The organism is Comamonadaceae bacterium OTU4NAUVB1 (genome assembly GCA_024372625.1).
GTDB lineage: Bacteria > Pseudomonadota > Gammaproteobacteria > Burkholderiales > Burkholderiaceae_C > Variovorax.
In genome coordinates, this window is the sequence record CP099604.1 from 113,074 (window position 1) to 289,855 (window position 176,782).

Annotated in this window: 163 protein-coding genes, 5 pseudogenes and 1 riboswitch (1 of these 169 cut by a window edge); of the genes and pseudogenes, 85 read left to right on the plus strand and 83 right to left on the minus strand. The window is 69.6% G+C overall.

Annotated elements, in window-relative coordinates:
* The 3 genes and pseudogenes from NF681_02700 to NF681_02710 all read left to right on the plus strand — a co-directional run.
* Positions 1-440, plus strand: partial view of a MaoC family dehydratase N-terminal domain-containing protein gene (locus NF681_02700; GenBank protein UST52847.1) — the end only. It extends 460 nt beyond the left edge of the window; the window shows 440 of its 900 coding nt (coding positions 461-900); the start codon falls outside the window, past its left edge; the stop codon is at positions 438-440.
* 236 nt (positions 441-676) lie between these two features.
* Positions 677-1,939, plus strand: coding sequence for a putative Na+/H+ antiporter (locus tag NF681_02705; GenBank protein ID UST52848.1), 1,263 nt, complete (start codon positions 677-679; stop codon positions 1,937-1,939).
* Positions 1,940-2,027: 88 nt separating this feature from the next.
* A pseudogene (locus tag NF681_02710) lies at positions 2,028-2,227 on the plus strand (tripartite tricarboxylate transporter substrate-binding protein).
* 98 nt (positions 2,228-2,325) lie between these two features.
* On the opposite strand, the gene NF681_02715 reads toward NF681_02710, so the two are convergent.
* The 7 genes from NF681_02715 to NF681_02745 all read right to left on the minus strand — a co-directional run bounded on the left by NF681_02715 (position 2,326) and on the right by NF681_02745 (position 6,702).
* Entirely contained in the window at positions 2,326-2,676 is a 351-nt protein-coding gene (locus tag NF681_02715) for a hypothetical protein (protein UST52849.1), read from the minus strand.
* Positions 2,677-2,843: 167 nt separating this feature from the next.
* Positions 2,844-3,851 carry a hypothetical protein gene (locus NF681_02720; GenBank protein ID UST52850.1) on the minus strand — a complete coding sequence of 336 codons (1,008 nt, stop codon included), beginning with the start codon at positions 3,849-3,851 and terminating at the stop codon, positions 2,844-2,846.
* Positions 3,852-3,872: 21 nt separating this feature from the next.
* Complete coding sequence (locus NF681_02725) at positions 3,873-4,259, minus strand: CsbD family protein (GenBank protein UST52851.1); 387 nt, start codon at positions 4,257-4,259, stop codon at positions 3,873-3,875.
* 286 nt (positions 4,260-4,545) lie between these two features.
* Positions 4,546-5,007 carry a hypothetical protein gene (locus NF681_02730; GenBank protein ID UST52852.1) on the minus strand — a complete coding sequence of 154 codons (462 nt, stop codon included), beginning with the start codon at positions 5,005-5,007 and terminating at the stop codon, positions 4,546-4,548.
* Between the two features lie 69 nt (positions 5,008-5,076).
* A complete protein-coding gene (locus tag NF681_02735) occupies positions 5,077-5,331 on the minus strand; it encodes a hypothetical protein (protein ID UST52853.1) in 255 nt (84 codons plus the stop codon).
* A 14-nt stretch (positions 5,332-5,345) separates the two neighbouring features.
* The gene (locus tag NF681_02740; GenBank protein ID UST52854.1) at positions 5,346-5,531 is read right to left on the minus strand and encodes a hypothetical protein; all 186 of its coding nucleotides are present in this window, start codon (positions 5,529-5,531) and stop codon (positions 5,346-5,348) included.
* A gap of 214 nt (positions 5,532-5,745) precedes the next feature.
* A complete protein-coding gene (locus tag NF681_02745; protein ID UST52855.1) occupies positions 5,746-6,702 on the minus strand; it encodes a LysR family transcriptional regulator in 957 nt (318 codons plus the stop codon).
* A 101-nt stretch (positions 6,703-6,803) separates the two neighbouring features.
* Between NF681_02745 and NF681_02750 the strand changes: the two genes are divergently transcribed.
* From NF681_02750 to NF681_02760, 3 genes are read left to right on the plus strand one after another with little or no spacing between them, the layout of a single operon-like run.
* Entirely contained in the window at positions 6,804-8,642 is a 1,839-nt protein-coding gene (locus tag NF681_02750) for a gamma-glutamyltransferase (protein ID UST52856.1), read from the plus strand.
* 60 nt (positions 8,643-8,702) lie between these two features.
* On the plus strand, positions 8,703-9,668 hold the full coding sequence (locus tag NF681_02755) for a tripartite tricarboxylate transporter substrate binding protein (protein UST52857.1): 966 nt from the start codon (positions 8,703-8,705) through the stop codon (positions 9,666-9,668).
* On the plus strand, positions 9,661-10,248 hold the full coding sequence (locus tag NF681_02760; GenBank protein ID UST52858.1) for a GAF domain-containing protein: 588 nt from the start codon (positions 9,661-9,663) through the stop codon (positions 10,246-10,248). The genes NF681_02755 and NF681_02760 overlap by 8 nt, the downstream gene beginning before the upstream one ends.
* Positions 10,249-10,273: 25 nt before the next feature.
* Here NF681_02760 and NF681_02765 read toward each other — a convergent pair whose 3' ends face one another.
* Positions 10,274-11,422 carry a beta-lactamase family protein gene (locus NF681_02765; GenBank protein UST52859.1) on the minus strand — a complete coding sequence of 383 codons (1,149 nt, stop codon included), beginning with the start codon at positions 11,420-11,422 and terminating at the stop codon, positions 10,274-10,276.
* A gap of 291 nt (positions 11,423-11,713) precedes the next feature.
* A riboswitch (TPP riboswitch) is annotated at positions 11,714-11,819 on the plus strand.
* 73 nt (positions 11,820-11,892) lie between these two features.
* Between NF681_02765 and NF681_02770 the strand changes: the two genes are divergently transcribed.
* The gene (locus NF681_02770) at positions 11,893-12,324 is read left to right on the plus strand and encodes a thiamine-binding protein (protein ID UST52860.1); all 432 of its coding nucleotides are present in this window, start codon (positions 11,893-11,895) and stop codon (positions 12,322-12,324) included.
* A gap of 279 nt (positions 12,325-12,603) precedes the next feature.
* On the opposite strand, the gene NF681_02775 is transcribed toward NF681_02770, so the two are convergent.
* Positions 12,604-12,906, minus strand: a complete 303-nt coding sequence (locus tag NF681_02775; protein ID UST52861.1) for a hypothetical protein — start codon at positions 12,904-12,906, stop codon at positions 12,604-12,606.
* A 251-nt stretch (positions 12,907-13,157) separates the two neighbouring features.
* On the opposite strand from NF681_02775, the gene NF681_02780 reads away from it, so the two are divergent.
* Complete coding sequence (locus NF681_02780) at positions 13,158-14,195, plus strand: methionine synthase (protein ID UST52862.1); 1,038 nt, start codon at positions 13,158-13,160, stop codon at positions 14,193-14,195.
* Between the two features lie 49 nt (positions 14,196-14,244).
* On the opposite strand, the gene NF681_02785 is transcribed toward NF681_02780, so the two are convergent.
* Positions 14,245-14,964, minus strand: a complete 720-nt coding sequence (locus NF681_02785) for a TetR/AcrR family transcriptional regulator (protein ID UST52863.1) — start codon at positions 14,962-14,964, stop codon at positions 14,245-14,247.
* A 123-nt stretch (positions 14,965-15,087) separates the two neighbouring features.
* Here NF681_02785 and NF681_02790 point away from each other — a divergent pair, with 123 nt between their 5' ends.
* Together NF681_02790 and NF681_02795 are read left to right on the plus strand one after the other, a co-directional pair.
* Positions 15,088-15,519 (plus strand): ABA4-like family protein, encoded by a 432-nt coding sequence (locus NF681_02790; GenBank protein ID UST52864.1) that lies wholly within the window; start codon positions 15,088-15,090, stop codon positions 15,517-15,519.
* A 63-nt stretch (positions 15,520-15,582) separates the two neighbouring features.
* On the plus strand, positions 15,583-16,446 hold the full coding sequence (locus tag NF681_02795; GenBank protein UST52865.1) for a hypothetical protein: 864 nt from the start codon (positions 15,583-15,585) through the stop codon (positions 16,444-16,446).
* 12 nt (positions 16,447-16,458) lie between these two features.
* On the opposite strand, the gene NF681_02800 is transcribed toward NF681_02795, so the two are convergent.
* Positions 16,459-16,800 (minus strand): hypothetical protein, encoded by a 342-nt coding sequence (locus NF681_02800; protein ID UST52866.1) that lies wholly within the window; start codon positions 16,798-16,800, stop codon positions 16,459-16,461.
* A gap of 327 nt (positions 16,801-17,127) precedes the next feature.
* Between NF681_02800 and NF681_02805 the strand changes: the two genes are divergently transcribed.
* The 3 genes from NF681_02805 (at position 17,128) to NF681_02815 (ending at position 18,668) form a co-directional block, all read left to right on the plus strand.
* Positions 17,128-17,310, plus strand: coding sequence for a DUF3606 domain-containing protein (locus tag NF681_02805; protein UST52867.1), 183 nt, complete (start codon positions 17,128-17,130; stop codon positions 17,308-17,310).
* A 79-nt stretch (positions 17,311-17,389) separates the two neighbouring features.
* Complete coding sequence (locus NF681_02810; protein ID UST52879.1) at positions 17,390-18,148, plus strand: ZIP family zinc transporter; 759 nt, start codon at positions 17,390-17,392, stop codon at positions 18,146-18,148.
* A gap of 37 nt (positions 18,149-18,185) precedes the next feature.
* Positions 18,186-18,668, plus strand: coding sequence for a GNAT family N-acetyltransferase (locus NF681_02815; GenBank protein UST52868.1), 483 nt, complete (start codon positions 18,186-18,188; stop codon positions 18,666-18,668).
* On the opposite strand, the gene NF681_02820 is transcribed toward NF681_02815, so the two are convergent.
* Together NF681_02820 and NF681_02825 are read right to left on the minus strand one after the other, a co-directional pair.
* Entirely contained in the window at positions 18,658-19,452 is a 795-nt protein-coding gene (locus NF681_02820) for an NUDIX domain-containing protein (protein UST52869.1), read from the minus strand. The genes NF681_02815 and NF681_02820 overlap by 11 nt on opposite strands.
* A gap of 101 nt (positions 19,453-19,553) precedes the next feature.
* Positions 19,554-20,285 carry an SDR family oxidoreductase gene (locus NF681_02825; GenBank protein UST52880.1) on the minus strand — a complete coding sequence of 244 codons (732 nt, stop codon included), beginning with the start codon at positions 20,283-20,285 and terminating at the stop codon, positions 19,554-19,556.
* A 197-nt stretch (positions 20,286-20,482) separates the two neighbouring features.
* On the opposite strand from NF681_02825, the gene NF681_02830 reads away from it, so the two are divergent.
* Both NF681_02830 and NF681_02835 read left to right on the plus strand, forming a co-directional pair.
* Positions 20,483-21,370, plus strand: coding sequence for a LysR family transcriptional regulator (locus NF681_02830; protein ID UST52870.1), 888 nt, complete (start codon positions 20,483-20,485; stop codon positions 21,368-21,370).
* A 134-nt stretch (positions 21,371-21,504) separates the two neighbouring features.
* Positions 21,505-21,711, plus strand: a complete 207-nt coding sequence (locus tag NF681_02835; GenBank protein ID UST52871.1) for a hypothetical protein — start codon at positions 21,505-21,507, stop codon at positions 21,709-21,711.
* A 65-nt stretch (positions 21,712-21,776) separates the two neighbouring features.
* Here NF681_02835 and NF681_02840 read toward each other — a convergent pair whose 3' ends face one another.
* Positions 21,777-22,469, minus strand: a complete 693-nt coding sequence (locus NF681_02840) for a FadR family transcriptional regulator (GenBank protein UST52872.1) — start codon at positions 22,467-22,469, stop codon at positions 21,777-21,779.
* 285 nt (positions 22,470-22,754) lie between these two features.
* Between NF681_02840 and NF681_02845 the strand changes: the two genes are divergently transcribed.
* The 4 genes from NF681_02845 (at position 22,755) to NF681_02860 (ending at position 25,627) form a co-directional block, all read left to right on the plus strand.
* Positions 22,755-22,922 carry a hypothetical protein gene (locus NF681_02845; GenBank protein ID UST52873.1) on the plus strand — a complete coding sequence of 56 codons (168 nt, stop codon included), beginning with the start codon at positions 22,755-22,757 and terminating at the stop codon, positions 22,920-22,922.
* A gap of 71 nt (positions 22,923-22,993) precedes the next feature.
* Positions 22,994-24,004 carry a zinc-binding alcohol dehydrogenase family protein gene (locus NF681_02850; GenBank protein ID UST52874.1) on the plus strand — a complete coding sequence of 337 codons (1,011 nt, stop codon included), beginning with the start codon at positions 22,994-22,996 and terminating at the stop codon, positions 24,002-24,004.
* An 8-nt stretch (positions 24,005-24,012) separates the two neighbouring features.
* A complete protein-coding gene (locus tag NF681_02855) occupies positions 24,013-25,158 on the plus strand; it encodes a mannitol dehydrogenase family protein (GenBank protein UST52875.1) in 1,146 nt (381 codons plus the stop codon).
* Positions 25,159-25,180: 22 nt separating this feature from the next.
* A complete protein-coding gene (locus NF681_02860) occupies positions 25,181-25,627 on the plus strand; it encodes a UxaA family hydrolase (GenBank protein ID UST52876.1) in 447 nt (148 codons plus the stop codon).
* Here the strand turns inward: NF681_02860 and NF681_02865 are convergent.
* On the minus strand, positions 25,596-29,720 hold the full coding sequence (locus NF681_02865) for an ATP-binding protein (protein UST52877.1): 4,125 nt from the start codon (positions 29,718-29,720) through the stop codon (positions 25,596-25,598). The genes NF681_02860 and NF681_02865 overlap by 32 nt on opposite strands.
* A gap of 193 nt (positions 29,721-29,913) precedes the next feature.
* On the opposite strand from NF681_02865, the gene NF681_02870 reads away from it, so the two are divergent.
* From NF681_02870 to NF681_02880, 3 genes are read left to right on the plus strand one after another with little or no spacing between them, the layout of a single operon-like run.
* Positions 29,914-31,989, plus strand: a complete 2,076-nt coding sequence (locus NF681_02870) for an ATP-binding protein (GenBank protein UST52878.1) — start codon at positions 29,914-29,916, stop codon at positions 31,987-31,989.
* A 47-nt stretch (positions 31,990-32,036) separates the two neighbouring features.
* Entirely contained in the window at positions 32,037-32,297 is a 261-nt protein-coding gene (locus NF681_02875; protein UST52624.1) for a helix-turn-helix domain-containing protein, read from the plus strand.
* Positions 32,297-33,670 (plus strand): insulinase family protein, encoded by a 1,374-nt coding sequence (locus tag NF681_02880; protein ID UST52625.1) that lies wholly within the window; start codon positions 32,297-32,299, stop codon positions 33,668-33,670. Before NF681_02875 ends, NF681_02880 begins: the two co-directional genes overlap by 1 nt.
* Here NF681_02880 and NF681_02885 read toward each other — a convergent pair.
* Both NF681_02885 and NF681_02890 read right to left on the minus strand, forming a co-directional pair.
* Positions 33,667-35,412 (minus strand): glycoside hydrolase family 15 protein, encoded by a 1,746-nt coding sequence (locus NF681_02885; GenBank protein UST52881.1) that lies wholly within the window; start codon positions 35,410-35,412, stop codon positions 33,667-33,669. The two genes, NF681_02880 and NF681_02885, sit on opposite strands and share 4 nt — an antisense overlap.
* Before the next feature lie 79 nt (positions 35,413-35,491).
* Positions 35,492-36,367, minus strand: a complete 876-nt coding sequence (locus tag NF681_02890) for an SDR family oxidoreductase (protein UST52882.1) — start codon at positions 36,365-36,367, stop codon at positions 35,492-35,494.
* Positions 36,368-36,668: 301 nt separating this feature from the next.
* Here NF681_02890 and NF681_02895 point away from each other — a divergent pair, with 301 nt between their 5' ends.
* Together NF681_02895 and NF681_02900 are read left to right on the plus strand one after the other, a co-directional pair.
* Entirely contained in the window at positions 36,669-38,018 is a 1,350-nt protein-coding gene (locus NF681_02895) for an alpha/beta hydrolase (GenBank protein ID UST52626.1), read from the plus strand.
* Positions 38,015-39,559 (plus strand): GMC family oxidoreductase, encoded by a 1,545-nt coding sequence (locus NF681_02900; protein ID UST52627.1) that lies wholly within the window; start codon positions 38,015-38,017, stop codon positions 39,557-39,559. Before NF681_02895 ends, NF681_02900 begins: the two co-directional genes overlap by 4 nt.
* A gap of 25 nt (positions 39,560-39,584) precedes the next feature.
* Here the strand turns inward: NF681_02900 and NF681_02905 are convergent, their stop codons facing one another.
* Genes NF681_02905 through NF681_02930 form a run of 6 tightly spaced genes read right to left on the minus strand, consistent with a single transcriptional unit; the run spans position 39,585 to position 43,700 of the window.
* Complete coding sequence (locus tag NF681_02905) at positions 39,585-40,088, minus strand: ureidoglycolate lyase (protein UST52628.1); 504 nt, start codon at positions 40,086-40,088, stop codon at positions 39,585-39,587.
* Positions 40,085-40,402 carry a hypothetical protein gene (locus tag NF681_02910; protein ID UST52629.1) on the minus strand — a complete coding sequence of 106 codons (318 nt, stop codon included), beginning with the start codon at positions 40,400-40,402 and terminating at the stop codon, positions 40,085-40,087. Before NF681_02910 ends, NF681_02905 begins: the two co-directional genes overlap by 4 nt.
* Complete coding sequence (locus NF681_02915) at positions 40,399-40,845, minus strand: MaoC family dehydratase N-terminal domain-containing protein (protein UST52630.1); 447 nt, start codon at positions 40,843-40,845, stop codon at positions 40,399-40,401. Before NF681_02915 ends, NF681_02910 begins: the two co-directional genes overlap by 4 nt.
* 19 nt (positions 40,846-40,864) lie before the next feature.
* Positions 40,865-41,281 carry a hypothetical protein gene (locus NF681_02920; GenBank protein ID UST52631.1) on the minus strand — a complete coding sequence of 139 codons (417 nt, stop codon included), beginning with the start codon at positions 41,279-41,281 and terminating at the stop codon, positions 40,865-40,867.
* Positions 41,278-42,441, minus strand: coding sequence for an acyl-CoA dehydrogenase family protein (locus NF681_02925; GenBank protein UST52632.1), 1,164 nt, complete (start codon positions 42,439-42,441; stop codon positions 41,278-41,280). Before NF681_02925 ends, NF681_02920 begins: the two co-directional genes overlap by 4 nt.
* A gap of 14 nt (positions 42,442-42,455) precedes the next feature.
* Entirely contained in the window at positions 42,456-43,700 is a 1,245-nt protein-coding gene (locus tag NF681_02930; protein ID UST52633.1) for a CoA transferase, read from the minus strand.
* Between the two features lie 245 nt (positions 43,701-43,945).
* Here NF681_02930 and NF681_02935 point away from each other — a divergent pair, with 245 nt between their 5' ends.
* Genes NF681_02935 through NF681_02945 form a run of 3 tightly spaced genes read left to right on the plus strand, consistent with a single transcriptional unit; the run spans position 43,946 to position 47,093 of the window.
* Entirely contained in the window at positions 43,946-44,899 is a 954-nt protein-coding gene (locus NF681_02935) for a dihydrodipicolinate synthase family protein (GenBank protein ID UST52634.1), read from the plus strand.
* Positions 44,896-46,314: a dihydropyrimidinase gene (hydA, locus tag NF681_02940; protein ID UST52635.1), complete on the plus strand. Its 1,419-nt coding sequence runs from the start codon at positions 44,896-44,898 to the stop codon at positions 46,312-46,314. Before NF681_02935 ends, hydA (NF681_02940) begins: the two co-directional genes overlap by 4 nt.
* A gap of 2 nt (positions 46,315-46,316) precedes the next feature.
* On the plus strand, positions 46,317-47,093 hold the full coding sequence (locus NF681_02945) for an aldolase/citrate lyase family protein (protein UST52636.1): 777 nt from the start codon (positions 46,317-46,319) through the stop codon (positions 47,091-47,093).
* A 31-nt stretch (positions 47,094-47,124) separates the two neighbouring features.
* Here the strand turns inward: NF681_02945 and NF681_02950 are convergent, their stop codons facing one another.
* Complete coding sequence (locus NF681_02950; GenBank protein UST52637.1) at positions 47,125-47,970, minus strand: transporter substrate-binding domain-containing protein; 846 nt, start codon at positions 47,968-47,970, stop codon at positions 47,125-47,127.
* Between the two features lie 256 nt (positions 47,971-48,226).
* Between NF681_02950 and NF681_02955 the strand changes: the two genes are divergently transcribed.
* The gene (locus NF681_02955) at positions 48,227-49,201 is read left to right on the plus strand and encodes a LysR substrate-binding domain-containing protein (protein ID UST52638.1); all 975 of its coding nucleotides are present in this window, start codon (positions 48,227-48,229) and stop codon (positions 49,199-49,201) included.
* Between the two features lie 47 nt (positions 49,202-49,248).
* Here the strand turns inward: NF681_02955 and NF681_02960 are convergent, their stop codons facing one another.
* The 7 genes from NF681_02960 to NF681_02990 form a co-directional block, all read right to left on the minus strand.
* Positions 49,249-49,956 carry an amino acid ABC transporter permease gene (locus tag NF681_02960; protein UST52639.1) on the minus strand — a complete coding sequence of 236 codons (708 nt, stop codon included), beginning with the start codon at positions 49,954-49,956 and terminating at the stop codon, positions 49,249-49,251.
* Positions 49,957-50,010: 54 nt separating this feature from the next.
* Entirely contained in the window at positions 50,011-50,850 is an 840-nt protein-coding gene (locus tag NF681_02965) for an ABC transporter substrate-binding protein (protein ID UST52640.1), read from the minus strand.
* A 65-nt stretch (positions 50,851-50,915) separates the two neighbouring features.
* On the minus strand, positions 50,916-51,386 hold the full coding sequence (locus tag NF681_02970) for a MaoC family dehydratase N-terminal domain-containing protein (protein ID UST52641.1): 471 nt from the start codon (positions 51,384-51,386) through the stop codon (positions 50,916-50,918).
* Positions 51,383-52,972, minus strand: coding sequence for a hypothetical protein (locus NF681_02975; protein ID UST52642.1), 1,590 nt, complete (start codon positions 52,970-52,972; stop codon positions 51,383-51,385). Before NF681_02975 ends, NF681_02970 begins: the two co-directional genes overlap by 4 nt.
* A 13-nt stretch (positions 52,973-52,985) precedes the next feature.
* Positions 52,986-54,128, minus strand: coding sequence for an acyl-CoA dehydrogenase family protein (locus NF681_02980; protein UST52643.1), 1,143 nt, complete (start codon positions 54,126-54,128; stop codon positions 52,986-52,988).
* On the minus strand, positions 54,125-54,538 hold the full coding sequence (locus tag NF681_02985; protein ID UST52644.1) for a hypothetical protein: 414 nt from the start codon (positions 54,536-54,538) through the stop codon (positions 54,125-54,127). Before NF681_02985 ends, NF681_02980 begins: the two co-directional genes overlap by 4 nt.
* Positions 54,539-54,552: 14 nt before the next feature.
* Positions 54,553-55,563, minus strand: coding sequence for a LacI family transcriptional regulator (locus NF681_02990; protein UST52645.1), 1,011 nt, complete (start codon positions 55,561-55,563; stop codon positions 54,553-54,555).
* Between the two features lie 172 nt (positions 55,564-55,735).
* Between NF681_02990 and NF681_02995 the strand changes: the two genes are divergently transcribed.
* The 3 genes from NF681_02995 (at position 55,736) to NF681_03005 (ending at position 58,436) form a co-directional block, all read left to right on the plus strand.
* Positions 55,736-56,671, plus strand: a complete 936-nt coding sequence (locus NF681_02995; GenBank protein UST52646.1) for a dihydrodipicolinate synthase family protein — start codon at positions 55,736-55,738, stop codon at positions 56,669-56,671.
* Positions 56,672-56,733: 62 nt separating this feature from the next.
* Positions 56,734-57,624, plus strand: coding sequence for a dihydrodipicolinate synthase family protein (locus tag NF681_03000; GenBank protein ID UST52647.1), 891 nt, complete (start codon positions 56,734-56,736; stop codon positions 57,622-57,624).
* A gap of 95 nt (positions 57,625-57,719) precedes the next feature.
* Positions 57,720-58,436 carry an amino acid ABC transporter ATP-binding protein gene (locus NF681_03005; GenBank protein UST52883.1) on the plus strand — a complete coding sequence of 239 codons (717 nt, stop codon included), beginning with the start codon at positions 57,720-57,722 and terminating at the stop codon, positions 58,434-58,436.
* Here the strand turns inward: NF681_03005 and NF681_03010 are convergent.
* Together NF681_03010 and NF681_03015 are read right to left on the minus strand one after the other, a co-directional pair.
* On the minus strand, positions 58,417-60,129 hold the full coding sequence (locus NF681_03010) for an FAD-dependent monooxygenase (protein UST52648.1): 1,713 nt from the start codon (positions 60,127-60,129) through the stop codon (positions 58,417-58,419). The two genes, NF681_03005 and NF681_03010, sit on opposite strands and share 20 nt — an antisense overlap.
* A gap of 8 nt (positions 60,130-60,137) precedes the next feature.
* Positions 60,138-61,130: a tripartite tricarboxylate transporter substrate binding protein gene (locus NF681_03015; GenBank protein UST52649.1), complete on the minus strand. Its 993-nt coding sequence runs from the start codon at positions 61,128-61,130 to the stop codon at positions 60,138-60,140.
* A 69-nt stretch (positions 61,131-61,199) separates the two neighbouring features.
* On the opposite strand from NF681_03015, the gene NF681_03020 reads away from it, so the two are divergent.
* Positions 61,200-62,123 carry a LysR substrate-binding domain-containing protein gene (locus NF681_03020; protein UST52650.1) on the plus strand — a complete coding sequence of 308 codons (924 nt, stop codon included), beginning with the start codon at positions 61,200-61,202 and terminating at the stop codon, positions 62,121-62,123.
* A 9-nt stretch (positions 62,124-62,132) separates the two neighbouring features.
* Here the strand turns inward: NF681_03020 and NF681_03025 are convergent, their stop codons facing one another.
* The 10 genes from NF681_03025 to NF681_03070 form a co-directional block, all read right to left on the minus strand.
* Positions 62,133-62,888 carry a GntR family transcriptional regulator gene (locus NF681_03025; GenBank protein ID UST52651.1) on the minus strand — a complete coding sequence of 252 codons (756 nt, stop codon included), beginning with the start codon at positions 62,886-62,888 and terminating at the stop codon, positions 62,133-62,135.
* Positions 62,885-63,661 carry an SDR family oxidoreductase gene (locus NF681_03030; protein ID UST52652.1) on the minus strand — a complete coding sequence of 259 codons (777 nt, stop codon included), beginning with the start codon at positions 63,659-63,661 and terminating at the stop codon, positions 62,885-62,887. The genes NF681_03025 and NF681_03030 overlap by 4 nt, the downstream gene beginning before the upstream one ends.
* Positions 63,662-63,700: 39 nt before the next feature.
* Positions 63,701-64,738, minus strand: coding sequence for an NAD(P)-dependent oxidoreductase (locus tag NF681_03035; GenBank protein ID UST52653.1), 1,038 nt, complete (start codon positions 64,736-64,738; stop codon positions 63,701-63,703).
* Between the two features lie 17 nt (positions 64,739-64,755).
* On the minus strand, positions 64,756-65,427 hold the full coding sequence (locus NF681_03040) for an amino acid ABC transporter permease (GenBank protein UST52654.1): 672 nt from the start codon (positions 65,425-65,427) through the stop codon (positions 64,756-64,758).
* 12 nt (positions 65,428-65,439) lie between these two features.
* Positions 65,440-66,111, minus strand: coding sequence for an amino acid ABC transporter permease (locus NF681_03045; protein UST52655.1), 672 nt, complete (start codon positions 66,109-66,111; stop codon positions 65,440-65,442).
* Positions 66,112-66,132: 21 nt separating this feature from the next.
* Positions 66,133-67,044, minus strand: coding sequence for a transporter substrate-binding domain-containing protein (locus tag NF681_03050; GenBank protein ID UST52656.1), 912 nt, complete (start codon positions 67,042-67,044; stop codon positions 66,133-66,135).
* Between the two features lie 83 nt (positions 67,045-67,127).
* Positions 67,128-68,063 (minus strand): allantoinase PuuE, encoded by a 936-nt coding sequence (locus NF681_03055; protein ID UST52657.1) that lies wholly within the window; start codon positions 68,061-68,063, stop codon positions 67,128-67,130.
* A complete protein-coding gene (locus tag NF681_03060; GenBank protein UST52658.1) occupies positions 68,056-68,568 on the minus strand; it encodes an ureidoglycolate lyase in 513 nt (170 codons plus the stop codon). The genes NF681_03055 and NF681_03060 overlap by 8 nt, the downstream gene beginning before the upstream one ends.
* A gap of 248 nt (positions 68,569-68,816) precedes the next feature.
* Positions 68,817-70,232 carry an FAD-binding oxidoreductase gene (locus tag NF681_03065; GenBank protein UST52659.1) on the minus strand — a complete coding sequence of 472 codons (1,416 nt, stop codon included), beginning with the start codon at positions 70,230-70,232 and terminating at the stop codon, positions 68,817-68,819.
* Between the two features lie 19 nt (positions 70,233-70,251).
* Positions 70,252-70,911, minus strand: coding sequence for an aspartate/glutamate racemase family protein (locus NF681_03070; protein ID UST52660.1), 660 nt, complete (start codon positions 70,909-70,911; stop codon positions 70,252-70,254).
* Positions 70,912-71,069: 158 nt separating this feature from the next.
* Here NF681_03070 and NF681_03075 point away from each other — a divergent pair, with 158 nt between their 5' ends.
* From NF681_03075 to NF681_03115, 9 genes are all read left to right on the plus strand, one after another.
* Positions 71,070-72,011 (plus strand): LysR family transcriptional regulator, encoded by a 942-nt coding sequence (locus tag NF681_03075; protein UST52661.1) that lies wholly within the window; start codon positions 71,070-71,072, stop codon positions 72,009-72,011.
* Between the two features lie 68 nt (positions 72,012-72,079).
* Positions 72,080-73,558 (plus strand): dihydropyrimidinase, encoded by a 1,479-nt coding sequence (gene hydA, locus NF681_03080; GenBank protein ID UST52662.1) that lies wholly within the window; start codon positions 72,080-72,082, stop codon positions 73,556-73,558.
* A gap of 82 nt (positions 73,559-73,640) precedes the next feature.
* Positions 73,641-74,498 carry a transporter substrate-binding domain-containing protein gene (locus NF681_03085; GenBank protein ID UST52663.1) on the plus strand — a complete coding sequence of 286 codons (858 nt, stop codon included), beginning with the start codon at positions 73,641-73,643 and terminating at the stop codon, positions 74,496-74,498.
* A 7-nt stretch (positions 74,499-74,505) separates the two neighbouring features.
* Positions 74,506-75,240, plus strand: coding sequence for an amino acid ABC transporter ATP-binding protein (locus NF681_03090; GenBank protein UST52884.1), 735 nt, complete (start codon positions 74,506-74,508; stop codon positions 75,238-75,240).
* Positions 75,237-75,917, plus strand: a complete 681-nt coding sequence (locus NF681_03095) for an ABC transporter permease subunit (protein ID UST52664.1) — start codon at positions 75,237-75,239, stop codon at positions 75,915-75,917. Before NF681_03090 ends, NF681_03095 begins: the two co-directional genes overlap by 4 nt.
* A 3-nt stretch (positions 75,918-75,920) precedes the next feature.
* On the plus strand, positions 75,921-76,592 hold the full coding sequence (locus tag NF681_03100) for an amino acid ABC transporter permease (GenBank protein UST52665.1): 672 nt from the start codon (positions 75,921-75,923) through the stop codon (positions 76,590-76,592).
* A gap of 52 nt (positions 76,593-76,644) precedes the next feature.
* Positions 76,645-77,592, plus strand: a complete 948-nt coding sequence (locus NF681_03105) for a dihydrodipicolinate synthase family protein (protein UST52666.1) — start codon at positions 76,645-76,647, stop codon at positions 77,590-77,592.
* A 61-nt stretch (positions 77,593-77,653) separates the two neighbouring features.
* Entirely contained in the window at positions 77,654-78,076 is a 423-nt protein-coding gene (locus NF681_03110) for a secondary thiamine-phosphate synthase enzyme YjbQ (GenBank protein UST52667.1), read from the plus strand.
* Positions 78,077-78,129: 53 nt separating this feature from the next.
* Positions 78,130-79,422: an MFS transporter gene (locus tag NF681_03115; GenBank protein UST52885.1), complete on the plus strand. Its 1,293-nt coding sequence runs from the start codon at positions 78,130-78,132 to the stop codon at positions 79,420-79,422.
* A 49-nt stretch (positions 79,423-79,471) separates the two neighbouring features.
* Here NF681_03115 and NF681_03120 read toward each other — a convergent pair whose 3' ends face one another.
* On the minus strand, positions 79,472-80,593 hold the full coding sequence (locus tag NF681_03120) for a metallophosphoesterase (GenBank protein ID UST52668.1): 1,122 nt from the start codon (positions 80,591-80,593) through the stop codon (positions 79,472-79,474).
* Between the two features lie 98 nt (positions 80,594-80,691).
* On the minus strand, positions 80,692-81,612 hold the full coding sequence (locus tag NF681_03125; GenBank protein ID UST52669.1) for a LysR family transcriptional regulator: 921 nt from the start codon (positions 81,610-81,612) through the stop codon (positions 80,692-80,694).
* 110 nt (positions 81,613-81,722) lie between these two features.
* Here NF681_03125 and NF681_03130 point away from each other — a divergent pair, with 110 nt between their 5' ends.
* From NF681_03130 to NF681_03140, 3 genes are read left to right on the plus strand one after another with little or no spacing between them, the layout of a single operon-like run.
* Positions 81,723-83,078 (plus strand): DUF1446 domain-containing protein, encoded by a 1,356-nt coding sequence (locus NF681_03130; protein UST52670.1) that lies wholly within the window; start codon positions 81,723-81,725, stop codon positions 83,076-83,078.
* Positions 83,079-83,086: 8 nt separating this feature from the next.
* Positions 83,087-83,440 carry a hypothetical protein gene (locus tag NF681_03135; GenBank protein ID UST52671.1) on the plus strand — a complete coding sequence of 118 codons (354 nt, stop codon included), beginning with the start codon at positions 83,087-83,089 and terminating at the stop codon, positions 83,438-83,440.
* A 35-nt stretch (positions 83,441-83,475) separates the two neighbouring features.
* Positions 83,476-84,477 (plus strand): tripartite tricarboxylate transporter substrate binding protein, encoded by a 1,002-nt coding sequence (locus tag NF681_03140; GenBank protein UST52672.1) that lies wholly within the window; start codon positions 83,476-83,478, stop codon positions 84,475-84,477.
* Between the two features lie 40 nt (positions 84,478-84,517).
* On the opposite strand, the gene NF681_03145 is transcribed toward NF681_03140, so the two are convergent.
* The 4 genes from NF681_03145 to NF681_03160 all read right to left on the minus strand — a co-directional run bounded on the left by NF681_03145 (position 84,518) and on the right by NF681_03160 (position 88,627).
* Positions 84,518-85,306 carry an enoyl-CoA hydratase/isomerase family protein gene (locus NF681_03145; protein ID UST52673.1) on the minus strand — a complete coding sequence of 263 codons (789 nt, stop codon included), beginning with the start codon at positions 85,304-85,306 and terminating at the stop codon, positions 84,518-84,520.
* Positions 85,303-86,550, minus strand: a complete 1,248-nt coding sequence (locus NF681_03150; protein ID UST52674.1) for a CoA transferase — start codon at positions 86,548-86,550, stop codon at positions 85,303-85,305. Before NF681_03150 ends, NF681_03145 begins: the two co-directional genes overlap by 4 nt.
* Positions 86,551-86,630: 80 nt before the next feature.
* A complete protein-coding gene (locus NF681_03155) occupies positions 86,631-87,623 on the minus strand; it encodes a tripartite tricarboxylate transporter substrate binding protein (protein UST52675.1) in 993 nt (330 codons plus the stop codon).
* Positions 87,624-87,685: 62 nt separating this feature from the next.
* On the minus strand, positions 87,686-88,627 hold the full coding sequence (locus NF681_03160; protein ID UST52676.1) for a LysR family transcriptional regulator: 942 nt from the start codon (positions 88,625-88,627) through the stop codon (positions 87,686-87,688).
* 142 nt (positions 88,628-88,769) lie between these two features.
* On the opposite strand from NF681_03160, the gene NF681_03165 reads away from it, so the two are divergent.
* Positions 88,770-89,777: a hydroxyacid dehydrogenase gene (locus NF681_03165; protein UST52677.1), complete on the plus strand. Its 1,008-nt coding sequence runs from the start codon at positions 88,770-88,772 to the stop codon at positions 89,775-89,777.
* A 25-nt stretch (positions 89,778-89,802) separates the two neighbouring features.
* On the opposite strand, the gene NF681_03170 is transcribed toward NF681_03165, so the two are convergent.
* From NF681_03170 to NF681_03185, 4 genes are all read right to left on the minus strand, one after another.
* A complete protein-coding gene (locus tag NF681_03170) occupies positions 89,803-90,570 on the minus strand; it encodes a M48 family metallopeptidase (protein UST52886.1) in 768 nt (255 codons plus the stop codon).
* A gap of 104 nt (positions 90,571-90,674) precedes the next feature.
* Positions 90,675-91,718, minus strand: a complete 1,044-nt coding sequence (locus tag NF681_03175; GenBank protein UST52678.1) for a VWA domain-containing protein — start codon at positions 91,716-91,718, stop codon at positions 90,675-90,677.
* A 218-nt stretch (positions 91,719-91,936) separates the two neighbouring features.
* On the minus strand, positions 91,937-92,290 hold the full coding sequence (locus NF681_03180; protein ID UST52679.1) for an HPF/RaiA family ribosome-associated protein: 354 nt from the start codon (positions 92,288-92,290) through the stop codon (positions 91,937-91,939).
* Positions 92,291-92,400: 110 nt separating this feature from the next.
* Positions 92,401-93,585: a citrate synthase family protein gene (locus tag NF681_03185; protein UST52680.1), complete on the minus strand. Its 1,185-nt coding sequence runs from the start codon at positions 93,583-93,585 to the stop codon at positions 92,401-92,403.
* Between the two features lie 111 nt (positions 93,586-93,696).
* Here NF681_03185 and NF681_03190 point away from each other — a divergent pair, with 111 nt between their 5' ends.
* From NF681_03190 to NF681_03205, 4 genes are read left to right on the plus strand one after another with little or no spacing between them, the layout of a single operon-like run.
* Positions 93,697-94,650 carry a 2-hydroxyacid dehydrogenase gene (locus NF681_03190; GenBank protein ID UST52681.1) on the plus strand — a complete coding sequence of 318 codons (954 nt, stop codon included), beginning with the start codon at positions 93,697-93,699 and terminating at the stop codon, positions 94,648-94,650.
* 14 nt (positions 94,651-94,664) lie between these two features.
* Positions 94,665-95,420, plus strand: coding sequence for a fumarylacetoacetate hydrolase family protein (locus NF681_03195; GenBank protein UST52682.1), 756 nt, complete (start codon positions 94,665-94,667; stop codon positions 95,418-95,420).
* A gap of 2 nt (positions 95,421-95,422) precedes the next feature.
* Positions 95,423-96,199 (plus strand): SDR family oxidoreductase, encoded by a 777-nt coding sequence (locus NF681_03200; protein ID UST52887.1) that lies wholly within the window; start codon positions 95,423-95,425, stop codon positions 96,197-96,199.
* Between the two features lie 37 nt (positions 96,200-96,236).
* Positions 96,237-97,211: a tripartite tricarboxylate transporter substrate binding protein gene (locus NF681_03205; GenBank protein UST52683.1), complete on the plus strand. Its 975-nt coding sequence runs from the start codon at positions 96,237-96,239 to the stop codon at positions 97,209-97,211.
* Between the two features lie 16 nt (positions 97,212-97,227).
* On the opposite strand, the gene NF681_03210 is transcribed toward NF681_03205, so the two are convergent.
* Positions 97,228-99,621 carry an alpha/beta hydrolase domain-containing protein gene (locus tag NF681_03210; GenBank protein ID UST52684.1) on the minus strand — a complete coding sequence of 798 codons (2,394 nt, stop codon included), beginning with the start codon at positions 99,619-99,621 and terminating at the stop codon, positions 97,228-97,230.
* Positions 99,622-99,923: 302 nt separating this feature from the next.
* Between NF681_03210 and NF681_03215 the strand changes: the two genes are divergently transcribed.
* The 7 genes from NF681_03215 to NF681_03245 are packed head-to-tail and all read left to right on the plus strand — an operon-like array spanning position 99,924 to position 107,279.
* Entirely contained in the window at positions 99,924-100,757 is an 834-nt protein-coding gene (locus NF681_03215; protein ID UST52685.1) for a GntR family transcriptional regulator, read from the plus strand.
* A gap of 34 nt (positions 100,758-100,791) precedes the next feature.
* On the plus strand, positions 100,792-102,111 hold the full coding sequence (locus NF681_03220) for an ABC transporter substrate-binding protein (protein UST52686.1): 1,320 nt from the start codon (positions 100,792-100,794) through the stop codon (positions 102,109-102,111).
* A gap of 16 nt (positions 102,112-102,127) precedes the next feature.
* The gene (locus NF681_03225; GenBank protein UST52687.1) at positions 102,128-103,024 is read left to right on the plus strand and encodes a branched-chain amino acid ABC transporter permease; all 897 of its coding nucleotides are present in this window, start codon (positions 102,128-102,130) and stop codon (positions 103,022-103,024) included.
* On the plus strand, positions 103,021-104,082 hold the full coding sequence (locus NF681_03230) for a branched-chain amino acid ABC transporter permease (GenBank protein ID UST52688.1): 1,062 nt from the start codon (positions 103,021-103,023) through the stop codon (positions 104,080-104,082). The genes NF681_03225 and NF681_03230 overlap by 4 nt, the downstream gene beginning before the upstream one ends.
* 5 nt (positions 104,083-104,087) lie before the next feature.
* Entirely contained in the window at positions 104,088-104,885 is a 798-nt protein-coding gene (locus tag NF681_03235) for an ABC transporter ATP-binding protein (protein ID UST52888.1), read from the plus strand.
* Between the two features lie 4 nt (positions 104,886-104,889).
* Positions 104,890-105,600 carry an ATP-binding cassette domain-containing protein gene (locus NF681_03240; GenBank protein UST52689.1) on the plus strand — a complete coding sequence of 237 codons (711 nt, stop codon included), beginning with the start codon at positions 104,890-104,892 and terminating at the stop codon, positions 105,598-105,600.
* Entirely contained in the window at positions 105,597-107,279 is a 1,683-nt protein-coding gene (locus NF681_03245; GenBank protein ID UST52690.1) for an AMP-binding protein, read from the plus strand. The genes NF681_03240 and NF681_03245 overlap by 4 nt, the downstream gene beginning before the upstream one ends.
* Here the strand turns inward: NF681_03245 and NF681_03250 are convergent, their stop codons facing one another.
* From NF681_03250 to NF681_03265, 4 genes are all read right to left on the minus strand, one after another.
* Positions 107,280-108,476: an acyl-CoA dehydrogenase gene (locus NF681_03250; GenBank protein ID UST52691.1), complete on the minus strand. Its 1,197-nt coding sequence runs from the start codon at positions 108,474-108,476 to the stop codon at positions 107,280-107,282.
* Positions 108,477-108,818: 342 nt separating this feature from the next.
* Complete coding sequence (locus tag NF681_03255) at positions 108,819-109,040, minus strand: hypothetical protein (protein ID UST52692.1); 222 nt, start codon at positions 109,038-109,040, stop codon at positions 108,819-108,821.
* A gap of 125 nt (positions 109,041-109,165) precedes the next feature.
* A complete protein-coding gene (locus tag NF681_03260; GenBank protein ID UST52693.1) occupies positions 109,166-110,725 on the minus strand; it encodes an NYN domain-containing protein in 1,560 nt (519 codons plus the stop codon).
* Positions 110,726-110,912: 187 nt separating this feature from the next.
* The gene (locus NF681_03265; protein UST52694.1) at positions 110,913-111,830 is read right to left on the minus strand and encodes a LysR family transcriptional regulator; all 918 of its coding nucleotides are present in this window, start codon (positions 111,828-111,830) and stop codon (positions 110,913-110,915) included.
* 226 nt (positions 111,831-112,056) lie between these two features.
* Between NF681_03265 and NF681_03270 the strand changes: the two genes are divergently transcribed.
* The 4 genes from NF681_03270 to NF681_03285 all read left to right on the plus strand — a co-directional run bounded on the left by NF681_03270 (position 112,057) and on the right by NF681_03285 (position 119,065).
* Positions 112,057-112,980 carry an alpha/beta hydrolase gene (locus NF681_03270; GenBank protein ID UST52695.1) on the plus strand — a complete coding sequence of 308 codons (924 nt, stop codon included), beginning with the start codon at positions 112,057-112,059 and terminating at the stop codon, positions 112,978-112,980.
* 187 nt (positions 112,981-113,167) lie between these two features.
* Positions 113,168-114,409, plus strand: coding sequence for an efflux RND transporter periplasmic adaptor subunit (locus NF681_03275; protein ID UST52696.1), 1,242 nt, complete (start codon positions 113,168-113,170; stop codon positions 114,407-114,409).
* 10 nt (positions 114,410-114,419) lie between these two features.
* Positions 114,420-117,650, plus strand: coding sequence for an efflux RND transporter permease subunit (locus NF681_03280; protein ID UST52697.1), 3,231 nt, complete (start codon positions 114,420-114,422; stop codon positions 117,648-117,650).
* 2 nt (positions 117,651-117,652) lie between these two features.
* A complete protein-coding gene (locus NF681_03285; GenBank protein UST52698.1) occupies positions 117,653-119,065 on the plus strand; it encodes an efflux transporter outer membrane subunit in 1,413 nt (470 codons plus the stop codon).
* Here the strand turns inward: NF681_03285 and NF681_03290 are convergent.
* Complete coding sequence (locus tag NF681_03290; protein UST52699.1) at positions 119,062-119,397, minus strand: hypothetical protein; 336 nt, start codon at positions 119,395-119,397, stop codon at positions 119,062-119,064. The genes NF681_03285 and NF681_03290 overlap by 4 nt on opposite strands.
* Entirely contained in the window at positions 119,376-119,807 is a 432-nt protein-coding gene (locus NF681_03295) for a hypothetical protein (protein ID UST52700.1), read from the minus strand. The genes NF681_03290 and NF681_03295 overlap by 22 nt, the downstream gene beginning before the upstream one ends.
* A 207-nt stretch (positions 119,808-120,014) precedes the next feature.
* Between NF681_03295 and NF681_03300 the strand changes: the two genes are divergently transcribed.
* From NF681_03300 to NF681_03310, 3 genes are read left to right on the plus strand one after another with little or no spacing between them, the layout of a single operon-like run.
* Positions 120,015-121,724, plus strand: a complete 1,710-nt coding sequence (locus tag NF681_03300; protein UST52701.1) for an MFS transporter — start codon at positions 120,015-120,017, stop codon at positions 121,722-121,724.
* 14 nt (positions 121,725-121,738) lie between these two features.
* Positions 121,739-123,151, plus strand: coding sequence for an HlyD family secretion protein (locus NF681_03305; GenBank protein UST52702.1), 1,413 nt, complete (start codon positions 121,739-121,741; stop codon positions 123,149-123,151).
* Positions 123,148-124,560 carry an efflux transporter outer membrane subunit gene (locus NF681_03310; protein UST52703.1) on the plus strand — a complete coding sequence of 471 codons (1,413 nt, stop codon included), beginning with the start codon at positions 123,148-123,150 and terminating at the stop codon, positions 124,558-124,560. Before NF681_03305 ends, NF681_03310 begins: the two co-directional genes overlap by 4 nt.
* Positions 124,561-124,612: 52 nt before the next feature.
* Here the strand turns inward: NF681_03310 and NF681_03315 are convergent, their stop codons facing one another.
* Complete coding sequence (locus tag NF681_03315) at positions 124,613-126,022, minus strand: amidase (GenBank protein UST52704.1); 1,410 nt, start codon at positions 126,020-126,022, stop codon at positions 124,613-124,615.
* 160 nt (positions 126,023-126,182) lie between these two features.
* On the opposite strand from NF681_03315, the gene NF681_03320 reads away from it, so the two are divergent.
* Complete coding sequence (locus tag NF681_03320; GenBank protein UST52705.1) at positions 126,183-126,779, plus strand: TetR/AcrR family transcriptional regulator; 597 nt, start codon at positions 126,183-126,185, stop codon at positions 126,777-126,779.
* 103 nt (positions 126,780-126,882) lie between these two features.
* On the opposite strand, the gene NF681_03325 is transcribed toward NF681_03320, so the two are convergent.
* A complete protein-coding gene (locus NF681_03325) occupies positions 126,883-127,464 on the minus strand; it encodes an RES family NAD+ phosphorylase (protein ID UST52706.1) in 582 nt (193 codons plus the stop codon).
* A 73-nt stretch (positions 127,465-127,537) separates the two neighbouring features.
* Entirely contained in the window at positions 127,538-128,122 is a 585-nt protein-coding gene (locus NF681_03330) for a hypothetical protein (GenBank protein ID UST52707.1), read from the minus strand.
* A gap of 280 nt (positions 128,123-128,402) precedes the next feature.
* Here NF681_03330 and NF681_03335 point away from each other — a divergent pair, with 280 nt between their 5' ends.
* Genes NF681_03335 through NF681_03345 form a run of 3 tightly spaced genes read left to right on the plus strand, consistent with a single transcriptional unit; the run spans position 128,403 to position 130,960 of the window.
* Positions 128,403-128,948: an SRPBCC family protein gene (locus NF681_03335; GenBank protein ID UST52708.1), complete on the plus strand. Its 546-nt coding sequence runs from the start codon at positions 128,403-128,405 to the stop codon at positions 128,946-128,948.
* Entirely contained in the window at positions 128,945-130,111 is a 1,167-nt protein-coding gene (locus tag NF681_03340) for a glutathione-dependent formaldehyde dehydrogenase (protein ID UST52709.1), read from the plus strand. Before NF681_03335 ends, NF681_03340 begins: the two co-directional genes overlap by 4 nt.
* 57 nt (positions 130,112-130,168) lie before the next feature.
* On the plus strand, positions 130,169-130,960 hold the full coding sequence (locus NF681_03345) for a type 1 glutamine amidotransferase (protein ID UST52710.1): 792 nt from the start codon (positions 130,169-130,171) through the stop codon (positions 130,958-130,960).
* Here NF681_03345 and NF681_03350 read toward each other — a convergent pair.
* Positions 130,893-131,840 carry an ornithine cyclodeaminase family protein gene (locus tag NF681_03350; protein UST52711.1) on the minus strand — a complete coding sequence of 316 codons (948 nt, stop codon included), beginning with the start codon at positions 131,838-131,840 and terminating at the stop codon, positions 130,893-130,895. The two genes, NF681_03345 and NF681_03350, sit on opposite strands and share 68 nt — an antisense overlap.
* A 14-nt stretch (positions 131,841-131,854) precedes the next feature.
* Positions 131,855-132,826 carry a ketopantoate reductase family protein gene (locus tag NF681_03355; GenBank protein ID UST52889.1) on the minus strand — a complete coding sequence of 324 codons (972 nt, stop codon included), beginning with the start codon at positions 132,824-132,826 and terminating at the stop codon, positions 131,855-131,857.
* A gap of 213 nt (positions 132,827-133,039) precedes the next feature.
* Here NF681_03355 and dctP point away from each other — a divergent pair, with 213 nt between their 5' ends.
* Positions 133,040-134,140 carry a TRAP transporter substrate-binding protein DctP gene (gene dctP, locus NF681_03360; protein ID UST52712.1) on the plus strand — a complete coding sequence of 367 codons (1,101 nt, stop codon included), beginning with the start codon at positions 133,040-133,042 and terminating at the stop codon, positions 134,138-134,140.
* Entirely contained in the window at positions 134,140-135,312 is a 1,173-nt protein-coding gene (locus NF681_03365) for an alpha-hydroxy-acid oxidizing protein (GenBank protein ID UST52713.1), read from the plus strand. Before dctP ends, NF681_03365 begins: the two co-directional genes overlap by 1 nt.
* A gap of 10 nt (positions 135,313-135,322) precedes the next feature.
* Here the strand turns inward: NF681_03365 and NF681_03370 are convergent, their stop codons facing one another.
* Both NF681_03370 and trkA read right to left on the minus strand, forming a co-directional pair.
* Positions 135,323-136,789, minus strand: a complete 1,467-nt coding sequence (locus tag NF681_03370) for a TrkH family potassium uptake protein (GenBank protein ID UST52714.1) — start codon at positions 136,787-136,789, stop codon at positions 135,323-135,325.
* Positions 136,790-136,793: 4 nt separating this feature from the next.
* Positions 136,794-138,260, minus strand: a complete 1,467-nt coding sequence (trkA, locus tag NF681_03375; protein ID UST52715.1) for a Trk system potassium transporter TrkA — start codon at positions 138,258-138,260, stop codon at positions 136,794-136,796.
* 275 nt (positions 138,261-138,535) lie between these two features.
* On the opposite strand from trkA, the gene NF681_03380 reads away from it, so the two are divergent.
* Positions 138,536-139,852 (plus strand): hypothetical protein, encoded by a 1,317-nt coding sequence (locus NF681_03380; protein ID UST52716.1) that lies wholly within the window; start codon positions 138,536-138,538, stop codon positions 139,850-139,852.
* Positions 139,853-139,937: 85 nt separating this feature from the next.
* Here the strand turns inward: NF681_03380 and NF681_03385 are convergent, their stop codons facing one another.
* Complete coding sequence (locus NF681_03385) at positions 139,938-140,873, minus strand: glycosyltransferase (protein UST52717.1); 936 nt, start codon at positions 140,871-140,873, stop codon at positions 139,938-139,940.
* A 270-nt stretch (positions 140,874-141,143) separates the two neighbouring features.
* Positions 141,144-143,405, minus strand: coding sequence for a hypothetical protein (locus tag NF681_03390; GenBank protein UST52718.1), 2,262 nt, complete (start codon positions 143,403-143,405; stop codon positions 141,144-141,146).
* A 463-nt stretch (positions 143,406-143,868) separates the two neighbouring features.
* On the opposite strand from NF681_03390, the gene flhD reads away from it, so the two are divergent.
* The gene (gene flhD / locus NF681_03395) at positions 143,869-144,201 is read left to right on the plus strand and encodes a flagellar transcriptional regulator FlhD (GenBank protein ID UST52719.1); all 333 of its coding nucleotides are present in this window, start codon (positions 143,869-143,871) and stop codon (positions 144,199-144,201) included.
* 224 nt (positions 144,202-144,425) lie between these two features.
* Here the strand turns inward: flhD and NF681_03400 are convergent, their stop codons facing one another.
* The 4 genes from NF681_03400 to NF681_03415 all read right to left on the minus strand — a co-directional run bounded on the left by NF681_03400 (position 144,426) and on the right by NF681_03415 (position 148,905).
* Positions 144,426-145,403, minus strand: a complete 978-nt coding sequence (locus NF681_03400; GenBank protein ID UST52720.1) for a tripartite tricarboxylate transporter substrate binding protein — start codon at positions 145,401-145,403, stop codon at positions 144,426-144,428.
* A gap of 261 nt (positions 145,404-145,664) precedes the next feature.
* Positions 145,665-146,876 (minus strand): CoA transferase, encoded by a 1,212-nt coding sequence (locus NF681_03405; protein UST52721.1) that lies wholly within the window; start codon positions 146,874-146,876, stop codon positions 145,665-145,667.
* Positions 146,869-147,816: a hydroxymethylglutaryl-CoA lyase gene (locus tag NF681_03410; GenBank protein ID UST52722.1), complete on the minus strand. Its 948-nt coding sequence runs from the start codon at positions 147,814-147,816 to the stop codon at positions 146,869-146,871. The genes NF681_03405 and NF681_03410 overlap by 8 nt, the downstream gene beginning before the upstream one ends.
* A gap of 42 nt (positions 147,817-147,858) precedes the next feature.
* A complete protein-coding gene (locus tag NF681_03415) occupies positions 147,859-148,905 on the minus strand; it encodes an amidohydrolase family protein (GenBank protein ID UST52723.1) in 1,047 nt (348 codons plus the stop codon).
* Positions 148,906-149,116: 211 nt separating this feature from the next.
* On the opposite strand from NF681_03415, the gene NF681_03420 reads away from it, so the two are divergent.
* Complete coding sequence (locus NF681_03420; GenBank protein UST52724.1) at positions 149,117-149,896, plus strand: IclR family transcriptional regulator; 780 nt, start codon at positions 149,117-149,119, stop codon at positions 149,894-149,896.
* 726 nt (positions 149,897-150,622) lie between these two features.
* Here the strand turns inward: NF681_03420 and NF681_03425 are convergent.
* A complete protein-coding gene (locus NF681_03425) occupies positions 150,623-150,883 on the minus strand; it encodes a hypothetical protein (protein ID UST52725.1) in 261 nt (86 codons plus the stop codon).
* Between the two features lie 1,146 nt (positions 150,884-152,029).
* Between NF681_03425 and NF681_03430 the strand changes: the two are divergent.
* Positions 152,030-152,143 (plus strand): annotated as a pseudogene (locus NF681_03430) (hypothetical protein).
* Positions 152,144-152,521: 378 nt separating this feature from the next.
* Here NF681_03430 and NF681_03435 read toward each other — a convergent pair.
* The gene (locus tag NF681_03435; GenBank protein UST52726.1) at positions 152,522-153,490 is read right to left on the minus strand and encodes an IS481 family transposase; all 969 of its coding nucleotides are present in this window, start codon (positions 153,488-153,490) and stop codon (positions 152,522-152,524) included.
* 65 nt (positions 153,491-153,555) lie between these two features.
* On the opposite strand from NF681_03435, the pseudogene NF681_03440 reads away from it, so the two are divergent.
* A pseudogene (locus NF681_03440) lies at positions 153,556-154,483 on the plus strand (site-specific integrase).
* A gap of 71 nt (positions 154,484-154,554) precedes the next feature.
* Here the strand turns inward: NF681_03440 and NF681_03445 are convergent.
* On the minus strand, positions 154,555-155,181 hold the full coding sequence (locus tag NF681_03445) for a hypothetical protein (protein UST52727.1): 627 nt from the start codon (positions 155,179-155,181) through the stop codon (positions 154,555-154,557).
* 265 nt (positions 155,182-155,446) lie between these two features.
* A complete protein-coding gene (gene mobC / locus NF681_03450) occupies positions 155,447-156,001 on the minus strand; it encodes a plasmid mobilization relaxosome protein MobC (GenBank protein ID UST52728.1) in 555 nt (184 codons plus the stop codon).
* A 2,383-nt stretch (positions 156,002-158,384) separates the two neighbouring features.
* Here mobC and NF681_03455 point away from each other — a divergent pair.
* From NF681_03455 to NF681_03470, 4 genes and pseudogenes are all read left to right on the plus strand, one after another.
* Entirely contained in the window at positions 158,385-159,401 is a 1,017-nt protein-coding gene (locus NF681_03455) for a chemotaxis protein CheB (GenBank protein ID UST52729.1), read from the plus strand.
* A 217-nt stretch (positions 159,402-159,618) separates the two neighbouring features.
* A complete protein-coding gene (locus tag NF681_03460; protein UST52730.1) occupies positions 159,619-159,885 on the plus strand; it encodes an NAD(P)H-binding protein in 267 nt (88 codons plus the stop codon).
* Positions 159,886-160,135: 250 nt separating this feature from the next.
* Positions 160,136-160,387, plus strand: a complete 252-nt coding sequence (locus tag NF681_03465; GenBank protein UST52731.1) for a hypothetical protein — start codon at positions 160,136-160,138, stop codon at positions 160,385-160,387.
* Positions 160,388-160,525: 138 nt separating this feature from the next.
* Positions 160,526-160,705: pseudogene (locus NF681_03470) on the plus strand (transposase).
* Between the two features lie 1,048 nt (positions 160,706-161,753).
* Here NF681_03470 and NF681_03475 read toward each other — a convergent pair.
* Entirely contained in the window at positions 161,754-161,987 is a 234-nt protein-coding gene (locus NF681_03475) for a hypothetical protein (protein ID UST52732.1), read from the minus strand.
* A gap of 177 nt (positions 161,988-162,164) precedes the next feature.
* Positions 162,165-162,872 (minus strand): annotated as a pseudogene (locus NF681_03480) (Crp/Fnr family transcriptional regulator).
* Between the two features lie 462 nt (positions 162,873-163,334).
* Between NF681_03480 and NF681_03485 the strand changes: the two are divergent.
* Entirely contained in the window at positions 163,335-163,913 is a 579-nt protein-coding gene (locus tag NF681_03485) for a DUF3455 domain-containing protein (protein UST52733.1), read from the plus strand.
* Positions 163,914-164,270: 357 nt separating this feature from the next.
* Here NF681_03485 and NF681_03490 read toward each other — a convergent pair whose 3' ends face one another.
* The gene (locus NF681_03490; protein ID UST52890.1) at positions 164,271-165,254 is read right to left on the minus strand and encodes a chemotaxis protein CheB; all 984 of its coding nucleotides are present in this window, start codon (positions 165,252-165,254) and stop codon (positions 164,271-164,273) included.
* 440 nt (positions 165,255-165,694) lie between these two features.
* On the opposite strand from NF681_03490, the gene NF681_03495 reads away from it, so the two are divergent.
* The 5 genes from NF681_03495 to NF681_03515 all read left to right on the plus strand — a co-directional run bounded on the left by NF681_03495 (position 165,695) and on the right by NF681_03515 (position 170,588).
* On the plus strand, positions 165,695-167,197 hold the full coding sequence (locus NF681_03495; protein ID UST52734.1) for an iron-containing redox enzyme family protein: 1,503 nt from the start codon (positions 165,695-165,697) through the stop codon (positions 167,195-167,197).
* A gap of 574 nt (positions 167,198-167,771) precedes the next feature.
* Positions 167,772-168,254, plus strand: a complete 483-nt coding sequence (locus tag NF681_03500; GenBank protein ID UST52735.1) for a hypothetical protein — start codon at positions 167,772-167,774, stop codon at positions 168,252-168,254.
* A gap of 39 nt (positions 168,255-168,293) precedes the next feature.
* Complete coding sequence (locus NF681_03505; GenBank protein UST52736.1) at positions 168,294-168,749, plus strand: YsnF/AvaK domain-containing protein; 456 nt, start codon at positions 168,294-168,296, stop codon at positions 168,747-168,749.
* Positions 168,750-168,826: 77 nt separating this feature from the next.
* Positions 168,827-169,939: a YsnF/AvaK domain-containing protein gene (locus NF681_03510; protein UST52737.1), complete on the plus strand. Its 1,113-nt coding sequence runs from the start codon at positions 168,827-168,829 to the stop codon at positions 169,937-169,939.
* Positions 169,940-170,018: 79 nt separating this feature from the next.
* Positions 170,019-170,588 carry a YidB family protein gene (locus NF681_03515; protein UST52738.1) on the plus strand — a complete coding sequence of 190 codons (570 nt, stop codon included), beginning with the start codon at positions 170,019-170,021 and terminating at the stop codon, positions 170,586-170,588.
* Between the two features lie 186 nt (positions 170,589-170,774).
* Here the strand turns inward: NF681_03515 and NF681_03520 are convergent, their stop codons facing one another.
* Together NF681_03520 and NF681_03525 are read right to left on the minus strand one after the other, a co-directional pair.
* Complete coding sequence (locus NF681_03520) at positions 170,775-171,278, minus strand: ferritin-like domain-containing protein (GenBank protein UST52739.1); 504 nt, start codon at positions 171,276-171,278, stop codon at positions 170,775-170,777.
* 626 nt (positions 171,279-171,904) lie between these two features.
* Positions 171,905-172,246 (minus strand): hypothetical protein, encoded by a 342-nt coding sequence (locus NF681_03525; GenBank protein ID UST52740.1) that lies wholly within the window; start codon positions 172,244-172,246, stop codon positions 171,905-171,907.
* Positions 172,247-172,566: 320 nt separating this feature from the next.
* Between NF681_03525 and NF681_03530 the strand changes: the two genes are divergently transcribed.
* Entirely contained in the window at positions 172,567-174,279 is a 1,713-nt protein-coding gene (locus tag NF681_03530) for a site-specific integrase (protein ID UST52741.1), read from the plus strand.
* A gap of 194 nt (positions 174,280-174,473) precedes the next feature.
* On the opposite strand, the gene NF681_03535 is transcribed toward NF681_03530, so the two are convergent.
* Positions 174,474-175,550 carry a glycosyltransferase family 47 protein gene (locus NF681_03535; GenBank protein UST52742.1) on the minus strand — a complete coding sequence of 359 codons (1,077 nt, stop codon included), beginning with the start codon at positions 175,548-175,550 and terminating at the stop codon, positions 174,474-174,476.
* Positions 175,551-176,782 lie beyond the last annotated feature (1,232 nt).

Below are 176,782 nucleotides of genomic sequence, written 5' to 3' on the forward strand. Positions count from 1 at the left end.
TCTACCGCGAGGCGTCGTCCGCCGCGGTGGCATCGACGACCCCCGCGGCCCCCGCGGCCCCGGACGCCGTGGCGGAGCCGGCGCGCTGGCGGCGCGCGTTGCGGCCCGACCCGGTGCTGCTGTTCCGCTATTCGGCGCTGACCTTCAACGGTCACCGCATCCACTACGACCGGCCGTACGCCCGCGAGGTCGAGCACTACCGCGACCTGGTCGTGCACGGCCCCCTGACGGCCACCCTGCTGCAGGCGCTTGCCCGCGATGCGTGGCCCGGTCGGACGCTCGACGCGTTCGACTTCAAGGGCCTGCAACCGCTTTTCGTGGACGAGCCGCTGGCGCTGTGCGCCGACCCGGACGGTGCGGACCGCCTCGCCCTGCGCGCCCTGGCACCGGACGGCGCGACGGCCATGCGCGCGACGGCCCTTTTCCATCCCCGGGGCTGAACCCGTCCAGCACCCGGCGCGCGGCGGTCGCGGCGTCCCCGGCGATCGCCGGGCCGGGTGTCGCGCCCGGCCGCGACGATGCACGGAACCGATGTCCGATGGCCCGAAACCGCCGCCGTGGCCGGCGCCGTTCCGCCCGATTCGAATAAAATGCGGATCGGGTGGCATGCCGTTTCGGGCATTCCAGGATTTGCGCAGGTCGGGCCGCCGCGCGGTCTCGCCACGCCAGGAACCTCATGTCCGACACCCCGATCCAGTGGATCGCGGCAGCCATCTTCGCTGTCGCCTTGCTGCACACCTTCAGCGCCAAGCAGTTCGAGCGCCTTTCCCATCGCTACCCGCGCCATGCCGGCCTGTTTCACCTGCTCGGCGAGGTCGAGGTCGTCTTCGGGTTCTGGGCCATCGTCCTGGTCGTCTTGATGGCGGTCGTCGTCGGCGGCGGCAGTGCCCTGGACTATGCGGAGTCCCGCAACTACACCGAACCGCTCTTCGTCTTCGTGGTGATGGTGATCGCGGCGTCGCGTCCCGTGCTGCGCACCGTGATGTCGCTGGTCGATGCCCTCGCGCGCATCGCGCCGGTTCGCACGCCGCTCGCGACGGCCTGGCTGGGGCTGGCCGCCGTCCCCCTGCTCGGCTCGCTGATCACGGAGCCCGCCGCCATGACGATCGCCGCGCTGATGCTCGCGCCGCAGATCTTCCGGCCCGACGTGCCCGAACGCCTGAAGTATCTGGCGCTCGGCGTGCTCTTCGTCAACGTCTCCATCGGCGGGACGCTCACGTCGTATGCCGCGCCGCCGGTGCTGATGGTGGCGACCACCTGGCAGTGGGACAGCGCGTTCATGCTGGCCACGTTCGGCTGGAAGGCGGCGCTGGCCGTGCTGCTGAACGCCACGCTCGCCACCGGCATCCTGCGCCGGCATCTGCGGCCCGCGCCGGCGGGCGAGGGGGCCGTGCCGGCGCACGCCCGCATGCCGCTGTCGGTGGTCGCCGTCCACCTGGCGCTGCTGGCCGGGGTGGTGCTCTTCGCCCACCATCCGGTCGTGTTCCTCGGCCTCTTCCTGATGTTCCTCGGTTTCACCCAGGCCTACGAGCGTCACCAGAGTCCGCTCATCCTGAAGGAGGCGCTGCTGGTCGGGTTCTTCCTGGCGGGGCTGGTGGTGCTGGGTGGCATGCAGCAATGGTGGCTCCAGCCGATCGTCTCCGGACTCGCACCCGTGGCGCTGTTCGTGGGCGCGCTCGGACTCACCGCCATCACCGACAACGCCGCGCTGACCTACCTGGGCTCGCTGATCGTCGGCATTTCCGACCCGTCGAAGTACATGCTCGTCGCGGGTGCCGTGGCGGGGGGCGGACTGACCGTGATCGCCAACGCCCCCAATCCCGCGGGCGTGGCGTTGCTCAAGCGCGGCTTCGCCGACGAGACCATCGGCGCGGGCGGCCTGCTGCTCGGCGCGCTGGGCCCGACCTGCGTCGCGGCGGCAGCGTTCATGTTCCTCTGAAGGCGCGCCCGCTGGCCGTGCCTCAGGCCACGAACGTGCAGACCGACGCGAAGGTGCGCGCGTCCATGTTGGTGCGCCTTCGGGCGGCGCCAAGACGCCCAAGCCGCTGCTGGACCGCTGGAACACCGAGATCGTCAAGGTGCTCAACACCCCGGACGTGCGCAGAACCTGCTCAAGCACGGCCAGACCGCGGGCCCGACCAGCCGCGAGGAACTCGGCAAGTTCATCGCGGAGGAGAACGTCAAGTGGGGCCGGATCATCCGCGAACGCAAGATCACGGCCGACTGAGCATCGCGGCCGGCCGCGCCGGCCCGACCGGAATCCAGGCGCGGTCGACCGCCACCCGGTGCGCCGGGCGTTCCCGCGCGCGCCGGGCGGACCGCGCTTCAGCGCGGCCGGCCCAGCATCGCGCCGGGGGGCAGCACCGCGCACTTCACGCCCGCGCGGACGATCTCCAGCGGAATGACGGGGTCGCGCACCTCGGCGGCCACCCGCGCCAGATCGAGCAAGGTCAGGGACACGCTGCCGCGGTCCATCGCGCGGTAGGTGCTGGCCGCCCGGTTCAGGGCCTGCAGCTGGGAAAAGGACAGCCGTTCGGACAGGCTATCGCCGACGCATTCGGCCTTGTCGGGGGGAACGCCGTACCGCTCGAGCGCACTGGCGATGCGTTGCGAGGCGCAACCCGCGCTCAGGAGCAGGACGATGGCGGCGCAGGCAGTGACGCGCGTCTTTTTCATGGGATGGGTTGGAGATCGGTGAGGCGCGGCGGAGCGCCGGGAGGTCTGCGCGTGCCGCCGCGCCGGCGGCGTGCCGACGCTCGGGCCTCGGACCCCCACGCGGGCGTCGAGGTCCGCCGCGTGGTCGCTCGCCGATGGCGGTCGGCGATCCGGGCTCCGGCCGCTGCTCATGCCGTCGCGTGCGACGCGGCCGTCTCCAGGCGCAGCGCGGTGCGTCGCCCCAGGAAGCCGGCGGCGGCCGAGATGGCGAGGCCCAGCAGCATGACCGCCACGCCGGCCCAGGCCGCCTGGCTCACCGCCTTGGCAGCGGCATCGCCCGCTTCGCGTGCCTTCTGTTCCGCCTGCGCCTTCAGCTGGTCGTACTTGGCGACGGCTTGCTCGTACGTGCGCTGATAGTTCGACGCGATCGCTTCGGCCTCCGCGCGACCCTTGCCGGTGCGCGCGGCGATGATGTTGACCAGGGCTTCCTTGTCCGCCGCGTCCAGGCCGGGTTCGGCCTTGTTGCGCAGGCGCTCGAAGAAGGCGCTCAGCTCGTTGCCCGCGTCCTGGGGCTTGGCGGTGGCGTCGCCGGCGGCGGCCTTGCCATCCTTGAGCGCCTCGCCGGCCTTGGACTTCAGCACCGCCGGATCGAGCTCGGCCTTGCCGGACTGGCGCAGCAGGGACTCGAGTTCCTTGCGGGCTTCGGAGAAATCGAAGTCGATGCCGTTCTTCTGCAATTGCTCCTTCACGCCCGACGCCATGCCCGGCGCGACGGCGGCGACGCCCTGACCGGCCAGCGAGATGCCGCTGCCCGCCACGCGGGTGGCGGTGCCGACCACGCCGCCGGCCAGCGAGGACAGCGCGTAGACGGTGATCAGCGTGGTGACCGCCCAGCACAGCACGCCGTGCAGGACGCCCTTGCCCGGGGCCGCGCGGCCGGCGAAGAACGCACCGACGGCCAGCGCGAGCAGGGTCGAGACGCCGACCCACACGCCCGCGCCGGTGCCGAAGCCCGCCAGCGGGTTGCGCTCGCCCATCGCGTCGATGGAACCCGCACCGATGGCGGTGCCCAGGACGCCGAGGAACAGGTAGGTCACCAGGGCGAGGAAGAGGCCCGCCACGACGGCCCCCCAGGAGATGCGCGCGATGGGCGCGAGGCGCGGTGCCGTGACGACGGCTTCGTTCGAATGGATCATGGGGTCAGGTCCTCCGGCGCATCAACGCTTGGCGGACCAGAGGGCCCCGAGGACGAAGCACGCGCCGGCGACGACGGCCACCGTCCCGACGGGGTTCTTCACGGCCGCCTCGCGCAAGGACTCGACGATCCGGCCGTAGCCGTACTGGGCACCGCCGGCGGCGCGGCGCGCCTTGCCGGCGTATTCGGTGCCGGTGTCGCCGGTGGCGGCGCCGAACGCTTCCTGCACGCGGCCGGCGATGTTTTGAAAAGCGCCTTCGGTCTTGTCGAACATGATGATTTCTTCTGTGGATGGGTGGAATGGAAAAAAAAGCGACGTCGATGCGCGATACGGCTCTGCGGCCGCATTCGCACCCGTCGTCGATGCCTGGGCATCGCGCGCGGTCGTCGTGCGGAAGGCCGCGCGCATCGACGGCGGGTCCGGTGATCGTAAGCAGCGGATCGCGCGGTCCAGGCCTGCAGATGCACTAGGCGACGTAGTGCGTTTGAACCACTTCGTCCCGTTGCGGCCTCGACTTGTAGGCGCCGATCCTGGCGGCGGGTCGGCAATGTCCAATTGGGCGGGCGGCGACGCGCATGGCCATTTGGATTCGGCAATCGTCGACTGGCGACTGGCAACTAGCGACGGTCAATTGGAGAGTGGCAATTGGCAACCGGCAATAGTGGACAAGTCCGCGCCGGGCGACCTGGGATCCTCAGAAATGGCGTGCCAGGGACAGTCGCAGCATGTTCTGCGCCGTGAAGTTGACTTTCGGATCCCACGCCGCCCGGGCCGACCACGTCGGCCAGTCATACCCCAGGGACAGCCCGGTCCGGCGGATGAACCGACCCTCGACGGTGCCCTGCTTGGCGAGCAGGTCGACGATGAACCTGTCGCCCCCCGACAGCTTCTGGCGCCAGACCAGATGCACGTGCTGCTGGTCCGGTTGCGTCCGGTTGTCGCGCACCACCTGCAGCGTCATCGAGCTCGCCTCGCTCCAGCGAAGGCCGCCGTAGAGGGTGTAGGCATCGTTGGGATCGAAGTTCAGGTTGACGTAGGGGCGCAGGTTGGTGCGTCCCAGCCCCGCGCCCGCGAACCAGCGCTCGCCCGCCTCGACGGCCAGCGCGCCACCCAGGAAGCCGCCCGACGCGGCCTGCAGCGAGGGCAGGATTCGCACGTCCCCCCACGTGAAGACGTCGTCCCAGCCGCCGCGCGGTTCCGAGAATCCCAGGGCCGGCGAGCGGAACTACCCCAGCCAGACATTGCCCTTGCCGTACGTGTAGCGCAGGTTGACGTCGAGGCCGGGGCCCGCGGGCATGCCGCCCCCCGCCATGCCGTAGGAACCCAGGGTGAGCTTGAACGGCTCCGGCCGGCCGGCCTCGACCGACTGGCCGGCTGGCACCTGGGCGCGCGCCGGCAGGCAGGTCCCGCCCAGCGCGCCGAGCGCCACGAGGGTCCCGACGGCCACGATGCCCGGCGGCCGGCCGTGTCGACGTCGCATCGGGTGCACGGGCGCTAGACCAGCGCCATCGCCTGCGCGGCCGACAGCACGTCCCCGAAGAAGGCGAACACCTGCGTGAGTTGCCGGTGCTGCAGGTCGAACAGGGCGTAGCCGACGGCGCTCGCGCCACCGTCCGGCCGCGGCGACTCGTCGCCGACGAACATCTCGATGACGTAGCAGAGCCCGAGCTGGATCTTCACGCAACCTCTGGTCATTCGGGTCCGGGCTTTCTGGAACTTTGAACTTGGAAAAGGTGCTCGCGACACGCCGGAACCGCATCCTTCCGGGCCACCGGTCCACCGCATCCGGGGTCCGGCTGGCGAACGCGTCACGCGCGCCGCAGTGTCCGTGCCCAGGCTGAACCCCGGGTGAATGGCGCGTGGCCCGGGCACGACGCGGCGTCGCGCCGCGTGACTACCCGGCCGGCCGCAGCCCCGCGAGGATGGCGTCGCGCAGTCCCGTGATGACCGCCTCCTTGGGCGAGCCTTTCAGCCACGCCAGTCCCACCGGGGGCAGGGACCAGGGCAGGGCCTGCGGCAGCACCTCGCCGGCGCCGTCCTGCGCCACCGCCTGGGCGATGTCGTCCGGCAGGATGGTGACCCCGCGCGGCAGGCGTCGCAGCGCCGAGGCGATCGTGCGCACGGCGTAGGCCTCCAGCAGCGGCACCGGCGCCCGCTTGCCGGCACCGGAGAAGAGCGCGTCGATCACCTGGCGGATGGGGGTGTCGGCGGGCGGGAACAGCCAGTCCATGTCCGAGAGCTGCGCGATGTCGATGTGCGGGTAGCCGCCCAGCCGGGCCGCGCTGGGGCGGGCCACCACCAGGCGGGGCTGCTGCTGGTAGAGCAGCACCTGCTGGAGGTCGGCGTCGACCTCGGCCTGGGAGAACCGGCAGATGGCGCAGTCCAGCGAGCGTTCGTGCAGCGCACGCAGCAGGTTGCCGGTGAGGTCTTCCACCGACGCCACCCCGAGGCGTGGCTGGTAGGCGAAGAGGTGTTCCCAGGTGAGGTCGAGCACCCGGTCGGAGGCGTAGGGCAGCACCCCCAGCCGCAGGCGGCCCCGCCGCCCGACCCGCACGCCGTCGAGCTCCCGCACCAGCGCCTGGTTCTCCGCCACGGTGTGGCTGGCGCGGGCGATCACGAGTTCGCCCGCGACGGTGGGCGCCAGCCCCCGACCGGTCCGCACGAACAGCAGGGTGCCGAAGATCTCCTCGATGTCCGCCAGGGCCCGGGTCACGGTCGGCTGGCTGGTGCCCAGCATCTCCGCCACGCGGGTCACGGAGCGGTGTTGCGCCAGGGCGATCAGCAGGGTGTAGTGCCGCAGCTTGAGCCGGTTCTCCAGGGCATCGGGAAGGGGCGCGGGGCGCGGGCTCATGGGTGGGCGAGGTATAGCAATCCATGCATTCTGTCATGCATGGACATGCCCCCTGGTCTATTTCATGCTTCACGTTTTCCACGCCGTCCGACCGCATCCCCATGAGCACTTTCACCACCCGTCCCGAGATCACCGGCACCTTCGGCGTCGTTTCGTCCACCCACTGGCTCGCCTCGCAGACGGCGATGGGCGTGCTCGAGCGCGGGGGCAACGCCTTCGACGCGGCGGTGGCCGGCGGCTTCGTGCTGCAGATGGTCGAGCCGCACCTGAACGGTCCGGGTGGCGAGGTGCCGCTGCTGCTGTGGAGCGAGGCCGAGCAGCGCATGCTCGCCGTCAACGGCCAGGGCGTGGCGCCGGCCGAGGCCTCGGTGACGACGTTCCGGCGCCTGGGGTTCGAACAGGTGCCCGGCATCGGCCTGCTCCCGGCGACCGTGCCGGGTGCCTTCGGGGCCTGGATGCGCGTGCTGCGCGACCACGGCACCTGGTCGCTCGCCGAGGTGCTGGCACCGGCGATCGCCTGTGCGCGCGACGGTTTCCCGCTGATCGAACGCGCCGTCCAGGCGATCTACGCGGTCCAGGACCTGTTCCGCACGCAATGGACGTCGTCGGCCGAGACCTGGCTGCCCGACGGCCGGGTGCCCGCGCCCGGCGCGCTGTTCTGCCTGCCGGTGCTGGCCGCCACCTACGAGCGGCTGATCGACGAGGCGCAGCGGCGCGGACCGGGGCGCACCGCGGAGATCGACGCCGCGGTGGACATCTGGTATCGCGGCTTCGTCGCCAGGGCGATCGATCGCTACTACCGCACCGCCGAAGTCCGCGACACCAGCGGGGAGCGCCACGGCGGCCTGCTGCGCTACGACGACATGGCCAACTGGCGCGCCAGCGTCGAGTCGCCGCTGACGATGGACTTCGGCCGCTACACCCTGGCCAAGTGCGGCTTCTGGAGCCAGGGTCCGGCCTTCCTGCAGCAGATCGGCATGCTGCGCCACGCCGGGCTGGAACGCCACGCGCCGCACACCGCCGGCTTCGTGCACCGCATCGCCGAAGCCGCCAAGCTCGCCATGGCCGACCGTGCCGCCTGGTATGGCGCCGCGCCGGGTGCTTCGCCCGACGCGCAGGCCGCGCTGCTGGGCGACGACTACCTGCGCGCGCGCTGGGCCGAGACCGGCGAACGCGCCTCGGCCGACTTCCGGCCCGGCCACCCCGGGGGCCGCGCGCCGCGCCTGCCGGACCTCGCCGTGGCGCAGCGCACCGTCGAGTCCGCCGACCTGCGCTTCGGCATCGGCGAGCCGACCTTCGCCGCGCTGCCGCCGGTGGCGGAGTGGGCCGAGCGCGAGGTCTTCGTCGGCGACACCTGCCACATCGACGTGATCGACCGGCACGGCAACATGGCCGCCGCCACCCCGTCGGGCGGCTGGCTGTCGTCCAGCCCGACCGTTCCGGCGCTCGGCTTCGCCATCAACACCCGCCTGCAGATGACCTGGATGGACGAGGGCCTGCCCAACACCGTGACGCCCGGCGTGCTGCCCTGCACCACGCTGTCGCCGTCGATGGCGCTGCGCGACGGGCGTCCCTACATGGCCTTCGGCACGCCCGGGGGCGATCAGCAGGACCAGTGGTCGCCGGCGTTCTTCCTGCGCCACGCGGTCCACGGCATGAACCTGCAGCAGGCCATCGACGCGCCGGCCTGGCACGTCGACCACTTCCCCGCCTCGTTCTGGCCGCGCCAGACCACCCTCAACCGCCTGAGCATCGAATCGCGTTTCGATCCGGCGGTGATCGAGGCCCTGCGCGCCGCGGGCCACGAGGTGCGGGTGGGCGAGCCGTGGTCCGAGAGCCGCCTGTCGGCCTGCACCCAGGAGCGCGACGCCCGGGGCCGGCTCGTGCTGCGGGCGGCCGCCAACCCGCGCGGCATGCAGGGCTACGCGGTCGGCCGCTGAACCGTTTTCCGCCGTCCTCCTCCGTTTTCCTCCACTTCAACTTCCACTTCGAGCTTTTCCATGACGTCCATCCTCCGACGCGGCCTGCTGGCCGCCGCGCTCCTCGGCACCGCCGGCCTGGCCCTCGCGGCCTATCCCGAGAAGACCATCACCCTGATCGTGCCCTGGGCCGCCGGCGGTTCCACCGACATCCTGGCGCGCGCCCTGGCGGAGCAGCTGACCCGGTCGATGGGCCAGCCGGTGATCGTCGACAACCGCGCGGGCGCCTCCGGCAACATCGGCTCCAATTTCGTCGCCAAGGCCCGCCCGGACGGCTACACCCTGCTGGTGGGCTCCATGAGCACCCACGCGATGAACCCCGCGATGATGGAGAAGATGCCCTTCCGGGGCGTCGAGGACTTCACGCCCATCGCGCAGATGGCCAACGTCGTCAACACGCTGGTGGTCAGCAACGCCGTGCCGGCGAAGACCGTCCGGGAATTCATCGCCTACGCCAAGGCCAATCCCGGCAAGCTGAACTACGCCAGCGCGGGCCCCGGCTCCACCAACCACCTGAGCGCGGTGCTGTTCGAAAAGGCGGCCGGTATCCAGATGGTGCACGTGCCCTACAAGGGGGGCGCGCCGGCGGTGCTCGACACCGTGGCGGACCAGACCCAGGTGCTGTTCTCGGCCGGCACCCAGACGCTGCCGCACGTGAAGGCCGGCAAGCTGAAGCTGCTGGCCGTCACCGAGGCCAAGCGTTCGCCCCTGCTGCCCGACGTCCCCGCCGTGGCCGAGACCCTGCCCGGCTACGAGCTGAGCGTGTGGTACGGCCTGTTCGGCCCCGCCGGCATGCCCGGCGACCTGGTCGCACGGCTGAACCAGGCGACCAACGCCGCGCTGGCGGACCCCGCCGTCCGCACCCGCATGGAGGGCATCGGCGTCGAGGTCGTCCAGACCACGCCCGCGCTGTTCGCCGACACCCTGAGGAAGGACGCCGAGCGTTACGGCAAGACCATCCGCGACCTGGGCATCAAGAATGAATGAGGTGCCTGCCCTGGCTCCCGCGCCTGCCGAGCCGCCCGGCCTGACACTGCCGGCGACGGTCTGCCGGCGGCTCGCCCACGACCTGCCGCGGGCCGCCGGGCCGGAGGCCGCCCTGGCCATCGTCGAAGGCGTGCGCCAGGAACTGCTGGGCGACGGCCTGCTCACGGTCAACCTGAACGTCACGCCGGCGGACGCCGCGCCGGACGTGGTCGAGCTGCAGCGTGCCTGGTCCTCGCGACCGGTGCACTACCCGGTGGCGGGCCGCAAGCGCAAGATGCTCACGGCCTGGACGCGTCAGTTGCTGCAACGCGCCGAGGTGTTCGTGGGGGAGGGCGACGATGCCCTCGCCGCCGTGTTCGACGACGCGCAACGGATCCGTTCCATGGGCCTGCACGCGGTGGTCAACGTGCCGCTGGTCGAGCCCGGCGGCCGGTGCTTCGCCACCTTCAACGTGCTCGGCGGCAACGGCGCCTGGACCGCGCAGGAGCGCCTGCTCGTCGAGCTGCTCGCCGCGCTGGCGCTGCCGGCGGTCCGGGGCTTCGCCGAACGGTCGCGCGAGGCGGGGACGATGCCCCGCTAGGCCGGGCGCGAACGCGGGCGGTGCTTCAGGACACCGCCCCGTACACCAGGTTCTTGTAGAGCATCCGGGTGTGGATGCGGTTCGACGGGCACTGCGCCATCAGCACCCCGACGAGTTGCTCGCGGGGATCGATCCAGAAGCTGGTGCCCCAGGCGCCCGCCCACATCGCGTCGCCCACGCTGCCCGGCGTCCAGCCCACGCCGTCGTACAGGCGCACGCCCCACCCCAGCCCGAAGCCGTAGCCCGGCCCGGTGGTCCCGGCCGGCACCCCGGCCTTGCCGACGAGGTGATCGGACAGCATGAACTCCACGGTCTTGCGCGACAGGTAGCGGGTGCGGCCGTCCGTGCCCCCGTTGAGCACCATCTGCGCGAACCTGAGGTAGTCCGCCCCCGTGCCGACGAGGCCCGCGCCGCCCTTGAGGTAGGTGCGCGGCGCGGGGTCGGTGTCCTGTCGATAGGCGCGCAGCATCGACGCCTTCAGCGGGTCGCTGTCCAGCGTCTCGGCCAGGCGGGCGCGGCGGGCGGGCGGCACCCACCAGGCGGTGTCGGTCATGCCCAGCGGGCCGATGAGCATTTCTTGCATCAGCACGTCCAGCCGCTTCCGGGTCGCGCGTTCCAGGAGCAGGCCCAGCACGTCGGTGGCGATCGAATAGAACCAGGTCGTGCCCGGCTGATAGGCCAGCGGGATGGTGCCCAGGCGCCGGAGCATCTCGTCGCCGGCGATGTCGACTTCCAGCGCTTCGATGTTCAGGTCCGCGTACAGCCTGCCGATGCGCGGCGAGGGGCTGGCCGGTCCGTAGACGAAGCCGGCGGTGTGCATCAGCAGGTCCTGCACGGTGATGGGCCGGGCCAGCGGCACGTCGCCGTTCGGCGTCTCGACCTTGAGGTCCCGGAGTTCGGGCAGCCAGGCCGTGACGGGATCGTTGATCTTCAGCGTCCCCTGCTCGGTCAGCATCATGGCGAGCACCGACGTCATCGGCTTGGTCATGGAAGCGAGGCGGAACAGCGCATCGCGCGGCATCGGCCGGGTCTTGGCCGCGTCGATGAACCCGACGGCCTCGTGCTGCACCAGCGCGCCCTCGTGCGCGACCAGCGACACCGCGCCGGCGAAGGTGCCCCGGTCGACCTGCGTGCCCAGTGCCGGAGCGATGCGCCCGATGCGGTCCGTCGACATCGCCGGACCCGGGGTGGGCCGGACGCCGGCGCAACCGCCGAGGAACGTGCTTCCGAGGATGGAAAAGGTGATCCCGCGCCGCGTGATGCTCATCGTCTTGTCTCCATGTGCCTGATCGGGCCACCAGTCTGCGACATCCGCGCGCCCGGCATGGACGGGCAAAACCCGCAGGTGGGGCCGTGCGGCGGGCAGGTCCGCCCGGGGACCCCGCCGATGCGCCGCGACACGGCCCGGCGCCGCCCTTCCTACAATCGCGCCGGCCATGTCGGCGACCGGGCGGTCGGCGGCGTGGTCATCCGCTGGGGGTGTTGGCACGACCGCAAGGCGTGGCGACTGAGAAAGTCCCTTCGAACCTGACTGAGGTAATCCTCGCGCAGGGAAGCAAGTCCCGGAGCCTGCGGGTCCGCGCCATCCGGCGCCGGCACGATGGCCCCGGGCGCTCGCCGACCTGACGTCTGCACGAGTTTTTCATGGCACATCCATCGTTTCCACTTTCGCGCCCCGTCCGGCGCGCGCTCGCGTCGCTGTCGTTCCTGGCCTGCGCGGCGAGCGGGGCCCAGCCGGCGCCCTCCGTCGTCGCCGCGCCGACGCCCAGCGGCCACGTGCTGGCCGAGATCCAGGTCATCCCCCGGCCGGCGGGCACGGCCACCGACCGCTACCGCCATGTCGACGCCGCCATCGCCGTGATCCAGTCCTCCGGCCTGCGCTACGAAGTCCACGGCCTGGGCACGGTGGTCGAAGGCCCGCCGGAAAGGATCTGGCCGCTCCTGCAGGCCGTCCACCAGGCCACGCTCGAAGCCGGGGCCGAGCGCACGCTGAGCATCATCAAGGTCTCCAGCGGCGCCGAGGCGGGCGGGCCGCGCGTCGAGGACCTGACGCGCAAGTTCCGCAACGGACGCTGACGCGATCCCGGCGCGCCCGGGCCTGGCGGCGCGACCGCCTCGCCATCGCGCGGCCCGGAAATTTCCGCGCGGCGTGCGCGATCACCACCACGGTCACGGGCACGGGCACATGGCCGCGGACTTGCCCTGCCGTTTCGCCACGGGCGGGGGCCGGGTCGGGGCTGGGGTCGGGGTTGAACGGCAACGACGGCGGCGCATGCGTGCCGCTGCGTCGCCACGCCCCTTGCGACCGCGACACGTCGCTGTTCGCAGGGCTCTGCCCGCGTTTCGCCCGCGAGGTCAGCGGATGCCGGAGTGGTGCTTGAAACGCCCGAATGCCGCGTCCTTGCCCGGCTTGCCGTGCCCCCTGGTGGCCAGCAGGGCCCCGATCCAGCCGAAGTAGAAGAGCACCTGGAGGGCGCTGCGCGCGAGGAGCGCGCGCAGGCCCTCGGGCGTCTCGGTGCCGGTCCAGTGGAGCTGCAGGCCCACCAGCCAGCCGAACGACTTGGCCCAGTCCGCCAGCATGGACTGACCCTCGATCGACGGGCGCACGGCCTGTCCCATGCCGATGACGGCGGCCAGGGCCCAGACGATGGCTACCATGCGCAACACTCGCAGAAAGACAGACATGCAGATCCTCGTTGGAAAGAAACATTGATGGCGGGCGGCGCCGGGTCCGTGGCCTCGCCGGGTCGTCCGGGACCGGGAAGGCCACCGCGCCGGGGCCCGGGTCGGCGCACCGTCGCCCGCTCGACGGACCAGTTTACCGACCGACCTCGAGACGCAACCTTCAACCCACTGTCCGGACCCGGCATCGCAGTCCGGATTCGCCGGACCCCACACCAGGAATCCTCATGACGACCCCGCTCTTCGCCTCCGCCATCGCCGGCAGCCTGCCCAAACCCGGCTGGCTGTCGGAAACCAACAAACTCTGGCCGCAATGGAAGTCCGAGGGCGCCGAACTGGCCCAGGCCAAGGCCGACGCCACGCTCCTGTGGATCAAGGCCCAGGAGGACGCCGGGCTCGACGTGATCGGGGACGGCGAGCAGTCGCGCCAGCATTTCGTCCACGGCTTCCTCGAGCAGGTCGAGGGCATCGACTTCGAGCACAAGGTCAGGATGGGCATCCGCAACAACCGCTATGAAGCCATGCTGCCGCAGGTGGTGGCCCCGTTGCGCCTGAAGGGCCGTGTCCATGCCGCCGAAGCGCGGCTGCTGCGCGCGCACACGCAGCGCAGGATCAAGTTCACGCTGCCGGGCCCGATGACCATCGTCGACACCGTGGCCGATCGTCACTACGGCGACCGCGCGGCGATGGCCATGGCGTTCGCGGACCTCCTCAACCAGGAGGCGCTGGCCCTGCAGGCCGACGGGGTCGACATCGTGCAGTTCGACGAGCCGGCCTTCAACGTCTACATGCAGGACGCGGTCGACTGGGGTGTCGAGGCGCTCGAGCGCGCGGCGCGCGGTCTCACCTGCACGACCGCCGTGCACATCTGCTACGGCTACGGCATCCAGGCCAACGTGGACTGGAAGGCCTCGCTGGGTCAGGAGTGGCTGCAGTACGAGCAGATCTTCCCGGCGCTGGCCAGGAGCTGCATCGACCAGGTCAGCCTGGAGTGTTTCCATTCGCACGTGCCGCCGCACCTGATGGGCCTGCTGGCGGGCAAGGACGTGATGGTGGGCGTGATCGACGTGGCGAGCGACGTGATCGAGACTCCGGAGCAGGTCGCCGAGACCATCGGCCTGGCGCTGAAGTACGTCCCGAAGGAGCGCCTGCTGCCTTGCACCAACTGCGGCCTGGCGCCCATGGATCGCGAGGTCGCGCTGGCCAAGCTTCGTGCGCTGGGTGAAGGAACGGCGCTGGCGCGCCAGCGCCACGGTTCGGTCTGAGCCGCCCCCGTGGCGTCGGCATGGCCCCGGCGCGCGGGCCCGTCGGCCGTCACGCGGCGCGCTCGAAGGCACCGATCAGCCGCTCGAGCGCGTCGTCGATCACGGCCTGCCGTTGTCCGGCGTCGAGCGGCGCCATGAAGCCCATCGCGTCCTCGATCAGCAGGTTGGCGATGCCGTGGACCAGTCCCCAGCTGGCGGTGATGCCCGCGGCGATGGCGGTCGCCGACGCGGTCGGTTCCATCACGGCCTCGACGCAGCCTCGAAGCAGGCCGAACGCCTCGACCGGGGCGTCGCTCGCGCCGGCCCCGTCCGTGCAGGCGCCGGCGAGCCGCTGCGGCCGTCCGCCGAAGAACATCAGTCGGAAGAGCTGCGGATGCGCCTGCGCGAAGGCGATGTAGGCGCGTCCTGCCGCCGCCAGGCGCTGCCGTGGCGCCGCGCCGGCCGCCGCCATGTCCCGCGCCATCCGCTCGGCGAGGCGGGCGAAGCCGGCATCGGCCAGCGCGCCGAGGAGGGCGTCGGCGTTGGCGAAGTGGTGCGCCGGCGCGCCGTGGCTCACCTGCGCGCGCCGCGCTGTGCCGCGCAGCGAGAACCCGGCTAGCCCGGCCTCGACCAGTTCCGCTTCCGCGGCGGCGAGCAGGGCCGCACGGAGGTCGCCGTGGTGGTAGCTGCCCAACACGGTCCGGTCCGGGCCGTGTCGGCCGGTTGCGGCGGGCTGGGCCGGCCGGTCGTCGCGCGCGGCCGTGCCGATCTGTCGTGGAACGCGTGCCATGCCGATCCCTTTCCTGACGCCGAGGACGATGAAACACCGGATTCTATCTAGACAGCGTCCAGATTAAACTTTACAGTGTCTACATGACGTGGCCTCCGCCGTGTCCGATGAAGGAAGCCGGCCATGGACCTCGATGCGATCTTTTCCTTCGCCAGCCTGCTGGCGCTGCTGGGGTGGGTGGCGCTGGTCCTCAGCCCGTGGACGCCGGTCTGGTCGGACCGCATCGCGGCATGGTGGATTCCGTCGGTCATCGCCATGGCCTACACGGCGCTGGTGCTGGTCCATGTCGGCCGGGCCGAGGGTGGCTTCGGGTCGCTCGACGAGGTCGCGCGGCTGTTCTCGTCGCGCCCGGTCCTGCTGGCCGGATGGCTGCACTACCTGGCGTTCGACCTGGCCATCGGCGCCTGGGACGTGCGCGAGGCGCGGCGGCGGTCCGTGCCGTTCGCCTTCGTGGTGCCCTGCCTGGCCGCGACCTTCCTCGTGGGTCCGGCGGGCTTCCTGCTGTTCGTGGCGGTGCGCGCGTTCGCGGCCCGGCGTTCGCCCGCGACCGCGTGAGCGGGCCGACCGGGCCGCGACCTCGACCATCACAATGACCATGACCACGACCAGGATCGCCCCGTGACGGCTGCCATGCGCCCGGCATCCGGCGCCACCGACCGGTCCATGCCCGCCGGGCTTCCTCCCTGCGTGACGACGCGGTGGTGGGCCGACTGGGAACCGGCGACCACCCGCCTCGGACTGGCGATGGCCGCCCTGCTGCCGGTGCTGTTGCTGGCCGGGGCGATGGACGATCGCGCGATCGCGGGCCTTTCGGTCTGGGCCAAGCCGGCCAAGTTCGCGTTGGCCTTTTCGGTCTACCTCCTGACGCTCGGCTTCTTCGGCCGGTTCGTCGAGCGCGCCTTTCGCAAGCGCCGGGTCTTGAGGGGACCGATCCTCGTCGGCGCGGCGGCCATCGCGATGGAGCAGGCGATCATCACGCTGCAGGCGGCACGGGGCGTGGGTTCGCACTTCAACGGCGCCACGTCGCTCGACGCGGGGCTGTACGTGGCCATGGGCGTCGGGTCGCTGCTGCTCACGGCGATGACGCTGCCGGTGGCGTGGGGCGTCGCCCGTGGCGGCTCGGTCCGGCTGGACGGCGGCGTCCGCCTGGCCATCGTCGCGGGGCTGGTGCTGACCTTCGTGCTGACGCTGGCGACGGCCGGGACGCTGGCCATGCACGGCGGCCATCAGGTCGGCGGCCCCACCGGCCCGGCACGCACGCTGGCGCTGCTGGGCTGGCTGCGCGACGCGGGCGACCTGCGCGTGCCGCATTTCTTCGCCACCCACGCGATGCACGTCCTCCCGTTCCTGGCGTGGTGGATCGCGCGGTTCCGTGCCGGAGACCGACGCGGCGCCATCCTCGTCGCCGCGTTGTACGCCGCGGGCGTGGCGGCCCTGTTCGCCCAGGCGTTGGCGGGTCGTCCCTTCGCCGTGTGGGGTTGAGGCGGATGCGACTCAGCCCAGGGTCCAGTCGCGGAGCGACGCGGGAACCTCGTTCATCGCGTAGTGGTGGACGGTGGGTTCCCGGTCGAACACCTTGCCCAGGTGGGCCGGCGAGATCGTCGGCTGCAGGTGGTCGGGACCGGTGAAGGCCTTGATGTGGTCCATCGAGTCCCAGATCGACAGCACGACGACCTCGATCGTGCCGTCGCCCGCGTCGTTGAACAGGGCGCACGCGCGACGGTTGCCGGGCGCCAAGCGCATGCGGGCGAGGATCAGCCGTTCGACATCCGCGCGGCACTCCGCTTCGATGGCCGCGTGGATCCAGAAAGTCCAGGTGCGCAGTATCTGGTTCATCCGAGTGAGCGTCGTGGCGAGGAGCGATGTTTGAGTTGAGTACCAACGTACTACAAATAACAAGCTTTCGATGCAGAGCCCTTGCTCGACCGTCGCCATTGCGGCGGACGTCGCCGCGATGTGTCGCAGGGCTGCGGCAGCCATCTCGGCGGCTGCCACGCCGCTGAGACGGTCCGCGCGTCGCGTGCGCGGTTCGGTGCGACGCGAACCGCGGCCCCGTCGAGGTCCGCCGGCACCGCTTGCTGACAACGAGCCCAACCTTCGGCTGACGGGCGCGCGGTTTCCGCCGGCCAGCATCGAAGCCGGGATGCAACCGAAGGAGACACCATGACTGACGACCCGAGCCTGCGTGGACCGGCCGATGGCAGCCGGATCAATCTGCACGAGGACCACGAGGTCCGGTACTGGACCCACCGCTTCGGCGTCACCGCCGAACGGCTCGAGGCCGCCGTGAAGGCCGTCGGCGTGATGGTCGAGGACGTCGAGGTCTGGCTGGGAAAGTCCACGTGACGCACCGGGACCCCGGCGCGTCCCGGCGCGGCGCCCGGCCCGGTGGCGCGACGGGGGCGGACCGGGACGGGAGCATGTGATCTCGCCCGCGCTGCAAGCCGGTCTTTGGGGACTGTTCGCCGGTGGGGCGCTGGTCCTGGGCGCCGCGATCGCCTGGTTCCTGACGGTCCCCCGGCGGGTGATCGCCGGCGTCATGGCGTTCGGGTCGGGCGTGCTCATCTCGGCGCTGGCCTTCGAACTGATGGACGAGGCCTACCGTCGCGGCGGCCTGGACTCGACCGGCCTGGGCTTCGTCGGCGGCGCGCTGGTCTACACCGTCGTGAACGTCTGGCTGGCACGGCGCGGGGCCCGGCATCGCAAGCGTTCGCGCGCCGACCTCCAGCCCGAAGAAGCGGCGTCCGGCGGCAGCGGCATGGCCATCGCGGTCGGCGCGCTGCTCGACGGCATTCCCGAGTCGATCGTCATCGGCCTGAGCCTGCTCCAGGGCGGCGGGGTCAGTGTGGTCGCCGTCGTCGCGATCTTCCTGTCCAACGTCCCCGAGGGCCTGTCCAGCGCCGCGGGGATGCGGCGCGCCGGGCGGTCGGCACGCTACGTGTTCGGCGTCTGGAGCGCCATCGCCGTGGCGTCCGGGGCCGCGTCGTGGCTGGGCTACGTGGCCTTCAGCGGCGTCTCCGCCGAGATCGTCGCGGCCATCACGGCCGTGGCCGCCGGTGCCATCCTGGCCATGCTGGCCGACACCATGATTCCCGAGGCGTTCGACGAGGCGCACGACGCGGCCGGCCTGATCACGGTGATCGGCTTCTTCGCGGCGTTTATGCTCTCCAAGCTGGGCGGCTGAGGGCGGCTGCGACCGGCGCGTGCCTAACATCGCGGGCATGAACATCCGAATTTCCCGTGCCGAACCAGCGCGTGCGATGGACCTGCATCGCCTGCTGGAGGACTATTTCACCGCCCTGGCGATCGTCCAGCGCGACACCGTCGAGGACATCGCCCGCTCGCTCGCCGCGCCGGGCGAGTCGTCCTGGCTCGCCGAGGTCGATGGCGCCCCGGCGGGCTGCGTCGCCCTGCGCGAGGTGCAGGTGCCGGGCCTGCCGGCGGGCACGACGCGCGAATGCAAGCGGCTCTACGTGCGCCCGGAATTCCGGGGCCTGGGCATCGCCGCGCGCCTGCTGGACGCCATGGAGCGCCATGGCGCGGCGACCGGCATCGAGTGGATCTACCTGGACAGCAAGGACGACCTTGAAGCGGCCTTGCGCCTCTACGCCGAACGTGGCTATCGGGTCTGCGAGCGCTACAACGACAACCCGCAGGCGACGGTCTTCATGCGCAAGCGCCTGGCGGCCGGCCTCAGGCCCTGACCCCACGGCACAGGGCCACGGCCACCGCCGCTTCCAGCGTCAGCGCCCCGTCGGCGACGAGCGCGTCGATGCGGCCATCGCAGAAGGTGTCGAACCGCAGCACCTCGCCATCCCGGTTCACGGGCACCTGCCCGGCGTCCAGGCTGCAGGCGAAGGCATGGACGGTCTCCACCATGAAGCCGTGGGTGCCGGAATCCGCCACCGGCCGGCGCACGGTGAAACGGCCGGCGTCGCGCGGCGGCGTCGCCAGCGCGGCTAGGCGCACGCCGGCTTCCTCCCAGCTCTCGCGTTCCAGCGCCTGCGCGACGGATTCGCCGGCCGCCACGAGCCCGCCCGTGACGGTGTCCCACCGGCCCGGATCGGTCGCCTTGTCCAGCGCGCGCTGCTGCAGCCACCAGCCCCCATGATCCGGATCGCGTGCGTGGAGCTGGACGGCCCAGGTGGCGAGGCCCAGGTTGCGGGCCACGCCGCGCTCGACCACCGCCAGCGCCGGACCCCGGCCAGCGGCGCGCACCGCCAGCAGTTCGTCGCGCCAGCGCCCGGCGTGCCCGTTCGCGCGCAACCAGTCGGCGATCTCGCGCAATGCCGCCGAACCCGCGCCGCGCACCGTGGCCCGCGTGCCGCCGGGCGCCACCGTGAGCGGCAGGTCGGCGCGGCACATGGCCGCCAGCAGCGGCGCGGCGACGGAGCCGACCTCGTGGCCGTCGATCGCCAGGGCGACGCGCTGCGTGGCGGGAGGCCGGTCGGCCTGCTTCCTGATCTCGTTCCACCAGACAGGCGGCATGGGCGTGGCTCACGGGTTGCGGGAAAGCGGCGGCTCGACGTCCGGACGCATGGAACCCCCATCTTGACCGGTTCCCGCGCCGCCCGCCCGGGCGATGCCGCTCAATGCGCGCTCGCGGTCGGCCGGATGACGATCTCGCTGGTGTCGACATCGGCCGGCTGCGAGATCGCGAAGTGGATCGCGCGCGCGACGGCCGACGCGGAAATGGCCACCTGGCGGAACGCCTTCATCGCCTCGCGGCCCCGTTCGTCGGAGATCGTGTCGGCCAGCTCGGACGCCGTCACCCCCGGGCTGATCGTCGTCACGCGGAGGTCGGAATGCTCCTGCCGCAGGCCTTCGGACAGCGCCCAGACGGCGTACTTGGTGGCGCAATAGACCGCGGCGGTCGGCGACACCGCGTGCGCGCCGATCGACGCGACGTTCACGACATGGCCCGAACCCTGCGCCCGCATCGCCGGCAGCACGGCCGCGATGCCGTGCAGGACGCCGCGCACGTTGACGTCGATCATCCGGTCCCATTCGTCCACCTTCAGCGCGGCGAGCGGCGACAGGGGCATCACCCCGGCGTTGTTGACGATGACGTCGATGCGCCCGAAGCGCGCCAGGGCGTGGGCGGCGAACGCGTCGACGTCCTCGCGACGGGTCACGTCCAGCACCCGGGCCTCGGCGGTGCCGCCGGCCGCGACGATGTCCGCGACGATGCGCTCGAGCCGCTGGGTTCGCCGCGCGCCCAGCACGACGGTGGCGCCGTGCACGGCCAGCAGTCGCGCGGTGGCCTCGCCGATGCCGCTGCTGGCGCCGGTGACGAGGACGATCTTGGAGAGGTTGGACACGTTGGAGGCGGTGGCGTGCATGGATCGGCTTTCTGTGCGAAGGGTGGTTTGAAGCGGGGGGAGGCGGGCGGGCCGTGGCGTCGGTTTCCCGACCTGGCCGGCGGAGCGATCCGCGCCGCCTCGCCGTGACTCTAGGCACGCGGACCGTCCAGGAGAACTCCCCGGCCGCTGACCGCGCTGGTTAGCATGGCTGACCAATGGACGTCGACGTCAACCTGCTGCGCTTCTTCATCGCCGTCGCGAAGGAGCGGAATTTCCGCGCCGCCGCCGAGCACCTGGGCGTCACGCGCTCGGCCGTCAGCCAGGGCATCCGGCGGCTGGAGGACGCCCTGGGCGTCGCGCTGGTCCATCGGTCCACGCGCCACGTGCGCCTGACCGAGGCCGGCGAGCGGCTGCCCCAGCAGATCGCCGCGCCGCTCGCGGCGGTCGGCGCGGCGCTCGAGGAGGCCGCGCTCGAAGGCCCGGCGCGCGGCCTGCTGCGGATCGCGGTGACGTCGATCGCCGAGCGGTTCCTCTCCGGCGGGCTGATCGGCGCCTTCGTCGCGGCGCATCCGGGCGTGACGCTGGACGTGACCGTGACCGACGACGAATCCGACATCGTCGCCGCCGGTTTCGACGCGGGGGTGCGCCTGGGCGAGGTCATCGAACAGGACATGGTCGCGATCCCGCTCACGGGACCGCAGCGCCAGGTGGTGGTCGCGACCCCGGCCTACCTCGCCGGACACGGCACGCCGAGGCATCCGCGCGACCTCCTGGACCACTCCTGCATCGGCTGGCGGCCCGCGCCGCAGGTGGCGCCCTATCGGTGGGAATTCCGCGAGGACGGCCGTGATTTCGCGCTGGCCGTGGCGCCCAAGGTCACGACCAACGACATGCTGTTGATGATCCGCACCGCGCTCGCAGGCACCGGCCTGACGATCGGCATGGCGGACACGTTCAGGCCGTACATCGATCGTGGCGAACTGGTCCCGGTGCTGGAGGACTTCCTGCCGGCCTTCCCCGGCTTCTTCCTGTACTTTCCCAACCGCCGCAACCAGCCCCGCAAATTGCGGGCCCTGATCGAGCACGTGAGATCGCCCGGCTGACGCGGACGGGCGGACGTTGACGCGCGGCGCGCCCGGGCCGGTTTTTTTCGACGCCGTGGTGGCTCGATGTCCGACGCGTCCGGCGGCGAGGCGTCACTAGCTTGCCCTGCCATCGAACCGCACGGGAGGCCATCATGAACAAGGATGCAAGGCAGCGCACGGGGGACCGGCAGGACAACCGGCGCGTTTTCCGATGGGGCATCGGCGCGGTCATCGCCATCGTCATCGCGGCGGTGGTGCTGAACGCCTTCTTCAGCCGGCCCGCGACCGAGCCGCCGCCCAACGCCACCTCGACGCCGCTGTCCACGCCGCAGCCCCTGGGCGCCGGCGCGCCCCGCTAGCCGGTCGCTCCACAGGGCCGTCGGGCCGGTGGGGATCGCGGCCGCGCGGCGGCGCGACGGCGTCGTCAGGGCGTGACCCAGCGGTCGGCGGCGGCGCCGATGTGCGAGCGCATCGAGGCTTCGGCGGCCAGCGGGTCGCCCGCGCGCAGGCAGCGGTAGATCCGCTCGTGTTCCGCCAGGGCGGCGTGCGCGGTGGGCCGGCCTTCCAGGCGCTTGCGCATGTGGCTCGCGAGCGCGCCCTGGCGTTCGTCGAACAGCATGCCGACCAGCGTGACCAGCACCGAGTTGCCGCTCATCTCGGCGATGCGGACGTGGAATTCACGGTCGTGGGCCAGGATGTCGCGGCCCGCGTCGATGTCCGCGCGCATGCCCTCGACGCTCTCGTGGATGCGCGTCAGGGCGCGCGGGGTCGCGTGGGCGCAGGCCAGGACGACGACCGTGCCTTCCAGGGCGGCCCGCGCCTGCATCAGTTCGGCGGGGCTCTCGCCCATTGCGATGGCGGCGCCCGGGCGTCGCGACGCCTGTGAGCACACGTAGACGCCCGAGCCCATCCGGATCTCCACCGTGCCCTCGATCTCCAGGGCGATCAGCGCCTCGCGCAGCGACGGCCGCGACACGCCCAGTTGCTGCGCGAGGTCGCGCTCCGGCGGCAGGCGGCTGCCCTCGGGGTGATCGCCCCGCTGGATGAGCACGCGCAGCTTGTCGGCGATCAGGTGATAGAGACGGCGGGTGTCGGGCGATCGGGAAAGGTCTTCCATGGCGGGGCCGGGCCGGCGAGGGCGTTTGCTGCTGGTCAGGCCAATATAGAGGTTCGCGCGCCCCATGGACCGCCCGTGGCTGTGAAAGGCCTTCCTGAAAGAATCCCGAGGGGTCCGGCAGCGCGCCGGACGCGCCGTAGGGTAAACACGGTAAGGCCGAATCGCGATTTCCCGCCAAATTGGCCTGACCAATACACCATGCGCGGTTGTGGAACCGCCAAGGCCCCCCATGAAATACGCATTCGATTTCTCCGCTCCCTGGTCCGGCGAGCAAGGAGCCCATCCATGGGCTTCCTGACCACCGCGTACCCGGCGTACGTCCGGGGTGACCTGCGCTGGACGGTCGTGCCGTCGCTGCTCGGGCGCGAGGCCGGGCTCGACGCCTGGGTGGCCAGGAACACCGAGAACGGCAAGCTCGAGGCCATCGACACCAAGTACCACGCGAACAACTGAGCCTGCGCGCGCGTTCCGGGCGTCGCCCGACGCACCTATCCCCTCCCCCCCCCACTTTCCCGAGATCCACCATGCTGACCGTCATCTGCGAAACCCCCGGAACACTGCGCGCCGAGCAACGCGAGCGCCCCGTGCGCGGCGAAGGCGACGTGCTGCTGCGCGTGAAGCGCGTGGGCGTCTGCGGGACCGACCTGCACATCTTCACCGGCAACCAGCCTTTCCTCCAGTATCCGAGGGTCATGGGCCACGAGCTCTCGGGCATCGTGGAGGAGGCGGTACCGGGCGGCCGGCTGCGGGTGGGCGACGTGTGCTACGTGATGCCCTACCTGTCGTGCGGCCGGTGCGTGGCCTGCCGCCAGGGCAAGACCAACTGCTGCGTGAACATCCAGGTGCTGGGCGTGCACCGCGACGGCGCCTTCACCGAATACCTCAGCCTGCCGGAAGCCTTCGTGCACCAGGCCGAGGGCGTCACGCTGGACCAGGCCGCGATGGTGGAATTCCTCGCCATCGGCGCCCACGGCGTGCGCCGTGGGGATGTCCAGCCCGGCCAGCGGGTGCTGGTCGTCGGCGCCGGGCCGATCGGCATGGCCACCATGATCTTCGCCCGCATGCGCGGCGGCGTGGTAACCGCCATCGACGGCCGGCAGGACCGCCTGGACTTCTGCCGCCGCGAACTCGGCGTGGCCGATGCGGTCGCGCTGGGGGAGGGCGACGAGGCGCGCCTGCGCGAGATCACCGACGGCGAGTTCTTCGACGTCGTCTTCGACGCCACCGGCAACGGCAAGGCGATCGAGCGCGGGTTCGGCTTCGTGGCGCACGGCGGCACCTACGTCCTGATCTCGGTGGTGCGCGACACCATCACCTTCTCCGACCCCGAGTTCCACAAGCGCGAGACGACGCTGCTGGGCAGCCGCAACGCCACCACGGAGGATTTCGAGACCGTGATCGCCGCCATGCGCGACGGCCTCGTGCCCACGGCGGCGCTGAACACCCATCGCCTGGCGCTGGCCGACGTGCCCCGTGATTTCGCCCAGCTGCTCGATCCGACGCGCGGCGTGGTCAAGGCGATCGTGGAAGTCTGAGCCGCGCCATGGTCCAGCCCATCCTCCAGTTCGGCACCAGCCGCTTCCTGCAGGCGCACGTCGACCTGTTCGTGCACGAGGCGCTCGCGGGTGTCGGCGGCGCCGGCGACGCGCTCGGCGGCATCACCGTGGTGCAGACCACCGATCGCCCCGCCAGCGCCGCCCGCGTGGCGGCGCTGGCGTCGGGCGCCGGGTATCCGGTGCGCATCCGGGGCCTCGCCCGGGGCGAGCGCGTGGACCGCACCGTCGCGTGCACGGCGGTGCGCGAGGCCTGGCAGGCCGCCGCCCGGTGGCCCGCGCTGCGCGCCGCGATGGCCGGGGGCGAGGTGCAGGTGGTGGTCTCCAACACCGCGGACCGGGGCTACCTTCCGGACGAGCGCGACGGCCCGGCGGCCCTGGCCGCGGGCGCGCCCGCGCCGCACGGCTTTCCCGCCAAGCTGCTGGTGCTTCTGCACGGCCGCTGGACGGCCGCGCCGGCCGAGGCGCTGACCCTGCTGCCGTGCGAACTGGTGGCGCGCAACGGCGACGTGCTGCGCGACGTGGTCCGCGACCTCGCGCGTGGGTGGGGACTGGGCGCCGACTTCGACGCGTGGCTGACGGGCCATTGCGTCTGGGGCAATTCCCTGGTCGACCGCATCGTCTCCGAGGCCATCGAGCCGGTCGGCGCGGTCGCCGAGCCCTATGCCGCCTGGGTCGTCGAGCGCCAGAGCGGCCTACGCCTGCCGTGCACCCACCCCGCGATCGTGCTGACCGACGACCTGGCGTTCTACGAGCGGCTCAAGCTGTTCCTGCTCAACGCCGGCCACACCTGGCTCGCCGAACGCTGGCTGCGCGACGGCGGGGCGCCCGGCGCGACCGTGCGCGAAGCGATGGCCGACGCCACGCTGCGCGGCGGGCTGGAGGCGGTGTGGGCCGACGAGATCCTGCCGGTGTTCGGCGCGCTGGGAGTCGCCGCCCGTGCGCAGGCCGACGCCTACCTGACCGACGTGCGGGAGCGCTTCGAGAATCCGTTCCTCGACCACCGCATCGCCGACATCGCGCAGAACCACGCGCAGAAGAAGCAGCGCCGCTTCGGCCCCATCGTGGCGCTGGCGGCCCAGCGCGCGCCGCACCTGGCCCAGCCCGGGCTCGCGGCGGCGCTGGCCTCCGGCTGAATCACCCATGTGGATGGGGGTGGTGGCGATCACGCACGACAGCGGCTGCGGCATGCGCGGGACCGGCAAGGGACTGGCGCGGCCGCGGCGGAACCTGCGCGGGCCTGCCGACCACCCCGATGTTCGCCGGCGTGCACGCGATCGGACCGGGCGCGAGGTCGACCAGATCGCGCCGCCGGGCGACACGCTCGCGGCCCCGGAGCCGGGGATGTCCGCCGCGCTCACGATCCAGGACGAAGGCGGAACGCGCGCGACCATCGCGCGGGGCCGTGAACGGCCGCAGGGCATGTTGGCGCGAGCCAACCTGGCGCGGCGACGTCCCGTTCCCTGGCGTCACCGGGTGGTCGGGCTGCAGTGCGGCGGCTCCGACGGCCGCTCGGTCGTCAGCGCCGCTCCGGCCCTGGGTGCGGCGGTCCCCTGCTCGTCGCGCCGGCCGTTCAGACCCTGCTGCGCGCCATCGCGCTCCTGAGTTCCTCGATGGTCGCCGGCTTGGGCACGTGGGCGTCGAAGCCCGCGTCGAAGGCCTTGCGCGCGTCGGTGCGACGGCCGAATCCCGACATCGCGATGGCGTAGAGCTCGGCCGTCGACGTCCGCCGTCGGATCTCGCGGATCAGTTCGTAGCCATCCATCTCGGGCATGCCCAGGTCCGAGATCAGCAGGTCGTAGGACTTCGATTCCAGCGCGCTCAGGGCTTCCTTGCCGTTGGCGGCGACATCGACGAGCGCACCCTCCAGCCGCAGCACCTCGGCCAACGGCAGGAGCCCGTCGATGTAGTCGTCCACCACCAGCAGGCGCAGGCCGGAAAAGCTCTGCGCGATCGCGCGGGCCGGCGCGACCTCGCCCACCGGCCCCGACGCCGTCCTCAGCGGGAGCCAGACGGTGAACCGCGCGCCCTTGCCGAGGCCCTCGGAATGGGCCTGCACGCGCCCGCCGTGGGCGCGCGTGAGTTCGTGGACCAGCGCCAGGCCGATGCCCAGGCCCCCGTTGGCCGGCATGGCGCCCACCTCGACCTGATTGAACATCCCGAAGACGTGGGAGAGGAATTCCGGCGCGATGCCGCAGCCGTCGTCCTCGATCGTCACGCGCGCCGCGCGCTCCTCCCTCGCCACGCCGACGGCGATGGCGCCGCCCTCCGGGGTGAACTTCATGGCATTGCTCAGCAGGTTCCAGACGATCTGCTCGATGCGGGTGCGGTCGCCCATGCAGAGGATCCCCGGCTCGCACGCGAGCGTCAGCGTCTGGTGCTTGGCCCGCACGTCGGCGGCCTGGGCGAGCGATTCGACCAGCTCGCCGAGGTCGAGCGTCACGCGGTTGAGTCGCAGCTTGCCGGTGCGGATGCGCGAGAGGTCCAGCAGGTCGTTGATGATGCGCGTCTGGCTGCCCACCGCGCGCTTGATGGTCTCGCCGATCGCCATCACCCGGGGCTCGCGCGTCGCGAGCGGCAACCGCGTCAGCAGCTCGACGTTCATCTGGATGAGGTTGAGCGGCTGCTTGAGCTCGTGCGACATTACGGCCAGGAACTTGTCCTTGAGCTCGTTGGCCGTCTGCGCGGTGAGGTTGGCCTTCTTCTCCCGCGAGAGCTGCTGCTCCTGCGCGAGTTCGGCCTGCTTGCCCTCGGTCATGTCGCGGGCGATCTTCGCGAAGCCCTTGTGGCCGTCCAGCGCGATCGGCGTCATGACGCCGCTGCAGTAGATCCGCCCCCCGTCCTTGCGCAGGTGCCAGCGCTCGTCCTCCGCCCGGCCCCGGGTCGCCGCGTCGCGCAGTTCCCGCTCCGGCACCGAGGCGGCGCGGTCCTCCGGCGTGAAGATGGTGGCGATCGGCTGGCCGACCATCTCCGCCTCGCCGTGGCCGAAGGCGCTGACGGCCCCCGCGTTCCAGGTCGTGACGATGCCGTCCTCGTCGGTGGTGATGATGATGAAGTCGCGGGTGGTGGCGGCCACGAGCCGCAGGCGTTCCTCGTTCGCCTCGGCCAGCTGCTGCGCGTCGCGCAGCTTGGTGACGTCGAAGAAGTTGATGATCGCGCCTTCGATCTTGTCGTCGGCGGTGCGGTAGGGAAGGATGCGGGCGAGGTAGCGCGAGCCGTCCATGCCCGAGACGTGCCGCTCCGACACGCGCAGGTCCTTGAACGTGGACGCCGCGTCGTCGGCCAGCTCGGGATAGTTCAGGCGGCTGGTGATGTCGAACAGCGATCGCCCGTGGTCGGTCGGGATCAGCGCGAACAGCTTGCTCGCCTGCGGCGTGTAGCGCTTGATGCGCATGCCCCGGTCCACGAAGATGGTCGCGATCTCCGACGAGGTGATGAGGTTCTGCAGGTCGTCGTTGATGTGGCCCCGTTCCTCGACCTTCACCTTCAGCTCGAAGTTGACGGTGACGAGTTCCTCGTTCATCGACTGCAGTTCCTCCTTGCTCGTCTCCAGCTCCTCGGTCGCCGAGCGCAGTTCCTCGTTGATGGCCTGCAGTTCCTCGTTGGAGGCCTTGAGTTCCTCGGTGGAGGTCTCCGCGGTCTCGATCGTCTCCTGCAGATGCACCTTCATCTGCTTGATCTCGTGCTCGAGCTGGCCGATCAGCTGGGCGCGGGCGGGGTCGGGCGGGCCGCCCTCGTGCGGCCGGATGCTCTCCTCGACCTCGTCGAAGACCACCAGGGTGAGCGGCCCGGTGCCCGGCTCCGGGCGCACCGGGCGCACGATGATGTTGAGGTGGAACTGCCGGCCGTCGACCTCGCGCTGGAGCAGGCGCGTCTCCACGCTGCGCTCGGACTGCGCGGCCTTGAACAGGGCGGTGCGCAGTTCGAGGCGGATGTCGTCGCGCACGTTGCTCAGGAGGTTGTCCGAGGGCTCGCCCTGCAGCCGCTCCATGAAGCGTCCCACCCCCTTGGACATGTGGCAGATGTTGTGGTGCCTGTCGACCAGCACGCTCGGGGGCGCGTACTGCTCCACCGCGCGCTGGTGCACCTCGGCGAAGCCGCGGCGTTCGGAACGCCGGGCGACGGCCTGCCCGGCCCGCGCCGTTCCCGCGAAGCCGTCCAGCGACAGGTCCGTCACCAGCGGCAGCGACCGCCGCGTCGGGAAATCGGGATTGACGCGGAAGATCCGGTGCTTCTTGTCGACCGCGACGAACAGGTTGCCCACCGCGTCCGACGATTCGGACGTGCCCAGGAAGAGGTAGCCGTTGGGCTGCAGCGCGAGGCGGAAGACCTCCAGCACGTACTGCTGCGCCTCGCGATCGAGGTAGATCAGCAGGTTGCGGCAGGTGATCAGGTCCAGCCGCGAGAACGGCGGGTCCCGCAGCAGGTTGTGCGCGGCGAACAGGATCGGTTCGCGCACCGCGTTCGAGATCCGGAACTGGTCGTGGTCCTGGACGAAGAACTGCCGCAGCCGTCCCGGGGCGATGTCCTCGACGATGCCCTCGGGGTAGACGCCCTTGCGCGCGGTGGCGATTGCGCGTTCGTCGATGTCGGTCGCGAAGATCTGCACGTCCAGCGCCTTAGCCTGCAGGTCGGCGTATTCCTTGAGCAGGATGCCGACCGAGTAGGCTTCCTCGCCGGTCGCGCAGCCGGCCACCCACACCCGCAGCGGATCGCCGGCGGACTTCTGCGCGATCAGCGTGGGGACCACCTCGCGCTCCAGCGCGTCGAAGGCGTCGCGGTCGCGGAAGAAGTTCGTGACGCTGATGAGCATGTCCTGCAGCAGGGGGACGGCCTCCTCGGGGTGGCTTTCCAGGAAGCGGTGGTAGGCCGACAGGTCGTGCACCTGGTTGACCTGCATCCGCCGCTCGATCCTGCGCAGCACGGTGGCGCGCTTGTAGTGCTTGAAGTCGTGGCGGGTGAACGACCGCAGCAGGCCCATGATCTGCTGGAGCGCCGCCTCGTCCCGGGCCGCGTCGTTGCCGCCCGCCGCCTCGCCCGGGGGCGGAGCGGGGGCGTCGTCGGGCAGGTGGATGCGCTTCGCGTCGGACCACAGCGCCACCAGCCGCCGGCCCATCTCGGCCACGGGCAGGACGAGGTCGACCCGGCCCGTGGCGATGGCCGCCAGGGGCATGCCGTCGTGTTCCGCCTCCTCGGGCCGCTGCGCCAGGGTGATGCCGCCGTGCTCCTTCACGCGCTGCAGCCCGAGGGCGCCGTCGCTGCCGGTGCCCGACATCACGATGCAGATCGCGCGTTCCCGGTGCGCCTCGGCCAGGGTGCGGAAGTACACGTCCACGGCCACCTGCCGGCCCCTGGGGCGCTCGTCGGCGACCGGACGCAGGTGCCCGTCGTCCATCGTCAGCGCCATGCCGGGCGGAATCACGTAGACATGGCCGGCACGGATCGGCACGGGCGCGGTGACCTGGGACACGTCCATGGGCGTGGCGCGCTGGAGGATCTCCGCGGCGTTGCTGCGGTGGCGTGGCGACAGGTGGAGGATCACCACGAACGCCATGCCGCAGTCCGCGGGCACGTGCGCCAGGAAGCGCTGCACGGCCTCCAGGCCACCGGCCGAGGCGCCGATGCCGATGACGGGGAACGGAAGATGACTCGGTACGGGCACATCCTCCTCGGTCGGCGAAGCGGGCGTGGTGGTCATTGGGTGTTCCTCATCGGTATTCGACTGTACCGCCGCAACCGCGCGCGGGCCGCCCGTGGTCGGTCCGCACCGCATCCGCCGGCCTCCGCGCGCGTTCCGGCCACCGGACCGGCGACCGTGGATGGCACGCACGCGGCGCCTGCGCCGACATCGCACGCTCGGCGGCCCCCGGCACGGGCGCAAGAATCGCGGCATGACCTCCCCGCGACCCGACCGTCCGCCCGCCATCCTCTCCCTGGAGCAGAAGGAGGAGCAGTTGCGCCTCGCCGTCGAGGCGGCGGACATGGGGCTGTGGGACGTGGACGTGCCCACCGGTACGCTCTTCTGGCCGCCCCGGGTCAAGGCGATGTTCGGCATCTCGGCCGAGGCCGAGGCGACGCTGGACGATTTCGTCGCCGGCCTGCATCCGCAGGACGCTCCGGCCGTGCTGGCCGCGTTCGCCGCCGCGCAGGACCCGGCGCTGCGCACGGTGTACGACGTGGAGTACCGCACGCTCGGTAAGGAGGACGGCCGGGAGCGCTGGGTGGCGGCGCGCGGCCGCGGGCTCTTCGATGCGTCGGGGCGGTGCGTCCGCGCGATCGGAACGGCCGTCGACATCACCGTGCGCAAGCAGGCCGAGGCCCTGCAGCGCGAGGCCCGCAGGAAGAAGGACGTGCTCGACCGCATCGAGGAGGCCACGCGGCCGCTGAGCGACGCGGAGGAGGTGATGCAGGTCACGGTGCGGTTGCTGGGCGAGCACCTCGGCGTCACGCGCTGCGCCTACGCCGACGTCGACGCCGACAACGACCGCTTCACCATCCGCAGCGACTGGTCGCCGGGCGCGGCGTCCAGCGCCGGGGTGTATTCGCTGGACCGGTTCGGCCTGCAGGCCGCTTCCAGCATGCGCGAGGGGCGCCCCCTGGTGGTGGAGGACGTGGCGCGGGAACTGGGCGAGGACGGCGGCCGCATGTTCGAGGCCATCGGCATCCGGGCGATCGTCTGCGCCGGCCTGGTCAAGCACGGACGGCTGGTGGCCATGATGGCGATCCATCACGCGGCGCCGCGCCGATGGTCCGCGCAGGAGGTGGCCCTGGTCACCGAGGTGGTCGGGCGGTGCTGGACGCACATCGAGCGCGTGCGCTCGGCCGCCATGCTGCGCGAGCAAGACCGGCGCAAGGACGAGTTCCTGGTCACCCTGGCGCACGAACTGCGCAATCCGATCGCGCCGATGCTCTACGCCATCGCCCTGATGAAGCGCGAGAACGACCTCTCGCGCCAGCCCCGGCGCCTGGAGGTGATCGAGCGCCAGGCCCACCACATGGTGCGCCTGGTGGACGACCTCCTGGACGTCTCGCGGATCAGCCGCGGGGTCGTGGAACTCAAGCGCGAGGTGGTCGACGTGGCCGCGCTGCTCGACCAGGCCGTCGAGGCGGCCGCCCCGGGGCTGCGCGCGGCCCGCCACACCCTCGCCGTGCGCCGGCCCGACGCGTCGGTGCACGTGCACGTCGATCCGGCGCGGCTGGTGCAGAGCGTGACCAACCTGCTCAACAACGCGGTCAAGTACACCCCCGACGGCGGCGACCTCCGGCTCGCCGCCTGGGCGCAGGACGCGCGGGTCGTGATCGAGGTCGCGGACAACGGCATGGGCATCCCGCCCGACGACCACGTCCGGCTGTTCGAGCTCTTCGCCCAGCTGCCGCACACCGGGCGCAAGGCGCACGGCGGGCTGGGCATCGGCCTGTCGATCGTCAAGCGCCTGATCGAGATGCACGGCGGCACGATCGGCGTGCGCAGCGCGGGGCTGAACGAGGGCGCCACGTTCCGCATCGAGCTGCCGCGGGCGGCTCCGGCGATCGCGCCCGAGACCCGGCCGGCGCCGGTGGCGGGGTCCGGCAATGCGGGCCGCGTCCTGGTCGTGGAGGACAACCCGGACGGCCTGCGGATGCTGGTCGAACTGATCGAGGCCAGCGGCCACGCGGTGCGCGGCGCGGCCGACGGAGCGCAGGCGCTGCGCATCGTGGCGGCGTGGCGGCCCGATCTGGTGCTGCTCGACCTGGGGCTGCCGTCGATGGACGGCCACGAGGTGGCGGCCCGGCTGCGTGGCGAATGCGGCCTCGCCGATACCCCGATCGTGGCGCTCACGGGCTGGGGCACCCGGCAGGACAAGGCCAGGACCGCCGCCGCCGGCTTCGCCGACCACCTCACCAAGCCGGTGACGGCCGAGCGGCTGCTGCAGGTCGTCGACACCTGGATCGGCCGCCCGGCCGGGGCGCGTTCCGCGCCGGCCTGAATCCGCCGCGCGCCCGCGCCGGGGCCCGCGCGGCGACAATCCCCGCCATGGCTCAAGGCAAGCGAATCTCGACGGACATCGGCGGCGACGCCGTGCGTGCAATCCTGGAACTGGGGGCGGCGGCGCGGCTCGCCCGGTCGGCCGCCGGCGAGGGCCAGGCCGCGGCGGCCGCGCGCCTGGGCGTGCACGTCCAGACCATCGGCCGCATCGAGGCGGGCGAGCCGGGCGTGGCCATCGGGCACGTGGTCGGCCTGCTCGCGCTCTACGGCATCGGCGTCGGCCCGCGCGCGCCGCAGGGCGCGGAATGATGGCCGCACCCCTCGCCGAAGCCACGGCCACCACCCTGCGCACGCTGCCGAACGGCGTCCGGCTGCTCGCCATCGCCATGCCCCAGGTGCGCAGCGCCAGCGTGGGGGTGTTCCTGCGCGTGGGCTCGCGCGAGGAGACGCCCGCGACCAACGGCATCGGCCACGTCCTGGAACACATGGCCTTCAAGGGCACCGCGACCCGCGACGTGCAGGCCATCAACCTGGACGCGGAACGCCTGGGCGCCGACGTCAACGCCTTCACCGGGAAGGACATGACGGGCTACTTCATGACCGGCCTGGGCCGCCACGCCGGGCAGTTGCTGGGCATGACCGCCGACATCGTCCTGAACGGCACCTTCCCGGCGCAGGAACTCCAGCGCGAACTGGAGGTGATCCGCCAGGAGGCCATCGAGTACGAGGAGGACCCGCAGGACAGCGCCGGCGACCTGCTCGACCGCGCGCTGTGGGGCGACGACCCGATGGGCATGCCGGTGATCGGCACCGTCGGCAACATCGAGGGCTTCACCCGGGACGATCTGGTGCGCCACGTGCGGACGCACCACGTGGCCGGCAAGACGGTCGTCGTGGCGGCGGGCAACTTCGACGTCGGGGCCTGGCTGGCGCAGGCCGAGACCCTCTTCGCCGCGATGCCCTCGGCGGGCGAGGCGTCCGCGCCGCGCCCGCCCGCGCCACCCGCGCCGCCGGCGCACGTCGGCCAGGCGCTGGCGCTGCGCTTCACGCAGGTCTCGCAGGTGTTCCTGAACGTCGCCTATCCGCTCGCGCCGGCGCGGGCGGAGGACCTGTCGGGCCAGCGCTGGCGGCTGGCGGCATCGCTGGCCGCCCACGTGTTCGGCGAGGGCATGTCCTCGCCCCTGGTCGACCGGGTCCGTGAACGCCTTGGCCTGGCCTACACGGCCTACGCCATGCTGGACGCCGGGGACGTGTGGGCCAGTTTCGTGGTGCACGCGGTGACCACGCCCGACAAGCTCGACGCGCTGGTGGCGGCCACGGGCGAACTGCTGCGCGCGCAGGCCCTGGCCATCGACCCGGTGCACCTGGAGCGGGCGAAGAACCAGCTCACCGTGGCGCGCGTGCGCGCCGGCGAACGCACCCACGCGACCATGGAGCAGGCGGTGGAGGAACTGTTCGCCAGCGGCAGCGTGACGCCGCTGGCCGCGTCCCTCGCGATGATCGAGGACATCGGCGCGGAGGAGGTGCGGGCGGTCTTCGAGCGCATGCTGGCGCGCGTCCCGGCGCTGGCCATCACCGGCAAGGGCGCCACCGCGCGGACCGCCCGGCGGCTGGCGGACCTGCTGGCCGACGGCGGCGAGGCGCCGGCCGTGCCGGCCACGGGGCGGGCGCGCCGCCGCTAGGGCGTGCGGGACAGGGTGTCGAGGGCCATGACGTGGGCCAGGTGCGACAGCCCCTGGGGCAGGTTGCCCTGCATCGCGCCGGTGCGCGGATCGACCATCTCGGCGAACACGCCGACGCCGCGCGCCAGGGCGGCCTCCAGCGCCCGGAGCTTCGCCAGCGCGGTCTCGCGCTGGCCCAGCAGGGCCCGCGCCTCCACCATCCAGAACGAGCACGCGACGAAACAGGCCTCCTCGTCGGCCACCCCGCTGTAGCGGTGGTGGAAGGCGCCGTGGCCGAGGTGCCGGTCGATGGCGTCCAGCGTCCTGGCCAGCCGCTCCGGGCCGTCGAAGCGGAAGCGCACGGCCAACGCCAGGGACGCGTCGAGTTTTTCCGAGCCCGGGTGGAACACGTAGGACTGGAGGGCCTCCGACCAGCAGTGCTCGCCGATCCAAGCCTCGATCCGGTCGCGCTCGCGGGACCAGCGGTCGCGGCAGGTGGTGGGCAACTGGCCCGCGTCGGCCAGCTCGACCGCGCGCGCGAGCGCCTGCCAGCAACTGACCTTCGAGTTCGTGTAGTGCTGCAGTTCGGCCAGCTCCCAGATGCCCGAGTCCTTCTGGCGCCAGCAGTCGGCGCACTGGTCAGCCAGCCGCGCCAGCAGTTCCGCGCTCGCGGCATCGAGGATGTTGCCGCCCTCGACGAAGCGCGAGGCGGTCTCGAAGATGTCGCCGAAGACGCCGTGCTGGCGCTGCGAGGTGGCGTCGTTGCCGACCCGCACCGGCGTGGAGCGCCGGTAGCCGGGGACGTCCACGGCCCTGGCCGGCGGCACCTCCCCGCCCTGCAGCGTGAAGCAGACGCGCGGGCCGTGCGCCTCCAGCCGCTTGAGCAGCCACGTGAACGCGGCCTTGGCCTCACCGAGCGCGCCGGCGGCCAGGAAGGCCTTGACCGTGTAGCCCGCGTCGCGCACCCAGGCGAACCGGTAGTCGTAGTTCTTGCCGCCGCCGATGCCCTCGGGCAGCGAGGTGGTGGCGGCCGCGGCGATCGCGCCGGTCGGCGAGTACAGCAGCAGCTTCAGCGCCAGCGCGCTGCGCAGGAACTGCGGCCGGGTGCCGGCCTCGTGCGCGAGGCCGCGCGCCCAGACCTTCCATTCGCGGTCGGACACCTCGATGCGCGCGTCCAGGTCCTCGATGGTCGGGATGACCAGCGGCTCGTCCTCGCCCGCGACCACGGCCACGATCTCGCGCGTGCCCGCGCCGACCTCCAGGGCACCGCGCGCGCCGTCGTCGAAGCGCTCCATGCGCACGCCCGGGCTGTGCAGCAGCACGCCCAGCACCCGCCCGACATGGAAGACCGGGTGGCGGCCGGTCGTGGAGTGGTAGGGGCTCACCACGTCCGCGCGCCGGCCGAACAGCACCCGCAGCTCGAACCGCACCGTGCCTTCCAGGCCCTCGACGCGCCGGGCGAGCTCGGCCCAGGGCAGGCGTCCGGCCGTGCCGCTATTGAGCGACTCGGTCAGCCGCGCGATGCCATCGGCCGTGACGAAGGTCGTCTCCAGCACGTTGCTGTCCGCGCGGTAGCGGTGCGTCGCGGTGAACGCCGCGCTGGGCGCGAGTTCGAACCGCCCGCCTTCCTCCGGATCGAGCAGCCGGTTGAACAGCGGCGGCGAATCGAGGTTGGGAACGCACCACCAGTCGATCGAGCCGTCGATGCCCGACAGCGCCACCGACCGGCCGTCGCCCAGAACGCCGTAACGCTCGAGCGGCAGGTAGCCGTCCACGCGCCGCGGCGCCTCCGGGCGGGCCGAGACCGTGTCGCCGCGCACGCCGGAGGAGTCCGCCAGGGCCTCAGGCGACACCGGCGCCGCCGGTCACGCCGAACACCTCGCCGCTGATGTAGCTGCCTTCCTGGCTGGCCAGCAGCACGTAGACCGGCGCGAGCTCCACCGGCTGGCCGGGACGGCCGAACGCGCTCTCGGCCCCGAACTTGGCGACCTTCTCGGGCGGCTGTCCGCCCGAGGCCTGCAGCGCCGTCCAGAACGGACCCGGCGCCACGACGTTGGCGCGGATGCCCTTCTCGATCAGCTGCTTGGCCAGCGCCTTGGTGTAGGCCACGATGCCCGCCTTGGTGGTCGCGTAGTCCAGCAGGATCGCCGAGGGCTCGTAGGCCTGGATAGACGCGGTGGTGATGACCGAGGCGCCGGGCGGCAGGTGCGGCACGGCCGCCTGCGCGATCCAGTGCATCGCGTAGAGGTTGGTCTTCATGGTCCGGTCGAAATCCTCCGACGTGACCTTGGAGATGTCCTCGCGGTTCTGCTGGCGTCCGGCGTTGATGACGAGGATGTCGAGACCGCCGAGCTGCCCGACCGTGCGGTCGACCAGCTCCCGGCACCAGGCCTCGTCGGTGATGTCGCCCGGCAGCGCGACGGCCTTGCGTCCTTCGGCCTCGATCAGCGCGATGACCTCGCGCGCATCGGCCGCCTCGCTCTCCAGGTAGGAGATGGCGACGTCGGCGCCTTCGCGCGCGAAGGCGATGGCCGCGGCCCGGCCGATGCCGCTGTCGCCGCCGGTGACGAGGGCCTTGCGGCCCTGGAGCCGGCCCGCGCCCCGGTAGCTGGTCTCGCCGTGGTCGGGCACCGGGTCCATTTGCGAGGCAATGCCGGGCGCCGGCTGTGGCTGGCGGGGGAAGGGAGGCTGGGGGTACTGGCTGCGGGGGTCCTGCATGGAAAGGCGATCTGACAAGGTGGTGCTCCGTCGGGGTTGAACGATGAGGGAATCGTCCCGACGCCGCTGCGCACCGGATGGCGGCCAACCGTGCGCCCGCGCGTAGGAGCGGGTCTGCGCTTGGGCAGGACGCCCGGACCCGTGAAGCCAGCCTGTCCACCTACCGCCGTATGGCCGATGCGTCGCTTCCGGCGGCGGGCGGGCGGGGCCCATCGTCGCGCGGTCCGTGCCGTCACACGGGTGCGACAACCGTGGCCCGACGTGGTCCGGGTCGCCCCCACCCACCTTCCAGACCGATCCAATGAACGACCGCCCCGTTTTCTTCATGCTCCATGCCCTCGGGGGCAGCGCGCGCGCCTGGGACGGCGTCGCCGCCGCGCTCGACCCCGGCTTCGAGGTCGTCGCGATCGACCTGCCCGGATTCGGCGACGCGCGGGACGCGTCCGACCTGGGCGTCGTCGACCTCGCCGACCACGTCGCCGCCATCGTGCGGGCGCGGGGCGCCGCCCGCTGGCTGCTGGTCGGCCACAGCCTGGGCGGCAAGATCGCCTCGATCGTCGCCGCGCGCGCCCTGGCCGGCGCGCCGGGGTTGTTCGGCCTGGCCGGCGTGGTGCTGCTGGCCGGGTCGCCGCCGTCGCCCGAGCCGATGGACGAGGACCGGCGCCGGACGATGATCGGCTGGGCGGCGCACGGACCGCTCGACGCCGATGCCGCCCGCGCTTTCGTGGACGGCAACGTCGGCGATCCGCTCGCGCCCGAGGCCGACCGGCTCGCCCTCGACGACCTGCGGCGCGCGTCGCCGGCGGCGTGGCTCGCCTGGCTCGAACGCGGCAGCCTGGAGGACTGGTCGGGCGAGGTCGGCCGGCTCGACCTGCCGGCGCTGATCGTCGTCGGCGCCACCGACGGCGACCTGGGCGAAGCCGGCCAGCGCGCGACCAACGCGACCGTCTACCCGCGCGCCGACATCGTGGTGGAGGCGGGCGCGGGTCACCTGCTGCCGCTGGAACGCCCGCGGCAGATCGCCGAGCGGCTCACGCGCTTCTGGCACGGGACGGCCGGCGTCGGGCCGGCGGTGCCCGAGGCCTTCGCCCGCCTGGTCGCGTCGGCCCGCGTGAGCCGCCGCACGCGCGCCGCGCTCGCGGTCCGGGCGCTGGCCGACGACGCCGGCTACCGGCCGCGCGTGCTGTCCGCGCCGCAGCTGGGCACCCTGCGCCAGCTGGCCGACGCCGTGGTGCCGCAGACCGGGTCGCCGATCGACCTGGCGGCGCGGATCGACGCGCAGCTCGCGGCGGGCAAGGCCGACGGCTGGCGCTTCGCGGACCTGCCGCCCGACCGCGAGGCCCATGCCCTGGCGCTCGACGCGCTGGCCGGCTTCGCCGCGCTCGGCGAGCCCGAACGCCACGCCCTCCTCACCCGCCTGGGCGAGGGGGCGTTCGACGGCGCGGCCCTGTCCGGGCCGCAGATGAAGCGCTGGTTCGAGGACCTGCGCGCCGACCTGGTGCGCCTCTGGCTGGCGCATCCCGCGGCCATGGCCCGCATCGGCTTCGACGGTTTCGCCAATGGCGGGGACGGTCCGCGCAAGCAGGGTTTCGAGCGGCTGGGCGCCGGCGAACGGGAAGCCTGGGAACCGGTGATGGAGGTGACGCGATGAAGCTCGATGCGATGCGCCTGCACGGCGGGGACGAGGTCGTGGACGCGGTGGTGATCGGCACCGGCGCCGGGGGCGCGCCGCTGCTCGCGAAGCTGGCCGCGCGCGGCCTCCGCGTGGTCGCGCTGGAAGCCGGCGACAACCGGGAACCGGGCGACCACACCGCCGACGAGGCCGAGGGCACGGACATCAACTGGATGGAGGAACGCCTGAGCGGCGGCGCCACCCCGACCGCGTTCGGCTCCAACAACAGCGGCACGGGCGTCGGCGGCTCGACCCTGCACTGGGGCGCCTTCACGCCGCGCCCCGATCCGCGCGACCTCCGGCTGCGCACGCTGACGGGGCAGGGCCACGACTGGCCGATCCCGCACGCGGAACTCGTCGGCTACATCGAGCAGGTCGAGCGCTTCATCGGCGTCTCCGGCCCGTCCCGCTATCCGTGGGACCCCGAGCGCACGTACCCGCTGCCGCCCGCCCGTCGCAACGCCTCGGCGGACATGATGGCGCGGGGCTGCGCCGCGCTGGGCATCCGCACCGCCGACGCGCCGGCCGCCCTGGTCTCGCGCGACTGGCAGCAGGAAGGCGGCGGACTGCGCCAGGCCTGCGTGAACTGCGGCTCCTGTCACCAGGGGTGCCGCAACGCCTCCAAGGGCAGCATGGACACGACCTACCTGCCATCGGCGGTCGCCCACGGCGCGGAGATCCGGCCCGGCTGCCGGGTCCACGGCATCGAGCGCGACGCCGCCGGACGCGTGACCGGCGTCGTCTACCGGCAACGCGGCGTCGACCGCCGGCAGCGCTGCGCGGCGCTGTTCGTCTGCGCCGGCGGCATCGAGACCCCGCGGCTCCTGCTGCACACCGGCCTGGCCAACGGCAGCGGCCAGGTCGGGCGCAACTTCATGGCGCACGGCGCGACCCAGGTCTGGGGCCGTTTCGACACCGAGATGCGCAGTCACCGGGGCTATCCGTCGTCGCTCCTGACCGAGGACACGCTGCGTCCGGCCGATGCCGACTTCGCGGGCGGCTACCTGATCCAGAGCCTGGGCGCCATGCCCGCCACGCTGGCGACCTCGATGGTGCGCGGCGCCGGGCTGTGGGGCCGGGCCCTGGTGGACGCGGTCGACGGGTACCGTTTCATGGCCGGCGTCGGCATCAACGCCGAGTGCCTGCCCGCCGACGGCAACCGGCTCGAACTCTCGGACGAGCGCGACGCCTTCGGCATGCCCAAGGCGGTCGTCAGCTTCAGCGCCGGCGCCAACGAAGCGGCGATCGACCGGCACGCGACGCGCACGATGCGCCGGATCGTCGAGGCGGCGGGCGCCAGCGCGACCATGGTGCTGCAGCGCACCGCGCACACCATCGGCACCTGCCGCATGGGCACCGACCCGGAGACCGCCGTGGTGGACGCCGACGGCCGCAGCTTCGACATCGACAACCTGTGGATCTGCGACAACTCGGTGTTCCCGAGCTCGCTCGTCGCCAACCCGGCGCTGACCATCATGGCGCTGTCGCTGCGCACCGCGGAGCGCTTCCTGGCGGCCTGAGGGGCGGGGCGGTCCGGCGCCCGGCTCAGTCCGCCGCCGGCGACCATTCGACGAACACGGCGTCGTCGAACGGGCATTCCTCCAGGTTCGCCCCCGGGCCGCCCCGGTCCACCACGATGAAGTCGCGCACCGCGTCCAGCACGATCAGCGGGTGGTGCCAGACGTTGCGCGCGTAGTTCACGCCCTGCCAGCCGTGGGTGACGAAGGCCTGAGGGGGGCCGGGACGCCCGCCCGCGTCGGGCGCCACCACGATCAGGCAGGGCGCCGGGTCCAGGGGCAGGAAGGCCTGCGACCCCAGCGGATGGCGCTCCATCAGCCGCAGCCGCACGGGCGCCGCCTGCGGCCGGGCGCGGAACACGTTGAGCAGCGTGCGGCCGCCCTCGGCGGCGACGTCCACGCTGGCGAGGTCGTGGAAACGGGTCGTCGTGCCCGCGTTGATGACCTGCTGACGGGCGTGCGCCAGCTCGACGACGTCGCCGAACGCGGCGAAGGCCGCGGCGTCGAGCGGGCGGGGCCGCAGGATCCTCATGTCGCGCCGCCGGCGGCGGGGCCGAGCGGGGCGAAGCGCTGCCGCGCGAAGTTGGCGACGTGCGGCGCGAAGCCCATGAAGCCCTTGACGGCGTGGAACTCCGGCGTGTCGTAGACCCAGTCGCCGGCCACTTCGTACAGGGCCGCGTACTTCGGCCCGCCCTCCAGCGAGACGAAGCGCCGCGCCGACAGCCAACCCGGACACGCCAGCAGGGCCGGCACGTGCACCGTGTCGTACCAGTGGTTGAAGGCCGCCTCGTGCGCCGGATCGACGTCCACGCGCACCAGGTGCAGCTGCGGCGCGGCGGCGCTCATGGCGCGGCCTCCACCGGCGGCCTCTGGCGCGGGAACTTCAGCGTCGCCTCGACCTTGAGCACCTGCTGGCCGCGCTCGTTGGTCGCGCTGGCCTGCCACACGACGCTGCGCGTGCGCGGGTTCATCTGGGCGATCCAGACCTTGAAGTCGAGCGTGTCGTCGTAGAACACCGGGCCGGTGAACCAGAAGCGGTCCTCGATCGACACGCCCAGCGTGCCGGCGAGTTCGGCCGACAGGACGCTGGTGCAGATGCCCGCGACCAGGATGCCCGGGGCCAGGCGCCGGCCGAAGCGTGTCGTCTCCGCGTAGCTTTCGTCGACGTGCACGGGACCGAAGTCGCCCGTGGCGGCGATGTAGAGCGCGCCGTCGGCCTCGGTGATGGTCTTGCGCACCGACACGGTCTCGCCCAGGCGCAGGCGGTCGAAGGACTTGAGTTCGTACATGGACGCGGCCCTCCGGTCGTCAGTCGCGCGGCCGCGCGGCGTGCACGGGCACCAGCGTGGCGGTGCCCCGGACCGTCACCTCGCCGTCGGCGGTGGTGCAGCGCACGTCGAACGCGGCCCGGGTCGCGGTGGCTTCCAGCACCTCGACGCGCGACTCGATCGTCTCGCCCACCAGCACCGGCCGCGTGAAATCGATCGCCAGCCCGCCCAGGCGCCAGCCCGGCCCGGCCAGGCGGTCGAGCGCCGTGGTCGCCAGCGCCACCGCGATCAGCTCGAACGCCAGCGCCTGCGCGAAGCCGGCCTCGGCGGCGGCGCGCCGGTCGACGTGCAGCGGCGCCATGTTGCCGCTGATGCCGGTGTACATCGCCTGCTCGGCGACGGTGAGCGTCTTGCGGAACGACAGGTGGTCGCCGACTCGGAGCGCGGCCGGGGTCACAGAGCGAGCCCGTTCCTGATGACCGCCTTGGCGATCAGCATGCGGTGGATCTCGGACGTGCCGTCGTACAGGCGCGTGACGCGGCTGTCGCGGTAGATGCGCTCGAGCGGCAGCTCCTTGCAGAAGCCCATGCCGCCGAAGACCTGGATGCCCCGGTCGGCCACGCGGCCGATCATCTCGGAGGCGTGGAGCTTGACCATCGAGACCTTGTCGCGCGGATCGCGCCCCTGATCGAGCTCCCAGGCGGTATTGAGCACCATCATCCGCGTCGCGAAGATCTCGGTGGCCGAGTCCGCGATCATCTGCTGCACCATCTGGAAGTCGCCGATCGGCTGGCCGAACTGGCGGCGCTCGCCCGCGTGGACCCGCATCATCTCCAGCACCCGGGACGCCATGCCGACCGCGCGCGCGCCGATGTGCGCGAGGCGGATGCCCGCCACGCTGTTCATGATCAGCCGGAAGCCGCCGCCGACCTCGCCGAGCACCGCGTCGGCCGGGATGGCGCAGCCCTCGAACGACAGCTCGGCGTGGCCGTAGCCACGGTGGCCCATCATCGGCTGCACCCGCGCGACGTGGAAGCCCGGCGTGCCCTTGTCCACCAGGAACAGCGTGATGCCGCCGCGCGCGCGCTTCTCGCGGTCGGTCAGCGCCATCACGATCACGTAGTCGGCGATGTCGCCGTCGCTGATGAAGTGCTTGCCGCCGTCGAGGATCCAGCGGTCGCCCTCGCGCCGGGCGGTGGTCGAGATCGACGCCGCGTCGGAGCCCGCGCCGGGTTCGGTGATGGCCATGGCGCAGATCTTCTCGCCCTTGACGGTGGGCAGCAGGTAGCGCCCGCGCTGGTCGGCGTCGCAGGCCAGCAGCATCGGATAGACCTGGCCGAACACGCGCCGGATCAGCGCGTCGGAGGTCTTGCCCAGCTCCTCCTCGACCAGGCAGGTGGTCACGTGGTCGAGGCCGCCACCGCCGCAGGACTCGGGCATGTTCATGGCGAACAGGCCCAGTTCCTGCGCCTTGGCGCGCACGCGCGCCAAGGCCTCGGGCGGCACGTGGCCCAGGGCCTCGGTCTCGTTCTCGAGCGGCTGCACCTCGTGGGTGACGAAGCGGCGCACGGTGTCCAGGAGCAGCTGGGTGTCGGGCGGGATGGAGAAATCGAACATGGCGGGGCGGTCGGTCAGGAGGAAGCGGGCGCGGCGGGCGTGAGGGGGGCGGTGGGCGCGGCGGCGGCGCGAGCGGCCGGCGGTTCGCCGACGGTGCGGGCGGCGATCAGCGCGTCGATCGCCGCGTCGCCGTAACCGAGTTCGCCGAGCACGTCGCGCGTCTGCTGGCCCAGGCGCTGCGGCGCCCAGCGCACGGCCGGGGCCTGGCCGTCGTAGCGCAGCGGGTGGTTGAGCAGCGTGATCGGCGCGCCCTCGACGCTCTCGGCGTCGATGAAGACGCCCAGGTGGGCGAGCTGCGGGTCGTCGCGCAGCTGGTCGTAGTCCTGCACCGGCATGTGCCAGATGCCGCGCGCGGCGAGCAGCGGCAGCCACTGCGCGGTGGTGCGATCGGGCAGTCGCGCCGCGACCAGGCGGGTGATCTCGGCGCTGTGCGCGAAGCTGTCGGCGGTGTCGAATCCGGCCAGCGCGGGCAGGTCCAGCGCGACCGCCAGGTCGGCCGGCGCCGCCATCGAGATCGCCAGGTGGCCGTCGGCCGTCGCGTGGATGCCCGAGGGCCCCGAGCCGCACCAGCTGGCCAGCCCGTGCGGACCGCGCGAGGTGGCCGAGCGCGCGCCGTTCATCCAGGCCGTCATCGATTCGGCCTGCAGGTCGATGGCCGACTGCAGCAGGCTGCCCTCGACCCGGCGGCCTTCGCCGGTGCGTTCGCGCGCCAGCAGGGCCGCGAGGATGCCCATGGCCAGCAGCGAGGCGGCGTGCTGATCGACGATCACCGGCCCGGCCGGGGTGGGCGGACCGTCGGCGCGGCCGGTGCGAGCGGCGAAGCCCGAGCGCGCCTGCAGCAGCAGGTCCTGCCCCGGCAGGTCGCGGTCGGGGCCGCTCGCGCCGTAGCCGCTGACCGACGCGTAGACGATGCGCGGATTGAAGGCCCTGACCTGTTCGTGGCCCAGGCCCAGGCGCTCCATGGCGCCGGGCCGGAAGTTCTCCATCAGGACGTCGGCGTCCTCGACCAGGCGGCGCGCGACGGCCTTGCCGTCGGCGGACTTCATGTCCAGCGCCAGGCTGCGCTTGTTGCGTCCGGTGGTCAGCAGGTTGACGCTCTGGCCGGCGACGAAATGGTTGGCCACCGCCCAGTTGCGGTGGAACGCGCCGTCCAGCGGCTCCACCGCGATCACGTCCGCGCCCATGTCGGCCAGCAGCTGCGCGGCCATCGGCCCGGCGTGGAAGTGGTTGAAGCTGATGACCTTGAAGCCCGAGAGCATGCGTGTTCCTGAGGTGCGTTGCGGCGGTTTCAGGATAGGCGCGGGGCGGCGCGAACGGACCGGGACGGCCTATTCAATAACCGGCGGGGACTATCAGCGCGCCGCATAGCGTCGCGCGGTGCCGCGCAGTGCCGCGCAGTGCCGCTCGGGCTATTCGGCGTGCTTATAGTCGGCGCCCCAAAACGCATGGTCGGCGCCGCGCGGGCGCGACTAAGGTGGGCGCCACCCTTTCTCGCGGACCGCCCATGCCCTCCCACGATCCCGATCGCTTCCGCGGCGTCCATGCCGCCACCGTGTGCCCCTTGCGCGAGGACGGCGCCATCGACGAGGACGCGCTGGCCGCGCACCTGTCTCGCGTCGCGCGCACCGACGGCATCGCCGGCCTGCTGATCAACGGCCACGCCGGCGAGAACTTCATGTTCGGGCGCGCCGACAAGCGCCGCGTCGTCGAGATCGCGCGCGCCGCCTGTCCGGCCTGCACGCTGCTGGTGTGCGGCATCAACGCCGAGGACAGCCTGGAGGCGCAGCGCCACGTCGACGACGCCGAGGCCGCCGGCGCCGACGCGGTGCTGGTCTTCCCGCCGTTCTCCTGGGCGCTGTCGCAGGACGCGGAGGTGGCCGTGCGCCACCACGCGATCGCCACCGCGAACGGCACGCTGCCGGTGTTCCTCTACCAGGCCGGCGTGCGGGCCGGCGCGCTCGGCTACGCGGCCGAAGTGCTGGCGCGGCTGGTGCGGCTGCCGCGCGTGGTCGGCGTCAAGGAGGGCAGCTGGGAGAGCGCCGCCTACGAGGCCAACCTGCGCCTGGTGAACCGCGTGGCGCCGGAGGTGCTGGTGATGGCCTCGGGCGACGAGCACCTGATGACCTGCTTCGCGGTCGGCACGACCGGCACGCTGGTCAGCCTGGCCTGCGTCGCGCCGGAACTGGTGGTGGGGCTCTACCGCGCGATGCAGGCGAACGATCTGCCGGCCGCGCGCGCCTTGAACGAGCGCATCTACCCCCTGGCGAAGGCGATCTACGGCACCGCCCCCGGCGGCCACGCCAACGCGCGCCTGAAGACCTGCCTGAAGCTGCTCGGTCACATCCCGAGCGATGCGATGCGCCCGCCGATGGGACCGCTGGCGGCCGACGAGGTCGCGATGCTGGCGCACGCCCTGGCCGCCGCCGGCCTGCCGACGGTCGAGGGCGTCGCCGCATGACCGCCCCCCGCACCCTGATCCGCAACGGCCGCGTCGTGACGGCCGTGGACGACTACCACGCCGACGTGCTGCTGGAGGACGGCCGGATCGCGACGATCGGGCGTCGGCTCGACGCCGGCCCCGACACGCGCGTCGTCGATGCGACCGGCCTGCTGGTGCTGCCCGGCGGCGTCGATTGCCACACCCACCTGGACAACACGTTCGGCGACTCCACCACCTGCGACGACTACGAGTCGGGCACGCGCGCGGCGGCCTTCGGCGGCACCACGACCATCATCGACTTCGCCTTCCAGGGCAGGCACGAAGGCCCGCTCGACGCCATCGCGCGCACGCAGGCGCGCGCGGCGATCGGCGCGGGCATCGACTACGGCTTCCACGTCATCCTCACGCACGTCGACGACGCCGTGCTGGGCGACATGAAGCACGCGATCCGCCACGAGGGCGTGAGCAGCTTCAAGATGTTCATGGCCTACCCCGGCAGCGTGATGGTCGACGACGCCGCCATCTTCCAGGCCATGCGCCTGGTGGGCGAGCACGGCGGCATGGTCGCGCTGCACGCGGAGAACGGCAACGTCATCGAGCTGCTGATCCGCGAGGCGCTGGCCAAGGGCCACACCTCGCCGCGCCACCACGCGCTCACGCGCCCGGCCATCCTGGAGGGCGAGGCCACGCACCGGGGCATCAAGCTGGCGGAGCTGGCCAACGCGCCGGTGTATTTCGTTCACCTGTCGGCGCGCGAGGCGCTCAAGCACGTGGTGGAGGCGCGCGACGCCGGCATCCCGGTGTTCGCCGAGACCTGCCCGCACTACCTGTTCTTCGACGATTCGGTCTACGACAGCGACGACTTCTCGGTGGCCAAGCACGTGATGACGCCGCCGCTGCGCGACAAGCGCTCGCAGGACGCGCTGTGGACCGCGCTGAAGACCGACGACCTGCAGATCGTCTCGACCGACCACTGCCCGTTCTGCATGAAGGAGGGCCACATGGGGCGCGTGCACCAGAAGGAGCATGGCCGCCACGACTTCTCCAAGATCCCCAACGGCGCGCCCGGCATCGAGACGCGCATGACGGTGATCTACGACGGCGGCGTGCGCACCAAGCGCATCTCGCTCAACCGCTTCGTCGAACTGACCGCCACGGCGCCGGCCAAGCTCTTCGGCCTGTTCCCGAAGAAGGGGACCATCGCGGTGGGCAGCGACGCCGACCTCGTGCTGTTCGACCCCGACGGCGCGCAGACGATCTCGGCCCACACGCACCACAGCAACGTCGACTACAGCCTGTTCGAAGGCAAGCATGTGCACGGCGTGGTGAAGAAGGTGTTCTCGCGCGGCGAGCTCATCGTCGACGGCGAGCAGTGGCTGGGCCGGCCGGGGCGCGGCCAATTCCAGGTGCGCGGTGAAGTCGGGGGCTACTGACCATGAGGGTTCGACCGAACGTGGCGCGCCGCCGACTGGAAGCCGGCGAGACCGTGCTGGGCATGGGCGTGCAGCAGGTCACGGGCTCGGCCGTGGCGGGCCTGGCGCTGCGCTGCGGCTTCGACTTTCTCTTCATCGACATCGAGCATTCGCCGGTCGACGCGGCGGCGGCAGCCAACATCGCCGCGGCCGCGTTGCCGCTGGGCATCGCACCGCTGGTGCGCGTGCCGGGCAAGAACTCGCCCGACATCTCGCGCCTGCTCGACGGCGGCGCGCAGGGCATCGTGGTGCCGCACGTCGACGATGCGGACGAGGCGGCGGCCGCGGTGCGCGCCTGCAAGTACCCGCCCTTGGGCATGCGCTCCTTCTTCGGGCTGCAGCCGCATTTCGACTACGCGCGGCATCCGGCGCCGCAGGCCATGGCGGCAGCGAACGACGAGCTGCTCTGCATCGTGATGCTCGAATCGCCGCGCGCCATCGCCAATGCCGACAGCATCGCGGCGGTGCCGGGTGTGGATGTGCTGCTGATCGGCAGCAACGACCTCTCGCTCGAACTCGGCATCCCGGGTCAGCTGCAGGACCCGGCGGTCGAGTCGGCTTTCGCGGCCGTCATCGCGGCCTGCGAGGCGCACGGCAAGCACGCGGGGCTGGCCGGCATCGTCGACCCAGCGCTGCTACGCCGTCACATCGAAGCCGGCGTGCGCTTCGTGCTGACCAGCAACGACATCGACCTGCTGCTGGCCGCCGGCGAGGCACGGGTGGCGGCGCTGCGCGGCTGAGGACCGGGCGCGGTCCCCGGCCGTCGGTGCCTCAGACCGGCCCGGTGCCGCGAATTGCGATGACCTTCTCCGGCAGCTTGGTCATGCCGTACTGGTCGAGGATGCGGTCGTAGGTGCCGTCCTTGATCATGTCGTTGAAGGCCTTCACGACCGCATCGGCGACCGGCTTGGAGCGGAAGCTCATCATCGTCGGCGATGCGCCCTGGGCCGGCAGCAGCATCATGGCCTGGCCGGCCTTCACGAAGGCACCGCCTGCGTAATTGGGGAAGGCAGCGATGTCGAACTGACCGGCGCGCAGGCCGGCCATCACTTCGCTGGCCGTCGGGAAGGACAGGATCTTCAGCGACTTGCGACCCTTGGCGACGTTGTCCTTCTCGCGTTCCTTCAGCCAGCGCTCCTGGTAGGAGTCGGCCTCCACGCCGATGCTCAGGTCGGTCAACGCATCGGGCGAAGCCACGGTGCGCTTGCTGCCCGGCATGGCCACGATGTCGATCGCGGCCATGGCATAGGGGATGGTCCACATCACCTTGGAGCGCTCTTCGGTGAAGAACATGCCGGTATTGATGCCGTCGAAGCGCGCGGCCTTCAGCGCGGGGATCATGGCCGGGAAGTCCATGCGCAACGTCTCCGCCTTCAGGCACAGGCGCTTGCCGAGTTCGGCCGCGAGTTCGAGGTTCATGCCCTTGAGCTCGCCGCTGGCGTCGACGAACTGTAGCGGCGGCAGGGTCGGATTGGTCGACAGCATGATCCGGCCCTCGGCGACGAGCTCGCCCTTCGGCACGGCCGGGGTGCAGGTCTGCGCGGACGCGACCGTGGCGGACAGCGAGCCGGCGAGGGCCGCCGTGGCGAGCGCGATGCGCAGGAAGACGAAGGTCATTGGAGATTCCCGAGAGTGGTGGAGGACCGCGCGGGGCGGGGTCCGGGGGCTCGCGCGGCGGGCGCGACGCGCCCGACGGCGAGGACCGAAAAGAAGAATAGCGAGCGTGGTGCGGGCCACTCAATTCAGTTGGGGGGCGGGACTATAGGTGGTCGATATACGTCGCGATGGTGCATGCGATGCACCCGTTTCGACCACGTGCCGCGGCCGCTATCATGAAGAATCGAAACGCCTTCCCGGGCCCGAATCGACCCCGATGTCCGACCCGCAATTCCGCTCCCTGATCAACCTGCGCCAGCTCGAAGTCCTGCGCGCCGTGATGCGCTGCCGCACCACCATCGGCGCGGCCGAGGAGCTGGGCATGTCCCAGCCCGCCGTGAGCAACGCCATCAAGCTCGCCGAGACCAAGCTCGGCATCGCCCTGTTCGACCGCGTGAGCAACCGCCTGGTGCCCACGGCCGACGCGCGCATCCTGATGGCCGACGCCGAGCCGCTGTTCGTGGTGCACGAGGCGGTGCAGCGCAAGGCCTGGGACCTGCGCACCGGCCGCGCCGGCGTGCTGCGCATCCACGCGACGGCCGAGCTGTCCCAGCACCTCGTGCCGCCGGTGCTCGCGCTGTTCATGGCCGAGCACCCGGACGTGCAGGTGACCATCGAGTCGGTGCGCATGGACGCCCTGCTCGAGGGCGTGGAGAGCGGCAGCGCCGACATCGGCATCGCCATGAAGCCGCCGGCGCGGCCCAGCCTGGTGCGCGAGGTGCTGATCGAGGCCGAGATGATGTGCATCACGCCCGGGGGCGATGCGCTCGGTCCGCTGCCGGTGCTCACGCCGTTCGACCTGCGCGGTCGCCGCCTGGTCGGACCGGGTCCGGCGAGCCCGCTGGGGGCGATGATCGCGCAGGCCTTCGAGCGCTCCTCCGACCACTACCACCCCGACATCGAGGCGCGCTTCGCCAACATCGTGAGTCCGCTGGTGGCGCGCGGCCTGGGGATCGGCTTCGTCGACGAGATGACGGCGCGCCAGGTGCTGTCCCCGGCGTTCGAGGTGCACCGGTTCCGTCCGCGCGTGGCGATCCCGGTGTGCGCCCTGTTCGTGCGCGACAAGCCGCGCGCTCGGCTCGCGCAGGTCTTCGCGCAGCGGGCGCTGCGCTACATGCAGGCGCAGATCGGACGGCGCGGCGGCGGCGAGGGCGAAGGCAACGGCGGGGACGACGACCCGCGCGGCGCCTAGCACCGGAGCCGCGCGCGCCGGCTTCCGCCCTCGGCGGCGGGCCCGCCTCAGGCCGCGACGGGCACGCCGGCCGTCGGCGCCTGCTTCTGCATCGGCGCGTAGCCCTTGCCGTAGTGCCGTTCGAGCCGGCGCTGCACCACGTCCCACAGCGAGGTCAGCACCAGGTAGAAGACGGCGGCCACGCAGTACAGCTCCAGCACCTCGAACTTCGCCTGCATCAGCACCTGGCTGCGGCGCATGAGCTCCTCCATCGAGATGACGGAGGCCAGCGAGGTGGCCTTGAGCAGGCCGTTGACCGAGTTGCCCAGCGGCGGAATGATGATCCGGATGACCTGGGGCAGCGTCACCAGGCGCAGGGTCGCGAACTTCGACAGGCTGAGCGCCTTGGCGGCCTCGATCTGGCCCTTGGCCACGGCCGAGAAGCCCGCGCGGATGGTCTCCGAGAGGTAGGCCGCCTCGTTCAGGCTCAGCGCCAGGACGGCCGAGCTGAGCACGTCGAAGCGCACGCCCAGTTGCGGCAGCCCGGTGTAGATGATCACGATCTGCACCAGCAGCGGCGTGCCGCGGAAGACCCAGATGTAGAACTTGGCGGGCGCGCGCAGCCACCGGTTGGTGGACATGCTCGCCAGCGCGAGCGGCAGCGCCAGCGCCAGGCCGATGAGGATGGTGGCGATCGTCAGCCCGATCGTGATGCCCACCCCGCCCAGCAGGTACGGGTTGATCAGGTAGGACAGGAAGGCGTCGACGTTGAACACGGCCGGGGTTTCCTTGGGGCTTGCTTGCTGCGGCTCGGAAAACGACGGCGCCGCTTACTTCGGCGCCGGGCCGGGGCCGCGGATGGCGAAGTTCGTGTCCTTCAGGCGCGTCATCTTGAAGCGGTCGAACAGCTTGTCGTAGGTGCCGTCGGCCTTGAGTTCGTTGAGCGCGGCGGCGGCGGCGGTGGCCGTCGCCTTGTCGCGGTAGGTCACGGTGATGTCGGTGCCGTTGATGCCGTTGACCCACACCTTGGCGATGCCGCGCTCGGCGAAGTTGGCCGCCGTCTCGTCGATGTTGACACCGGCCTCGAGCTGGCCGGCGCGCAGCGCGGCCATGGTCTCCGAGGCCGTGGTGAAGGTGCGGAAGTCGATCGTCTTCAGGCCCCGCGCGACCATGTCGGCGTTGTACTCGCGCGACTTGCGCTCCTGGTAGGTGCCCGTCTCGATGCCCACCACGTGGCCGGCGAGGTCGTCGAACTTCGTGATCTTCAGCGCGCTGGTGGGCAGCGTGTAGATGCTCATGGCCTGCTGGGCGTAGGGGATCATGAACATCAGCTTCGACCGCTCCTCGGTCCAGAACATGCCGGTGTTGATCATGTCGAAGCGCCCGGCCTGCAGCGCCGGGATCATGGGCGGCATGTCCATGCGCACGAAGACCGGTTCGAGGCACAGCTTGCGCGCGATGGCCTTGCCGAGCTCGACGTTCAGGCCCTGCAGCTCGCCCTTGTCGTCGACGAACTGCTGCGGCGGCAGGGTCGGGTTGATCGACATCTGCAGCTTGCCGGCGGCCACCAGGTGGTCGGCGCCGACCTTGGGCGCGCAGGCCTGGGCCAGGGCGGCGGACGACAGCGCGGTGCCCAGGAGGACGGCGAGCATCGAGGGGAGGAATTGCATGGCGGGCTTTCGTGGAGACGGGGTTGGAGGGAAGGGACGGGCGGCGACGGCCGAGGGCGCGGCCTTCAGGCCGCCGCGTCGCCGCGGCAGGCCAGCAGGGCGCTGTGGCGGGCCTCGATCACGCATTCGTCGCGCTGGTTGAGCAGCCGCAGCGCCTCGGTCACGATGCCGCGCCCGGGGCGCGACGACGCGCGCTTGCCGGTGAACTCGAAGCGCACGCGCACGGTGTCGCCGGCGATCACCGGTCGCAAGAACCGTACCCCGTCCCAGCCGAGCGAGGCGATCGAGCTGTGGCGGTAGAGCCCCAGCTCGGTCTTCAGGCCCTCCATCAGCGCCAGGCCGTAGAGGCCGTGCGCGATGACGCCGTCGAAGCCGCGCGCGCGGGCGTAGCCGGCGTCCTGGTGCAGCGGGTGGTGGTCGCGGGTGAGGTCGCAGAAGCGCGCGATGTCCTCGGCCGTGACGGCGTGCGCGGCGCTGGTGAAGGCCGCGCCGACGACGACGTCGTCGAAGTGGAGGTCGGGCCGGTCGTCCGTCATGCCCCGGGCACCTCCAGGTGGCGCGGGGCCTGCGCCACGAAGGCGTCGCGCAGGCCCATGGGGCCGGGGCGGAAGATGCGAGCGTCCATCGTCCTCAGGGCATCGCTCACGCGGACCTCGAAGCCGATGCGATCGAGCACGTCCTCCCGCAGCCGCACGCCCGGCGCGATCTCGGTGAGCACCAGGCCGTCGGCCTCCATCTCCAGGACGGCGCGGTCGGTGACGAAGGTCACGCGCTGGCCGCGCGTGCGCGCCAAGTGGCCGGAGAAGCTGACCTGGTCGACCTCGGGCACGAACTTCATGAAGCGCCCGTCGCGCCGGATCGCCAGGCCGCCCTCGGCCACGCCGATGTCGAAGTCGCCGCCGGTCAGCGAGCCGCTGAAGACCAGGCGCCGGGTGTTCTGCGTGATGTTGATGAAGCCGCCGGCGCCGTCGTAGCGCTGGCCGAAGCGCGTCACGTTGACGTTGCCGTGGCGGTCGACCTGGGCGAAGGACAGGAACGCGCACGACAGGCCGCCGCCGTCGTAGAAGTCGAACTGGTAGGACTGGTCGAGGATCACGCGCGGGTTGACCGCCGTGCCGAACTCGCGCGCGTGGCCGGGCACGCCGCCCACCACGCCGGATTCGACCGTCAGCGTGATCATCCCGTCGATGCCTTCCTCGGCCGCGACGTTGGGGATCATGGCCGAGAGGCCGACGCCCAGGTTGACGACGTCGCGCGGGCGCAGCTCGAAGGCGGCGCGGCGCGCGACCACGCGACGGGCGTCGAGCGGGTCGGGCGCGATGCTGGAGCCCGGCACGGTGGTCTCGCCGCAGCGCGCCGGGTCGAACCGGGTCGCGTAGGTCTGCATCTGGTCGGGCTGCACCACGAAATGGTCGATCAGGAAGCCCGGGATCTTCACCATGTGCGGGTGCAGCGAACCGCGCCGCACGACGCGCTTGACCTGGCAGATGACGGTGCCGCCGGCGTTGTGCACGGCCTGCGCCATCGACAGGTCCTCGCGCGCGGTGGCCTCGTGCTCCATGCTGACGTAGCCGTCCTCGTCGGCCGAGGTGCCCCGGATCAGCGCGACCGAGGGCACGCCCGGCGCGCGATAGAACAGGTAGTCCTTGCCGCCGATGGGCACCACCTCCACCAGCGCCTCGGTGGTGCGCGCGTTCATGCGCCCGCCTTCCTGGCGCGGGTCCATGTAGGTCTCCAGCCCCACGTGCGTCAGCACGCCCGGCTGGCGCCCGGCCATGGCGCGGCACAGGTGCGTCATGACGCCCTGGGGGAAGTTGTAGGCCTCCAGGTCCTGCGCCAGCACCAGCTTCATGAAGGGCAGCTGCATGCCGAAGTTGCCGCCGATCACGCGCCGCACCAGGCCCTTGTGCGCGAAGCGGCACAGGCCCTTCTCGGTCAGGGCGCCCACGCCGGTGATGTGGAAGAGCGTGAGGTCGTGCGGTCCGCGCCCGGCCAGGAAGCGGCGCTCGACGGCCTCGAACACCGCCTCGGGCACGCCCGAGCCGCCGTTGCCGCCGGCCAGCACCATGTCGCCGTCCTTGAGCAGGGCGGCGGCCGCGTCGGGGGTGATGCAGTCGATCATGGCGGTGTCCTGCTCAGGCGAGTTCGCGTTCGACCTGCTTGGCGATGATCAGCCGCTGGATCTGGTTGGTGCCCTCGTAGATCTGCGCCAGGCGCACGTCGCGGAAGATGCGCTCGATGCGGTAGTCGCGCGAGTACCCGTTGCCCCCGTGCACCTGCAGCGCGTTGGAGACGTGCTTCATGGCCATGTCGGTGGTGAACAGCTTGGCCTGCGCGGCTTCCTTGGCATAGGGCAGGCCGGCGTCGAACAGCCGCGCGGCATGGTGGATCAGAAGCCGCGCGGCGGCGATGTCGGTGGACATGTCGGCCACCATGAACTGGATCGCCTGGAAGTTGATGATGGCCTGGCCGAACTGCCGGCGCGTGCTGGCGTAGGCCACCGCGTCCTCCATCGCGGCCTGCGCCATGCCCAGCGCCATCGACGACATCAGCAGGCGGCTGAAGTTGAAGTTGCCCATCGCCGTCTTGAAGGCCTGGTTCTCGGCGCCGATCAGCGCGCTGGCCGGCACCCGCACGTCCTGCAGCACGATCTGGCAGTCCTCCAGGCCGTGCATGCCCAGCAGTTCCTCGTTCCTGCCCCGGCTCACGCCCGGCGACGCCGCGTCCACCAGGAAGCAGCTGATCGCGCGGTGGCCGGGCGCGTCGCCGGTGCGGGCGAAGACCATGATGCGGTCGGCCACGCCGCCGAGCGTGACCCAGGCCTTGGTGCCGTTGAGCACCCAGCCGTCGCCGCTCGCGCGCGCCGTGGTCTGGATGCTGGCGGCGTCCGAGCCGAAGTCGGGTTCGGTCATCGCCGTGGCGAAGACGATCGAGCCGTCGAGGATGCCGGGGATCAGGGCACGCTGCGACGGGTTGCCGTGGTGGTGCAGGAACAGCGCCGCCTCCACCGGGATCGCGAAGGCGTTGCCGATGGCCGCCGAGCAGCGCGCCAGCTCCTCCATCACCAGGCACACGCTGACGGTGTCCAGGCCGGAGCCGCCGGCCGCCTCCGGCAGGCTGACGCCGAACAGGCCGAGCGCGGCCATCCCGCGGTAGAGCGCGCGGTCGAAGGTGTCCTCGCGGTCGATGGCGGCGGCGCGCGGCAGCACCTCGCTCTCGGCGAAACGGCGCGCGGTGTCGCGCACGGCGGTCTGGTCGTCGGTCTGGAAGTGGCTCATGGGGCGGGATCGGTTGCGGGGACGGCGGGCGTGGCGGTGTCGTCGTCGCTGGCCAGGTGGCCCTCGTGGGCGACCTCGTCGCGCTCGCGGTCGAGGAAGTAGATGGCGACGTTGCGCGCGGGCGTGTCGAAGCAGGCGGCCAGCGCCGGCGTCATCGCCTCGGCGGCGGCGCGGCGCCGGGCGGCGTCGCGGCGGAAGGCGTGCACCTTGACGAAGACCCGGGCCCCGGTCGGCGGCAGGCCGTGCACGCCCTCGTGGGCATAGTCGTCGGCGCCGATCGGCACGAAGTAGACCGTCACGGTCGAGGGCGCGACGTCGAAGCCGCGCACGATGCCGTCGGTGACGGCGTGGACCAGCTCCCGCCGGGCGGAAGCGGGAGCGGCGGGGGCCAGGATCTCGAGGTAGGGCATGGCGGCGGGCTCGTTCAGAGGGTTGGCAGCGCGGCGCACGAGGCGCGCTCGACCAGCCGCGAGCCGATGCGGTATTCCCGCGCGCCGTTGGCGACGCCGCCCAGGCGCGACATCAGGCGGTCGACCGCGAGGTTGGCCATGTCGAGCGCGCCGCTGTCGACCACGCTGAGCGCGGGGCGCTGCCATTCGAACCAGGGCGAGTCCTCGTAGAACAGCAGCGACAGGTCCGAGGGGATCGACAGCCCGCGTTCGGCGACGACGCGCAGCACGCCGAGCGAGGACTCGTGGTTGGCCACGAAGACGGCGGTGGGCGGCGCGGACAGGGCGAGCAGGGCGGCGGCGCCGGCGGCGCCCGTCTCCGGCAGGTAGCGCCCGCGCTGCACCAGCGCGGCGTCGACGCCCAGGCCCGCTTCCTGCATGGCCCGGGTGTAGCCCGCCAGTCGTTCCCGGCCCGAGGTGGTGTCGCCGGGGCCGACGATCAGGCCGATGCGGCGGTGGCCCAGTCCCAGCAGGTGCTGGGTGCCGGTGTAGGCGCCTTCCAGGTCGGCCGCGAGGATCGATTCGAGCGAGGCGCCGTCCACGCGGCGCACGGCGCAGACGACCGGGATGCCGGCGTGTTCCATGGCCAGCAGCGCGGCGCCGTTGCCGCCGGTGGGCACGGCGATCAGGCCGTCGACGCCGTGGTCCACCAGCGTCTGCAGGAGTTCGCGCTCCTGGGCGACGTCGTCGTTGCTGATGCTGAGGATGACCTGGTAGCCCAGCGCCTGCAGGCGGGCCTGGACGACCGAGGCCAGCACGCGGAAGGAGGCGTTCTCCAGGTTGTGCACGGTCAGGCCGACCAGGCGCGACTTGCGCGTGCGCAGGGCGCGGGCCACCGTGTTGGTGCGGTAGCCGATGGCCGCGGCGACCTGCACCACGTGCTTCTGGGTGGCCTGGTTGATCAGGCTGGAGCCGGCCAGGGCGCGCGAGGCGGTGGCGACGGACACGTCGGCGGCACGCGCAACGTCGCGCAGCGTGACCGTCACGATGCGGCCCCGATGTGAAATTTATTTGCAAACGATTGCATTCGATCAATGTAGATGAATTGCCAATGACGCGTCAACGAGAAAGTTGAAAGACGGATAAAAAACCGCCAAGCGTTTGCAAACGATTGCAGCTCTGTTGCATACTGAAGGTCACCGCTGCGAACCTGCATCCATGACTTCCTCCCTCACCGGCATCGGCGGCGTCTGGCCCGCCACCCTGACCCCGTTCGGTCCCGACGGCGCCCTCGACGAGGCGGCGCTGGCGGCCCACGTGGGCGACGTCGCGGCCACGCCCGGCGTGCGCGCCGTGGTCGTCAACGGCCACGCGGGCGAGACCTCGTCGCTGCGCCGCGCCGAGCGGGCCCGGGTGGTGCGCGTGGCGGTCGGCGCGGCCGGCGGCGTGCCGGTGGTCGCGGGCGTGGTGGCCGAGGACACGCGCGACGCCCGCGACCTCGCCGCCGACGCGGCCGAGGCGGGCGCCTCGGGCCTGTTGCTGTTTCCGCCGCTGCTGTTCGCCGGCGGCGCGGGCGCGCGCCCCGGCATGGCGCTGCGTTTCGTGCGCGACGTGGCGGACGCGTCGGCGCTGCCGATCGTCTTGTTCCAGCTCTCGCGCGCCTCGGGGCTGGCGTTCTCGACCGACCTGCTGGTCCGCCTGTGCGTCGAGGTGCCGCGCATCGTCGCCGTCAAGGACGGCACCGACGTACCCGAGGCCTACGAGGACAACCTGCGCGCGCTGCGCCGGCTCGAGCGTCCGCCGACGGTGCTGGCCACCAACAACACCTGGCTGATGGCCTCGCTGGTCTATGGCGCCGACGGCATCCTGTCGGGCCTGGGCAGCGTCGCCGCGCCGCTGCTGGTGGCGCTGCACGCGGCCGTCGCGGCCGGCGACCTGGCGGCGGCGCGCGCCGCGAACGACCGGCTGGTGCCGCTGTGCCGCGCCTTCTACCGCGCGCCGTACCTCGACGCCCACAACCGCATGAAGACCGCGCTGCACCTGCTCGGCCGGCTGCCGCATCCCGACCCGCGCCCGCCGCTGCTGCCGCCGGACGACGAGGAGCGCGTCCGCATCCGCGCCGCGCTGGTCGCCGCCGGGCTGCTCGGCGCCTGATCCCGGCGACCCCCGATGCCGCCTTCACCCCCACCCCCACCTCACCCCCACGCACCTGCGCCATGACCGACTTCCGCGGCACCTACACCATCATGGTCACGCCCTTCGACGCCGACGGCGCCGTGGACGTGCCCACGCTCGAACGCTACGTGGACTGGCAGATCGCCTCGGGCATCCACGGGCTGATCCCGCTGGGGTCGACCGGCGAGTTCCTCTCGATGACCGACGAGGAGATCGAACAGGTCGCCCGCACGGTCGTCGAGCGCGCCGCCGGCCGGGTGCCGGTGATCGTGGGCACCACCGCCGAGGACACCCGCGTGGCCGTGCGCAAGAGCCGCCTGGCCGAATCGCTCGGCGCCGACGGGGTGATGGTGCTGCCGCCGTTCTACTGCACGCCCACCGACGACGAGATCGACCGCCACTACCGCAGCGTCTCCGACGCCATCGGCATTCCGGTGATGGTCTACAACAACCCCGCCGTGACCAACGTCGACCTGAAGCCGCCGCTGCTCGCGCGGCTCTCCGAGATCGACAACTGCCGCTACGTCAAGGAGTCGACCATGGAGGTGACCCGGGTGCGCGACATCGCGCGCCTGACGGACGGGCGCATGGCCGTCTTCGGCGGCATCATGGGCTTCGAGTCGTACGTCGAGGGCGCGGTGGGCTGGGCGGCGGTGCCGTCCAACGGCGCCCCGGCGGAGATGGCGCGCCTGTACGACCTGGTGATGGCCGGAGAGCTCGCGCAGGCCCGCGCGCTCTCGTTCAGGTACTTCCCGATGATCGACTTCGTCTTCGGCCAGGCCTACGTGGCCGGCACCAAGGCGTTGCTCGCGGCGATGGGGCTGCCCGTGGGCGGACCGCGCCCGCCCCGCCTGCCGATGGGCCCCGAAGGCCACGCCGCCGCCCGCCGCCTGGTCGAGGAACTCGGCCTGCGGATCACCCCCGCCGCCTGAGAGGACCCCGCCCCATGACCGCCTTCGCCGCTCCCACCGCTGCCTCCATCCCCGCCACCGCCATCGCCGCCCCGGCGCCCGAACTGGTCATCCGCATGGTCGGCGTGCAGAAGTGGTACGGCGACTTCCAGGTGCTGCGCGACATCGACCTGGAGGTGCGGCGTGGCGAACGCATCGTGATCTGCGGGCCCTCGGGCTCGGGCAAGTCGACGCTGCTGCGCTGCATCAACCGGCTGGAGGAGCACCAGCAGGGCCAGATCGTGGTCAACCGCGTCGAACTCACCGACGACATGCGCCGCATCGACGCCGTGCGGCGCGACGTCGGCATGGTGTTCCAGCACTTCAACCTGTTCCCGCACCTCACCATCCTGGAGAACTGCACGCTCGCCCCGGTATGGAGCAAGAAGTACACGCCCCGGGAGGCGAAGGAGGTCGCGATGTCCTACCTGACGAAGGTGCGCATCCCCGACCAGGCCCACAAGTACCCCTCGCAGCTCTCCGGTGGCCAGCAGCAGCGCGTGGCCATCGCGCGCGCGCTGTGCATGAGCCCCAAGGTCATGCTGTTCGACGAGCCGACCTCCGCGCTCGACCCCGAGATGGTCAAGGAAGTGCTCGACACCATGGTGTCGCTGGCCGAGGAGGGCACCACCATGCTGTCGGTCACGCACGAGATGGGCTTCGCCCGCCAGGTGGCCAACCGCGTGATCTTCATGGACCGCGGCACGATCGTGGAGGAGGCCGCGCCGGCGGAATTCTTCGGCGCGCCGAAGCACGAGCGCACCCGGCTGTTCCTCAACCAGCTGCTGCACTGAGCGCGGCGGGCGCTCCGGTCGCGCCGGAGCGCGATGCCGGCGAGTCGCTTCGTCCGCGCGCGGTCGCCAGGATCGCGCGGGCCGTCGCCGCGTCGATGGCCGTGTCGGTGCCCGCCCAGGCGGCGAACTGGTCGGGCCGCACCAGCACCAGCGGCGCCGCGTAGCGTCTGGCTTCGCCAGTGCGCTCGCCCCGCACCACCTTCAGCGGCAGACCCATGGCTTCGGCGGCGGCGCGAAAGTGCGCCACGGCCGTCTCGTCGGCGCCCAGCGCGAGAAGCGTGTAGCCGGCGTCGAAGGTCGCGTAGACATCGCGGCCGTCCGACAGCACGGCCGGTGCCAGGTGGTGCCCCGCGCGGGCCTCGAAGCGGTGCGCGCCGACGGCGCCGGACACCCGTGGCGCGCTGTCGGGGGGCGTCACCACCGGAGAGCCTTCGTAGTGCGGCTCGAAGGCGTGCACCTCGCCCACCGCACCCTGGGCACGGGCCTGCCAGGCGGCCTCGAACGCGGAACGGTCCCGCACCGGATCGAAGGCTTCGAGAAAGGCGCGGTCGGACTCGATCGACTTGGCGATGAAGTCGCGCATGGTCGAGGCGAAGACCGGCCGGCGCTCGGTGTCGTAGGAGTCGAGCAGGGCCTCGCCGCCCCAGCCCTGCAGGGTCGCGGCGAGCTTCCAGCCCAGGTTGCGGGCGTCCTCCAGCCCCGAGTTGACGCCGTAGCCGCCATAGGGCGGATGGCTGTGGGCCGCATCGCCGGCCACGAAGACGCGGCCGGCGCGGTAGCGGTCGGCCATCATGAAGCGCAGGTCCCAGAAGCCGATGTGCTCGAACGCGACGTCGAACGGCGCGCCGACGGCCTCCTGCAGGTAGGCGTGGAAGTCGAAGTTGTCGCGGGTCGTGCCCGGCGGCACCGGCGCGTGGAAGAACCAGGTGGTGCCGAGGTCGACCCGTCCGAAGAACTTCCAGTAGCCCTTGAGGTCCGGATGCAGGACGTTGTAGTAGGACTTGCCGGGGTAGCGCGCCAGCAGCCGATGCAGCTCGTGCGACTTGAACACCACGAGCACCATCATGCGGTCGTGGTCGGTCTTCGTCTGGGTGATGCCGGCCTGCTCGCGGATCATCGAGCGGCTGCCGTCGCTGCCCACCGCATAGTCCGCGCGGATCACGCGCCGGTCGTCGCCATGACGTTGGCCGATGGTGACCGCGACGCCCTCGTCGTCCTGCGCCAGCGCCAGACCGTCCCAGCCGTAGAGGGTCGTGACCGAGGGCAGCTCGGCCACGCGCCGGCGCAGCACCGCTTCGGTCGCGTACTGCGGCAGTCGCTCGTTGGCGGCGTGGTAGTAGGGCTTGACCAGATCGCGCTGCAGCCAGTCGTAGGTGTAGGGCCCCAGCAGCGAGCCGTGGGCCGTCAGCCCGCCGATGCCGTAGTCGCGCGGAATGGTGCGCGCCGCGCGCAGTGCTTCCTCGGCGCCCCAGAAGTGGAAGTGCTCCATGGTGCGCTGGGTGAGGTTCTGGCCCTTGGGGATGGGCTGCGGCTGCGGGTAGCGCTCCACCACGACGGTGCGGATGCCGCGCTGTCCGAGCTCGATGGCCAGGCCCATGCCCACGGGGCCGCCGCCGACGACGACCACTTCGGCCCGAGCCGGCGCGTCCGCCGCGGCCGCGCCACGGTCGGGGTTGAGTGTGTTCGATGTCATGAGTTGTCTCACTCCGCGATGATGTTCTGGGCCTTGATGAGGTCGGACCAGCGCCTGGCGTCCGTCGCCATGAGGCGTGCGAACGCCTCGGGCGTGCCGTGCGCCGGGGTCATGCCCTGCGATTCGAAGGACCTGGCGACCTCGGGTTGGGCCAGGATCTCGCCCAGTGCCTTGTTCAGCCGGTCGATCACCGGGCGCGGCGTGCCGCCCGGCGCGAGCACGCCGTACCACATGTCCACGTTGAGGTTGCCGAGCCGGAGCGTCTGGAGCGACGGCACGTCCGGCAGCAAGGCATCGGGCTTGTCCGAGCTGATGCCCAGCGCCCTGAGCTTGCCGGCCCTGACGTGCTGCAGCGCGACGTGGATCGGCAGGAACATGACGTCGATCTGGCCACCCAGCAGGTCCGTCACGGCCGGCGCGGTGCCGCGGTAGCCGATGTGCGTGAGCGACACCCCGGCACGGTTCTTCAGCAGTTCCATGGCCAGGTGGTGCGGCGTGCCGGTGCCGGGCGACCCGTAGTTCAGCGCGCCTGGCCGGGCCCGCGCCGCGCTCAGCAGCCCGCCCAGCGAGTCGATGCCCGAACGCGGGCTCGCCACCAGGATCAACTGTCCCCAACTCGTCAGGCACACCGGCGCGAGGTCGGTCAGCGGATTGAAGCCGAGACGGGGATAGAGCGCGGCGTTCATGACCAGCGTGTTCACGCTGACCAGCAGCGTGGTGCCGTCGGGCGCCGCGCGGACCACCTCCTGGGTGCCGATGTTGCCGGCCGCCCCGGGTTTGTTGTCGACGAAGATCGGTCGCCTCAGCTGTGCGGTCAGCCCCGGCGCGACCTGGCGGGCGATCAGGTCGATGCCGGTGCCGGGCGTGAAAGGCACCACCAGCCGGATCGGTGCGTCCGCGTTGCCCTGCGCCCAGCCCGCTGACCAGGCCGCGGCGCCCAGCGCGCCCAGCACCAGGCCGCGGCGGCGCGCGAACCGCGCCGATGCGATGTCCTTGCTCATGGTTGTCTCCAGGATTCTTGAAAGAGAATTACAGCCAAACGCGCGGCTTCCATCAAACGGAACTTATTGATGAACTCGTCAAGAAAGCTGATGAATCTGAGCGCGCGCCAGTTGCACGCCTTCCTGGAGATCGGCCGCCTCAAGAGCTTCGCCCGTGCCGCCGAGCAGGTCCATCTCTCGCCTTCGGGCATGAGCATGCTGGTGAAGGAGCTGGAGGAGCAGGTCGGCGCCCGCCTGTTCGACCGCACCACCCGCGCCGTCACCCTGACCGAGGTCGGCCTGCGGCTGCAACCGGTGGCCGAGCGCATCGTCCAGGACGTGCGGGGGTTGGGCGACGTGGTCGAGGGCACCCAGGCGGCGGTGCGCCAGCGGCTGCAGATCGCCGCCACGCCGATGGTGGCGGCCAGCCTGCTGCCGGCGGTCCTGAGCGATTTCGCGGCCGTCCATCCCCAGGTCCGCATCGGGATCACGGACGTCGACGTCAATCAGGTCCGCGAGGACGTCCTGGCCGGCGAGGCCGACCTGGGCCTGGGTTTCTTCGTCCGGCCGGCGGTGGGTCTGCTGCGCCAGCCGCTGTGCCGGTTCCGGCTCATGAGCATCCGCCCGCCCGGCGTGCAAGGCGGTGGCCGGCGACCCAGCCAGCCCTGGCATGCGCTGACCGGTGTGCCGCTGATCAGCCTGCCGGCCGACAACCCGATGCAGGTCGTGATCGAGAAGCACCTCGCGGCCGCCGGGTGTCCCGTGGGCGAGCGTCAGCGGGTGAACCTGATCGGCACCGTCATCGCCCTGGTGCGCGCCGGACACGGGCACGCCGTCATTCCGTCGTTCGTGCTGGACGACTGTCTGCGTCAGGGGCTGGACGTGCGGATGCTGCGTGACCCGGTGGCCAGCGTGGAGCTGTTCCTGGTGTCGCGGCGGGGTCGCAAGCCCGGCGCCGCGGCGCAGGCCTTCACCACCGCGCTCAGGACGGCGGCGGCGCGGCTGGCGCGCTGAGCTCCGCGCTCAGTCCGGCGCGCCCGGCAGGATGCCCACGTGCCGCAGGTGGCTCGCGCGCACGCGCTCCAGGTGCTCGACCATCGCCCGCCGGGCCGTCGCGGGATCGCGCGCGGCGAGCGCGCGCACCACGGCCAGGTGCTCCTCGCAGGCCGGCACCAGGCGCTGCGGCGCGTGCGAGAGGTCGCGCATGCGCAGGCGCCGGTGGATGTCGGTGATGAGCGCGCCGAGCGAGCGGTTGCCGCAGTGGTTCACCACCAGTTCGTGGATGTCCTCGTCGAGCTGCGCTTCCCCCACCGGATCGGCGCCGGCGGCGCTGTCCAGTTGCGCCAGCAGGCGCCGCTCGATGCGCGCCAGCGCGGCGGCGGGCGCGCGCGCGGCGGCCAGCGCGGCCGCTTCGCCTTCGAGCAGCACCCGCAGCGACAGCAGTTCGAGGTACTCCGTCAGGCCGACCTCGCGCACCACCAGCAGGCCGTTGGCGCGCTGCTGCAGCACGCCCTCGCCCAGCAGGCGGCTGATGGCCGCGCGCATCGGCGTGCGCGAGACGTCGAATCGCTCGGCCAGCCGGCGCTCCTCGATCGCGTCGCCCGGCTCCAGCGCGCGCGAGGCGATCAGCGCGAGCAGGGCCTGGTAGGTCTGCTCGGAGACGCTGTCGGCGGCGCGCCGGCCGGCCGCCACGGCGGCCTTCGGCCGGGGCGCGGGTCCGTCGTCGGCGGCGGCGCCGGCGCCAGCATCGTCGGCCGGGCGGGTGGACGCCGCGCTCATGCCGCCATCCAGCCGCCGTCGACCAGCAGGTTCTCGCCGGTGATGAAGCTCGCCTCGTCCGAGGCCAGGAACAGCGCGGCGCTGGCCACGTCGTCGGGGTGGCCCAGCCGGGGCATGGGCGTGCGGGCGCGGGAGTAGTCGAGCCAGCGGGGCTCGACCGCGCGGCCGCCCTTGCCGGTGAGGATCTTGCCCGGCGCGACCGCGTTGCAGACGATGCCCTCGGCCGCGTAGTCGGCGGCGATCTGGCGCGTGATGTAGGCCACGCCGGCCTTGGAGGTGCCGTACGACACGTCCTGCGGCGCGGCCACCATGCCGTGCTGCGAGGAGATGTTGACCAGCCGTCCGCGCGTGCCGTCCGGGCGCGGCGCCTGCGTCAGCATGGCCCGCACGGCCGCGCGCGCCATCAGGAACACGCCGCCGAGGTTGACCGCCATGACGCGGTTCCAGTCGGCCAGGCTCAGCTCGGTCAGCGGCCGCCCGACGCTGATGGCCGCGTCGTTGACCAGCACGTCGATGCGCCCGTCGCGCGCGAGGATGAAATCGACCGCCGCCTGGGCCGCGGCCTCGTCGGCGACGTCGGTGACGACGAGGTCGGCCACGCAGCCCCGGGCGCGCAGCAGTTCGAGCGTGGGGGTGCCGCCCTCGCGCGGCTCGGCCGCGACGTCGGCGAGCACCAGGCGCGCGCCTTCCTGGGCGAAGCGCAGCGCGATGGCGCGGCCGATGCCCGACGCGGCGCCGGTGACGAGGATGGAGCGGCCTTCGAGGCGGTTCATGCAGCGGTCTCGGTGAGGAAAGTCATGGTGGGGGCGGGATCAGGAACCCGGGGCATCGGCGCGGGGGTCCTTGGTGGTGACGGCGGTCGCGGTGGTGGCGGTGGCGGGGCCCGGGCCGGCGTCGGCCAGCAGGTCGGCCGCCGCCGTCGCCAGGGTGCGCGCGGGACGCCAGCCGGTGTCCTCGCGCAGCCGCCGGGTGTCCAGCGCCGCGCGGTCCACCGGCAGGCCGTAGCGGACCGTCGGCGTGTCGTCCGGGCCGGCCAGGCGCCAGTCGAAGGCGGGTTCGGCGACGGCCAGCAGGGCGCACCACTGGGCGAGGTCGGTCATGACCTCGCCGCCGACGTGATAGACCGGATGGCGCAACGCCCTACCCCGCAGGAGCGCCACCAGCGCGGCGGCCGCGTCGCGCGAATGGAGCCAGTCCGCGCGCAGGGCCCGGGGCAGCACCACCGGCTCGCCCCGGCGCAATGCCGCCAGCGCCTGGGTGTGCGGGCTCAGGGCGTCGCGCACGCCGGTGGCGTATTCCCACGGGCCGTACACCGGGCCCAGCCGCGCGACGCGCGCGTCGATGCCGTGCAGGTCCGCCAGCCGCAGCGCCGCCTGCTCGGCCGCGAGCTTGGTGATGCCGTAGAGCGCGGCCGGCGCCGGGGCCGACGTCGCCTCGTCGTAGCGCGCGCCCGCCGGCGGCGTGACGCCGTAGACCGCGACCGAGCTGACCACCAGCAGCCGCCGCACGCGCGGGCCCGCGGCGGCGCAGCGCTGCACCAGGTTCACCGTGCCGCCGATGTTGACGTCCACCACCGTGCCGGGCTCGCGCGCCTCGCGCGCGGCGTCGGGCGTGATGGCGGCGGCGTGGATCACGCGCGCGACGCCCGGGTGGCCCAGGGCCGCGTCCACGTCGGCGGCCGAGCGGATGTCGCCCGTCGCCAGCACCGGGCCCGGCCCGGGCAGGCGCGCGAGCATTCCGGCGGGCGGCGGGTGGCGGTCGAACAGGACGACGGGCTCGCCGCTGGCGAGCAGGCATTCGGCCAGCGCCAGCCCGACGAAGCCGCCGCCGCCGGTGATGAGGGTGGTCATGACGGGGGCTCCCGGGGTCAGCGTCGCACGAGCATGCGGCGCTCGAGCCGGGCGACCCAGCGCGCGAGCGGCCAGAGCGCGACGAAGAAGATCACCGCCGCGGCCATCAGCGGCGTCGGGTTGTAGGTCTGCTCCTGGGCCACCCGCGCCGAGCGCAGCAGCTCCGGCAGCGCCACCATCGCGGCGATGGAGGTGCTCTTGACCAGTTCGAGCGAGTTGCTTGCCAGCGGCGCGAGCACGTTGCGGATCGCCTGCGGCAGCACGATGGTGAAGATCAGCGTCGCGGGCCGGAAGCCCAGCGCGCGGGCCGCGTCGCGCTGGCCCTGCGGCACCGAGCGGATGCCGGCGCGGAAGATCTCGCCGAAGTAGCCCGAGTTGTTCAGCACCAGCGCCAGCACCACGGCCGCGAAGCCGCCGAGCTTGAGCCCGAAGAACGGCAGCCCGAAATAGATCAGCACCAGCAGCACCACCACCGGGAACGAGCGGAACAGGTCGATGTAGACCAGCAGCAGCGCCTGCACGCCCCGGTGCTCGAAGCTGTAGAGCACCGCGATCAGCAGCCCGGCGGCCAGCGCCAGCGGCAGCGACACCAGCGCCAGCAGCACCGACAGCTCCACGCCCTGCAGCAGCAGCGGATAGATGTCGCGCAGCGAATCCAGGTTGGCGAAGTTCTCGAGGAAGAGTTCCATGGCGTGGGTCCTTCAGCGGCCGCGTCCGCTCGCGTGCTCGATCCACCGGCTGGCGACCACCAGCGGCAGGAACAGCACTAGGTAGAACGCCGCGGCGAGCGTCAGCGGGGAGGGGTTGGCGACGATCGACATGAAGCTCTGCGCCTGGCCCAGCGTCTCGGGCAGCGACACGGCCGTGCCCAGCGCGGTGCCCTTGCTGATCGAGATGGCGCGGTTGGTCAGCATCGGGATGGCGAGCCGGACGGCCTGCGGCAGGACGATCTCGAACAGCATGCGCAGCGGCCGGAAGCCCAGCGCCTGCGCGGCGTCGCGCTGGCCGTGCGGCACGGCCTGCATCGCCGACCAGAAGATCTCGCAGGCGAACGCCGAGAGCACCGCGCCCAGCGCCATCACGGTGGTCGCGAAGGGCGAGGGTGTGAAGCCGACGTAGGGCATGCCGAAGTACAGGAAGATGATGATCACCAGCTGCGGCAGCGTGCGGAACAGGTCGACCCAGCCGACAATCGCGGCGTCCACCACGCGGATGCCGAAGGTGCGGACCACCGCCAGCGCCAGCCCGGCGGCCAGGCCGAGCGCGATGACCAGCACCGACACCACCACCGTCGTGCCGAAGCCGCGCAGCACCATCGGCAGCGCGTCGGCCATGACCTGGAGGTTGAGGAAGTTCTCGAGCAGGCGGTCCATGGGATCGTGGCGCGCCCGGGCTTACTTGCCGCAGACCGGCGCGGGCGCCTTCTCGACGTACCCCTTGAAGCCCGGGGCGCCGTAGCCCTCGTGGACCGTGACCAGCGCCGAGCCCTTCTCCGGCTCGGAGCCGTACCACTTCTGGTGGAGCCGGGCGACCGTGCCGTCGAGCTTCAAGCACTTGAGGATGTCGTCGACCTTGTTGCGGTAGGCCACGCTCTCCGGCCGGAACGCGTAGCCGAAGTTGCGGCTGCTGCTGAAGTCCTTGTAGGCGACCTTGATGGCCTTGTTGCGGCTGGCCGCGTAGATGGTGGTGGGCACCTCGTTGATGGCGGCGAAGGCCCGGTTGGTGAGCACCGCCTGCACCGTGTCGGGGAAGGTGTCGTAGCGCTGCACCTCGAAGCCGTGCGTGGCGGCGTTGGCCGTGGCCCAGGTGTCCGACAGCGTGCCGCGATTGACCGCGACGGCCTTGCCCTTGAGGTCGTCGAAGGACTTCATGTCGCTCGCCGTCTTCACCAGGAAGCCGTTGCCCGTGGACATGATCGGCTGCGTGAAGATCATCCGCTCGGCGCGCTCGGCGGTGATGTTGAGCGGGTTGACGGTGAACTCGATGCGCTTGGCGAACAGCGACGCGAACAGCGCCGAGAAGTTGACGTCCACGATCTCCACGCCCGGGCGCGGCAGGCGTTTGCCGACCTCGTTGATCAGGTCGACGCCGAAGCCCTCGGGCCCGTTGGCGCCGCGCACGATCCACGGCGCGACGCCGAAGTCGCTGCCCACCACCAGCGGCTTGTCGCCGGGGTGGTCGGCGTCCTGGGCCCGCGCCGGCGCGGCCGCGACGGTGAGGGCGGCCAGGGTGGCGAGGGCGACCGCCGGCAGGCGCGCGCGGCGTGGGGTCGGGGTCGGGGTCGGGGTCGGGGTCGAAGAGGCCATGGCGAAGCTCCTGGGGATTCGGAAAAAGGGCGAACGGAGGTGGGAGGCGGGAGGTGGGAGGGAAGCGGTGCGCGCGGCGCGGTTCAGCCGGCGCGGTGGTGCGCGTGCCAGTGGCGCGCGATGTCGGCGCGGCCGCAGACCCAGACGTCGTCGTGGGCGCGCACGTGGTCGAGGAAGCGCTCGAGGCCGGCGGCGCGGCCGGGATGGCCGGCCACGCGCATGTGCAGGCCCACGGACATCATCCGGGGCGCGGTGGCGCCCTCGCGATAGAGCATGTCGAAGCTGTCGCGCAGGAACTCGAAGAACTGCTGCGCGGTCGCCAGGCTGCCGCGCATGAATTTCGCGTCGTTGATCGCCAGGCCGTAGGGCACCACCAGGTGCGGTTTCGCCTCGGGTGTGCGCCGCAGCCAGTACGGCAGTTCGTCGTTGTAGGCGTCGGAGTCGTAGAGGAAGCCGCCTTCCTCCTCGATCAGCGCGCGCGTGTTCAGGCTCGGTCCGTAGCGGCAGTACCAGCCGTCCGGGCGGCGCCCGACGGTGCGCGCGATGCTCTCGACCGTGCGCCGGATGCGCTCGCGCTCCTCGTCCAGGCTCAGCGCCTGGTGGCGTTCCCAGCGCCAGCCGTGCGCGCAGGTGTCGTAGCCGAGTTCGCGGATCGCCGCGCAGACCTGCGGGTTGCGCTCCAGGGCCAGCGCGCAGGCGAACACGGTGGCGGTCATGCCGCGCGCCGAGAGCAGGCGCGCGAGGCGCCAGAACCCGACGCGGCTGCCGTACTCGAACATCGACTCGGCGGCCAGGTCGCGCCCGGCGAAGGCGCCCGCGCCGCCCTCGGTGAGGCCGGCCTCGGTGACGCCGTCGCCGTCGGGGAACGAGGGCTCGGAGCCTTCCTCGTAGTTCAGGCAGAAGTTCAGCGCCAGCCGGGCGCCGCCGGGCCAGCGGGGGTCCGGCGGGGTCGAGCCGTAGCCCACGAAGTCGCGCGGGTGCAAGGGCGCGGACGCCGCGAGGGACGCCGGCTCAGCCACGGGCGGCCTCCCGCGCCACCAGCCGCACCGGTCGCGCCAGCGGCACGAAGACGTCGTCGTCCTGGCCGGAGAAGCTCATGCAGACGACGAAGCGGGCGGGCGCCGCCAATGCCGTCAGGCCGTGATGCCACACGCCGCGCGCGTAGGTCACGCCCTGGTCCGGGGCGGCCTCGAAGGCGCGCAGCGTCGTCGGGTCGGGCGCGCCGTCGGCGTCCGCGCCGCACACCACCACCAGGTAGGCGCGGCCGTTGAGCGGGAGGAAGGTCTGCGCCGACAGCGGATGGCGCTCCATGGTCGTGACGACCAGCGGCAGGGTCACGGCCTGCTGCAGCGTCGCCACCCAGAGCCGGGGCTCGGACGCACCGGGAAGGCGCTCGAACGCACCGTCGGCGCGCACGCGCCGCGCATCGCCGGACAGCGGCACGACCGCGCCGAAGGGGGCGAAGGCCTCGGCCGTCAGCGGCACGACCGCGACGGGGGGGAGCTCGGACAGGGAAGGATTCATGACAGATACCAGTGGTATCCCACCCGGGGCGGGGTGGGGGGCGACGGGGGCGACATCGACGGGATCAGGGCGTGGGGAGTGGGGACGGGGTCCGGCCGGCGACACGACATCGCCGGGGGAAGGATCGACAGGGACTTCGCACGATCCATGCCAGCGCGGACGGCCTTCCGGCGCGCACCGTCTCGCGCCGGCCCGCGCCGGTCGGGCCCGGCCCCGGACCGGCGGGGTCGCGGGGCCGGGCGCCCGGCTCAGATCAGCTTGCCAGGATTCATGATCTGGTTGGGGTCGAGCGACTGCTTGATGCGCATCATCAGATCGAACTCGACCGGCGACTTGTAGTGGCGCAACTCGTCGCGGCGCAGCTGGCCGACGCCGTGCTCGGCGCTGATGCTGCCGTCGGCCCGGGCCACCAGGTCGTGGACGATGCGGTTGAAGCGCGCCGTGGTGGCGGCCAGCGCGTCGGGCGTGGTGTCCGGGGGCAGCAGCACGTTGTAGTGGAGGTTGCCGTCGCCCAGGTGGCCGAAATTGACGATCCGCACCCCGGGATCGGCCGCGCGCAGGGCGGCGTCGGCGGCGTGCGCGAAGGCGGCGATGGCCGAGATCGGCAGCGCGATGTCGTGCTTGACGGCCTTGCCGGCGCGCACCTGCGCCTGCGAGATGCCCTCGCGGATCTTCCAGAACGCCTGCGTCTGGGCGACGCTCACGCTCACCGCCACGTCCTGCACGGTGTCGTGCGCCAGCGCCTCGCCCAGGCCGGATTCCAGCAGTTCGGCCAGGCCCGCGTCCTGGGTGTCGGCCAGCTCGATGAGCGCGTGGAAGGCGTGCGCCCCGGCCAGCGGCGCGCGCACGTCGGCCACGTGCGCCAGGATCAGCGCCAGCGAGGCGGCCGACATCATCTCGAAGGCCACCAGGCGTTCGCCGCAGGTCGCGCGCAGCCCCGCCAGCAGGTCCACCAGGGCCTCGATGTCGCGCGCGCCGACCCAGGCCGTGGCGCGCGCGACCGGGCGCGGGTGCAGCTTGAGCACGGCGGCGGTGATGACGCCCAGCGTGCCTTCGGAGCCGATGAACAGGTCGCGCAGGTCGTAGCCGGTGTTGTCCTTGCGCAGCGCGCGCAGGCCGTTCCACACGCGCCCGTCGGGCAGCACCACCTCCAGGCCCAGGGCCAGCTCGCGCGTGTTGCCGTAGCGCAGCACGGCGATGCCGCCGGCGTTGGTGGCCAGGTTGCCGCCGATGGTGCAGCTGCCCTCGGCGCCCAGGCTCAGCGGGAAGAAGCGGTCGGCCGCCAGCGCCGCCGCCTGGATGTGGGCCAGCAGCACGCCGGCCTCGCAGGTGAGGGTGTTGTTGAGCGGATCGACCGCGCGGATGGCGTTCATGCGCACCGTGCTCAGGACGACCTGCGCGCCGCTGGCGTCGGGCGTGGCGCCGCCGCTCATGCCGGTGTTGCCGCCCTGCGTGACGACCGGCGTCAGCGTCTCGTGGCAGATGCGCATGACGGCGGCGGTCTGGGCGGTGTCGGCCGGGCGCACGACGACGCTGCTGCGGCCGGTCCATTTCTTGAGCCAGTCGGTCTCGTGGGGCGCCTTGGCCTCGGGGTCGGTGAGGAGGCCGGCATCGCCGACGACGGCGTGCAGGCGCTGCAGGAGTTCGGGGTGCAGGTTGCTCATGGCGTCGTGGGGCGGGGGTTCACCAGCCCAGTTGGATGCGGCCCAGGATCATGGAAACGGCGGCCTGCGTCGGCTCGACCACCGGCAGTCCGGTGGCCTCGGACAGGGGCGCGCGGAACGCGGCCATCCCCGCGCATCCCATCACCAGCACGTCGGCGCCGTGCGCGTCGCGCAGGCGGCGGCCGGCCGCGACCATCGCCGACAGGGTGGCGTCGGCGTCGGCCAGCTCGGCCACGGTGCGGCCGATGGCCGCCTCCCCGGCCACCCGCTGCGCGATCCCCATCGCGCCCCAGGCGCGCCAGTGGCGGGCGATCGAGCCCTGCAGGATCGCGACGACGCCCAGGCGCTGCCCGAGCGTCATCGCCGTGAACATGGCGGCCTCGCTGATGCCGAGCGCGGGCACGCCGCACGTCTCGCGCAGCAGGTGCAGGCCGGGGTCGCTGAAGCAGGCGGTGACGAAGCCGGCGGCCTCGGCGCGGTGCGCCTGCGCGAAGCGGTGCACCGCCAGCGCCGCGCGGTCGACGTCGAGTTGGCTCTGCACCCCGGGCGGGCCGTCCTCCAGCGTCACGCATTCGATGCGCGGGCCGTCGTCGCGGCGCAGCGGCGCGAGCGCGGCATCGATGCCGGCGGTCACGGCCCGGCTGCTGTTGGGATTGACGACGTAGAGCGTCTGGCGCATCGGCGGACTTTCTGGAGGGTCGAGACGGCTGGCGGCGGAGGGTGCCGACGGCTCGCAGTCTAGGAGCGGGACCGCGCTTTGGCATGTGCCGATTCATGCCTCATCATTAACACCTTGTTATCCACCGCGGCCCCGGCGTCTGTCGTGGCCCCCGTCGCATGTCATTCAATCTCCGCCAGATCGAGGTCTTCCGCGCGGTCATGATCACCGGCTCCATCCGGGGCGCGTCGCAGCTGCTGTTCGTCTCGCAGCCCGCGGTCAGCCGGCTGCTCTCGCACACCGAGGCGCGCGTCGGCTTCGCGCTCTTCGAGCGCATCCGCGGCCGGCTCTACGCCACGCCGGAGGCCAAGAAGCTGTTCCACGAGGTCGAGTCGGTGTATGCGGGCGTGCGGCGCGTGAACGAACTCGCGCGCGAGCTCGCCGAGCACCAGGAGGGCATCCTCGACCTGGTGGCCAGCCCGAGCGTGGGCCAGGCCCTGATCCCGATGGCGATGGCCGAATACCGCCACGGCCACCCGCAGGTCAAGCTGACCTTCCAGTACCTGAGCCACGCGCCGCTGGTCGAGCGGCTGCTCAACCGGCAGGCCGACCTGGCCGTGACCATCCTGCCGATGAGCCATCCCAACCTGGAGACCGAGGTGCTGGGCAGCGGCCGGCTGGTCTGCATCTGCCCGTACAACCACCCGCTGGCGCGGCGCGCCACCCTGTCGGTGGCCGATCTGCTGCCGTTCCCGCTGATCTCCTACGACCGCGAATCGCCCTTCGGGCGGATGGTCGGCGCGCTGTTCGAGGCCGGTGGCGCGACCGTGCGCGCCGCCATCGAGGCGGGCTCGCCGCAGAACGCCTGCGCGCTGGTGCAGGCCGGCGCGGGCATCGCGCTGGTCGACGAGTTCTCCTCGCGCAGCTGGGGCCAGAGCCGCTTCGTGGTGCGCCCGATGCGCGACGCCCCGGTGCTCCAGGCCACCCTGGTGCGCCTGCGCACCGAACCGATGTCGGGCCTCGCGCAGGATTTCGCGGCGGTGCTCCAGGGCGTGATGGTGCGCGAGGGATTCCGCCCGCCGTCGTCGGATCCCGAGTCGAAGCCGGAGCCAAAGCCTTAACACGGTGTTAATGACGGTGCTCAAACTGTCAAGCGACAGGCGCCGGGGGTGGCCGGAATAATGGCCGCATGACCGGCAGCACCCCCTTCGACCTCACGATCCGAAACGGCCGCATCGGCAACGCCGACGGCACCCTGCGGGCCGACATCGGCGTGCGCGACGGCGTGGTCGCCGCCATCGCGCCCGGCCTGGACGCCGGCCTGCGCGATGTCGACGCCACCGGCCACTGGGTGCTGCCCGGCGGCATCGACAGCCACTGCCACATCGAGCAGCGCTCGGGCATGGGCGTGATGTGCGCCGACGACTTCCATTCCGGCACGGTCTCGGCGGCCTTCGGCGGCACGACGACCATCCTGTCGTTCGCGGCGCAGCACCGGGGCGACCGCATCCCCGACGTGATCGCGGCCTACGGCGCGCTGGCGCGCGAGAAGGCGGTCATCGACTACGGCTTCCACCTGATCCTGACCGACCCCGACGAGACCGCGTTGCGCGAGCACCTGCCGCGCGTCATCCGCGAGGGCATCACCTCGCTGAAGGTCTACATGACCTACGACAAGCTCAAGCTCGACGACTACCAGCTGCTGGAGGTGATGGCGGTGGCCGGGGAGGAGGGCGCGCTGGTGATGATGCACGCCGAGAACCACGACATGATCCGCTGGATCGCCCACCGCCTGCTCGAGCGCGGCCACGTGGCGCCGAAGTTCCACGCCGTCGCCCACGACCCGCTGGCCGAGACCGAGGCGACGAACCGCGCCATCGCCCTGGCGCGGCTGGCCGACGTGCCGGTGCTGATCGTGCACGTGGCCGGGCGCGAGGCGATCGAGGTCATCCGCGACGCGCGCCGCCTGGGCGCGGCGGTGTACGCGGAGAGCTGTCCGCAGTACCTGTTCCTGGAAGCCTCCGACAGCGACCTGCCCGGCCTGGAGGGCGCCAAGTTCTGCTGCAGTCCGCCGCCGCGCGACGTCGCGTCGCAGGAGGCCGTGTGGGCCGGCTTCGCGGACGGCACGCTGGACGTGTACTCGTCGGACCACGCGCCCTACCGCTTCGACGCCTCGGGCAAGCTGCCCCGGGGCGACGCCACGACCTTCAAGGAGATGGCCAACGGCGTGCCCGGCATCGAGCTGCGCCTGCCGCTGCTGTTCTCCGAGGGCGTGATGGGCGGTCGCCTGTCGATCGAGGCGTTCGTCGCGCTCACGTCCACGAACCACGCCCGCATGTACGGCCTGGCCCCGCGAAAGGGCGCCATCGCCGTGGGCGCCGATGCCGATTTCGCGCTCTGGAATCCCGAGCGCCGGGTCGCCGTCACCGCGTCGATGCTGCACGACAACGCCGGCTACACGCCCTACGGGGGCCGCGTGCTGCAGGGCTGGCCCGAGCAGGTGTACAGCCGCGGGCGCTGCGTGGTGCGCGACGGCGCGCTCCAGGTCGAGCGCGGCAGCGGACGCTACGTCGCGCGCGGCCGTCCCGAGCCGCTGCGCGAGCGGCCCGCCGCGTCGCCCGAGCGCGGCCGCTTCAGCGACCTGGTCGGGCTGCGGCGCGCGCGCTGAGCACGCGCCATGACCGGCCGGCGGCGCGCCGTCCGCCCCGACCTCCGATTTTCCTTCCGACGCATCCCTCAGGAGTTGAACCATGAAGTCCCCGATCCTTTCCCCGCGCCTGCGCGCCGTGGCCGTCGCGCTGCTGGGCCTCGGCGCCACGGCGGTCCTGGCGCAGGCGCCGGCGCCGCTGCGCACCGCCGTCGACGCCACGCTCGCGCCGCACGCCATGGCCAAGCTCGGCGGCGGCCTGCAGGGCTTCAACATCGACCTCGGCGAGGAACTGGCCCGGCGCCTGGGCCGCAAGATCGAGATCGAGGGCGCGGAGTTCTCGGGACTCGTGCCCGGCCTGAACAGCCGCCGCTACGACCTCCTGATCGCGCCGGTCACCGTGACGCCCGAGCGCGCCAAGTCGCTGCTGTTCACCGAGGGCTACCTCGACACCGACTACACCTTCCTCGGCGGGCGCTCGGCGCCGGCGATCGGCAGGCTCGAGGAACTCAAGGGCCGCACCGTCGCGGTCAACAAGGGCTCCAACTACGAAGGCTGGGCGCGCGACAACGCCGAGAAGTACGGCTTCAAGTACGACGTCTACGGCACCAACGCCGACGCGGTGCAGGCGGTGCAGTCCGGCCGCGCCGACTACAACCTGGCCGGCACCACGGTGGTGGCGTGGGCCGCCAAGCAGAACCCCGCGCTCAAGACCAGCTACACCATCAAGACCGGCCTGGTGTGGGCGATCCCGTTCCGCCTGGACGACCGCGCCGGGCGCGACGCGGCCTCCAACGCGCTCAAGTGCATGAAGCAGGACGGCACCGTCGCCAAGCTGGCGGTGAAGTGGTTCGGCTTCCAGCCGTCGGCCGACGACGCGGCGGTCAAGATCGCCCCGGGCACCGGCGTGCCGGGCACCGAGGGCTACGACCCGACGCCCGTCGCGCCCCGGTGCGCCTGACATGCCGATGCTGGAGATCGCCGGCCTGCGCAAGTCGTACGGCGCCGCCGAGGTGCTGCGCGGCGTCGACCTGCGGGTGAACGCCGGGGAGCTGGTGTGCGTGATCGGCCCGTCGGGCTCGGGCAAGAGCACCCTGCTGCGCTGCTGCAACCTGCTTGAGACGCCCAGCGCGGGACTGATCGTGGCCAGCGACCACGAGGTGACCTCGGCCACGGTCGACCTCAACCGGCTGCGCCAGGACGTGGGCATGGTGTTCCAGCAGTTCAACCTCTATCCGCACCTGAGCGCGCTGGACAACGTGGCCCTGGCGCTGCGCCGCGTGCAGCGCCGGCCCCGGGCCGAGGCCGAGGCCCGGGCGCGGGCGGCGCTCGAACAGGTCGGGCTGGGCGACAAGGCGGGCTCGCTGCCCTCGGAACTCTCCGGCGGCCAGCAGCAGCGTGTGGGCATCGCGCGCGCGGTGGCGCTGGCGCCCCAGGTGATCCTGTTCGACGAGCCCACCAGCGCGCTCGACCCCGAACTGGTCGAGGACGTGCTCAACGTCATGCGCGGGCTGCGCGAGCGTGGCATGACCATGCTGGTGGTGACGCACGAGATGGCCTTCGCGCACGCGGCGGCCGACCGGGTCGTGTTCATGGACGGCGGCGTGGTGGTCGAGCAGGGCACGCCCGCCGACATCTTCGAGCGCCCGCGCGAGGCGCGCACGCGCGCCTTCGTGGCGCGCCACGGGGCGCGGCGGCCATGACGCCGGCCGACAGCGGTTTCCTCTTCACCTTCTTCAACCCGGAGGTGGCCCGGCAGTACGCCCCGGCGATCGCCTCCGGCGCGCTGGTGACCGTGGGCGTGGGCGCGGCGGTGGTCGTCACTGGCACGGCGCTGGGCCTGGCGCTGGCCGTGGCGCGCGCCCTCGGACTGCGCGCGCTGGCGCTGCCCATCATCGCCTTCGCGGACGTCATGCGCTCGCTGCCGCCGCTGGTGGTGCTGATCGTCCTGTACTTCGGCCTGCCGGCGCTGGGGCTGCCGCTGTCGGCCTTCGCCGTGACCTGGCTGTCGCTGTCGCTGGTGCTGGCCGCCTACGCCGAGGAGAGCATCTGGGCCGGCATCGCCGCCGTGCCGGCCGGCCAGCTGGAGGCCGCGCGCTCCACCGGGCTGCGCTGGTGGGGCGCGATGCGCTGGATCGTGCTGCCCCAGGCGCTGCGCCGCGCCGTGCCGCCGCTGACCAACCGCGTGATCTCGATCACCAAGAACACCGCGCTCGGCTCGGTGGTGGCGCTCAACGAGATCCTGAACAACGCACAGGGCGCGAGCAGCCACGCCGGAAACCCGACGCCGCTGATGATGTCCGCGCTGGCCTACCTGATCGTCTTCCTGCCGCTGGTGGCCGGTTCGCGCTGGGTCGAGCGACGCTGGCGGCGGAGGTGAGCGATGGACGACCTGCTGCACAACTTCTTCAACCTCGAGGTCTACGCCGCGGTGTTCCCGCACCTGCTGCGCGGCCTGTGGACCACCGTGTGGCTGTCGGCCCTGGTGATTCCGCTGGGCGCGGCCGCCGGCCTGGCGCTGGCGCTGGGCCTCACGCAATCGGGCAGCCGGGCGGCGCGCTGGGCGCTGGTCGGCTTCATCGACTTCTTCCGCGCCTTCCCGCCGCTGGTGCTGCTGATCCTGATCTATTTCGGCGGCCCGTTCCTGGGGCTGGAGCTCAACAAGGTCGGCGCCGTGGCGCTGGCCTTCGTGCTCAACAACGCCAGCTACTTCGCCGAGGTGTTCCGCGCCGGGCTGGAGGGCGTGGTCGCCGGGCAGATGGAGGCCGCGCGTTCCACCGGGCTCACGCGGGCGCAGGCGCTGCGGCACGTGGTGGTGCCCCAGGCCGTGAAGAACGTGCTGCCCGACCTGGTGGGCAACGCCATCGAGGTCGTGAAGCTCACCAGCATCGCCAGCGTGGTCGCCATGCCCGAGCTGCTGCGCAACGCGCGCGACGCCCAGTCGCTGGTCTACAACCCCTCGCCCGTGATGCTGGCCGCGCTGATGTACCTGGCGCTGCTGTGGCCGCTCACGCGCTGGCTCGGCCGGCTCGAGCACCGCCGCGCGCGCCGCTGACCGGCGCCCGGCCCGCCCGGCGCCTTCCCTCCTTCTTGTTCCAAGGAATCCGATGACCCCCGAAAAGATCAGCGAGACGTCGAAGGGCGTCTACATCATCGCCGCCACGCCGTTCACCGACGAGGGCGAGCTCGACCTCGAGAGCACCGACCGCCTGACCGACTTCTACCTCGAGCGCGGCGTGACCGGCTTCACCATCCTGGGGATGATGGGCGAGGCGCCCAAGCTGACCGAGGCGGAGACGCTGGGCGTGATGGCGCGCGTGCTCGGTCGCGTGGCCGGCCGCGCGCCGGTGGTGGTCGGCGTGAGCCACGCGTCCAACCGCCATGTCGAGCGCCTGTCGAAGACCGCGATGGACCAGGGCGCGGCCGGGGTGATGCTGGCGCCGGTGGCCAACCTGAAGACCGACGACCAGGTCTACCACTACTACGCGGGCGTCGCCAGGCTGCTCGGCCCGTCGATCCCGATCTGCCTGCAGGACTTCCCGCAGGCCACCGGCGTGCACATGTCGGTGGCGGTGATCCAGCGGCTGATCGACGACTTCCCGCAGGTGGTGATGTTCAAGCACGAGGATTTCCCCGGCATGCGCAAGCTCAGCGAGCTGCGCACGCAGGCCGCGGCCGCCGGGCGCCGCCGCATCAGCGTGCTGGTGGGCAACGGCGGGTTGTTCCTGCCGCAGGAGATGCGGCGCGGCGCCGACGGCGCGATGACCGGCTTCGCCTTCCCGGAGATGCTGGTGCGGGTCTGCTCGCTCTTCGACCAGGGCCGCGACGAGGCGGCCGAGGACCTGTTCAACGTCTACCTGCCGCTGCTGCGTCACGAGTTCCAGTACGGCATCGGCCTGGCGCTGCGCAAGGAGACCCTGCGGCGGCGCGGCGCGATCCGCTCGGCGCACGTGCGCCGCCCCGGGCCGTCGCTCGACGCCACCGACCTGGCCGAGCTCGGCCGCCTGATCCAGCGGCAGGAGGACGCGCTGCGCGAGCGCGGCCTGGCGGTCTGAGGACGGCGCCGGCGACGCCCCGTCGCCGGCGCCGGCGCGGGTCGTCTGCTAGGCTTTCCCGATGCTCCGCCAGCACCAGCACCGCCTCGCGATCGCCACCACCGGCCAGGGCCTCGTGGAGGTGACCGCCCCCGTGGCCGAGGTCCTCCGCGCCAGCCGCATCGCCTGCGGCCTGGTCACCCTGTTCGTGCGCCACACCTCGGCCAGCTTGGTGATCCAGGAGAACGCGGACGCGGACGTGCGCGGCGACCTGGAGCGTTTCTTCGCGCGCCTGGTCCGCGACGGCGATCCGTTGTTCGTCCACCGCAGCGAGGGCCCGGACGACATGCCCGCGCACGTGCGCGCGGCGCTCACCGCGACGCAGCTGTCGGTGCCGGCGAGCGGCGGCGCGCTGATGCTCGGCACCTGGCAGGGCATCTACCTGTGGGAACACCGCCTGCGCGGGCACCGGCGCGAGATCGTCGTGCAGGTCGTGGGCGAGTGACCGGGCCGCGGCCGGCCGACGCGCCGGGGCCGTCGCGCACGGCGACGTCGCCGCTGCACCGCCTGCTGCGCCGCGCGGTCGACGTGGAGGCCGGCGAGGTGCGCGCCACGCTCTTGGGCTTCGCCTGGTTCTTCTGCCTGCTGGGCGGCTACTACCTGCTGCGCCCGCTGCGCGACGCGCTGGGCCTGGCCGGCGGCGCCCGGGAACTGCAGTGGCTGTTCACCGGCACCTTCGTCGCCATGCTGGCGGTGGTGCCGCTGTTCGGGGCGCTGGTCGCGCGCATGCCGCCCCGGCGCTTCGTGCCGCTGGCCTACCGCTTCTTCACGGCCAGCCTGCTGGCGTTCGGCGCGTCGATCGCCCTCGACGTGCAGGGCGTGTGGGTCGGGCGCGTCTTCTTCGTCTGGGTCAGCGTCTTCAACCTGTTCGTCGTCAGCATCTTCTGGAGCGTGCTGGCCGACGTCTTCAGCAACGCGCAGGGCCGTCGGCTGTTCGGCTTCATCGCCGCGGGCGGCACGGCCGGCACCTTCGTCGGGCCGGCGCTGGCGGCCGCGCTCGTCGGCACGCTCGGGCCGGTCGCGCTGACGCTGCTGGCCGCGCTGCTGCTGGAGGCGGCCCTGCAGTGCTTCCATCGCCTGCGGCCGCGCCGCGCGGCGTCGCCGGGGCCCGGGCCGGCCGGCGAGGACGCCGACGGCGAACGGCCCATCGGCGGCGGCGTGCTCGACGGGCTCGGCCTGATCGCGCGCTCGCCCTACCTGCTGGGCCTGTGCGGCTACCTGCTGCTGCACACGGCCGCCTCGACCTTCCTGTACGTCGAGCAGGGCCGCATCGTGGCGGAGGCGTTCACCGACACCGCCTCGCGCACGCGCTTCTTCGCGCTGGTCGACCTGGGCGTGTCGACCCTCACGCTGGCGCTGCAGGTCTTCGTCACCGGGCGCCTGATCCGTCGCCTGGGCCTCGCGGCGGCGCTGGTGCTGCTGCCGCTGGCCTCGGCGCTGGCCTTCGTCGCCGTCGCCTGGTCGCCGGCGCTGCTCGTGCTCGCCGGCGCGCAGGCCCTGCGGCGGGCCTGCGACTACGCCATCGCGCGCCCGGCGCGCGAGGTGCTGTTCACCGTGGTCTCGCGCGCGGCCAAGTACAAGGCCAAGAACGCCATCGAGACGGTGGTCTATCGCGGGGGCGACGCCGCGAGCGGCTGGCTCTCGGCCGGGCTGGGGGCGCTGGGCGTCGGGTTCGCCGGGCTGGCGGCGATCGCGGTGCCGCTGTCGGCGCTCTGGGCGTTGCTGTCGCTGTGGCTGGCGCGCGAGCAGGAGCGCCGGCGGGCCGACCGGCCGCCGGGCGCGGCGCCCTAGCCCCGACGCGCCGCCCGTGGCGGGCGTGCCGGACGTGCCGGGCGCGCCCTCAGGCCTTGCGCCGCGCGAGCGTGATGCGCGTGAGCTCCGGGGGCCGGCCCAGCCGGAGCGCGAAGCCGGGCCACAGGGCGGTGCCGTTGTTCACGTAGAGCGACATGCCGCCCAAGTCGTAGCGCCCGGAGACGAAGCCCCCGTTGGCCCGGGCGAGCAGCCGGTCGAAACCCACGATCATCCCGCCGTGGGTGTGGCCGGAGAGCTGCAGCCCCACGCCCGCTTCGGCGGCCTTGCGCGCCTGGCGGGGCTGGTGGTCGAGCAGGACGACCGGCACGCCCGCCGGCGCGCCTTCGAGCGCCCGCGCGAGGTCCGGGCCCGGCAAGCCGACGCTCGGGGCGGAGAAGTCGGTCACGCCGGCCAGCACCAGGCGGTCGCCGGCGCGCGCGAGGACCGTGTGGCCGTTGGCCAGGGGCCGCATGCCGAGCGACTGGAAATGCGCCATCCAGCGCGCGTGGCCGAAGAAATACTCGTGGTTGCCGGGGATGACGTGCACGCCGTCGGGGGCCCGCAGGTCGCCCAGCGCCGCCACGTCGGCCCGCCGCGCGTCGAGCGTGCCGTCGATGAGGTCGCCGGTGACGACGATCAGGTCGACGCCCAGGCGGTTGGCGTCGTCGACCACCGCGCGCGTCCAGGGCGCGTCGAACAGACGGCTGATGTGCAGGTCGGTGAGCTGCAGGAGGCGGTAGCCCTCGAAGGCCGCGGGCAGGCCGGTGACCTCGAGCACGACGTCCTTGACCGGCGGCACGCGCACGGCCTGGCTCACCCCCAGGGCCGACAGGCCCATGGCGGCGATGCCGGCGGCGTGGCGCACGTGGCGGTGAACGGCCGTGCGGTGGCGCCGCACCAGCGCGACCAGCAGGGCGACGAGGTCGATCGCCAGCTGCATCGCGGCCAGCAGCAGCAGGGTGCCGAAGGCCCAGTTGAACGCGATGACGATGCCGCGCGGGAACTCCGGCGAGAACGGGCTGCCCGAGGACCAGCGGCCGACCAGGTGGTATTGCGATGCCACCAGCACCAGCAGGGCCGCGGCCGCCCGGCTGCCGACCCGCCACGGCAGCGGCCAGAGGAAGCGTGCGATGACGTAGAGGCCGGGCAGGCCGAAGAACAGATGGATCATGGGGAGGGATGGCCGGCGCGCCGGGGCGACCGGGGTGGGGCCGGAAGGGCGTGACGCCGGCGCCGGCGCAGGGCGCGTGAACGCCGGGAGCGGGGAGTCTAGCGAATCGCCGCGCGCGCCACGGGCGCCGCCTGCGTCGGAAAATGCGCCTTCAGGAACTGCAGGAACGCCTTGACGCGCGGCGCCAGGACCCGGCCGCGCGGATATAGCACGTAGATGACATCGTCCGTGCGGTCCTGGAAGTCCTGCAGCAGCGGCACCAGGGTGCCGGTGCGCAGGTCGGCGGCGACGTTGAACTCGGCCAGCCGCACGATGCCCAGGCCGACCAGCGCGAGCGTGCGCAGAAGTTCGCCCTGGTTGGCGCCGATGCACGCCGGGATGTCGATGGTCTTGAGCGCCCCGTCCTCGCGGAAGGTCCAGCGGTTCCAGTGGGTGCGGATGGTGAAGTTGAGGCAGCGGTGCCGCAGCAGGTCGTCGGGCCGCAGCGGCGTGCCGTGGCGCGCGAGGTAGGCCGGCGCGGCGGCGATGACCCAGGGCCTGGGCACCAGCGGCCAGCCGATCAGCGACAGCTCCGTGGGCCGCCCGCTGTGCAGTGCGACGTCGATGCCTTGCTTCAGGAAGTCGCCGCGATCGGTGCCGATGATGAATTCCAGCCGCAGCCGGGGATGGCGTTCCAGCAGCGCGGGGAGCAGCGGGGCGAGGAGGTATTTGGCCGTGGTCAGCGGGGCGTGGACGTGCAGGGTGCCGGAGATCTCGCCTTCCGGGTCCGGGGCGAGGTTTTCCGCTGCTTCCATGGCGTCGGCCACGCGCAGGCTCGCCGCGTGGAAGCGGTGGCCTTCCTGCGTGAGCCGAATGGTGCCGGCGATGCGTTCGAACAGGCGCACGTCGAGGCGCGTCTCCAACCGTCCGATCAGCTTGCTGACGGCCGACGGCGACATGCCGAGGCGTCGGCCGGCGCCCGAGAAACTGCCCTCGTTCACCACGCCGAGGAACACCTGCATCTCGCCGAACTTGTCCATGCGGGTTTCCTTCTACCGTGAATCGGGGTCACAGGGGATGTGCGTCCGGAGCCGTTGTGGCGCCGGGGGGCACTGTACAAAATGTCCGTTCACATCGGAGACAAAACGACATGACCAAGACCCTGCGGATCGGTTCCGGCGCGGCGTGGTGGGGCGACCGCGTCGAGCCCGCCGCGCTCAATGCCGAGCGCGGCGAACTCGACTACCTGTGCTTCGAGACCATGGCCGAAGCCACCGTGTCGGCCGCTCAGGTGCGCATGCGCCGCGACCCGACCTTCCCCGGCTACGACACCTACCTCGACGACCGCATGCGGGCGGTGTTGCCGGCGTGCATGCGCAACGGCACGCGCATCGTCTCCAATCAGGGATGGGTCAACCCGGGCGCGGCGGCGCGGCGCATCGTCGAGCTGTTGCGGGAGATGGGCATCCACGGCGTCAAGGTGGCTGCCGTGGGCGGCAGTCTGATCACCGACCGCGTGCTCGAACTCACCGACACGATCCTCGAGACCGGCGCGCCCACCCGTACCCTGGCGTCCAGCCTGATCTCCGCCGAGGCCTACCAGGGGGCCGAGCCGATCGTCGAGGCCCTGCGGGCCGGCGCGCGGATCGTCGTCACCGGGCGCGTGGCCGACCCGTCGATCTTCATGGCGCCGATGATGTTCGAGTTCGGTTGGGACCCGCTCGACCACGCGCGGCTCGGCGCGGGCAACGGCATCGGCCACCTGCTGGAGTGCGGCGCCCAGGTGACGGGAGGGTATTTCTCCGACCCGGGATTCAAGGACGTCCCGACGCCATGGGACTTCGCCTTCCCGATCGCCGAGGTGGAGGAGGACGGCAGCGTCGTCATCACCAAGGTGGGCGGCACCGGCGGCGCGGTGACGCTGCGCACGGTCAAGGAGCAGATGCTCTACGAGGTCCACGATCCGGCCAACTACCTCACGCCGGATGCCGTGGTCGACTTCACCGGCGCGCGGCTCGAGCAGGTCGGCCCGGACCGCGTGCGCATCACCCACCTCGGCGGCAAGCCGCGCACGCCGACGCTCAAGGTGTCGATCGGCTGCACGGAAGGCTTCATCGGCGAGGACATGTTCTTCTACGCCGGCCCGGGCGCCCTGCGGCGGGCGCGGCTGGCCAAGCAGGTGCTCGAGGAGCGGTTCAAGATCGTCAAGCTGCAGGCCGAGGACCTGCGCATCGACTTCCTCGGACTGAACGCCATCCACGGCGAGGCCACGCCGGCCGACGCGCCCGAGCCCTACGAGATCGCGGTGCGCGTGGCCGCGCGCACCCGGACGCGCGAGGAGGCCGTCAAGGTCGGGCGCGAGGTCGACGGCATGGCGGTGTCGGGCATCGCGCACACCGGCAAGCGCGTGCCGCACCAGGACCGCTTCCGCGAAGTGATCGGCGTGTGGTCGGCGCTGGTGCCGCGCGAGCGGATCACCCCGACCGTCGACTATTTCGAAAGCTGAGGCGCGCCATGAAAGTCCTGCTCCAACACCTCGCCCACGCGCGCTCCGGCGACAAGGGCAACACCTCCAACATCGCTGTGTTCGCCTACGAGAGCGAGTTCTATCCGCTGCTCAAGGCCCAGTTGACGGCCGAGCGTTTCAAGGCCTTCTACCGGGGCGCCATCAAGGGCGACGTCCTGCGCTACGAGGTCGACAACATCGAGGCGCTGAACTTCGTCTGCCATGGCGCGCTCGGCGGCGGGGTCTCGCGCAGCCTCTGCCTGGACAACTACGGCAAGGCGCTCTCGGCGGCGGTGCTGGGGTACGAGCTCGAGGTGCCCGACGCGCTCGCGTCCCGACTGCACGGGCGGCACCTGCTGTGAACGACGTCGCCACCTCGACCACGGAGACGACCACGATGACGAGCCTCCCATGCCGGCTGGTCGCCGGGCTCGGCCGCATCGTCGCGGCCTGCGCCGCCGCCGTGACGCTCCTGCTGCCTGCGACCGCCACGGCGCAGGACTATCCGAGCCGACCGATCCGGCTGGTGGTGCCGTACCCGGCCGGCGGTACGACCGACATCCTCGCGCGACTCGCGGCGGTCCAGCTGGGCGAGCGGCTCAAGCAGGCGGTCGTGGTCGACAACCGCGCCGGGGCGAGCGGCGCCATCGGTTCGGCCGAGGTCGCCCGAGCCGCGCCCGACGGCTACACCCTGCTGATGGCCACCGCCAGTTCGCACGGCATCAATTCGGCGCTCTACCGCAAGCTGCCCTACGACGCGGTCAAGGACTTCGCGCCGGTGACCCTGCTGGCGAGCACGCCCAACATCATCGTCGTCAATCCGGCGGTGCCGGCGACCAACCTGCGGGAACTCATCGCGCTGGCCAAGGCGCAGCCGGGCAAGCTGAACTTCGGCTCCACCAGCCTGGGCGGCTCGCCGCACATGAGCGCCGAGCTGCTGAAGCTGGAGGCCGGCATCGACATCGTCCACGTCCCCTACAAGGGGGCCGCGCCGATGCTGACGGACCTGCTCGCTGGCCAGATCCAGATCGGTTTCGACAACCTGCCCTCGACCATCAATTTCGTGAACACGGGCAAGGTCCGGGCGATCGCGGTGACCACGCCGCAGCGCTGGCCGGGCGCCCCGGACATCCCGACGGTGGCCGAGAGCGGTCTGTCGCGCTACGAGGTCTCGGGCTGGTTCGGCCTGCTCGCGCCCGCCGGCACGCCCAAGGCGGTGCTGGACACCCTGCAGGGGGCGTTGGCCGCGGCGGTCCGGCAGCCCGAGGTCGCCCAACGGATGCTGGAGCTGGGCGCGCGGCCCATCGCCAGCACGCCGGAGGAGTTCGCCCGGCAGATCCCGCAGGAGGTCAAGAAGTGGCAGGACGTCGTCAAGGCGACCGGGGTGAGCATCGAGTGAGGGTCCGGCCGTCCGGTTCGTCCAGCCGGGCCCGGCCGGGTCAGCACCCGCGCCAGACCGGCGCCCGGCGCTCCGTGAAGGCGCGCACGCCCTCGCGGAAGTCCTCGCTGCCGTAGCAGGCCGAGACGAGGTCGTCCATCGCCGGCACCCCCGCGACCGTCAGGCGTCGCAGGGCCTCCTTGGACGCGGACTGCGTCACCGGCGCCAGCACCCGCAGACGCCGCACGAGCGCGCCGACCGCCTCGTCGAGCGCCCCGGGCGCCGCGACCTCGTGCAGGAAGCCGCAGGCCAGCGCCTCGTCGGCGTCCAGGACCTGCGCCAGGAGCAGCATCCGGCGCACGTTCTGGTGGCCCCAGGCCTGGCGCAGCCGCGCCATGTTGAGGGGCGACAGCATGTTGCCGAGCGTCCGCGCGATCGGCACGCCGAACTTCGCCCCCGGCGTCGCGACGCGGAAGTCGCAGGCCGTGGCGATGGCCAGTCCGCCGCCCACGGCCCAGCCCTCGACGACGGCGACGGTCGGAAACGGCAGCCGCTCGATGCGTTCGATGCCCGCGTCGATGCGCGCCTCGTAGACGAGGCCGTCGGCGCCGCCGCCGAAGTCCAGGAACTGGTGGATGTCGGTACCGGCCACGAAGGCCTCGCCGCCGGCCCCGCGCAGCACGCCGACGCGCACGGCCCGCTCGCCCGCCAGCCGATCGCAATGCGCGCCGAGCTGCTCGTACATCGTCCAGGTCATGGCGTTGCGCGCCTCGGGCCGCTCGAACGTCAGGGTCGCGACGCCGGTGTCGATCGCCAGGCCGACCCGGCCCTGCGCCCCGTCCCCGGTCACTTCGCCTCCGCCGGCTGCGCCTCGGCATCCGGCCGCGCCCGAGGGGCGCCGGGCAGGGCGATGCCCAGCTCCTCCAGCACCTCCCGGGTGTGCTCGCCCAGCAGCGGCGGCGGGCGGCGCACCTGCTGCGGCGTGCCCATCATCTTCACGGCGAAGCCGATGTTGGGCACCTTGCCCTCCACCGGGTGGTCGATCTCGATGCGCATGGCCCGGTGGCGGCCGTGCTCGCTCTCGAAGGCCTCGGGGTAGGTGAGGATCGGACCGGCCGGGATGCCGGCGGCCAGCAGGGTCTCGATCCAGTCGTCGGCCGTGCGGGCGGCGAAGGAGCGCTCCAGCTCCACCATCAGCGCCTCGCGGTGGGCCAGCCGCTTGGACACGCTGGCGAAGCGTTCGTCGGCCAGCAGGTCGGCGCGCGCCAGCACGCCGCACAGCTTCTGCCAGAGCTTCTGGTTGGTGGCGCCCATGACGAAGTGGCCGTCGGCGGCCTTGGCCGCCTGGTAGGGCGCGCTCATGCGGTTGGAGGTGCCCAGCGGCTCGGGCTGGCGGCCCGTGCCCCAGTACTCGGAGATGTCCCAGACCGAGAAGGCCAGCGCCGAGTCGAACAGCGAGGCGTCGATGTACTGGCCCTGGCCCGTGTTCTTCGCGCCGATGTAGGCCGCCAGCAGGCCGTAGACCGCGAACAGCGCGCAGCCGATGTCGGCCACCGGCACGCCGGCCTTCACGGGCGGGCCGCCGGGGTAGCCGGTCACGCTCATCACGCCCGACATCGCCTGCGCCATCAGGTCGAAGCCCGGGCGCTGCGACCAGGGCCCCGACTGGCCGAAACCCGAGATGCTGACGTAGACCAGCGCCGGGTTCAGCGCGCTCAGCGTGTCGAAGTCCGCGCCCAGGCGCTTCATGACGCCGGGGCGGTAGTTCTCGACCAGCACGTCGGCCTCCAGCACCAGCGCGTGCAGCGCCGCGCGGCCCTCGTCGGTCTTCAGGTCGAGCGTGACGCTGCGCTTGTTGCGGTTCATGTTGAGGAACCCCATGCTGTCGTTGCCCTTGAGCTTGAAGCCCATGGCGCCGCGCGTCTGGTCGCCACCCTCGGGCGGCTCGATCTTGATCACGTCGGCGCCCAGGTCGGCCAGCAGCATGCAGGCGTAGGGGCCGGCCATGACCTGGCTGATGTCGAGCACGCGCATGCCGGCGAGCGGCAGCGGGCGGGTGGCGGGAGCGGAGGAGGTGGTGGCGTTGGTTGTCATCGATGCGGTCCTGGTCGGTCGGTTCGTTCGACCCGTGGGTCGGGGAGTGTTCGGAGGGGCGTCGGCGGGCGGCTCGTGCCTCAGGAGTCGACGCGCACGTTCGCGTCCTTGATGACCTTGGCCCACTTGACGTTCTCGCCGGCGATGAACTCGGCGAACCTGCTCGCCGTGCCGCCGGCGTCCTCGGCCCCGAACTCGTCGAGCTTCTGGCGGATGTCGGGCATGAGCAGCACCTTGTTGACGTCCGCGTTCATGCGCTGCACCAGCGCCGGGGCCATGCCGCGCGGACCGACCAGCCCGTACCACGAGGCGGCGTCGACCTGCGGATAGCCGCCGTCGGCGAAGGTCGGGAGGTCCGGGTAGCTGCCCGCGCGCTTCAGGCGCGTCTGCGCGATGCCGATGACCTTGTTCTGGCGCATGAAGGGCGTCGCCGCCGTCATGGTGTCGAAGGCGAAGTCGATCTGGCCGCCGAGCTGGTCGATGATCAGGGCGCCCGAGCCCTTGTAGGGCACGTGCACGGCGTCGATCTTCGCCGCGAGCTTGAACATCTCGAAGGCCAGGTGCTGGGCCGAGCCGATGCCCGAGGAGCCGAAGGTGACGCGGCCCGGCTTCTGGCGGCACAGCGCGACGATGTCGGGCAGCGTGCGCACCGGCTGGGTGGTCGCGCAGGTCAGCACGTTGGGCGTCACGCCGACCATCGAGATGGCGCTGAAGTCCCGGTTGGGGTCGAACTTGACGGTGTCCTTGAGCAGGCTGGGGGCGATGGCGTTGCTGTTGACGTGCGCCATCAGCAGGGTCGTGCCGTCGTTGGGCTGGCGCGCCACGTAGTCCGCCGCGATGACGCCGGTGGCGCCGGGCTTGTTCTCGACGACGACCTGCGTGTCCCACAGGGTCGCGAGCTTCTGGCCGATCACCCGCGCCAGCACGTCGGTCCCGCCACCCGGAGCGAAGCCCACGACGATGCGCACCGGGCCGGAGATCCGGACCGCGCCGCCGGTGGCCGTCTGCGCCAGCGCCCAGCCGGGCGTGCCCAGGGCGGCGCCCAGGCCGAGCGTGAAATGTCTGCGTTGCATGCCGTGCCTCTTGTCGTTGGGAAGGCGCCGATGGTTGGCGATCCCGCGCACGGCGGCCAGCGCTAAATCAGCGAGGCAGGATTCGAATTTCTCGTAGCCGAGAGCACGCGCACCACGCTGCGCGCGGCCTGCGACAGGGCTTCGGGCGGGCGGTGGCACAGCAGGAACTGGCGCTGCGCCCAGTCGCCCCGGATCGCGACGCACGCGAGGCCGTCGCCGCGGGCGACCGTGCGCGCGACGGCCTCGGGCATGACCCCGATGCCCAGGTTCTGCGCGATCAGCGGCGCCATGCTGTCGAAGCCGTTGACCCGCATGCGCATGCGCAGCAGCCGGCCCTCGTCGTCGGCCAGGCGCTGGAGCATCAGCGAGATGGCCGACCCCTCGCCCAGCACGATCAGGTCGCACGCCAGGATGTCGTCCAGCGTCAGCGCGCTCCGCTCGGCCAGCGCGTGGCCGGCCGGCAGCACCACCGTCAGGCGGTCGCTGCGGTAGGGCAGGGTGGGCAGCTCGATGCTGCCCAGGCCCGCCTCGTAGATGCCGACGTCGACGATGCCCCGGCGCAGCGCCTGCTGCACGATCTGGCTGTTCATCTCCTGCAGGTCGATGCGCACGCCGGGACATTCCCGGGCGCAGCGCGCGATGTCCGACGGCACGAACTGGATCACCGCGCTCTTGGGCGCGGCCAGACGCACGACGCCCTGTTCGCCGCCGAGGTACGACGCCGCGTCGTCCTGCATGCGCAGCACGGTGTGGGTGATGCTGCGCGCGTGGGCGAGCATGGCGCGACCGGCGTCCGTGATGGCCATGCCGTGGGGCCGGCGCTCGAAGAACGGCAGCCCGAACTGCGCCTCGATCTCCAGGATGCGGCGCGACGCGGCGGCCGTGGCCATGTGCATCTTCTCGGCGGCCCGGGTCACGCTGCCGAGTTCGGCGGTCGTGATGAACAGCTGGAGGGTCGTCAGATCGAAGTGGAGGCGCGCGGAGCGCCGGTCGATGGATGTCAAGGCGTCCGTCTCGAAGTGGCAACGATGAAGGCGTGATTCTCGGCCCGGCGGCGGCCGTGCTAGGGTGCGGACGACCACGCCGGCCATCCTCCGGCCACGCCCGCATCACGCCCGCACGAACCGCACGAACCGCACGAACCGCATGACCACCGTGTTCCTCAGCCATCCCCCCGGCGCGCTCGGACCCTACTTCGGCGACCGCGCCATCGCGGCGCTGCAAGCGATCGCCGAGGTCCGCTTCAATCCCGACGAGGCGGACCTCGACGCGGCCCGCGTGGCGGCGCTGGCCGGCGATTGCGATTTCCTCATCTCCCACCGCCGCACGGCGGGCGACGAGGCGCTCTTCTCGGCGCTGCCGCGCCTCCAGGCCTTCCTGCGCTGCGCCATCGACATCCGCAACGTCGACGTCGACGCGGCGAGCCGCCACGGCGTGCTGGTCACGCAGGCCAGCGCGGGCTTCGTCGACGCGGTCGCGGAGTGGATCGTCGGCGCGATGATCGATCTGGCCCGCCACATCAGCGCGTCGGTGGTCCGGTACCGGGCCGGCGACGTGGCGGTGCCCGTCATGGGGCGAGAACTGCGCGGCGCCACGGTCGGCGTCGTCGGCTACGGCCGGATCGCGCGCCGCTTCTGCGCGCTGGCGCTGGCGTTCGGCATGACGGTGGTGGTGCACGACCCGCACGCGACGATCGACGGCCCCGGACTGCGCCAGACCGGCTTCGACGCGCTGCTGGCATGCGCCGACTTCGTCGTGTGCCTCGCGTCGGCGACGGCGGCGACCGAGAACCTGATGGACGCGCGGGCCTTCGCCACGATGAAGCGCGGCGCCTGTTTCATCAATGCCGCGCGCGGCGATCTGGTCGACGAGACGGCCCTGGTGGCCGCGCTCGACGCGGGCCACCTGGGAGGCTGCGCGCTCGACGTCGGCCGGGCGCCCGACCAGATGCCCTCGCCGCACGTGGCGGCCCACCCGCGCGTGGTCGCCACGCCGCACGTCGGCGGCCTGACGCGGCCGGCCGTCGAGCATCAGGCGATGGAGACGGTGGCCCAGGTGGCCGCGCTCCTGGCGGGCCGCGTGCCGCGCGGCGCGGTCAACCCGGCGGCCGCCGCGCGCTGGCGGGCGGCCGCCGCGCCACCGTCGGCGGGCTGACGACCGGGCGGACCCGGCCGTCCGCTCAGGTGCCGCTGTCCAGGCGCTTCTGCATCGCCGCCGCGCGCTGCGCCGACGGCGGGTGCGAGCTCAGCAGCGAGCCGCCCGAGGCCTGCCCCTCGCTGAGCTTGGCCAGCTTCTGGAAGCCCGTCACCAGCCCCTTGCGCTCCAGCTTGCGCTCGCCCAGCAGATCGAACGAGTAGGAATCCGCGGCGCTCTCCTGCGACTGCGAGAACTGCGCGTTGACGAACTTCTCGGCCAGGTCGCCCGCCTGGGACTGCGACAGCTGGGCCGCCACGCCGCCGGCGGCGCTGGCCAGGCCGCGCGCCGCCGTGGCGACGTAGGCCGTCTGCATGCGCGACTTGGAATGGCCCAGCGCCACGTGACCGATCTCGTGGCCGATCACGCCGCGCAGCTCGTCGTCGTTCATCAGGTCCATCAGGCCGCTGTAGACGCGGATGCAGCCGTTGGCCATGGCCCAGGCGTTCACGTCCGGCGTCATGTAGACGCGGTAGTTGGCGGTCTTGCCGTTGACCGTGGTCGGCATGGCGCGGATCACCTGGTTGAGGCGCGTGGTGTATTTGCTGTTCGCCGGCGCGATCTGGTTCTTCTGGTCCATCGCCGCGCACGACTGGTCGGACATGGCCGCGATGTCGCCGTCGCTGAGCGACATGGCCTTCATGGCCGTGCCGCCGACGTCGGTCAGCTTGCTGACGTCCATGGTTTTCATGGTCTCGCAGCCCGCGAGGGTGAGCACCGCGCCGAGGGCGACGGGAAGGAGGAGGTTGCGCATGTTCGTTGCCATGGAGGAAGGGAAGGTTCGTGACGGGAGGGACCGGCGGAGCGGACCCGCCGCATTCTCGTCGCAGCGGCGCGACGGCCCGGCGCCGGGCGGCGTCAGCGCAGGCGTCCCGACCACAGCAGCGACAGCAGGGCCGCCACCGAGGCGAGCAGGGCGGCCGCCAGCGCGAGCGGGCCGGCGAGCTCGGTCTCGCGTCGCAGCACCTCCACCCGCGAGCCGAGTTCCTGGTAGACGCCGCGCAGGTTCTCGGCCGTGCCGGCGTGGTGGTACTGGCCGCCCGTCATGCGGGCGACCTCGCGCAGCGTCGGTTCGTCGAGCTTCATGTAGATCGCCATGCCCTCGGGCGTGGCGGCGTCGCCGTCGACCGTGCCCAGGCCGATGACGTGGACCCGCACGCCGCGATCGGCCGCCATCCGCGCCGCGGCCAGGGTGTCGATGCCCGCCGTGCGGCGGCCGTCGCTCAGCAGGATGATGGCGGCGGCGTCGTGGGAGCCGGGCGGCACGGGGTCCGGCGCGGCGGGCTGCGGACGCGCGCGCTCGTCCAGGCTGCGGCCCCTCGACGGCGTGGCGGTGCCGCCCATCATCATCCGGCCGAGGTCGATGCCGTGGTCCGGGAAGATCTCCGCGAGGCACTGGACGATGGCGTCGCCCACCGCCGTGCCGAGCTGCATCTGGAAGGCGTCGATGCTCGCGACCAGCGCCGCGCGGTCGAGGGTCGCACGCTGGGCGACGTGGGCGCTGCCGGCGAAGGTGACCAGCCCGATTTCGATGCGCGGCGGCACCTCGCGCAGGAACGCCTTCGCCGCTTCCTGGGCGGCCACCATGCGCGTGGGCTTGACGTCGCCCACCCGCATGCTCAGCGACACGTCCATGGCCAGCAGGATCGAGGTCCGGGCCCACGGCAGCGGCACCCGGGCCACCGGGCGCGCGGCGGCCAGCAGCAGCACGGCCAGGGCCAGCAGCGCGAGCGCCGGCGGCACGTGGCGCCGCCAGCCGCGACCGGCCGCGGCGCGGACCGTGCCCAGGTCGCTGTAGGCCAGCGCGGCGCGCGTCCGGCGTCGCGTCAGCCACCGGTAGGCCACGGGCAGCAGCGCCGCCACGGCCAGCAGCCAGAGGGAGTGGGGCCAGAGGAAATGCATGCGCGGCCTGCCGGTGCGCGCTCAGCGCGCCTCGACCTCGTCGTGACCGTCGCGCTGCGGGTTCGGGGTTCGTGGCATGGGTCCTCGCCGGTTCGACGCGTGCGATCGCGCGCGTTCGCTCCCATCAGGAAATCACCGGTGCCGTCCCCCCGGGGTAGGACGGGGCGCCCAGATGGGCGCCCGGCGAGGTCGGCGCGCGTGCGGCCGACCCGCCGCCCTCAGATGGCTTCCGGATCGGTCCGGATGCTGGTGCGGTCGCGGTGCCGCTTTTCCTTGCCCAGCACGCTGTCCAGGGCGCTGAGCACCTTGGTCTCGGCGCCACGGAAGGCCTGGTCCAGCGAGGGCGCCTGGTGGGACACGGCCACTGGCGCGTGCTGCGGGACGTGCGCCTCGATCAGGCAGCGCTTGTCGGACGCGCCGCCCTTGGTGGCGTTGACGTCCGACAGGTGGACCTCGACGCGCCGGACGTCCTCCGCGTAGCGCGCGAGGTTCTGGCGGATCTCGCCGTCCGCCCAGCGTTCGAGGTCTTCGCGGTTTTCCATGCCATTGCCGGTATTGATGTGGATTTCCATTGGGCGTTCTCCTTGGTTGGATGGGACCACCCAGTGGACCACCGGCGCGATTGACCCGTGCCGCCACGTGGAAAAGCCCCGTTCCGCGCGCCGGGACGGGCGCGCCCGCCTCAGCCCGCGCCGGGCGGCGCGTCGCGCGCCGCGCCCGGCGGCGGGCCGACGTAGCGTCCGCGCGGACGGATCACCTGCGCCACGCCGAGCTGTTCCAGGCCGTGCGCGAGCAGCCCGACGCTGCGCGCCGTGGCGAAGAGCCCGAAGGCCGCGTCGGCCGGCAGCCGGTGGTGCGCCACCAGGGCCGCCAGCGCCACGTCGATGTTGGGCTGCAGGCCGGTCTGCTCGATCACCTTGGCGATGAAGCGCGCGATCACCGGCGGGGGCTCGAAGCGCGCCAGCAGGGCCGCCGCGCGCGGGTCGCCGTCGGGATAGAGGTGGTGGCCGAAACCCGCCAGGGGCGACCCGGTGGACAGGTAGTGCGCGAGCACCGCGTCCTCGCCGAGCCGCTCGACTTCGGCGAAGAGCGCCTGCACGCGCCCCGAGCCGTCGCCGTGCAGCGGCCCCGACAGCGTGGCCAGTCCGGCCAGGAGGCACGCGGGCAGGGAGGCCCCGGTCGACGCCGCGATGCGCGCGGCGAAGGCCGAACTCGTCAGCTCGTGGTCCACCAGCAGCACCATGGCCGTGCGCAGCAGTTCCGCCACCGCCGGTGGCTGGTCCCAGCCCCGGGCGAAGCGCAGGTGCAGCGCCTGCGTGCCCGGCCGGGCACCGAAGGCGTCGGCCAGCGTCGCGACCAGGCCCTGGCCTTCGACGTGCAGGACCCGGGTCAGGCGGCCCCGGGTGGAATGCCCGACGGCCGCCAGGCCGCCCAGCGCCGTGAAGGCGGCGACGCGCCCCGGTCCGTCGCCGCGCCGCGCCGGCGCGAGCGGGGCGGCGCAGGAGAAATCGATCGGCTGCCGCGTGTCCCACAGCAGGCGGGCCACGTCCTCCAGGCTGGCCGAACGGGCCAACTCGACGACGTCCTGGCCGCGGTAGTAGGGACGTCCCCGGAAGAACGCGCACAGCGCCGTCGGGATGCTCGGCTCGGCGCCGAACAGCGTCTCGGCGGCGACCGTCGCGCGCGTGCGGCCGGCCTGCTTGCGCCGGGCGAGGCCGGCGACGTCTTCGGCGCGGTACAGGCTGCGGCGCGTGTCGCCGGGGTCGGTCATGACCTCGAGCTTGCCGCGGCTGACGTACGCATACACCGTCTGCGGCCGCACCCCGAGCGCCGCGCAGGCCTCGTCCATCGACATCCATGCCGCCATCGTCCACTCCCCTTCGGATTTATATATTGATTTTATACATCAATATTGACCAATAAATCAACCTGTCATTACCATCGCGCCACTTCGCATCCACATCCCGGACGACCCGCCATGAAACCCTCGGTCCTGCAAATCAACCCCATCCTGATCCCCGCGATCAACGACCGGCTCGCGGCGCTGTACGACGTCCACCGGCTCTTCGAGATCGCGCAGCCGGAGGCCTGGCTGGCGGCGCACGGGGCGTCGGTGCAGGCCGTGATCACGGGGGGCCACACCGGCATCACGCGGGCGATGCTGGAACGCCTGCCCAACCTGAAGGTGGTGGCGGTCAACGGCGTGGGCACCGATGCGGTCGATCTGGCGCACTGCCGCGCGCGGGGCCTGCCCGTCGCGGCCACCCTGGGCGCCCTGACCGAGGACGTCGCCGACCTGGCCATCGGCCTGCTGATCGCGGCCTGCCGCAACCTGTGCGCCGGCGACCGCTTCGTGCGCGACGGCCAGTGGGAGCTGCACCCCCAGCCGAGCGCGATCCCGCTCGCCCGGCGCTTCAGCGGCATGCGCGTGGGCATCGTCGGCATGGGCCGCGTCGGCCGCGCCGTCGCGGTGCGGGCGGCGGCGTTCGGTTGTTCGATCGCCTACACCGACCTGCGTCCGATGGACGATGTCGCGCACGCGTTCGTGCCCGACCTGGTCGAGCTCGCCCGGGGCGCTGACGCGCTGGTGCTGTGCGCGGCCGCCGACCAGGCCGAGGGCATCGTCGATGCGCGGGTGCTGGAAGCGCTGGGCCCGCGCGGCTTCCTGGTCAACGTCGCGCGCGGCCGGCTGGTGAACGAGGCCGACCTGACCGAGGCGCTGGCCGCCGGCCGCATCGCCGGGGCGGGGCTGGACGTGTTCGTCGACGAGCCGCGCGTGCCCGCGGCGCTGCGCGGCTCGGAGCGCGCGACGCTCCAGGCCCACCGCGCCAGCGCCACCTGGGAGACCCGCACGGCGATGGGCGAGATGGTGCTCGCGGCGATCGCCCAGGCGCTGGCCGGCGAGCGCCCGGCGATGAGCCTGACGACCTGAGACGGCCGTCCGCCATGACCGGATTCGTCTTCCCGCCGCCGGCACCGGTGACACTGCCGGTGCGGGACGCCACCGACCGCTTCCCGGTGGGCCGGGTCTTCTGCATCGGCCGCAACTATCCCTGGCAGCCCGGCGGGCCACCGGCGCGCGAGCTGCCCGGCTGGTTCATGAAGCCCGCCACCTCGGTGGTGCCGGCGCGAGGCGCCTTGCCCTGTCCGCCGGGCACCGCCGACTTCTGCCACGAGGTCGAACTGGTGGTGGCGATCGGCGTCGGCGGGCGCGACATCGACGTGGCGCGGGTGGAGGCGGAGCACGTCTGGGGCTATGCCGTCGGACTGGACCTGACGCGACGCGACCTCCAGCAGGCGGCCAAGCGCGCAGGGGGCTCCTGGGAGGCCGCCAAGGCCTTCGACCGCTCGGCGCCCTGCACGCCGCTGGTGCCGGCGGCCGTGTGCGGCCATCCGCGCGGCGGCGCGATCTGGCTCGCGGTCGACGGCGTCGAGCGGCAGCGCGCCGACCTGGCCGACCTGTCGTGGCCGGTGGCGGAGCTGGTCGCCATGCTGTCGCGCTCGGTGACGCTCGCGCCCGGCGACCTCGTCTACACCGGCACGCCCGCCGGCGTCGGCGCGCTGCGCCACGGCGACGTGGTGACCGGCGGCGTGGCCGGCATCGGCGAATTCACCATGACCGTCGAGGGCGTGCCGTCCCGCGTTCCCCATCCGATCCAAGCCCAGACCCCGACCCCGACCCTGCGAGGAGACGCCCCGTGAACATCCCATCGACCCCCTCCGCCACCCCGCCCGGCAAGGTCGCGCTGGTCACCGGCGCCGGCAGCGGCATCGGCCGCGCCGTGGCGCTCGGCCTGCTCGACGACGGCTGGCGCGTCGTGCTGGCCGGGCGACGTCCAGAGCCCCTGCGCGCGCTGGCCGCCGAGGCCGAGGCCCGGGGCGGCGTCGCCCTGGCCGTGCCCACCGACGTCACCGTGCCCGACAGCGTCGAGGCGCTGTTCGCCGCCATCGAGGCGCGCTTCGGCCGGCTCGACCTGTTGTTCAACAACGCCGGCGTGAACGCGCCGGCCGTGCCGATCGACGAGCTGCCGCTGGAGCGCTGGTTCAGCGTGCTGAACACCAACGTGACCGGCGTGTTCCTGTGCGCCCGCGCTGCCTTCGGCCTGATGCGCCGCCAGTCGCCCCAGGGCGGGCGCATCGTCAACAACGGCTCGATCTCGGCCCACGTGCCGCGCCCCCACACCGCCCCCTACACCATGAGCAAGCACGCGGTCACGGGCCTGACGAAGTCGCTGGCGCTCGACGGTCGCGCCTTCGGCATCGTGGCCAGCCAGATCGACATCGGCAACGCGTTGACCGAGCTGTCAGAGCGCATGACGCGCGGCGTGACGCAGGCCAACGGCACGGTGGCGGCCGAACCCATGATGGACGCGGTCCACGTGGCCGACGCGGTGCGCCACATCGCGGCGATGCCGTTGTCGGCCAACGTGCTGAACATGACCGTCATGGCCAGCGCCATGCCCTTCGTCGGGCGCGGCTGACGGCCGGCCTCCCATCCCTCACAACAAGGAGACTTCCATGCCCATCGCTTCCATGCTCAAGGTCCTCGCCGTCGCGGCGTCCCTGGCCGCCGTGCCGGTCCTCGGCTCGGCGCAGGCCTACCCGGCGCGCGCGGTCAAGATCATCGTGCCGGCTCCGCCGGGCGGCGCCATCGACACCCTCGCGCGGGTGGTCGGCGACAAGATCGGCGCGGCCATGGGCCAGCCGGTGATCGTCGACAACCGCCCCGGCGCCTCCAACAACCTCGGCACCGACGTGCTGGCCAAGGCGGCGCCCGACGGCTACACCATCGGCATCGTGGGCGGCAGCCACAACATCAACAAGTTCCTGTTCAGGAACCTCGGCTGGGACCCGCAGAAGAGCTTCGAGCCGATCGTCTACACGCACGAGGTGCCGCTGGTCTTCGCGGTCGCGCCGCAGGTCCCGGCGAAGACGCTGCCCGAACTGGTGGGCTGGATGAAGGCGCACCCGGACGACGCCAAGGTCGCGACCTCCGGGCGCGGGAGCGCGCAGGAGATGGCCGCCGAGATGTTCCGCTTGGCCAGCGGCGCGCCGATGCTGCTGGTGCCCTACAAGGGCTCCTCGGCCGCGCACCCGGACCTGCTGGCCGGGCGCACCGCGCTCTACATCGACACCATCAGCGCGATCCAGGCGCAGGTGAAGGCGGGCAACGTGCGCGCCGTGGCCGTCTCCACGAGAAAACGCGCCGCGTCGCTGCCGGACGTGCCCACGGCCGACGAGCAGGGACTGAAGGGCTACGACGCGAACACCAACGGCGGCTTCCTGGCGCCGGCGGGCACGCCCCGGGCCATCGTCGAGCGGCTCAACGCCGAGATCAACGCGGCGCTCCGGCTGCCCGACGTGCGCGCCAAGCTGGAGGCCGCCGGCATCGAGGTCCAGGGCGGCACACCGGAGGCCTACGCCGCGGTGATCCGGGACGACCTCGCCAAATGGGGCAAGGTCGTCAAGGCGGCGGGCATCGAGCCGGAATGACGCGCGCGGCGCGCGCTCAGGGCAGGGCGGCGAAACCCGGCTGCAGGCCCTGCGAGCGCGCCCGGGCGCGGTAGGCCGCGGCGTCGTCGGCGCCGAAGCGGCCGTCGAGCATCAGCCCGCGCGCCACCAGGTCGGCGACCGAGCGGTCGACCGCGTCCACGTAGCCGGCCCGGGAGCCGTACAGACCCTGCACGCTGCGGCGCGGGTCGCCCGGCTGGCGCTGCGCGTCGGTGACCGCGAAAGCCAGCTGCGAGCCGTTGAGCCCGTACTGGTCGCCGGCCACGAAGCCCGCGCGGCGCAGGCTGTAGCCCTTGAAGGTGGCCAGCGGGACGGCGGCGTCGGGCATCTTCACGCCGGCGACGTCGTTGCCCTGGGCGTCCACGGTGGGCAGCTGGACGACGTACAGCTTCGTGGAGGGGACCGAGGGAATGACGCGCTCGTCGTTCACGCTCAGCGTGTTGTACACGCCGTTGAACGCCAGGCCGGGCGCCCCGGGCACGCCGCTGAACGACACGGCCGACAGGTCCGGCCCGCCCAGGCTGGCGGCCGAGGCGGTCGGCACGGCGAGCGTGGCCGCGCGCGCCGACGGCCAGACGCTGGCCAGCGGCTGCGCGGTGCCGTTGACCCAGCCTTCCAGGTTCAGGTAGAGCGCCCGCACGAGCGCGGTGCTGGCGTTCTGCACGTTGGGCGCGGCGGTCGGCGCCGTCGCGGCGACGGCGCGGTTGGTGGTCATGTCGGGCTGCGTGCGCGCGTTGGCCGCGAGCATCGACGGGCTGTGCTGCGTGCCGTTGGCGTAGAACAGCCGCACGTTGTCCGGCACGGCGACGTCGTTGCCGGCGCCGTCGGTGGCCACCAGCGAGGCGCGCGCCCCGCCGAACTCGATCGGGCTGTCGTACTGGACCACCTTGGGGCAGGTCGCGTCCTGCGTGCATTTCGCCAGCAGGCCGTCGGTGCGCCCGCTCAGCGGGTCGGTCAGCGTGGCGTAGCCGAAGGGGAACTGGTCGCCCGGCGTGTAGTGCGTCTCGTGCTGGCGCGAATAGTCCCCGGGCTTGGACCAGCGGTAGTTGGTGTAGGTCTTGCGCGAGCCGCCCACCAGCGGAAACATGCCGTCGAAGACGCGGCGGTTCTGGGCGTCGGCGTTGAAGCCCTGCCACAGGAAGTCGCGCACGTAGCGCCCCGACTGCGAGATGCCGCCGAACAGCGTGGCGCGCACGCGGCCGGCCAGCGGGTTGCGGTTGCCGGCCGCGTCGGCCGTGCCGTGGCGCAGGAAGCTCACGAGGTCGCGCGTGGCGAGGAAGCCCAGGCCCATGACCCGGGGCCCGACGGCGGTGTAGTCGAACTGGTAGATCGAGCCGTCGTCGCGGCCGCCGTCCAGCGCGGCGGCGTTCGCGGCGTCGGCGCGCACGGCGGCGCGGTCGATGGTCACGAAGCCCTGGCCGTCCGCCCCCGTGCCGCCGGCCGGTGCCGTGGCGCTGCCGGCGGTGTAGGTCCACAGCGGGCGCGCCACGGTGACCGGGGCCGAGGTCGGCGTCCGGCGCACCGTGAGGGTGGCCGTGGCGAGCGAGCCGGGCGCCAGCCGGTAGTAGGTGCCCAGCAGGTTCGCGGTGGCGCTGTCGGGGACGAGTTCGTCCTGCACGCGGCCCGTGATCGGCGCGTCGCCGTTGGCGCGATCGACCACCACCGGCAGCGACATGCCCGGCGCGTACCAGCGCTGGGCGGTGGTGATGGCGGCCGTCGGGCCGGAAAGCGTCTGCGGCTGGTCGCCCTGCCAGCCGGCCCAGACGATGCTCGCGCCCTGGTTCATCAGGAAGCCGTTGCCCGCGCCCACCCCGGCGACGTCGCCCGAGGCGGCCGCCGCCACCTGGGGCCGCACGGTGGCGAAGAGGTCGTTGGACGAGCCCTCGTTCAGGGCCGGGACCAGCAGCGAGCGGGTGCGGTTGGTGACCTCGTAGAACAGCGTGCCGTTGGCGCGCGCGGCGTCGGTGGGCGCGAGCAGCACGACGTCGAAGCGGTAGCGCACGTTGCCGGCGGCGTCGGGCACGGCGTTCTTCAGGTCGACGATGGTGCCGGCGCAGTCGTCCGCGCTCGCCACGGTCGCGGTGGCCTCGGCCAGGGTGTAGGTGTAGGTGCCGACGTCGCCGAAACGCGCGCCGCCGAAAGCGAGGCCGCTGCCCTTGACGTCGAAGCGCTCGATGGCCGAGCGCGTGATCGTGCAGGGGTAGGTCTGGTCCGGCGGCACCAGCGCGCTGCGCGCGGCGGGCAGTCGTGACGTGGGCCCGCCGGAGGTGGCGCCACCGGCACCGCTCTCGCCTGCGCCACCACCGCCGCCGCACGCGGCCAGCATCACCACCGCCAGCGCGGCGCCGCCGCGCGCGGTGCGGCGGCCCATCCGATCCGGAATCCCGTTCATGTGTCTGTCTCCGTTGTTGTCGTGTCTGTCGTGTCGTCCCATGGTCGCGACCGGACGATAGTCCGCGCGCGCCGCGCCATCCATTACGTGCGCCGCGCGACGTTTACGCCAGCCGCAACGATCGAGGGATTACCCGTCCCGGCGGTCCGTGAAGGTGCTGTCGCGGTCGCGTCATGGCGACGGGAAAACCCGCTCCCGGGCGGTCCGGGCCGCTCTCCAGAATCGCTTGTCCGACAAACGGACACGACGACGATCGCACCTTCCCGCCGCACCGCGCGGCACCCGGACCGGAGAGACGCGCCTTGGCAGGAAGCAGCACCCTCGAATCCGCCAGCCCGATGGCGCCGCCGCCGGGCGACGCGGCCGGGCTGTTCGACCGCCTGAACCTGGCGCCGGCCTACAAGGTGGTGTCGCTGGAGATCGAGCGCAGCATCCTGGGCGGGCAGATCAAGCCCGGCAGTCCGCTGCCGACCGAGCAGAGCCTGGCCGAGCGCTTCGGCGTGCACCGCTCGACGGTGCGCGAGGCGATCCGGCAGGTGGAGCAGGAGGGGCTGGTGCAGCGCCGCGAGGGCCGCCGCCTGTTCGTCACGCTGCCCGGCCTCTACGACCTGGCGCCGCGCGCGGCGCGCCTGCTGCTGCTGCAGCAGACCACCTTCGAGGAGCTGTGGCAGGTCGCCGTGACGCTGGAGCCACTGGCCGCGCGGCTGGCGGCGCGCCACGCCACCGACGACGACCTGGCGGCGCTCGAGGCCAACACGGCCCTCACCGGGCAGCTGCAGGCGCGCGGGGCGACGGGCGTGGAGGCGCACATGCGCCTGGTCGACCTCGACGTCGAGTTCCACGCGCTGGTCGGCCGCGCCAGCCACAACCGCGCCCTGATGCTGGCGCGCGAGCCCGTCAGCCTGCTCTACAACCCCACGCTGCTGCAGATCCACCAGCACCTGCCGCAGTCCAAGGCGCGCAACCTGGACGCTCACCACGCCATCCTGCAGGCGCTGCGGCGGCGCGACGCCGACGCCGCGGCCGACTGGACGCGCCGGCACATGAACGACTTCCGCAAGGGGTTCGAGATGACCGGGCTCGACATGGGCACGCCGATCCAGGCCGGGTCGGGCGGGCGGCCCGCCCGGGCCTGATCCCATGGCCATTCACACAACGAAGGAGACAAGCATGCAAGCACGCGCATCACGCACCGCCCCGGGTCTGGTCCTGGCGATCGCCGGACTCGCCGGCGCCATCGCCCCGGCCGCCCGGGCCCAGGCCCCGGCCACCGAGACCTTCCGGGTCGGCATCGTCAGCTTCCTGTCGGGGCAGGCCGCCGAGAGCTTCGGCATCCCGGCGGTCAACGGCGCCAAGGTGCTGGTGGAGGCGTTCAACCAGGGCGGGGCGCCGGCGCCCTACGACAAGCCCGGCATCGGCGGGATGAAGATCGAGGCGGTCTACATCGACGAGAACGGCGGCGCGACCAAGCAGGTCCAGGAACTGCGCAACCTCTACGACCGCGAGAAGGTCGACGCGGTGGTGGGTTACGTGAGTTCGGGGGACTGCCTGGCGGTGGCGCCGGTGGCCGAGGAGATGAAGAAGTTCCTGATCCTCTACGACTGCGGCACGCCGCGCATCTTCGAGGACGCCAAGTACAACTACGTCTTCCGCACCGCCTCGCACGCCACGATGGACAACGTGGCGCTCGCGCGGTACCTCAAGGCGCGCAACGTCAAGGCCGAGCGCTTCAACATGATCAACCAGGACTACGCCTGGGGGCAGGACTCGCGCAAGGACTTCACGCTGTCGATGGCCCAGCTCTACCCGCAGGCCCAGGTCGGCGAGGACCTGCTGCCGAAGTTCGGCGCCGGGCAGTACGGCACCGAGATCTCCGCCCTGATGTCCAAGCGCGCCGACGTCACGCATTCGAGCCTGTGGGGCGGCGACCTGCAGGCCTTCATCCTGCAGTCGGGCCCGCGCGGCCTGTTCAAGCGCTCGCAGGTCGTGCTGTCGGCGGCCGACCACGTGCTGACCAACCTGGGCGACAAGATGCCCGACGGCGCCATCCTCGGCGCGCGCGGCGCCTACGGGCTGCTGTCGCCCAAGTCGGCCTTGAACGACTGGTGGTGGAGCGTCTACCAGAAGGGCTACCAGACCTACCCGGCGCAGGCCCCCTACCGCATGGCGCAGGCGCTCATGGGCCTGAAGGCCGCCGCCGAGAAGGCGATGGCGGCCAACGGGGGCAAGAAGCCGACCACCGAGCAGCTGGCCGCCGCCCTGACCAACGCCGAGTGGGACTCGCCCGGCGGGCGCATCCGCATGACGCTGGGCGGCGGCCACCAGGCCACGCAGGAGACGGCGATCGGCCGGACGCGCTACGACGCGGCGAAGAAGATGGTGGTGCTCGACGACATCCAGCGCTTCGCGGCCGAATGCGTCAATCCGCCGGTCAACGTGAAGTCGGAGGACTGGATCAAGTCGGACTTCGCCGGCGCGAAGTGCAACTGAGCGCGCGATCGCCCTCATGGCCACCGCCCTCACGATCCTGATCGACGGACTGAGCTACGCCTCCTGGCTGTTCATCGTCGCGCTCGGGCTGACGCTCGTCTTCGGCGTGCTGAAGATCCTGAACATCGCGCACGGCAGCTTCTACGCCCTGGGCGCGTACGCGGCGGCGAGCTTCGTCGGCTGGTTCGCCAGCATGAAGTTCGCGCCCGAATGGTCGCTGGTGGCGATGCTGCTGGCCGCCGTGGCCGTGGCGGTGCTGGTGGCGCCGCTGACCGAGCGCGGCCTGATGCGCTTCTTCTACGGCCGCGACGAGGTGCTGCTGGTGCTGGTGACCTACGCGCTGTTCCTGGTGCTGGAGGACGTGACCAAGCTGCTGTGGGGCGCCAACCCGTACTACGTGTCGGAGCCCTACGCGATGTTCGGCAACGTCGAGATCGGCGAGCAGGTCTACGTCGGCTACGACTTCATGCTCATGGGGCTGGCGGTGGCGGTCGGGCTGGCCGTGTGGTGGGGCCTGAACCGCACGCGCCAGGGCAAGATCGTGCTGGCCGTCATCCACAGCGAGGAGGTCGCCGCCAGCATGGGCGTGAACGTCTCGCGGGTCTACATGCTGGCCTTCGGCGTCGGCGTCTTCCTGGCCGCGCTGGGCGGGGCCTTCACCGCGCCGCTGATCTCGGTGCAGCCGGGGGTGTCGGTCGGCGTGATCATCGTGTCCTTCGCGGTGGTGATCATCGGCGGGCTCGGCAGCATCGAGGGCGCGGCCATCGGCGCGCTGATCGTCGGGCTGGCGCGGTCGTTCGCCGTGCACGTGATGCCGCAGGCCGAACTGTTCTCGATCTACATCGTGATGGCGCTGGTGCTGATGGTGCGGCCCGAGGGGCTGTTCCAGCGCATCCAGGCGAGGAAGATATGACCCCCTCCAGTCCTCCCCGCGCACCGCGCGTCGCGTCGCCGACCCCCTCGCGGGGGGCGCCACCGGCGGACCGGTCCGGCCCGCTGCGCGGCGCGGCCGGCGGGTCGCCGTCCCGCGGCGGCCTGGTGTCGCTCGCCGGAGTCCTCCTGATCGTGGCGCTGGTCGTCGCGGGAGCGTTCATGCCGAAGTGGCTGACCTTCCTGCTGACGATGGCGGCCTCGCACGGGCTAGTGTCGCTCGGGATCGTGCTGCTGATGCGCGGCGGGGTGGTGTCCTTCGGCCAGGGGCTGGTGTTCGCGGTGGGCGGCTACGCGGCGGCGCTGGCGTTCAACCGGCTCGGGTTCACCGACGCGCTGGGCCTCGCGGTCGCGGGCGGGGTGGCCGCGACGGTGGTGGCGGCGCCGTTCGCGCCGCTGCTCTCGCGCTACCGGGGCATCTTCTTCGCGATGCTGACGCTGGCGATGTCGATGGTGGCCTACGGGGTGCTGGTCAAGACCAGCGCGCTGGGCGGCTCCGACGGCTTCAACATGGGGCGCCCGACGCTGTTCGGCCAGGCGCTGCCCGATGCGCGCGCGGGCCACGTGCTCTACGGCGTGACGATCGCGTTCGCGGGGGTGCTGGCGCTGCTGGCGCGCACCTATTTCGATTCCACGCGCGGGCTGGTGACGCAGGCGGTGCGGGAGAACGAGCTGCGGGTGGAATACCTCGGCGGCTCGGTGCGCGAGGCCATGAGCATCAACTTCCTGCTGGCGGCCTTCGCGGGCGGCTCGGGCGGCGCGCTCACGGTGATGTCGCTCGGCCACATCGACCCCAACTTCAGCTACTGGACGACGTCGGGCGAGTTCGTCTTCGTGGCCATCCTGGCCGGCTGGCAGAGCGTGCTCGCGGTGTTCGTCGCCTCGACGCTGCTGGAGGTGGTGCGCTCGTTCTCCAGCCTGTACTTCCCCAACACCTGGCAGCTGTCGCTGGGCGTCTTCCTGCTGCTGATGATCCGCTTCCTGCCGCGCGGCATCGGCTCGCTGTGGGTGGACCGCGGCGCGAAGGGAGACCGGCCGTGAACCCGGTGGCCGACACCCCGGGCGCCGGCGGGCGCGAGGTTCTGCTGCGCGCGAGCGGCATCGAGAAGCGCTTCGGCGCCGTCGTCGCGGCCAGCGGGCTGGACGTGGCGGTGGCCGCCGGCGAGCGCGTGAGCCTGATCGGCAGCAATGGCGCGGGCAAGACCACCTTCGTCAACATGATCACCGGCTACCTCAAGCCCGACACCGGCAGCATCGTGCTGGGCGGGCGCGACATCACGCGGCTCGATCCGCGCGCGATCACGCGGCTGGGCGTGGCGCGCTCGTTCCAGATCCCGCAGCTGTTCCCGGCGATGTCGGTGCTGGAGAACATGCTGGTGGCGCTGGCCTGCCACGGGCAGCGGCTGTCGTTCTGGCGCACCGCCCGGCGCGCCGACGCGGTAGCGCGCGCCGATGCGCTGCTCGAGCGCTTCAACCTCGCCGAGCACCGCGAGCGCCGCGTCGCCGAGCTGCCCGGCGGCGTGCGCAAGCTGCTGGACATCGCCATGGCCCTGACCGCCGAGCCGCGCCTGCTGCTGCTCGACGAGCCCACCAGCGGGGTCTCCGCCGAGGAGAAGTTCCCGATGATGGAGATCGTCATGCGCGCGCTGGGCGAGGAGCGCATGACGGTGCTGTTCGTCGAGCACGACATGGACATCGTCGCGCGCTACGCCGACCGCGTGATCGCCTTCTACGCCGGCCGGATCATCGCGGACGACGCGCCGGCCGTCGCGCTCGCCACCGACGACGTGCGCCGCTACGTCACCGGCACGCTCCGTCCGGACGCGGCGCCGTCCCAGGAATAGACCCATGCTCGCCATCGAATCGATCCATGTCGCCATCGGCACCGTGCAGGTGCTGCGCGGCCTCTCCCTGGAGGTCGGCGCCGGGCGCATGGCCGGCCTCATCGGGCGCAACGGCGCCGGCAAGACGACGCTGCTGCGCTCGGTGATGGGCCACCTCGCGCCGTCGCGGGGCCGCATCGCCTTCGACGGCCGGGACCTGGCGTCGTGGAGCCGCCACGAGCGCGCCGCCGGCGGCATCGGCTACATGCCCGAGGACCGCGGGCTGGTGCCCGAGCTGACGGTGGAGGAGAACATCCTGGTGCCGCTGTGGGCGACGAAATCGCGCGCCGTCGCGCAGCGCCTGGACTTCGTCTACGGGGTGCTGCCCGAGCTCGCGGCCATGCGCGAGCGGCGCGCGCTGCTGCTCTCGGGCGGCCAGCAGAAGCTGGTCGCGCTGGCCCGGGCGCTGGCCGTGGGCACCCGGCTGCTGCTGCTCGACGAGCCCTTCGAGGGGGTCGCGCCGGCCCTGTCGATGCGCCTGGGCGAGGTCATCGGCGGCCTGCGCGGCGGCGATCTGGCCGTGCTGATCGCGCAGTCGGACCTGAACCATTCGCGCCGGCTGGTCGATGTGGAGTACGTGATCGAGCGCGGCGCCAACGTCGCGCCGCCTGACCCATCCGCACCGCCCGCAGCGCACGCGGGGGCCGTCGACGCCGTGCCGGTGGGCTCCGCATGACGGGCCGGACCCCCGCGCACTGGGACGACGTCCCCGGCGGCCTGCCGGCGACGCGGCGCGAGGGCCTCCACGGCGACCGCGTCGTGCGCTGTTTCGTCGAGCGGCCGGCCAGCGTGCACGCGCTGCTCGAACGGGCCGCGCGCGCGCATCCGCAGGCCGACGCCGTGGTGTGCGGCGACGTGCGCTGGACCTACGCCCGGCTCGACGCCGAGGTGGCGCGGCTGGCCGGCGGTTTCGCGGCGCGGGGCGTGGCCGCCGGCGACCGCGTCGTCATGTTCATGGGCAACCGGCCGGACTTCGTGGCCGTGCTGTTCGCCCTGCAGCGCCTGGGCGCCATCGCGGTGCCGGTGGGCGAGCGCGAACAGCGCCCGGGACTGGCCTACGTGCTGGGGCAGTGCGGTGCCCGCGCGATCGTGTTCGACGCCGCGCTGGCCGCGCGCGTGCCCGACGCCGCGGAGGCGCCCGGCGTGCGGTTGCGCGTGATGGCGGAGGATGGCGCGCCGGGCAGCGGGCCGGGCAGCGGGCCGGGCAGCGGGCCGGGGGAGGCCGGGGCGATCACGGGCGCCACGACCCTGGCCGCCCTGGCGGCGACGGGCGAGGCGCGCACCGGGGCGCAGACCGTGCAGCCCCAGGACACCGCCGTCATCCTCTACACCTCCGGGACCACCGGACGGCCCAAGGGCGCGATGCTCACGCACCTGAACATCGCACATTCGGTGCGCCACTACGAGATCTGCATGGGATTGCGCGCCGACGACCGCTCGGCGCTCGCGGTGCCGGCCAGCCATGTCACGGGGCTGGTGGCCATCGTCGCGGCGATGGTCCACGTGGGCGGCGCGATCGTGATGCTGCCGGCCTTCAAGGCCGACGCGTTCATCCACGTCATGGCGGCCGAGCGCGTCACGCACACGCTGATGGTGCCGGCGATGTACACGCTGTGCCTGATGAGTCCGGCCCTCGCGGGCGCCGACCTGTCGCGCTGGCGCATCGGCGGCTATGGCGGCGCGCCGATGCCCGTGGCCGCCATCGATCGCCTGGCGCGGCGCCTGCCGGGGCTCACCCTGCAGAACGCGTACGGCGCCACGGAGACCACGTCGCCCGCCACGCTGATGCCTTCGGGCCTGACGCGCGACCACGCCGACACCGTCGGCGTCCCGCTGCCGTGCGCCGACATCCGCGCGATGGACGAGGCCGGCCGCGAACTGCCCGCCGGCGAGACCGGCGAGCTGTGGATCGCCGGGCCGATGGTGGTGAGCGGCTACTGGGACGACCCGGCGGCCACGGCGGGCGCCTTCACCGGCGGGTACTGGCACTCCGGCGACCTCGGCAGCATCGACGCGGCGGGCTTCGTGCGCCTGGTCGACCGCAAGAAGGACATGCTCAACCGGGGCGGCTTCAAGGTCTATTCGGTCGAGGTGGAGAACGTGCTGATGGCGCTGCCGGGCGTGGTGGAGGCCGCGGTGGTCGGCCGTCCCTGCCCGGTCCTGGGCGAGCGCGTGCACGCCTTCCTGCACGCGCCGGGCGTGGCGCACGACGACGAGGCCGTGCGCGCCCACTGCCGCGCGCAGCTCACGGACTACAAGGTGCCCGAGACCCTGACCTGGACCGACGCGCCCCTGCCGCGCAACGCCGGCGGCAAGCTGTTGAAACGCGCGCTGCGCGAGCGGCTGGCGTCCTGATCACGTGGCGATGCCGCGGGCGTCGCGCTTGATCTTCTTGGCCAGCGACCACTTGTGCACCTCGGTCGGGCCGTCGTAGATGCGGAAGGCGCGGACCTCGCGGAAGACCTGCTCGACGATGGTGTCGCCCGAGACGCCCGCGCCGCCCATCACCTGGACGCAGCGGTCGGCGATGCGGAACAGCGCGTCGGAGACCGCCACCTTGGCCATGGAACTCTCGGTCGTGCCCTGCGAGCCGCCGTCGAGCACGCCGGCGCACCAGTCGATCATGAGCGCGGCCTGCTGCAGGTCGATCAGGTTGTCGGCCAGCATGAAGCCGACGCCTTCGTGGTCGATCAGCGGCTTGCCGAACGCGTGGCGCTGGACGGCGTAGGCGGTGGCGATCTCGTGCGCGCGCGCGCACGACCCGAACCACCGCATGCAGTGCGACAGCCGCGCCGGCGACAGCCGCACCTGGGCGTAGCGGAAGCCCGCGTGCAGCTCGCCGAGCACCTGGTCGTCGGTGACGCGCAGGCCGTCGATGGCGATCAGGGCATGGCCGCCGGGCATCGAGCCGTCGAGGGTGTCGAGCACGCGTTCGATGCGGATGGCCGGGTCGGGCAGGTCGACCAGGAACATGGTCGCCTTCACGGGCTCGCCGTCGGCGCTGGTGCGCGCCATGACGATGCCGACTTCCGCGCCGTCCGCGCCGGTGATGAACGCCTTGCGCCCGTCGATGCGCCAGCCGTCGCCCTCGCGCACGGCGCGGGTGCGCAGCATCGAGGGATCGGAGCCGGCGCCGCCCTCGGCCGCCGGCTCGGTCATGAAGAAGGCCGAGCGGGCGTGGCCGCTCACCAGCTTCTGGAGGAAGCGTTCCTGCTGCGCCGGCGTGGCGGCCTTGCCCAGCAGGAACATGTTGCCTTCGTCCGGCGCCATGGTGTTGACGGCCACCGGTCCCAGCGGCGACAGGCCCGAGCGCTTGAGCACGGCGGCGGTTTCCAGCTGGGTCATGTGCTCGCCGTCGGGGAGGATGTGCGGCGTCATCACGCCGGCGGCGCGCGCCTTGTCGCGCATCTCGGCGACCAGCTCGGCCGAGGGTCCGTGGCCCTGCGAACCGGCGCGCGGATCGCGCTCGAAGGGCACGATCACGTCGCGCACGAAGGCCTCGACGCGCTCGGCCATGAGGCGGCTGCGTTCAGTGGGGCAGGGGGTGAACATGGGAGGTGGTCCTCGAAAGGGGTGGGGCCGGTGGAGGCGGGCGCCCGGAGGGTGCTTCGGCCTGGGACGGCCATCTTCCGACGGCCCCGATGACGGGCACTGTCGCCTGGGTTGCTCCGACGTCCAAAAGGACCGGACGTGGCCAGCCGAAAGGTGCGGCAGGACAATTAGCTGCTAACGCCCGAGGATTCAGGCGAGCGGGCATCAATATCCATGGGTAGGAGAAAGCGACCAGGAATCCGTAACCCGCGACAGACGAGATTTCCAGCGTGGATTTCCTGCCTCGAAGCTCCTCGCGTTAGCAGATAGAAGCTGGATGACGTCTGCCGGTCCGGATGCGCCTCACTGCCCGGCGTCGTTCTCGCGATGGTCCGGCGCGACGGCGGTCGCGTCCCGTTCGGCGGCGCGCTCGGCCGCCGCGAGCTTCCCGTCGTCGCCCGTGCCGGCCTCGGCCATTCGTGCCTTCAGCCGGGCGGCGTCCGGTTCGCCGAGGTCGGCGGCATCGCCGGTCACCGTCGCGGGATCGTCGACGCGCTGGCCCTGGTCGGTGGAAGAACGGTTCATGAGACATCTCCTGGGGTGGGTGGAGCGCGCATGGTTCCCGGACGCCGGGGGGCGGCGATGTAAGACGTCCAGGCAACCGACCGACGGCCGGCGCGGCGATCGGCGCCGGCCACCGCCGGGTTTCGTCACGGGTCCAGCCCGAGCCAGCCGATCAGCCGGTGGCGCGCGTCCTCGTCGGGCGGCGCCAGGGTCTCGCGCTCCCAGGCCGAAAGGATGACGCCGAGCGCGGCGGCCAGCAGGTCGGCTTGGTCGGCGTAGGCGCGGTTGGCGTCGAGGCCGCCGAAGATCAGGGCCTGCAGCACGGCCGCGGCACGGCGCGGCGACGTCCGCAGCCCGTTCGTCGCCATCGCCTCGACCACCGCGCGACTCACGCTGGCGATCTCGAAGCGTTCGGTGGTTCCCATGTACGGCCGCGCGGCGGCCAGCAGGCCGACCAGTTCGGCGCCCCGGAGCTCGGGCAGTTCGGCCGCCCGCAGCATCCCCATCACCAGCCGGTCCGCGACGACGCCGCGCGGCACCTCGTGACGCGCCGGGTCGTAGAGCACGGCCGTCTTGCCGTTCTCCAGCACCGCGCGCTGCAGGGCGCCCAGGTCCAGACGCGTCAGGAAGGCCGCCAGCGTCGGCGCACCGGCCCAGCCGTCCTGGAGTTCGGGCAGCGCCCGGCGCAGCACCTGGGCGACGGTCGCCAGGTGGACCGGCTCGGCCGCGCCGTCGACCAGGCGCATCACGATGTCGCGGGCACGCTCGTCGAGCGAACCGGCGATCCCGGCCGGCGCCGTGCCGGTCGCGGTCCCGGGCCGCCGATCGTCCGCGCCCTCCGTGGCGTCCGACACGGAGCCCGCCGCCGGGGCGCCCGCGCGCTCGGCGCCGCGCCGCGCGTCGATGGCCACGTCCTGCTGGAAGTCGAACACGACGCCCGGCACGGTCAATTGCCGCATCAGTCCGGCGAACGAACCCGTCCCGTCCCAGCGGCTCTCCCGCAGACCGGCGATGCGGCGCTGCAGCGCCTGGGCCAGGAACGGCAGGGGCACCGGGGCCGTCGCCTGGACCACGACGCGATGCACCTCGTCGCTGCACTGGCGTCGCAGGTCGGCCCCCGTGCGGCCGGGCCCCGGCGCGCCGCCGTCCAGCCCGAGCGACAGGTCGTCGTCGTCCTCCGCCGAGGCGATCCCGAGCGCCTCGTGCAGGAAGGTCTGCAGGTCGATGACGCGATCGGCCGAGGCCTTGTACGACTCCGACATCGCGCCGGCGGCGAAGACCACCGTGCGCCGGTCGTGCCGCCGCAGGCGGCGCAGCAGCGGCGAGAAGTCCGCATCCGCGGAGAAAACCACGAACTCGTCGAAGCGCGTGGCGTCCAGCAGCGCGTCCATGGTGTCGAGCACCAGGTGGATGTCGGTGGAGGTCTTGCCCGTCGCCGTCATCGGGGGACAGTCGACGATCTCGAAGCCGGCCTCCTGGAAGGCCCGGCGGTAGGTCTGGTACATGACGGGATTGAGGTAGCAGCGCCGCACCAGCACCCGGCGGGCGTCGGCCGCCGCGCCGCCCGGCGCGCCGGCGTCCAGGCCGTCGACCAGCCACTGCAGCCAGTGCAGCGGCTGGCGGGAAAAGCGCTCGGCCGCCTCGGCGCTGAGGCGACGCAGGCCGGAATAGACATTGTCGAAATCGACGAACAGGGCGATCTTCATGGCAACGGGGATCTCGGGAAATCTGCCCACCGGCAGAACATGGGTGCTGACGAACGCGCGATTCTCGACGCAGCCGCCATTGGGCCATGGCACCCGGACCCGGCACGCGGAGCACCGTCCGGCACGGGTCGTACTCAACAATGCAAGAAGAATTATGTTAACAATGGGATGGCGCCGCCGCGCCCGGTCATCCCCGCTGCAGCTGCGGATGGGCGGCGAACAGTTCCGCCGCCCAGTCGACGAAGGCCCGCACCTTCGCGCTGAGGTGCCGGTTGGGCGGATAGACGACGTACACCGGGAGCGGATCGCGCGTCCAGTCGGCCAACACCCGCACCAGGGCGCCGCGGTCGAGGTGCGGCTGCGCGATGAAGGTCACCATCTGCGAGACGCCCAGCCCCGCGAGCACCGCGCTGGTGTGGGCGGTGACCTCGTTGACCGCGATCCGGTAGGGCGTCGTCATCTCGATGCGCTCGCCGTCCTTGTTGAATTCGTGCGGGTACATGCGGCGCCCGCCGGGCATGAACTGGTTGACCAGGCGGTGGCCCTTGCGCTCCAGGTCGTTCGGGTGCGCCGGGACGCCGTGGCGCCCCAGGTAGGCCGGCGTGGCGACCACGACGAAGGGCATGTGGCCGATGCGCCGGGCGACCAGCGACTGGTCGGTCACCTCGCCGATGCGGATCACGCAGTCGACGCCGTCGGCCACCAGGTCGACCACGCGGTCGCTCACGCCGATGTCGAGCTGGATGTCGGGATAGCGGTCGTGGAAGGTCGACAGCGCCGGGATCAGCAGCAGGCTCGCCGTGGCGGAGCCGACGTCGATGCGCAGCCGTCCCTGGGGCACGGCCTGCGCGTTGGTCATGCTCGCGTCGAGGTCGTCGAGGTCGACCAGCAGGCGCGAGGCGCGCTCGTAGTAGGCGGCGCCGTCGGCCGTGACGGTGACGCGGCGCGTGGTGCGGTTGAGCAGCTTGACGCGCACGCGCGCCTCCAGGGCCTGGATCTGCTTGGTGACGGTGCCCTTGGGCAGCGCCAGGGAGTCGGCCGCGCGCGTGAAGCTGCCCGACTCGACCACGCGGGCGAAGATGCGCATGGCCTGGATCTGGTCCATCGATGAAGTCCCCGCTTCTGGTGTGGTGCATGCGGCCACCCGCTGCTCGACGGCGATTCTCCCTCCGCCTCGGGAGGCGATTGTTGTCGAACCAGAAACAGTGCGGTCGGATTGGCGGTGTTTCCGGGGCCTTCCGGGCACGTACAGTCGCTGCAACGCCGTCGCCCTCGATGCGTCCACCCGCAAAGCCGCCGCCGTCGCCCACCCCGTTCCGAAGGAGCCCGCCATGTCCGTCCGCCCCTCGCCCCGCGCCCCCGACGTCGCCACGACGCCGAGCGCGGCGTCGCCGACCGCGCTGCAGCCGGGCGAGCACGACATCGTGATCGCCCTCGCGGGCCGCGAGCCGGTCATGGCGCGGACCTACGGAGCCCGCGGGGGCCGCGTCGCCGCGGGCACGCCGGCCCGGCCGCTGGTGCTGCATTTCCACGGCGGCAACTTCGCCTGCGGCGACCTGGACGACGGGCGCTGCGTGGCGCGCCTCTTGGTGGAGGCCGGCGCGGCGGTGGTCTCGATGGCCTACCCGCTCGCGCCGCTGCACCCGTTCCCGGACGCGATCGAGGTCGGCTACGAAGCGCTGGTCTGGCTCTACAAGCAGCGCGCGAAACTGGCCGGCAAGGGCGCTCCGGTCTACCTCGCCGGCGAGGAGGCCGGCGGCAACCTGGCCGCGTCGCTGGCGCTGATCGCGCGCGACCGTGCGCATCCGCCGCTGGCCGGGCAGTTGCTGCTGTCGCCGATGCTCGACCCGTGCGTGGGCACCGCGTCGATGCGCGAGGCGATGCCCGAGGCCGCCGAGGCGACGGGCTGCAAGTACTTCCAGGGCTGGAAGGACTACCTCCAGCGCCCGCGCGACGCCGAGCATCCCTACGCCGTCCCCGGCGGGGCGCGCCGCCTCGCCGACCTGGCGCCGACGCTGGTGCTGGTCGGCCAGGACGACCCGATGCGCGACGAGGCGCTCGGCTACGCGAAGCGGCTGCACGACGCCGGCATCCCGGTATGCAGCCAGGTGCTCGCGAGCGCCCGGGGCTGGCCCGAGGCCCTGGCCGATCCCGCCACGGCCGACTCGGCCTGTCCCTGCTCGGCCTCGGTGCTGCAGCAGTTCCGCCGCTTCTTCGAACAGACCCGGACGACGGCGCCCCGACCGCCCGACTAGCCGCGAGGGGCGACCGCCCCGACCCACCGCACCACGACCTTTCCCGGGCCGACCGCCGACGCGGCGCCAGCCCCGGCCGCCGCATGGCGGCCCCGACCCCGATCTCCGCCCTGTCGTTCGCGCCCCGCGCCCCGGGGCGGCGAGCCGGGCCCGCGCATTCACGACAACAGCCAACGAGGAACCCGCCATGTCCCATCACCTCCCCCACCGACTCTCGGCCATCGCGCGCCGTGGCCTCTGGCCCACGCTGACGCTGCTGACCGCCGTCGCCGCCTTCGCGGCGGCGCTTTTCGGACTGCGCAGCGCCGATGCCGGCGAGCCCGCCGCCGCGCCGCCCGCGCCGGCGGTGTCCGTCGCCACGGTCGCGCAGAGCGAAGTCACGGCCTGGGACGAGTTCTCCGGCCGCCTGGAGGCGGTGGAACGCGTCGACGTGCGCTCCCGCGTCGCCGGCGCCCTGCAGTCGGTGCACTTCAAGGAAGGCTCGCTGGTGAAGAAGGGCGACCTGCTCATCACCATCGACCCGGCGCCCTACGCGGCCGAGGTCGAGCGCGCCGAGGCGCAGGTCGCCTCGGCGCAGGCCCGCGCCTCGTTCAGCCGCAGTGAACAGGAGCGCTCGCGCCGCCTGTTCGAGGAGCGCGCCATCGCCCAGCGCGAGGCCGACGAGCGCGTCAACGCCACCCGCGAGGCCGACGCCAGCCTGCGCGCCGCGCAGGCCTCGCTGCAGTCGGCGCGGCTGAGCCTGGGCCACACGCAGGTCCGCGCCCCGGTCGCGGGCCGCGTCGGACGCATCGAGGTCACGGTCGGCAACCTGGTCTCGGCCGGTCCGGGCTCGCCCGTGCTGACGACGCTGGTGTCGGTCAGCCCGATCTACGCGAGCTTCGACGCCGACGAACAGACCGTCGGCCGCGCGCTGAAGGACACCGCCGGCGCCACGGGCGCCCGGGGCGCGCTCGACCGCATCCCGGTGCGCATGGGCACCGCGGCCACCGACGGGACGCCCTTGGAGGGCCGGCTGCAGCTGATCGACAACCAGGTCGACGCGCGCAGCGGCACCGTGCGCGTGCGCGCCGCCTTCGACAACGCCGACGGCGCGCTCCTGCCCGGCCAGTTCGCCCGCATCCGCATGGGCCAGGCGCACAGCAGCCGCGTCGTGCTGGTGAGCGAGCGTGCCATCGGCACCGACCAGAGCAAGAAGTTCGTGCTGGTGGTCGACGCCAACGACAAGGCCGAATACCGCGAGGTCACGCTAGGCGCGCCGGCCAACGGGCTGCGCGTGGTGAGCGCCGGCCTGAAGGCGGGCGAGCGCGTGATCGTCAACGGCCTGCAGCACGTGCGCCCCGGCACGGTGGTCGCGCCGAAGACGGTGCCGATGGAAGCGCGCGCGTCCGTGGCGGCGCCCGCCCCGGCCAAGCTGGCCACCAACACCTGAGTCGACGGCCATGAACTTCTCCAGATTCTTCATCGACCGGCCGATCTTCGCCGGCGTGCTGTCGGTGCTGATGGTCATCGCCGGGCTGGTCGCCCTGCGCGGGCTGCCGATCTCCGAGTACCCCGAGGTCGCGCCGCCGTCCGTGGTGGTGCGCGCCCAGTACCCCGGCGCCAACCCCAAGGTGATCGCCGAGACCGTCGCCACGCCGATCGAGGAACAGATCAACGGCGTCGAGGGCATGCTCTACATGGGCAGCCAGGCGACCACCGACGGCGTGATGACGCTGACCGTCACCTTCAAGCTCGGCACCGATCCGGACAAGGCCCAGCAGCTGGTGCAGAACCGCGTCTCGCAGGCCGAGCCGCGCCTGCCGGAGGAGGTGCGCCGCCTCGGCATCACGACCATCAAGAGCGCGCCCGACCTGACGATGGTGGTGCACATGGTCTCGCCCAACGGGCGCTACGACATCAACTACCTGCGCAACTACGCGGTGCTCAACGTCAAGGACCGGCTCGCGCGCATCGGTGGCGTCGGCCAGGTGCAGATCTTCGGTGGCGGCGACTACGCGATGCGCGTCTGGCTCGACCCGCAGAAGGTCGCGCAGCGCGGGCTGTCGGCCAGCGACGTCGTGGCCGCGATCCGTGGCCAGAACATCCAGGCCGCGGCCGGCGTCGTCGGCGCGTCGCCGGGCCTGCCGGGCGTGGACATGCAGCTGTCGATCAACGCGCAGGGCCGCCTGCAGAGCGAGGAGGAGTTCGGCGACATCATCGTCAGGACCGGCACCGAGGGCGGCGCCACCCAGGTCACGCGGCTGCGCGACATCGGCCGCCTGGAGATGGGCGCGGCCGACTATTCGCTGCGCTCGCTGCTCAACAACGACGCGGCCGTGGGCATGGGCGTGTTCCAGTCGCCGGGCTCCAACGCGCTGGACATCTCGCGCGACGTGCGCGCCACCATGGACGCGCTGGCCCAGGGCATGCCCGAGGGCGTGGAATACCGCATCGCCTACGACCCCACGCAGTTCGTGCGGGCCTCCATCGAGTCGGTGATCCACACCCTGCTCGAAGCCATCGCGCTGGTGGTGCTGGTGGTGATCCTGTTCCTGCAGACCTGGCGCGCCTCGATCATCCCGCTGCTGGCGGTGCCGGTGTCGGTGGTGGGCACCTTCGCGGTGCTGCACCTGCTGGGCTTCTCGATCAACGCGCTGAGCCTGTTCGGGCTGGTGCTGGCGATCGGCATCGTGGTGGACGACGCCATCGTGGTGGTGGAGAACGTCGAGCGCAACATCGAGTCCGGCCTGGCCCCGCGCGAGGCGACCTACAAGGCGATGCGCGAGGTCTCCGGGCCGATCGTGGCGATCGCGCTGGTGCTGGTGGCGGTGTTCGTGCCGCTGGCCTTCATCAGCGGCCTCACCGGGCAGTTCTACAAGCAGTTCGCGGTGACCATCGCGATCTCGACGGTGATCTCGGCGATCAATTCGCTGACGCTGTCGCCCGCGCTCGCCGCCCTGCTCCTGCGCGGCCACGACCAGCCCAGGGACGCGCTCACCCGCGGCATGGACCGGGTCCTCGGCGGGCTGTTCCGCGGCTTCAACCGCCTGTTCCACCGCGGCTCCGAGGCCTACGGCGGCGGCGTCAAGGCCGTCGTCTCGCGCAAGACGCTGATGCTGGTGATCTACCTGGCGCTGGTCGGGGTGACCTTCGGGCTGTTCAAGATGGTCCCGGGCGGCTTCGTGCCGGCGCAGGACAAGCAGTACCTCATCGGCTTCGCGCAGCTGCCCGACGGCGCCACGCTCGACCGCACCGAGGACGTCATCCACCGCATGGGCGAGCTGGTCAAGCAGAACCCGAACGTCGAGGACGCCCTCGCCTTCCCGGGCCTGTCGATCAACGGCTTCACCAACAGCTCCAACTCGGGCGTGGTGTTCGTGACGCTCAAGCCGTTCGCCCAGCGCAGGCAGAAGGACCAGAGCGGCGGCGCGGTGGCCGGCCAGCTCAACCAGGCCTTCGGCGCCATCCAGGACGCCTTCATCGTGATGTTCCCGCCGCCGCCGGTCGCCGGCCTGGGCACCACCGGCGGCTTCAAGCTGCAGCTGGAGGACCGGGGCTCGCTCGGCTACGAGGCCATGGACGCGGCGGTCAAGGCCTTCATGGCCAAGGCGCGCCAGTCGCCCGAGCTCGCCGGGCTGTTCACCAGCTGGCAGGTCAACGTGCCGCAGCTCTACGCCGACATCGACCGCACCAAGGCGCGCCAGCTGGGCGTGCCGGTGACCGACATCTTCGACACCCTGCAGATCTACCTGGGCAGCCTCTACGCCAACGACTTCAACAAGTTCGGCCGCACCTACTCCGTGCGCGTCCAGGCCGACGCGCCCTACCGGGCCCGGGCCGAGGACGTCGGCCTGCTGAAGGTGCGCTCGACGGCCGGCGAGATGGTGCCGCTGTCGGCGCTGCTGAAGGTGGGGGCGAGCTTCGGGCCGGAGCGCGCGATGCGCTACAACGGCTACCTGTCGGCCGACGTCAACGGCGGCCCGGCCCCCGGCGTCTCGTCGGGCCAGGCGCAGGCGGCGATCCAGCGCATCGCCGCCGAGACCCTGCCCAAGGGCATCGGCTACGAATGGACCGAGCTGACCTACCAGGAGATCCTGGCCGGCAACTCCGCCTTCCTGGTGTTCCCGCTGGCCATCCTGCTGGTGTTCCTGGTGCTGGCCGCGCAGTACGAGAGCCTGACGCTGCCACTGTCGATCATCCTGATCGTGCCGATGGGGCTGCTCGCCGCCATGACGGGCGTCTGGCTCTCGGGTGGGGACAACAACGTCTTCACGCAGATCGGGCTGATCGTGCTGGTCGGGCTGAGCGCGAAGAACGCCATCCTGATCGTCGAGTTCGCCCGCGAGCTGGAGTTCGCCGGCCGCACCCCCGTGCAGGCCGCCATCGAGGCGAGCCGGCTGCGGCTGCGCCCGATCCTGATGACCTCGCTGGCGTTCGTGATGGGCGTGCTGCCGCTGGTGCTGTCCACCGGCGCGGGCGCCGAGATGCGCAGCGCCATGGGCGTGGCGGTGTTCGCCGGGATGATCGGCGTGACCGCCTTCGGCCTGTTCCTCACGCCGGTGTTCTACGTCGCGCTGCGCCGGCTGGCCGGCAACCGGCCGCTCAAGCTGCACGGCGAGGTGCCGCACCACGCCGAGGCCTTCGCGCCCCCCGCCACCGCGCACCCCCACCCGTCCGCCCAAGGAGTCTGATGATGAACACGCCGCTTTCCCTCCCGGGCCGCGCGCCGCGCGCGGCGTGGCTGCCGCTGGTCGCCGCCCTGCTCCTGGCCGGCTGCGCCTCGACGGCGTCGCTGGCGCCGCAGGCCGAGGCGCCCGCGCGGTTCAAGGAAGCCCCGACGGCGCAGGTCGCTACGGCGCCGGTCCCGGCCGCCGGCGACTGGTGGCGCGCCTTCGCCGATCCCGCGCTGGACGCGCTGGTCGAACGCGCGGCGACGCGCAACACCGACATCGGCCGGGCCGCCGCCCGGCTGGCCGAAGCGCGCGCGATCGCCCGCACCGTCGATGCCGCCCGCGCGGTGCAGATCGGGGTCGGCACGGGCGTGAACCGCGCCGCCGGCATCGGCCGCACCCCCGACGCCCGCCCGGCCACCGTGCTCAACGCCGGCGCGAACGTGTCCTACGAGGTCGACCTGTTCGGCCGGCTCGCCGGCGCCAGCAACGCCGCCGCCCTGGACGCCGCCTCGCGCGAGGCGCTGCTGCAGAGCGTCCGGCTGATCGTGCAGGCCGAGGTGGCGCAGCGCTACCTCCAGCTGCGCGCCACCGACGCCGAGCGCGACCTGGTGCGCGACACCGTGGCCGCCTACCGCGACACGCTCGACCTCACCGAACGCCGCGAGCGCGCCGGCGACCTGGCCGAGCTCGACGTGGCGCGCGTGCAGACCGAGCTGTCCGCGACCGAGTCCGAGGCGCTGGCGCTGGACCGCCAGCGCGCGCTGCTCGAGCACGCGCTGGCCGTGCTGACCGGCGACGCCGCGTCGGACTTCGACCTCGCCGCCGGCGACTGGACCACCGCCCTGCCCGCGATCCCCGCCGGCGTGCCCGCGACGGTGCTGGCGCGCCGGCCCGACGTGGCCGCCGCCCAGCGCACGGTGATGGCGGCGCAGGCGCGCCTGGGCGTCGCGCAGACGGCCTGGCTGCCGGCCATCGCCCTGACCGGCGCGGGCGGCTTCGCCTCGCCGGACCTGGGCGACCTGTTCCGGTGGTCGGCGCGTTCGTGGGGCATCGGCGCGCTGCTGTCGCTGCCGCTGCTCGACGGCGGGCGCCGCGAGGCTGGCGTGCAGACCGCCTCGGCGCAGCTCGACGGCGCGCTGAGCGACTACCGCGACCGGGTGCTGGTGGCCTTCCGGGAGGTCGAGGACGAACTGGCCTCGCTGAGCCTGCTCGATCGGCAGTCGGCGGTCCAGGCCCGGGCAGTGGCCTCGGCGCGGCGCGCCACGGCGCTGTCGGACACGCGCTACCGCAACGGCATGGTGAGCCAGCTCGAGCTGCTCGACGCGCGCCGCAGCGAGCTGCGCAACCGCCGCCAGGCGTTGCAGGTGCGCTCGGCGCAGTACCAGTCGACGGTGGGGCTGATCCGGGCGCTGGGCGGCGGCTGGTCGGTCTAGGGCGGGAGGTCTCCGGCGTCCAGCCGCGTCCGGATGCGCGCGAGGGCGGCCTTCCGCGCTTCCCGGTCGCCGGGCAGCCGGGCGGCGAAATGCGCCGGCGCCGCGTGCATCGTCCGGTAGGCCGGCGCGAGCCCGGGGTGGCGCCGCAGCGCATCGGCCAGCGGCAGGCGCTCGAACGCCACGGCGCGCGTCGGCCGCACGGCGTCGCGCAGCAGGTCGGGCAGCGCGGGGTGGTCCGCCAGCCGGGCCCGGGTGCGGACAAGCTTCTTCAGGGTGTCCGGATGCCGCACCAGCGGCAGCGCGATCTCGTTCACGCTGCGGTCGCGGGCCATGCAGAGCCGGTCGCGGCCGTCCGCGCTGCGGGCGAAGCGGTCCCAGTCGATGTCGTGGCCCGCCTCTCCGGCGAACTGGCCGACGAAGGTCCGCGGGGTTCGGCGGTTGCCGTCGGAAAACGGGTGCGCGTGATCGAGTCCGGCGTGGAGCGCGCCGATGCGGCGCGTGAAGCCGGCGGTGTCCAGGCCGCGCAGCCCTCCAGGGCGACCGACGCGCGGCCGAACCGCACGGCGTCCTCGCGCTCGAATCGCGGCGACGCGGGAATGGCGTCGTTCGCCGCGCCGAGGTCCCGGGCACCGACGCGCCGGACGTGGTCGCGCATGAGCCCGCGCAGCACCTGCGAGGCCGGACGATGGTCGCCCGAGGCGGCCTCGGCGAACTCGGCCCGCAGCGCCGGTTCATGTGCCATCGATGCATGGACAGCGTACCGACGCGCCATGCCCGCCCCCCCCCATGCTCGGACGGCGGCGTCCCGGCGGCCCGACGCAAGGAGACGGCGCGTTCGGACACGGCGCCGGCCGTTTCGGGGACAGGGTTCGGATTCACACCTCCATGATCGACGAGCGCGATGCCGGTTCCAGACCTCCTCCATCGGCATTTCACGGGCCGCACCCGGATGAAAAGCCGCCAGCCCGCTCCGGCGACCACGCCCTACGAGTTCAAGCCGCACGAGCGCGCGGCGATGCCGGGCTCGCCGGCCACGCCGGAGCACCCGACCGGCCGGCGCGTCGCCTACTTCCTCGTCGCCGTCCTGGTCGGGCTGACCGGGGGTTTCGGCAACGCGCTGATCGCGGCCAACCTGGTCAACGTCCAGGGCACGCTCGGGCTCTACACCGACCAGGCGGCGTGGCTGTCCACCGCCTACCTGATGACCAACATCTGCATGAACATGCTGCTGATCAAGTTCCGCCAGCAGTTCGGGCTGAACCTGTTCATCCGCATCTTCCTGGGCACGCACGTGCTGCTGACGCTGGGCCACCTGTTCGTGCACAGCTTCGCGAGCGCCATCGCGGTGCGCGCGGCCAGCGGGGTGTCCGCCGGGGTGCTGAGTTCGCTGTCGCTGTTCTATTTCATCCAGGCGCTGCCGGCGCGCTGGCGCATGAAGGCGATCGTGCTGGGCGTGGGCGTGCCGCAGCTGGCCACGCCCCTGGCGCGGCTGTTCTCGTCGGACCTGCTGGAGTTCGGCGGCTGGCGCTCGCTCTACCACTTCGAGCTCGGCCTGGCGGTGCTGTCGCTGGCGGCGGTGGCGCTGTTTCGGCTGCCGCCGAGCGAGCGCATCAAGGTCTTCGAGAAGCTCGACCTGGTCACCTTCGCGCTGTTCGCGCCCGGCATGGCGCTGCTGTGCGCGGTGCTGGGCCAGGGCCGCATCCTCTGGTGGACCGAGGTGCCCTGGCTGGGCTGGGCGCTGTGCGGCGCCATCGCGCTGCTGTCGGTGGCGATGGTGATCGAGCACAACCGGGCCAATCCGCTGCTCAACACCCGCTGGCTGGGCAGCGGCGACATCGTGCGCTTCGCGCTGGTCGCCACGCTGATGCGGCTGCTGCTGTCGGAGCAGAGCTTCGGCGTGGTCGGCCTGCTGACCACGCTGGGCGTGGGCAACGACCAGCTGGTGGGCCTGTTCGCCTGGGTCACGCTGGCGACGGTGGCCGGCATCGCCGTCAGCGCCTTCACCATCGACCCCCAGAAGCTGGGCACGCCCATCGTGGTGGCACTGGCCTGCATCGCGGTGGGCAGCTTCCTCGACACGCGCGCCACCAGCCTGTACCGGCCGCAGAACTTCGTCGTCAGCCAGTCGCTCCTGGGCTTCGCGGCCGCCCTGTTCGTGGGGCCGGCGCTGCTGTTCGGACTGACGCAGGCGCTGAAGAAGGGGCCGTCGCACTTGGTGAGCTTCTCGGCGCTGTTCGGCATCACGCAGAGCCTGGGCGGGCTGGCCGGCGGCGCGCTGCTGGGCACCTTCCAGGTGATGCGCGAGAAATTCCATTCGCACGAGTTGGTGCAGTCGATCACCCTGACCGACCCTCTGGTGGCCGCGCGCGTGCAGGCCGGCGCCGGCGCCTACGGCCGCGTGCTCGGCGATGCGGCTTTGCGGCAGGCCGAGGGCGGTGCATCGTTGTCCCAGCTCGTCACGCGCGAGGCCAACGTGCTGGCCTTCAACGACGTCTTCCTGGTCGTGGGCGTGTTCGCCTGCGTCGCGGTGCTGTGGGTGGACTTCCTGGTGGTGCGCGGCCGCCGCCGTGCCGCCGCCGCCGTACCCGCCACCCCACCGGCCACCCCACCGGCCATGGCGCCCGCTTCCGCCGTCCCCGCCACTTCGCCATCCCGCTAGCGCCATCGATTCCCATGCCCGATCCCCGCCATCCCCCCACCCCCGCGACGCCCGCGACGCCTGCGGCCGTCCCGCCGACGCCCGCACCCACTCGCCGCCTGGAAGACCCGGTGGAGAGCGCCACGGACCGCGCGGCCGACCTGCGCGAGCCGGCCGGCACCGACACCGCCGCCCCCGTCGCACCCGCCACGTCCCCCGCCGCGCCGCCGCCCTCCGCCGTCGCCGCGCCGCCCGCGGCGACCCCCGCCGCGCCGACCGGCTGGGCGCCGCCGCGCCATGGCTGGATCGGCACCACCGTGACGCTGGTGGTCGCCCTGCTGGGCATCGCGGTGGTGCTCTACGCCTGGCAGCTGCCGCCCTTCACCAGCGCCGTGGAGAGCACCGACAACGCCTACGTGCGCGGCCGGACCACCCTGGTCAGCCCGCAGACCAGCGGCTACGTCGCGCAGGTGCCGGTGCAGGATTTCCAGCGCGTGCGCGCCGGCGACGTGCTCGCGCGCATCGACGACCGCATCTACCGCCAGCGGGTCGAGCAGGCCCGCGCCACGCTGGCCGGCCAGGAAGCGAGCCTCGCCAACTCGGCCCAGACGCGGCGCTCGCGCGAGGCGACGGTGGCGTCGCAGCAGGCCGGCATCGCCAACGCGCGGGCCCAGCTGGCGCGCGCGCAGGCCGACATGGAGCGGGTCGACGTGCTGGTGGCCGAAGGCTCGGTCTCGCTGCGCGAGCGCGACCAGACGCGCGCCGTGCTGCGCCAGGCCCAGGCCGCCGTCGAGCAGGCCCGCGCCGCGGCCGAGATCGCGCGGCAGGACGTGCGCTCGGTCGGCGTCAACCGCGCCGGCCTGGAGGCCGCCGTCGAGAGCGCGCGCGCCGCCCTGGCGCTGGCGGAGATCGACCTGGCCAACACCGTGATCCGGGCGCCGGACGACGGCCGGCTCAGCGAGGTCGGCGTGCGCGCCGGGCAGTACGTGACCGCCGGCACCCAGCTGATGTTCCTGGTGCCCGACCGGCTGTGGATCATCGCCAACTACAAGGAGGCGCAGACCGCCGCCATGGCGCCGGGCCAGCCGGTGCGCTTCCGCGTCGACGCGCTGGACGGCAAGGCGCTGCTCACCGGTCGCGTCGAGCGGCTCGCGCCGGCCGCCGGCTCGGAATTCGCGGTGCTCAAGCCCGACAACGCCACCGGCAACTTCGTCAAGGTCGCCCAGCGCATCGCCGTGCGCATCGCCATCGACCCGGACCAGCCGGGCGTCGAGCGCCTGCGGCCGGGGATGTCGGTGGAGACGCGGGTCGACACCACGGCGCCGGCCGGGACGGGCCGTGGCGAGCCGGGCCCGACCGCCGGCGCAGGGGCCGCACCGGATGCCGGAGTGCCCACGGGGGCGGACGCGGGCACGGGCACGGACGTGGGCCCCGGAGCACGCCGATGAGCGGCCATCACGCGCGCGGACGTTCCCCGGCGGCCCTGCCGGCGTGCCTGGCCGCGCTGCTGCTGGTGTCCGCCTGCGCCGCGCCGCCCGCGCCGGCCGTGCCCGACGCCGCGACCGTGGCGCCGCCGCCCGCCTGGCGCACGCCGGCGGACGTCGCCGGCCCGCCGATCGATCCGCGGTGGTGGCGCGCCTTCGGCGACGACACCCTCGCGCGGCTGGTCGACCAGGCGCTGGCGCGCAACACCGACATCGCCACGGCCGTCGCCCGGCTGGCCGAGGCCCGCGCGCAGGCGGCGCTCGCGCGGGCCCAGCTCGCGCCCTCGCTGGACCTGGGCGCGTCGGCCAGCCGCACCCGCAGCCTGAGCGCCGTCACCGGCCAGCCGGTGACATCGACCTCGGCCCAGCCGCAGCTCCAACTGGCGTACGAGGTGGACCTGTTCGGCCGCCTGGCCGACCTGAGCGAGGCCTCGCGCGCCGCCTTCCTGGCCAGCGCCACCGCGCGCGACGCCACGGCGCTGAGCGTCGCAGCCGCCACGGCCGGCGGCTACCTCACGCTGCGCGGCCTCGACGCCCGACTGGAGGTCGCCCGGGAGACGCTCGCCGCCCGCACCGAGGCGCTGCGCCTGGCGCGCTCGCGCGCCGAGGCCGGCTACACCTCGCAGCTGGAACTGCGCCAGGCCCAGGTCGAACAGGAATCCGCCGTGCAGCTGGTGCCGCAGCTGCGGCTCGCCATCGCGCGGCAGGAGAACGCGCTGGCCCTGCTGCTGGGCGAGGCGCCCGGCGACGTCCCGCGTGGCGCGCCCCTGCTGGCGATGCGCCTGCCGCCCGTGCCCGCCGGCCTGCCGGCCGACGTGCTGCGCCGCCGCCCCGACATCGCGCAGGCCGAGTACGCGCTGGCCGCCACCGACGCCACCCTGTCGGCCACCCGCAAGCAGTTCCTGCCCGCCGTGCGACTGACCGGCAGCACCGGCGTGCTCCTGTTGAATTCGCTGTCCGACCCGACGACGCTGTGGACGCTGGGCGGCAGCGTGCTGGCGCCGTTGTTCTCCGGCGGGCGGCTGCGGGCCCAGGCCGAGGTGGCCGTCGCGCGGCGCGACCAGGCGGCCTTCGCCTACCGCCGCACCACGCTCACCGCCTTTCGCGAGGTCGAGGACGCGCTGGCGGGAGTCGCCCGGCTGGCCGAACAGGGCGCGAGCCTGGAGCGGCAACGCGCGCTGCTGAGCGACACGCTGCGGCTGGCGACCAGCCGGTACCGGGCGGGGTACGCGACGTACCTGGAACAGCTCGACGCGCAGCGGGGGCTGCTGGGGGCCGAGTTGTCGCTGCTGCAGGCGCGGGCGGACCTGCTGAACGCGGCGGTGTCGCTCTACCAGGCGATGGGCGGTGGGTGGGACGCCGGCGGTGGGTGACGGCCGTCGACGTGCCGCCGGCCGTCCGTCGGGGGACCGGCCGGAGGACCGGTCAGAGGGCCGGCCGGAGGTCGCGCACGGCGCTCGCCGATTCGAGCGATGAAGCGGCGTGCAGCAGCGTCGCCTCGCCCCCCCAGGTCGATGCCAGCTGCACGCCGATGGGCATGCCGTCGCGGCTCGTCCCGAACCGCATCGACAGGCCCGGCAGACCGGTCAGGTTGAGCGGCACGGTCGAACCCTGAAGGTAGGTCGCGTCCACCGTCTGGCCGTCGATGACGAAACGGGTGGTGCCGTGCGGCTGGGCGGGGATCGGCTGGACGGGCGTCAGCAGCACGTCGTGGCGCGAGAAGAAGTCCGCGAAGCCGTCCCTCAGCCGCTCTGCCGCCTGTTCGGCCTCGATGTAGTCCTTCATCGACGTGTCGGGCGTGGCGAGCATGGTCCTGGCCATCCGGTAGATCTCGTCGTCGCTCCGGCCCGCCGTGGCCTCCGCGAAGGCCGGCTTCATCTCCATCACGTGGAGGCGATTGAAGACGTCGAGCGCGAAGTCCCGTTCGAGCGCGGGTATGCGCACCGCCTCCACGACGCAGCCGATGCCCTGCAACGCATCAGCCGCGGCCTTCACGGTCGCGGCGACTTCCGGGTCGATCGGCCCGAAGCCCGGCCCCACCAGCCAACCCACGCGCAGCGGGCGGGCCAGCGGACGGTCGATGCGCCCGTCGAACGCGCCCACGCTCGAGGAAAACCCATCCGCCCCGTCCGGTCCGGCCAGGAGCGAATAGGCCAGCGCCACGTCGCGCACGCTGCGCGCCATGGGTCCGACATGCCAGAAACGACGGGGCGCACGCGGCCAGATCCCCGTCATGGGCACCCGGCCGTGGGTCGCCTTCAGCGACGTGATGCCGGTCTGGGCGGCCGGTCCGCGCACGGAGATCGCCAGGTCGGTGCCCAGGCCCAGCGGCGACATGCCCGCCGCGATGGCCGCCGATTCGCCGCCGCTCGACCCGCCGGGCGTGCGCGCCAGGTTCCAGGGATTGCGGGTCAGGCCGGACAGCAGGTTGTCGCTCTCGATCCAGTAGGAGAACTCGGGCAGGTTCGTCTTCGCAAGCAGGATCCCGCCGGCGCGCTTCAGGCGCGCGACGCTCGTGGCATCCGATTCCGGGGTCCGTCCCTTGAAGATGGGCGAGCCACGATGCGTCGGCACCCCCGCGGTGTCGATCGAATCCTTCACGGTGAACGGCACCCCGTGCAGCGGCCCGAGTTCGGCGCCGGCCAGAACGGCGGCCTCCGCGATCCTGGCGGCCGCCCGTGCGTCGCCGGCGACGGTGACGATCGCATTGACTCGGGGATCGACGGCGTCGATGCGGTCGAGGTGGGCCTGCACGACCTCGACCGGCGAGACCTCCCGGCGACGGATGAGTTCGGCCAGCCGGGTGGCGTCGCAATGAATGAGGTCGGATGGCATGGAATTCCTTCTATCTATCAGTTGGTAGACATCGGATGCTAAAGGCCTGATTGATGCTGGTCAACAACTATCTATCAATTGATAGACGATGTCCTGCGGATTAGAATCGGCCGATCCGTCCGTCGTCCGACACGGAGCACCGACACAGCGAGGCATCGACGTGAGCCTGAATTCGAGGGAAGCCATCCTGGCCGCCGCCCAGCGGACCGCGCAGGTGCGCGGGTACGGCGGTCTGAACTTTCGCGATCTCGCGCACGAGGTCGGCATCAAGAGTTCGAGCGTCCACTACCACTTTCCGAGCAAGGCCGACCTGGGGGCCGCGGTGGCGAAGCGGTACTGGGAGGACACGGCCGCGCGGCTCGACGCCCTGGCCGCCGGGACCCCGGACCCGTGGGTCTGCCTGCGCGACTACCCGGGCATCTTCCGCATGTCGCTCGAAAACGGGAACCGGCTGTGCCTGTGCAGCTTCATGGCCGCCGAGTACGACGACCTGCCGGACGCCGTCAAGAAGGAAGTCCAGACCTTCGCCGATGTCAACGTGGCTTGGCTCCGGAAGGTCCTGATCGCCGCGGGCGTCGCGAATGCCGAGGCGGGCGAACTGCGCGCCCGCGCCATCTTCGCGGCCATCGCCGGCGCGCAGCTCATCGCCCGCAGCCGTGGCGACATCACGCTTTTCGACGCGATGATCGAGAGCTACCGCGTCTCGGGGTTGTTCGGGCTTTCCCCGGAGCGTTCCGACCGGGTGGCCCCGGCGTAGCCCGAGCCTTCCTGCGCGACGCGGGCAACCCTGTGCGCGGGGTGGAGTCGACGGGTCCGAGGACGGCTCCTCGGCATCGGCGATGGCGCGCGTGCCATGGCGTTCAGATCGACCACGGCGCGATCCCCGCGCCCATGTCGTCCAGCACCTCCACGATCAGCGCCTCGTGGTCCTGGAGCGGATCCGGCCCGCCGAGGGCGATCACGTCCGAGGCATCGAGCCGATCGCCGAAGAGCAGGATCACCTGACGGCTGTTGTCCCGCCGGGACATCCACCGCAGTCCCTGGGCCCTGGGCACGTGCCGCCAGATGTGGAGACCCCATTCGCGCGTCCGCGGGTAGTCGGGCATCCCGCCGTCGAAGAGGTCGGAAGGCACCAGCCCCGCCGCCTGAAGTCCGTGCGTGGTCATGTTGACGAGGTCCAGTTCCGCCACCCGGATGCTGCTCAGGTGAAGCGACTGGTCGTAGTCCCGCTGGATGTCGTGCAAGTAGCCCGTTGAAGGCGTCGGCACGTCGTGCAGCACGATCTCGGCGATCGCGCCGCGCGGGTCGTCGGCCGCGTAGAGGGTGGGGATCGGTCGGTTCGTGACGGGATCGACGAGCGGGCTGAAGCGGGCGTTGCCACGACCGGACGCGTTGAAGGCATCGGGCGCGTAGCGCCCGGTGGCCGCGTCGAAGGGATGCACGCGAAACCACACCCCGGCAGGGAGTTTCTTGGTGACGAACGGCGCGGGTGGTGGCGGATACGGACGCTCGGCGCTAGCCATGCACCGGCCCCACCCGGTGCTCCCGCGCGGCAGCGACGACGGCGTCCGGGTCCGTCCCGATGACCTCGCGCGGGCGTCGACCGCCCAGGAATGCGTTGGTCGACTCGAACCAGGCGGCGATCCGGAAGGCTTCGTAACCCTTGAGGATCTCCAGCACCTTCCTGACCGCCGGCAAGGGTTGCAGGGACGCGTCGAAGACATAGGCGGGGTAGATCTTGCGGCCACCGTGGTCGATGCCGAACACGGCGCCGGACTCCCGCCAGCGGCTGATCGTCCCGTGGGGATTGGCAGCACCCGGCGCCCGGCGCGCTCCGATCTCCGCGGCCGTGCTCCATTCGACGCCCTGCAGCACCCGCTCGATGGCGCGCCGCTCCAGGTCGATGCGGGTGGGCGCCGGGCGCCGGACCTCCACCTGATCGACCAGTTCCTGGACGGAATCACGCTCCATCCGGTTGACGATCTCGCGCACCTTCACCTGCAGGGCCAACGGGTCCAGGCCATGGCCGCCGTCCGGTTCCGCCGCGTCATCGGAGGCCTTGCCGAACTCGCTGAAGATGATGCGGGTCGCTTCGCGCATGCCATCGATCCTTCCAAGGATGACACGCAGGGTGTCGTCGTGGTCTTTCAGGGCAGGGCGTCCCATCACGTCTCCATGAGAAAAGAGAGACCATTTTACGTCTCATGATCCTCGCAGGCAAGGCGCCTCGAACGAGCGGGACCATGCACGTGCTTCGACATTCCCGGCATCGGTGCAGGGCGGCCCCCCAGAGCGCGCCGACTTGCCCGCGCGGCCAACACCTACAAGACCCGGTGTCCGTCGCATCAGATTGATTCGGCAGTCAGGACAAGGAGAGCGCATGACCACGACCCCCAGTCAAGCCCCGCCGTCTTCCGCCTTCGCCGGTCGCCTCCACGAGGTGCGATGCGCACTGCCCATCGACCGCGAACCCGCCGACCTCCACCACCTGTGGCTGCAGCCCGAGACGCAGCGCACGGTGATGGCGCGCATCGCCGAGGTCACCGTCGCGGCCGACCGATGGCACTGGAAAGCGCACGCGAAATGGATCGGCGACATCGAATGGGACTCGCGGGTCGTCGCCGACGAACCCGGCCGGCGCATCGCCTGGCGATCGCTGGACGGGGCCGCGCTGCCCAACGAGGGCGAGCTGTCGTTCGCGCCGGGGCGACCGGGCTGGGGCACGGAGGCCCGGCTTGCCTGGCGCTTCGATCCGCCCGGCGGCCCGCTGGGCGATCTGGTCGTGCGCTTCGCGGACGCCCCGCACGCCATCGGCGCACTGATCCTGCGCCGCTTCAAGAGCCTGGCGGAGACCGGGGAGGTCCCCACGCTCGCGCACAACCCCACCACCCGGGACGACCCGGATCCCCTTGGAGCGTTCGCATGAGAGCCATCTGCTGGAACGGCGTGAACAAGCTCGCGGTCGAGACCGTTCCCGACCCCATCCTCGTGAATCCCGGGGACGCGATCCTCAAGGTGCGGCTGAGCACCACCTGTGGTTCGGACCTGCACTTCATCGACGGCTACATCCCGACCATGAAGGAAGGCGACGTGATCGGCCACGAGTTCATGGGCGAGATCGTCGAGGTCGGCACCGGCGTGCGCAAGCTGCGCCAGGGCGACCGCGTGGTCGTGCCCTCGTTCATCGGGTGCAACCACTGCTGGTACTGCGCCCATCAGCTCTGGTCGCTGTGCGACAACACCAACCCGCATCCGTACCTGCAGGAGCCGCTGCTGGGCTATCCGACGGGGGGCATCTACGGCTACACCCACGCCTTCGGCGGCTACGCGGGCTCGCACGCGCAGTACATGCGCCTGGTGCACGCGGACGCCAACTGCTTCCACGTGCCCGAGGGCGTGTCGGACGCGCAGGCGCTGTTCCTGTCGGACGCCGGACCCACCGGCTTCATGGGCGCGGACTTCTGCGGCATCGAGCCCGGCGACACCGTCGCCGTGTGGGGCTGCGGGGGCGTTGGGCTGATGGCGCAGAAGAGCGCCTTCCTGCTGGGCGCGGGGCGCGTGATCGGGATCGACCGCTTTCCCGAACGCCTGCGCATGGCGCGCGAACAGGTGGGCTCCGAAACCCTCGACTACACCGCCACCGACGTGGCCTACGCCCTGAAGGACATGACCGGCGGCCGGGGCCCCGACGCCTGCATCGACGCCGTCGGCATGGAGGCGCACGGCGAAGGCCTGGCGCACGCGTACGACCGCGTCAAGCAGGCGCTGCACCTGGAGACCGACCGCGGCGACGCCCTGCGCCAAGCCATCCTCTGCTGCCGCAAGGGCGGCACGCTGTCCATCCTGGGCGTCTACGGAATGATGGACAAGTTCCCGATCGGCACGATCATGAACAAGGGCCTGACCGTGCGCACCGCGCAGCAGCACGGGCAGCGCTACCTGCCGCGGCTCCTGGAACACGCGCAACGCGGCGAGCTGGACCCGTCCTTCCTGGCGACGCACCGCTTCTCGCTGGAGGACGGTCCGCGCGCCTACGAGATGTTCAAGAACAAGGAAGACGGCCTGGTGCGCGCGGTCTTCGAACCCTGAGCGGCAGTGCCGGCGGCACGACGCGACCGTGGAATCGACACCGGAACGGAGAAGGTCATGGAAATCATGCATCGGCTGGATGGGAAACGCGTGGCGGTGCTGGCCGCGGACGGCTTCGAGAAGGTCGAGCTGACGGTGCCGGTCACCGCCCTGCGCGCGGCCGGGGCGGAGGTCGAGATCGTCTCGCTGCGCGCGGGCCGCATCCGGGGTGTGAACTTCCACGAGCCGGCCGGCCGCGTGAAGGTGGACCGCACGCTCGACGAAGCCGTCCCGGGCGACTACGACGCCCTGCTGATCCCCGGCGGCTTCATCAACCCCGACCTGCTGCGCCAGTCGGCGCTCGCGCGCGAGTTCGTGCGCGACTTCGACGCCTCGGGCCGGCCCCTCGCGACCCTGTGCCACGGGCCGTGGCTGCTGGCGTCCGCCGGGCTGACGGGGGGACGGCGCATGACCTCGTGGCCGGGCGTGCGCGACGACATGGTCAACGCGGGCGCGACCTGGCTGGACGAGACGGTGGTGCAGGACGGCAACTGGCTCACCAGCCGCGGCCCGCAGGACATCGTGGCGTTCGTCAGCGCGCTGGTGCCGTTCTTCGCCGGGACCGCGCCGGCGCCGGCGCTGCCGGTGCGCGACGACGCCGCCTCGTCGCCCCAGCGCGCGGCGCCGCCGGCGCTGGTGCTGACGGTCATGAAGTGGCTGCCGCGGCCGTCGTTGCGGACCGTGGGGTTGCTCGCCGGCCTCGGCCTGTTCCTCGCGCTGCGCAGGCCGGCATCGCGACCGCTCAGGCGGACTGCTCGAACACCAGCCGGCCGGCCGCGAGGTCCTCGAGGGCCGTTCCGACCGACTTGAAGACCGTGCGGCGCGCGCGGTCCGCCTCGGGCGCCCCGGCCGGCATCCGCACCAGATCCGCGAGCGTCCCCCGCACGTCGCCCGCCGCGAACACGCCCCGCGCCATCGGCCCCAGCAGGTCCCCGCTCTTGTGCAGCGCCTCTGTCGTGTCGATCCACCGGTCCACGTCGCCGGCGAAGCAGGCGTCGTCCGCCTCGCGCATCGCCGGGTTGAAGCCGCCGATCAGGTCGAGGTGCGACGCCGCGCGCAGCCATGCGCCCTGGATCAGCGGCTCGGTGGCGAGTGTCGCGGTGCTCACGACGTCCGCCGCCGCCACGGCCGCCGCCAGGTCGCCCGCCACCCGCGCCTCGAAGCCGTCGCCGCGCAGGTCCTCCACCAGCGCCCGCGCGGCCGCCGTGTCGCGGGCCCAGACCGTCACCCGCTCCAGGCCGGGCCGCACCACGCGGTAGGCCGCCGGCAGCAGCCGCGCCACGCGCCCGGCCCCGACCACCAGCAGGTGCCGCGCGGCCGCCGGCGCCAGGTACGACGCCGCCAGCGCCGAGGCCGCGGCGGTGCGGCGCGAGGTGATCTCGTTGCCGTCCATCGAGGCCAGCGGCACGCCGGTGCGGGCGTCGCACAGCAGGTAGGTCGAATGCAGGCCGGGCAACCCCCGGCCGGCGTTGCCGGAAAAGATGCCGACCGTCTTGATGCCCAGGTACGCGCCGGGTTGCCACGCCGGCATCAGGAGCAGCGTGCCGACGGCCGTTCCTTCGGCGTCGGCGATCGCGTGCGTGTGACGCTGCGGCACCTCGCAACCGCGCTCGAACATCGCGCGCAGCGCGGGCACGAGCCGCTCGAACGGCAGGGCCGCGCGGGTGGCGGCGGCGTCGACGATGCGCATGGCCGGACGCCCGCTCAGGCGCCCGTCCGCCTGTCCTGGGCGTCCTGGGCGTCCTGGGCGTCCTGGGCGTCCTGGGCGTCCTGGGCGTCCGCCGCCTGCTTGCCCTCCAGCAGCTTCACCAGCGCCCACAGCGTCCGGTTGACCGGCGTCGGGATGCCCAGGGCCTCGCCGCGCCGCACGATCAGGCCGTTGAGATGGTCGATCTCCGTGCGCTTGCCGCGCGCGAGGTCCTGCGCGGTGGAGGAGTACTGCCCGGGCATGCCGGTCACCAGCGCCGCGACGGCCGCGTGGGCGTCGTGCGCCAGGCGCACGCCGTCGGCCGCCGCCACGGCCAGCACCTCGTCGACCACGTCGCGCATCACGTCCTTCACGCCCTCGCCCGGCACCACCCGGCCGTAGGGCAGCTGCGCGATGGCCGACAGGGCGTTGTAGGCGCAGTTCAGGATCAGCTTGAGCCACAGCGCGCCGCGCACGTTGTCCGAGACCTGCGTCGGGATGCCGGCGGCGACCAGCGCGGCGGCCACCGCGTCGCTCGCGCGCGAGGGCTCGATCACCAGCTCGCCGCGTCCGTGGTGGCGGACGTGGCCGGGGCCGGCCATCTCGGTGGCGACGTAGACCACGGCGGCGGCGACCTGCGCCGGCGGCAGCACGGTGCGCAGGCGCTCGGCGTTGTCCACGCCGTTCTGCAGGCACAGTACCAGCGCGTCCGGGCGCAGGTGCGAGCGGATGGCCTCGCCGGTCGATTCGGTGTCGCCCGACTTGACGCTGAACAGCACCAGGTCGGCGCCCGCGACCGCCTCGGGGCCGGTGGCGGCGTCCGCCTTCACGTGCGTGTCGAAGGCGCGGGTCTCGATGCGCAGGCCGGACGCCCGGATCGCCTCGACGTGCGAGGCCCGCCCGATCAGCACGACGTCGTGGCCGGCGCGGGCCAGCAGCCCGCCGAAGTAGCAGCCGACGGCGCCGGCGCCCATTACGGCGACACGCAGGGAAGTGGAAGCAGCGGTCATGGCGGGGTTCGGGAAGGTGAGGGGTCGCGGGACACGCCGAGCGCGGCGTCGGCGGGCGGAGCCGGAATTATGGGCGGCGTCCCGGCCCGTCCGCCAGCGCGCGATGACGCCATGGAGTCATCCGGTCGCGGCGTCGTCGCCCGACAATCCGGCGCCCGGATCGCTTCATCGACACCAGAAAAAGGAAACACCATGCAGAGACGCAACTTCCTAACGCACGCCGGGGTCGGCGGCGCCGTCGCCGCCGTCGCGGCACCCGCCCTCGCCCAGACCGGCACCCCGGAGATCCGCTGGCGCATCGCGTCGAGCTACCCGAAGTCCCTGACCTCCATCTACGCGGCCATGGAGACGGCGACCAGGCGCGTCGGCGAACTCACCGGCGGCCGCTTCCGGATCTCGCTGCACGCCGCCGGCGAACTGGTGCCGGCGCTGGGCGTGTTCGACGCGGTGGAGACCGGCACCGTCGAGGCCGGCCACAGCGCGAGCTACTTCTACATCGGCAAGGACCCGGCCTTCGGCTTCCACACGGCGCTGCCCTTCGGGCTGAACCTGCGCGGCCAGAACGCCTGGCTCTACCAGGGCGGCGGCCAGGCCCTGATCGACCAGTTCCTGGAGCGCTACGGCGTCTTCGCCCTGCCCGTGGGCAACACCGGCGCGCAGATGGCCGGCTGGTTCCGCAAGGAGATCAAGAGCGCGGCCGACCTGCAGGGCCTGAAGTTCCGCGTCGGCGGACTCGCCGGGATGGTGCTGTCCAGGCTGGGCGTGGTCACCCAGCAGATCGCCGCCGGCGACATCTACCCCGCGCTGGAGAAGGGCGTCATCGACGCGGCCGAGTTCGTCGGCCCGCTGGACGACGAGAAGCTCGGGCTGAGCAAGGTCGCCAAGTACTACTACTACCCCGGCTGGTGGGAGGGCTCGGCCACGCTGTCGCTGTTCGTCAACCAGAAGGCCTGGGCGACGCTGCCGCCGTCCTACCAAGCGGCGCTGAAGGTGTCGGCGGCCGAGGCCAACCAGTGGCTGACGGCCAAGTACGACGCCGAGAACCCGCAGGCGCTGCGCCGGCTGGTGGGCGCCGGCGCGCAGCTGCGCGCCTTCCCCAAGGACGTGACGCAGGCCTCGTTCAAGGCCGCCACGGAGCTGTACGAGGAGTTGTCGGCCAAGAGCCCGGCGTTCCGGACCATCTTCCAGGAGTGGTCCAAGTTCCGCGCCGAGCAGGTGGTCTGGCAGCAGTTCTGCGACCTGCCCTTCGACAACCTGATGGCGTCCCTGGTGCGCCCGCCCAAGGCTTCGTGATGCCGGCGCTCGACCGCGCGCTGTCCGGGGCGCTCTCCATCGCCGACCTGCGCGCCCTGGCGCGGCGCCGGCTGCCGCGCTTCGTCTTCGAGTTCATCGAAGGCGGCGCCGAGGACGAGGTCACCCTGGCGCGCAACCGCGCGGGCTTCGAGGCCATCGGCCTGCTGCCGCGCGTGCTGGTCGACGTCTCCGGGCCCTCGCTGGCCACGCCGATCCTGGGCGCGCCCAGCGCGGCGCCGATGGTGGTCTCGCCGATGGGATCGTGCGCGCTCGGCTGGCCCGACGCCGACGTGGCGATCGCGCGGGCGGCGGCGGCCCACGGCATCCCCTACACCCTGTCGACCATGGCGACCACCTCGCTGGAGACGCTGGCGCGCCGGGTGCCGGGCCGGCTGTGGTTCCAGCTCTACGTGCTGCGCGACCGGGCCCTGACCGCGTCGCTGGTCGACCGCGCGGACGCGGCCGGCTACGAGGCGCTGGTGGTCACCGTGGACCTGCCCACCGGCGGCAAGCGCGAGCGCGACCTGCGCAACGGCATCACGGTGCCGCTGCGGTTGGGTCCGGCGCAGCTGCTGCAGATGCTGGCGCGGCCCGCCTGGACGCTGCGGACGCTGCGCCAGGGATCGCCGCGCTACGAGAACGTGCGCGACCTCGCCCCCGCCGATGGCGAGGCCGGCCTGACGATCGCGGCCAAGGTCGGGCAGATGCTCGACGCCGCCTTCACCTGGGACGACCTGGCCCGCCTGCGCGACCGCTGGCCGCGCCGGCTGGTCGTCAAGGGCGTCCAGCACCCAGAGGACGCGGACCGGCTGGCCGCGATGGGCGTCGACTGCGTCTGGGTGTCCAACCACGGCGGACGCCAGCTCGACGGCGCGGCGGCGGCCGTCGACGCGCTGCCCGCCGTCGCGCGGGCCGTGCGCGGCCGCGCCGAGGTCATGATCGATTCGGGCATCCGCCGGGGGGTCGACGTGGTCAAGGCGCTGGCCCTGGGCGCCGACTTCGTCGCCTTCGGCCGGCCGGCGCTGTTCGGCGCCTGCGCGGGCGGGGAACGCGGCGCGCACCGCGCGATGGCGATCCTGGTCGAGGAGACCGGGCGCGCCATGAAGCTCTGCGGCATGCCCGGCACGGCGGCCATCGACGCCGCGCTCCTCGGACCGCGCGCGGCCGGCTGAGACGCCGCAGTCACTTGCGCCAGAACGACGGCGTCAGCAGCGCGATGAAGCTCAGCAGCTCCAGCCGTCCCAGGATCATCGCGAAAGTGCAGACCCAGATCTGGAAGCCGGTCAGGCCGCTGAAGTTGCCCGCCGGCCCGACGGTGCCGAGCCCCGGGCCGGTGCAGTTGATGCTGGCGAGGACAGCGCTGAAGGCGGTCACCGGGTCGAGGTCGCTCAGCACCAGCAGCATGCTCAGCGAGATGGCCGTCACGCCGTAGACCAGCATGAAGGCCAGCACCGAGAAGATCACCCGATGGTCGACCACCAGGCTGCCCAGCGTCACCGGCTCGACCGCGCGCGGGTGAACCAGGCGCGTGATCTCGCGCCGGGCCTGCTTCAGCAGGATCAGCACGCGCACCATCTTGATGCCGCAGCCGGCCGAGCCCGCGCTGGTCGCCACGCCCGACAGCAGCAGCATGAACAGCGGTGCGAAGACCGGCCAGGCGAGGTAGTCGACGGTGGCGAAACCGGTCGTGCTGCCCACCGAGACGGCGTGGAACATCCCGTGGCGCAGCGCCTGCGCCGGACCGTAGACGCCCTTGGTCCACAGCACCGCCGCCACCACCAGCCCACCGCCGACGAGCGCGGCCAGCGTGGCGCGCAGCTCGGGATCGCGCCAGAAGCCGCGCCAGTGGCCCTTGCGCAGGGCCACGAAGTACAGCGCGAAGTTGCAGCTCGCCGCCAGCATGAAGACCACCGCGACGCCTTCCAGGAACGGCGAGGCGAAGTGCGCGAAGCTCGCGTCGTGCGAGGACAGCCCGCCCAGGCTGACGGTGGTGAACATGTGCATCAGCGCGTCCATGGCCGTCATGCCGCCGGCCCAGTACGCGGCGAAGCACAGGGCGGAGAACGCCGCGTAGATGCCCCAGAGTCCCTTGGCGGTCTCCTTCACGCGCGGCGTGAGGCGGCTGTCCTTGATGGGGCCGGCCACCTCGGCCTTGAAGAGCTGGCTGCCGCCCACGCCCAGCAGCGGCAGGATCGCCACCGCCAGCACCAGGATGCCCATGCCGCCGATCCACTGCAGGAAGGTGCGCCAGACGTTGATCGACACGGGCAGCGCGTCGAGCCGGGCCAGCACCGTCGCGCCCGTGGTGGTGAGGCCCGAGACCGCCTCGAAGTAGGCGTTGGTGAAGTCGATCGGCCGCCCGACCGCCGCGAGCGCCCACATCAGGGGCAGCGTCGCGAACAGCGGCATCAGCACCCACGTGAACGACGCGAGGAAGATGCCGTGGCGCGGCTGCAGTTCCCGCTTGTAGCGTCGCAGGCCCAGCCACAGCCCGACGCCGCAGGCGAACGCCACGGCGGCCGAGCCGGCCCACACGTGGGCCAGGCCGTCGGCGTGCGCCCAGGACACCAGCCACGGCACGGACAGGCCCAGCGAGAAGAAGGTCAGCAGCGCGCCGAGCACGCGCAGGACGGGCAGGAAGTCGCTCATGGGCTCAGAAGAAGGTCGCGCCGACGCGGAACAGCTTCTCCACCTCGCGCACCTGGGCCCGGCGCGGCACGAACACCACGACGTGGTCGCCAGGCGCGAGGACGGTGTCGCCGCGCGCGATGACGACGTGCGCCGGCGTCGGCGGCGGCCCGCCGCGCGGCGCGGCGTCCTCGCCCGCGGCCGGCAGCCCGCGCATCACCAGGCCGACCTGCGCGCCCTCGGGCAGCGCGAGGTCGCAGATGCGCCGGCCGACCACGCGCGACGTCCGGCGGTCGCCGCGCACCACGATCTCCAGCGCCTCGGCCACGCCCCTGCGCAGGCTGTGCACCGCCTGCACGTCGCCCTGGCGCACGTGGGCCAGCAGTTCGCCCAGCATCGTCTGCGCGGGCGACAGGGCGATGTCGATCTGCGTGCCGTGCATCAGCTCGGCGTAGCTGCGCCGGTTGATCAGCGCCAGCACGCGCCGCGCGCCCAGCCGCTTGGCCAGCAGGCTGGCCAGGATGTTGTCCTCGTCGTCGCTGGTCAGCGAGAGGAACAGGTCGATGTGCTCGATGCCCTCGTCCTCCAGCAGGTCCTCGTCGGTGCCGTCGCCGTGCAGCACCATCACGCCGCCGGGCAGTTCGGAGGCGAGCCGCACGCAGCGCGCGTGGTCGCGCTCGAGCACCTTGATCTGGTAGCGCCGGCCGCTCTCCATCAGCTGGCGCGCCAGCCGCAGCCCGACGCGGCCGCCGCCCGCGATCATGATGCGCGTGACCTCCCGCCGAGCGGCGGGCTCGTCGCGGTGCAGCGCCGAGAGCACCACGCCCAGGTGCTCGCGCGCCGACAGCACGAACACCTCGTCGCCCGCCTCGATCAGCGTCGCGCCGTCGCAGACGATGAAGCGGTCGGGCTCGTTGTCCAGGCGCCGGTAGATGGCGACGATGCGCATGTCGGCGTCCGGCACGCACTGGCGCAGCTCGGCGATGCTGTGGCGCACCAGCGGCGCGCCCGCCACCGCGCGCACCGACACCAGGCACGCCAGCCCGCCGGCGAACTCGCGCACCTGCAGCGCCTCGGGGTACTCGATGAGCTTGCCGATGTAGCGCGTGAGCGATTCCTCCGGACAGATCACGCGATCGACCGCGAAGCCTTCCTTGCCCAGCAGCGGACTGCCGTCCTTGTAGGCGTCCGAGCGGATGCGCGCGATGCGCATCGGGATGCCGAAGACCTGGTGGGCGACCTTGCAGCACACCAGGTTGGTCTCGTCCTGGGCGGCGCAGGCGATCAGCATGTCGGCATCGCGCGCGCCGGCGTCGGCCAGCACGTCGGGCTCGATGCCGCTGCCCACGACGCCGCGCAGTTCCAGGCGCTCCTCCAGCTGGCGCAGGCGCTGCGCGTCGGTGTCGATGACGGTGATGTCGTTGCGCTCGGACACCAGGGTGTCGGCCACGCTCTCACCGATACGGCCGGCCCCGAGGATGATGATTTTCACGTGAGGTAGGTCTCCGGCAGGCTTTATACGCCGCCCCGCCGACGAAGCTCGGCGCCGGATGCGGGAAAAAGTCACCCGGGCCGGCACCGCGCGGCGCGGCGCGGCGCGGCGAGATGGGCCATCTTGCATAATGCCGACCAATCCGCGCCGCCGGTCATTCCCGGCAGTCGTCGAGCGACGATGGCCGATCGGCCCGCTCCATCGAACCCCCATCGACGCGCATTCCCGGCATTTGGCATTCGAATCCGGATCGCCGATCCGCCAGGACGAAACCCATGAAAACACTGATCGCGCGCGTGCGCGCCCATCCCCGGTACGCCAAGCTGTTCGAGTGGGGCATGCTGATCTCGATCCTGGGTTCGACGCAGCTGATCATCCAGGCGCTGGGATTCGTGAGCGGCTTCCTGATCGTCCACATGCTCTCGACCGAGGAGTACGCCTACTACACGCTGGCCTACACCATGTTCGGCACGCTGGTCTCGCTGGCCGACGCCGGCGTCTCCAGCGGCGTCCTCGCGCACGCGGCCAAGGGCTGGCAGGACAAGAAGGTCGTCGGCGAGGCGCTGGTCACCGGCATCGGCCTGCGCCGTAAGTTCGCCCTCATCAGCCTGGGCGTGTCTTTCCCGATCCTGTTCGTGCTGCTCACCCGCCACGGCGCGGCCTGGCAGTTCTCGCTGCTGATCCTGCTGGCCCTGGGCCCGACGTTCTACGCCTCGCTCACCGAGGACCTGCTGGAGACGCCCTCCAAGCTGCACCAGGACATCATCTCCCTGCAGAAGAACCAGCTGTTCGCCAATGCCGGGCGCCTGGTGTTCCTGGCCGCGGGCCTGTTCGCGCTGCCGTGGGCGGCGATGGCCATCCTGGCCAACGGCCTGCCGCGCATCTGGGCCAACTTCCAGCTGAAGAAGATCGCCGCCAAGTTCACGGATTTCTCCGTGGCGCCCAAGCCGGAGATCAAGCAGGACATCCTGAACCTCATGAAGCGGGCCCTGCCCGGCACGATCTACTACTGCCTGTCGAGCCAGCTGTCGATCTGGCTCATCTCCATCTACGGCAACACCGAGTCGATCGCGCAGATCGGCGCGCTGGGACGGCTGGCGGCCATCCTGACGCTGGTGGGGGCGATGTTCTCCACCCTGGTCGTGCCGCGCTTCGCCCGGCAGCCCGAGCAGGCGTCGGCGCTGGTGCGCAGCTTCACGATCGTGATGGGCGTGCTGGCGGCGATCTGCGTCGTCGGCTCGGGCCTGGCCTATTTCTTCCCCGGCCAGCTGCTGCTGCTGCTGGGCAAGAACTACAGCGGGCTGAACGAGGAACTGTTCGTCAGCGTGCTGGGCAACTGCGTGGCCATGGTCGCGGGCGTCGTCTACGCGCTGCTGATCTCCCGGACCTGGATCCTGATGCCGGTCATCAGCATCACGGCGAGCATCCTGGTGCAGGTGCTGCTGATCGCGACCCTGGACCTGTCCAGCGCGAAGGGCGTGCTGGTCTATTCGCTGCTCAACGCGCTGTGGTCGCTGGTGATGTACATCGCCTACTTCTTCTACCGGATCGGCGTCATCCGGAAGGCCGAATCGGCCGGCGCCGCGTCCTGAACGCGGCACGCCCCGGTCCGGCCGGGGTCCGTCGGGGCGTCGCACGGACCGGACGCACCGGGCGGACCCGACGGCCCGGCGCCGCTCAGCGCAGCTTCCACCGCCACAGGACGTCGGGCGTGGCGAGCATGGCCAGCGTCACGATGCCCCGGGGCGAGAACCGGCGCTGCCAGCGCCAGTCGGGCGACAGGAAGCACTTCCACGCCAGGCCACGTTCGCCGGCGCGCAGGTAGCGCATCGTCGCGACCTCGGCGAAGAACAGCAGCAACTCCTTCTTCTCGGCCTCGCGCTCGGGCGGCACCTTCAGCTGGTGCGCGATCTCGTACATGTAGTGCAGGTTGGTGCCGCTGCCCGTGACGGAGGCCGCCTGCACGCGGTATTTCGAGATGTCCTCGGCGATGAAGCTGCCCAGCGCGCCGCTGTTGGCCATGCGCACCGCCATGCCCCAGTCGCCGACGTTGCCGTCGCGCGGGCCCCACATGAATTCGCGGTACGTGTCGGCCCGCATGAGCCAGCTGTTGGGCGGCAGGGAGTGGCGCAGGCACCATTCCCAGACCGGCCGGACGGCGCTCGGGCCGTCCTTGCCGTAGGTCTTGGTGTCGACGCGCGAGCGTTCCTCGTCGATCCGGCCGTCCTCGTCCATGACCAGGTTGCGGCCGAACCAGATCTTCACGGCCGGGTTGGTCTCCGCCTGGCAGGCCGCCGCCAGCCGGTCCAGGGCGTGCTCGCACAGGTGGTCGTCGTCGTGCAGCAGCAGCACGTACTCGTGGACGGCGCGCTTGCCCAGCGACAGCTGGTTCGGGTAGTTGCCCTTGGGGGGATCGTGCGCGAGGTAGCGCACCAGCGGGCTCAATCCGCTCGCCTCGATGACCGCCAGGTTCTCGGCCCGCCCGGCCGTCGGCGTGTCGTCGCCGATGACGATTTCACCGATGAGCGACCGGTTCTGCAGCGCCAGGCTCTCCAGCGCCTCCTTGAACTGGTGGGGTCGCCGGTACGTCGGCATGAGAATCGATATCTTCATAGAGCAGGTCGGATTAGGAGAATGGGGATGACGACCGCGGCCGCCGGCAGGGCCGCAATCCGGCACGACGCAGGCTCCGGAGGCGCCGCCGCGACGCCTGCGAGCGGCGGAGGGTGCTCGGGCACGCGCTTCAAGCAATCGCCGGGCCTGGATCGGCCCGATCATATCGAGGGCGCGTGTCCGGACGGCCTCGCCCGCCGGTGCCGCGCCGTGCGAAACGGCATTACGTCATGCGGCTCGTTCTTTCACGCCGCGCGACCTCGGGGCGTTTCAGTTGATGTTCGAACTGCTCAGATCGAACGGCTTGCCCGGCAGCCGGTAGAACCCCCCGCGCTCGAACGGCTTGCCACCCAGCAGCCGGCACGGCCTGGCCTCCGGACAGGGCGCGACGCTCTGCTTGGCCGTGTGCATGGTGATCGGGCCGTAGAGGAAGTTGTGCACGCCCTCGCCCTCGTAGTCGGCGACGGTCAGGACGTAGCTCTCGGTGCCGTGGTTGTCGGCGTCCTCGACCTTGAGCATGTCGCGGATCGACGGGTCCTGGAGCGTCAGGCGCACCGACGCAGCAGTCATCGCATTGTTGAACTCGATCAGCCGGGCCGTGTTGGTGCCGCGCGAACTCGCCCAGAAGAACTGCTCGGGCGACTTCTTGTCCTTGGCGTAGAGGAAGCTGCCCTTCCAGTCGGGGATCTCCTTCTTGAACGCGATGCTGGTCACGTTCTCGCCGATCTGGACGTCGAACAGCGGCTTGATGTCATCGGGCGATCCCACCTTCGCGGCGGTCTGGTCGAGGTAGCGCTCGCCCAGGTCGTAGACGCTGAGCTTGCCGTCGAGCCGGCCGATCAGAGCGCGGTGCGGCGCGTTGCGCGTCAGCTCCACCGCCGTGGGCGCCGACGGCAGGTCGATCACCTTGATCAGGCGGGGCCGCTGCGCCGGGGCCACGTCGAAGCTGTAGGGCCACTGGGTCGGCGCATCGCCGCGCGAGGCGATCAGCTGGTTCCAGTCGGCCTGGCCCTTGTTGAAGTACTGCTCGCGGTAGTACTGGAACAGCGGACGCAGGTCGATAAACGCGGCCTTCTTCTCGCTCTTGCTGACGACCGCGACCATGCCGGTCCGGGGGATCGCGGTCGTCCAGTCGCCGTCGTAGTAGCGCCGGCGGTTCTCCGCCGTCAGGAGGTGCGAATCCCAGAACGACTGGATGCGCTGGTAACCCCAGCCGCTCTTGACCTTCCCGGTCGTGATGGCGATCTCGGTGGGCGCCCGGATGCTGTCGGGCAGGTCGACGAAGCCGATCAGCTTGGCGCCGCTGTAGTTGCCCAGTCCCGGCAGTCCTGGGTATTCCTGGCGGTGGTTGCCCCAGTTGGCGCCCCATTCGGCTTCCGGCCGGCCCGCACAGCCCTGGCAGGCGTCGGACAGCGCGATGACGGCGATCCGGCCCCTGTATGCCGCTGTGTCCCACACCGGCATCACCGCGAACTCGCCGCTGTTGGAGATGGCGATGCCCAGTGGCGTCATGCCGTCGGGCAGGACCTTGCGGGCCATGAAGTTGTGCGAGGTGTTGCTGCCGTAGCCGAAGATCCAGCCGTCGCTCATCACGCCGATCGCGTTGGTGGTCCAGCCGCCGCGGCCGTAGCCGCGCGTGGACGCGACCGGGCGGTCGTTGAGCGGGACGGTGGCGAACGGCAGGCCGGGCTGCAGCCCGGCGTAGCGCGCCACGTTCTCGTCGGTGTCGGCGTTGTTCACGGCCGAGCCGCCATAGGTCGTCCAGCTCGGCTGCGGGGTCACCGACATGGTGTTGTGCCCCATGTTGAGCACCTCGATCGAAGCGAAGCCCGGATAGCGCTTGTTGTAGATGCCGCGCGCCACCGGGCGCACCGGGAGGAACGCCACGTTGGCGATCGTGGAGCTGTAGTCGTCGGGGGCGCCGAAGAGCCGGTCGCCGATGGAATACACCCCGCAGTAGCCGTCCACCGAGCAGCCGCGCTGCGCGATCACGCCGTCGGCCTGGCGCACCTTCGCGTCGTGGGCGAGCGAGGCGTAGCTGCGGGTCGGGCGCGGGCCGTCGTAGGCCGTGCCGGCGCGCGCCGACGCGCGGCCGTAGCGGTAGACGATGCCGGCCTGCGTGCCGATGGTGGCGGCGACGGCCCGGTAGCCTTCGGGGGTCGAGACGTCGAGCGCGACCTCGGGCTCGGGGATGGGTGCGAGTCGCGGCAGGGGCGCCGCCCGCAGCCCGGCTTCGTTCGAGACCTCGCAGGCCTTCGCGACGCCGTGGGCGGGGTCCTCGCCCGCGAAATGCTGGCTGTCGCACCACAGGTCGCCCGCGGGCAGCACCCGCACGGCGTGCCGACCCGCGACGCCGTAGCGCACGCGGGCGGGTTCGCTCAGCACGAAGCGCTCGCCCTCGCCGGCGATCCGGCGCCACGCGGGGTCGCCCGGGGGCGTGGACTTGTCCGCCGCACCGGGTGCGGCGGCGGCGACGGGGGCGGAGAGCGCGGTGGCCCACGCGATCGCGGCCCCGCAGAGCAGGTGTTTCATGGCTTGGTTCCAGCGCGGACGGGCCGGCGTCTTCGTCGTCGGCATGACGGGAATGACGCGTCTGACAGGCATGACGGAGGGCATGCCACGCGGCCGGACGATGCTACACGCGCCACTTTTGCGAGGCGCCGAATCGCCCGCCGACGGCGACGGTCATGCGGCCCCGGCGGCGATCGGCCGGCGGCGGCGTTGCGTTCCCGGCCGTCGGGCACGGAAGCATCTGCCGCTCGCGAACCGCAGCCATCCGGAACGGCGCGATCCGATCGTCGGGACGGGCGAGTGTGGGAACGCACGCATGTGCATGCTTTTTTATTCACTGAGTACCTTGGACGTAGGAATTTGCCTCTCCCCGATGTAGGCGCTTCAGCCCCTATTAACAGGGGAATACTGATTAAGGTTCTTGCATCCGACGCCGAGAATCGGCGCATCGAACGACAGGACCGCGGTCCGCGAAAGGCACCCGATGACGAGCGAACAGATGCTTACGGAGATCAAGGAAGCCAACCTCACCTACCTCATGCTCTCCCAGAGCCTGATCCGCCAGGACAAGGCCCAGGCGCTGTTCCGCCTCGGGATCTCGGAGGAATCGGCCGACCTCATCGCCACCCTGTCGCCCTCCCAGATCATGAAGCTCGCCTCCAGCAACATGCTGCTGTGCCGCTTCCGCGCCGACGACGACATGGTGTGGAACCTGCTGACCCAGCACAACCTGCCCGCGCGCACCACCAACGAGTCCACCGCCATGCGCCACGCGAACCCGCTCATGTCCAGCCGCTTCGCCGAAGCCTCGCTCTGACGGGCCATGTTCCCGATGGAGGGCTTGCCATCGCCGGTCGCGTCGTCGACGGGGGACACGCACGACAGAATCGCACCCGCGCACCGGCTGCCCGAGCTTGTCGCTCGGCAGCCAGCCGCGGTCTCGACGGACAATGAAAAAGGCTCGTGGTCCGCGAGCCTTCGCAATACATCGACGACGCGTCCTCCGGTGACCGTCGCGTCATGCCGATTCGCCGGCGCGGCTTATTCAGCCTGCACGCCGGCCGCCCTGATCACCTTGCCCCAGTCCTCGGTCTGACCGCGCACGTACGCCTGGAAGTCCGCTGGCGCCATGACGCCCACGTCGGCCCCCTGATCGGCGAAGCGCCTGGCCAGGTCCGGCGACGCCAGTGCCTTGGCGACTTCCGCCTGCATCCTGTCGACGATCGCCTGCGGCGTGCCTCGGGGCGCGGCAATGCCGAACCAGTTGGTGGCGGTGAAGTCCTTGAGCCCGGCCTGGGCGCTGGTCGGCACGTCGGGCAGGGCGGCCAGGCGCTGCGGCGAGGTCACGAGCAGCGCTCTCGCCTTGCCGCCCTTGACCTGGGCGATCGCCGTGGGGGCCGCTGTCACCAGCATGTCGACCTGGCCCGACACCACCCCCAGCATGGCTTCGCCGGCACCCTTGTAGGGCACGTGCGTGAGCAGCAGCTTGCCGTTCTGCTTGAGGAGTTCGCCGCCCAGATGGGTCGAACTTCCGACGCCGCCCGAACCGAACGTCAGCTTGTCCGGCGCTTTTCTGGCCGCATCCAGCAGGTCCTGCATGGTCTTGTACGGCGAACCGCCACCGACCATCACGACCAGCGGCGTGTTGACGATCCGCGTGACAGGCACCAGCCCGGTGGCGTGATCCCAGGGCAGTTTCTTGAACAGATGCGGCAGCATCGCGTAGGTGGTGTCGTTGATCAGGAAGGTCGTGCCGTCGGGCGCGGCCTTGGCGACGTAATCGGAGCCGATGGTGCCGCTGGCGCCGACCCTGTTCTCGACATAGAGCGACTTGCCCGTCTGCTCGGTGAGCTTCTGCGCGATCTGGCGCGCCGCGTAGTCGGTCGTGCCCGAGGGCGAGTACGGCACCACGAGGCGCACCGGGCGGTCGGGCCAGGACGTCTGTGCCAGCACCGGCGCGACGCTGCTCGACAACACCAGCGCCAGCGCCACACAGAAACGGTTCAGGATTTTCTTCACGAGCGTCTCCAAAGACGGATGGGAATCACGGATCGGGCGTCACGCCGGTGGTGGAGACGATGCCGTTCCACCCGGTGCGTTCGGCTGCGGGACGCTCGACGGCGCACCCTGCTGTCGCACACGGGCCTGGCGTCCTCGGCGCGCGGTGGCGCGAGCGCCGCGGGTCCGGCCCGCCCCGATCGTGTCGCCGCCGGGGCCGGACCCGGCCACCACGTACGGGCCGATGTGGCCGGCACCACCGGGAATGCGGGGCGTCATGGCTCAGGCTCCGAAGACGATCCCTCTGGCCTTCAGGGTGTCGATGTCCGCATCGCTGTAGCCGGCCTCGCGCAGCAGGGCGGTGGTGTGCTCGCCCAGCAGCGGCGGCTGCAGGCGGATGCCGGGGCGCTCGCCGCCCAGGGTCAGCGGCAGCAGCGGCACCTTCGACATCGTCTGGTCGTTCATGCGGATCGGCGCCAGCCCCCCGCTCGCGTTCAGGTGCGGGTCCTCGAACAGGTCGTGCGGCCTGGCGATCGGCGCGAAGGGCAGCTCGTGGGCCTCGAACACCGCCGCCAGCTCCGACGCCGTGCGTCCGGCCAAGTGCGAGCGCAGGATCGGCATCATCCATTCGCGCGCGCGCACGCGGTCGTTGTTGGTCGCCAGGCGCGCGTCGGCGTGCATCTCGCCCAGCCCGAAGGCGCCGCAGAAGATCGCCCACTGCTTGTCGCTGACCACCGCCAGGAAGATCTGCTCGCCACCAGCCACCGTGAAGACGTCGTAGATGCCCCAGGCCGAGATCCGGCTGGGCATGGGGTCGGCGGCACGGCCCGTGGCGGCGAACTGCATCATGTGCTGCGCGACCAGGAAGATGTTGTTCTCGAACAGCGCCGACTGCACCTCGCAGCCCGCCCCCGTCAGCTCGCGCTGGCGCAGCGCGGCCATCGCGCCGATGGCGCCGAACATCCCGCCCATGATGTCGTTCACGCTGGTGCCCGCGCGCAGCGGGTCGCCCGTCCGCCCGGTCATGTAGGCCAGCCCCCCCATCATCTGCACCACCTCGTCCAGGGCGGTGCGATGGTCGTACGGGCCGGGCAGGAAGCCCTTGTGGCTGACGTAGATCAGGCGCGGATGGCGCTGCCGCAGCGTCTCGTAGTCCAGCCCGAGCTTCTTCATGGTGCCGGGCTTGAAGTTCTCGCTGACGATGTCGGCCGTCGCGATCAGGCGCAGGGCCGCCTCGCGCCCCTCGGGGGTCTTCAGGTCCAGCGCGATGCTCAGCTTGTTGCGGTTGAAGGTCGGGAAGAAGCCCGCGCCCGAGCCCAGCAGCCGGCGCGTGTCGTCGCCGCCCACGGGCTCGACCTTGACGACCTCGGCACCCAGGTCGCCCAGCAGCAGGCCGCAGGTCGGCCCCATGACCATGTGGGTGAACTCGACGACCCGGATGCCGGCGTAGGGCAGCGGCGCGGCGGCCGGCGCGGTGGCGATCGGATCATGCATGGGCAAGCTCCTGGACGAAGCCCTTGGGCACGCCCGCCAGGGGCGTCATCCCGTAGACCGGTTCGCCCGGCAGCCCCGCCTGCAGCGGCGCACGCGCCGCGAACAGCGCCTCGAGGTCGATGCCGGTGCGCACGCCCATGGCCTCGAACATGAAGGCCAGGTCCTCGGTCACCACGTTGCCCGAAGCGCCCGGCGCATAGGGGCAACCGCCCAGGCCGCCGAGCGACGCGTCGAAGGTGCGCACGCCCTCCTCCCAGGCCGCCAGGCAGTTGGCCAGTCCGAGGCCGCGCGTGTTGTGCATGTGGGCCGCACCCGCGTGGTCGCCGAGCTCGGCGCGCAGGCGCCGGAACAGGCGCCGGACCTGGGCCGGGTTGGCATGGCCGACCGTGTCCGACAGGCCGGCCTCGTCGGCCCCCGCCCGGACGCACTGCGCGGCCAGCCAGATCACCTCGTCCTCCGGCACGTCGCCCTGGAGCGTGCAGCCGAAGGCCGTCGAGATGCCCGCCTCCAGCCCGACGTGCGGTGCGACGTCGCGGCGCAGTTCGGCGATGGCACGCAGTTCCTCGACCATCGCCTCGCGCGTCTTGCGCACGTTGGCCAGCGAATGCGCGGCGCTGGCGGACACCGGCACGGTGAGCTTGTGCACGCCGGCCTCCAGCGCGGCCTGCGCGCCGCGGCGGTTGGGCACCAGCGCCATGACGGTCAGGCCGGGCAGCGCGATCGCATGGCGCACGACCTCGGCGGCGTCGGCCATCTGCGGCAGCAGCTTGGCCGGAACGAAGGAGGCCACCTCGATCTCGCGCACGCCGGCGGCGTGAAGGGCGTCGATCCAGCGCAGCTTGTCGGCCGTCGGCATGGTCGCCGCGACCGATTGCAGGCCGTCGCGCGGGCCGACCTCGCTGATGAGCACGTCGGGCGTGCGCGGTTTCAGGAATGACATGGATGTCTCGATAACGTGAGGGTGAAGGGTGGATCCGGGCCGTCAGCCCAGACGGTAGACACGTCGTGCCGTGCCTTCGAACAAGGCCTGCTTCTCGTGCGCGGTCGCACCGCTGGCCAGGCGCTTGAAGGCGTTCCAGCAGACCGCGTGGCTGTACGAGCCCTTGTCGACCGGGAAATTGCTCTCGAACATGCACCGCTCGGCACCGAACGCTTCGAGGCAGGTGTGCATCCACGGCGCCCAGCTTCGCGCCAGTTGGATCGACGTGGGCGGCGTGGGCTGCGCTTCGAACTCGAAGCCGTTGATGCGCATGCCCAGCCCCCCGAGTTTCACGAACACATTGGGCAGCCTTGCCAAGGCGTGCATCGACGTCGACCAGGCGTCGAAGCCTTCCCGCCGCCGCTGCGCATGGGCACCGATGCGCACGATGCCGCCGCAGTGGTTGATGACGATCGGCAGGTTGGGGAAGGCCCGGGCCAGGTCCAGGAGTTCGGGCAACTGGGGCGACAGCAGCCACGCGTCATAGGACAGGCCCAATGCGTCGAGTTGCGCCACGCCAGCGCGGTACTTTCCGTCCAGCAGCAGGCCGCGCGGTGCGGCGGTCAGCGGATTGACGAGCGACGCATCGGCGTCCCAGGTCGTCAGATGCCGGACGCCGCGGAATCGGGATCGGCCCGCTTCGACATGCGCTTCCAGCACCGCCCGCACCGCCGCACCCAGGCGCAGGTCGGCATGACCCACGATGCCCATGGCGACCTGGACGCCGTCGCCGCCGAGGGGTGGGGTCGTGGCGACGACGAACTCCGTTTCGCCCACCGGCTTCCGGGCGTCGGGACCTTCGGCGCGGTAGCGGGTCAGCGCCTGCATGTAGACCGAACCCCGCACGTTGTGGCCCGAGGCGGCATCCGCCACGTAGTCGGCGTTCAGGTACTGCCAGCCCGCACGGTCGTAGAAGTGGTGGTGCGCGTCGATGATCGGCAGATCCGGCTCCAGGATCTCTTCCCGGTGCAGCGCAAGCCAGTCGCGCCGGACCGGCAGGTAATTGCCGGTGGTCGCGGTCGAGCGGGGTTTGTTCGAGGAAAGGGCCATGGATGTCGTCGATGGAACGGCCTAGACCTCTCGGACCGCGACCGCTCGCTTGGTTCTACTGCACGGAATTATGTTCCGCCTGAAAGAACTTTCAAGTCGTTGCGACGCGGTTTCATTGCGGGTAAACCCTGACGATTCAGCGTCAGGCGTGTCGCTTCGAGCCGCGTGACCCCAGTGCGAAACTCGGGACGACCGTTTTCCAAGATGACCCATGAACGAAATGACCGAACCCGTTGTTGAAGCTGCGGAGCCCACCAGCGGCGTGGCCGTGCTGGACCGCGCGTTCGCGTTGCTGAGAGCGTTCGGAGTGAGCGATGCGCACCTGACGTTGACGGAACTGTCGCGCCGCACCGGCCTGTACAAGAGCACGGTGCTCAGGCTGCTCGGCGCGCTCGAGCATGGCGGCTACATCCGCAAGACACCCGATGGCCAGTACGGCGTCGGTCCCGAACCCTTGAGGCTCGCCGCGGTGTACCAGAACTCGTTCGCCGTGGCTCAGGTCATCGAGCCGCAGCTCAATCAGCTCAGCATGAGCAGCGGGGAGACGGCTTCCTTCTACATCCGCCGCGACCACCAGCGCGTGGTCCTCTTCCGGGCAGAACCGCCACGCGCCGTGCGGTTCTCCATCCGCGTGGGGGAAGCATTCACGCTGGACCAGGGTGCTTCGGGCAAAGTCCTGATCGCGTTCGCGGGCGGCATCTCGACCGTGCCGCAGCAGGCGCCGCTCTGGCGTGCTTCCTATGGCGAGCGTGACGCGGAAACGGCTTCGCTGGCCGTGCCAATATTCGATGCCATGGGCGAACTCCAGGGCGCGCTCACCCTCTCGGGGCCGAAATCCAGGATGGTTCCACCCGGCACGATGGCCCGTAACTGCGGCTTGCTGCTGGAAGCGGCGCGAAAGGCGGCCGTCTCGCTCGGTGGCAACGAAATCATCTACACATCGGCATCGAGCGAGATCGATGACCGGAACTTCGCCGAGGTCCGAGCCTAGGTGACCGCCACGTCCTCGACGAAGTCCGGTGAGCCATGCGTGCGGACGCATTCGAAGAACCTCCGTTCGCAACGGCGCGATGGTTCCTGCTGCCCACCAACCGCGCATTGTCGATGTCCATTGCCCAACACGACAAAGGCTGGAACATCGATGCCTGCCTTTGCCACGTCGGCCCTTTCGGCTTCTGGTCACCGGTCGGACCATGCAACGTCGACGTGGACCCGACGGGATGCCATGAAGCAGTTCCCGTTCCATCTGGCAGGCGTTCAGACCGTGACTGTTTTTTCTTCATCCACCCGCTCAGGCCATCGAACAAGCAGTGTTGCATCTGGTTGACGACGTCAACCATCGAACAGATCATGGCTTTCGGCAAGAGACATTCAGTGCCTGGATTCAGGAGCATTGCAATGAGAAGACACATCCTCGATGACGCAGCCCTGCTCACTTCCAGGGGTCTCGTTCGGGGCCCCGGTCTAGCCTTGGATTCGATCAAGCGGGTTATATAGGAACTTCTCCAAGTCATTGCTGAGTGGGTTGTAGACGCTGGGGGCGAGCTGTGGTGTGCTTGCTGTGCCTTTCGCGTACATCGCGGATCACGATGGCGTGGCGGCCGGCATCTTTTCGGCATCGACCGGATGCTTACCCTGCTTGTCGGTACAGGGCGTGTGTACGCCCTTGTGGAGGCAGAGACTGAACCGGGTTTGGCAGGCAAATCGCTAATGATGGCTAAGCCTTCTTGCATGTTTTCATATAATCATGAAAACATGCAAGCATGAAATCACTCAATGTCATTTCTTGTTCTGCGGCAGCGATCTTGATCGCCCTTGCCTCTTCTCGTGGAATGCGGATCTGCAGCGGATGCATAGGTCTCTGCTTGGGCTTGGGAGCCACTTGTGGTTGGGCTGCTACGCGCGGCGGCGTCACAGCCTTTGGCGTGATTTGTGGCGCGTTCAACGCGTCGGGGGTTAGAGCAAGTGCTTTAGCCATGATGTTTCACCTTAGATTCAGTTTTTGCATGTTTGCATGTTTGCATGTTTGCATGTTTGCATGTTTGCATGTTTGCATGTTTGCATGTTTGCATGTTTGCATGTTTGCATGTTTGCATGTTTGCATGTTTGCATGTTTGCATGTTTGCATGTTTGCATGTTTGCATGTTTGCATGTTTGCATGTTTTGCGCATTATATGCAAACATGTAGGAATATTCAGCTGGTTAAGTTGATGTGGCTAGTGACATGACGGCTCAGATTTCTCGTTTTTTTGTCAACGTCGTGAGCCAGACCCAGTGATCGAATCGATCGCACAGCTTGGTCTTGACGCCGGGCCGGACCTCCTCGGAAGAAATCACAGCCGACTTCTTACGATGTCACACGAAAAGAATCAAGCCGTTGCCGCGGGGTCCCTTACGGGGCAGAGCTTGAACACATTGAGAAAACTGCGGTCGTGGCGATGTTTGCCGACGACGAGCTGATGGACTTTTTCGTTCTCAAGGGAAGGAACGCGATGGATCTTGCCCACCAGATGAACTCTCGAGCCTCTATCGAGCTCGATTTTTCGACCGCTGGCCTTAGTGCAAACCCTAGTACACTAAAGTACTACATATCGATACGATTTATACATCAACGCACAAGCGAAAAAATCGGTTTACAGCTGGACACTTGTTTCCCCAATTTTATTTCGGGGTGCAAATTGCGCAATAACCATTAGCTAACATTTATCGAAAGTTTGAGAAAAAAATGGCAAGTTTCAGATACTTATGGAAAAACAGAAAAACGTTCGAAGTAGGTACGTCACCTTTTATTAAGGCCTGGGGTAAGCGTTTGTTTTCTTTGAAGGAACTGACTGATAGAAACAGAATTCGTAAATATTTGAATAAAAAAGGCGCTGATATACACGAATGTGCAGAGATAGGAAAAGTAAAAGCTGAGGGTAATAAAAAAAACCTTTCTATCGGAGCTTTCTCGTTTATTGGTCAGGTGGAACTTGCGCTGCACGCCCCAATCGTTATTGGAGAACGTGTTTGTATCAACGATGGAGCGATTATCCTTACCGCATCGCACGACTTGATGGATACGGAGTGGAAACATAAAAAATCTTCTATTGTGATCGAGGATTATGCTTGGATTTGCACAAACGCCATTATATTGCCTGGCGTACGCATTGGCCGGGGTGCAGTAGTTGGTGCAGGTGCTGTTGTGAGCAAAAATGTAGGTCCCGGCGAGATTGTGGCTGGTAATCCAGCCAAATTGGTCTCTAGTAAGCGAATCGAAAATTTAAAATACAATCCGTGTGAGTTTTTGGCGGCCAATCGTGCTTGGTTGGTAGGATAAAAAGAATACCGTGATATTGGGCTCTGAAGCGGTTCAGATCTTCTGGATTCATAAAGCCATCAAAGACGGATGCTCCAGTGATATGAGGCAGATGATCCTAGGCCATTTGCGCTTGGCGTCTGACAACCAATTAACCCTTATCTTTTTCAAAAACACAAGCAATGCCACACACTGTCGAAGTCGGTGTGAGCAATTGGCAGAAATCTACTACTTGCCCCCGAGTTTCTAATACATTTTTTTATAACTGATACGGTAGTGATCATTCATGAATGACCTACTTGGAAAATTTGGGGGCGGTTAAGTGTATGGTCCCGGGATGAGGTGACGCGGATCGATTTTAAAGATGGTCGGGTTTGTTGCCCATGCTTCGGTGATGGCTTGGAAGGGTGTCCGCCATCGCAGAGCTTTCAAATGCTTAGCAAAGTTGAATGCGCATACGAACGCGAGCACATGCGCTTTGAGACTCTCGAGGTCCGGGTAATGGAATGCCTTGATCGTCGCTTCCTTGATGGTACGGTTCATGCGTTCGGCCTGCCCGTTTGTCCAGGGGTGGTAGGGCTTGGTGAGCCTGTGCTCAATGGCGTTTTCGTTGCAGACCCTGCCAAAGATGTGCATTCCCAGCCACGCATGGATAGGCTTGTTTCTATTCTTGGGCAGGTCTGCGAAGGCCATACCGTTGTCGGTGAGGATGGTGTGGATGCGGTACGGGAAGGCCTTGATCACACCGCGCAGGAACTCCGCGCCATTCATCTTGCCGACATCGTCCCGGAACTCTATGTAGGTGAACTTGGAGACTCGATCGATGGCCAGGAACATGTGCACTTTGCCTTGAGCCAGACGCATCTCGGCGCTGTCGATATGCACGTAGCCAATCGCGCTCGGAGCAAACTTTCCCCTTCTGTAAGTGTTGATCTCGCTTGATGGGAGACGAGAAATTCCGTGCCTCACCAGGCAGCGATGCAGACTCGAGCGCGTGAGCTTTGGGATGCTTTCACGCAGGCAGCCCATCACATCGTCCAAAGGCAGCAGGGTTCTGCGCCTGAACTCCACGATGACGGCCTCTTCGGCAGGGGAAAGCACCGTGCTCTTGGGTTGTCGAGGGCCCATTGGCGCGTCTGCCGTCGTGGTGCGACATCGCCACTTCGAGACGGTCGTGCGACTCAGTCCATAACGCTCGGCCAAGACGCTGGTCTTTTCTTTCGACGCTTGGAGCTCGGCACGAACTCTCGGCGTTGTACGGGCGCTGCCATGAAGAACATTTGCCATAACGTTTCTTGCTCCAGTTTGGACAGAATAACGTCACGACTCTCCGGGACTGCACACCTAAGGCCATCGCGCAGTTGCCGGCGCTGTTCCGGCCCACCCCCGCAGCGGCCAAGCGCACGCTGGAGTTCTTCACCGCCCAGATCCGTAACCCGAACACGCGTAAGGCATATGCGCGCTCGGTCTCTAAGTTCGGCGCCTGGTGTGAGGCACATGGACTGCACGACCTGGCCGGCATCGAGCCGGTCCATATGGCAGCCTACATCGAGCAAATGCAGCAGCGTCTATCAGCATCCTCGATCAAGCAGCCTCTGGCCGCATTACACGTGGTGTTCGACTGGCTGGTAGTGGGTCAAGTCATCCCGATGAACCCAGCCAGTTCGGTGAGGAGACCACAGCACTCGGTGCGCAAAGGGAAGACGCCCGTGCTTGCCGCTGACGAAGCTCGGGCCATGCTCGATACGATCGACCTCACCACGCCCATCGGCCTGCGCGATCGGGCGCTGATAGCCCGATGGTCTACACCTTTGCCCGCGTGGGTGCAGCGCTGCAGATGCGGGTGGAGGACGTCTACACCCAGAGCCGCGCACCTGGGTGCGGCTGCACGAGAAGGGCGGCAAGGAGCACGAGATGCCCTGCCATCACCACCTGGAGGAGTACCGCCATGCGTACCTGCAGCAGGAGGCATTGCAGGGCGACAAGAAGGGTTGGCTGTTCCGCTCGGCCAAAGGGCGCTCTGGCGAGCTCTCAGAGCGGCCCATGAGCCAATCTGACGTCTACCGGATGATCGGGCGGCGAGCCGAGGATGCTGACGTCGCCACGAAGATTGGATGCCACTCCTTCTGGGCCACCGGGATCGCGGAGTACCTGCGCAACGGCGGGCGCCTCGAGGTGGCTCAGCAGATGGCCAACCATGAGAGTTCGCGCACCACCGGGCTCTACGACCGGCGCAATGATCAGGTCTCGCTCGATGAGGTTGAGCGGATATTGATTTGAAATTTTTCATCGAGGGTAAAACTCGATCCGTTCTCGGCAACGCAAAAACCTAGTTATTTGGCTCTTCAGGCCTAAGGTGATTTATTGGTCTCGCGCATACAGAAAAACTTCGCACGGCTTGAAACGTGATCTCTGCAAAAAGCGATAACGTATTTCGGGCCTGTTTTTGCAATGTAAGAAACTTTTCTTGAGTCGTTAAGAAAATCCTGAAAAACGTAATCTTTTTTCTGTGGGATTTTCATCAGTGTCGCAGTATCAAAATCCAAAGAAAGAATTTCTGCCTGTTCAAAACCAATGCCTGGTTTTATTGGCGCAATGGCAACAAAACGAATGGATCTGTTGGAAAACTCTTTTTGAAATAATTGAAGTTTTCTCGTGATTTCTAATGCATCTACGGCAAGTTCAGTAATTATACTTGCGGGATATTTGGGAGCCGGTTGGATCAGGGTGATAATTAAAGCATCGTCCGATGCCGTATTTATTTCAACTTTTGAGACTCTTGGATTTAAAATTTTTGGCTTGGAAAGTATAGAGTCTACGCCTAAGACAAATTCTTCCAAGGAGGGGTCAGCGATTGGCTTGTCATCGCGAAATCCATACGCAAATGATGAAAAGACGACGATCATAATGAGCACGCTGATAATCTCCACGCGTGTCGTGCGGTAAACCAGCAAACCCTTGATGAAAACTGCATGCATCTCATTTAACTTTCAAGTCGAGGTTAAATTTTTGGCTATCAGCAGCTATCCGTTTAAGTAATAATTACTAATTTAAAAACTTTATAAATAATTTTATCTCTAAAGTAAATTCAATTGCAAACTATTTAGTGTTGTTCCAATTTGGCTGTTGAAACCTGCTCATTGATTGGATGCTGCGCGTGAGGTTAACGACTGCCTAAGCCCTTGCTGCTCCACTCTGGCGTTGCACCAGACTTCTTGTACGCCTCCGAACTCGGTGCCAACCTCAGGTCTTTTCGCTGCCTCGATCGTTCTCACTCCCGAGGGTCCATCGGCTCAGACTTGCATCGAGCAACGCTGCCACCTTCTCGGTGTGGCTGTGAACGTATGCGGTGAGCTGGTCCAACTGCTCGGTCTTGACTGTGCTGGGCTCGCCCTGGTTAAGCCGCTTGGCAATCTGGTTGAGGTTGCGGCCAATGGCTCGAAGCTGACGCGATGACTCCCAGAGCGCTTGGGTCGTCTCCATCATGAACTGCGGCTGGTGCGTCAGACTGGCTCGCACGCTGTTGGCGACCCAGCGTTGAGGAGAACTGCCCTCAGCTTGTGCCCGGGCAGTCAACGCCTCGAACTCGGAAGGCGTGAACCGAACCGCCAGCCGTTCCTTTGGGCCGTAGTCAGGCGCGCCATCGTGCTCAACCCAACGGCGAACATCGGGCGGGATGTCGTCCTTGATGAGGTAGGCCATCAGGGCACGCAAGGCGACCGAGGGTGTCACGTCCTGCTTGGCACAGTGTTGATCCCACTGGGCCTTCAACGGCGCTGGTACACGCAGTTGATACACGGCGCTCTCCCGGGTTGCACCGATCACAGACTTGCGAGGCATAGTGACCTTTGGGTCATGGAAAGCTCAAACACCGACGTAGTGTGGTACGAAATCCCGGCAAAAGCCTATCCTGCACTAGTCCATCACCCTCTCAAAGTCTTGGTCATGACCAAGACTTTTGTCCTTCTCCACTTCCGCTAGCAATCATGCACGCCGCCCCCTGTCTGCCCTGTCTGCCCTGTCGGGCAGGGTGGAAAAAGGCGGCTGCGCCGCCAGGGCGATGTCGAAAACGTTTCGTCGTGACAAAGCTTTTGCCCGTCTTGGTCGTCCAAGCCAAGACCGTCGTTGCCCTGTTCGTATCTCATCGGACAGAGCGGTAAGGAGCTGCTGTACCGTCAGGAGATGGTCGAAGAGTGCTTGTCAGGACTGTGCTTGGCCTCATCCAGCCATCGGATCCATCCGAGATTCCTTAGTCATGACTAAGGAATCGACCCTGTACAACGACTTGGACAACGACTCACGCGACCTCTTTCTGCCCTGTCGGGCAAGACAAAACAAAGCGGCCGTGACGCGATGGAAGATCGAAAAGTGTTTGTCATGACGAACACTTTGCCGAACCTGTGCGTTTCGGCTGGACCCCGATGAAATCCAACTTGGGGGAAAACGTCCCACGTGTACGAGTCCATCCCTTCCATGAATCGTTGGTCATGACCAACGCAACGACGACAGCCCATAGACCCTCGCTGCCATCTGGCGTACTGACCAGGACTGCGTAAATCCAAGTCCAAGATCTAGTGTTCTGGTTGCTCGAAATCATCAGAGTCGGCGCTGAGATTGTCTTGAAAACGGAAAAAGTCGTTGTAAATCAACGAACTCGATTTTCTTGAGGTTTCTTGTCTTGGCAGCTTGGCCAAGCCAGGTTCAAGCCTTGATCTCTCAGGCACTGGCCCGGCGCTCGGGCCGCCTCGTCTGCGTTGAAATCTCCCCGATCCTGTGGGCTGCCTTACTGGACGTCACCCGTGAGCGCCGCAGGTGCGAATAAGGGCTGCCAGCGAAGTGCAAGGACCGGCTTCGCCGGTGCTAGCACTTCGCCTATCCTGCCCCGTTGCACGCGTCCATCGTCAGACGATCGAAAGCCGATCGAAAGCCGATCGAAGGCCGATTTTTCTGCATTGAAACTCGATCGAAGCCCGACTGGATGCCGATCGAGACCCCAGGGGAAGCCGATCAGCATCCGATTTCGGGAGAAACCTCACTCAACACCCACTCAGCACCCACTCAGCACCCACTCGACACCCATTCAACACTCACTCAGCACCCACTCGACACCCACTCGACACCCATTCAACACTCACTCAGCATCCACTCGACACCCACTCAGCACCGGTCACGCTGCAGCCCAAATGCAGCATCGCAACGGAGCAGGATATGCGCTGTACCTGTACGAGCAAGCCCGCCCAGTCCCAGCGCCCTGCCCTTGCTTGCACCTGCGGCGCTCACGGGTGCTGTCATGCAAGGCATGACCATGGTCATCTCCCTGCCGGTCGCCTGTTTCTCGCATGGCAGGTCCTATGGCCATTCTTGAAGCAATGCAGACTTGCCTGTCGACTAACCCACTGCACCAGTTCCGTCGATTAGTAGCTGTTGATCCGCGCAAGCTGTAGCGGCTCCTTTTGAACTGATAAAGCAAGCCGACGAGATCCATGTGGCGATGCGGAAGGCGGCGCGAACCGCCTTCAAAGCACAGTCATGGGACACCGCGGGCTTGCAGGCCATTCGGATCAAAGGCGCGGCTGGTGAATTCCGTCGCGGCGTCTGGACCTGCTCTATTGAGAACAGCGTCACCACGTTCCTGGCCAGATTGTTGGCCTCGGCAATGAGCTACAGGCTCACCGCACACTGAGTAAGTGCACAAACCAGATGGCCAATAGCCGTGTCTCAAAGCCAGCTTAGCCAAGACGCGGAGACAGACTGGGAGTGTCGAAGTTCTGTCGCCGCGACAAGCATGTCGCTTGATCGACCAACCCTTCGCTGCTTGTTCAACCTGCAGGTGTACGAACGACTCAGACTGAGGAATCCGTTGGACGCTCTTGCCGAAACAATTGAATGCGGCATACATACAAGCATCAGACCGAATAGAAAGCACCAAGCATTCTGAAATTCAAATTGATTCTTGCACGCTATTCTGAATACAACATCAATTTAATTATGAAAAACTAATAGACCTTATTTTTTTATTGAATAATTCATATCAGCTCTAATGAGTTTTTTGAGTATATCAATTCTTAAACTGCTTGATTATCAAATTGTCAAATGAAGCTTAAGATGGACATCATCAAAGCGGCTGCGATATTTTCGTCGATATGACTTAGGAAGTCTTGCGAACGCTTAGAGTCAATCGATGGAAATCACACCCAACATCGTGGTCGTCGGTGCCTCGGCCGGGGGCGTCGAGGCGCTGAGCGCATTGCTTGGTGCGCTTCCTTCAGATCTCCCCGCAGCCGTCTTCGTCGTGCTGCACATCCCGTCGCATACGGACAGCGGGTTGCACCTCGTCCTGGACCGCGTCAGCGCACTGCGCGTGGTGAGTGCCTCTAATGGCCAGGCAATCGAGCCCGGGACCGTGTACGTTGCGCCCACGGACCGCCACCTCATGGTCTTAACCGACACCGTGAGGGTCACGCGCGGCCCCGAGGAATGTCGTGTTCGCCCCGCCATCGACGTGCTCTTTCGCTCCGCTGCGGCACACCACGGTGCACGCGTGATCGGTGTGATCCTGACGGGGACGCTTGACGATGGAACGGCAGGGCTCTGGGCCATTAAGGATCATCAGGGCGTCGGCTTGGTCCAAGATCCCAAGGAGGCGGCTTTCTCATCTATGGCCGAAAGCGCGATTGCCCATGTCTCAGTCGATCTAGTGGCACCCCTGCATGAGCTGGCTCAAGAAATCGTTCGCCGCACACACGAGGCCCACGTCGTGACGCCTAAAGACCCCACCGCTGGCGAGCGTCACAGAATCGAGAACGAGATCGCGCACAACGGCAACGGCCTGAGGAGCGGCGTCATGAACCTGGGCGCAGTCTCAAAGTACACGTGTCCGGATTGTCACGGCGTCCTGGTTCAGATCGAGGAGGGATCGATCGTGCGGTTCCGCTGTCACACCGGACACGCTTTCTCTTTGCAGACGCTCATCGCTGAAGTCAACGATGCAATCGACACCGGGCTGTGGGACACGCTGCGCGCCGTTGAAGAACGCGTGATGCTGCTGCATCAGATGGCGGACCTGGCACGAAGCTCAGGCGCGGTGAGCGACGCCGATCGCCTGCATGCCTTGGCCGACGAGACCGAGCAGCGGTTGCAGCCGCTTCGCGATCTGGTGATGGATCCTCGCTTTTTCGGCCACGATGCCAAGGAGTGAACAGGCGGAACAGCTCGTTGGCACCGACAAGACGACTTCCCAGGCTAAACGGAGAATGCCTGACATGGCGTTTCACGGCATCAGAGACTCTGAGAGTGCCACTTCCAGCACTTGGATTCTTTATCCAGACCTACCAACGCGATGACTGATCTCTTTGCCTGATTTTCCATGGCAGCCGCTAATTTGCGTCGTTTGATCTCTTCACAGGAGCGCAACGATGCATGTGGTGATGCGCGCGACGGGTAATTTCGGTTCGGCGGTTGCAAACGCCTTGTTGCGCCGCAGCGAAGCAGTGACCATCTGCGCCCGCCATCCCGAAGCTGCTCAGGACTGGCGCGCCACGGGGGCCTCGGTCGCGATGGCCGACGCCGAGGACTTCAGGTCGTTGAAAGCCGCGTTCCAATGCGACCTCAACCCTCCGGTCGATCCTTCCGGCGACTCCGATGCCACTGAACTGGTGGCGTTCAAGGACAAGCGTCACTGACTTCAGTTCTTTGTCTGTCCGGTGCGGCACCGACGTCGTGAGGCCCCGCACCAGCCACGGCAGGCGATGACGTGGATGCCGGCTGCTTGCAAACAGCTCTGAGCGATCACGCGATGGCCAGCAGGCTAGGGACAGAGGCGGCTAGTTGCGATGCAGAAGCAGCCGCAACGTCCACGAGAGGTCGTTTTGTTTCCTCCTCACTTGACGACAACGGCCAGCTGCGCCAGATTGACAGTTAAAGTCTGACACTATGACTGACCATTACCGCCGCCTCGCCGTCTTTGTCGACCGTTCGAACGAGGAGCACTTTCTTTGGGTGATCCTGGAAAGCACCGACGATCCGGCGGTCTGGCTTGATCTTGAAACGGGTGACGCGTCGTACCCGTCGTGGATTGAAGCGCACGAGGCTGGCAATGAAGCTTTGATGGCCTACGTCGACGATGAGGCCATCGGACCCGTGACCGAAGGCACACTCGATGACAGTGACGTCGAGGACGACTAGGGTTGCATTGACAGTCCGTTTGGAAAAGCAGCTCGAGAAGACAAAAAGGCACGCTTAAAAGGCGTTGGTCGACAAAATCGCCCTATGCGTGTTCAAAACTTTTTTTGATGGGTCTAGGCAATTTCATATCTTGGAGCCATCCCAAGAAACCTACACGCGACCGATGTCAACTATGATGAGTGGAGCTTTGCTGCACCCTACCTTGTCCTCATGACCCGGACGCCCCCGCAGCGTGAGCACAGCTTGCGGGAGGTGTTCAACGCTCTGCGATGGATCCTGCGGGCTGGATCGCCTTGGCGACTGCTGCCCAACGACTTCATCCTAGGAGGGGGTCTACCGACGCCCATGTGAACGGCTGCCTGCGTCGTTACCTACCTGATAACGGCGCACGCTGTGTTGACCCCGGACTGGCTTCGGGCGCTTGGCCCCGCAAAATCTTCCCCGTCTTCCCCATCATCAACCCCACCCACGTGACAACGCAGAATCCCAAGAACAGCACGAGAAATAGGAGGCCTGAGAGACGGCCTAGAGCTTCAATGGTCGGCATCGTGAGCATCGCCCCAATAGGGCCGATCACAAGCAAGGCAATCTTGAGTTTTCGCATGATTCTGAGGTTAGTTCGGCGGTCTCAGGGTCCGGTGATGCCAAATTAAAAACTTCCCGAAGATCCGTGACACATCCCTTGATAAGACGACCTTTGTTGTCTCAGGACTCGATCGCCTCGTCGTGGACTCGTAGGCATTGGATGTCGTTGCCGTCTGCAGCGCCAGCGATCTATCAGATCAAAGCCAAAGCGAGCATTGTTCTGAACACTAGTTCGGTTTTTCTCACTTGGTAAGCATCAATACAATTTTGATTGTGTATAACAATATCTGTTAAAGGCATTTTTCAGAATAAAAATGTAGAAATTTCGATCAGACTTTTAGATTTAAGCTGTATCTCATAGATCATTTTGATCCTGGCTTTTTTTTGGACACTGTATGTGCTTGCCCAAATTGCATGTTCTATGTTCTGCGTTCGTGTCGTTCGGACTGGTAGCTTCTGCCGGTGCGAGCCCTCCACGTGCACCTGCCAGAATCTGGCGCAACTCCATCGGCATGCCATTTGTGCGAATTCCAGCGGGCAGCTTTTTCATGGGCAGCAGCGAGTCCAATGCAGCATTGGCAAAGTCTTATCCACTGATGGAGCAGCGACGTTTGGTGGACCTAGACGACGAGGCTCCTGTTCATGCCGTGCGCATCAGTCATGCTTCGAGATCAAAGTTCATGCGGGCCGGTCTCGTAGGCGTTGTGCTTCGAAGCTTGGCGCTCGTCGCTGCAGCAGAGCATCGGCTTCATTGAGCGCAAGCTTGCGGGGAATTTTGCCGCTACCAGAACTTCCACCATGGCGGGGAAGCTGGAATGGCTGAGAAAGGCCGGATGGTCGCGAGACCGGGTTGAAGCCGTCGGAGCTCCTCCAGCTCCAGCACGCGGGCGATCTTGTGGGCTTCGAGGTTACCTCGCAGGGCTTGCACGCGCCATCGCATGACTTCCTGCCTTAAGTCCTGATCGTCCACGTCGCGAAGCTCGGCAGCGAACTGAGCAGCAAGGGAGCTTTTCACGGTCATTCCCGAAATGGCGGCGGCACATGCCACAGTTCGGCGGGCAATCCGGGCGGCTGCTTGGATTCCTTCACCCACGACTGGATGAGGCTGGTTGCCGCGGCATTTCGCGCATCCATGCGACCCCTTGAAGCGGGTACCCGCAGCAAAACACGGCCCATCCGACGAGAACCTGTTTCAGCCGATTAGCCGTCGGTATTCGTGGGCGACGATGGCATGGCACTCGCATGCTCTGGCTTCTAGACCTTGGCGGTCCGCGAGATCGATGCGCCCACGGGCGTAACGGATCAGACCGGCCGCCTGCAGCGCACCGGCGGCCTCGGTCACGGTCTCGCGGCGTACGCCCAGCATCGTCGAAATCGTTTCCTGGGTCATCGACAGCCGCTGGTCGTCGAGCCGGTCAAACATCAGCAGCAGCCAGCGACACAGATGCTGGTCCAGCGTGTGCTGGCGGTTGCAAACAGCCGTTTGCGAAACCTGGGTGAACAGGGCCTGCACGAAGAGCAGCAGTCGCCGCAGGACGAGGCCACCGCGAGCCACCTCGACCCTGAGCAAATCAGCAGGCAGTTGCCAGACCTCGCCTGGAATTTGCATGAGGGCCTGGTAGGGCATGACATCGCCGCCTGTGACGACCGGCACGCCAACAAACCCTTCCCGTCCCGTTACCGCGACCTCTACGGTCGAGCCGTCTTCCTAGAGATGGACCAGCGAAACGATTGCCGTGGTGGGAAAGTAGACATGCTGAGGTTTTTCATGCGCTCTCACGAGCACATGACCCGCTGACAAGTCCAGTGCACGCAAATGAGGCAGCCAGCGCGCCATGTCTGGCGCATCCAGGGCAGCAAGAAAGCGGTTAGTCGTCCATCCTGAGGAAGAAGGTGTCATGGCAAAACATCCTGGGCGAGCCAAGATTGTGCGGGACCACCGCCGACGTCGTCTGCCCTCCCCCTGAGTGACTGAGATCAACTTCTCTGCAGGACGCCATGTTGAACCTCCTCTTGGTCAATCTCAGGTTTTGAAGTGGCAACCCAGCATGAACAACACATTGATAAGTCACGACTGCCGGATCTGTCATTATTTAAGTGAAAAGCATTAATTGACATATGCCTACATTGCCGGTACTAAAACTGACCGTCAGTCAGCGAATATATGCAGTGGCGTGTAAATACTGCCAATTTAGCCGTGTCCACGTAGCGGACTTGTAATCCAGTCCGCATGGGCCGATACAGGCGTACGTATACATTAGTTATCAGTTAAATATATCTTCTACTGACTGCCTCTAGCATCGCTTCTGACAGGTAGAGTTGGCAGCAGCAAATATGCTGCTGACATCTAATGGAGAATTTAATGCTTTTTTCTCAACACTTTGACCGTTCCATTGCCGTTTTGACAGCCTTGTCTGCTTCCGCGTTGCTCGCAGCTTGCGGCTCCATGGACAAGTCCATGACTGGGCCTGCCTTCAACCAATCGTCCCTTCCACCGTCAATTCAGGTGCCTGTTGGAAACCGGGTTGCCATGGAAACGGTTGGCACTGGGGATATCACATATGAGTGCCGTGACAAAGCCAACGCTGCTGGCCAGACCGAATGGGTGTTCGTGGGACCTGATGCCCTGCTGAAGGATCGCAACGGCAAGCAGGTTGGCAAGTACTACGGCCCGCCTGCCACGTGGGAATCGACGGACGGTTCAAAGTTGACTGCCACGCAGCTCGCTGTGGCGCCTTCAGGCTCGAACAGCCTTCCTTATCAGGTCGTCAAAGCCAATCCCGCCATGGGCAACGGCATGATGACCGGCGTCACTTACATCCAGCGTGTGGCTCTGCAAGGTGGTGTTGCACCCGTTTCCACGCCTTGCACGCCCGAACTCAAGGGACAGAAACAGAAAGTGAAGTACCAGGCCGATTACATCTTCTGGAAGGCGTCTTGAAGCAAGGCGGCAGCATCGCGTAACGGTCCCGGCATGAGACTCGCTTGATATCGGGCTCTGTTTCAAGCCAATAGGTTTGCAGCGCGTTATAAAAGGTTCGCCATGTCAGAGATTCGCACAGGCGAGGCAACATTACGGCTGCAGGCCCGCCAATGAATCCGGCTTCCTGCTTCTACGGACCAAGCATGGATGTGTCGGCATGAGCAGACGCAAGAGCTTGGCATGCGATGGGAGAGATGAGCGCTGTTCGCACCCGCTGCGATACGGCCGGCATATTTCGATCATTCGCCACTGTTGCTGCGGCTCAGTGCGATGCTGTTGCTTTTGCTGTTTGCTCCTGCTTGTTTTACCTATCGCTTAGAAGCTGATCGGCTCGTCCTCGACGAGCGCACGCAAGTTCGCAGTCTGTTTGACCAGCAACTGCCGGCTTTGCGCAACCTGGTTCGCTTCATCCTCCTCGCCCACCTTGCGGTAAGCCGCTTCCACGGTGGCAAGCAGGAGGGTTTGCTCCTGAAGCGCACGCACCGCCTTCCACAGGGCTTGGTCAGCGGTTTCCTCGAGGGCGTGCTGCAGGGTCTTGAGCGTGTAGGCATGACCGGTATGACAGCGAAAGCGTATCGGACTGTTCCTTTCGAGCTGCCACAGGCTGCCGCTGCAATCGGGACACACGAACGTGCTCGGACTCGCTATGGCGCTCAAATGCTCCACGGGATCTCCCTGCGCCAGGGCCAAAGCCTGCTCATGCAACAGGTGCGAGGGTTGTTCCGGTGACATGTCCGAGGTGTGCATGGCCAGCGTGCTCAGCACATCGGCCATGCCGTTGATCGGCCCGCAGTGGTCGATGTGCACATGCTTGAGCGCGCTGCGCGGCATGCTCGGCTCCAGTGCATCGTCGGGATCCTGTACCACGGTCAATCCCCCACATTCCTTGATCGCCTGCAGACCCGCCGTCCCATCGTCCATGGTACCGGTCAAGACCACCCCCACCGCGGCGGGACCGTAGCTCAAGGCGGCTGACACGAACAACGGATCGATGGCGGGCCGGGTGAAATGCTCTTTGGGTCCCTTGGTCAGTCGGACATGACCGTTCTCGACGAGCAAATGATGGTCTGGCGGTGCCACGTAGATGCGACCGGCCAGCAAGCATTCTCCGTGCTTCGCACGGGCTGCGGGCAATGGACCACGTGAGGACAGGATCTCAGGCAGGACGCTGTGGTGACTGCCAATGTGCAAAACCACAAGAACGGGTAATGGAAACGTCGATGGCAACTGTGAAACCAGTGTCGATAAGGCGCCCACACCCCCGGCCGAGGCACCGATCACGACCACCCCTAGTTTCATTCCGGTGCCACTTGCGTTTGTTTTTTCTGATGCCATCAAATTAAAAATTGATCCGATATTTTTCTGACGCTGCCAAAGACGTCTTTTGCCAGTATTGGTTCTCTGGCTATAAGCAAGAACGATTGATCGTACATCGACAGATCGCAGGAACGCACAATGGCAACTATTTGGTCGAATGCGTTTGTAATACAAATTGAAGCGTATTCCATTACTATCTTTAATGGCTATTTCTGACAGGCTTAGGCACGTCGTTTGCTCACACGACCTTGGGCGTTCCAAGAGAGTTACATCTCTACAAGTAGCAAGCCTGCAAAACGCACACTTAACAAGGTCAGTAAGACCCCAACCGACACACTCGGGAGGCACTGCCTTTCTTGAAACCTGCTGGCAGCCTTCGACATTCATGACGTTGAGCACTATCGGTACGTCATACGAACATCATGCGTCCAGAATCTGAAGCGCTTCGAGCGGTCTCGAACCGAGTCAGTAGGGATGTCCCCAAGTTCTGCGCCAGCCGTGCGGCAGACAGTAGAGAAACGGGACTCAACAGGGCAAAGGCACTCTACGAACAACTCTGGGACGCGAACGCAACACCAGCTCTCCATGCGAGGCAAGCTGCTCAGACATTCATTGACCACTGGCGCGACGCATCACGCTGCAAGGGAAGTGATCTGCCTGCTACGCCGGATGAACTCGAAGGCTGGCTTCAAGCAGGCTTGGCGGATACGGGCCTGCGTTATCGCGACTACCTTGCCAGGAGAAAAGGTGGCGCGCCCAGACAATACTTCACCAGTCGCGCTCATGCGCTGTATTTTCTTCGCTCGGTAGCACCCACCAAGCTGGTTGACGGCGCTTGGCTTTACGGCCTGTTGAAAGACATGGGCAACCCCCGCTTGAGCGACCTCATCTTCACCTATGTCGAGGAACTCGGTGATGGCGATCCGGCCAAGAATCATGTGCTGTTGTATCAACGCTTGATGGATTCCCTGGGCATCATTGACTGGCGTGACCAAGCCGATGCTTCCTATGTCCAAGGTGCATTGCAGCTTTCACTTGCAGTTTGCACCGACACGATGCTCCCGGAAGTCATCGGCTTCAATCTCGGCTATGAGCAACTGCCGTTGCATTTGCTGATCACCGCTTACGAGTTGGACGAACTCGGAATCGATCCCACGTATTTTTCATTGCACGTTACCGTGGACAACGCCGCTGGTGGTCACGCACGACGTGCCGTGCGGTCGGCCGTTGAAGCCTTTTCAGCAGCGGCCGACAAGACAACGTTTTGGAAGAGGCTTGAAGACGGCTACCGCTTGAGCGCCGTCGGATGGAGTACCACGGATGCCATCGCGTCGTTTGATCTTCACGCTGAATTCGTGCGGATCATCCAGCACCGGGCCGCTGAAGGAGCGGCCGTGCATTCCGACTACTGCCGCATTGAAGGCAAGACAGTCAACCAGTGGTTGGCGGTGCCAGACGGAGCAGCAGCGTTCGTCGACGCCCTCGGGCGCAAAGGATGGTTGCAGCGCGGCAGTGATCTAGCCTCCAGCCGGTTCTGGCAAATGCTTCAAGGCGAATCTGCAGCGATGTTCGGTGTTTTTGGCGATTACGAACTACAAGTCATCTACGACTGGATCCGTGGCGACATGGCAGTCGACGGTGCATGTTTCACCAAAGCGGACGATGTACCGCGTCCAGCGCATGCCTTTCGCCATCGCCGCAGGCTTGAGGCCTCCCATCAACGCCTGAGACTTGCCGATCTGACCAGTTCTCCAGGCAGTCTTGATCCTGAAATCGCAGAACTCCGACGGTCCCTTGCAGGTCATGTCGACTCGCAGCAGCAAGGTGCACTGTTGCATCGACTCCTGGGTCCTGCGCTTCATTGGACCTCGGCGGGACTCGAAGCCACCCGCTATTTGTCTTCGATCATGCGTGCGGCGCATTGAATTAGCGCTTTCGCGTTTTGACGGTCACAGCATTAACTGAAAAAACGACCACACTGAATCACCTTTGTTTTCGTTTGCGGCCAAAACCGTTACCGCGTCGACGCTGGCGTTGGCGTTGGCGTTGTCTTAGATGGCGTCTGATTGAACCGCAGGAATTCCATTTCTGGCCAAAAGCTGCTGGGTTTAGTCTTCAATGGGATTGCGTTGCTTGTTGACCATCTGCAATGCCTGTCCTGCCATGGATGCGGCACCACCAACTGTCACGGTCGCCACTGTGCTGACCATGCTGGCACCGCCACCCATCACGGTAGTCATGGCTGATGCTTGCACGCAGGCCGTCGCGGTTACGGCGAGAGTTCAGGTCAGCAGACCCGTCCAACACAGCGTCGGTCCTCTCAGGCGAAGCTATCAGCGGCGCCGACACCCAGCCGTTAAATTTTGCAGGCAGAAGCAGCGGGCCAATCTCTGACAAAGCGAAGGCGTTTAGTTGCACGGACTGACTTTCGGCGTCATCCACGATGAATGCTTTAGTGCACATGTCTAAGCATTTTTCCTGAGGTTCCCTGGACTCGTCATGAATCAAAAATCCAACGCTCTGCTGTCCTCCAGCAAAACTTCGAACGCCTCGCTCAGTCTTCCTCAGGAGCCACGTACTCTGGCGACCGCATCGTCGGCCGAGGTCCGCAAGGATGTCGAGCGAGCGACCGGACAATTTGCCCAGGCAGCTGAAGAAACCAAGGACCAAGTTGCCGACAAGGCACAGGAGGTCAAGGGCGAGGTGGTGGACACTGTGGACGATGCCAAGGACGTAGGCTCGCGCCTAGCCGACAAAGTGCAGCAATCAGGCCAAAAAGCCATCGAAGCCACCAGCGCTGTGGCCAAGTCCGCCATCAATGTGGCCGGCGCGAAGGTGCGTCAGGTTCAGGAGCGCATCGACACCGCGAAAAGCACGGCCAGCGATTACATCCACGAGGACCCGGTGCGTGCGGTGACCTACACGGCGATCGGCAGTGCGGTACTCACCGCCGCCCTGATCGGCATCTTCCGTCGTCGCTGAACCTTGCCTGTCCGTCAATGAACATCCCGGACACGTCTCATGCGTGAGCCAATTCAGAACGAGGGCATCCTGCCTTCTTCGCCTGCGACCTCCCTGGACATGGCGCGCGTCGTTCCAGTGATCGAAGAATCCTTGGTCGTCGACAAGCGTGTGGTCGACCAGGGTGGCTATCGAATCGTCAAGAGCGTGGACGTCCGCGAAGAAGTCGTGGACGAGCCCTTGGTGGCTCATACGGTCGACGTCGAGCGTCGAATCATCGGCCGCCTGTTGCCGTCAATGGAAGTACCGGCCTCTCGACAGGAGGGCAACACCTGGATCGTGTCGGTCGTCGAAGAAGTTCTGGTCACCGAAAAGCGCCTGATGCTCAAAGAGGAGCTCCACATCCGTCGCACCGAATCGGTCACCCGTCATCCCCAGACGTTTTCGCTTCGCAGCGAGAACGTCGCCATCGAGCGACTTGAACCCGGCGTCCCGCCGGTGAGCGAGAAGCTCTAGCCGTCTGGCTCAACAGCCAGTCCTTCACAGCCTCTGTCCGAGGCTGCTTTTTCCTCTCATCTTAAGAAGTAGACCCCATGAACTCAGTATTGGTTGGCATGTTTGATACCCGCGCCGCTGCCGAGCAGGCTCGCACGCGTCTTGTGGCAGCCGGCTTCTCGCCGGGCCAGGTCACGGGGAGCGATTCGAGTGCAAGCAGCAGCGCGTTGGCCGATGAGCCCGTGACTGCACGTCCAGGTGACGAAGGCGGCATCTCCGGCTTCTTTCGTTCGCTCTTTGGCAGCGACGACGCGGCAACCGCCCATTCAAGTACTTACCAGGAAGCCTTCCGCCGCGGTGGCTATGGCTTGACGGTCAGCGCCGTTGCCGATGCCGACATGGAACGCATCAGCGACATCATGGAAGACTGTGGTGCGGTCGATGTGGACGAGCGCGAACAGCAGTGGCGCAGTGACGGCTGGACCGGTGGCTCTGCTACCAGCACGGCGACGCAAGGTGTTGCGAGCGCCGTCGGCACCCATGTGGCCGCTGGCGAGACCAAGACCGTGAACCTGGTCGAAGAGAACCTGGCCGTGGGCAAGCGCGCCGTGGGCAAGGGCGGCGTGCGCGTGTTCAGTCGCGTGGTCGAAGTGCCGGTCGAGGAGACCGTTCACCTGCGTGAGGAGCATGCCGAAGTCCAGCGCCGCGTGGTCGACCGTCCCGCGACGGAAGCTGATTTCGCAGCGTTCCAGGAAGGCACGATCGAAGTGCGCAGCACGGCCGAGGAAGCCGTCGTGAGCAAGTCGGCGCGTGTCGTGGGTGAGGTCGAGATTGGCACCCAGGTTACCGAACGCGATGAAGTCGTGCGCGACACGGTGCGCAAGACCGAGGTGGATGTCCAACAACTCGACGCCACCCGCACCACGGGCAACCACGCCTCGGCGACCGGCCTGTCGGGCACGACCGCCTACACCGATGGCACTGCCAATCGTGACCCGATCACCGGCACTCCCGGCGCTCATCCGGTGGGCACGGGCGTTGGCGCGCTTGCCGGTGGCGCGGCCGCGGGAGCAGCAGTTGGCACCGTCGCGGGCCCGGTTGGCACGGCCATCGGCGCTGCCGTTGGCGCAGTCGCAGGCGGTCTGGCGGGCAAGGGCGTTGCCGAAGAGATCGACCCCACGGTCGATCCCAAGAGCAAGAAGGCGCTGTAAAGCAACGGTGTCGAAGCGAACTGTGCCACCCGCACAGTTCGCCACCTACGCACATTGAATACGTCTCGAGGAGATCAAGATGGGTTTGTTGGATCAGATTTTGGGCAGTGCTGCTGGTGGCATAAATGCTGGCTCGCAACAACGCAACACCGGCATCGGGAGCAGCGTCTTAATGGCATTGCTGCCCGTGGTGATTGGCATGCTGACTAACCGCGGAGGAAGCGCCGGAGCAACAGGTGGCTTGGGCGGCTTGGGCGGCTTGGGCAGCATCCCTGGCATGGGTGGTGCCTCATCGAGTGGCGCTGGAGGCTTAGGCGGACTAGGTGGCGCCGCAGGGATGGGCGGGTTGGGCTCGCTGATCGAGCAATTCACTCACAAGGGCTACGGCTCACAGGCCAATTCCTGGATCGGCACTGGGTCGAATGAAGCGTTGTCGCCACAGGCCGTGAGTGATGTCTTCGGTGAAGATCAGATCGCGCAGATTGCTCAACAGGCCGGCGTCAACACGGAGGACGCACGTCATGGCTTAAGTGAGCTATTGCCGAGCATGGTGGATCACTTCACACCTCAAGGCCAGGTGCCCAGTCTGGAACACATGTCTTCCAGCGTTGATGAGTTTATGAAACGAATGAATTCTCAACGCGATTGAAAATTAGCTTTCAAAACATAAAAGCCGATTTCCAAATCTTGCCATAAGGTTCTTTCTAGACATTACTTTTCAAAAGACATTGAAACAAAAAAGGACGGAATCGATCCGTCCCTTTTTTTATTTATTGGAAACGCTCAGTCAGGCGATTTTGCACTGATTGATATTTTACCTAATCAGCTACGATTTTTACTCATCTTTTGCAGCTAAGTTCACCGTCGTTTCTGCCAACTTGCTGCCGTACTGATCACCGCTGTACATTTCTTTCACTGCCAAGTCCAGAGCCTTCTTGTCATCTTCCAGACTCAATGCCTGGGCATAAGCAGCAGCAGTACCGAAACCAGCGATGCCATAATGAGTCATGCGTTGGTACTGAGCAATGATCAAGGCATCGAGCACCGGGCCCTTCTTGGGTGCTTCTTCAGTCGTGTGCTTCACGGCTTCGGCAACCAGACCTTGCATGCCCTTGTAATGCTCTTTTGACACCTTTTCGTTGTTGGAGCTGATGAGTTCCTTCAGAATTGCTGTGTGCTTCACAATCCCTTCTTGGGATTTCATCAGCATTTCCTTGAGGCTCTTGTCCGACGTCTTGGTGGTGATTTTCTTGACGAATTTCAACATCTGGTCGTTGGCCGACCAGAGGTCCTTGAGTTCGTCGATGTAGAGGTCTTGCAGATTTTCAGGGACTGACATGAAGAAATTCCTTTAGATAAAATTAGGATGCAAACGTTAGCGCCAAAGTTCGATTTCCATGACAACTATCAAATTACAACCCTCGTTTTAGATACAGTTGCCCTTTGACATGTCGGAGATAATCGCGTCAGGCAGTAAGAAATGAGTGCTTTCTGCTTATATCAGATTTCCATGATTAAATTTAAAGCCGAATTATTGGCGCCGAGGGAACAAGAAATGCGCCGTCTCGTCATTTCGGCTTCAAATGCATAGAGGATTCCTTGCGCTTCATGACTTCCACACCGCACCTGATTACGCCTGAATGTGATCAGTCGCTGCAATGCTTGATCATCGAGATTCATAAATTCAGTTAATGATAAATATTCTTGCATGTTGATTTTTGGTTGGTCAGGATGCCATCTGCAATGCCAATCAAAAAATCAAATCATAAAAAAACCTGCTGACCTTGTTAGATCAGCAGGCAAGCTGGAGGTGAAAATCACCTTTAAGGAGAACCTTGCCAATGATGCCGCCGATTCAAAACGGAAACGCTTTCATCATGGGCAGAACCTGCGAAATTTTTTGTCAATAGAACAAAGATGAACTCTGCTGAGTACCATGCTGATGAGTAACCTCAGTTGGTCGACTCACGTGAGTGTCCAACCGCGAAATGACGCTGGGATGTCGTTCATCGCGTAATGATGGACAGCACGTTCCTTGTTAAACACCTTGCTCAAGTGAGATGGGGGAATCGTCGGCTGGAGGTAGTTGAGTCCGACAAAGGCCTTGATGTGGTCGAGTGACTCCCAGACCGACAGCACAACGACTTCGAAGGTGCCATCGCCTGCGTCTTTGAGCAACACACTGGCGCGTTGGTTGCCCGGCGCTAAGCGCATGCGGGGGAGCACCATCCGCTCGACATCGTTACGGCATTCGTTTTCGATCGCAGCATGGATCCAAAACGTCCAAATGCGAAGTATTTGGGTCATGCAAGCAATCCATGTGGCAGTCAGCATCAATGTGTTTGTGAGTACCAAAGTACTACATAAATGCTTGGCCAGAGTTAGTATTTGCCCAACCCCTGATGCCTGAGGCTTATTGTCTGGATGCTGTTTAGGGATGCGAGATCGCGCGGCGATGAGCGCTGTTAGCGTTGATTGGCGGGACGCAACGACGCTTCAAGCGCCTCCCCAAGGCAGTGGTAACCTAAGATTATTTTTATAATCTCAGGTGTAAATCGGAGCGTCAAAACGTGCCTCATCTATCGAATCCGCCCTCCCCGACGCGCTCCCCCGCGGAGCGGCACTTCGTGCGTCACATCGGTCTGCACCACTTCGCCTACCTGCGCGCTGTAGCCGAAGGCCTAGACGTCGTCGAGAGCGCCGCGCGCTACCTGGGCACCGAGCACGGCCACGAGGCGCGCTCAGCCCACCAGCAGACCGTCGACGCCGTGCGCGCTATTGCGCGCCGGCGCAGCGAGCCCTGGCGCCTCGTGGGCCTGTCGATCAAGACCACGGGCACGGCGCAGCCGAGCCTGGAAGCATTTGCGGAGGGACGGCTGGAAGGCTTCTCCGATGCCGAGGTGCTCGAGCTTTATCGGGAGGCCTTCCCTGCCGATCGCAAGACGGCGCGCAGCCACCGGTTGCGCGAGCGCCAGCTGGCCCTGCTCCAGCGGCTCGAGGGCGTTGCCGCCGTGCAGCCGCAGCCCGGCGACCTGGTGGGTGGGTGGTTCGACGACCGCACGGCAGACAAGCTCATCGCCGCGGGGATCATCTCCCTGGGCGGGCTCCAGGCCCGCATTGCTGCAGGAGGACGTTGGTACCGCACCCTGCCGGCAGTAGGCCAAGCCAAGGCCCAGCGCATCGCCCAGCACCTGGCCACCTTGCTGCCGGCAGCGCAGCGGGCGGATCGACCGCTGTTTGCGCTCGTTACGATGCCCGCGCTGGCTATTCCGCTTGCAGCTGCTTCAGAGTCGGATAGCTCCGGCCCACCTCGCCTGCTGGCGGTGTCGACCGATGCGGAAGCCGTCAGGGCCTGGATTGCCGCGCGAGCGGGCTCCACAGCCACCGCCAAGGCCTACCAGCGCGAAGCCACCCGGCTGCTGCTGTGGCTGCAGCACGAGCGCCAACGCCGCCTCGCGCAGATGGACATCGAGGACTGCACGGCCTACATGGCGTTCCTGCAGCACGTGCCCGAGCGCTGGATCTCGCGCGCGCGGGCCCGTCCCGGCCAGCCGGGCTGGGCGCCCTTCCGTGGCCCGTTGTCGCATGCCAGCCACCGTCAGGCGGTGGTGATCGTCAACGCCCTGTTCACCTGGCTGCAGTCGGCCCAGTACCTGCCGGGCAATCCCTGGCAGCTGGTCAACAAGAAGACCGGAGATGACCGCGACCAGAAGATGCTTGATACCAAGGCCTTGTCGCAAGCCGCCATGGCCGAGGTGCTGCGCTTCATTGACGATCAGCCCATGAGCGCCTCGAGCGTGCGGATGCGTTTCATCCTGCGTTTCGTGGAAGCGGTCGGGCTGCGCTCGGCCGAGCTGCTCGGCGCGAAGCTACAAGACCTCAGGTTCGAGCCCGAGGGCTGGGTGATCCAGGTCCACGGCAAGGGCGCCCGAAACCGCATCGCCGCCATCCCTGGCCAGGCCCTGGACGCGTTGCAGACCTACCTCGCCCATCGCGGGCTTGGAAGCCTTCAGAACGCACCGCCTGAGGCGCCACTGCTGGCCAGCACCGCCGATGCCATGACGGCCATCGGCTACCAAGCCCTGTACGAGCATGTGCGCGGATGGATCCGCAAGGCCGTGGCCGCCTCCGAACTGCCGATGCACGAGCGCGCCAAGCTCGCCGGTGCGACGACGCACTGGCTGCGTCACACCTTCGGCACGCTCGCCATTGCACGCAACGTGCCCTTGGACGTGATCCAGGCCCAAATGGGCCACGCCAGCATTCAGACCACCACGGCGATCTATGGGCGCGCGCCGATCAAGCGGAGGGTCGATGAGTTGGGCAAGGCGTTTTCTTGAGGCTTACTGGAGCGCTGTGATTGCAACCGCCTGAAGCAGCACTATGAACTGCACACGTCTGCAAGACACTTAACGCCCGCGCTCCCTCGCCTTTGCTTGAAAACGCTGGGAAACAATTTTTCAAATTGCGTCCAACGTCGCCATTGCGGTGCTTCGATTAGATTTGTGCGAAGGATCGGAAGGTTCAATCGAGGTCAGCGATTGAGTTCGTAGGGAAAACTACGCCCTGCGCGCCGAAAGGCTGCCAACACCAGGGCGCGAAGTTGCCTGCGCGCCATGGCTTTGCCAACGGTATAGGCTGTCCAAGCAGGATAGATCGCATGGATCAGCTGCTCGCGAAAATCGCTGCGTTGACTCTGGAGTTGTCGGAACTGTTGCTCCAGCGTGTGACCGAGTGAAATGGGTCCAAAATTTGCGTTGAATGTCAGGCGCGCTAGCGCGCCACGTTGTTGCCATTCGTCCTCGTGCGAACGAACGATCGCATCGAGTTGGGCAAGCTGGCTTTCTTTGACAAACAAACAAAAGCTCAAGTCGATGCCTTTGGGTGGAAGCCAGCCGTCTGCCATCACCACCGGTGCGACGCCCAGTTCCATGGCTTCGAACATGCGAATGCTCGACGGGCTGGCGCCTCGTGGACACAAGGCAAACTTTGAGGCTCTCATCGTTTCGATGTAGACGCGTTGTTGAGCGCTCTTGTCGACCTTGCCGCCCGCGTCGTGTGACCAATGCTGATAGAAGTCGGTCGGCGCGACCTTGACGTCCGCCTGATCAGTTGATTTGTAGTGCCGGAAAATACGTTTGCGCAGCATCGAGGTGCTGCCCCCGATGAAGCTATAGAGAAAATCTTTCTGCATCGGCTCATCGATCAATCTGTCGATCCACATGTTGCGTTTGCCTTGGGCGGCAAAGAGGGAGGTGTAGGGACTGCAGGTCAGCGCCCGATGCCGAGACAGGAATGTGGTGTGGTTGGATGCATAGAGTGCCGGAATGTAGAAGTCGGTGACATCTGAATCTGAAATCGCTACGCATTTCTTCGGAAATCTCTTGTAAGCCTCGATCTTTCTAATCGATCTGGGGGTGCCATCACTCAAAATAATGATGTCTGCTTGTGCAGGATCGGCTGTCAAAATGACGTTTTCGAACTGCTGGAGAATGTCAGTCAACTCACGATAGTGATCTTGGTGGGAACAGCCAGCAACATGCAGAAAAATCATAAGCGCCTTTTTGAGTTGAAAACAGTGGCCGTCTACAGCATTCGAAGAGGTTTCCATGCAGTTCAAAAACGCCTGCAGAATATGATTTTTACAAGGAAAACTGTCTTTGAGAATCCATATCTTTGATTATATTCCCGGGAACCGTTGCGTAAAGTTCTATGGATAGAGTGCGGCTTGCATTTCAGAACTGCACTCACACCAATTTTATATGCCCAACCATGGCAGTTAAAAATGATAAACTTTCCTTAACCGACGAGCATTTAATCGATATCCATTCTTATAAAAAAGCCAAACAAAATAGAAAGTACGAAAGATATAAAAAGTATGCCGAGTGCCGCCACATCCAGCTTAGGATGATTAAACTACGGCTTGATTTATTTTGTAATGCAACAGATTTTTTCTGCGCTTGAAAAATAAACTTTTTCATCTTCTTTTGGATAATTTTTTTGGTATCTAAACCTCAACCAATCATCCAGATTGTCAAGGTCAGGACATTAAAAGATAGATTTGCTAAGAATTGGCGCTAGTAAAGCCGCGCCTGTGCTGCGTTCACGCATGTAAATGAAACAAGCATTGGCACTGGCTCAGAACTTGCCCAACGAGACGTCGGTCTACTTCAACGAACAGATGGGATGAAACGCGCCCAATGGGTTGCGGCGCGTTCGAAACAACCGGTTCTCTGCTTAGGCGACCTGCGTCTCAGGGGGGAGTAACTGAGTGGAAGAAACCACGTGGCAAGTTTTTGCCTTGTTGACCCACTGGTACAAAGCTAGAGGAATAACTGCGCGATTTCATGTCAGCATCGTACTACATGAATAGCACCAAAGTACTCATTTTGTGATAAATTTGGCGCGTTGACTCGATATTCAGACGCACAGCAGTCGGTTGAGCCAGAGGAATGGAGGGTAAGCCTCTGAAAAGCATGCGTTTGTGCACGAACGTGCGTGCTAATTCGATCTGCGCCAAGGTACGCGCTCAATGATCGCTCAGGCCAGCAGGGCTGGTACGTGTCTTGCAGAAGTCAAACCGTGACATCGCACGTTACGTCGAAAATAACGCCCACGACTGGCACCTGCAGAGCGTGAAGGTCCTTCCACAACAGAGCAGGTCATGCGTCACTCATTTTTCTATCTTCAACGCCAAGTTCAAGTCGATGTGTTCGAGAACGGTGGCACTTGGCGTTGGGCATCTGTCATCGACGGGTCCGATCCTTTAATCATTGATAGAGCTATGACTGGCACGGCAGCGAGAGGGTTGCAAGAAACTCGCGCGACTGCAAGAACAGCCAT

Excerpts from the sequence above, each read along its gene's own strand:
- NF681_02845 (UST52873.1), top strand. The coding sequence starts at position 22,755 with ATGGGCTTCCTGACCACCGCGTACCCGGCGTACGTCCGGGGTGACCTG.
- NF681_02755 (UST52857.1), top strand. The coding sequence starts at position 8,703 with ATGACGTCCATCCTCCGACGCGGCCTGCTGGCCGCCGCGCTCCTCGGC.
- NF681_03425 (UST52725.1), bottom strand. The coding sequence starts at position 150,883 with ATGGCTAAAGCACTTGCTCTAACCCCCGACGCGTTGAACGCGCCACAA.
- NF681_02930 (UST52633.1), bottom strand. The coding sequence starts at position 43,700 with ATGCTCTCGGGCTTCAAGGTCATCAGCTTCAACCACTTCCACGCCGGG.
- NF681_03385 (UST52717.1), bottom strand. The coding sequence starts at position 140,873 with ATGAAGATATCGATTCTCATGCCGACGTACCGGCGACCCCACCAGTTC.
- NF681_03120 (UST52668.1), bottom strand. The coding sequence starts at position 80,593 with ATGATCCATCTGTTCTTCGGCCTGCCCGGCCTCTACGTCATCGCACGC.
- NF681_03100 (UST52665.1), top strand. The coding sequence starts at position 75,921 with ATGGACGACCTGCTGCACAACTTCTTCAACCTCGAGGTCTACGCCGCG.
- NF681_03350 (UST52711.1), bottom strand. The coding sequence starts at position 131,840 with ATGCGCATCGTCGACGCCGCCGCCACCCGCGCGGCCCTGCCGTTCGAG.
- NF681_03025 (UST52651.1), bottom strand. The coding sequence starts at position 62,888 with ATGAGCGCGGCGTCCACCCGCCCGGCCGACGATGCTGGCGCCGGCGCC.
- NF681_02935 (UST52634.1), top strand. The coding sequence starts at position 43,946 with ATGCCCTCCCACGATCCCGATCGCTTCCGCGGCGTCCATGCCGCCACC.
- NF681_02855 (UST52875.1), top strand. The coding sequence starts at position 24,013 with ATGGTCCAGCCCATCCTCCAGTTCGGCACCAGCCGCTTCCTGCAGGCG.
- NF681_02840 (UST52872.1), bottom strand. The coding sequence starts at position 22,469 with ATGGAAGACCTTTCCCGATCGCCCGACACCCGCCGTCTCTATCACCTG.
- NF681_02890 (UST52882.1), bottom strand. The coding sequence starts at position 36,367 with ATGCAGGACCCCCGCAGCCAGTACCCCCAGCCTCCCTTCCCCCGCCAG.
- NF681_03535 (UST52742.1), bottom strand. The coding sequence starts at position 175,550 with ATGGAAACCTCTTCGAATGCTGTAGACGGCCACTGTTTTCAACTCAAA.
- NF681_03315 (UST52704.1), bottom strand. The coding sequence starts at position 126,022 with ATGCCATCCGACCTCATTCATTGCGACGCCACCCGGCTGGCCGAACTC.
- NF681_03415 (UST52723.1), bottom strand. The coding sequence starts at position 148,905 with ATGGCCCTTTCCTCGAACAAACCCCGCTCGACCGCGACCACCGGCAAT.
- NF681_03205 (UST52683.1), top strand. The coding sequence starts at position 96,237 with ATGCCCATCGCTTCCATGCTCAAGGTCCTCGCCGTCGCGGCGTCCCTG.
- NF681_03390 (UST52718.1), bottom strand. The coding sequence starts at position 143,405 with ATGAAACACCTGCTCTGCGGGGCCGCGATCGCGTGGGCCACCGCGCTC.
- NF681_02790 (UST52864.1), top strand. The coding sequence starts at position 15,088 with ATGGACCTCGATGCGATCTTTTCCTTCGCCAGCCTGCTGGCGCTGCTG.
- NF681_03290 (UST52699.1), bottom strand. The coding sequence starts at position 119,397 with ATGGCCCGCGACCGCAGCGTGAACGAGATCGCGCTGCCGCTGGTGCGG.
- NF681_02915 (UST52630.1), bottom strand. The coding sequence starts at position 40,845 with ATGTACGAACTCAAGTCCTTCGACCGCCTGCGCCTGGGCGAGACCGTG.
- NF681_03210 (UST52684.1), bottom strand. The coding sequence starts at position 99,621 with ATGAACGGGATTCCGGATCGGATGGGCCGCCGCACCGCGCGCGGCGGC.
- dctP (UST52712.1), top strand. The coding sequence starts at position 133,040 with ATGCAGAGACGCAACTTCCTAACGCACGCCGGGGTCGGCGGCGCCGTC.
- hydA (UST52635.1), top strand. The coding sequence starts at position 44,896 with ATGACCGCCCCCCGCACCCTGATCCGCAACGGCCGCGTCGTGACGGCC.
- NF681_03300 (UST52701.1), top strand. The coding sequence starts at position 120,015 with ATGAAAAGCCGCCAGCCCGCTCCGGCGACCACGCCCTACGAGTTCAAG.
- NF681_03365 (UST52713.1), top strand. The coding sequence starts at position 134,140 with ATGCCGGCGCTCGACCGCGCGCTGTCCGGGGCGCTCTCCATCGCCGAC.
- NF681_03105 (UST52666.1), top strand. The coding sequence starts at position 76,645 with ATGACCCCCGAAAAGATCAGCGAGACGTCGAAGGGCGTCTACATCATC.
- NF681_03085 (UST52663.1), top strand. The coding sequence starts at position 73,641 with ATGAAGTCCCCGATCCTTTCCCCGCGCCTGCGCGCCGTGGCCGTCGCG.
- NF681_03195 (UST52682.1), top strand. The coding sequence starts at position 94,665 with ATGACCGGATTCGTCTTCCCGCCGCCGGCACCGGTGACACTGCCGGTG.
- NF681_03370 (UST52714.1), bottom strand. The coding sequence starts at position 136,789 with ATGAGCGACTTCCTGCCCGTCCTGCGCGTGCTCGGCGCGCTGCTGACC.
- NF681_03410 (UST52722.1), bottom strand. The coding sequence starts at position 147,816 with ATGTCATTCCTGAAACCGCGCACGCCCGACGTGCTCATCAGCGAGGTC.
- NF681_03005 (UST52883.1), top strand. The coding sequence starts at position 57,720 with ATGGTCGGCGTGCAGAAGTGGTACGGCGACTTCCAGGTGCTGCGCGAC.
- NF681_02985 (UST52644.1), bottom strand. The coding sequence starts at position 54,538 with ATGCCCTACCTCGAGATCCTGGCCCCCGCCGCTCCCGCTTCCGCCCGG.
- flhD (UST52719.1), top strand. The coding sequence starts at position 143,869 with ATGACGAGCGAACAGATGCTTACGGAGATCAAGGAAGCCAACCTCACC.
- NF681_03380 (UST52716.1), top strand. The coding sequence starts at position 138,536 with ATGAAAACACTGATCGCGCGCGTGCGCGCCCATCCCCGGTACGCCAAG.
- NF681_03460 (UST52730.1), top strand. The coding sequence starts at position 159,619 with ATGCATGTGGTGATGCGCGCGACGGGTAATTTCGGTTCGGCGGTTGCA.
- NF681_02745 (UST52855.1), bottom strand. The coding sequence starts at position 6,702 with ATGAGCCCGCGCCCCGCGCCCCTTCCCGATGCCCTGGAGAACCGGCTC.
- NF681_03090 (UST52884.1), top strand. The coding sequence starts at position 74,506 with ATGCTGGAGATCGCCGGCCTGCGCAAGTCGTACGGCGCCGCCGAGGTG.
- NF681_02785 (UST52863.1), bottom strand. The coding sequence starts at position 14,964 with ATGGCACGCGTTCCACGACAGATCGGCACGGCCGCGCGCGACGACCGG.
- NF681_03245 (UST52690.1), top strand. The coding sequence starts at position 105,597 with ATGACGGGCCGGACCCCCGCGCACTGGGACGACGTCCCCGGCGGCCTG.
- NF681_03405 (UST52721.1), bottom strand. The coding sequence starts at position 146,876 with ATGCATGATCCGATCGCCACCGCGCCGGCCGCCGCGCCGCTGCCCTAC.
- NF681_03095 (UST52664.1), top strand. The coding sequence starts at position 75,237 with ATGACGCCGGCCGACAGCGGTTTCCTCTTCACCTTCTTCAACCCGGAG.
- NF681_02800 (UST52866.1), bottom strand. The coding sequence starts at position 16,800 with ATGAACCAGATACTGCGCACCTGGACTTTCTGGATCCACGCGGCCATC.
- NF681_03140 (UST52672.1), top strand. The coding sequence starts at position 83,476 with ATGACGAGCCTCCCATGCCGGCTGGTCGCCGGGCTCGGCCGCATCGTC.
- NF681_02830 (UST52870.1), top strand. The coding sequence starts at position 20,483 with ATGGACGTCGACGTCAACCTGCTGCGCTTCTTCATCGCCGTCGCGAAG.
- NF681_02805 (UST52867.1), top strand. The coding sequence starts at position 17,128 with ATGACTGACGACCCGAGCCTGCGTGGACCGGCCGATGGCAGCCGGATC.
- NF681_03225 (UST52687.1), top strand. The coding sequence starts at position 102,128 with ATGGCCACCGCCCTCACGATCCTGATCGACGGACTGAGCTACGCCTCC.
- NF681_03030 (UST52652.1), bottom strand. The coding sequence starts at position 63,661 with ATGAACCGCCTCGAAGGCCGCTCCATCCTCGTCACCGGCGCCGCGTCG.
- NF681_03060 (UST52658.1), bottom strand. The coding sequence starts at position 68,568 with ATGAATCCTTCCCTGTCCGAGCTCCCCCCCGTCGCGGTCGTGCCGCTG.
- NF681_03420 (UST52724.1), top strand. The coding sequence starts at position 149,117 with ATGAACGAAATGACCGAACCCGTTGTTGAAGCTGCGGAGCCCACCAGC.
- NF681_03070 (UST52660.1), bottom strand. The coding sequence starts at position 70,911 with ATGCGCCAGACGCTCTACGTCGTCAATCCCAACAGCAGCCGGGCCGTG.
- NF681_02955 (UST52638.1), top strand. The coding sequence starts at position 48,227 with ATGTCCGACCCGCAATTCCGCTCCCTGATCAACCTGCGCCAGCTCGAA.
- NF681_02950 (UST52637.1), bottom strand. The coding sequence starts at position 47,970 with ATGACCTTCGTCTTCCTGCGCATCGCGCTCGCCACGGCGGCCCTCGCC.
- NF681_02870 (UST52878.1), top strand. The coding sequence starts at position 29,914 with ATGACCTCCCCGCGACCCGACCGTCCGCCCGCCATCCTCTCCCTGGAG.
- NF681_02765 (UST52859.1), bottom strand. The coding sequence starts at position 11,422 with ATGTCGACGGACCGCATCGGGCGCATCGCTCCGGCACTGGGCACGCAG.
- NF681_02705 (UST52848.1), top strand. The coding sequence starts at position 677 with ATGTCCGACACCCCGATCCAGTGGATCGCGGCAGCCATCTTCGCTGTC.
- NF681_03515 (UST52738.1), top strand. The coding sequence starts at position 170,019 with ATGGGTTTGTTGGATCAGATTTTGGGCAGTGCTGCTGGTGGCATAAAT.
- NF681_03485 (UST52733.1), top strand. The coding sequence starts at position 163,335 with ATGCTTTTTTCTCAACACTTTGACCGTTCCATTGCCGTTTTGACAGCC.
- NF681_02815 (UST52868.1), top strand. The coding sequence starts at position 18,186 with ATGAACATCCGAATTTCCCGTGCCGAACCAGCGCGTGCGATGGACCTG.
- hydA (UST52662.1), top strand. The coding sequence starts at position 72,080 with ATGACCGGCAGCACCCCCTTCGACCTCACGATCCGAAACGGCCGCATC.
- NF681_02905 (UST52628.1), bottom strand. The coding sequence starts at position 40,088 with ATGAGGATCCTGCGGCCCCGCCCGCTCGACGCCGCGGCCTTCGCCGCG.
- NF681_03280 (UST52697.1), top strand. The coding sequence starts at position 114,420 with ATGAACTTCTCCAGATTCTTCATCGACCGGCCGATCTTCGCCGGCGTG.
- NF681_03250 (UST52691.1), bottom strand. The coding sequence starts at position 108,476 with ATGTTCACCCCCTGCCCCACTGAACGCAGCCGCCTCATGGCCGAGCGC.
- NF681_02865 (UST52877.1), bottom strand. The coding sequence starts at position 29,720 with ATGACCACCACGCCCGCTTCGCCGACCGAGGAGGATGTGCCCGTACCG.
- NF681_02880 (UST52625.1), top strand. The coding sequence starts at position 32,297 with ATGGCCGCACCCCTCGCCGAAGCCACGGCCACCACCCTGCGCACGCTG.
- NF681_02750 (UST52856.1), top strand. The coding sequence starts at position 6,804 with ATGAGCACTTTCACCACCCGTCCCGAGATCACCGGCACCTTCGGCGTC.
- NF681_02835 (UST52871.1), top strand. The coding sequence starts at position 21,505 with ATGAACAAGGATGCAAGGCAGCGCACGGGGGACCGGCAGGACAACCGG.
- NF681_03435 (UST52726.1), bottom strand. The coding sequence starts at position 153,490 with ATGGCAAATGTTCTTCATGGCAGCGCCCGTACAACGCCGAGAGTTCGT.
- NF681_02995 (UST52646.1), top strand. The coding sequence starts at position 55,736 with ATGACTTCCTCCCTCACCGGCATCGGCGGCGTCTGGCCCGCCACCCTG.
- NF681_03190 (UST52681.1), top strand. The coding sequence starts at position 93,697 with ATGAAACCCTCGGTCCTGCAAATCAACCCCATCCTGATCCCCGCGATC.
- NF681_03240 (UST52689.1), top strand. The coding sequence starts at position 104,890 with ATGCTCGCCATCGAATCGATCCATGTCGCCATCGGCACCGTGCAGGTG.
- NF681_03520 (UST52739.1), bottom strand. The coding sequence starts at position 171,278 with ATGTCAGTCCCTGAAAATCTGCAAGACCTCTACATCGACGAACTCAAG.
- NF681_02775 (UST52861.1), bottom strand. The coding sequence starts at position 12,906 with ATGGTAGCCATCGTCTGGGCCCTGGCCGCCGTCATCGGCATGGGACAG.
- NF681_02850 (UST52874.1), top strand. The coding sequence starts at position 22,994 with ATGCTGACCGTCATCTGCGAAACCCCCGGAACACTGCGCGCCGAGCAA.
- NF681_03495 (UST52734.1), top strand. The coding sequence starts at position 165,695 with ATGCGTCCAGAATCTGAAGCGCTTCGAGCGGTCTCGAACCGAGTCAGT.
- NF681_02945 (UST52636.1), top strand. The coding sequence starts at position 46,317 with ATGAGGGTTCGACCGAACGTGGCGCGCCGCCGACTGGAAGCCGGCGAG.
- NF681_02980 (UST52643.1), bottom strand. The coding sequence starts at position 54,128 with ATGAGCCACTTCCAGACCGACGACCAGACCGCCGTGCGCGACACCGCG.
- NF681_03040 (UST52654.1), bottom strand. The coding sequence starts at position 65,427 with ATGGAACTCTTCCTCGAGAACTTCGCCAACCTGGATTCGCTGCGCGAC.
- NF681_02770 (UST52860.1), top strand. The coding sequence starts at position 11,893 with ATGGCACATCCATCGTTTCCACTTTCGCGCCCCGTCCGGCGCGCGCTC.
- NF681_03010 (UST52648.1), bottom strand. The coding sequence starts at position 60,129 with ATGACATCGAACACACTCAACCCCGACCGTGGCGCGGCCGCGGCGGAC.
- NF681_03285 (UST52698.1), top strand. The coding sequence starts at position 117,653 with ATGAACACGCCGCTTTCCCTCCCGGGCCGCGCGCCGCGCGCGGCGTGG.
- NF681_03490 (UST52890.1), bottom strand. The coding sequence starts at position 165,254 with ATGAAACTAGGGGTGGTCGTGATCGGTGCCTCGGCCGGGGGTGTGGGC.
- NF681_03455 (UST52729.1), top strand. The coding sequence starts at position 158,385 with ATGGAAATCACACCCAACATCGTGGTCGTCGGTGCCTCGGCCGGGGGC.
- NF681_03135 (UST52671.1), top strand. The coding sequence starts at position 83,087 with ATGAAAGTCCTGCTCCAACACCTCGCCCACGCGCGCTCCGGCGACAAG.
- NF681_03335 (UST52708.1), top strand. The coding sequence starts at position 128,403 with ATGACCACGACCCCCAGTCAAGCCCCGCCGTCTTCCGCCTTCGCCGGT.
- NF681_03255 (UST52692.1), bottom strand. The coding sequence starts at position 109,040 with ATGAACCGTTCTTCCACCGACCAGGGCCAGCGCGTCGACGATCCCGCG.
- NF681_03345 (UST52710.1), top strand. The coding sequence starts at position 130,169 with ATGGAAATCATGCATCGGCTGGATGGGAAACGCGTGGCGGTGCTGGCC.
- NF681_03510 (UST52737.1), top strand. The coding sequence starts at position 168,827 with ATGAACTCAGTATTGGTTGGCATGTTTGATACCCGCGCCGCTGCCGAG.
- NF681_02910 (UST52629.1), bottom strand. The coding sequence starts at position 40,402 with ATGAGCGCCGCCGCGCCGCAGCTGCACCTGGTGCGCGTGGACGTCGAT.
- NF681_03270 (UST52695.1), top strand. The coding sequence starts at position 112,057 with ATGTCCGTCCGCCCCTCGCCCCGCGCCCCCGACGTCGCCACGACGCCG.
- NF681_03525 (UST52740.1), bottom strand. The coding sequence starts at position 172,246 with ATGACCCAAATACTTCGCATTTGGACGTTTTGGATCCATGCTGCGATC.
- NF681_03465 (UST52731.1), top strand. The coding sequence starts at position 160,136 with ATGACTGACCATTACCGCCGCCTCGCCGTCTTTGTCGACCGTTCGAAC.
- NF681_03330 (UST52707.1), bottom strand. The coding sequence starts at position 128,122 with ATGCGCGAAGCGACCCGCATCATCTTCAGCGAGTTCGGCAAGGCCTCC.
- NF681_03295 (UST52700.1), bottom strand. The coding sequence starts at position 119,807 with ATGGCACATGAACCGGCGCTGCGGGCCGAGTTCGCCGAGGCCGCCTCG.
- NF681_03045 (UST52655.1), bottom strand. The coding sequence starts at position 66,111 with ATGGACCGCCTGCTCGAGAACTTCCTCAACCTCCAGGTCATGGCCGAC.
- NF681_02895 (UST52626.1), top strand. The coding sequence starts at position 36,669 with ATGAACGACCGCCCCGTTTTCTTCATGCTCCATGCCCTCGGGGGCAGC.
- NF681_03020 (UST52650.1), top strand. The coding sequence starts at position 61,200 with ATGAACTCGTCAAGAAAGCTGATGAATCTGAGCGCGCGCCAGTTGCAC.
- NF681_03265 (UST52694.1), bottom strand. The coding sequence starts at position 111,830 with ATGGACCAGATCCAGGCCATGCGCATCTTCGCCCGCGTGGTCGAGTCG.
- NF681_03035 (UST52653.1), bottom strand. The coding sequence starts at position 64,738 with ATGACCACCCTCATCACCGGCGGCGGCGGCTTCGTCGGGCTGGCGCTG.
- NF681_03155 (UST52675.1), bottom strand. The coding sequence starts at position 87,623 with ATGCAACGCAGACATTTCACGCTCGGCCTGGGCGCCGCCCTGGGCACG.
- NF681_03260 (UST52693.1), bottom strand. The coding sequence starts at position 110,725 with ATGAAGATCGCCCTGTTCGTCGATTTCGACAATGTCTATTCCGGCCTG.
- NF681_03165 (UST52677.1), top strand. The coding sequence starts at position 88,770 with ATGACCACCGTGTTCCTCAGCCATCCCCCCGGCGCGCTCGGACCCTAC.
- NF681_03230 (UST52688.1), top strand. The coding sequence starts at position 103,021 with ATGACCCCCTCCAGTCCTCCCCGCGCACCGCGCGTCGCGTCGCCGACC.
- NF681_03150 (UST52674.1), bottom strand. The coding sequence starts at position 86,550 with ATGACAACCAACGCCACCACCTCCTCCGCTCCCGCCACCCGCCCGCTG.
- NF681_03065 (UST52659.1), bottom strand. The coding sequence starts at position 70,232 with ATGAGCAACCTGCACCCCGAACTCCTGCAGCGCCTGCACGCCGTCGTC.
- NF681_03170 (UST52886.1), bottom strand. The coding sequence starts at position 90,570 with ATGCGCAACCTCCTCCTTCCCGTCGCCCTCGGCGCGGTGCTCACCCTC.
- NF681_02820 (UST52869.1), bottom strand. The coding sequence starts at position 19,452 with ATGCCGCCTGTCTGGTGGAACGAGATCAGGAAGCAGGCCGACCGGCCT.
- NF681_02735 (UST52853.1), bottom strand. The coding sequence starts at position 5,331 with ATGCGACGTCGACACGGCCGGCCGCCGGGCATCGTGGCCGTCGGGACC.
- NF681_03185 (UST52680.1), bottom strand. The coding sequence starts at position 93,585 with ATGGCGGCATGGATGTCGATGGACGAGGCCTGCGCGGCGCTCGGGGTG.
- NF681_03220 (UST52686.1), top strand. The coding sequence starts at position 100,792 with ATGCAAGCACGCGCATCACGCACCGCCCCGGGTCTGGTCCTGGCGATC.
- NF681_03305 (UST52702.1), top strand. The coding sequence starts at position 121,739 with ATGCCCGATCCCCGCCATCCCCCCACCCCCGCGACGCCCGCGACGCCT.
- NF681_03505 (UST52736.1), top strand. The coding sequence starts at position 168,294 with ATGCGTGAGCCAATTCAGAACGAGGGCATCCTGCCTTCTTCGCCTGCG.
- NF681_02925 (UST52632.1), bottom strand. The coding sequence starts at position 42,441 with ATGTTCGATTTCTCCATCCCGCCCGACACCCAGCTGCTCCTGGACACC.
- NF681_03130 (UST52670.1), top strand. The coding sequence starts at position 81,723 with ATGACCAAGACCCTGCGGATCGGTTCCGGCGCGGCGTGGTGGGGCGAC.
- NF681_02725 (UST52851.1), bottom strand. The coding sequence starts at position 4,259 with ATGCGCGCGGCCTTCCGCACGACGACCGCGCGCGATGCCCAGGCATCG.
- NF681_03125 (UST52669.1), bottom strand. The coding sequence starts at position 81,612 with ATGGACAAGTTCGGCGAGATGCAGGTGTTCCTCGGCGTGGTGAACGAG.
- NF681_03175 (UST52678.1), bottom strand. The coding sequence starts at position 91,718 with ATGCATTTCCTCTGGCCCCACTCCCTCTGGCTGCTGGCCGTGGCGGCG.
- NF681_02965 (UST52640.1), bottom strand. The coding sequence starts at position 50,850 with ATGCAATTCCTCCCCTCGATGCTCGCCGTCCTCCTGGGCACCGCGCTG.
- NF681_03015 (UST52649.1), bottom strand. The coding sequence starts at position 61,130 with ATGAGCAAGGACATCGCATCGGCGCGGTTCGCGCGCCGCCGCGGCCTG.
- NF681_02900 (UST52627.1), top strand. The coding sequence starts at position 38,015 with ATGAAGCTCGATGCGATGCGCCTGCACGGCGGGGACGAGGTCGTGGAC.
- NF681_03445 (UST52727.1), bottom strand. The coding sequence starts at position 155,181 with ATGCATGCAGTTTTCATCAAGGGTTTGCTGGTTTACCGCACGACACGC.
- NF681_02760 (UST52858.1), top strand. The coding sequence starts at position 9,661 with ATGAATGAGGTGCCTGCCCTGGCTCCCGCGCCTGCCGAGCCGCCCGGC.
- NF681_02720 (UST52850.1), bottom strand. The coding sequence starts at position 3,851 with ATGATCCATTCGAACGAAGCCGTCGTCACGGCACCGCGCCTCGCGCCC.
- NF681_03310 (UST52703.1), top strand. The coding sequence starts at position 123,148 with ATGAGCGGCCATCACGCGCGCGGACGTTCCCCGGCGGCCCTGCCGGCG.
- NF681_03500 (UST52735.1), top strand. The coding sequence starts at position 167,772 with ATGAATCAAAAATCCAACGCTCTGCTGTCCTCCAGCAAAACTTCGAAC.
- NF681_03275 (UST52696.1), top strand. The coding sequence starts at position 113,168 with ATGTCCCATCACCTCCCCCACCGACTCTCGGCCATCGCGCGCCGTGGC.
- NF681_02975 (UST52642.1), bottom strand. The coding sequence starts at position 52,972 with ATGATCGACTGCATCACCCCCGACGCGGCCGCCGCCCTGCTCAAGGAC.
- NF681_02875 (UST52624.1), top strand. The coding sequence starts at position 32,037 with ATGGCTCAAGGCAAGCGAATCTCGACGGACATCGGCGGCGACGCCGTG.
- NF681_03340 (UST52709.1), top strand. The coding sequence starts at position 128,945 with ATGAGAGCCATCTGCTGGAACGGCGTGAACAAGCTCGCGGTCGAGACC.
- NF681_02970 (UST52641.1), bottom strand. The coding sequence starts at position 51,386 with ATGACGGACGACCGGCCCGACCTCCACTTCGACGACGTCGTCGTCGGC.
- NF681_03180 (UST52679.1), bottom strand. The coding sequence starts at position 92,290 with ATGGAAATCCACATCAATACCGGCAATGGCATGGAAAACCGCGAAGAC.
- NF681_02780 (UST52862.1), top strand. The coding sequence starts at position 13,158 with ATGACGACCCCGCTCTTCGCCTCCGCCATCGCCGGCAGCCTGCCCAAA.
- NF681_02715 (UST52849.1), bottom strand. The coding sequence starts at position 2,676 with ATGAAAAAGACGCGCGTCACTGCCTGCGCCGCCATCGTCCTGCTCCTG.
- NF681_03050 (UST52656.1), bottom strand. The coding sequence starts at position 67,044 with ATGGCCTCTTCGACCCCGACCCCGACCCCGACCCCGACCCCACGCCGC.
- NF681_03075 (UST52661.1), top strand. The coding sequence starts at position 71,070 with ATGTCATTCAATCTCCGCCAGATCGAGGTCTTCCGCGCGGTCATGATC.
- NF681_03000 (UST52647.1), top strand. The coding sequence starts at position 56,734 with ATGACCGACTTCCGCGGCACCTACACCATCATGGTCACGCCCTTCGAC.
- NF681_03110 (UST52667.1), top strand. The coding sequence starts at position 77,654 with ATGCTCCGCCAGCACCAGCACCGCCTCGCGATCGCCACCACCGGCCAG.